Raw genomic sequence first — 225,245 nt, 5'->3', positions numbered from 1 at the left:
GCGATCTGGGCCTGGGCCACGTGGTGCTGCCGGTGCGCGATATCGAGGAAGCCCGCCAGTTCTACACCGAGGTCCTCGGTTTCGCCTCGCGCGGCTCGTTCCGCGTCGGCCCGCCCGAGTACCCGATCTGGATCCGCTTCATGGGTGTCAACCCGCGCCACCACAGCCTGGCGCTGATTCCCGGCTCGCGTCCGGACGGCCCCGGCATCGTGCACGTCATGGTCGAGGTCGACTCGCTCGACGATGTCGGCCGCGCGCTGGATCGCGTCAACAAGGCGGGCTACCACCTGTCCTCCACGCTGGGCCGCCACACCAACGACAAGATGATCTCCTTCTACGTGCGCACCCCCGGCAACTGGGATCTCGAATTCGGTTGCGAGGGCATGCTCGTCGGTGACGACTACGTGGCCGAGGAGATGACCGCCGACAGCTACTGGGGCCACGAATGGGCCCGCGGCTAGGACGTTGAATTCTCGACGGTGACCCGAGGCTGGGACGAAACATGCGCGCGGTAGTCATGCGGAACCGGAAGCTCGTCGTGGACGAGATTCCGGAACCGGTGCCCGGACCGGGTCAGGTGCTGGTCGAGACCATCGCCTGCGGGATCTGCGGGTCCGACAAGCAGGCCCTCGACTACACCGACGAGTTCCTCCAGGCCTCCCGCGACAGCGGAGTGCCGACCTTCCTGTTCGATCCGTGCCGGGACCTGGTGCTGGGCCACGAGCTGTCCGCCCGGGTCATCGGCGCCGGGCCGGACACGCCGTTCGTCGCGGGGCAGGCCGTGGTCGCGCTGCCCTGGGCGCTGGACCGCGCGGGCGGCATCCACGGCATCGGCTACTCCAACGAGTTCCCCGGCGGGTTCGGCGAGCGAATGGTGTTGCAGGCCATGGCGCTCGAACCGATTCCCGACCATGTGCCCCCGCACGTCGCCGCCCTCACCGAACCCCTCGCCGTCGGCTTCGGCAATGTCGCGCGCACCGGCATCGGGCCGGACGGCACCGGCATCGTGATCGGTTGCGGCCCCGTCGGTCTGGGTGCGGTGGCCGCACTGGCCGAACGCGGTGTCGCCCCGATCGTCGCCTCGGACCCCTCGGCGCTGCGCCGCGAGGCCGCGCTGCGGATGGGCGCGCACCGGGTGGTGGACCCGGCTGTCGAGGATCCGGTGGAGGTCTGGCAGGAGCTGGCCGCGCCCGGCCAGAAGCTGCACGTGTGGGTCTGCGCCTCGGTGCCAGGCTTGCTCAACGACCTCATGTACAAGGTGCCGCGCGAGACCGCCATCCTGCAGATCGGCGCGGTCATGACCGACGACGTCATCCGGCCCATCGTCGGCCTCTACAAGGACATCTCGTTGCAGATGTGCATGGTCTACCCGCAGCAGGAGTACGCGAAGACCTTGCGCCGCATCGCCGACGGCACCGTGGACGCCGCCTCGCTCATCACCGATCAGGTGGGACTGGACGGGGTCGCCGACGCGATCGATTCACTGCGCAATCCCGACGACCACATCCAGATCCTGGTCCGCCCTCAGTTGTGAGCGCGCACCAACCGGCAGAAGTCCACGGGCGCCAGGCCATCCGTGCGCTGCCACAATGCGGCGTCGACCGCCTCGCGCTGGGAGATGTGCTCGGCGACCGTGAACCTGTGCTCGTTCAGCAGCGCCGTCACCGACTCGGGCGAGAAGAAGCTGAGCATGGGCTCACCCTGCTGCGCGGTGGCCAGGCGGGCGAATTGGGAGAACACCCGGCCGGATTCGTCCTGTAATTCCTCCGGGAGTGCGTATTCCATGACCAGTTCGGTGCCGGGCGCGAGACCGGACAGAGTATCCAGGGTCGCCGCGATCGCAGATTCGGTCAGGTACATGGTGACCCCCAGCCAGCTCACCAGAGACGGGCGACCCGCGTCGAAGCCATGAGCTTTCAACTGCGCGGTCAAATCGTCGCGCTCGAAGTCGACGCCGACGAATTCCACGGCCGCCGTATCGAATCCGGCGTCGGTCAGCAGCTCCCGCTTCCACGCCTGCGTGGCCGGATGGTCCACCTCGTAGACGGAGACCCGCCCGGCGGGCGCGGTGCGCCAGGCGAAGGTGTCCAGGCCCGCGCCGAGGATCACGTACTGCTCGAAACCACCTGCGGTCAGCCGTGTCTCGGTGTAGTGAGCGCGGACGCTGACCTGGGATCGGCTGCCGCTGAGGACCGGGTGATCCCCGGATTCGCGATGATAGGTCAGGAGTTCGGCGGCTCGCTCACCGAGCAGTGTCGCGGCCACGGTGTCGTGGAACAGATGCGGCGGGTGATCCACGACCAGATGCGCGGCGCGCGCGGCGGCCGCGATCATCGCGGTCCGGCTCGGGCCCTTGTCACTCGGTAGGCCGTCGTCCATCGAATTCTCCCATCGTTCGAAACTCGGCACAGTGCCGTGAGAGCCGATGGTAGACAGGAGAATTCGATTTCGCTTTCACCATATCACAAGCAAATAACTTTCCGGTGACGGTGAATCGTCATCGGATCATCGATCCGTGAAGGTGATCCGGACGGTCACCGGATCGCTCTCCAGGGCGGCGAACATGCCGCGTGCCAGCGGAGCCAGCAGTGGGTGCGGGGCGAAAGCGCGGGTGCGGGCGATCACGTCGTCATCCGGGAGCAGGGCGGCGGTGCCGGTGCGCCAGCGATCACCCTGGCGGACCCGGACATTCGGGTTCGCGGAGATGTTCAGCCCCCAGCCCGAGCGCATGCCGTGCTGGCAGATGGCCCAGGCGCCCTCGTCATCGAACAGCAACGACACCGGAACCCGGCGCGGCTGCCCGGACTTGCGGCCCACGGTCTCGATCTCGCTGGCGAAGGTGGTGCGGATGCCGACCTTGTCGAGGGCGCGCACGGTCGGGTTCATGACCGCGCGGCCGACGGCCCGCTCGATCCGGAACTTGCGAGCGGCCCGCTCGGCAGCGCTCCGGGGCGCGGCCGGGCGCTTGCTGCGGAAGGCGTCGAAACCATTGCGGCGCAGCATGATCACTGCCGTCCGCCACGGCGATCGGTCCGGATCGGGGGCGTTGCCCGCGCCGAGCAGGTGCAGCTGGTCGGTGTGCCATTGCAGGTCGACCGCGCCGTCCATGGCCTTGAGTCCGCGGTTGGCGGCCAGGCGTGGCGGCAGGCTCAAGGTGATGTGCGGGGACCGCAGCGTGTCGGTGCGCTCGGTGATCAGGTCGGCCGCGGCGGTGGGGATCACCGCGGTGGGGCGGCCCAGCCCGATCACGTCGCAGGCCCCTTCGGACAGTGCCTCGGACATGGCCGAGCGGGACCGGAAGCCGCCGGTCACCGCGATCGGTACCGAGCCCGCGGCCTGCCGGGCGGTGCCCGCGTAGTCCAGGAAGTACGCCTCGCGGGCGCGAGTGCCGGCCGACACGGTGCTGGGACGGTTCAGCATGGCGGGGGATTCGTAACTGCCGCCGCTGATCTCGATCAGATCCAGCTGCTCGGTGGACAGCTTTTCGATGACCGCGCGCGACTCCTCCTCGGTGAAGCCGCCGCGCTGGAAGTCCGCGGAGTTGAGCTTGATGCCCACGCCGAACCCGGGGCTCACCGCCGCGCGGATGCTGCGCGCCACCTCGAGCACGAAGCGCCGCCGCCGTTCGGCGTCCCCACCCCAGGCGTCGGTGCGCTGATTGGACAGCGGGGACAGGAACTGGGAGACGAGATAGCCGTGCGCGCCGTGGATCTGCACCCCGTCGAATCCGGCGGCCTCGGCGACCCGGGCGGCGGCGCCGAAGCGGGCGACGATGTCGAGGATCTCGTCCTCGGCCAGCGCGCGCGGGGCCGGGATGCCCGGAATGCCCACGGCGATGGCGGAGGGGGCGACTGCGCGGGTGCGGGTGACGATCGGATTGGCCTGCCGTCCGGGATGATTCAGCTGCACCCAGACCTTCGCGCCGCCCTCCTTGGCGATCGTGGCCCAGCGGGTGAGCGCGGCCAGGTGGCGTTCGTCCTCCATGGCCACATTGCCGGGTTCGCCGCAGTGCCGCCGGTCGACCATGACATTGCCGGTGACGATCAGGCCGTAGCCGCCGCGACTCCACTGCCCGTAGAGGCGTTCCAGGCGCGCGTCGGGGGCATTGTCGCCGTTCGCCAGTCCCTCGCTCAGGGCCGACTTCATAATGCGATTGCGTAGCACCTGCCCGCTGGCCAGGGGCAGTGGATCGGACAGGTTCGGCTGTGGGGCTGCCGGGGGCATGGGTGCTCCGATTCCTCGTCGAAGTGCTGATCGGCGGACTACACTCGGTAGACCAATCGGTATATCACTGACGGTAGTACACCGATCGGTATACAACAAGGAGGAATCGACCATGGGTGCCCGCGACCGCCTCATCGACAGCGCCATCGCCCTGATGCGCTGCAACGGCATCGCCGGAACCGGTATCGCCCAGTTGCTCGAACACAGCGGCATCTCCCGGCGGTCCATCTACCTGAACTTCCCCGGCGGCAAATCCGAACTGGTCGCGGAGGCCACCCGCACCGCCGGCAAGGCCACCAGCGCGCTCATGCGTACCGTCACCGGTGGCACCGACCTGGCCGGCGCCATCGCGGCCTTCCCGGCCATGTGGCGCGAAGTCCTGGTCGCCAGCGATTTCGCCGCCGGCTGCCCGATCACCGCCGCGGCGCTGGGCCGCACGGAATCCCCGGAGGCCGCCGACGTGGCGGGGGAGACCTTCGAGGAGTGGGAGACCATCCTCGCCACCCGCCTCCAGGCCGAGGGCGTCGAGCCCGACACCGCCCGCTCGCTGGCGACCACCGTCATCGCCGCCGTCGAGGGCGCGGTCGTCATGTCGCTGGCGAGCCGGACGACCGCGCCCCTGGAACGCGCGGGCCGGCAGATGGCCGACCTCGTCGCCCTGTACACGGCGACGAAGACGACCGTCTGAGCCTCGGAACCGGCCGGGGTCCGATCAGATCAGGCTGAGACCGCCGTCGATGGTGACCACGGTCCCGGTCGTGTAACCCGACCGGTCGGAGGCGAGAAACGCTGCCATATCGGCGATCTCGCGCGGATGGGCCGGGCGGCCGAACGGGAAGTCCGCGGCCATCTCGGCGAAGCGGGCATTGTGCTCGATCAGCGCGGTGATGCGCGCGGTCGCCACCGGACCCGGATTGATGCCGACCACCCGGATGCCGTCGCGCCAGCTGCGGCTGCCCAGGGCGCGGGTGAAGGCCATGAGCGCGGCATTGCCGGTGCTGCCCGCGATGTACTCGGCATCGGGGCGTTCGCCCGCCGCGCCGATGACATTCACGACCACGCCCCCGCCCTGTTCCTTCATGCGGGCGTAGACGAGGCGGCTCAGGTTGATGTAGCCGAACACCTTCAGCTCCCACCCGTGCCGCCAGGCCTGCTCGTCGACCGCGTTGAGGGAACCGCCGGGCATGTCCCCGGCATTGTTGACCAGAATGTCCGGCGCGCCGGCGACCGCCGCGAGCCGTTCGATATCGGCGGCCTCGCGCAGATCGGCCGGGTGGGTGAAGACCTCGACGCCGTGCACGGCGCGCAGCCGCTCGGCGAGGTCGTCGAGGCGTTCCTTGCCGCGGGCGGCCAGGTGCAGGTGGCAGCCTTCGGCGGCCAGCACGCGGGCGATCTCCGCGCCGATGCCGGCGGACGCGCCGGTGATGAGGGCGGTCCGCCCGGTGAGTCCCAGATCCATGTGCTCGATTCCTGATTCAGTGGGCGGGGGCGGGTTCGATGCCGGACAGGCCGAGGGCGCGCTGGAAGACGCTGTCCCGCAGCCGGGCCGGGATACGGGAGAGCCACACGGCCAGCCGCGCATCGGTTCCCGCGACATAGACGGCTTTCGGTCGCCGGGCCGCGACGGCGCGGACGATGGCGGCGGCCGCGACCTCCGGCGGGGCGTACCGCTGTCCGGCGGCCGCGGTGTCGAAGGCGACGAGTTGGCGTTCGTAGAGTTTCACCGTCCGCGGATCAGCCTGTGCCCGTGCGGATTCGGCGGCGGCGGTGGACTTGGCGAAGATCTCGGTGCGCATGGCCCCGGGCTGCACGATCGACACCGGAATGCGCCACGGGGCCAGCTCGACCCGCAGTGATTCCGAATACGACTCCAGCGCGGACTTGCTCGCGCCGATCGGGCCGAGGAACGGGAAGGCGGCCCGGGCGCTGGCCGCGCTGACGTTGACGATGCGGCCTCCGCCCGCGCGGAGCAGTGGCAGGAACGCCTGGATGACGCGTACGGGGCCGTGCACATTGACCTCGAATTGGCGTTGCCATTCCTCGATCGGCACCAGTTCGACGGGACCCTGCACGAGCACGCCCGCATTGTTGATGACGGCGTGCAGGCCGTGCCCGTCCTCGGTTTTGCCGATGTACTCGGCGGCCGCGGCGACGCTGCCGGGGTCGGTGACGTCGAGGGTGATCTGGGTGATGCCGGTGGCATCGAGCTCGGGCGCCGGTGTGCGGACACCGGCGTAGACGTGAAATCCCTTGGCGGCCAGGGTCTGTGCGCAGGCACGGCCGATGCCGCCGTTCGCGCCGGTCAGCAGGATGGCGCGCACGTTGGTGGGTGCTGTCATGGGAAAGCCTCGGATCGAGTCGCGGTTGATTCGCATATACCCGGGTACATGAACAAGGGTACATGTCCCAAGGGACATGTCAATGGATGCAAGTGCCCCTGTCGATGCGAATTCCGGTGTGGTGCCGTGCCTTACCGATCCTCGGCGATCTCGTCGCGCGCCCACTCCGCCCATTCGGCGAGCGCCTCGTAGAGCCGGATGCCCGCCTCGACCGTGATCCGCTTGGACTTGGCGTGCGGGTCGTCGCCGAAATCGCCGCGGTCCTTGGCCAGCGCGAGCTCCCGGTACATGGCCGCGGTGTCGCCGAAGAACTTGGCCTCGCGCTCGAGATGCTCGTCCAGATCGGCGGGATCCATCAGCCAGGAGAAGAACGACCGCAGCAGGGGTTCCACCCGCAGGGTGTGGTCGACCTCCTCCTCGACCAGCCAGCGGCGCACCTCGGTCAGGCCCGACTCGGTGATCCGGTACGCCTTGCGACCGCGCGCGCCCTCGCTGTCGATCTCGATCATCCCGGCCTCGGCCAGCTTGCCCAGTTCGGCGTAGATCTTGGGATGCCGGGCGGGCCACACCGGGCCCAGCGCCTCCTGGAACCGCTGGGCCAGGTCGTACCCGCTGGCCGGGCCCTCCGCCAGCAACCCCAGCAACCCATGCCGCAGCGACATGCCACACCCTTTCGTCGACCTCAGCCCATCATCACATCCGGCTATCGAGCGCCGGCCGCCGCGAGTACCGCCTCGACCTCGGCAGCCGCCGGAACCGAGGCGCTGGCGCCCAATTTCGTGGTGGCCAGGGCCCCCGCCGCGCAGGCCCAGGCGAGCGCGGCCGCCGGGCCCTCGTGCCAATGCGCGGCGAGCGCTCCGGTGAAGGTGTCGCCCGCACCGGTGGTGTCCACCACGCGCACCGGAAAACCGGGGTGGGCGAGCGCGTGTCCACCGGGACCGCGATAGGACGCGCCCGCACCGCCGAGCGTGGTGACGACGTGCGGGACGTCGCGCAGCGCGGACTCCAGGCGCGCGGCCTCGCCCTCATTGACCACGGCGATATCCACCTCGGCCCAGACGTCGTCCGGAAGGTCCCGCACCGGAGAGGGATTCAACAGCACGACGGTGCCGTTGGCCCGCGCGTGCCGGGCCGCCGCGAGCACCGTCGGGACCGGAATCTCCAACTGGCACAGCAGTACATCCGCGCCCGCCACCGTCTCCAGATCCGCCGCGCTCAGTTCCGTCATCCGCCCGTTGGCGCCCGCCACCACGATGATGGTGTTCTCGCCGCCCGCGTCCACCACGATGGTGGCGATCCCGCACGGCCCGTCCACCTCCCGCAGCCGCGCGACCCCGACCCCGTCCTCCCGCAACACCTTTCGCAGCGCGTCCGCGAACACATCCGACCCGACCGCACCGACGAACTCGACCTCCGCGCCGGCCCGGCGCGCCGCGATCGCCTGATTCGATCCCTTCCCGCCCGGCACCAGGGCGAAACCGTCGCCCGACACCGTCTCCCCGGCCGCCGGCCGCCGGCCCACGGTCGTCACCAGATCCATATTGATGCTGCCCACCACCACGATTCGCGCCATGGCCGGGACCCTGGTGCAGCCGGATCAGCCGAGAGCCGATTCGACGACGGCCTTCGCCTCCGGGGTCACCGGATCGACGATGTCGTCGAAGTCGTGATGCTTGTCCACGTACGCCTTCACGAACGGGCAGATGGGGACGATGCGGCGGCCCGCCGCGCGGGTGGCGGTGAGGGCGGCCGAGATCAGCTTCGAGGCCAGGCCCTGACCGCTGTAGGCGTCGTCGATCTCGGTGTGGAAGAAAATGCGCTGACGACCGTGATCGACGTAGGCCGTCAGGCCCGCGCGGGTCTCGCCGACCTTGATGCCGAAGAACTGGGGGACGGTGTCGGTGGACTGGGTGACGGTCGGTTCGGTGGTGGTCATGCGCGCTCGCTTCCGATGGTCGGGGTGTGGTGATCGGGTTCCAGGGGTGGGCTCGCCACGGCGGAGAAGGTGCGGCATTCGGGCTCGCACTCGGGCGGGGCGGTACGCAGGGCGTCGTCGCGGACGGTGAAGAAGGCCGGGGCGGCGGCCGCGAGCATGAGCACGGCGCAGGTCACGATGGCCAGGTGGAAGCCGTGCGCGAAATCGGGCGGGTTGGTGTAGGCCGCGCCGGTGAGGCCCGCGAGCGGCGGGATGGCGGCGACGCCTAGCAGACCCGCCGCGCGGGCGACCGCGTTGTTGACGCCGCTGGCCACGCCCGCGTGCCGTTCGTCGGCCGTGGCCAGCACGGTCGCGGTCAGGGGCGCCACCGCCAGGGTCAGACCGAGGCCGAAAACCAGTGCGGCGGGCAGGACATCGCGCAGGTACGAGGTGTGCAGGCCGACGCGGGTCATGAGCAGCATGCCCGCCGCCGCCAGCAGAACGCCGATGGTGATGGGCAGGCGCGGGCCGATGCGCTGGGCGAGCGCGCCGGAACGGGCCGAGAACAACAGCATCAGCACGGTGACCGGCAGCATGGCGGTGCCCGCGGCGATCGGATCGAACCCGGACACCACCTGCAAGGTCAGCACCAGCAGGAAGAACACCACGCTCATGGCCCCGTACATGACGAAGGTGACCACATTGATCGCGGTGAACTGCTTGGAGGAGAAGATGGTCACCGGCAGCATGGCGGCGGGATCCTCGCCCGGGCGCGAGCGCCGCCGCTCCACGATCACGAACGCCGCACCGGCCGCGATCCCCGCGATCGCGCTGCCCCACACCAATATTCGGCTCGCATCGCGTTCGGGAGCCATGGTCAGCGCGTAGGTCAGCCCGGCCAGGCACAGCGCGGCCAGGACCGCGCCCAGGACGTCGAACCGCCCGCGCGCGCCGGCATCCCGCGTCTCGGGCACGTGCTTGACGGTCACCGCGATCACCAAGGCCGCCAAGGGAATATTGAGCAGGAAGACCCACCGCCATCCGGCCGCCTCGACCAGCCAGCCGCCCAGGAACGGCCCGATGGCCCCCGCCACGCCGCCCAGCCCGGACCAGGCCCCGACCGCCCGCGCCCGTTCCCCGGGTGCGAACGAGGCCTGGATGATGGCCAGCGATCCGGGTGTCAGCAGCGCGCCACCGACGCCCTGCAACGCGCGCGCCGCGATCAGCATCGAAATATCCTGCGCCGCACCGCACAACGCCGAGGCGACGGCGAACCACACCACCCCGATCAGGAACACCCGCCGCCGCCCGTACCGGTCGCCCAGCGACCCGCCGAGCAGGATCAATCCGGCCAGGGTCAGCGTGTACGCGTTGACGGTCCACTGCAGGCCCGCCATCGACGCGCCGAACTCGTCCCCGATCCGCGGCAGGGCCACATTGACGACGGTGGCGTCCAGCATGGCCATCCCCGAACCGAGGACGGTGGCCAGCAGAATCCATCGACCGGTGCCCGAGGACAACCGGATGCTCGCGGTCATGGGTCCAAGGTAACAACCTGCCCGCGACCGGCGGCGGAACGCAGTCAGTAATCTGTCGGTATGACTGCTCCCACGACCACCGACCGGGACGCCGTCCGCGAGGCGGTGCACGACTCGGCGCGCCGGGCTCGGGTGGCGTCGCGGACGCTCGCCCAGCTCACCACCGCGCAGAAGGACGCCGCGCTGCACGCCGCGGCCGACGCGCTGCTCGCGGCCGCGGACGCCGTCCTCGCGGCCAATGCCGAGGACATCGAGATCGCCAAGGCCGGCGGCACCGCCGAATCCCAGCTGGACCGGCTGCGGCTGACCGAGGCCCGGGTCGACGGGATCGCGGCCGGGCTGCGGCAGGTGGCCGCGCTGCCGGACCCGATCGGCGACGTGGTGCGCGGCAAGACGCTGCCCAACGGCCTCGAGATCCGTCAGGTACGGGTGCCGCTCGGCGTGGTCGGCATGGTCTACGAGGCGCGGCCGAACGTCACGGTCGACGCCTTCGGGCTGGCGCTCAAGTCGGGCAATGCCGCGCTGCTGCGCGGGTCCTCCTCGGCCGCGAACTCCAATGCCGCCCTGGTGAAGGTGCTACGGGAAGCCCTTGCAGCGCAGGGTCTTCCGGCCGACGCCGTGCAGCTGCTCCCGTCCGAGGACCGCTCCAGCGTGACCCACCTGATCCAGGCCCGCGGACTGGTCGACGTGGTGATCCCGCGCGGCGGCGCGGGCCTGATCAACGCCGTGGTGCGCGACGCGCTCGTGCCGACCATCGAGACCGGCACCGGCAACTGCCACGTCTTCGTCCACAGGGACGCGGATCTGGATATGGCCGAGTCCATCCTGATCAACGCCAAGACCCGCCGGCCCTCGGTGTGCAACACCGCCGAGACGGTCCTCATCGACCGGGCCATCGCCGAGGTCGCGGTGCCACGCATGATCCGGGCGCTCGAGGACAAGGGCGTCACCATCCACGGTGACCTGCCGGGCCTGGTGCCCGCCACCGACACCGACTGGGCCGACGAATACCTGTCCCTGGACATCGCTTTGAAGGTCGTCGACGATCTCGACGCCGCCGTCGACCACATCAACGAGTGGGGCACCGGCCACACCGAGGCCATCGTGACCGCCGACCTGAAGGCCGCGCGCGAGTTCAGCGCCCGCGTGGACGCCGCCGCCGTCATGGTCAACGCTTCCACCGCGTTCACCGACGGTGAGCAGTTCGGCTTCGGCGCGGAGATCGGCATCTCGACCCAGAAGCTGCACGCCCGCGGCCCCATGGGCCTGCCCGAACTGACCTCCACCAAGTGGATCGTGTGGGGCGACGGGCAGATTCGCCCCGTCTAGCGAAACCCGGCTTCGCCGGTTGGAATTGGGGTCCGGGCCTTCCCCCGGACCCCCGAAAGTAGGAGGACCGCCCGTGGCTCCGACCACCGCGCCCACCCAGGAGCCGATCTTCTCGTCGGTCGACGATGTGATCGAACGGCTGGCCGGCACCGGCTACCTGGCCGACAAGGCCACCGCCACCTCGGTTTTCCTCGCCGACCGGCTCGGCAAGCCGCTGCTCATCGAGGGCCCCGCGGGTGTCGGCAAGACCGAGCTGTCCAAGGCCGTCGCCCAGGTCGCGGGCGCGGAACTGGTGCGGTTGCAGTGCTATGAGGGCGTGGACGAGGCGCGGGCGCTCTACGAGTGGAACCACGCCAAGCAGATCCTGCGCATCCAGGCGTCCTCGGAGAACGACTGGGCCGAGACCAAGGCCGATGTCTTCACCGAGGAATTCCTGCTGGAGCGCCCGCTGCTCACCGCCATCCGCCGCGACGAGCCGACGGTGCTGCTCATCGACGAGACCGACAAGGCCGACGTCGAGATCGAGGGCCTGCTGCTCGAGGTGCTCAGCGACTTCACCGTCACCGTGCCGGAACTGGGCACCATCGCCGCGAGCCGCAAGCCGTTCGTGGTGCTCACCTCCAACGCCACCCGCGAGCTGTCCGAGGCGCTCAAGCGGCGCTGCCTGTACCTGCACATCGACTTCCCCGACGAGGAGCTCGAGCGCCGCATCCTGGCCAGCCGGGTGCCGGAGCTGAAGCCCGCCATAGCGGCGCAGCTGGTGCGGATCGTGCACGTGCTGCGCGGCATGCAGCTCAAGAAGCTGCCCTCGGTCGCGGAATCCATCGACTGGGCGCGCACCCTGCTCGCCCTGGGCGCCAAGGACCTCGACGACAAGACCGTGCGCGCGACCCTCGGCGTGGTGCTCAAGCACCAGGCCGACCACGTGCGCGCCCAGGCCGAACTGAAGCTGGCCTGACGTCATGGCGGGCACGGGCCGGGAGAACACGCCGCGCGGGCTGGTGTCGGCGGCCATGCGGGCCTTCACCAGCAATGCCACTCCCGCCAAACCGGTGACCACGGTCCCTGGGCCGACGGCCGAGTACGGCCTGCCGGGGCATCTGGTCGGCTTCGTGGAAGCGTTGCGCCGCCGGGGAATACCGGTCGGGCCGTCCGAGACCGTGGACGCCGGACAGGTTCTCACCGTCCTGGACCTGATGGACCGCGAGGCCGTGCGCGAGGGTCTGGCGTGCGCGCTGCTGCGCCGCACCACCCAGCGCGCCACCTTCGACGGCATGTTCGACCTGTGGTTCCCGGCCGCGCTCGGGGAACGGATCGGGGCCGAGGAGATCGAGCTGCCGGTCAAGCCCGACGGCTCGGTCGACATCCTCGAACTGCGGAAGATGCTGGCGGAGTTGCTGGTTCAGGACCCCTCCGGCGAGCAGGCGCAGCAATTGCAGGCGCTGGCCGCGCAGATGGTCGACCAGATGGGCCAGTACCAGGCCGCGGGCGGGCCGTCCTTCTCCGCCTATCAGACCCTCAAGGACCTCCAGCCCGAACTGCTGGTGAGCAAGATCCTCGCCGGCCTGGCCCAGGGCATGGACAACTCCGACTTCGACACCGAGGTCGCCCGCCGCGCGGCCCGTCAGCGCATCAAGGACTTCCGTGGCACCGTGGAGGCCGAGACCCGTCGCCGCGTCGCCGAACGCATCGGCCGCGAACGCGTCGCCACCTACGGGGTGGCCCGCCAGGCCGAGGACGCCGACTTCCTGCGCATCTCCCAGAACGAACTCGACGAACTGCGTCGCGGCAGCCAGCGCCTGGCCCGAGTCCTGGCCTCCCGCCTGGCGGCTCGCCGCCGCCGCTCCCGGCGCGGCGAGATCGACCTGCGCAAGACCATGCGCAAATCCATGTCCACCGGCGGTGTCCCGGTCAATCTGGTCACCCGCAAGCCGCGCCCCGGCCGCCCGGATCTGGTGCTGCTGTGCGACATCTCGGGCTCGGTGGCCGGATTCTCCAGCTTCACCATGCTGCTGGTGAACGCGCTGCGCGAACAGTTCTCGAGAGTCCGCATCTTCGCCTTCGTGGACCGCGTGGACGAGGTGACCGGCCTGTTCGACGCCGCCACCCCGCTCGATCAGCTGACCCGCCGCATCTTCACCGAGGCCGAGGTCGTCGGCATCGAGGGCCACTCCGACTACGGCTCGGCCCTCGAGGGTTTCGCCGAGCGCTTCCCCGACGCCGTCACCAGCCGCACCTCCCTGCTCATCCTCGGTGACGCCCGCACCAACTACCGCGACCCCGCCCTGGATACCCTGCGCCGGCTCGTCGAGACCGCCAAACACGCCCACTGGCTCAACCCCGAGGCCGAGAAGATGTGGGGCACCGGCGATTCCGCCGCCAACCGCTACGCCGACATCATCGACATGCACGAATGCCGCTCCGCCCGCCAGCTCACCGCCCTGGTCGGCCGCCTCCTCCCCGTCTAGGAGCTCAGCCGGGCAGGAAGGACAAGCGCACCTGGCGGATCGGATTGTCGACGTTGAGGTCGACCATCGCGATGGATTGCCAGGTGCCCAGGGCCAGTTCGCCGCGGAGCACCGGGATGGTCGCGTAGGGGGCGATGAGGGCGGGCATCACGTGGGAGCGGCCGTGGCCGGGGGAGCCGTGCGCGTGGCGCCAGCGGTCGTCGGCGGGGAGCAGGTCGCGGAGGGCGGCGAGTAGATCGCCGTCGCTGCCCGCCCCGAGCTCGATCAGCGCGATGCCCGCGGTCGCGTGGGGCACGAAGACGTGCAGCAGACCGTCGCCGCCCGCGGTCACGTCGCGGAGGAAGGCCGTGCACTGCGATGTGAGGTCGTGGACGACTTCGCTGCGGCCGGTTTTCACTTCGATGAGGGTGCTCTGCATGACCATCATCGTCCTCCGGCGGCCGGGGTGAATCCGGGTGCCGCGTCCGGGAGATTCGGGGCGGCCGGTCCGGATCGGGGCCGCCGCTGTGCGGGCGGCGGCTCAGCCCCCGGTAAACTCGCGGTTCGTGCAGACGAACGGCCGCCGCAAGCTGGGCGTGATGGGTGGCACCTTCGACCCCATCCACCACGGGCACCTGGTCGCGGCCAGTGAGGTCGCCAACCGGTTCGACCTGGACGAAGTGATCTTCGTCCCCACCGGACAGCCCTGGCAGAAGGGGGACCGGCCGGTCAGCCCGGCCGAGGACCGCTATCTGATGACGGTCATCGCCACCGCCTCCAACCCGAGCTTCTCGGTCAGCCGCGTGGACGTGGACCGCGGCAAGGAGACCTACACCGTCGACACCCTGCGCGACCTGGCCGAACAGCACCCCGACGCGGATCTGTACTTCATCACCGGAGCGGACGCGCTGGCCAGCATCCTCACATGGCAGGATTGGTCCGAACTGTTCGAGCTGGCGAAATTCGTCGGCGTGACCCGTCCGGGGTACGAATTGAATATCGACCATCTCGCCGAACACCTCCGCGACTTCCCGGAGGGCACGGTCACGATGATCGAGATCCCGGCCCTGGCCATCTCGTCGAGCGAATGCCGGCGACGGGCGGGGGAGGGCCGGCCGGTGTGGTACCTCGTCCCGGACGGGGTCGTCCAATACATATCGAAACGGCACCTGTACGTGTCGCAAGAGCGTGCATTGTGAAAGTGCGCAGGGAAGAGGTAGCAGGGTGACAGCATCGGCAGAAGCGGTCAAGATGGCGACGGTGGCCGCACTGGCCGCCGACGAGAAGCTGGCCGTCGACGTGGTCGTGCTGGATGTCTCCGAGCAGCTGGTCATCACCGACTGCTTCGTCATCGCGTCCGCGCCCAACGAGCGCCAGGTCAACGCGATCGTCGACAATATCGAGGACAAGCTGCGCGACGCCGGACACAAGCCGGTGCGCCGCGAGGGCACTCGTGAGGGCCGCTGGGCGCTGCTCGACTACGTCGAGATCGTGGTGCACGTGCAGCACGAGGACGAGCGCGACTTCTACGGCCTGGAACGACTGTGGAAGGACTGCCCGCAGGTGGCGGTCGAGGGGATCGGCGACCCGCGGACCGCGGCAGCGGACCGGGACGCCACGACAGATGAAGACAAGGCTGGGGACGACGAGTGAGCAAGATGGCCGGCGTCCGCCGGTTGATTCTGCTGCGGCACGGACAGACCGAATGGAATGCCACCGACCGCATGCAGGGCCAGACCGATACCGAACTCAGTGACATCGGCCGGCGCCAGGCCAAGGACTGTGCCCCCGATATGGCGACCAGCGACCTGATCGCCATCGTCTCCTCCGATCTCAAGCGCGCCCACGACACCGCGCTGGCCGTCGCCGAATGCGCCGCCATGCCGGTCGTCACCGACCCGCGCCTGCGCGAGACCAACCTCGGCGACTGGGAGGGCATGGACCACCGCCAGGTCGACACCCAATTCCCGGGCGCGCGCAAGGCGTGGCGGCTCGACGCCCGCTTCACCCCGCCCGGCGGCGAATCGAAGCTCGAGGTGGGCGCCCGTTCGCTGCCCGTGGTGCAGGAACTGTTCGCCACCCGCGAGGACTGGCCCGGCCGCAGCATCATGCTGGTCGCGCACGGCGGGCTCATCGCGGCCCTCACCGCGGCTCTGCTGGACCTGCCCGAGTCCAGCTGGCCCGCCCTGGGCGGCCTCGCCAACACCAGCTGGGTGCAGTTGACCAGCCACGGCCCCGGCATCGACCGGCCCGGCTGGCGACTGGACGTGTGGAACGCGGTCGCCAAGGCGGCTCCCGATGGCCTCTGACAACGGTGCCGACCGGCCGAACAGCGAAGCGGCAGCCGACGATTCGGTGATCGAGACCGCGCCGCAGCGCAAGGTGCTGGTCGTGGTCGCGGACTCGCTGTCCTACTTCGGCCCCAAAGGCGGTCTGCCCGCGGACCATCCGCGCATCTGGCCCAATCTCGTCGCCGCCGAACTCGACTGGGACGTCGAGCTGGTCGCGCGCATCGGGTGGACCTGCCGGGACGCCTATTGGGCGCTGATCGGTGATCCGCGCGTGTGGGCCGTCGTGCCGAACGCCGGAGCGGTCGTATTCGCCACCGGCGGTATGGATTCGCTGCCCTCGCCGCTGCCCACCGCGCTGCGCGAACTCATCCGCTATACGCGTCCGGCGGCCCTGCGCCGCCGGGTGCGCGAGGCCTACAACTGGCTGCAGCCGCGGCTGTCCCCGCTGGGCTGGCCGGTGGCGCTGCCGCCCAAGGTCAGCGTGGACTACCTGGAGCAGTCGCGGAACTCGCTGGCGCAGTTGCGGCCCGAGCTGCCGTTCGTGGCGGTGCTGCCGTCGGTGCACAAGTGCGAGGCCTACGCCGAGGTGCACACCGGCCGCGAACCCATGGTGCGGGCCGTGACCGCCTGGGCCGCCGAACACCACGTGCCACTGGTGGACCTCGGAGAAGCCGTGCGCGACAACGTGTTCAACGGCCCGGCCAACCCCGACGGCATCCACTGGGGCTGGGAAGGCCACACCGCGGTCGCGCGGGCCATGGTCAAGGTGCTGACCGAGGTGACGACCGACGAGGTACACACTGCATGACCGTGGTGGTGGTGACCGACTCCTCGGCCAGTCTCCCGGCTGAACTCGCCGCCGACCTGGGGGTGCTGGCGGTGCCTTTGCATGTGCTGGTCGACGACCGCGAGATGCGCGAGGGCGTCGACGAGTGCGATATCGACTACGGGTCCTCGCAGGTCACCACCTCCGCCGCCGCGCCGGGTGAGCTGCGCGCGGTCTACGAGCGCGCGCTGGAACTCAGCGACGGCGACGGCGTGGTGGCCGTGCACATCTCGCGGCAGCTGTCGGGCACCTGGGAGGCCGGGCGGCAGGCGGTGCGCGATATGGACGCCGCCCACCGCATCCGGCTGGTGGATTCGCTCAGCGCCGGGCTCGGCACCGGGCTGCCCGTGCTCGCGGCCGCCCGCCGCGCCCGCTCGGGCGAACCTCTCGACGTGGTCTACGACTCGGCGGTCGCCGCCGCCAGCCGTGGACGGGCGTTCATCGTGGTCAACCGGACCGAGCAGTTGCGCCGCGGCGGCCGATTGAGCTCCGCCGCCGCCTTCTTCGGCTCCGAACTGGTGACCAAACCGATCCTGCAGATCGTCGACGGCCGCCTGGAACTGCGCGAGAAGGCCCGGACCCGGTCGAAGGCGTTCACCAAACTCGTCGCCGCCGCAGTCGACGCGGCCGGTGAGGACGGCGCGGCGGTCGCCGTCCAGCACCTCGGGGCGGAGGAGGCCGCCTCCACCATCGCGACTCAACTCCAATCCCTCATCCCCGGCATCCGCGAGGTGATCATCACCGAGTTCGGACCGACCCTCGGCGTCCACCTGGGTGTGGGAGCCGTCGGCGCGCTGGTCGTCCCGGGCGGCTGCGGCTGACAGGGTCCCCGCTCACCGCGGGGACTGCCGGTCGGCCAGTGTCACCAGCCGGGGTGGGATGACCCGGCCGGTGCTGGAAATCTGCTTGTCCACAACGAGTTTCTGTATCCACAGCCCGGCGAAAACCCCAGTTCGCGGTCCCAGCTCGCCCGGCCCCGGCTCCTACCGTGAGCCCCATGCCGCAACTCGACGAACGCACTCCACTCCAGCGCCTCACCGACCGCCCGGACGGCGAACCCCATCCGAGCCCCACGGAATTCACCCCCGGACGCCCCCATCCCTCCCGCTGGGACGAGGACTCGCTCGACGACCTTCGAGACCCCGACGCCGCCCCTCCCGCCTGGCTCTCCGAGCCGTGCGGGCCCGTCTCCCTCTGGCACGAACGCCTGGTCCCCGAACGCTTCCGCGGTACCCGCTGGGACCCCGGCCCGCGCGGCGTCCTCGTCCTCGCCGCCCTGGCGCTGTTCGCGGTCCTCTTCGCCGCCTACATCAGCCTGCGTGAAACCCCTGTCTCCCAGCCGGTCCCACCCATCGCCTCCCTCAGTGGACCAGCTCCCGCCGACCAGGACTCGCCGCCCACCGACCCGGCAGCGCCCGGCGCCGACGCCTCGGCATCCCCACGGCCTGGAGCCGCCGCGCCCGGAGCTGCCGGGCCGGCGCGTCCCCTGCCCGGTGCCGGCGCGCCGGTACCCGCCGAGGCGCGGCCGTCCACCGGCCCGCAGGCGGATCGAAACCCGGTCGTTCCCACCGCGAATCCGGGTGGCATCGCGGGACCGGCCGAACTGGTGGTCAGCGTCATCGGCCTGGTCGAGCACGGCGGTCTCCGCCGCTTCCCCACGGGAGCCCGCGTCGCCGATGCTCTGCGTGCCGCCACCCCGCGCCCCGAGGCCGACCTGTCCACCCTCAACCTCGCCCAGCCCCTCATCGACGGCGACCAGATCGTCATCGCCCGCGCCGCGCCCCGCCCGACCGCCGCCCGAGCCGTCAGCACCATCGTGAATTCCGCGGGCCCCCAGTCCGGTTCGCCTTCCGCCCCCGGCCCGCCCCGCTCCACCGCCCCCGCCGCCAAGGTCAACCTCAACACCGCCACCGAACCCGAACTCGACACCCTCCCAGGCGTCGGCCCGGTCACCGCCAAAGCCATCCTCACCTGGCGCGCCCGCCACGGCCGCTTCACCTCCGTCGACCAACTCGCCGAAATAGACGGCATCGGCCACTCCCGCCTCAACCGCCTCCGCGACCGGGTGACGGTATGACAACCGCCGAACCCGCTGCGGCGCCCCGGTGGAAGCGAACGGTCCGCCCGCGACCGAGCGGATGTGCGCCGGATTCGACTCCGATGCGCACGGAATTCTCGCCCTCCGGCGGGTTGCGCGATGTGCCCCGGTGGATGAGCGCGATCACCGCGCCCGGGCTGCCGGCAATCCTGGCCTCGAGCGGTATCCGCCAGCGGGAATCGGAGTGGCGGCGATGACGGGGGAGCCTCGCGCCGGATCGGTGGATCGGGAGCCGGACGCGGTGCCGGAGGTGCTGGATGCCCGGCTGGTGCCCGCGGCGGTTTGCGGTTGGGGCGCAACGGTTGTCGCCGTGGTGGCGGGGTGGCAGGCGGGCATCGGGATCGCCGCCGGATGCGTGATGGCCGGGCTGGGGGTGTGCGCCCTGGCTGTTCGACGCGCTCGGGCGGGCCGGGTCGGTGGGGCGGCCTGGGTCGTGTTGGGGGCCTTGCTGATCGGGGCGGGATTCGGGCTGGCGGGGGCGTGGCACGCGCATCGGGTGCAGGACCATCCGCTGGGCGGGGTGCGGGCCGGGCAGCGGGTCTTGGCGGTGGTGGAGCTGGGGGAGGATCCGAAGCGGTTGTCGGGCAAGACGTTCGGTGGTCCGAAAGTGATGGTTCGCGGCGAATTGGTCGAGTATCGGGTGGGCGGACGGATCGTGCGAGCCGGTGGTGCCGTCACCGTGCTGGCTCCGGCGGGCGGGTGGCGGACGCTGATGCCGGGGCAGCGGGTGGAGTTCGGTGCGCGCGTGGGGCGTCCGTGGCGGGCCGATCTGACGGTGGCCGTGCTGCGGGCCGACGGGGCTCCGGTCGCGGCGAGTACGGCGCCGTGGTGGCAGCGGGCCGCCGGACAGGTGCGCGATGCCTTCAGCGGTTCCGCTCATCGAGCACTCTCGGATGACGCGGCGGGGCTGCTGCCGGGTCTGGTGATCGGTGACACCTCGAGTCTGACCGAGCACGTGCAGGAGAACTTCCGCGAGGTGGATCTGGCCCACCTGTTAGCCGTCAGTGGCGCCAATGTGACGATTCTGCTTGCGGCGGTGCTGGTTTCGATGCGCGCGCTCACGGTGGATCCGCGGGTGGGGGCGGTGGCGGCGGGCGCCGCGCTGGTCATGTTCGTGATCCTGGCCCGGCCGTCGCCGAGTGTGCTGCGGGCCGCGGTCATGGGAGCCATCGCGCTGCTCGCGGTGTGCACCGGGCGCAGGAAGCAGGCACTACCCGCGCTGTGCGCCGCGGTGATCGGGCTGCTGGCATGGTCGCCGGGGTTGGCGGTGGATGCCGGGTTCGCATTGTCGGTGCTGGCCACCGCGGGGCTGATCGTGATCGCGCCGGGCTGGTCGGAATGGCTTCGGGCGCACGGCTGGTGGCGGATTCCGGCGGATTCGTTCGCGGTGGCCGCCGCCGCCTTCGTGGTGACCACCCCGCTGGTGATCGCCATGACCGGCCACCTCAGCCTGGTGGCCATCGCGGTGAACATGCTGGTGGAGCCGGTGATCGCGCCCATCACCATCCTGGGGGCGCTGGGTGCGGTGTTCGCGGTGGTCTGGGCGCTGCCCGCTGCCGTGGTCATCCACTGCACCGCTCCGCCGCTGTGGTGGCTGCTGACCGTGTCCGACCGCGCCGCGGCGCTGGGCGCGTCGGTCACCGTGCCCACCGGATTGCGGTCGGGTCTGGTCGCGGCGGTGGTGTGCGGGCTGGTGCTCGCGGGGTTGTCGGGGCGGACTCGTAGGATCGTTGCGTGAACCAGCGACCCGCGCCCCTGCATCTCGTGCTCGGTGAAGAGGAACTGCTGATCGAACGGGCGGTGGCGGCGATCACCGCACAGGCTCGGGCCACCACCGCGGATCCTTCGGCGCTGCCGGTGGATCGGCGGCGGGCGGGCGACGCCAGTACCCCGGAATTGGCGGAGCTGCTGAGCCCCTCGCTGTTCGCCGAGGACCGGGTGATCGTGCTGGAGTCGGCGGCCGAGGCCGGCAAGGACGCGGTCGCGGTCATCCAGGACGCCGCGTCGTCACCGCCGGAGGGCGTGGTGCTGGTCGTGCTGCACAGCGGCGGCGGGCGGGCCAAGGCGCTCGCACCGGCCCTGCAGAAGATGGGCGCGGTCGTGCACAACTGCGCGAAGCTGACCAAGGCGGGGGAGCGGGTCGAGTTCGTGCGCAACGAGTTCCGGGCCGCCAATGTGAAGGTGTCCGCGGACGTCGTGCAGGCCCTGCTCGAGGCGGTCGGCTCGGATCTGCGGGAACTGGCCGCCGCCAGTTCACAGTTGGCGGCCGACACCGGCGGCAAGGTGGACATCGCGGCGGTGCGGCAGTACTACTCCGGCAAGGCCGAGGTGACCGGATTCGAGGTCGCGGACCTGGCCGTGTCGGGGGACCGCCCCGCGGCCATGGAGGCGCTGCGCTGGGCCATCGACCGGGGCGTGCCCGCGGTGCTGCTCGCCGACGCCCTCGCGGATTCGGTGCACACCATCGCGCGCGTCGGCTCGGCCGGGCGCGGGGACCCGTTCAAGATGGCGGGCGACCTGGGCATGCCGCCGTGGAAGGTGAAGAAGGCCCAGGGGCAGGCGCGCGGCTGGACCGGCGCGACCATCGGCGCGGCCCTGCAGGTGGTGGCCGGGCTCAACGCCGACGTGAAGGGTCAGGCCGCCGACGCGGATTACGCGCTGGAGCACGCGCTCTCGCGGATTCTGGATCTGCGCGAGAGCGCCTCCTAGGGGACCGGGCCTCCGGCTGGGGGACTAGGCCTCCGGCTTCCAGATGATCTTGCCGCCCTGGAAGTCCTGGGCCTTGCCGCCCTCGTAGTCGTACTCGTCGCCGCTCGGGAAGCCGTAGCGGCCGTTCTCGGCGCCATTGCGCACCCAGGTGTCGCGGATCGCGCCCCACACGATGTGGGTGCCCGTCTTCTGGGTGGAGTAGATCGCGCCGCCCTCGAACAGTTGGATGTGGGTCGAGGAGCTGTTGGTCTTGTTCTCGTCGGCGATGGGGAAGCCGAGCGGGCTGTTCTCCCAGCCGACGGAGGCGAACTTGTCGCGGATCACGCCGCTGAGCACGTGGGTGCCCGAACCGATCGACCAGTAGATGGACCCGCCCTGGAAGTGCTGGAAGCGACCGGGCTTACCGGTCTGGCCCTCGTCGGTGACGGGGTACTTCAGCGAGCCCGACTCCGCGCCGGTGCCGCGCCACTTGTCGCGGATGGCGCCGCCGATGGCGTGCGCGTCGGTGGCCGGGGTCCAGTAGATGGAGGCGTTGTTGACGAATTCCTGCTTCTTGCCGCCGCCGGCCGCGTCGGTCTCCGGGGTGGTCGGGTCGCCGAAGAACTCCGGCCCGCCCGCCCGGTCGTATTCGGCCTCGATGGCCCCGCCCACCTCGAACGGGCCGATGGGCCGCGCGGTCGCGACACCCATTCCGGTGGTCAGCGCGACCGCGGCCACGCCGGCGGCCAGCGAGCCGCGGGTCCAGAAGGAACGGTTGTCACGCAGCGATGCCAAGAGAACTCTCCAGTACAGGTGTCGATGTCACCCCGACGGTGTCGCAGCCATCCTGCTGCGTGCCGCCGAAGTCAGCAAGTCTCTCCGACAGAGTCGACAACACAACGGTTCCCGTTACAGGCGTCACAACTGATCTCGCGCCGATGGGGGTAACTCGCCGGGTACGCCCAAAATTGTTTCGGCTATCAACCGCCGGTCCGCATGCATGGCGGTCAACGGCAATGAGCCGTGCGCGGGAAGTCCCGGGGAGGTGGTACAGCAAAAACCGCCGTGGTCGTCGTGGCCACGGCGGCTGTTCTGAGCATTGATCCGGTAAGTGCTACCGGAGTCGGATCAGCCGAGCTTGTTGAAGGCCAGCGAGATCGCCGACTTCTTGTTGGCGGCCTGGTTGGCGTGGATGACGCCCTTCGAGGCGGCCTTGTCCAGGCTCTTGCTCGCCGACTGCATCAGCTCGAGCGCCTTGTCCTTCTCGCCCGCGGCAGCGGCCTCGCGGAACTTGCGGATCGAGGTGCGCAGCGCGGACTTCACCGACTGGTTACGCTGGCGCGCAAGCTCGTTGGTGCGGATCCGCTTCATCTGGGACTTGATGTTGGCCACGCCGGTTCCCTCGTGTTCCTTCGTTTGGTGTGTATGCGGGATGCAAAGTCTTCGTGCGCACTACGAGATGGGTAGTCGCAGCACCGACCGTCGAGGCTACCAGGCAAGGTGTCGAGGCACGAAATCGGCCCGGTCCGCCACATGGCCGAAACCAGAAATTTATCCCCGTCCAACTGCGCGTTGCCCCTGCGTGATGGACCATTTTTGCATGGCCGCGCGCACTCCCGCCACACTCACTCCCGCTGGGGTATTCGCTGGCTATCAGCCCGGACGCTATCACCGCGCCTACGACGAGATGTTCGATTCCGCGGGCCGCCCGCGCGCCCCCTACCGGGGCATATTCAATGCCCTGGCCGCCATCGACGCCGAGGACCTGGCCGCCCGCGCCGAGGCGCTGGACCGGGCCTTCGTCGATCAGGGCATCACCTTCTCGCTCTCGGGCCAGGAGCGGCCCTTTCCGCTCGACCTGGTGCCCCGGGTGATCGCCGCCACCGAGTGGACCAAACTCGAGCGCGGCATCAAGCAGCGGGTGCGCGCCCTGGAAGCCTTCCTCGCCGACGTCTACGGCGAGCAGACCATCCTCCGCGACGGCGTCATCCCCAAGCGCCTGGTCACCTCCTGCGCCCACTTCCATCGCGAGGCCGCGGGCCTGGTGCCGCCCAACGGCGTCCGCATCCACGTGGCCGGAATCGACCTGGTGCGCGACGAGCACGGCGATTTCCGCGTGCTGGAAGACAATCTGCGCTCCCCGTCGGGCGTCTCCTATGTGATGGAGAACCGCCGCACCATGGCCCGGGTGTTCCCGGACCTGTTCGCCTCGCACCGGGTGCGCGCGGTCGGCGACTACCCGGCCCACCTGCTGCGGGCGCTGCGGGCCGCGGCCGCCCCCAACGAGGCCGACCCGACCGTGGTGGTGCTGACCCCGGGCGTCTACAACTCCGCCTACTTCGAGCATTCGCTGCTGGCCCGGCAGATGGGCGTGGAACTGGTCGAGGGCCGGGACCTGTTCTGCCGCGACAATGTCGTCTATATGCGGACGACCGCGGGGGAGCGGCAGGTGGACGTCATCTACCGCCGCATCGACGACACCTCCCTCGATCCCATGCAGTTCCGGCCCGATTCCATGCTCGGCGTGGCGGGCATCCTGAACGCGGCCCGCGCGGGCACCGTGGTGCTGGCCAACGCGGTCGGCAACGGCGTCGGCGACGACAAGCTGGTCTACACCTACGTGCCCGCCTTCATCGAGTACTACCTGGGCGAGAAACCGATCCTGCCGAACGTGGACTCCTACCGCTGCTGGGAACCGGCCGAACGCGACGAGGTGCTCGACCGGGTGGCGGAACTGGTGATCAAGCCGGTGGAGGGCTCCGGCGGGTACGGCATCGTGATCGGCCCGGCGGCCGGCCCGCGTGAGCTGGAGGCGACCCGGCGCAAGGTGCGGGCGAATCCGCGCGGCTGGATCGCCCAGCCGGTGGTGCAGCTGTCCACCGTGCCCAGCAAGATCGACGGCCGCCTCGCGCCCCGGCACGTGGACCTGCGCCCGTTCGCGGTCAACGACGGCGACGACATCTGGGTGCTGCCGGGCGGGCTGACCCGGGTGGCGCTGCCCGCGAACTCGCTGGTGGTGAATTCCAGTCAAGGGGGCGGTAGCAAGGACACCTGGGTGCTGTCCCCGAGAACTTCTGTGGCGCAACGGGAATTGGCGGGCTCGCAGCTGGTCGGCGAATTACACCTGGCCCCCGAAAGAGACCAATCCAGAGAGCCCTCGGTGCTGCGGGCCAAGCAACAACAGCAGTGAACAACAACAGAATTCGTTGAGGCTGAGCTCATAGTTCGCGACCCGTCTCGTTCTGGACCGAGTGGAGCGGGGGAGCGAAGCGGAGGAGCGGAGGGAGGGAAGAACGAGACCTCCAGGGTCGCGAACCCGCCGGAGCGAAGCGGAGGCAGATAGGCAGAGAATCATGTTGGCGCGCAATGCCGAATCCCTTTTCTGGATCGGGCGATATGTCGAGCGTGCCGAATACACGGCGCGCATTCTGGATGTCGCGGTCCACCAGTTGCTGGAAGAGGCGACCGTCGATCCGGATCGGACTTCCCGAGTTCTGCTGCGGGTATTGGGCATCGAGCAGCCCGAGGCGGAACAGGAATTGGATGTCTGGTCGGTGACGGAGTTGGTGGCTTTCGGCCGCGACGGCGGCTCGATCGTCGATTCCATCAGCCGCGCGCGCGAGAATGCCCGCGGCGCACGGGAAGTCACCTCCACCGAAATGTGGGAATGCCTCAATGCCACCTTCAACGGCCTGGCCGCGGCCGAACGGGCGGCGCGGGCGCTGGGGCCGCACGAGTTCTGCCGCTACATCACCGACCGCGCCGCCATGTTCGTCGGACTCTCCGATTCCACCCTGAGCCGCGACGACGGCTACCGCTTCCTGCTGCTGGGCCGATCCATCGAACGCGTGGACATGACGGTGCGCCTGCTGCATTCGCGCGCCGGGGACCGCACCTCGTCCCCGGCGTGGGTGACGGTGCTGCGTTCGGCCGGAGCCCACGACCCGTACCTGCGCACCCACCGCGGTGTGCTCGACGCCAATCAGATCGCGGAGTTCATCCTGCTGGACCGCCTGTTCCCGCGGTCGGTGTTCCATTCGCTGCGGGTGGCCGAGGCCTGCCTGCAGGAACTGGATCAACGGCCCAACAGCCGGTTCGCGGCCCGCCACGAGGCGCACCGCCTGCTCGGGCGGGCACGCAGCGAGCTGGAGTTCCTGCCCTCGACGGTGCTGCTGGAGGACCTGCCCAGCCGGCTGCTGTGGTTACAGCAGACCTGCCGCGAGGTGGGGGAGGCCGTGGCGCTGCAGTACTTCCACGCCGAGTCCTGGGTGGCGTGGACCGGCCTGCACGGACGTGGGGCCGAGCGGATGGAGGAGCCGGCGTGAACGGTCAGGCCCGGAGGCGCCGCTCCACCTCCCTGCGCTTGCGAAGCGTAACCACGCAGGGCCTCGTTCGCGCCGAGGAGGAAGCAGTATGAGCTGGCGCATGCGGGTGGTGCACACCACCGGATACGTCTACGACGCGCCGGTCACCCGGTCGTTCAACGAGGCCCGGCTCACGCCGCGCGCCGACAGCCGGCAGACCGTGATCCTCAATCGCGTCGACACCGTGCCCTCCACCCGGTCCTACCGGTACACCGACTACTGGGGGACCGCCGTCACCGCCTTCGACCTGCACGCCCCGCACACCGAACTGGAGGTGACCAGCGCGTCGGTGGTCGAGACCGAGCCGTTCGCGGGCCCGCCCGAGGAGCTGTCCTGGGAGGAGCTGCGCGACGACGTCATCGGCGACCGCTTCGACGAACTGCTGGAACCCACCGAGTTCGTGCCCCGGGCGCGGCGACTGGCCTCGGTGTCGCGGCAGCTGGCCCGCGGCGTGCCGCCCGCCAAAGCGGTAGTCCGCGCGGCCGAATGGGTGCACCGGGAGATGAACTACCTGGCCGGGACCACCTCGGTGCACACCTCCGCGGTGCAGGCGTACGCCGAACGGCAAGGCGTGTGCCAGGATTACGCGCACCTCACGCTGCTGCTGTTGCGCGGCATGGGGATTCCCAGCCGGTACGTGTCCGGCTATCTGCACCCCGACCCGGCGGCCGAGGTGGGCCACACCGTGGCGGGCCAGATGCACGCCTGGGTGGAGGCCTGGACCGGGCAGTGGTGGGGCTACGACCCGACCAACAACATCGCGGTCACCGAGCAACACGTCTCGGTCGGTGTCGGTCGTGATTACGCGGATGTGCCCCCGTTGAAAGGTATCTTCAGCGGAAGCGGCTCGACCGATCTCGACGTGGTGGTGGAAATAACCCGCCTGGCCTGAGGGTTCCGGCTCGCGCCGCTCGCTCTACACCGGTGCGTTGTCCATGCAAGCGGAAGGTAGCCGATGTCTCCCACAGCTCAGGAAGTCGCCGAGGATCTCACCGACCTACAACCACCCACCCTGGGGCGCAAGCTGTTCGCCGAGGCGCTCGGCACGTTCGTGCTGGTGCTGGGCGGCGTCGGCACCGCGGTGCTGGCCGGGAGCCGGGTCGGAGCGCTCGGCGTGGCACTGGCCTTCGGCCTGACCCTGTTGTTCCTGGTGTACGCGATCGGCCCGATCTCTGGCTGCCACGTGAACCCGGCGGTCACCGTCGGCCAGCTGCTGCTGGGCCGGGTGAACATCGTGGTCGCGGCGGGCTACTGGGTAGCGCAGATCGTGGGCGGTCTGATCGGTGGCGCGGTCATCTACGCCATCGCCAAGAACCTGCCCTCGTACGATCGCGCGAAAGACGGTCTGGGAGCGAACGGCTGGGGTGCGCACAGCCCGTCCAAGCTGACGCTCGGCGAGATCACCGTCAACGGCTACGGCCTGGCGGCCGCCATCACCGTCGAGGTGATCCTGACCGCGCTGCTGGTGTTCGTGGTGCTGGCCTCCACCGACCAGCTGTCGGACGTGCCGCTGGCGGGGCTGTCGATCGGCTTCACCCTGGCCGTCATCCACCTGATCTCGATCCCGGTGGACAACACCTCGGTGAACCCGGCCCGCAGCCTGGCGGTCGCCTTCTACCAGGACGGCGCGCCCGCGCAGCTGTGGGTCTTCATCGTGTTCCCGCTGATCGGCGGCGTGCTGGGCGCGCTGGTGTACAGCCTGATGTTCGGCCGCTCGCGCAACATGATCAGTTGAGCGTCGCGAATACTCGATCGGCCCCCGTTCCGTTTCGGAGCGGGGGCCGATCTCTTGTTCGGGAAAGCCCTAGTGCCAGTGGTATTCGGCGCACAGCCGGTGCGCGACCTTGTCGAAAGTCTTGCGCGGCACGATCGCGCCCTCGCGGCGAATACCCATCTCGGGGACATCGAGCACGCGGTCCAGCCGCACCCAGCTGTCACGGCCCTCGTGATCCCACGGCCCGTTGCCGATGCCGACCCAGTTGTCGTGGCGCGCGTGATCAGCATTGGAGGACAGCATCAGCCCGAGCAGCGTGCCGCCGTCGCGGCCCACCACCAGCACCGGCCGGTCCTTGCCATTGTCCGGGTCCTCCTCGTAGGGCACCCAGGTCCACACGATCTCGCCCGGATCGGCGCGCCCGTCCAGCTGCGGGCTGTAGACGATCATCCGCGCGCGTTCCCGCGACGGCACCCCCGCCGAGGAGGTCGGCCGCACGTTCACCCCCGGACCCTTGCGCGGCGTCCCCACCGCCTTCAGCGCGCGGTCCCACACCGTCGACTGCCGCACCCGTCCGATCAACTTCGGCGCCTGCTGCGTGACGAGCTGGGTCCCCTGCTCCTTAGCCACGATCCCCAACTGCTTCCCCAGAGCGTTCCACCTGCCGGCCATGACCGCAGCCTAACGGCGGAGACCCCGATTCTCATCCGTAGTGGATTCGCCTGCGGCGACGGGTCGTTCACGCCCGGGGAAGACCGGGGCGAGGACATCGGGCCCAACCCCGTAGACTTGCCGGTTGACATGCCGCTGTTTCGCCATGCCGAGGAGTGACTCCGATTAGCAGCTTCGCCGACAAGACGTTCACCGATCCCAGCCGGATCAGGAACTTCTGCATCATCGCGCACATCGACCACGGGAAATCGACCCTGGCCGACCGGATGCTGCAACTCACCGGTGTGGTCGAGGAGCGCGCCATGCGCGCCCAGTACCTGGACCGCATGGATATCGAGCGGGAACGCGGCATCACCATCAAGGCCCAGAACGTGCGGCTGCCGTGGAACGTCGACGGGGAGGACTACGTCCTGCACCTGATCGACACCCCCGGACACGTCGACTTCACCTACGAGGTGTCGCGGGCGCTCGAGGCCTGTGAGGGCGCGGTGCTGCTGGTCGACGCCGCGCAGGGCATCGAGGCGCAGACCCTGGCCAACCTGTACCTGGCCATGGAACGCGATCTCACGATCATCCCGGTGCTCAACAAGATCGACCTCCCGGCCGCGGACCCGGACCGCTACGCCGCCGAGATCGCGCACATCGTGGGCTGTGAGCCCGAGGACGTGCTGCGGGTCTCCGGCAAGACCGGCGTCGGCGTGCCCGAGCTGCTGAACAAGGTGATCGCGGAGATCCCCGCCCCGGTGGGCGACTCGGAGGCGCCGCCGCGCGCGCTCATCTTCGACTCCGTCTACGACACCTATCGCGGCGTCGTCACCTACGTGCGTGTGATCGACGGCAAGCTGACCCCGCGCCAGAAGATCAAGATGATGTCCACCGGCGCGCAGCACGAACTGCTCGAGATCGGCATCGTGTCCCCGGAACCCAAGCCCACCCAGGGCCTGGGCGTCGGCGAGGTGGGCTACCTCATCACCGGCGTGAAGGACGTCCGCCAGTCGAAGGTCGGTGACACCGTCACCACCGCCCGCGACGGCGCGACCCAGGCGCTGGCCGGCTACCAGGAACCCCGGCCGATGGTCTACTCCGGCCTCTACCCGGTCGACGGCTCCGACTACCCGGATCTGCGCGACGCCCTGGACAAACTGCAGCTCAACGACGCCGCGCTGACCTATGTGCCGGAAACCTCGGTGGCCCTGGGCTTCGGCTTCCGCTGCGGCTTCCTGGGCCTGCTGCACATGGAGATCACCCGCGAGCGCCTGGAACGCGAGTTCGGCCTCGACCTGATCTCCACCGCGCCCAACGTGATCTACCGCGTGGTCATGGAGGACGGCACCGAGCACATCGTCACCAACCCGTCGTTCTGGCCCGAGGGCAAGGTGCGCGAGACCCACGAGCCGATCACCAAGTGCACGGTGATCGCGCCGAGCGAGTTCGTCGGCACCATCATGGAGCTGTGTCAGGCCCGCCGCGGCGAGCTGCTGGGCATGGACTACCTGTCCGAGACCCGCGTGGAGATGCGCTACACGCTGCCCATGGCGGAGATCATCTTCGACTTCTTCGACTCGCTGAAGTCCCGCACCCGCGGCTACGCCTCGCTCGACTACGAGGAGGCCGGCGAACAGCAGGCCGACCTGGTCAAGGTGGACATCCTGCTGCAGGGCGAGGCGGTCGACGCCTTCTCGGCCATCGTGCACCGCGACGCCGCGCAGGCCTACGGGCACAAGATGACCACCAAGCTGCGCGAGCTCATCCCGCGGCAGCAGTTCGAGGTGCCGATCCAGGCGGCCATCGGATCGAAGATCATTGCGCGCGAGAACATCCGGGCGATCCGCAAGGACGTGCTCGCCAAGTGCTACGGCGGTGACATCAGCCGTAAGCGCAAGCTGCTCGAGAAGCAGAAGGAAGGCAAGAAGCGCATGAAGACCATCGGTCGCGTGGACGTGCCGCAGGAGGCCTTCGTGGCGGCGCTGTCGACCGACTCGGGGTCGGACAAGAAGAAGTAGCCGACTCTCCGGGCTCCCGTGCCCCGCTCCCTGTGGGAGCGGGGCACAGTACTAGAGGGGGGCGGGTTGGTGTTCGATTCCCGTGCCTGGTTGCTGCCGGGGTGTGGGGCGCCGGGGTTGGTGTTGGATCCCGGCGCCTGGTTGCTGCTGGGGTGTGGGGTGCCGGGGGTTGGTGTTGGATGCCGTGCCTGGATGCTGCCGGGGTGTGCGGTACCGGGGTTGGGGTTCGATCCCGTGTCCGCCCCTCAGGGAGTGGGGCAAAGTAATTGGGGGCGGCGCGCTGTTCTCGGCTGCCGTCGCCGGGGGGATAGGGTGGGATGACTTCCGGGCGGCCGGTCAAAGCGCAAGGTTCGGTATGCAGGCCCAAAATGGGGCTTCCGTCCGGATTCGCAGGGTGACAAGCTGTGTGGCACACCGTTGAGCGCCCATCTCCTACCTGGTGGATGTGACAGACCGGTTCTCCGGAAATAGGGTGTGAAACGAGTTTGGTCCGGTGGCCCGCGTTCGGTGCCGTCGGAGCCCTGAGAGCGGAGCCAGCATGACACGTGATCTGCCCTTCGACGATGCTTCCGGCGCCGATGAGAACGATGGTGACGCCGCCTACCGCATTGCCAACGGTGTCGCGCGCGTGGCTCGGGGCGGTGCGTACGTGACCGGTGGCGCGCTCATCGCGGCCGGCGGTAGCCGCGGCGGATCGCCCGCGATCAACCACGACAGCAAGAACGTCGGCTGGTCGCAGGCCGAGGACCCGCAGCCGAACGTGCCCAGCCCGACCATCACCTTCCCGGACCTGACCCCCGACTCGCTGCCGCAGCACCACGGTCCCGTGGTCGCGCCCGTCAACGGCGTCTTCGGGCCGCTCGGCGAATACCACGGCACCGACGCCGGACTGTTCCCCTCGCTCGACGCCATTCCCGCCAACGAGCCCTCGCACGCCGGCTTCCACGGCATGGGTCTGCCCGACACCGACACCGGCGCGTCCCTGTCCGGCTTCCCGACCTACGGGCCGCGCCCGGGCTGGGGTCTGCCCATGGACAGCGACCAGCCGACGGAATCGGAACCGGCGCAGGAGAATTCGCAGCTGCCCTCGCTCGAGCAGCCGCACCTGCCGGGCCTGCCCGGCTTCCCGTCCGGCCTGCCCGGTTTCGGGCTGCCCGGCTCCGACGGCATGCACCTGCCCGGCATGGGCGCGACGGGCCTGGTGCCCGACCACCAGCCCGGCCTGACCGACCACTCCGGCGTGTTCGACGGTATCGGCGCGGGTGCCGGTCAGGGTGGCACCGGCGTCTTCCTGGGCACCGACTGGGCCTTCGACGCCCATATCGGCCTCGACGGCGTGTGGTTCCATTCCAACCTGAAGGCCGACCTGGGTGTCGGCGCGGTCGGCAACCAGCTCGACGCCTACAACCAGCAACTGGGACAGGGGATTTCGCACATTCCGGCGAACAACACCCTGCCCGACAACGGCGCGCACGCCACCCCGGGCACGTCCACGCCGCAGTCCGCGCAGCCCGCCGACAAGTCCGGTGCCACCACCGCCGCCGGCGTGAACGGCGTTCCGGGACACGGTGTTTCCGAGTCGTCGTCCGCCGCCCCCGGTGCCGGTGCGCCGGGCTCGACGTCGCCGGTCGCGCCCTCCGGTGCGCCGCTGGCGTCCCCGTCCGCTCCCGCCGCGACGGCTCCCGCGCCGGGCCTGTCGCCCGCCGCGCCGGTGGCCCCCGCGCCGTCGAACCCGATCGCGCTCACCACGATCGCGCCCACCCCGGCCGCGCAGCCGATGCCGCCCGCCCCGGTGCCGCCGGTCGCCACCTCGCCCGCCGCGCCCGTGACGGTCGCGCCGGTCGCGCCGGTGACGGTCCAGCCGGTCGCGGTGACGCCGTTGCAGACCACCATCCAGCCCGACGCCGCCAACCAGCCGATCGCGAATCTGCTGACCACGCACGGCGGTCCGTCGCCGCTGACCGCGCCCGCGTCCGTCGCGCCCGCCCTGTTCGATCACGGCCGCACGCCGGTGCTGGCCAGTGGAGACGCGTCCACGCCCGGACACCAGCCGACCACGCTGGCGACCAAGCCGGTCCCCGCGGCCACCCCGGCCCCGAGCGTGCCGCACGCCACCCCGCCGACCAAGGTCGATCACGGCCCCACGCTCACCGTGCCGCCGATCCCGACCAAGATCCCGGGTTTGGACGACCTGACCAAGGGCCTGGACACGCCGTCGACCATCAAGCCGGTGACCCCGCCGGTGAACACCGGCGACACCGACCTCCCCACCAAGCCGCACTCGCCGTCCGACGACAACACCGGGACCCGTCCCACCGTGCCGACGGTCACCGTGCCCGACGATCCGACCCCACATCAGCCGACCGTGACCGTCGCGCCACGCCCGACCGCGCCGACCGTGCCGACCCAGCCGTCGGTCCCGGATCACGGTGGGCAACCCAGTGTTTCGGTCCCGCCGGTGCCGACCGTCGCGCCCGCGCCGACGATGCCGTCGCCGATCACCACCGCGCCGCACATCGACCCGCCGACCCAGGTGAAGCCGATCGCGGACCAGTACACCCCCGTCGTGCACGCGCAGCCGGTCTCCGCCGTTCTCCCGGTGCATGATTCGGTCCTGCCGGTTCAGGACGCGCCTCTCGGCGTGCATGATTCGGTGCTGGCCGTGCACGATGCGGGCCTGCTGGTGCACGACGCCGGTCTGTTCTCGGGCCTCGGCGACACCGGGTACGCGGACCTCGCGGCGCAGGGTCCGGGCGATCACATGCTGCTGCTGTGAGCGCGCCGGGTCATCAGGTAGCGGTGAAGAATCCCGATGCGTTGGGTCCGCTGGTCGAGCTGCTCGACCGGCTGCTCGAACTGACCCATGCCTCCGGCCGTCTCGATCTGACCGGCCGGCTGGGCATTGCCCGTGCTCGCCTGACCGATCCGCGGGTGCGGCTGGTCGTGGTGGGCGAATCCCGGTCCGGGATGAGCACATTGGTGAACAGCCTGGTCGGGGCCGCGGTGAGCGCCACCGACGGCCAGGCCAGTGTCCCGGTGATCGCCGAGTACGGCCCGCAGGCCGCGGCCACGCTGGTGACGGCGGGCGCGGGCGGCACTGCCCAGCGCACGGCCGTCGACCCGCAGTCGGCGCTGGCGGAGCTGGGGTCGGGCGAGGTCATCCGGGCCGAGTTCACCCAGCCCAGTCCGCTGCTCGCGGAGGGCTTCGTGGTGCTGGACGCGCCCGGCTCGCCCGCGGACTCCCCGGCCACCTGGTCGCTGATCGCGGCCGCCGACGCGGTGCTGTACGTCGCGGACGCGCGCGCCCCGTTCACCCCGGCGCAGATCGAGCAGTTGCAGCGCGTCCAGCAGGTGTGCCCGACCGTCGTCTGCGTGCTCAACAAGATCGACCAGTATCCGCAGTGGCCGCAGGTGCAGCAGCACGACCGGCAGCTGCTCGACGACGCCGGGCTGGCGTTCGCGGTCGCCCCCGCCTCGGCGCGGCTGCACGCGCACGCCACCGCCAACGGCGACCAGCGCCTGGATCTGGAATCCGGTGTGCCGCAACTGCTCGATCATCTGCGCGCCCACGTGCTGGGCCGCGCGGACGCGGTCGCGGTGCAGGCCGCGGTCCGCGATATCGGGCTCATCACCGACCACCTGTCGCTGGCGCTGCGCAGCGAGGCCGAGACGCTGCGCGATCCGCGCCGCCTGACCGTGATCACCGAGCAGCTGCGCCGCACCCGCGAGGAGGCCGAGCAGCTCCGCCAGCGCACCGCCAACTGGCAGGTCACCCTGGCCGACGGCGCGGGCGAGCTGATGGCCGATACCGAACACGATCTGCGGCACCGGCTGCGCAGCCTGATCCGCGACGCCGACGCCGACATCATGAAGGGCGATCCGGTCAAGGGCTGGAACGACTTCGGCGCGGATCTCGACGCCAAGATCTGCGAGGCGGTGGAGGAGAACTTCGTCATCGCCCACTACCGTTCGGTGGAGCTGGCCGAGCAGGTGGCCGCCAAGTTCCCCGAGAGCGGCATCCCCACCCCGGATCTCAAGCTGGACAATCCCGGCGATGTCGGCGCGGTGCTGGAACCCGTTGCGGCGCTGGACAAGCTGGACAGCGCCAAACTCGGCATCACCGCCCAGGTGCTGACCGCGTTGCGCGGCTCCTACGGCGGCCTGCTCATGGTCGGTCTGATCACCAGCCTGCTGCACATGTCGCTGGTGAACTGGTACTCCGGCGGCGCGGCCATCCTGCTGGGCCTCAATGCCCTGTGGGACGACCGCAAGGCCCGCCGTGCCCGCCGCCAGGCCGAGGCCAAGGTGGCGGTCGCCCGGCTCATGGACGACGTGATCTTCCAGGTGAGCAAGGAGTCCCGCTACCGGCTGCGCGCGGTGCAGCGCAGCCTGCGCGACCATTTCACCGAGATCGCCACCTCGACCCTGCGGTCGGTGGACGCCTCGCTGCGCGCGGCCGAGGAGGCCGCCACGGTGGGGTCCGGCGCGGGCCGGGAGGCGCGGCTCACCGAGATCGAACGATCGCTGGTGCGGCTGCGCGATATTCGCGAGACCGCCGACGGGATCGGCGAAAGGTCTTCGTACTGAGAGAAATCGGCCGCGAGAGCGGCCGATTTCTTTGTCGCGGTGCTCTTCTCAGCGTCCCGGGTGCGCCGGATGGAACTGGCCGGTGTGCTTGGACTCCTCGGCGCGGATCACGTGCATGACCGCGTTGATCAGCGCCAGGTGGGTGAATGCCTGCGGGAAGTTCCCCAGGTGCCGCCCGGTGCGCGAGTCGATCTCCTCGGCATACAGCTTGAGCGGGCTGGCATAGCCGAGCAGCCGCTCGCACAGTTGCCGGGCCCGTTGCAGCTCACCGATTTCCACCAGCGCCGACACCAGCCAGAACGAGCAGATGGTGAACGAGCCCTCCTCGCCGGACAGCCCGTCGTCGGTGGTCTCGGTGCGGTAGCGCAGCACCAGGCCGTTCTCGGTGAGGTCGTCGGCGATGGCGAGCACGGTGGCCCGCACCCGGTGATCGTCGGGCGGCAGGAAGCGGGTCAGCACCACCAGCAGCAGGGAGGCGTCGAGGGTGTCGCTGCCGTAGCTCTGGGTGAACACGCCCTGGGCGTTGACGCCGTTGTCGAGGATGTCGGCGCGGATCTCGTCGGCGATGTCGTGCCACTTCTTGGCGTAGTCCATCTCCCCGTGCAGCTCGGCCAGTTTCGCGCCGCGGTCCAGCGCCACCCAGCACATCACCTTGGAGGAGGTGAAGTGCTGCGGTTCGCCGCGCACCTCCCAGATGCCGCGGTCCGGATCGCGCCAGTTCTCGATCGCGGCCTGCGCCTGCCGTTCGAGCATGGGCCACAAGGTTTCCGGCACCTGCTGGCGCGACTTCACGTGCAGGTAGACGGAATCCAGGATGGTGCCCCAGATGTCGTGCTGTTCCTGGTTGTAGGCGCCGTTGCCGATGCGGACCGGGCGCGCGCCGTCGTAGCCGGACAGGTGGGGGAGTTCGGATTCGGTTATCTCGCGTTCTCCGCCGATGCCGTACAGCACCTGCAGCGGCGTGGGTTTCCCCTCGTCGTCGGTGGTGACGTCGTGCAGGAAGGCGAAGAAGTCATCGGCCTCGCGATCCAGCCCGAGTGTGTACAGGCCCCACAGCGCGAACGACGAGTCGCGCACCCAGGTGTATCGGTAGTCCCAATTCCGTTCGCCCCCGGGGGTTTCCGGCAGGGATGTGGTGGCCGCGGCCAGCAGCGCTCCGGTCGGCGCGTAGGTGAGGCCCTTCAGCGTCAGCGCGCTGCGCTGCAGGTACCCGCGCCACGGATGATCCGGGAAACGCCCGAGCGTGATCCACTGCCGCCAGCATTCGGTGGTCTGCCACATCTTCTCCGCGGCTTCCGCGAAGGTGCGCGGTGGCTCCAGATCCGCCCAGGACAGCGCGACGAAGATCTCGTCGCCCTCTTTCATCCGGGTGCGGGCCCGCGCCTCCCGGCCCTCCAGCCCCAGTCGCAGATCCGTGGTGAGCGTCAGCGTCGGGCAGCCGTCGATATAGCAACTGGCACTTGCCTGTTCGTAGACGTTGCCGCTGTATTCCCACTGTGCCGGGCCGTTGTGGTAGTCGAAGGCGGGCTCGCAGCTCATCTCCAGTTCGACCACACCGTTCACGCATTTCACGGTGCGCAGCAGCATGTGCTCGGCGTCCCAGTCCATGGGCGTGCGCTTGTGGGTACGGCTGCGTGACCGATTGTTGTGCCAGGGTCCCAGCACCAGCGCGTCCCGCACGATGAGCCAGCCGGTCTCGGTCTGCCAGGTGGTCTCGACGATCAGGCCGCCAGGCAGATAGCGGCGCGCGGCCGGCACGTTGCGGCCGTAGGGGCCGATCCGGAAATGCCCCGCACTGCGGTCCAGCATGGCCCCGAAGACGCTGGGGGAGTCCGGGCGCGGCACGCACATCCACTCCACCGCGCCGTTGCGGGCGATGAGGCAGTTGGTCTCGCAGTCGGACAGGAAGGCGTAGTCGTCGATGGGCGGGAACACCGAATGGTGCATCCCGCCCACCGCCGACGGCAGGTAGGCGTCGGACGGAGATGGGTCCGTCGTGGCCAGCGGGTCTCGTGGGGCTTCGAGCGACTCGGGTTCGTCGTACGACTCCATGACATCAATGATCGTTCCGAACAGCCCGAATCGTCCACCATGACGTTCGCGGCCTAGGCTGGGGTCGTGCATGCGATCGCAGGATGGTGGGACGGCGTGGAACTGTGGGTGGCCGGGCTGCCCTTCGTTCCCCAGTTCGCGGTGGTGCTGGCCGCCATGGTGCCGGTCTGCCTGGGCATCGCCTACCTCCTCGACCGGATCCTGCGCCTGGTGCTGCACGTGCTCGGCCGCGATCGGATCGCCGCCCGCGAGGCCACCGTGACCACCGCGCACCCGCGCCGCATCCGGAAGGAAGCCGCCTGACATGCCGCGCTCTCGTGTCCAGCTCGCCCTGATCGCACTACTTGTTCTCGTAGTCGTCGCCTGGTTGTTCACTCGCTGAGCGAGTTTCGGTACCGCTTCGGCGAACTCTGGGCGTACTGTGCTGACCCATGTCGACTACCGATGAAGGTCTGGAACTCGTGCTGTCCGACGAGGACTTCGAAGACGAGCCCCGTCTGATCGCCACCCACTACGCCGGTCCCGAAGAGGCCCTCGAGATGGTCAAGGCCGCCCAGCTGCTGGGTCTGGGCGTGCGTCTGAGCAACCGCATCCGCCCCGACGAGGAGGATGCCGAATCCGCCACCGAGGAGTGGATCCTCGACATCCTCGAGACCCCGCCGGTGGTCGAGGGCGACGAGTAACCCGAGGGGTTATCGCCGAGCGAGAAGCAGGGGTCCGGGGCCGATGCCCCGGACCCCTTTCTCATTCCTTGTCCTCGTTGCCCTCGCCGCGCAGCCGCTTGCCCAGCTTCGACAGCGTCTCACCGACTTCCTGGCCCACCGTGGTGACCGTGGCCCCGACATCGCGGCCCAGATTGCGCACGGTGCGGATCAGCGGGTCCTCCGACTGGTCGAAGCTCTCCTTGTACGACCGCGCCGCGTGCTTGATCTCCTCGCTGATGCGCGCGTCCCTGTCCTGTTCCCGGCGCGGGTACTGCCCGTCCAGGACGCGGTTGTACTCGCCGCCGGCGATCCAGCGCCGCAGCTCGGCGGCCCGCAGCACCGAGAACGGGTGGCTGGCCAGTTCCAGGTTCAGCAGTTTGAGCACGCCGTCGCGCAGGTCGCCCGCGCGGTCGTAGTCGTCGGCCTGGGTGAGGAAGGCCGCGTGGCTCATCTCGTCCACCCGGGAGCCGCCCGCGAGCTTCATGTGCACTCGCACCGACGCCTCCACGTCCTGCCCGACCAGCAGTCCGGCCCGGTCGCCGGACAGCTCGGACTTGCGGCTCCACTCCATCAGCGCGGCCACGATGGCGCGAACCGCCCAGCCGCCCACCGGCATCCAGCCGATGCCGTCGGCGATCCGCATGAGGTGCATGAGCATGGTCCGGTAGACCGCGTGCCCGGACAGCGCGTGCCCGAGCTCGTGGCCGACCACGAACCGCAGCTCCTCGTGGTCGAGCAGATCCAGCAGGCCGGTGGTCAGCACGATGAAGGGCCGGTCCATGCCGATGGTGAAGGCATTGGCCTCGGGCTGCTGCAGCACGAACATCTCCGGGGTGCGCTGCGCGTCGAGGATCTTGACCGCGTCCGATCGCAGCTGGTCGAGGTTCTTGAACTGCCGCTCGTCGACGCGCACCGCGGTCGCGAGGTACATGAGCCGGTGCTGCCGCTCCTGCAGCAGACCCGACAGGGTGCGCAGCAGGGTGTCGAAGCCACTCAGCTGCCGCAGGCCGACCAGTGCGGTGCGGTCGGCGGGATGCTCCCAGGCGCGCGTGGAGATGCCCGGGAAGTCCCGGCGGATACGTGCGGGCGCTGTCGTCATGGAATGTCCCCCGTTGGAAAGTCGCAGTCTCGATACAGTCTGCCGTGTGCGACCAGGGTTGTGCTCGAGACGATTTCAAACCGCCGGAGATTAGCGGCCTGACGTGCACCTCTGCTAAAGTCGCCCCGTGCTGTCGAGCGTTGTTCCCCAGGTCCGCCATGAATTGGCGTTGATCGCTGTGGGTTGCCTCGCGGTCGCTGACATTCACTGTCGCTGATCGCCGATCGGGCACTGCTGCACGTCTGAGTAGACTTGGCGCGCGCATTTTCGCAGTTCGTGTTCGTCCCCCGGCGGCCTTCGGGCCGGAGCGCCACCGTCGCGTACTTCTTCCCGTGACGGGTCTACGGCAAACGTTCATTCCCGCCGGTCGAGGTCCCACCGGCGGGTAGCCCGAAAGGTCCACGCCGATGTCCCGCAATATTCGTCTCTCTCGCCGATCTACCTTCGCCGTCGCGCTCACCGCGGTCGCGGCCACCGTGCTCACCGCCTGCAGCGGCGGCGCGGCCGACACCAAGGACGAGGGTGCGGCGGCCGGTGGCGGCGGCAACATCAACCTGTTCGCGTACTCGGTCGCGAAGGCCGCCTACGACAAGGTGATCCCGGTCTACAACAAGACCGACGCCGGCAAGGGCACCCAGTTCCAGGCCTCCTACGGTCCCTCGGGCGATCAGTCCCGCAAGGTGAAGGACGGCGCTGAAGCCGACGTGGTGAGCTTCTCGGTCGAGCCCGACATCACCCGCCTGGTGGATTCCGGTCAGGTCGACGCGGGCTGGAACGCCGACGCCAACAAGGGCGTCCCGTTCGGTTCGGTCGTGGTGATCGCGGTCCGCAAGGGCAACCCCAAAGGCATCAAGAACTGGGACGACCTGCTCAAGCCGGGCATCGAGGTGGTGACCCCCAACCCGTTCAGCTCGGGTGCGGCCAAGTGGAACCTGCTGGCCCCCTACGCCGCCAAGAGCGAGGGCGGCAAGAACGCGCAGGCCGGTCTGGACTACCTGACCCAGCTGCTGGGCCACGTGCACGTGCAGCCGAAGTCGGGTCGCGAGGCCACCGACACCTTCCTGCAGGGCACCGGCGACGTGCTGCTCAGCTACGAGAACGAGGCCATCTTCTCCGAGACCAAGGGTGACCCGATCGAGCACGTCGTGCCCGACACCACCTTCCGGATCGACAATCCGGTCGCGGTGCTCAAGAACTCCAAGAACCTGAAGAACGCCATCGCCTTCCGCGACTTCCTCTACACCAAGGACGCGCAGAAGGCCTTCGCCGAGGCGGGCTTCCGTCCGGTCGACCCGCAGGTGCGTTCGGACAATGCCAAGACCTTCCCGACCCCGCAGAAGCTGTACACCATCGACGACCTCGGCGGCTGGAAGACCGTGGACAAGGAGCTGTTCACGCCGAACACCGGCTCGGTGGCGCAGATCTACGACAAGGCCACCAAGTAGCCGGGTGACCTGCGACACAAGCGATACTCGAACCTGTGAGTGACAGCAGCTCGAACGCCGGGACCGAGAGCGGTCCCGGCGTTTCGGTAGACGACAAACCCCGCCCGACGGCGGGTAGGGGCCGAATCCGGTCCTGGTTCCGGGTGACCGGGTCGGTGGGCCCGCTCGGCATCGGCACCTCGGTGCTGTGGCTCAGCATCATCGTGCTGCTGCCGCTGGCGGCGCTGACCGCCAAGTCCCTGGAGAACGGCTGGTCCGGTTTCTGGGACGCGGTGACCGCGCCCGCGGCCCTGGACGCGCTGAAGGTGACGGTCCTGGTGTCGGTCATCGTCACCTTGATCAACGTGGTGATGGGCACCCTGATCGCCTGGGTGCTGGTGCGCGACGAATTCCCGGGTAAGGGGTTCGTGAACGCCCTGATCGACCTGCCGTTCGCACTGCCCACCATCGTGGCCAGCATCGTGCTGCTGGCCCTGTACGGGCCGCAGTCGCCGTTCGACATCCACCTCAACGCCACCCAGCCCGGTCTGGTGGTGGCGCTGGCCTTCGTGACGCTGCCGTTCGTGGTGCGCGCGGTGCAGCCGGTGCTGATCGAGGCGGACAAGGATGTGGAGCAGGCGGCCGCGTCGCTGGGCGCGGACAACTGGACCACCTTCCGCACCATCATCCTGCCGACGCTGGCCCCGGCCATCGTGAGCGGTTCGGGCCTGGCCTTCGCCCGCGCGATCGGCGAGTACGGCTCGGTGGTGCTGATCGGCGGCGGCATTCCGAAGAAGACCCAGATGGCCTCGCAGTACATCCAGCAGCAGATCGAGGTGGACCGGCCGGTGAACGCCGCCGCGGTCTCGGTGGTGCTGCTGGCGATCTCGTTGGCCACGCTGTTCGTGCTGCGGGTCACCTCCGAGCGCCTGGCGCGCCGGGAACAGGAGTCGTAGATGAAACTCGGTTTCTGGACGCGGATCTCACTGCGCACGGTGGCGCTGGCGTACATCTTCGTGTTGCTGCTGGTGCCGCTGGGCATCATCCTGATGCGCACCTTCGAGCACGGCGTCGGCGCGTTCTTCGATTCGATCTCCACGCCCGCGGCCATCTCGGCGTTCAACCTCACCATGCAGATCGTGGCGATCACGGTGCCGGTGAATGTGATCTTCGGTGTGATCGTGGCGCTCGCCCTGGTGCGTGGCCGATTCCCCGGCCGCAATCTGCTGCAGGGCGTGGTGGATCTGCCGATGGCGACGTCGCCGGTGGTGGTGGGTGTCTCGCTGATCCTGCTGTGGGGCGCCCACGGCTGGTTCGGCGGGCTGGACAGCCACGGCCTGAAGATCATCTTCAATCTGCCGGGCATGGTCATCGCCACCATCTTCGTGACGCTCCCGTTCGTGGTGCGCGAGGTGGAGCCGGTGCTGCACGAGATCGGCGATGATCAGGAGCAGGCGGCCGCCACCCTGGGCGCGTCCGGCTGGCAGACGTTCTGGCGCATCACGCTTCCGGCGATCCGCTGGGGCCTGACCTACGGCATCGTGCTCACCGTGGCCCGCGCGCTCGGTGAGTTCGGCGCGGTGATCATGGTGTCCACCGGCCTGCCCGGAAAGTCACAGACCCTCACCCTGCTGGTGAACGGGCGCTACGTGAACGATCACAACACCTTCGGCGCGTACTGCGCGGCGACCTTGCTCATGGGCATCGCCCTCGTTGTCCTTCTGCTCATGACCCTTCTAGAACGCAAGCGGGGCACTGCCAAATGATCACCGTGACCAATGCGAACAAGCGCTACGGCACGTTCGCCGCTCTCGACGACGTCAGCCTCGACATCCCCTCGGGCGAGCTGACCGCGCTGCTGGGTCCGTCCGGTTCGGGCAAGTCCACGCTGCTGCGCTCCATCGCGGGCCTCGAGACCCTCGACGGCGGCATCGTCACCATCGCGGGCAAGGACGTCACCAATGTGTCGCCGCAGAAGCGCGATATCGGTTTCGTGTTCCAGCATTACGCCGCGTTCAAGCACATGACCGTGCGCGACAATGTGGCCTTCGGCCTCAAGATCCGCAAGCGGCCCAAGGGCGAGATCAAGAAGAAGGTCGACGACCTGCTCGAGATCGTCGGCCTGGACGGCTTCCAGCACCGGTATCCGGCGCAGCTGTCCGGTGGTCAGCGTCAGCGCATGGCCCTGGCCCGCGCGCTCGCGGTGGACCCGCAGGTGCTGCTGCTCGACGAGCCGTTCGGCGCGCTCGACGCGAAAGTCCGTGCGGACCTGCGCACCTGGCTGCGCCGGCTGCACGAGGAGGTGCACGTCACCACCGTTCTGGTCACCCATGACCAGGAGGAGGCCCTCGACGTGGCCGACCGGATCGCGGTCATGAACAAGGGCCGCATCGAGCAGGTCGGCAGCCCGGAGGACGTGTACGACCGGCCCGCCAACGAGTTCGTCATGTCGTTCCTGGGTGCGGTGGCCAAGCTGAACGGGCATATGGTGCGGCCGCACGACATTCGCGTCGGCCGGGACCCGAGCATGGCGCTGGCCGCGCACGAGGGCACCGCGGATTCCTCTGGCGTCACCCGCGCGACGGTCGAGCGCGTCGTCCGGCTGGGCTTCGAGGTGCGCGTGGAGTTGCGCAACGCGGCCACCGGTGACCTGTTCACCGCGCAGGTCACCCGTGGTGACGCGGAGGCGCTGCACCTGGCCGAGGGCGAGACCGTGTACGCCCGCGCCACCCGGATCCCGGAGCTCCCGGTCTTGTAAGTGCGTCCTGTATAAGCGATTTCGGCGAGAAGTCGGGACACGCCCAACTCGTCAAAAACCTGGCGAGTCGCTCTGACGAGGGTCCGCGGCGCCGCACGCTGCCGTAGCGTGTGGCGCGGCTGTGCCTGTTCGTTCCAGAGGGGAATACGCGGACGTGACGAGTGCGGGTGGCGTACGGGTCGGGATCATCGGGGCCGGTATCGCGGGCTTGGTGACGGCGAAGGTATTGCGCGACGACGGCTTCGAGGTCGTCGTCTTCGACAAGGAGACCGCCGCGGGCGGCGTGTGGATTCAGTCGCGCACCTATCCGGGGTTGCGCACCAACAACTCCCGGGCCACCTACGCGTACTCCGATCATCCCTACCCGGAATCGGCCGATGTATTCCCCACGGCCGGGCAGGTGCGTGACTACCTGGCCTCGTACGTGGAACGCTTCGGCCTGTACCGCTACCTACGCCTGGGCACGGAAGTCATCCGGGTTTCCGAGGCGGGCAAGGGGTTCGAGGTCGAGGTGGTCGGGCCCGACGGGGTCGAGACGCCGGCGTTCGATTTCGTGGTGGTGTGCGCCGGAACCTTCTCCGAACCGAACATTCCAGATATTCAGGACGGCAACCTCTTTCGCGGTGTGATCGCCCACTCGAGTCAAGCCCTGGAACCCACCGCCTTCGCGGGCCGGCGCGTGGTGGTCGTGGGCGCGGGCAAATCCGCGCTCGACTGCGCAGCCTGGGCCGCCGAACGAGCCCGCGACTGCACCCTGGTGTTCCGCAAGCCCTATCCGATGCTGCCACGGTTCATCGGCGGACAGCCCTCGGACCAGCTGTACCTCAATCGATTCTCCGAGTCGTTCTTCCGCTACCACCGGCTCAACCGGGTCGAGCGGCTGCTGCACGGCCCGGGCAGACCCTTGACCGAGCTGGTCTGGCGGTACCTGAAACTCCTGATGCGACTCTCGCTGCGGATGCCGCGGATCATGGTGCCCGAGCCGCCGCTGCCCGGCGGCATCGAACACGGCGGCGTCAGCGAGGAGTTCTACCGGGAGGCCCGGCGGGGCCGGATCCGATTGCGGCGCGGCCAGATCGCGCGCTGCACCGGCGAAGCCGAGCTCACCCTCGACACCGGTGAACGGCTCGCCGCGGATCTGGTGGTGTTCGCCACCGGCTGGCGGCAGTCGCTGCCGTTCCTGGACCGCGAACTACGCACCGACGTCCTCGCCGACGGCCGATTCCTGTTGTACCGGCACATCCTGCCGCCGGCGCATCCGCGCCTCGGGTTCATCGGGTACGGGTCCTCCACCGCCTGCCAGCTCTCCGCGGAGATCTCCGCGCACTGGCTGTCCCAGCACTTCCTCGGCGAGCTGGAGCTGCCGCCCGCCGCCGAGATGCACCGCGAGATCGACCGGGTCGGTGCCTGGCTGGCCGAGGTCATGCCCGCGCGGCCGGAAGGCTATTACGTCGGGCCCTACATCTCCCACCACATCGACGATCTGATGGGCGATATGCGATTGCCCGTGCGGCGCACCGACAATTTCGTGTCCGAGTACTTCGACACCTTCCTGCCGGGCCGCTACGCCGACCTCACCGAGGAGCGCCTGCGGCTGCGTGAGGCGCGGCGCACCAAGTTCCGGCTCCGCCGTCCGCGCTATGTGAGCGCGGGGCAGTCGCTCGGTGGCATCGCGGCGCTCACGGTCGGGTACGCCTGGCTGCGGCGCTTGCGCGGGGGAGCCGCGTAAGCGCCGCTGCTCAGCGCAGCGTCCGCAACCACCGGCGGGTATCGGCGGGGTCGATGACGTCGTCGAGTTCGAGAACCGTTGCGGCGGTGAGGGCCTTGCCCGCATCGTAGGCGGCGTTGACCAGGGCGTCGAAGGCGGCCTGCCGCTGGTCCGGGTCCTCGATGGCGGCCAGTTCCTTGGCGAAGCCCAGCCGGACCGCGCCCTCCAGCCCCATGCCGCCGATCTCGCCGGTGGGCCAGGCGATCACGAAGCGCGGCGCGCGGAACGAGCCCGCCGCCATGGCCTGCGCGCCCAGCCCGTAACCCTTGCGCAGGATCACGGTGCCGAACGGGACGTCCAAGGCGGCGGCGTCGATGAACAGGCGGCTGAACTTGGTGACGGTGGCGTGCGCCTCCGCCTCGGGGCCGACCATGAAACCCGGTGTGTCGCACAGCGAGACGATGGGCAGGCCGTGCGCGCCGCACAGTCGCAGGAACGCCGAGAGCTTGTCGGCGGCCGGGGCGTCGATGGCCCCGCCCAGGTGGTGGCAGTCATTGGCGATCAGCCCGAACGGACGGCCCTCCACCCGGACCAGGGCGGTCACGATGCCCACGCCCCAGTCCCGGCGCAGTTCCAGCACCGAGCCGACATCCACCACCGAGGCGATGGCGGCGCGAATATCGAAGGCGCGCAGCCGGTTCTCCGGCACCACATGCCGGGCCGACCGCGGATCCGGGGCCTCCCACTCCGCCTCCGCGCCTTGGAAATACGACAGGTAGCGGCGGGCGACGTCCACCGCCTCGGCCTCGTCGGCGACGACGATGTGCACCACGCCATTGCGCCGCTGCACCTCCACCGGCCCGATGTCCTCGGGCGCGTACACGCCCAGCCCGCCGCCCTCGATCATGGCCGGGCCGCCCATGCCGATATTCGCGTCGGGCGTGGCGATCACGACATCGCACATGCCCAGCAGGGCGGCATTGCCCGCGAAGCAGCGCCCCGACACGATGCCGATCAGCGGCACCTGCCCCGACAGCGCGCCCATAGCCCGGAACGTGGTGACGTCCAGCCCCGAGATGCCGCCGTGGTCGGTGTCGCCGGGCCGCCCGCCGCCGCCCTCGGTGAAGAACACCACCGGAAGCCGTTGCTCCCGAGCCAGTTCCAGCATGCGATCGGTCTTGACGTGATTGCGCATGCCCTGGGTGCCCGCGAGCACGGTGTAGTCGTAGGACATGACCAGCGCGCGGGCGCGATCGTGGCCGAACCGGTGGGCGTTGATCGTGGCGATCCCCGCGATCAATCCGTCGGCGGGGGTGTTGGCGATCAGATCCTCGAGCCCGCGCCGGCTGCGCTGGGCGGCCACGGCCAGTGCGCCGTATTCGACGAAGCTGTCCGCGTCGACCAGATCGATGATGTTCTCCCGCGCCGTGCGCCGCCCGATCCGATGCCGCTTCGCCACGGCCGTCTCACGCCGCGCGTCGAGGGTGATCTCGTGCCGCTCCAGCACCTCCGCGAGGTCAGCGCGCATCGAATCCAGATCCACCGCGGTCGATTCCGCGGCCGGACCGTCGTGATCGGCTGCCACCCAGGTCACCAGCACGGCGTGCGGATCGACCACCGCACCCGGCGCGACGGCCCGCCGCAGCACTCGCAACGGTTCCGTCGCACGCAGCACGTGCTGCATCTTCATGGCTTCCAGCACCGCGACCTCGGCTCCGGCGGCCACCAGGGTCCCCGGCTCCGCCAGCGACACCACGGTCGCGCCCATCGGCGACCGCAACGCCTGCTCTTCGTCGGCGAGCTCGAATCCGGCCGCGGCACCGAGACCGGCCGAGCCGTGCGCCGCACCGGGTGTGGCATCCACCGATCCGGGTGCGGTCGCGTCCTCGAAAGTCTCTGCACGCGCGCGTAAGTCGGGGAGCCGCCGCTCGAACCACTCCGTCGTCACGACGCCCCCGCCCAGCGCTGTCGGTCCGACCGGTGGCGTCAGCCCGCCGTCGGCGGTCTGGTCGCTCAGGCGTGTCGAAAGGTTGGGTGCGGTCTGGTCGTTCGCGCGGGCTGGTCCGTTGGGTCCGGTTTCATGGTTGGGTTGTGCTGGTCCGCTGGGTGCGGTCTGGTCGCCCGGGTGTGCCGGTCCATTGGGCGCTGTCCGGCCGGTCGGGTGTGTCGCTCCGGTCGGCTCGGTCTGCCGGTCGACGTCGGCCGGGGTGGGGGGCTCGCGCAACGTGGACAGGACTGCGCGTAGCAGGTGCAGGTTGGTGTCGACGCCGCCGATCACCGTTTCGGCGAGTGCGTCCGAGCAGCGGCGCAGCGCGGCGTCGTGGGTCGGGGCGTGCGCGATGATCTTCGCGAGCAGCGAATCGAATTGCACGCCTTGGCGCATGCCCACCCGGGCGGCGGTGTCGACACGGACGCCCGCGCCGGTCGGGGCGTCGAAGCGGTCGATCACGCCCGTGCTGGGCAGGACCGCTCCATCCGCCGCGAGCAGTTCGGCGTTCACTCGCGCCTGCACCGCGTAGCCGCGGGTCTCGCTCTTGGGCAGGTCGAGGTCGGTCAAGGCCCGGCCGCGCGCCAGCTCCAGTTGCAGCGCGACCAGATCCACGCCGGTGACGGCCTCGGTCACGGTGTGCTCGACCTGCAGGCGCGGATTCACCTCCAGGAACCAGACATTCGCGCTCACCCCGGCCTCGACCAGGAACTCCACGGTGATGACGCCCCGGCAGCCCACCGCCTCCGCGATCCGCACCGCGTCCCGGTGGATCCGATCCCGCACGGCCGCGGGCAGATCCGGGGCGGGCGCGATCTCGATCAGCTTCTGGCGTTGCCGCTGGACGCTGCAATCGCGGTCGCCCAGTGTGGCGGCCGCGATCCCGTCCGCGACCACCTGCACCTCGATGTGCCGGGTGCGGGTGACCAGTGCCTCGGCGTACACGCGGTCGTCGCCGAATCCGGCGAGCGCCTCGGCTCGGCAGCGGTCGATGGTCTCGGCCAGGCGGGCCGGGTCGGTGACCGGACGCATACCGCGTCCGCCGCCGCCCGCCGCGGCCTTCACCATGATGCCGTCGGGATGGTCGGTCAGCAGGGCCGCGATCTCGGCGGACCCGGCTCCCGCGCGGGTGGCGGGGAGCACGGTCAGTCCGGCGTGTTCGGCGGCCGCGCGGGCGGCGACCTTGTCCCCGAAGACGCGCAGCACCTCGGGGGAGGGGCCGACGAAGGTGAGTCCGGCCGCCGCGCAGGCGGCCGCGAAATCGGCGCTCTCGCTGAGGAAGCCGTACCCGGGGTGGACCAGCGCCGCGGGCCCGCACGCCGCGGCCGCGCGCACCACCGAGTCGATGTCGAGGTACCCCGCCGCACCGCTGCCCGGCAGGACGATCGCCCGATCGGCGAGCCGTACCGCCAGGCTCGCGCCGTCCTCGGCGGTGTGCAGCACCTCCGTCGGGTATCCGAGTTCCCGTGCCGTCCGTACCACCCGGACCGCGACCTCACCACGATTCGCAACCACAACTCGCACGCCGCCAGGCTAGGGCACCGTCGCGGGTCCGCGGCGAAAACGAGCCGCCTCGCTTGTTTTCTGTGTTGGGTTACCGCGCCCGGCTACTGAACCCGGGCCGCGATACCCGGATAGTCCGAGATCAGCCCGTCCGCGTCATAGGTCAGCCGGCACGCGAAGTCCAGGTCTGGTGCGGTGTAGGCGACGTGCCGCGCGCCGATGCGGCAGTAGGTCTGCTCCAGGCGCGCGACCGACAGGTCCGCGGCCCGGACGTACGCCGCGGGCGCGGAGACCGGGTGGTCGCCGAGCGGCCGCAGCCGGTGCACCGGAAAGGTATTGGTCATGGCCGAGGACTCCAGGTCCAGATCGAGGCAGCCGTTCAGGTGCGGCGCGGGCGTGCCGTCGACGGTCCACCGGCCCCAGCCGTCGGCCTCCAGTTCCACCACCCGGACGCCGTGCGCGCCGCGTCCGGTGATCCGGGCCGATCGGGTCACCCACGAGGCGTCCAGCAGCACAACGTAATCGATGATCCAGGACGCGCCGTCCTCGGTGGCGGTGGTGGTGCCGCGGATCAGCAGCCCGCGTTCGTCCTCGGCGAAGAACGCGACCTCGAATCCGGTCCGCGCGCCGCGATGCCGCCACGAGGCCACTGCCGGGAACTCGTTCACTCGGCCAGTCAATCACGGCGGCGTCCCGCGGTGGGGATATGTTCGGGGCATGCATTGGGATCAGATGACGGCCACGCCGGGCGCGTTGCGGACCGCCGCCGCGCGGTTGCGCCGCGGTGTCGGGCAGCTGGAGATTCTGGCGGCCATCATCGAGGCGGCGGACGGGCCGTGGCTGGGGGCCATGGACTCCGACGGCCGCGGCACCGCCGAGCTGCGCATGCACCTCGCGGGCAAGTACCGGTTCACCGCGGTGGTGACCAGCGCCGGCAAGCTGTCCCTGGCGGAGATGAACTCGCCGGGGCGGGGTAAGAAGGCGGAGCTGGTGCTGTCCACCAAGGCGGCCCAGCGCAAGGGGTGGGACGATCCCAAGGACGCGCCCAAGCCGCAGGAGTGGGTGGCGTTCGCGGTCGACTGGGTGCGCGCCGCGAGCGCCGCGGTCGGGCGACGGGATGTGGTGGAGTGGCTGCTCAAGGGCGCTGATCAGCGGCTCGCGGCCATGAACGACAGTGTCGAGACCATGCGGGCGGCGCTCGCCGAGCGCGAGTCGATGCGCGACGAGCTGGCCGCCGAGGTGGCCGGGCTGCGCGCCGAACTCGAGGCCGAATCAGCCCTCGCCGACAAGCGACTGGTCACCGGCGACGTAGCGCCAGACCGGGAGCAGGGCGTGGTCGTCGAGGGGGTCGGCGGCGGCGTGGACGGCGCCGCGCAGCCGGTCGGTGACGGCGTCGGCGTCGAGACCGGACCCGATGAGGACCAGATTGCTGACCCGGGGCTCGTGGCGGGCCCAGGCGGTGGGTTCCAGGGTGATGTGGCGGCCGACCATGTGCAGCACGAACTTTCGCGGATCGTCGGCGACGGCGAACGCGAGCACGCCCTTGGCGCGGAACAGTCCTGACGGCGGATCCTCCAGTAGCGCGATGAGTTCGCGCGGATTGAGGTCGGTGTCGGAGGTGAAGGAGACGCTGTCGTAGCCGTCGTGCAGATGCCGGTGGTCGTGGGAGCAGCCGTCGTGGCAGTGATCGCCGTGACCCGGGTCGTCCTCGCCGGCCGCGCCGTCGCCGTGCAGTAGTTCGTCGAAGCTGAGCTGTTCGCCGACACGCGGGGCGCGGGGCGCGTGGGTGGGCAGGTCGAACAGCAGGCCGGGGTCGATGCGCCCGTGGCTGGTCGGATACACCGGCACCTGTCCGACCACCTCGCCGATCTCCGCGCGCAGCCGCTCCAGCGCGTCGGCCTCGACCCGGTCGGACTTGTTCAGCACCACCAGATCCGCCATCCGCAGATGCGTGGTGAGTTCGGGATGCTGGTCGCGGCTGGCGGGGAAGTGCTCGGCGTCGACCACCTCGATCAGCCCGCCGTAGCGGATCCGCGGATTGTCGCTGTTCACGACCATGCGGATCAGATTGCGCGGTTCGGCCAGCCCGCTGGCCTCCACCACGATGACGTCGATCTTCTGCTTGGGATGCGCCAGCCGGTCGAACAGCTCGTCCAGTTCGCTGACGTCGACCGCGCAGCACACGCACCCGTTGCCCAGCGACACCATGGCGTCGACCTGCCCGGCCACCAGCATGGCGTCGATGTTCACCGCGCCGAAGTCGTTGACCACCACCCCGATCCGCGCGTTGCGGGTCCGCAACAGCCGGTTGAGCAGCGTCGTCTTGCCGGCACCGAGGAACCCGGCCACGATCAGGACTGGTATGCGCCGACTCACGGCGACCACCCTACCGAGGTGTGATTCCTCGGAAACGGGGTGGCAACAACCGGCTTCTACCGTGACGGACAATTCGGACCGACCACGGGAGGTGCGCCGTGCGAGTGCGCGACATCCTCGATGCGCCGCAACTGCGCATGCGGCTGCTCCACGGGGACGCGGGGGACCTGGACCGGACGGTCGCGCGCGTCTGCGCCACCGACATGCCCGACCCCCGGCCCTTCGTCACCCCGGGCGCGTTGGTGTGCACCGGCCTGGTGTGGCGGCAGCACGCCGCCGACTCCGACCGCTACGTGCACTTGCTGGCCGGGTCCGGGGTGGCCGGAGTGGTGGCCGGGCAGGCGCTGCACGGGCACGTCCCCGACGACGTGGTGGCGGCGTGCCGCCGACACGGGCTGCCACTGCTGTCCGCGCCACAGAGCGTGCCGTTCAGCCGGATCATCGAATACCTGGCCGAGCAGGCCGCCGACGTGCGCTGGCAGCGCGTGCGATCACGAGCCGACCGGCAACGCAGTCTGCTGTCGGCCGTCGCCGCCGGGGCCGAGATCGAGACCCTGATCGCGGATTTCGAGGCCGAACAGCGGGTCTCGGCGTGGCTGCTGACCTCGACCGGAACCGTCGTCGCGGGTACCGCGGACCTGTCCGAACCCGAGATCGACAGGATCCTGGCCACCGCGCTGACCGCGCCGCGCCTGCCCGCCGTCACCGCCGGGGCCCTGCGCGTCCTCCAGGTGGGCGCGGGCGATCGAATCACCGCCTGGTATCTGGTGATCCGCCCCTCCGACCCGGATCTCGACCCCTACGGCGTGGACTTGGCCGCGGTCGCGGAACTGTACCGGCAGCGCCGCGCCGACCGGCGGCACCTGGATTGGGAACTGTCCGACCGCTTCCCGAGGCCGTTCGCCGAGCGATCCGGGGTGTCGGAGGCGGCGATCGTCTGCGAGGTCCATGCCGGCACCGCGGCCACACTCGAGGCCGTGCGCGCCGCCCTGCACGATGCCCTGCCGGATCTCGTCACCGCGATCGACGGCGAGGGCCGGCTGGTCGGCGTGACGGCCGGGACGAAGGACGGGACCGCCGGTGTGGTGAACCGCCGACTCGGTCGGATCGCACCGGCGCTCAGTGGCATTCGGCTCGCGGTCGGGGTGAGCGTTCGGCAGCCGGACGAGCCGCTCGCGGGGACGATCGGCGCGGCGGCGGCCGCGTCCACCGCGGCGCGGGAGGACGCCGCGCCGGTCAGTGTGCGTGTCGCCGACATCGATTCGGCCGTGGGCCTGCTCACCGCGGTCCCGGGCGGCCTGCAACGGCGATTCGCGGAACGGGTTCTCGGTGCGGTGCTGGAATACGATCGGATGCACAGGGCCGGGCTGCTGAAGACGCTGGAGGCGTTCCTCGGCTGTGACGGCTCGTGGCGGCAGGCGGCCGATCGAATGCACGTGCACCCCAACACCGTTCGCTACCGGATCGGGCGGATCGAGGTGCTGACCGGACGCGATCTCGGGCGGCTCGATGATCGGCTCGACCTGTACCTGGCGGTGCGGACGCTGTCGGGTCAGACCGCGCCGGTGTAGGGGTCCCAGGCGATTCCGGCGTCCGGGGTGCCCTCGCGCAGGACACTCGCTTGGATCAGGCCGTACGGTCGGTCGTCGGCGTGGAACACCTCACCGTTGCTGGGCACGCCGAAACGGCCTGTGTCATAGGCGAAGTGATGCTTGTTGGGGGCGGAGAAGCGGATCTCGGCCAGGCACGGGTAGGCCTCCAGGGCGGCGCGGCCCATCTCGTACAGGGTCTGCTGCAAGGCCTTCGAGTGCAGGGTGGCGAAGGTTTCGATCAGGGCGGCCCGGATACCGTGGTAGGCGGCGTCCCAGTCGGCGGGTGGGGTGGCGAAGCGCCAGCGGGCGTCGAGGCTGGTGGCGAGGATGCGGTCGTAGGCGGGTTCGAGGACGGTGAACGGGTCGGTCAGGAAGCCCGCGAACTCCGAGCCCGTGGACTTGAGGATCACCAGGTCCTTGATGCCGCCGATCACCCATTCGCGGCGGTCCGTGCCCCGTCCGCGCACCGTGATCGCGGCGGTCCGCACCTCGGGACCCACCCGCGTCCAGGTGTGGTCGTGGCCGCTGCCGCCGACCGGAACCCGCTGCCACGCATACTCTTCGATCTCGATGCGGGCCGAGGTCACCGGCTCGATCTCGCCGGTGAAATGCCGGGCCAGCGCGAGCCCGTAGTCCTCGATGCTGCCGTCGCCGTGGCTCTTGGCGTAGGTGTAGATCGTCTGCTTCTGCGAGTCCGTCGGCAGCACCGCGCCCTGATCGCCCACGGTGTGCGCCTCGTCGAACGCGCCGCGCAGGCACGAGGACACATTCAGGTCCCGGATCTCGTGCCGCGCGGTGTCGCGGTAGATCCGCACCACCCGGTTCTCGGCCTTCCCGTACTGGTGCGGGCCGAGCACGATCCGGCCGTCGGCTTCGCTCATGGTCGCCTCCCGTGGTCGCTGATCACTGTGCCCCACTGTGACCGACGACGGCGGCCGCACACGCTGGTTCCGCGGACAAATCGCCGCACATCGTGACCGTGACGTTTGGCTTGTCGGACAAAGGCCCACCCCGGGCGATCTGCCTAGCCTGACGAGCAACTCACCCCCGACGGAAGGCAGGGCCACCCATGACATCGCCGCATCCCGTGGACACGCGGCTGCCCTGGCATCGCCTGCTGGTCTTCGGCGTGCAGCATGTGCTGATCATGTACACCGGATGCGTCACGGTGCCTTTGGTTTTCGGCGCGGCCGCCAAGCTCGACCAAACCACCATCGCCCTGCTGATCAGCGCCGACCTGCTGGTCGCGGGCATCATCACCGTGGTGCAGAGCCTCGGACTCGGCAAGCTGGCGGGCGCGCGGCTGCCCATCGTCACCGGCGCCACCTTCGTGGCCATGAGCCCGATGATCCTGATCGCCAAGGACTACGGGCTGCAGGCGCTGTACGGGTCCATGCTGCTGGGCGGACTCCTCGGCATCGCCCTGGCCTGGCCGTTCGCGTCGATCGTGCGGTTCTTCCCGCCGCTGGTGAGCGGCACGGTGCTGACCGTGGTCGGCATCTCGCTGATCGGGGTGGCGGGCGGCCTGATCGTCGGCAGCGACCCGAAGGCCGCGACCTTCGCCACGCCGTCCCGGATCGCCTTGGCGGCAGCGGTTCTGGTGGTCGCGCTGGCGTGCACCGTGCTGGGGCGGGGCGTGTGGTCGCAGCTGGGCGTGCTGATCGCCCTGATCGCGGGCATCGTGATCGCGGTCCCGATGGGGCTGGTCAAGCTCGAGGGTGTGTCCCGTGCGGCCTGGCTGGGCGCGCCGCAGCCCTTCCACTTCGGGGCGCCGCAGTTCCCGGTCACCGCGGTGGTGGCCATGACCATCGTGCTGGCGGTCGTGTTCGCCGAGTCCACCGCGAGCATGCTGGCGCTCGGCGAGATCACCGGAAAGCCCTTGACCCGAGCCGATGTGGCGCGCGGCCTGGTCGGCGACGGCCTGTCCGCGGTGCTGGCCGGGGTCCTGAACTCGTTCGTGGACACCGTCTTCAACCAGAATGTCGGCGCGGTCGCCACCACCCGCGTGCACAGCCGCTACGTGACGGCGGTGAGCGGCGCGATCCTGATCGTGCTGGGTCTGGTGCCGCGTTTCGGCGCCCTGGTCGCGACCGTCCCGCAGCCGGTGGTCGGCGGTGTCGGCCTGGTGCTGTTCGCCACCATCGCGGTGATCGGCGTGGACACGCTGCGCCGCGCCGACCTCACCGACCGCGTGAATCTGACCATCGTCGCCGTCTCGATCGGCGTCGGCCTGGTGCCGGTGCTCACCAAAGGCATGTTCGAGAAGTTCCCGTCCTCGGCCCAGATCCTGCTCAACAGCGGCATCAGCCTCGCCGCTGTCACCGCCTTCACCCTGAACCTGCTGTTCAACCACACCAGGCTCGGTGATCTCGCCCGTGGCGCCCGAGAACCGGCGCAGGCGTTCACGCCGTGAACCGAGGGGGCCCTGGAGACGTGTGCCAGGGGTTTCAGGGGAAGCCCCGCAGAGTTACGAGGGTTGTCCTACCCGCAGGCGTTGACCCATTCGGAGAGTCCGTCGGCGAACATCTGACGCTTCCAGATCGGGACCTCGTGCTTGATGCGGTCCACGAGTTCGGCGCAGGTGGTGAAGGCTTCGGCGCGGTGGGGGGCCGCGACGGCGACGGCGATGGCCAGATCCCCGATGGTCAGATCCCCGACCCGGTGCACCGCGGCGACCGGCAGCCCGGAGGACGCGGCCACCTCCTCGCACACCGTGCGCAGGAACCGCTCGGCCTGCGGGTGCGCGGAATACTCCAGCGCGGAAACCGATTGCCCGCCATCGTGATCGCGCACCTTGCCGGTGAACACGACGACCGCCCCGTGGTGCGGCCCGTCCACGGCCTTCTCGACCTCGGCCGGATCCAGGTCCTGATCGCTGATCCGGGCCAGCAGCTCACTCATGGTTGCCTCCTCCGGCCACCTGGGCCAGCAGATGTTCGAGCAGCGGTGTCAGCACGGCGATGCCGTCCTTCACCCCGCCCGGCGAACCGGGCAGATTGACGATCACGGTGCGCCCGGCCAGTCCGGCCACGCCCCGGCTCAGCGCCGCGAGCGGGAACTTGGCGGTCCCGGCCTGGCGGATGGCGTCGGCGACGCCCGGCAGCTCCCGATCCAGCAGGGCGAGCGTGGCTTCCGGGGTGGCGTCGGTGGGGGAGGCCCCGGTGCCGCCGGTCGTGACGATCAGGTCGGGCTCCCGGGACAGGGCGTCCTCGAGGCCGTACGTGATGTCGGAGTCCGCGAAGACCAGCGGTCCACGCACCGAGAAGCCCTGTGCGGCAAGCCATTCGGTGAGGGCCGGGCCGGTGGTGTCGGTGCGGGTGCCGGCGGCGACGCCGGTCGAGGCGACCACGACGGCAGCCGTGCGGCCCTGACCCGCGAGCGGAGTCGTCGCGGCGGTGGCCTGCTCGCGCGCCGCGTGCTTCTCGTGATGGTGCCCGCCGTGCTGCTCGGCCTCGGGCCGCACCCAATGTCCGTGCTTGCCACCCTCTTTGGTGACCAGCCGCACCCCGTTGAGCGTGGCCGCCGGGTCCACCGCCTTCACCATGTCGTGCAGCGTGAGCCCCGCGACCGCGACCGCGGTCAGCGCTTCCATCTCGACCCCGGTGGGCCCCTTGGTCTTCGCGGTGGCCTCGATGGTGATGGTGGTGCCGGTGAACCCGAAGCTCACGTTCACCGACGACAGCGCCAGCTGATGGCACAGCGGAATCAGTTCCGAGGTCTTCTTGGCCCCGTTGATCCCGGCGATGCGGGCGGTGCTGAGCACGTCGGCCTTGGGCATGTCGTCGGCCCGGACCAGCTCGATCACTTCGGCGGTGGTGTGCAGTTCGCCCGCGGCGACCGCGATGCGCGCGGTGTCGGCCTTCGCGCTCACGTCGACCATGCGGGCGCGACCTTCACGGTCGACATGCGACAACTCACTCATGGGCACCACCTTGGCACAGCGAATTCGGGGTGTTCACAGCGGCCGAACCTCGACGATCGCGCCGACGGGCAGCTCGGTGACGTCGGCCGGGACGTCGATCAGCACATCGGCGTGCGCCATGGCCGCGATCAGGTGCGAACCCTGCCCCGACACCAGCGCCACCCCGTCCCCGGTCAGCTTGCCGCGCAGGAACTGCCGTTTCCCGGCGGGGGAGCGGACCGCGTCCAGTAGCGGCAGCGCGGTGACCGGCAGCGCGGGCAGCCCCGCGAGTTCGCGCAGGACCGGGCGGGCGAACACCTCGAACGACACCATGGTGCTCACCGGATTGCCCGGGAAGCTCAGCACCGGGACGCCGTCGACCGTGCTCAGCCCCTGCGGGCCGCCGGGTTGCAGTGCGACCGGGCCGAATTCGCCGCCCTGGGCCGCCAGCACCTCCTTGACGACCTCGAAGTCGCCCATGGAGACGCCGCCGGAGGTGAACACCACATCGGCCTGGGCCACCGCCTCGGCCAGCCGCCGCCGGAACTCGGCGTGCTCGTCGGTGGAGTGCGCGACCGACACCACCTCGACGCCGTTGTCGGACAGGGCCGCGGCCAGCGCGATGCCGTTGGAGTTGAAGATCTGGCCGGGCAGCAGGGTCGCCCCCGCGGGCCGTAGTTCGTCGCCGGTGGTGAGGACGGCCGCCCGTACCCGCCGCGTCACCTCCAGCTCGCCCAGCCCGACCGCGGCCAGCGCCGCGATGTGCCGGGGCCGCAGCCGGGTGCCCGCCGCGGCCAGCAATTGTCCGGCGCGCACGTCGGTGCCGGGCTCGCGCACGAAATCGCCGGGGGCACGGCTGGTTCGGATCGTCACGGTGACGCCGTCGGATTCGGTGTGCTCCACCGGCACCACGCAGTCCGCGCCGGGCGGCACGGGCGCGCCCGTCATCACCTTCACAGCCGAGCCCGCGGGCAGTGTGAGCTGTTCGGTGTTCCCGGCCGCCACCACGCCCGCCAGCGGCAGGGTCGCGGGGACGATCGCCACCGATTCGGCGGCGACCGCGTAGCCGTCCATGGCGGAATTGCGGAACACCGGCAGGTCCAGGGGCGCGTACACGTCGACGGCCAGGCGGCGGTCCAGCGCCGCGGCCATCGGGACGGTTTCCGTGCTCCGACCGGCCAGGGGCCGCAGGGCGTCCTCGATGCGCCGACGATGGTCGTCGACGGGTCGGGCCGGGGCGGTCGCGTGCCGGGAACTCATGCCGCTGAGCCTATACGCGGGTGAATCCTCCATACCGTGACCGGCTGATCACCGGGCCCGGCTCGTAGGAATCTACGAAGAGTTGCGGGCCCGGCAATAATGGTCCAATGACCGTGGTCGCGATGGGCATGCCCGCTGTGCGAACCGGGCGGCCCGATATCGACGGCCGTCCGGACACCCCGCTCCTGCTCGACCGTTTCGGGCGGGTGGCGCGGGACCTGCGCGTGTCCATCACCGAGAAGTGCTCGCTGCGCTGCACCTACTGCATGCCCGAAGAGGGCCTGCCCGCGATCCCCGCCGACGAACTGCTCTCCACCGCCGAGATCGTGCGCCTGGTGACCCTCGCGGTCCGCGAACTCGGCGTGCACGAGGTGCGCTTCACCGGCGGCGAACCGCTCATGCGCCGCGACCTCGAGCAGATCATCGCGGGATGCCATGCGGCACTGCCGGATACGCCGCTGGCCATGACCAGCAATGGCGTCGGACTCGAGCATCGCGCGCAGGCGCTGGCCGCCGCGGGCCTGAAGCGCATCAATATCTCCCTCGACACCGTGGACCGTGACGGTTTCCACCGCCTGACCCGTCGTGATCGCCTCGCCTCGGTGCAGGCCGGGATCCGCGCCGCCATCGCCGCCGGGCTCACCCCGCTCAAGGTGAACGCGGTCCTCATGCGCGAAACCCTCGACGGCGCGGCCGATCTGCTGCAGTGGTGCCTGGAGGTGGGTGCGGAGCTGCGCTTCATCGAGGAGATGCCGCTCGACGCCGACCACGAGTGGGCGCGCGCCAATATGATCACCGCCGCCGAACTCCTGGACGTCCTCGGCAAGCGCTTCACGCTCGCCGAGACCGACCGCGAGGACCCTTCCGCCCCCGCCGAACGCTGGCTGGTGGACGGCGGCCCCGCCACGGTCGGCATCATCGCCTCGGTCACCCGCAAGTTCTGCGGCGACTGCGACCGCACCCGCCTCACCGCCGACGGCCGCATCCGCTCCTGCCTGTTCAGCGACCAGGAGTACGACATCCGCGCCGCCCTCCGCTCCGGCGCCACCGACGCCGACATCGCCGGCCTCTGGCGCGGCGCCATGTGGAACAAATCGGCCGGCCACGGCATCGACGCCGCCGGCTTCGTCCCGCCCACCCGAACGATGGGAGCCATCGGTGGTTGAGGTCCGCTATTTCGCCGCGATCGCCGACGCCGTCGGCAAGGACAAGGAAACGCTGGACCTCCCGTCCGGCGCGACCATCGCCGACCTGCGCACCACGCTCTCGGCCACCTACGGCCCGAAACTCGACCCCATGTTGAAGGTCTGCGCCTATCTCATCGGCGACGAACTCACCCGCGACGCCACCACCCCGCTCTCCCCCCGCGTGGACGTGCTGCCCCCGTTCGCGGGCGGCTAGCCGGGAGAGCGGCCCGCGTCACGGTGAATTTCACTGCTGAGCGCTAACATTCGCCGGTCCCGTCCGCTGTCGCCAGGAGACCGTTCGAATGACGTCATCGTCGCAACCGCAGCAGCCGCCCGCACCCCCGAACCCGCACCCCGCGTTCGCGCGAGTCCAGGAGGCCCGCGCCGCGAGCCTGCAACTCCGGGTCGCGGACTGGATCACCAAGTTCGCGGGGTCGATGAACTTCGTCTACATCCACGCGATCGGCTTCACCATCTGGATGCTGCTGGCCGAGAACAGCCCGTGGCCGACGCTGACCCTGGTGGTCTCCCTGGAAGCGATCTTCCTGTCCACCTTCGTCATGATCGGCCAGAACCGCCAGGCCGATTTCCAGCGGGCCAAGGCCGATCACGACTTCCAGGAACAGGAACTCGAACTCAAGACCAACACCGAACTCACCCGGGCCATTCACGCCATGACGGCCGAGCTGCACCGCCGCCTGGTCGAGGAGCCGGATCAGAACAAGGGCTGACGCAGGCGGTCGACCACTCCGGTGAGGCCCGTCCGCCGCATGGCGGGGTCGTCGACATCCACGCCGCGCAGCACCTCGAACCAGGGGCCGAGCCGGTGCCAGTGCACGGCACGGGCGCGGATTTCGGGGGTGACGCCGTAGGCGTGGGCGACCGCGTCCGCGAAAGGGGTTGGGGTGCCGAACAAAGCCCAGGCGAAGTCCACTGCGGGGTCGCCGAGGTGGGCGTCGCCGAAGTCGATGACCCCGCTCACCCGGCCATCCTCGGCCAGGACGTGGTCGGGGCCGAGATCGGCGTGCACGACGGTGTCGGCGGGAGTGTCCAGGATCGCGTCGAGCAGCGAGGCGGCGGCCGCGATCAGCGAATCCGGAAGCAGCGGAAGGACTTCCCGGCGACAGCGGGTGACGGCCCAGTTCCGTTCCCGGCGGGCGTGGGCGGCCCCGGGCAGGCCCAGCTCGATCGCCTCCGCCGGCGGAGTGTCGTGCAGGGCTCGCAGGAAACGTCCGATCGCGTCACCGTTCGGCGGCGTGTAGTTCTCGACCGGCTCGCCGCGAATCAGCCGGTGTCGCACTACCAGCGGCGCCTCGGCGACCACCGTCGGAATCGGGATGGGCAGCGGCAGCCGCGGCGCGAGCCACGGCAGCAACCGGGTCTCCCGCAGCAGCTGGGCATCCACCTCCGGCCGCCGCGGTCGCCGTTCCACCCAGTGCTCATCCACCAGGGTGGCCGAACTGTCCCATCCGTTGTCGCCGTCGAAGTTCACGCCTCGACCCTAGGAAGCGCGGGGGATTACTTCCATCGAGTATCGAACGGGGTCACGAGGACCGCGCTGGTGGCGGGCATTGAGGTCGCGGTGTCCGCACCCCTGTCATACCGAGCCGGCGGGGAGGATCCACCGGGTCGGCTGGCCGGTGATCTTGGCGATCGTGTCGAAATCAGCGTCGTAGTGCAGGACGGTCAGCTCGGCCAGTTCGGCGGTGGCCGCCACCAGGAGGTCCGCGATACCGGCGCTTCGCAGGCAGCCTCGCTTGGCCAGCTCGTACTGCACCTCGCGGACCCGGGTCCACACTCGATCGGGCATCGGTTGCCAGGGATAGATGGCGGAGAGGTCGTCGCGGTCCTGTTCGAAGTCGCTCAATGACCTTGCGGAGTAGAGGAATTCGGTCTCGGTGGCCGCGCAGATGTGGACCAGTCCGGCCTGCAAGGTGCTGGCCCATACGGCCGAGACGTCCGGATGTCCCATCCGGGCCAGGGCGCTCGTGTCGATCAGATACCGAGCTATCGCCACGCCTCGTCCCTTCGGCCCGGGTCGATCACATCGTCGTAGGCACCGGCCCTCGATCGGGCCTGCATCCGTTCCAGCGCGGCGGAACGCCGGTGGCAGGCAATGACCTGACGCAGGGCGGCATTAACCGTGTCCTTCTTGGTGGTGGTGCCTAGGAGGCCGCTGACTTCGGCCAGGGCCTCATCGTCGATGTCGATCATCGTGCGTGACATAGCCGCCTCCTGTATGCCTGAACGGGATGTCCTCAAGCATACGGATGTGGCGGTTCATATGCCTCGGTTCAACGCCACCAAGTATCGAGCGGGGTAACGGGGACCGCGCGCTTGTGGCGGGTGTTGAGGAAGATCCGTTCGAGCTTCTCCGAGACCTCGGGGCCGACGTCCTTGCCCTCGAGGTAGTCGTCGATCTGGGAGTACTTCAGGCCCAGGGCTTCCTCGTCCGGCAGCGCCGGGCGGTCGTCCTCGAGGTCGGCGGTGGGGACCTTCTGCCACACGCTGGGCGGGGCGCCGAGTTCCTGGAGCACGGCCGCGCCCTGGCGCTTGGTGAGGCCGGTCAGCGGTGTGAGGTCGACGCCGCCGTCGCCGAACTTGGTGAAGAAGCCGGTGACCGCCTCGGCGGCGTGGTCGGTGCCGACGACCAGCAGCTCGAGCTGGCCGGCGATGGCGTACTGGAGCAGCATGCGCTCGCGGGCTTTGATATTGCCGCGCACGAAGTCTCGCAGACGGGGCTCCTCGTGCAGTTCCACGATGCCGGTGGCGGCCTCGCCCGCGGCGGCGTCGGCGCTGGGTTTGACGTTCACCACGACCGAGCGGTCGGGCTGGATGAAGGACAGTGCGATCTGGGCGTCGTGTTCGTCGGCCTGGATGCCGTAGGGCAGGCGCGCTGCCACGAAGGTGGCGTCGTGACCCTCGGCGCGCAGTTCCTCGACGGCCAGCTGGCACAGGCGTCCGGCGAGGGTGGAGTCCTGCCCGCCGCTGATGCCCAGCACGAACCCCTTGGCGGGCGTGGACCGCAGATAGTCCTTGAGGAAGTCGATGCGTCGTCGCACTTCGGTTTTCGGTTCGATCGACGGCAGGACGCCCAATTCGGCGATGATCTGTGCGCGCAGGTTCCCCATGGGCACACTCTACTGAACGGGCTCGCCGCCGCTACCGATCGGCGGGCGCGGTCACCTGCCGAACCAGCGTCTCCCAGTGGTCGCCCACCTGGTCGGGCGTGTAGCGCAGCTGCCGGATCTGGTGCAGGACCAGACCCGCGTCCAGACTGGCCAGCAGCGTGTCGGCGGTGAGTCCGATGTTTCCGGGCGCCCCGGCCTCTCGGAGCAGCAGGGAGACATGGGTTTTCGCGATGTTGTAGGGCGGCCCGGAGTATTGCCCGCCGATGGCGGCGTTCTTGCGCACATCGCCCTCCACCTCGACGGTGGCCAGGCGAGCCCGCCCGTAGGCGATGAGCCGTTCGGCGGCGGGCGCGCCCGGCCCCAGCGGCGGCGGCCCGAACATGTAGGCCCACTGCAGTTTCTGATCGGACTGGTCGAGCAGCGCCAGCATCAGCCCGGCCCGATTGCCGAACCTCCGGAACACGGTGCCCTTGCCGACGCCGGCCAGTTTGGCGACCGCGTCCATGGTGACCGCGTCCGCGCCCTGCTCGCGCACCAGCGTCTCGGCGGCGTCGAGCAGCAGTTGCCGGTTGCGGGCGGCGTCGCTGCGTTCGTGGCTGCTGCCGGGCATGAGGAGCGGGACCGAATGCGGCGGGGGCTGCTGGGTGCCGACGGGTTCGATCGGGAGGGCGATGTTCGGCAGTGCCGGAACGACGTCATCCGGTGATGTGTCGCGTGTCACAGGCTGTCTGCTCCTACCCGGGAATGTAAGCGGACTGGGGTCCGGTTACAGTCTATCGAAAGATCCACCGCTGCATCAGTAACCCTTGGAGTGATCATCATGTCGCAGACCCGCATCCTCGTCCTGGTCGGAAGCCTTCGCGCCGCGTCGATCAACCGCCGTCTGGCCGAGGCCGCCGTGCAGACCGCTCCCGAGGGCGTCGAGATCGCCATCTACGAAGGCCTCGGCGACATTCCTTTCTACAACGAGGACCTCGACGTCGAGGGTCGGGTCCCGGCCGCCGCGCAGGCGCTGCGTGACGCCGTCGGCGCCTCGGACGCGCTGCTGCTGGTCACCCCCGAATACAACGGCACCCTGCCGGCCGTGCTGAAGAACGCCATCGACTGGGCGTCGCGGCCCTACGGCGCGGGCGCGCTCAAGAGCCGTCCGGTCGCCGTGGTCTCCGCCTCGATCAGCGCGAACGCCGCCAAGTGGTCGCACGACGACGCGGTGAAGGCGCTGGGCGTCGCGGGCGCGGAGGTCGTGAAGGAGGCGTCGCTGAACTTCGGCACCATCGGTTCGCGCTTCGTCGAGACCCACCCGGCCGACGATGCCGAGGCGCTCACTCAGCTGGCCGCCACCGTGCGTTTGCTGGCGGAGGATGTCAACGCTCGGGCAAACGCCTGATGCATTTCGCGATCACTCGCTGAATTCAGCGCAAGGCCACGGCTTTCGAGTCGTGGCCTGCCGCTATTCTCGGACATTTCGGGCTAACGTCTGTCCATGAAGTTATCAACGGGCAACTCAGTGTGGGGCCGTTGTTTCATGGCGGTCACCCTGGCCGCGTCGGCCGCCTCGATGGCGGTCGGCAATGCGGCCGACGCGACGGCCGAGTCGTACGCCTCGGATGTCTCCGATCTCTCCAATGCCCGCCTCTTCCTCGGCAATTGGGCCGGGTACGTGGTGAAGGGCGACTTCCGGGAGATCGGCGCGACCTGGGTGCAGCCCGAGATCGAATGCCTCAATCCCGGCGTCCTGCAGCGCGTCGTGCCCTGGGTGGGGCTCAACGGCGCCACCGGCCTGGACGGCCAGGTCGCGCTGCCGCTCATGCAGACCGGCGTCGAATCCCTGTGTGCCAGTGACGCCGCCGTGTACGCGGCACTGCCCGGGCTGCAGATCGAATCGGTCGCCGCGGGCCTGGCCTACGTCGATCCGCATCTGGCGGGCACGGTGATGAACGCCGGCGGCAAGGTCTCCAACGCCCTGGGCGCGGCCGCGGACGGCCTCTGCTCGCTGGGCGTCTTCGGCGGATTCTGCCGCCCGGAGAAGCAGGTCGACGCGTGGTGGGAGAGCTATCCCGACGCGCCGGTGACCTACGGCGACGTGACGATCAACCCCGGCGACACCATGCATTCCACGGTCAGATGGGACGGCGGCCGCTATCTGATGACGCTGGAGAACCGCACCGCGCGCTGGGCCCGCACCATCGTCGCGCCCTCGGCCGTGCCGGCCCGTACGGCCGAGATCGTCGTGGAGGGTCACCTCGACGCCGCGCTGCCCGGGTTCACGCCGATCACCTTCACCGAGGTCACCATCGACGGGCGGCCGTTGTCCGATTACGACGCGCAGACCTACGGCATTCCGGCCACCAATCGGTTGCTGGCGCCCGGTCCGATCGAGGGCGGGTCGTTCACCATCCGCTAGGACCGGGGGCGATGCCGCGACACGCCCGGTCGAGCGGCCGATCGAGAATCGGTCGCTCGACCCGGAAGGATCGCGAACCGGGTGGTCGCTCGAGTCTCCTGTGACTCGTGAGATGGGTGTTGATCAGCGGTGATGGTGTGTTTGCTGGAAATGAACTGAATGCCGAAATTGTGATGTGTGACTCAGTCGTGTCGAGTTGCGAATCGACTGTCCAGGTACTTACCCGCCCGGAATTTCACCTTTGTGAGTCGCAACATGTCGTGTTGTATGAGTTTGTCGGCCACTAGGTGTAGTGTCTTGGGAGCTGGAAGGCCACAAGGACGAGACCTCGATCACGGGCCGGTGACCAGGAGCTTCGGCTCCGCTTCCAGGGGTTTGCGCATTTACTACGTGGATCTTGTTTCAGGTGTGCACTGCAGACAGATCAAGGCTGAGGAGAAGGGGATACCAATGACCATCACCGTTTACACCAAGCCCGCTTGTGTCCAGTGCAACGCGACCTATCGCGCCCTCGACAAGGCTGGTGTCGACTACAGCGTCGTCGACATCTCCGAGAGCCCGGAGGCGCGCGACTACGTGATGGCCCTGGGTTACCTGCAGGCCCCCGTCGTGGTCGCCGGGGAGGACCACTGGTCCGGCTTCCGCCCGGATCGCATCAAGGCGCTGGCCGACGTCGTCGCCGTCGCCTGACGCTTCCGTCAACGGTCAGGAGATGACCGATATGTCGAGTGAGACACCGAATCTCGTCTACTTCTCGAGTGCTTCGGAGAACACTCACCGCTTCGTCGAACGGCTGGGCCTGCCCGCCGTCCGCATTCCGCTTCACACCGCCGACTCGCTTCGCGTCGACCGACCTTTCGTGCTGATCGTCCCCACCTACGGGGGAGGTCGGCACGTTTTGGGTGGGCAGCGATCCGATAAGGAATTCGTGCCCCGCCAGGTGGCCAAGTTCCTCAACGATCCGCACAATCGCGCCCTGCTGCGCGGCGTGATCGCGAGCGGCAACACCAACTTCGGCGATACGTACTGCTATGCGGGAGAAGTGATCTCACGTAAGGCAGGGGTTCCGTACCTGTATCGCTTCGAACTCATGGGAACTGCTGAGGACGTCGAGCGCGTCCGCGAGGGATTGGGAATCTTTTGGCAACGACAACCGCACCGGTCGGAAAGACTGCCCGCGTAGAGCGCCCCGTCAGCGGCGACTCCGCGACCGAGGGACTGGACTACCACGCCCTCAACGCCATGCTCAACCTGTACGGACCCAACGGCGAGATCCAGTTCGACAAGGACCGGGAAGCCGCCAACCAGTACTTCCTGCAGCACGTCAACCAGAACACGGTCTTCTTCCACAACCTCGACGAGAAGCTCGACTACCTCGTCAAGGAGAACTATTACGAGACCGAGGTGCTCGACCAGTACTCGCGGACGTTCATCAAGCAGCTGTTCCAGCAGGCGTACGCCAAGAAGTTCCGGTTCCCGACCTTCCTGGGCGCGTTCAAGTACTACACCTCGTACACGCTGAAGACCTTCGACGGCAAGCGCTACCTGGAGCGTTTCGAGGACCGCGTGTGCATGGTCGCCCTGACCCTGGCCGCCGGTGACGAGACCCTGGCGAGCGAGCTGGTCGAGGAGATCATGGACGGCCGCTTCCAGCCGGCCACCCCGACCTTCCTCAACTCGGGCAAGAAGCAGCGCGGCGAGCCGGTGTCCTGCTTCCTGCTGCGCATCGAGGACAACATGGAGTCCATCGGCCGCTCCATCAACTCCGCCCTGCAGCTGTCCAAGCGCGGCGGCGGTGTGGCGTTGCTGCTCAGCAATATTCGTGAGACCGGCGCGCCGATCAAGAAGATCGAGAACCAGTCCTCGGGCGTCATCCCGATCATGAAGCTGCTGGAGGATTCGTTCTCCTACGCCAACCAGCTGGGCGCGCGGCAGGGCGCGGGCGCGGTGTACCTGCAGGCGCACCACCCCGACATCTACCGCTTCCTCGACACCAAGCGCGAGAACGCGGACGAGAAGATCCGCATCAAGACGCTCTCGCTGGGTGTGGTGATCCCCGACATCACCTTCGAGCTGGCGAAGAAGAACGAGGACATGTACCTGTTCTCGCCGTACGACGTGGAGCGCATCTACGGCGTGCCGTTCGCCGACATCAATGTCACCGAGAAGTACTACGAGATGGTCGACGACAAGCGGATCCGCAAGTCCAAGATCAAGGCTCGCGAGTTCTTCCAGACCATCGCCGAGCTGCAGTTCGAGTCGGGCTACCCGTACATCATGTACGAGGACACCGTGAACCGGGCCAACCCGATCGCGGGCAAGATCACCCACTCCAACCTGTGCTCGGAGATCCTGCAGGTCTCCACCCCGTCGGAGTTCAACGACGACCTGTCCTACTCCAAGGTGGGCAAGGACATCTCCTGCAACCTGGGCTCGCTGAACATCGCGAAGACCATGGATTCGCCGGATCTGGCGAAGTCGGTCGAGACCGCGATCCGCGCGCTGACCGCGGTGTCGGATCAGACCCATATCTACTCGGTGCCCTCGATCGAGCAGGGCAACAACGAGTCCCACGCCATCGGCCTGGGCCAGATGAACCTGCACGGCTACCTGGCGCGCGAGCGGGTCCACTACGGCTCCGAAGAGGGTGTGGACTTCACCAACATCTACTTCTACACGATCGCCTACCACGCCATCCGGGCGTCGAATCTGATCGCGCAGGAGCGGGGTTCGTACTTCGGCGGCTTCCCCGAGTCGAAGTACGCCTCGGGCGAGTTCTTCGACAAGTACACCGAGCAGGTGTGGGAGCCGGCCACCGAGCGGGTCCGCCAGATCTTCGCCGACGCCGAGGTCCACATCCCCACCCAGGACGACTGGCGCGAGCTCAAGGCCTCGGTCATGCAGCACGGTATCTACAACCAGAACCTGCAGGCCGTCCCGCCGACCGGTTCGATCTCCTACATCAACCACTCCACCAGCTCCATCCACCCGGTGGCGTCGAAGATCGAGATCCGCAAGGAAGGCAAGATCGGCCGCGTCTACTACCCGGCCCCCTACCTGACCAACGACAACCTCGAGTACTTCGAGGACGCCTACGACATCGGCTACGAGAAGATCGTCGACACCTACGCCGCGGCCACCCAGCACGTCGACCAGGGCCTGTCGCTGACGCTGTTCTTCAAGGACAGCGCCACCACCCGCGACGTCAACAAGGCCCAGATCTATGCCTGGCGCAAGGGCATCAAGACGCTGTACTACATCCGCATCCGGCAGATGGCGCTCGAGGGCACCGAGGTCGAGGGCTGCGTGAGCTGCATGCTCTGACGATCGCCTCCGAAAGGGCGTTTCCGGCTTCCCGCCGGGAGCGCCCTTTTTCGTCGCTGTGGCCGATCCCACGTTTGCGTCGGGCCCGATTGTGAACTCTCCAGAAGGTGTCTTTCACGCTGTCGGCCGAGGTCGACGCCTGGTTAGGCTCGCCGTGGTTCGGGCATCGGTTTCCATCGAATTGCGCGGGTGATGCCGGAATCGGGAAACGCATCGGTACAAGCGTTGTGGAGGTGAGTCGATCGAAACGGAGACCCATCGGGTGTTTCAACCTCGCACCCGCCCGGTGGGTTCTTCGGACGTCACGGAATCCCGCGCACCGCATGAGGAGTTGGCTTGTCGCACTGCCTGATTCGAAGACCCCGATCCGGGGCGGAGTCGTGAGGCGGCGGGCGGCCGCCGGGGTCGCGCTGGCGCTGGCGGTGATCGCGAGCTCGTCGTTCGGGGTGAGTGCCCAGGCGGGCCCGCCCGGGCGGATCGCGTCGCGGGCCGCGGTCACGCGGGTGGAGCAGGTCGGGCCGCGCTGGGAGCGGGTCGAGGTGGCCTCGGCCGCCATGGGCCGCACCGTCGCCCTGGATGTGCTGCACGGTTCCGGGGCCGGGCCCCGGCCCACGCTGTATCTGCTCGACGGCGTCGATGCCGAGGGCGTGTCCGACTGGCTGACCAAGGGGCACGCGGCGGACTTCTTCGCCGACAAACCGGTCGATGTGGTCTTCCCCGCCGGTGCGACCGGCAGCATGTACACCGACTGGCAGCATCCTGATGCCGCGCTCGGCTGGAATCGCTGGGAGACCTTCCTGACCGCCGAGCTGCCCGGTGTCATCGAACCGTATCTGCGCTCGGACGGCCGTCGCGCCATCGCGGGGGTGTCCATGGGCGCGCAGGGCGCGATGATGCTCGCGCACCGGCATCCCGGATTCTTCAAGGCCGTCGCGGGATTGAGCGGCTGCTACTCCACGGTCGACGGGCCGGGCAGTGCGGTCACCGCGGCCACGGTCGCCTCACGCGGCGGCAATATCCTGAATCTGTGGGGCCTGCCGGGCACCTTCGATTGGCTGACCCACGACAGCACGGTGGGGGCGGAAGCCTTGCGCGGCACGGTGATCTATCTGTCGGCGGCTTCCGGTGTGCCCGGTGCGCCGGATCTGAACGAAGTGCTGAAGTCGCCGGATCGGCTGGCCTCGCTCGGCGTGGCCGCCGGCGGTGTGGTGCTCGAGGCCGGTGCCCGGGTGTGCACCGAGCATTTCTCGAAACGGTTGAGCGACTTGGGGATTCCCGCCACCGTGCGTTACGAGCCGACCGGCATTCACGCCTGGGAGGATTTCTCGGCCCAGCTGGGCCCGGCCTGGGACGCCCTCGCGGCGGCCTTCGCGCCCGCGTCCGGGCGGTAGCGGGACCACCCGGACGCCTGGGCCGCACGGTATCTCAGTGCCGGAACCCGTATCGGGGTAGTCGCCGCAGTCCGGGCCGGATCCGGCTGTCCACGGTCACGGCCAGGCCGATGTGGACGGCGGCCACGGTGAAGTCCGAGGCCTCTTGCCAGGTGGCCGCGTATTCCATGGTGAGTTCGGCCCCGTCGGCGGGTCCGCCGAGGTAGACGGTGACCCGGTGGGTGAGCGCGTCCATAGTGCTGCTCCTCGAGATCGTGCGGGGGGAGAAGCGCGAGCCGACCCCTTCGTCGGCTCGCGCGTCTCTGGTACCGAACGTAATCGGATTGCCGTGCGCAGGAACGTGTTCCGGTTTCTGCTTGGACATGTCACAAGCGGTGTGCGGGAGTTGTTGTTACGCGGTGGAACAGAAACATAGCCGGCTCAAAACTTCGTCACGCGTTCACAAACCACACCCGCCGCGATTGTGACTATTCGGAAGGTTCGATCACCCCTCTGGCCCGGTGTGTCCGCCGTTCCTACGCTGCCCCGCATGAGGATTCGTGTACCGATCGCGGTGATCGGCGCTCTGCTCGTGGCCGTCGCCACCGGATCGGCCGCGGCCCAGCCGCTGCTCGCCACACCGGACCCGGACCCCTTCTACGCCGCCCCCGCCGATATCGCCGCCCACCGGCCCGGCGACGTGCTGGCCACCCGCGCCATGCCCGCGCTGCCCAGCTTCCCGGACAGCGACATCACCCTGATCAAATTCCGTTCCACCGACTCCACCGGACACCCCATCGCGGCCACCACGACGGTGATCTCCCCGCGCCGACGCGTCGCCGACGCGCCCGTGCTGTCGTTGCAGCAGATCGTCAACGGCCTCGGCGCGCAGTGCGCGGTCTCACGCGAGCTCTACACCAGCGACCCCAACCTGATGATCCGGGAGGCCCCCGGCTGGAACCTGGTCCTGCAGCGCGGCTGGACCGTGGCCCTGCCCGACCACCTCGGGCCCCGAATCGCCTACGGCGCGGCCAAACTCGGTGGCCAGATCACCCTGGACGGCCTGCGCGCGATCCAGCGGGTGCCGGAGTTGCGGGTCGAGCACAGCCCGCTGGTCATGGCCGGCTATTCGGGCGGCGGCATGGCGACCGCGTGGGCGGCGGCGCTGGCCGCGTCCTACGCCCCGGACCTGCGAATCGCGGGCGCGGCCATGGGCGGGGTCCCGATGAATCTGGCGTCGATGATGGAGGGCCTCGGCATGAACCGGCATCCGGCCTTCGGTCTGGCGCTGGCGGCCGGCCTGGGCCTGGAACGCGAGTACCCGGACCGGTTCCCGCTCTCCGACCAGCTCAACGATCGCGGCCTCGTCATGCGCGACAAGCTGGTCAACAGCTGCACCAACGACATCCTGAGCGCGGGCGCGGGTCAAGGCGCGCTCGACGTCGCCAAGACGACGATCATGTCCGACGACCCGCAGGCGCGCGCAGTGGTGGATGAGAACAGCGTCGAGCTCTACCCCGGCGTCCCGAATATGCCCGTCTTCGAATGGCATTCGCCGATCGACGGGCTGATCCCGATCAATGCCGTCGTGAGCACCGTGCACCGCTACTGCGCCGCGGGCACGAAGGTGTGGTCCGAGCAGGTGCCGGTGCCCGACCATCTCACCGCCGCCGTGCTCGGCCTCCCGGCCGCCTACGCCTGGATGGACGCCCGCCTGCGCGGGGAGCCCGCGCCGACCAACTGCTGAGGGCCGACCGTGACAGCGGGGTCTCAGCCCGCCTGGTAGGTGCGCGCCACCAGCGCCGAACGCAGGTACCAGAGACCGGACGGCTGGGTCGGATCGAAACCGGTCAGCTGTCCGATCCGTTTCAGACGGTAGTCCACGGTATTGGTGTGCACGTGCAGCATGCGGGCGGTGCGCTGCCGGTTCAGGTTGTTGCTGATGTGGGATTGCAGCGTCTCGAGCAGTTCGGTGTGCGCGTCCAGCGGATCCAGCAGCGACCCGAGGTGGTCGCGGCCGGGACCGGGGCGGGTCAGCTGATACTCCAGGGCCAGCTCGTCGAAGCGGAACAGGCCGCGCACCAGGCGCAGGCGGTGCACGATGTCGAGGAGTTCGTGGGCCTGGTCGGCGGCGTCCGGAATCTGTTGCGGCGCCGCCGGAACCAGCGTCGCGGTGATCGGCACCCGCGCGGCCCGCGACAGCTGCTCGACCAACTCGTCGAGCTGATCGTCGGCGACCGCGGTGGCCGGCACCAGCAAGGTGCCGCCGTCCACGCTGAGCAGCGACAGCACCTTGTCGGTGTAGCGGGTGGCCAGTTCGGCCTGCACCCGCCGCAGCTTGCGGCGCGCCACCACCGTGCCGTCCACGGTGGGGGAGTCCTCCTCCGGATGTTCCGGAATGGCCAGCGCCAGTACGTGATACGTCTCGGCGATCTCGATGCCGCACTCGCGCGCCATGGTGGAGGTGCTGTGCCCGCCCAGCAGCGCGGAGGTGAGGGTGTGCACGGCGGTGTGGTGTTCGCTCACCACCGAACGCAATTCGCGCATGTAGGCCATGGCCACCGCGGAGGTCATCCGGTCGAGCAGTTCCACCACCAGCTTCGCCCCGCCGACGATGTTGTCCATGTCGGCGGCCGCGATGACCAGGGTGACCTCGCCGTCCTCGTCCTCGCGGCGCACGTGCCGGGACAGGGCGCTGGCCATCACCAGCTCCGAGCCGATCTTGAAGCCCTCGTGGATGGCGTGGTGGATGGTGTCGATCGGGATGCCCTCGCGCGCCCACTGCGCGGCCGCCTCCTCGAGGCGCTTGGTCTTCTCCGGGATGTCGCGCCCGTCGAGCATGCCGACCGCCAACTCCAGGCAGGTGCGGGTGATGACGGTGACGTCGCCGTGAATGGCGTCGCCGGGCAGGGTGCCGCACGGCGCGACCGTCTCCACGAAATGCCCCACCATGTGCTGGGCCACGCCGCGAACATCCTTGAGCGGCGACGAGATCGGCGTGCCCGACACGGTGAATCCCGGCCGGGCCGGAATTCCCACGGCCATCCGTGACTCCCTTCCACCCCCGGGTTGCGCCCCGTGCGGGACCTGAAACGCTAACGCAGGCCGTATGTCCGAACGGCTGGATCGATCCCTCCCTGTGATGCACAGTAATGCGCGCCGGGCGGTGCTGTGACTTCTCACATGTGCCAGGCGGATTCCGCATGACGGCCCGGCACTACCGCACGGAAGCAACACCGTGGTCGGAGCGGGCCCGCGGCGGCTCGAGAGTGACACCGCGCCGCCGTGGCGAATCCGGTTCCGGCCGTGACATTCCTGTCTGCCCGCCTGGACACCCGCCGCGCATCCTCGGGCACCGGCTCGGTCGGTCGCCGGTTCCGGGCCTAGCGGTGCGCGCCGACCGGGCCGCCCGCCGGAAGATCGGCGCGCGGCAGCCACAGCGTCGCGATGGCCCTCGGCCCGGTCTGCCCCCGGGCTGCTCGCCTAGTGGCGCGCGCCGACCGGACCGCCCACAGTGATGTCGGCCGGCGGCAGCCACAGCGTCGCGATCGCCCCGCCACCTGCCGCGGGCTCGATGGAGGCGTTGCCGCCGTGCGTCTGCGCCACCCACGCCACCAGGGCCAGCCCGATGCCATTGCGACCGCTGCGCCCGGCCGCGCCACGATCGAAGGGACTGGCCGACATGACCGGATCGACGCCCGGACCGTGATCGCGCACGCTGACCCGTCCCTCGGCCACGTGCACCTCGACCGGCGCGGACCGGTTCACCGCGCCGTGGGTGAGCCCGTTCTCCAGCATGTTCCGGATGGCCAGGCTCAGCAGCTGCGGATCACCCAGCACCACGGTCGGATGCGCGGTCACCGCGATGCGCTCGTCACCGGCCTCCTCGGCCACCATCTCGGCCAGCTGATCCAGCCGCAGCAGCGTGCGCTCGGGTTCGGCGATGCCCGCCTGCATGCGTGCGCGGGCCAGCAGTCCGGTCACCAGCCGCGCCATCCGGTCCGCCAGCCGCTGCGCCTCGGCGAGGGTCTGCGGCACCTCCTCGGGCGCCGGCCGCGACCCGGTGAGCAGCTTCAATGTGGTGAGCGGCGTACGCAATTCGTGCGCGGCGTCACTGAGGAACTGCTCGTGCTCGGCCAGCAGGCGCAGCGCCTGGGCCTGGCTGCGGCCCGCCAGCAGATACGTGACGGCGGCCGACAGCAGGACCAGCAGGGCGCCGCTGATCGCCAACTCCCACACCAGGGTTCGATGTTCCCCGGCATCGGCCATGGTCTCGGCCCCGGCCAGGATGACGACGGTGGCGTCCCAGCCGTCCCAGAACACCGGACTGCCCGCCAGGGTCACCGTGCGGCCGGTGATATCGGTGGCGGTGAACCGTTTGCCGGCATAGATGACGGTCTCGGAATGATCCTCGACCTGCGTTGCGAGCGTGGCGATCTCGGAGTCGTCGGGCAGCAGCGAGCGCTGATAGGTGTGCGCCTGTTTCCACGGCTCACCGGGTTTGCGCATCAGCACGGCGACCGCCGTGGTTCCGGTGGCCAGCTCGTCGTCCATGACCGTCGACAGGTCCAGGGCCGACTTGTCGTCCTGCTGGATGGCGCGCGCCAGCCCGCCCGCCACCCGCTCGACCTGATCATCGGCGCGGGTCTCGCGCGCGTGCGCGTCGATCGTGGCGGCCACGAAGCCGAAGATCAGGACCGCCGCCGCGGTGATCACCGCGGCCAAGGCGGTCAGGAACCACCGGGCGCGCTGGAGCCGGGCCACGGCGGGGGATCGGTGTGCGCTCACGCCGCTCCACCGGCGATCTGGAAGCCGACGCCGCGTACTGTCTCGATCACGCTCGGCTCCCCGAGCTTGCGCCGCAGTTTGGCGACCACCGCGTCCACCACGTTGGAGGCGGGCTCGGCCATCTCGTCCCAGCAGCATTCGATGAGGTCGGTGCGGGTCACCACGCTGCCGCGGCGGGTCGCCACGAGTTCGAGGACCGCGAACTCCTTCGGGCTGAGCATCAGCAGGACGCCGCCGCGGGTCACCCGGCGGCGCATCAGGTCGATGTCGATGTCCGCCACCGCGATTCGCGCGGCGGTGGGCTGGTCACGGCGGCGGCACAGGGCGCGCACCCGCATCACCAGTTCCGGCAGCGCGAACGGCTTGGTCAGATAGTCGTCGGCCCCGTGCTCGAATCCGGCCAGCCGGTCGTCGAGGCCGTCGCGGCCGGTGAGTATGAGCGCGGGCACCGTGTGCCCGGCGACGCGCGCCCCCGCGACCAGATCCAGGCCGTCGCCGTCGGGCAGGCCGCGGTCCACCACCAGGCAGTCGTAGCGATTGACGGCGATCTTGAAGTCCGCGTCGGCGAGGCTCTGGGCGAGGTCCACCGCGAACCCGGCCGTCCGCAACCCGTCGGTCACCTCACGACACAGCTGATGATCGTCCTCCAGCACCAAAACTCGCACAGGGGCAGAGATTAGGGCATTCCGGACCCCTGCCCCAACGGCCCGGACGACCGGATCGTCGGAAAATGATCGAAAAACAATTCGGCGTCGGTCCGCGCCCCCGGAGCGGAGATACCGGACACGGCGAGCCGCGTTAGGCGACCCTCTGTATCCTGTAAATGGTTGTTTCTGTCTCGGTCGGCGTTCGCGAAGGGGGTGAGGTCCGTGCGCGGTGAACCTCCCAGTCGAAGGCCGCGTGGCATCGCTCTCGGATTCCGTCGATAGGACAGCTTTCTGGCGACGGGTGGGTGCGGTGCCCGCGGTGTGATCCGGTACCCCCGACCACCCTCAACCGCCACCCGGCCGAGGTTTCGCCATGACGCAGACCGAACTGCCCCCTGCCGTGTCCACGGTCGCCGCCGGTATTCCTGTGCCCGAACGGGATTCGCTGCGCGACATCGTCGACTGCCACCACCTGACGCCCGCCGTGGAATGGCTCGACAACCATCCGCCGCACGTCATCGCCGACGAGCTCGCCCGCATGGACGCCGTCACCGCGGTCATGTCCTTCCGGCTGCTCGACAAGGACCGCGCGCTGGCCGTGTTCGAGGAGCTCGAGCCCGTGGACCAGCAGCAGATCCTGGCCGGACTGCGCGATCAGAGCTTCCGCGACCTGGTCGAGGGCATGGATCCCGACGACCGCGCCCGCATGCTGCGCGAGGTCCCCGCCAAGGTGGCCAAGCGGGTGCTGGCCGGGCTCAGCCCGCACGAACGGCGCATGACCGCCGGACTGCTCGGCTACCCGGAGGGGTCCGTCGGGTTCTACATGACCCCGGAAGTCGTTGCGCTGCCGCGGAATCTGCCCGTCGGCGAGGCGCTGCACATGGTGCGCGCCAAGGGGGCGACCGCCGAGACGGTTTATACGCTGCCCGTGGTGGATTCGGGCCGCCGTCTCATCGGCGTGGTCGAACTGCGCGACCTGGTGCTCGGCTCGCCCGACACCATGATCGCCGAACTCATTGCGTCCGAACCGGTCTCGGCGCGCGCCACCGGATCCGCGGAGAAGGCGGCCCGGCTCATGCAGGGCGCCAACCTGATCAACCTGCCGGTGGTGGACAGCGAGGACCGACTGGTCGGGCTGCTCACCATCGACGACGCCGTCGAGGTGATCGAGGCGGCCGACTCCGAGGACATGGCGCGGCAGGCCGGAACCTCCCCGTGGTCGGGCCACTACATGGCCGCGGGCGTGTTCCAGCTGGCCCGCTACCGGGCGCTGTGGCTGATGCTGCTGCTGGTCGCGGCGACCCTCACGGTCACCGTCACCAACTTCTTCGAGCCCACCCTCGAACAGGCCGCGCACCTGGCGCTGTTCATCCCCCTGCTCATCGGCTCGGGCGGCAACGCGGGCGCGCAGGCGGCCACCACCTGCGTGCGCGCGCTCGCGGTCGGCGAGGTGCGGGTCTCGGATCTGCTCGCGGTGATCTGGCGCGAATGCCGGGTCGGGCTGCTGCTGGGCTGCATGCTGGCCGCCATCGGCATGGTGATCGGCACACTGTTCGTGGGCCTGAAGATCGCGGTGGTGGTCGGCATCGCGCTGGTGATCATCTGCGGGTGGGCGGCCACCATCGGCGGCACCATGCCCCTGCTGGCCAAGAAACTGCGCATCGACCCGGCCGTCATCTCCGCGCCCATGGTGACCACGCTGGTCGACGCCACCGGTCTGGTCATCTACTTCACCACCGCGAAGGTGGTGCTCGGCATCTGATCGGCTAACCCGGGGCGGGTCCGGAGGGGCCTACCCCGGTGCGCTGTGACGGATTGCACCGCTGTAATTTTCTGCCGTTGGTGACGTGCTTGCCCATCTCCGTTTCGGATTCTCGCAGGACAACGCGATAGATACGTGAAGACACAACCTATTGTGCTGCGCGGGGATGTCACCTACCAGTAGTAGTGTTCATGGCAAGGGAATTCGCAGGGTCCGGAAGCTGAGAAGGGTGTGTGAGCGGGGCGTGAAGCTCATCGATCGAGTTAGTGCGATCAACTGGAACCGCGTGCAGGACGAGAAGGACTCGGAGGTCTGGGATCGACTCACCGGCAACTTCTGGTTGCCGGAAAAGGTCCCGGTGTCCAACGACATCCCGTCGTGGAACACGCTGACCGCCAATGAGAAGCAACTCACCATGCGGGTGTTCACCGGTCTGACCCTGCTCGACACCATCCAGGGCACGGTCGGCGCGGTCAGCCTCATCCCCGACGCGATCACCCCGCACGAGGAAGCGGTGATGACCAACATCGCGTTCATGGAGTCGGTGCACGCCAAGAGCTACAGCTCGATCTTCTCCACGCTGTGCTCCACCCGGGAGATCGACGAGGCCTTCCGCTGGTCCGAGGAGAACCGGAACCTGCAGCGCAAGGCCGAGATCGTGCTCGAGTACTACAACGGCGAGGACCCGCTCAAGCGCAAGGTGGCCTCCACCCTGCTGGAGTCGTTCCTGTTCTACTCCGGCTTCTACCTGCCCATGCACTGGTCCTCGCGGGCCAAGCTGACCAACACCGCCGACATGATCCGCCTGATCATCCGCGACGAGGCCGTGCACGGCTACTACATCGGCTACAAGTACCAGAAGGGTCTGGAGCTGGTCTCCGAGGCCGAGCGCGAGGAGCTCAAGGCCTACACCTTCGAGCTGCTCTTCGAGCTCTACGAGAACGAGGTCGAGTACACCCAGGACCTCTACGACGAGGTCGGCCTCACCGAGGACGTCAAGAAGTTCCTGCGCTACAACGCCAACAAGGCGCTGATGAACCTCGGCTACGAGGGCCTGTTCCCCAAGGACGAGTGCGAGGTCAACCCCGCCATCCTCTCGGCCCTGTCCCCGAACGCCGACGAGAACCACGACTTCTTCTCCGGCTCGGGCTCCAGCTACGTCATCGGCAAGGCCGTCAACACCGAGGACGAGGACTGGGAATTCTGACGCCCCGCGTCGCCCCACCCGCCTGAAAAGCCAACGGCCCCGAGCGAATCCGCTCGGGGCCGTTGGCTGTCGAGGGCCGTGTTCACCGCTGCTGAAACAACCGCGTTTGTCGGGTGTGTCCGCGGGGAATACCGGTCATCACGAGTTGTTCACGGTCGGCTGGTGAACTTCGCGGTCGGTGCTCGGCCGGGTGGCGACTTCCCCACGTCATCGGGCCGAGCGCCGGATCGAATCAGCCCGTGCGGCGGGCGTGGATCAGTCGGCGACGTAGCCGTTGAGGTTGTTGCGGACGTCCTCGAGCAGGGCGCGGGCGGCGGTGATGCCGCTGCCGTGCCAGATGGTGTCGTCGACGGCGAACTCGCGGCGGTCGCTGACCGCGCCGAGCTGTTTCCAGTTGTCGCCCTTCATGATCGACTTGCCGTACTCGAGGCCGTCCTCGCCGTCGAACATGAGGAAGATCAGGTCGCCCTCGAGCTTGTCGCGGTCGGCCTCGGTGCTCAGGCTGGAGACGTCGAACGAGTCGCCGCGCTGCGCCTGCGGGCGCTGCACGCCCGCGTCGCCGAGCACCTGGGCGGCGAAGGTGTTGCCGCCCTGCACCTGAATCGTCTTGGGCTCGAAGCGGATCACCGACGCCTGGGTGAGCGCGGAGTTGGCGGCGACGCCGGTGTCGCGCGCCGCGGTGCGGTAGTCGTCGAGGGCCTTGGCGCCCGCGGTCTTGCGGTTGAGGGCCTCCGCGACACCGGTGAAGGTGGCCTGCCAGCCGTGATCGTCGCCGACCAGGACGGTCGGGGCGATGGACTTCAGGGCGTCGTAGCGGCCGCGGTCGGCGGCGGGGCCGATGATCAGATCCGGCTTCAGCTCCGCGATCCTCGCCGGATCGGGGCTGTCCACCGTGCCCACCGCCGGGATCGCGGAGATCCCGGAGCCCAGATACGACGGTTGTGGCGTCGGCCCGGCGACGGTGGCCGCGCCGACCACGCGCTCCCACAGGCCCAGCGCGCACGCGGCGTCCAGGGCGGGGGTGGACAGCACCACGATGCGCTTGGCGTCGGCGGGCACGTCCGCGGAACCGGCAGCGTGTGCGACGGCGCGGGTGCCGCCGGTCGAGTCGGGGGCCGTCGGCAGCGCGCACGCCTTGGTGGTGTCGCGCTCGATCCCGACCACGCCCGCACCCGCGATATTGGTGGTGGTGCGCACGATCGACGCCGAGTTGTCATCGGTCTTCGCGCACCCCGCGGCCAGGCCAACCGTCAGCAGGGTTGCCGCCGAGACCAATCCCGCACTGCGCAAATGCCGCATAGGGGAGAAGGTGGAGGCGAACGTGTTTCGGGTGGAAGCGGACTCGCGCACCGGCATGCGGGGCAGCCTACAGCCGCGCCCCGCGACACCCAATTACGACACCGGCGCTCGGGCCGTTCACGACCCGGGCACCGCCGAAATACGACAGAGAGTAGGACCCGCGGCGAGCGCCGATGGAACACGGTTTACGATCTGTCACAGCGCAAGCCACCGTCGTTCGTCATGTTGCCGAACCGGACGCCGGAAGCAGCGTACGAACGATGGCATACCTGTGGAGGTTTCGTGACTGCCGTAGAACCGCGGCCGGCCAGCCTTGTGGAGGCGGAGCGGCCCTATCCTCAAAGGACGGGTCCGAAGGGATCGTTCATCTTCAAGATGGTCACCACGACGGACCCGAAGGTTCTCGGCGTCATGTACCTGGTGACGGCCATCTCCTTCTTCATGGTCGGCGGCATCATGGCGCTGCTCATGCGCGCCGAACTCGCCCGCCCGGGCATGCAGTTCCTGTCGCCGGAACAGTTCAACCAGCTGTTCACCATGCACGGCACGATCATGCTGCTCTTCTACGCGACCGCGATCGTGTTCGGCTTCGCCAACATCATCCTGCCGCTGCAGATCGGCGCCCCTGACGTCGCCTTCCCGCGTCTGAACGCGTTCAGCTACTGGCTGTACCTGTTCGGCGGCTCGATGGCGACGGCCGGCTTCATCACCCCCGGCGGCGCGGCGGACTTCGGCTGGACCGCGTACACCCCGCTGTCGGACATCGTCCACTCGCCCGGCGTCGGCGCCGACCTGTGGATCCTGGGTCTGGCCGTCTCCGGTCTGGGCACCATCCTCGGTGGCGTCAACATGATCACCACCGTGGTCTGCCTGCGCTGCCCGGGTATGACCATGTTCCGGATGCCGATCTTCACCTGGAACATCCTCGTCACCTCGGTGCTGATCCTGCTGGCCTTCCCGCTGCTCACCGCGGCCCTGTTCGGCCTGGCCTACGACCGCCACCTGGGCGGCCACATCTACGACCCGGCCAACGGCGGCGTGCTGCTCTACCAGCATTTGTTCTGGTACTTCGGCCACCCCGAGGTGTACATCATCGCGCTGCCGTTCTTCGGCATCGTCTCGGAGATCTACCCGGTCTTCTCCCGCAAGCCGATCTTCGGTTACACCACCCTGGTCTACGCGACCCTGGGTATCGCGGCCCTGTCCATCGCCGTGTGGGCGCACCACATGTACGCGACCGGTGCGGTGCTGCTGCCGTACTTCTCGTTCATGACGTTCCTCATCGCGGTCCCGACCGGTGTGAAGTTCTTCAACTGGATCGGCACCATGTGGCGAGGTCAGCTCACCTTCGAGTCGCCGATGCTCTGGTCGGTCGGCTTCCTGGTGACCTTCCTCTTCGGTGGTCTGTCGGGCGTCATCCTGGCCTCGCCGCCGCTGGACTTCCACGTGTCGGACACCTACTTCGTGGTGGCGCACTTCCACTACGTGCTCTTCGGCACCATCGTGTTCGCCACCTTCGCGGGCATCTACTTCTGGTTCCCGAAGATGACCGGCCGCATGATGGACGAGCGCCTCGCCAAGTGGCACTTCTGGGCCACCTTCGTCGGCTTCCACACCACGTTCCTGGTGCAGCACTGGCTGGGCAACATGGGTATGCCGCGTCGGTACGCCGACTACCTGCCGAGCGACGGCTTCACCACCCTGAACACCATCTCCACGATCGGTGCCTTCATCCTGGGTTCGTCGATGCTGCCGTTCATCTGGAACGTCTTCAAGTCCTACCGCTACGGCGAGGTCGTGACCGTGGACGACCCGTGGGGCTACGGCAACTCCCTGGAGTGGGCGACCTCCTGCCCGCCGCCGCGGCACAACTTCTACGAGCTGCCGCGCATCCGCTCCGAGCGTCCCGCGTTCGAGCTGCACTACCCGCACATGGTCGAGCGCATGCGCGCCGAGGCCCACGTGGGCTGGGGCTCCAAGTCCCACACTGTGCACGAGCTGGAGAAGGCGTCGCACTAGTCGCCTGACAGCCGGAACACATCCAACGCGGCACCCGTCCTCGGACGGGTGCCGCGTTGCGTTATGGAGTGGGGGACCACCGGCGTACGACGGGGCCGAGCGGACGCCGATGGCCGCGGCGCGCTTTCATGGTCGGGTGACGGAGGATGCGGGACTGCGGACCGACTGGTCGGACGCGATGGGATTGCGGGTGCCGATCGTGAACGCGCCCATGGGTGGAGTCGCCGGGGGCCGGCTCGCGGTCGCGGTCGCGGCCGCCGGGGGACTGGGCATGATCGGTATGGGCAGCGCGGGCTCGGTCGAGGCGCTCGAACGCGAGCTCGCCGTGGCCGCCCTCGAACGCGAACTGCCCGCGCTCGAACGCGAACTGATGGGGGACGCCGCAGCGCCCGCGGCCGGCCCGATCGGAATCGGGTTGGTCGACTGGGTGGCCGCCGCGCGACCGGGACTCCTCGACCTCGCCCTCGCGGCGAAACCCGCCCTGCTGTCGGTGAGCTTCGGGACGGATCCGTCGTGGGCCACCCGCGCCAGCGCGGCCGGAATCCGGACGGCGACACAGGTTTACACGGTCGAGGATGCTCGGCGCGCCCGCGACGCCGGGATCGACGTGCTGGTCGCGCGCGGTCTCGAGGGCGGCGGGCACGGTGCGCCCGAGCTCGCCACGCTGCCGTTGCTGGAAGCGGTGCTCGACGCCGTGCCCGGTCCGGTGCTGGCCGCCGGTGGCATCGGTTCCGCGCGCGGGGTCGCCGCGATGCTGGCGGCGGGGGCCGCGGGGGTCTGGCTGGGCACCGCCTTGGCGGCCGCCGAGGAATCGCTGCTCGCCCCGGGCGGTCGCCGCGCGCTGCTCGCCGCGCAGGGCACCGACACCATCGTCACGCGCGTCTTCGACGTCGGCATGGAACTGCCCTGGCCGCAGCGGTTTCCGGCCCGGGTGCTGCGCAACGATTTCACGGCCCGCTGGCACGACCGGATCGACGAGTTGTCGGGCGCCACCTCCGAACCCGAACCGGCCGGGGCCGCCGCGACCGCTCGAGCCGACCAGGCCGCCGCCGCGCGAGCCCAGCTGGCCGCCGCCGATGCCGCCGACGATCCGCGGATCGCGCCGGTCGACGCGGGGCAGGGGGTCGGGCTGGTCACGGCGGTGCGGCCGGTCGCCGAGATCCTGGGCGAATTGTGTTCCGGCGTCGCGCGAGCGTGATGCCCGCCACCGTGGGCGGACGTCGGCGCGGTCCCGGTCGGGCCGACCTGACAGAATGAGCTGCCGCCGCATGTCGGGCGGGCCACGCAGTGCCAGGGACAAGGAGTCATCGATTGAGCGCGTCTGACACGACGGTTCTGGTTACGGTCACCGGACCCGACAAGCCGGGCGTCACGTCGGTGCTACTCGCCGCGCTGGCCAACAACGGTGTCAGCCTGCTGGATGTGGAGCAGGTCGTCATCCGGGGCCGCCTCACCCTGGGCGTGCTGGTGTCGTGTCCCACCGACCCCGAGTCGCTGCAGGATCAGCTCGAGGACGCCATGGCGTCGATCGGCATGGACGTGGCCGTGGAGATCGGGGCCAGCGCCGTATCGGGCGCCAAACTGTCCACCCACGCGGTCGTGGTGCTGGGTTCGCCGGTCACCGCCCGCGCCTTCAGCGCCATCGCGCGCAAGCTCGCCGCGCAGGGCGTGAACATCGACTCCATCCGGGGCATCGCCGACTACCCGGTCACCGGTCTGGAACTGCTGGTGACCGTCCCCGCCGCCGACGCGGGCACCGAGACCGAGCTGCGCACCGCGCTGTCGGCGGTGGCCGCCAAGGAGAGCGTGGACGTCGCGGTCGAGAAGGCCGGTCTGGCGCGACGGGCCAAGCGGCTCATCGTGTTCGACGTGGACTCCACCCTGATCCAGGGCGAGGTCATCGAGATGCTGGCCGCGCACGCCGGTGTCGAGGACGAGGTCCGCGCGGTCACCGAGGCCGCCATGCGCGGCGAGATCGACTTCTCCGAATCGCTGCGCCAGCGCGTTGCCACCCTGGCCGGGCTGGACGCCTCGGTCATCGACGAGGTCGCCGAGCGCATCGAGCTCACTCCGGGCGCCCGCACCACCATTCGCACCCTGCGCCGCCTGGGCTTCCGCTGCGGCGTGGTGTCCGGCGGCTTCCGCCAGGTCATCGAGCCGCTCGCGCACGAACTGGAACTGGACTTCGTGCAGGCCAACACCCTCGAGATCCGCGACGGCAAGCTGACCGGTGCCGTCACCGGCGAGATCGTCGACCGCGCCGCGAAAGCCGTTGCGCTGCGCCGGTTCGCGGCCGAGACGGGCGTGGCCATGGAGCAGACCGTCGCGGTCGGCGACGGCGCCAATGACATCGACATGCTCAATGCCGCGGGGCTGGGTATCGCGTTCAACGCCAAGCCCGCGCTGCGCGAGGTCGCCGATGCCGCGCTGTCGCATCCGTTCCTGGACGCGGTGCTGTTCATCCTGGGCGTCACCCGCGACGAGGTCGAGGCCGCCGACGCCCGCGACGGCGGTATCCGCCGGGTGCCGCTGCCGCGGTAAACCGTGCGGTAGCCGCAACGCGTCCAATTCGCTTGCGCCACCCTCGGCTCCGCGCTCGGTACCGTGGTCGGAAACCCGGCGATGACCGAAGGAGTCCGTGTGCGTGTGTGTATGCCGCTGGTGATGGTGATGGCCGGCCTCGCGCCGGCCGCTTGCGGCACCACCGATCCGAACGAGGCGCGACCGGTCTCGGCGACGAGTGTCGCGGGCACCACCGCCGCGCGGGCGACCCCCGCGGACCGTGCGGCCGAGCGGATCGGTGCGGACTCCGACGGCAAGGACGTGAGTCTGGCTGTGGGACAGGGCCTGATCGTCACCCTCGAGGCGAATCCGACCACCGGATTCGGCTGGCAACTGGGTGCGCTGGACCAGAACGTGGTGAAGCAGAACGGTTCACCCGAGTACGAGCAGGACCCCAACCCGGACGGCAAGGTCGGCGTCGGCGGCGAATCGGTGCTGAATTTCGTGGCCGTGGCCCCCGGCTCCACGACGCTGAGCCTGGCGTACATGCGGGCCTGGGAACAGGGCGTCGAGCCCGCCAAGCGGTTCACCGTGAACCTGACGGTGCGTTAGAACGTCGTTGTAGGAGTGGTTGTGTCGAGCGTTGGATCCACCGTCGATGCCGGTTTCGAGGCCAGGCACGCGGAACTGGCCCGGGGCTACGGAGGCGGGGGCGATCCCGCCGACCCGGCTCTGGTCCAGGCCATGCAGATGGTGTTGCACATTCCGAAGGACGATCCGCCCGCGAGGTCGGCGCTGCTGGCGGCCGCCGCCTCGGCGGTGGTCGCGTTGTGCCTGGACGAACGGGTCGGGCCGGGCGGGGAATGGGAGGAGCGCTATCTGACCTGGAAGCGTTCGCGCATCCGGAAGGTGGCGCGCCGCGCCCGCGGGGCGCAGTGGCTGGCGGCGCAGGAAGTCGACGGTGTCACAGTCGATTTCGGGGGCGCGCAGGCGCGGGCGCTGGTGCCGGGACCGGTCGGGGACGTGGATCCGCGGATCCGCCGGCTCCAGATCAGCGGAACCGAGCTACCGGAGGAGGCGGACATCGCGATCGATCCGGAATCTCCGGTGCTATGGGTGGACTCGGAATTGGGTATGACTGTGGGGAAGGCAGCGGCACAGGTAGGGCATGCCAGCATGTTGCTGGCAGGCGCCCTACCGGTGCGGCACGCGTATGCGTGGGCCGCCACCGGGTTTCGGTGCACCGTCGTGGAGGCCGATCCGGGCCACTGGGCGGAATTGCGACGGCGGGTGGCCCGGGGCGACGCGGTGGCGGTGCGTGACGCCGGGTTCACGGAGGTGGCCCCGGGGTCGATGACCGTGATCGCGGTGCCGTAGGTCGGACGGCACGGAGGCGACGGCACGAATGGCGCACTAGCGAAACCGAAGGGTCGGCGTGCTGACCTATATGGGTAGGGCGTATCGACTTCCCCGACCGGGTGGTCCAGGATCGATTCACGAGTTTCCTCGAAAGGAAACCACGAAATGACAACATTGCTGGTTGTTCTCATCGTGTGGACGGTGCTCTCGATCCCGGTGGCGCTGATCCTGGCACGGATGTTCCGCTCCACGAGCGGCGATGCGCGGGGCCGGGGAATGGGGGGCCCCGAGTGCGATCTACCGGAATTCGATACGGGCACCCATGAAATCGCTTATCGTCCCCGCACTTCCGGAGAGGACACGCCCCGGATTCAGCCACCACGTTGACGATCGTCCAGGGTGGTGGGCCAAGATGGACCCCGTGCCGCAACCGGATCCCGATCTGCTCATCGATTTCAGCGACGTCACCGTCCGACGTTCCGGACATACCTTGGTGGGTCCGGTCACCTGGCAGGTGGAATTGGACGAACGCTGGGTCGTGCTCGGCCCCAATGGCGCCGGCAAGACCTCACTGCTGCGGATGGCCGCCGCCGAAATGCACCCCACCTCCGGAATCGCCAATCTGCTCGGCGAAACCCTGGGGCGGGTCGATATCAACGAACTACGCCCGCGGATCGGAATTTCCTCCGCCGCCATCGCCAGCCGGGTGCCGATCGACGAGAAGGTCGCCGATCTCGTCGTCTCGGCGGGCTACGCGGTCATGGGTCGCTGGCGCGAGCGCTACGACGACATGGATACCGACCGAGCCATCGATATTCTGGAAAGCCTGGGAGCGGAACACCTTTCCGACCGCACCTACGGCACCCTCTCCGAGGGCGAGCGCAAACGCGTGCTCATCGCCCGCGCGCTCATGACCGACCCGGAACTGCTGCTGCTCGACGAACCGGCCGCCGGACTCGATCTGGGCGGTCGTGAGGAACTGGTCGAGCGTCTCGGCGACCTGGCCGCGGACCCGGACGCACCCGCCACCGTGCTGGTCACCCACCACGTGGAGGAGATCCCGCCGGGCTTCACCCACGGGCTGCTGCTCAACGAGGGCGCGGTGGTCGCACAGGGTCTGCTCACCGACGTGCTGACCTCGGAGAACCTGAGCGAGGCGTTCCGGCAGTCGATCCAGCTGGACCGTATCGACGGCCGCTACTTCGCGCGCCGAAGCCAGCGTTTCGGGCGCCACCGAAGCTAGCCCCTCCTCTCCGCGACTTCAGCGGCCGGCCGGGAGCCGTGGCCGGTTGGCAACCCGTGCCCGCGTCGGGTGCCCACGCAATCGTGGGGATACCCGGCGAGTTGGCCCCATCGCAACGAGATCAGTTGTCACTTCGGGAATCGCGGCGCGCTGCGATTGCGCCGGATGTGGCTGCCGGGCAAACTGTCCGCAACTGCCGCTGACGGAGGGAGCTGGCCGTGGGCCGGACTATCGGTGCCATCGCAGACCGGGCGACCGGTCCCATTGCGTCCCGGGGCACCGGCGCCCTCGCGGTCCTCGCCGTCGCTCTCGCCGCCACCGGCTGCGTCGCCGATCCACCGGCGGCCCAGCAGGTTTCGAAGTCACATGCCGCCGAGACGCTGGGCAAGGCCGCGGTGCCCGCGGACCTGAACGGCAAGACCGCGCAGCTCACCTATGACGTCGGCTCGGGCGGCACCATCACCTTCGCCGCCGACGGCCGCAGCCTCACCTACACCGCCGCCGACACCGGACACCGGACGAATACCCCGGTCGCGGTCGCGCCCATCGAGGCGGGCATCTTCCTGGTTACCTGGACCGACGATTCCGGGGCCGTGGTCAGCCAGGTGCAGAACTACCGGACCGGCAAGGTCGAGGGCACCTGGACCCGGCATCCGGATCCCGCCGGGCCGCCCGTCATCGAAACCCGCACCGGATCAGTCCATTTGACCGAGTGAATCGGGGCCGATGTTATTTCGCTCGGGTAAGGGTTATGGTGCGGAATGTGAGCGAGACAGTTGCACAGCCCGGATCCCAGCCCGCCGCGCGTCCGGTCAAGGACGCGTCCACGGTCATGCTGGTGCGCGACGGCGCGCACGGGCCCGAGGTGTTCCTGCAGCGCCGTGTCGGCGGCATGGCCTTCGCCGCCGGGATGACCGTCTTCCCCGGCGGCGGCGTCGACCCCTCCGACGCGTCGGTCGCCCTGGACTGGGCCGGACCCGACGCCGCCTGGTGGGCCGAGCGATTCGGCATCGACGCGGGCCGCGCGCAGGCGCTGATCTGCGCGGCCGTCCGCGAGACCTTCGAGGAATGCGGCGTGCTGCTGGCCGGTCCGACCGCCGACACCGTGGTCACCGACACCGCCGTCTACGCCGAGGCGCGCGGGCAGCTGGAACGCCGCGAACTGTCCTTCGCCGAATTCCTCACCCGCGAGAATCTGGTGCTGCGCGCCGACCTGCTGCGCCCCTGGGACAACTGGATCACCCCGGTGATCGAGCCGCGCCGCTACGACACCCGCTTCTTCGTGGCCGTGCTGCCGCAGGGGCAGCTGGCCGACGGCGCCACCTCCGAGGCCGAGGTCGTCACCTGGTGCACGCCCGCCGAGGCCATCCGCCGCTGGCACGAGGGCCTGGACGTGCTGCTGCCGCCGACCTGGACCCAGCTCGCGGCGCTCGGCGAATTCGCCTCCACCGCCGAGATTCTCGCCGCCGACCGCACCATCGTCCCGATCATGCCGGTCTACGACCCCGAGGCCGAGGGCCCGGCGCTGGCCTTCCCGGACGCCGACCGCTACTTCGCCGAACTGCCGGAAAACGCCCGCATCCGGGGCTCGCAGCGACCCGAGTAGGTCGGTAGCTCAGTGTTGCGGCGTGGCCGCGGCCCACACCAGGCTCCACAGCATGGCGCTCACCGCGAATCCGAGGGCCACGGCCGCGGCCACCACGTGGGCCTGGATTCCGACCCCGACCGTGACCGGCAGCCCGACCTGGATCAGTGCCACCGCGAACACGCGCAGCCAATACGACGGCGGCTGTTCGGGTTCGGGCGGGCGCTCCGCCGAGCAGAAGGGGCATCGGCTCGCCACGACCGGCAGGGTCGAGTCGCAGCTGGGGCACCACATGTCACGCATAAGAACTCCACGATCGAGCACGCCCGCACGGGCGGAGGGACACCATACCCAGTGCCCGAAGTAGGGTGATCGGCTGTGGCCGAATTCGTGACCGTGGACCGGGGCGTGGCAGAGGGTGTCGCGGTGCTCCGCATCGCCCGCCCCCCGATGAATCTGATCGATCTGCAGGTGGCGCTCGAGGTGGCGGCCGCCGCCGACGAGATCGCGGCCGACGGGTCGATCGCGGCCGTGGTGGTCTACGGCGACGCGCGGGTGTTCAGCGCCGGCGACGAGCTGGCCGAGCTGGCCCGCCTCACCCCGGAGCAGGCGCAGGCCGTGGTGGCGGACTTCCAGTCGGCGCTGGGCTGCCTGGCCCGGTTGCCGCAGCCGACGGTCGCGGCGATCAGCGGCTACGCGCTGGGCGCGGGGCTGGAACTGGCGCTGGCGGCGGATCGCCGCATCATCGGCGACAACGTGAAACTGGGTCTGCCGCAGATCAAGGCCGGGCTGATCCCGCTGGCGGGCATTCGCCGCCTGAGCCTGCTGATCGGGCCGTCGCACGCCAAGGATCTGGTGTACAGCGGACGTTTCGTGGATCCGAAGGAGGCCGCGGCGCTGGGCCTGGTCGACGAGGTGGTGGCGCCCGACGATGTGTTCGCCGCCGCACTGCGCTGGGCGGGGCAGTTCGCGGGTGGTCCGGGTGCGGCGATCGCGGCCGCGAAACGGGTCTTCGAGGCCGGTACACATGGTCATGATCGGGCCCGCCGCGAGTGGGCTGACCTGTTCGGAACCGAGGATCAGCAGGTTGGAACACGTTCTTATTTGGTCGACGGACCGGATGCGGTCCCGTTCACCGGTCGTTCAGTGGCCCGATAACACCGCTCACCGGGCTATTCATTAGGCTTGCCTGCATGACAGTTGGTCCTGAAGACCCCGCGCCGAACCCGCACGCCACCGAGGCCGAGGTCCAGGCCGCGTATAGCGACAACAAGCTCGCCCAGGTCCTGTATCACGACTGGGAAGCCGAGACCTACGACGACAAGTGGTCGATCTCCTACGACGAGCGCTGCATCGAGTACGCCAAGGGTCGCTTCGACGCCGTCGCCCCGTCCGCCGAGCTGCCATACGAGCGGGCCCTCGAACTCGGCTGCGGCACCGGCTTCTTCCTGCTGAACCTGATGCAGGCGGGCGTGGCCGAGCGTGGCTCGGTCACGGACCTGTCGCCGGGCATGGTCAAGGTCGCCACCCGCAACGGCCAGAACCTGGGCCTCGACGTCGACGGCCGCGTAGCCGACGCCGAGACCATCCCCTACGAGGACGACACCTTCGACCTGGTCGTCGGCCACGCCGTGCTGCACCACATCCCCGATGTGGAACTCGCGCTCAAGGAGTGCCTGCGCGTGCTGAAGCCGGGCGGTCGCTTCGTCTTCGCCGGTGAGCCGACCACCATCGGCAACATCTACGCGCGTCGCCTGGGCCAGGTCACCTGGAAGGTCACCACCACGGTCACCAAGCTGCCGTTCCTGAGCGGCTGGCGTCGCCCGCAGTCCGAGCTCGACGAGTCCTCGCGCGCCGCGGCCCTCGAGGCCGTCGTCGACCTGCACACCTTCGACCCCTCCGACCTGGAGCGGATGGCCCGCAGCGCGGGCGCCGTCGAGGTGCAGGCCAAGACCGAGGAATTCGCCGCCGCCCTGTGGGGCTGGCCGGTCCGCACCTTCGAGGCCGCCGTGCCCGAGGAGAAGCTGACCATCGGCTACCGCATGGCTCAGTACAAGGCGTGGCTGGCGTTCTCCGCCCTCGACGAGAAGGTGCTGCGCCACGTGGTGCCCCGCCAGTTCTTCTACAACGCCATGATCACCGGCGTGAAGCCCGGCGCGTCCGCCAAGTAGGCCGACTCCGCGAAACTCCGTGGGCTACGCCTTCACTCGCGACGACATCGCCTACCTCTCCAGTGCCGCCGGCGCGGCGGCTCTGGCCGAGGTGGGCGATGTCGCGCTTTCCTCCGCCTCGCTCCTCAAGGATCTGGAGCGCATCCGCCGCGGGCACGGCCACCGGGCCGCGGCCCTGGTCGAAACCGTCCGCCTGCGCCGCCGGGCCACCGCCAAACTGGCCGACACCGGGGACTGGCTGTTCACCGACGACGCCCTCCAGCAGGCGACCCCGTCGGCGGTGGCCGCGCACCGCGCCCAACGGCTCGCCGGGCGCACCGTCCACGACGTCACCTGCTCGATCGGCGCGGAACTGGCCGCGCTCGCGGCGGTCTGTCCCGCCGTCATCGGCAGCGACCTCGACGACATCCGGCTGGCCATGGCCGCCCACAACGCCGGGGCGCGAAATGTGCTGCTGGCCAAGGCCGACGCGCTGGTTCCGTGCAGCACCGCCGACGTGGTGATCGCCGATCCCGCCCGCCGCGCCGACGGCCGACGCACCCACGATCCGGCCAAACTCCAGCCGCCGCTGCCGGACCTGCTCACCGCCTACTCCGGCCGCGACCTGGCCGTGAAATGCGCTCCCGGACTGGATTTCGACACCCTCGGCTGGTCGGGCGAGGTCGAGGTCGTCTCCCTCGACGGCGCGGTCCGCGAAGCCTGCCTGTGGTCACCGGGTCTCACCGAACCGGGCGTCACCCGCCGCGCGACGGTCCTGTCCGCGACGGCCGACCCCTGGACCCTCACCGACACCGCCCCCGACGACATCCCCGAACGCGAGCCGGGGGAGTGGATCATCGATCCGGACGGCGCCGTCGTCCGCGCGGGCCTGGTCCGCCACTACGCCGCGAAACACGGTCTGTGGCAACTGGATCCCCGCATCGCCTACCTCACCGGCGACAAGGTCCCCGCCGGCGTCCGCGGCTTCCGCGTCCTGGACCGCATGGAATTCCGCGAGAAGCCCCTCCGCGCCGAACTCCACCGCCGCGACTGCGGCCCCCTCGAAATCCTCACCCGCGGCGTCGATATCGACCCCGACGCCCTGCGCGCCCGCATCAAACCCCGCGGCTCGGTGCCGCACACCCTCGTCGTCACCAGAATCGGGCGCGCGGCAACGGTTTTCCTCTGCTCGACCCCCTAGGGCCTCAGCCCTGATAGGTCGCGTGCGTCGGCCGCATCACCAGCACGACGCGATCGGGGTGGTCGCCCACGGGCTTGTCGTAGGGGAGTCCGTAACGCTGCGCGAGGACATCGAAGAACTCGCCCTCGGCATCGGTATCGACGCGTTCGATGACGCCCCGGATCTCGAGGTAGCGGTATGGAGCCTCGGGATCGTTCATGCTGACCGCCACGTGCGGGTCGCGGGCGGTATTGCGGTGCTTGGCCCGGGTCGTCGTGGTGGTGAAGCGCAGGAACTCCCCGTCCCAGATCTGCCAGATCGGGGTGACCTGCGGCGTGCCGTCGGGATTCAGCGTCGCCAGGTGTGCGAACAGGGGCCGGGTGAGCAGGTCGGTGTACTGCTCGGGAATCACGCTGCGGGACATGCGCACGCCTTTCGAGACGGTAGAGATGACATTGGGATACGAGAGCGAAGATAGATTAGAGCTCTAACGATCGTCAAGGTTCTAACAAGGAGGTGGGCTATCATGCCGGGGTGACGTCGATGCCGGTCGAAGAGCGCCTGGGGACCTATATCAAGCGCGCCGAGCAGGCGCTCATGGGCGCGAAGAACGCCGCCCTCAAGCCCGCGGCCGTGACCATCCCGCAGTACGCGGCCCTCTACGTCCTGAGCGAGAACCCGGGCATCTCCGCTGCCGAACTGGCCCGCCGCTGCGGCGTCACCCCGCCCACCATGAACACGGTGCTCACCAACCTGCGCGAGCGCGGCCTCATCGAGCGCACGCCGCACGAGTGGCATCGCAATGTGCTCGAGACCCGGCTCACCGACGAGGGTCGCAAGGTCATGCGGGCGGCCGACAAACGCGCGGTCCCGGTCGAACGGGCACTCGCGGCGGAGTTCACCGCGGCCGAGCGCGCCGCGCTCATCGACCTGCTCGAGCGCGCCGCCACCGTCCTCGAATCGGTTCGTCCGGACTGATCGCTACCGGGCGTCGTCCGGCCGGTCGGCGGTGACCGTCTCGAAGTCGGCGACGAATCGGGTGAGCAGCCGGGCGAATTCGGTGCGGTCGCGGTCCGGCCAGCCGGCGGTCGCGGCATCGAACGCGGCCTGCCGATTCGCGTGGGCACGGTCCAGGGTGGTGCGCGCGGTGGCGGTGAGGTGCAGGTGGATGCGTCGCGCGTCGGCCTGATCGGCCCGTCGTTCCACGAGGCCCTCGGCGACCGCCCGTGCCACCAGCCGGCTGGCCCGCGGCTGGTCCACGCCCAGGGCGGTGGCGATATCGGTGACCACCACCTCGCCCTCGCGGGCCTCGACGGCGTCCAGCACGCCGAACAGGGTCGGATCCACGGCCGGGCCCCCGGCTCGGGCCGCGAGCTTGTTCAGTGCGCGCCGACTCTGGCTGCGGCGAATGGCCACCATGGCGCGCTCGATGGCGACGATCGCGGGGTCGCTGTCCTTCACCCTTGCCATCCTACAGTCGCTTGTTAAAATACATACACATGTACTTTGACAAGTATTAGGAGACGAGCATGTCCGACGCCCCGAAGTTCCTGGGCTACTGGCTCAAGCGCATCGACAAGACCCTCGAGGCCAATTTTGCCGCGTTCCTGGCCGCCGAGGGCCTGCTCCGCCGCCACTGGCAGACCCTGCACACGCTCGCCGGCGGCCCGCTCGACACGGCGGGCCTCGACGCCGCGCTGTCCCCGTACCTCGACGCCCACGACCCCACCGCCGCACCGTATGTCGGCGCGCTGGTGGATCGGGGCTGGGTCGCCCGGGACAGCGCGGGGACCTACGTGTTGACCTCGGAAGGCGTCGCCGCGCACGCGAAACTGTGGGAGCGCATCCGAATTCAGCGCGCGGCCGCTACCGAGGGTCTCAGCGCCGACGACTACGGCACCCTGCTGGACCTCCTGCAACGCGTGGCGGCCAATGTCGACGCCCACGCGCAGACGCTGCGCGCGGACCGGGCTACTTCGTCTCCGGCTTGAACACGAACAGCTCGCCGATCCGGGTGGCCACCACGACCTCGCCCTTGCTGCCCACGGCGGTCGCCACGGTGGTGCCCTCCGCACCCGGAAGATCGTTGGACTGCACCGTCGCGCCATTGCGGGTGTCGAAGGTGACCAGCGTCAGCTTGTCACCGATCGGGGCCACCGTGTAGCCGGTGCCGCCCGCGGTCTGGACCGGGCGGCCACGCAGTTCGAGATCCTTGCGCTCCCAGGCGATCTCGGCCTTGTCGCCCTGATCGCGCAGCGCCATCAGATGGCCCTCGTCGCCGGCGGGCACCAGCAGGCCGTCCGCGACGGAGATGCCGCCGCGCGCCGGGAAGCCCAGGTCCTGAGTCCATTTCGTCTTGCCGGTGGCGGCGTCCACGGCGATCAGGCGGTTGGTGTTGTCGCCGACGTAGACCGTCGAGCCGTCGGCCGAGAGCGCGGGACTGGTGGCGCTGCCCTGGTCGAGCAGCTTCGCGTCCCAGTCGACACGAACCTCTGTGCCGTCGTAGGTGAGCGCCACCAACGCGGCCGCAGTGTCACCGGGCTTCCATACGGTCGCGTAGAAGCGGCCCGACTTCTGGTCCACCGCGGACACATTCGCGATCGGGCAACGCGGCCCGCCGGTGGCGCAGTCGTCCAGACCCTGCCCGTCCGGCGGCCGGCTGAGCGAGGGGTTGGCCAGGAAGTCGGGTTCGCCGAGCAGCTGGAAGGTCGGGACCTGGCGTTCGCCGGTCTGCCGGATCAGGACGTCCACCTGCCCGGACTGGGTGACCGAGAGGACCTTTCCGTCCCCGGTGAACTGCACCGACACCGGCGTCCCGGCGGCGGGAGTGCGCCAGCGCGGCTGACCGAGGTTGTTGAACGAGTTCACCGCGCCGTCGTCGCCGACGTACACATTGCCGCCGCCGTCCACCGCCGCACCGCCGTCGACGGCGCTGGGTCCCAGCGGATTACAGAAACGCTTACGGCCCGTCGGCATCTGGAACGACAGAATGTTGCAGCCGGTGGCGCGGGTGGTGACGTACAGCTGCCCGTCGCCGCCGATGGTCACCGGCTGCGCGATCGGACCGCCCACGGGCCGAGACCAATTCAGCGCCAGATTCCGCGACCCGGTGACCGAGCTGGACCCGCTGTTGCGGGCATCCCCGAACGCCATCGGCCAGCCCTTGCCGGGTCCGACGCCGATATCGTCGACCTTGGTACTGCCGTACGAGCACCCCGTCAGTGCGAACAGCCCGGCGCCCGCCAGGGCCAGCACCGTGGACCAGGTGCTCGAGCGTCGATCACGTCCGGTCCGCCGCCTGCCGTTTCGCACCTGCTGGTGTCCCTTCTGCCAGTACGGAAGTCTGAGGATTGTCGCCGGGTTGCCGCAGCCGCGGCCCTGCCGTTGCCACAGCCGGAGCACAGCCTACTTTCGTGCCCGTGGAAGGGGACGGATACCCTCGTTGAAACGACCGGTGAACACAGGGAGTAGTTCGTGACGAGCATGTGGGGCGCACCGCTGCGCTCGCGTTGGCGGGGTTCGCGCCGCCGGGATCCGGAGCAGGCCCGTTTCCTCACGCCCGCGTCTCTGAAGTGGGTCCTCGCCAATCGCGCCTACACGCCCTGGTACCTGGTGCGCTACTACCGGCTGTTCAAGTTCAAGATGGCCAACCCGCACATCGTGCTGCGCGGCATGGTCTTCCTGGGCAAGAACGTGGAAGTCCACGCCACCCCCGAGCTGTCCCGGCTCGAGATCGGCCGCTGGGTGCACATCGGCGACGGCAACGCCATTCGCTGCCACGAGGGTTCGCTGCGCATCGGCGACAAGGTGGTGTTCGGCAAGGACAATGTCGTCAACACCTACCTCGACATCGAGATCGGCGAGTCCACCCTGGTCGCCGACTGGTGCTACATCTGCGACTTCGACCATGTCACCGACGACATCAACCTGCCCATCAAGGATCAGGGCATCGTGAAGTCGCCGGTCCGCATCGGCCCCGACACCTGGATCGCCGCGAAGGTCACGGTGCTGCGCTCCACCCGCGTCGGCCGCGGCTGCGTGCTGGGCGCGCACGCCGTCGTCAAGGGCGACTACCCCGACTACTCCATCTGCGTCGGCGCGCCCGCCCGGGCCGTGAAGAACCGCAAGGAGACCTGGGACGCCGCCGCCGAGGCCCGCGCCGCCCACCTCGAGGCGCTCGCCGACATCGAACGCAAGAAGAGCGGCGTCACCGCCTCCTGACTGTCACCCCGCGCGGGTAGGTTCACGGCCATGCACCGCTACGCCGCCTTCCTGCGCGGGATCATGCCCACCAACCCCAATATGCGCGGCGAGAAGCTGCGCGGCGTCTTCGAGGGGCTGGGTTTCGAGAAGGTCAGCACCTTGCTGGCGAGTGGCAACGTGGTCTTCCGGACCGACGACACCGACGTGGCAGCCCTGGAATCGGCCATCCAACAGGCGCTCACCGCCGAACTGGGCATCCCCGGCGGGACGCTGATCCGCACGCAGGCCCAGCTCCGGAAGCTGGTCGACTCCGACCCTTACGCCGGTCTCACCCACGGCCGCGAGACCTATCTGACGGTCACCTTCGTGCGTGAGCACCCGAAGTCCATCCCCGATTTCGAGGGCTCCGCGGTCCGTGTCGTCCGCTACGACAAGCCCGCCGCCGCCCTGCTCACCGTCATCGACAACACCGATCCCAGCACCACCGGCTTCATGTCCACGATCGAGAAGGCCTGGGGCAAGGACATGACCACCCGCACCTTTCTGACGGTTCAGAAGACCCTGAAGAAGATGGACGCCTAGGGTTCTCGCCGACCGGTGGCGCGCGATAGCGTGGCTGGGTGACTCTCGGTTCTCGGGCTGTACTGGCCGCGCTGGCATCGTGCGCGTTGGCGGGGTCCTTCGCGGCGACCGCGCACGCGACACCGTCCGACGGTGTCACGGGGGTGATCCTCGCGCGCACCACGATCGGGGACACCGAGTACATCCTGCGCGAGATCACCATCGTCCCAGGCGGTTCCACCGGCTGGCACTATCACGACGGGACGCTGTACGCGGTCCTGCGCCAGGGCGAGCTGAGCCATTACGGACCCGATTGCGCGATCGATCAGGTCGGCGGGGCGGGGACCGCGTTCGTGGAGCGGGCCGGGGCCGGGAATGTCCATCTGGAACGGAATCTGGGGACCGAGTCGCAGATTCTGGACGTGCTCTACGTGCTTCCCGCGGGGAGTCCGCTGTCGGAGGACGCGCCGAATCCGGGTTGCTCGTTCAACTGACACCGGCCTCGACTTAGAACTCGTTCCAATTCGATGCGCAGACGTGCCCGAGGGAAATCCGAGCGGCACCGCTCAGTACGGCTGGTTCGGATCCCGTTCCGGCAGTGGACGTTCCGAGATGACCGGGCGGCCGACCGGGTTGCGGACCCGGCGCTTGGCGCCCTGATAGACCAGCGCGGTCTCCTGCGCCACCACATCCCAGGCGAAGTCGGCGGTGAGGCGTTCGCGGGCGGCCCAGGCGCGCTCCTGCGCGGCGGCCGCGTCGTCGAGCACCGAGATGACCGCTTCCGCAACGCCGTTCACGTCGGCCGGTTCGAACGAGGCGCCGGTGACGCCGTCGGTGACCAGGTCGCCGAGCCCGCCCGCGGTGGAGGTGATCAGCGGGGTGCCCGCGGCGGCGGCCTCGAGGGCCACGATGCCGAAGGGCTCGTAGCGGCTGGGCAGCACGATGGCGTCGGCGCTGTGCAGCCAGCCCAGCAGATCGGTGTGGTCGAGCTTGCCGACGAAACTCACCGCGCGCGCGACGCGGTGGGCGCGGGCGCGTTCCCGCAGCCAGTCGAACTGGGTGCCGATACCGGCCACGGTGAGCGTGGTGCCCGGATGCGCCTTGCGGATGCGCGGCAGCGCGGCGATGGCGTCCTGGATGCCCTTCTCGTATTCGAGACGGCCCACATACAGCAGCCGCGGCGGCCCGGAGCGGGGGGCGCGTTCGCGGAAGGTCCACGCGCCCACGTCGATTCCATTGCGGATCACCGTCATCGGCACCTTCTCGGCGCCGTAGAGCCGGTGCACCTCGTCCTTCATGGACTCCGAACAGGTGATGAGCGCGTCGGATTCGTGGGCCAGCCACCACTCCACCGAGTGCACCTGCCGGTTCACCCGGCCCGAGACCCAGCCGCTGTGGCGGCCCGCCTCGGTGGCGTGGATGGTCGATACCAGCGGCACGTCGTAGTACTCGGCCAGCGTGATCGCCGGGTGCGCGACCAGCCAGTCGTGGGCGTGCACCACGTCGGGAGTCCAGCCCTCGCCGATGCCCGGCTTGTTCAGCGCGATCCCGGCCCGCACCATGGCGTGACCCATGGCCAGGGTCCAGGCCAGCATGTCCTCGCCGAAGTCGAACACCGGCGGATCCTCGGCGACCGCCACCACCAGCACGCCCTCCTCGATGAAGGAGTGCGTGGGGTGGGTGGTGGCGTCGGTGCCCATCGGCCGGCGCGCCAGCACGACGACTTCGTGCCCGGCGGCGGCCAGCTCGACGGCCAGGTGATGGACGTGGCGGCCCAGCCCACCGACTACGACGGGTGGGTACTCCCACGACACCATCAAGATCTTCATGCGGGTCCTTCTGAAGCGGGGCCGAGCCTGCGCGCATCGAGCGCGGGGAAGAGTCCGTCGGCCGCGTACCATCCTGCCGCCAACTGACCCGCTTTGGCGAGTTGCCCGGCCGTCACCGCGGCCGCGATCTCGCGCACGGCGTGCGAGTGTTCATGGGCTCGATCACGCGCGTACCCGGCCGCCGAATCCTTCGACACCATGAACGCCCAGTCGCTGGAGACGGCCAGGATCGCCTCCCGCAGCAGCTGGTCGGCAACCGTGTCGCGCAACCCGTATCGGGTGTTCTCGACCGTTCCGGCGTCCACCCGCATCTTGTCGAGGGTGTCCAGCGCGAGCCGCACCACCTCGGCGTTGAGCTGGACCAGATCGGACACCTGGTCCCCGGCCCACACCCGCCAGTCCTTGCCCGAACCCCAGGAGGAATCGGCCAATTCGACGCGTTCGCCCACGTAGCCGCGGGCCCGCGCGTCCGCGAGGGTGCCCACGGTGACCCCGGCCTCGGGCAGCGCGCGCAACACCTGCTCGAGCCACTGCGGGCCCTCGTGCCACCAGTGGCCGAACAATTCGGTGTCGAAGGCGGCCACCACGAGGGCGGGCCGGCCGATGCGTTCCGACTCCGAGATCAGGCGCTCGCGCACGGTCGCCACGAAGTCCGCGACGTCCTTGCCGATGGCCGCCGAGGCGAGTTCGGGATCGTAAGGAGCCTTGTCAGGGCCCGACACGGTCTTGCCGGTGACACGTGCGGGCTTCAATCCGGTGGCGTGGTCATAGTGATGGAAATCACGGTAGTAGGGCTGGCCCGGGTACCCGGATTTCGGCGACCAGACGCGATAGCTCACCGCGAGATCCCGGCCGAAGGCCACCACATCCGAATCCCACACCGGCCGGCCGAGCGTGGTGTCGCCGCGCAGCGCGGGACCGTCCACCATGAAGTGCGAGATGCCGACCTTGTCGTAGGTCTGCTCCATGCCGGGGGTGAACCCGCACTCGGGCGCCCAGATGCCCGACGGCGTGTGCCCCCAGCGCGCCCGCGCGTCCGCCAGGCCCTCGACGAGTTCGAACTCGCGCAGCCGCGGATCCAGCAGCGGCTGGAACGGATGCGACAGCGGCCCGCCCAGCAATTCGATGGCCTCGGCGTCGATGAGCTCGCGCCACACCGGCGAGGCGCCGTGCATCCAGCGGGTCTCGAAATCGTCGAGAGCGGCTGCGGCGAGCCGGTGTTCGTGCCGCCCGAGCGCGACATTGCCCGCCATGGAGGCCTCGTCGGCGCGCAACCGCCAGTTGCCCAGCCAGTGGTGCATGCCCTCGAGGCAGTGCGGGTCGTCCAGCTGCGCGGCCAGCACCGGCGTGATGCCCAGGCTGATCAGATGCGAACGGCCTTCGGCGGCAAGGGTTCTGAGCACCTTCGCGACGGGCAGGTAGGACGCGGCCCAGGACTGGTAGAGCCATTCTTCGCCGACCGGCCAGCGCCCGTGATGGGCCAGCCACGGCAGGTGCGAGTGCAGGACCAGCGTGAACTGGCCCGGCACCGGGGAATTCGCGTCCGTCACGGCTTCACCGCGACGGCCAGCAGGTCGAGGCTGGCGTCGATGTCGCGCTCGGAGTCGGCGAGCAGCGCGAAGTCGTCGATGGTCACCGCGGCCACGTCGGCGGCCAGGTCGGCGGGCCACGGCTCGCCCGCCAGCGCCCGCTCGATCTGCGCGTCGATGATCGACCCGCCCCACTTCTCGTCCAGCGCCACGAGTTCGGGCCCGTGGAAGATGCCGGCCATCAGTTCGACGGTGAACCCGGCCTCGACGAGCAGTTCGGTCATCTCGGCGGCATTGAGCTCACGCGTGTGGAAGGGGTTGAGCGGCGTGTCGCGTCCGGGGGAGAAGGTGATCCGGTTCGGGGTGGAGATGAGCAGCTTGCCGCCGGGCCGCAGCACCCGCAGGCATTCGCGCAGGAACTGCGCCTGGTCCCACAGGTGTTCGATGACCTGGAAGTTCACCACGATGTCGACCGAGGCGTCGTCCAGCGGCAGCGCGGCCAGGTTGCCCTGCACCATTTCGACGCGCGGGTATTTGGCGCGCACGTGCGCGACCGCGCTGTCGTCGTAGTCGAGGCCGGTGACACGCGCGGCGACGCCGGCGATCATATTGGCCCCGTAGCCTTCGCCACTGCCCGCCTCGAGCACGACCTTGCTCGCGCAGCGGTCAAGCATGCGCACATAGGCGATCTCGTGGCGGCGGAACCAGTAGTTCTCCTCGGCGATGCCGGGCACCGTCCGCTCGCCGGTCAGCGGCAAGGGATCGGTGTGGTTTTCAACAGGTCTCACGGCCTCGCTCATTGCTCCGACGTTAGCGGTTGCACATATCACACCCGCGACCGGATCAACCGATGTAGAAAGTCACACGCTAAGTTACCCACGAGTAACTTAACGTAGGGTAATCTCCCGAACGAGCTACTTGTGGACGTACGGCAAAACTCGTGCGACCGCCACACCCAGTGCCACCAGAACAGGAGGTCGACGAAGACCAATGCCGAACATCGTCGTACTGATCAAGCAGGTTCCCGACACCTGGTCCGAGCGCAAGCTGACCAGCGGTGACTACACCCTCGACCGCGAGGCCGCCGACGCCATCCTCGACGAGATCAACGAGCGCGCCGTCGAGGAGGCGCTGTTGATCAAGGAGGCGCAGGGCGGCGAGGTCACCGTGCTGGCCGCCGGCCCCGATCGGGCCACCGAAGCCATCCGCAAGGCCCTCTCGATGGGCGCGGACAAGGCCATCCACATCAACGACCCGGCGATCCACGGCTCCGACGCCGTGCAGACGTCCTACATCCTGGCCGCCGCTCTGGGCCAGATCGAGGGCATCGAGCTGGTCATCGCGGGCAACGAGGCCACCGACGGTCGCGCCGGCGCCGTTCCGGCGATCATCGCCGAGTACCTGGGCCTGCCGCAGCTGACCCACCTTCGCAAGCTGACCGTCGACGGCGAGCGCATCGCCGGCGAGCGTGAGACCGACGAGGGCGTCTTCAAGCTGGAGGCCACCCTGCCGGCCATCGTCTCGGTCACCGAGAAGATCAACGAGCCGCGCTTCCCGTCCTTCAAGGGCATCATGGCCGCCAAGAAGAAGGAAGTTCAGACCTTCACCCTGGCGGATCTGGGCGTCGACCCGGAGACCGTGGGCGTTGCGAACGCCGGCACCCAGGTGACCGGTGTGACCCCGAAGCCGGCGCGCACGGCGGGCGCGAAGATCGTCGACGAGGGCGAGGGCGGCAACCAGATCGCCACCTACCTCGTTGGTCAGAAGATCATCTAAGACCGCCCCCGAGCGAACGAACTTCAGGAGAAAGAACAATGGCAGAAGTACTCGTGCTCGTGGAGCACGCTGACGGTGCGCCCAAGAAGGTCACCACCGAACTCCTCACCGCCGCCCGCAGCCTGGGCACCCCGGCCGCCGTCGTCGTCGGTGCCCCCGGCACCGCGGACAAGCTGGGCGACGCGCTGGCCGCGGCCGGCGCCGAGAAGATCTACGTCGCCGAGGGCGATGACGCCGAGGGCTTCCTCGTCACCCCCAAGGTCGACGTGCTGGCCGGCCTGTCCGAGTCCGCCTCCCCGGCCGCGATCCTGGTCGCCGCCACCGCCGACGGCAAGGAGGTGTCGGGTCGCCTGGCCGCTCGCATCGGTTCCGGTCTGCTGATCGACGTCATCGCCGTGAACGGTGACGGCTCGGCGCAGCACTCCATCTTCGGTGGCGCGTTCACCGTGGACGCCAAGGCCACCGGCGACGTGCCGGTGATCTCGGTCCGTCCGGGCGCCATCGAGGCCGCCCCGCAGGCCGCCGCCGGCGAGAAGGTCGTCGTCGAGCTGCCCGCGCAGGAAGAGGGCGTCACCAAGGTGATCTCGCGTGAGCCGAACGTGGGCGGCGACCGCCCCGAGCTCACCGAGGCCGCGATCGTGGTTTCCGGTGGCCGTGGCGTCGGTTCGGCCGACAACTTCGGCAAGGTCGTCGAGCCGCTGGCCGACGCCCTCGGCGCCGCTGTCGGTGCTTCCCGCGCCGCCGTCGACTCCGGCTACTACCCGGGCCAGTTCCAGGTCGGTCAGACCGGTAAGACGGTCTCCCCGCAGCTGTACGTGGCCCTGGGCATCTCCGGCGCCATCCAGCACCGCGCCGGCATGCAGACCTCGAAGACCATCGTGGCCGTCAACAAGGACGAAGAGGCCCCGATCTTCGAGATCTCGGACTACGGCATCGTCGGCGACCTGTTCAACGTCGCCCCGCAGCTGACCGAGGCGGTCAAGGCTCACAAGGGCTGATTCGCCTTCTGGTGAGAGCACAGTGAATGTCCCCCGGCCGAAATCGGCCGGGGGACATTCTTTTTCGTTGCGGGGAGGGTGGCCCCGGTTTCGGGGCCACCGGAATTGAGGGCGCGGGGCGCGCCGGATTTCGGCCAATTATGAAACGTGTTCACTTACCTTGTGAGCGCGGCTCGGCGAAGGCTCGGGCCATGGCTCCTCGAAAGGTCGTGCACCATGCGCACTCTCATCCTCGCCGGCCTCGCCGCGGGCGCACTGCTCGCCGGAATCGGCCCGGCGTCGGCCGCCCCGCTGCCGCTGATCGATGCCTCGGGAACCCCGGTGGCGACCGACACCGCCACCGGCAACAGCTCGACCGGCAGCGCGACGCAAAGCGCCGCCGGGATCGCCGGACTCTGGTGCATCCTGACCAACGGCCACTGCTGGAGCGATGGGGGTCCCGTCGGCTGACCGCCTCTGCCGGTTCGCGGGCACCGCGGGTGGAAGCAGTGCGGGCGCGCCGTCATAAACTGACGCGGTGCTAGGGCGATTCGATCCTCGGCGTCGGCAGGCCGAGCCGGTCGCCCCTGGGAAGGCCGATACCGCAGGCGATGTCGATCTGACCGGCATCGTCACCGCATTCCATGCCGACCTCGCCGAATGGCTGGGCGCGGACGCGCCGCCGAAGGTGTTCGACCGCGTCTCGGGGCAGCTCGACGAGGAGTTCACCTCGATCGTCACCACGGGGCAGACCGTGGATCGGGAGACGCTGCTGGCCGGTTTGTGGTCGGCGCGAAACCTGCAGCCGGGGTTGGCGATCGAGGTCTCCGACGTCAAGCAGCTGGCGCGCAGCGGGAATCTGCTGGTGGTGCGTTTCGTCGCGGAGAATCGGATGGGCGAGCTCCGCACGGCGCGGACCGTGACGGCGGCGCTGGTCACCGACGGGCGGACGTATCTGTGGCGGACCGTGCACGAGACCGCGACGCCCGCGCACACCTGATGGCGGGGCGGCGCGGGCTCGGGCAGGCTGGACCGATGCCGATCTCATTGCCGCCCGACGTGGCCGCGACCATCGAGACGAGTTTCGGGGAGCGGGGGCCGCGGTGGCTGGCCGCGCTGCCGGGGGTGGTGGAGAAGCTCTGTGCCGGCTGGGGGTTGGAGGTCATCGGGGCGAGCTTCACGGGCGGGACGCACTCGTGGGTCGCGCCGGTGCGGCGGGGCGACGGGTCGGTCGCCGTGCTGAAGGTTCCCGTGGTCGACGAGGAGAACTGCGGGGAGCCGACCGGGCTGTACTGCTACGGCGGGGACGGGGCGGTGGGGTTGTACGAATTCGATTCCGGCAGTGGCGCGATGCTGCTGGAATGGGCGCGGCCGGGGACGGAACTGCTGTATCAGCCCGGATTTCCGAGTCTCGAGGGACGGGCGGAGCACATCGGCAAGGTGGAGCAGGCGTGCCGGTTGTATCGGCGGCTGCGGCGGGAACCGGGGACGGTGCCCGCCGGGTTTCCGGAACTGCCGACGGCCGCCGGGATGGTGGCTGAGTGGGAGGAGATGTTCGGCACGCCGGAAGCCGCTGTGGCCGAGGTGATTCCGGCGCGGCTGCTCGATCTGGCCATCGCGCGCTGCGGCGAGCTGACGGTGCCGGACGGTCCGCTGCTGGTGGTCAACCGCGACACCCACCTGGGCAATATCGTTGCGGCGGAACGGGAGCCGTGGCTGCTCATCGACCCGAAGGCCTACCTGGGTGAGGCCGCCTTCGACGCCGGATTCCTGGTGATGATTCAGGTGCAGAGCGATCCGGTGCCGGAGCACGCGCGGGCCGTGGTCGAGCGGACCGCGACGGCCCTGGGTGTGCGGCCCGATCGCGCCCGGGCCTGGGCGTTCATGCGGTCGATGGAGGAGATCGCCTGGGCCGTCGAGGACGAGGAGCCCGAGGATCTGCGACTGCATCTCGCGGTCGCGGCGGCGCTGGTGTGAAAGCCGTTGTACCGGAACGGGGTCGGTGCCGATCCAGGCCCATGGAATTGGGGGCGTCCGGGGCGGCGGATTCCGGGAAAGTTATGAAACGTCAACGATTAACTTTCTGGAGGGTGGCCGGATGGTCCGGTCGTGCGCTCCACCGAAGGGCTTCGAACATGCGAACACTCATTGCCGTGGCTGGCATCGCGACGGCGCTGGTTGCCGGGGCCGGTCAGGCGGCCGCAGCTACCACGCCCCCGACGTTGCCGGGGATTCCCACCGGGCCTGCGGTTATCGACATCGGCGCCATTCTGGGGGCCATCGCTTCCGGTTCCGCTGGTACGCCCGGGGGCAACGGCGGTCCGGGCCCCAACTGCCATTTCAACTCGATAATCGGCGAGTGGATCTGCCCGTAGGTCGACCGTTCACCCTCCCGGGCGGGATTCGCCCGGGTGACCGGTCGCCGTAAGGGCGGCCGGAACTGTTCGCGCATGGCCGGCCGGCGGTTGGCGTCGCGTTGGACGGGCACCCCGACCGTAGTGGTCAGGAGCAGTGCAGGGCGGCCAGCAGGGTGGTGACGATGGGGGAGGGGCGGCCTTCGGTGCGGGTGACGGCGGAGACCGGGATGCGCAGCGGGTGGCCGGTGAGGCGGAGGGTGGCGATGCCCTCGGTCTGGCTGTCGGCGTAGAGGATGGTCCAGGCGTCGGGGCGGTTGATGAGTTCCATGGTGGCGGTGTGGTCGGGCGGGATGGGCGGGCCGAAGACCGGGCCGGTGGGGAGATCGGCGAAGGCGGCGCGGACCACGTTGTGCAGGAGCACCTGCTCGGACTCGGGCGGGAGCAGTAGGGGGTAGTCGCCCAATTCGGCGAGGGTGACGTCGCCGCCGCGCATGGCGAGGGGGTGGGCGGTGGAGGTGGCGATGACCGGATCCTCGACCCAGAGCTGTTCGACGGTCAGTCCGGGCTGATCGACGCTGCCGCGGATGAGAGCCAGATCACAGTCACCGTCGGCGACAGCTTGGATGCGCTGCCGGAACGGCTTGATGACGAACTCGATCTCCGCGCCCGGGTGCGCCTCACGCGCACCGGCGATGGCGGACAGTGATCTAGTTGCGAAGCTCATATTTGCTGCCAGGCGAATCCGCGGCCCGGAGGCCCGCACAGCTGCGCGAATGGCGGATTCCAGGCTCAACATTTGTTTCGCAAGGGGAAGTAGCCGAGTGGTCGCGTCGGTGGGTACGACCGATCTTGTCGAGCGTTCGAAGAGGTTCACGCCAAGGTCGCGTTCCAGCCGGGCGATCTGGTGACTGATAGCCGACTGCGAGATGAAGCAGCGGCTCGCGGCCCGGCTGAAGCTCAGCTCCTCGCAGACCGCCACGAAGTAGGCGAGTTGGCGCAGCTCCACCGGATTCTCCAATTCATGATCAACGTAGATAAGAGTCATCTTGATTATGCGCCCTGACCCCTGGAACAACCGCGTTCCGAATCACGGTTAGTCATGAGAGAAGGGAGCAGTCATGTACAACGTGGAGGCGGATATCGAAACCGCCGATGTCGTCATCGTCGGATCGGGCTTCGGTGGTCTCGCCGCCGCCAAACAGCTGAACAAGTCGGGCGTTCGCTACGTCCTCATCTCGGGTACCCCCGAACACCTCTTCCAGCCACTCCTCTATCAGGTTGCGACGGGTGTGCTGGCTTCCGATGAGATCGCGCCGCCCATCGCCAATATTCTGCGCAAGCACAAGCATGGTGAGACTCGTCTGGGCAAGGTCACCGCCATCGACGCCCCGAACGCGATCCTCACCTACGAGACGCCCGAGGGCCCGCGCCGGATCCGCTACGGCAAGCTGATCGCGGCGACCGGCGCCAGCCAGTCCTATTTCGGCCGTGACGATTTCGCCGACAAGACGTTCTCGCTCAAGACCATCGACGACGCCCGCAATCTGCGCGCGCAGATCGAGCGGGTCTTCGAGCAGGCCAGGACCGCCGACCCGGAGACTCGCCGCCGGCTGCTCAGCTTCGTGGTGGTGGGCGCGGGCGCGACCGGCGTCGAGGTCGCCGGTCAGCTGAAGGAACTCGCGAAAAGGTACTTCCACCTGGAGGATACGGTCACTCTCGTGGAGGGTGCGGGCGTGGTGCTGCCGCCCTTCGGCGGACGGCTGTCGGAGTATTCGAAGCGGTCGCTGGAGCAGAGCGGCGTCGAGGTGCTGGTCGACACGTTCGTGACCGATATCGAGGACGGCAAGGTCACCGTCAAGAGCAAGGACGGTGTGGAGCGTGGCATCGCCGCCGAGACCGTGGTGTGGTCGGCGGGTGTACAGGCGGGCGGCTTCGCCCAGGTGCTGGCGGAGGCCACCGGCTGTGAAACCGACCGCGCCGGACGCCTTCTCATCAACCCGGACTGCACGGTGGGCGGTCACGCCGACATCTTCGCGATCGGTGACATGACCTTCCTCAACGGCTACCCCGGCCAGTCGCCGGTGGCCATGCAGGAGGGCCGCCACGTCGCCGACATCATCCGTGGCAAGAAGGCCGCCGCCACCCCGTTCAAGTACTGGGACAAGGGTTCGATGGCGGTGATCAACCGCTTCAACGCCGTCACCAAGCTGAACGACAAGGTGAAGTTCACCGGTTTCGTGGCCTGGGTGACCTGGCTGGCGGTGCACCTGTTCTATCTGGTCGGCTTCCGTAACCGCTTCGCCGCGGTGCTGTCGTGGCTGGTGGCGTTCATCGGCAGCGGCCGTCCCGGCTTCGGTGAGGTCGAAAAGGGTTCGGCGGCACAGGCTCCCGATCGGGAGCGCGTCGCAGTCTGACCGCTGTATCGAGAAACGAGCCGCCCGGTGATCCACCGGGCGGCTCGTTTGTCATGTGGGGAGGGTTAACCTGCGAATATGGCTGTTCCTACAACCCGATTGCTGGTGCTGGCGGTGGTGCGTCTGCTGCAACCCGTGCACGGCTACGACGTCCGCCGCGAATTGCTGTCCTGGCATGCCGACGACTGGGCCAATGTGAAGCCCGGTTCGGTGTACGGCGCGTTGAACACCCTGGAGCGGGATGGGTACATCTCGGTGGAGGACGTGGGGCAGGAGGGTGCGCGGCCGGAGCGGCGGACGTATCGGCTGACCTCGGAGGGGGAGAAGGAATTCGGGGAGCTGATGCGGGAGTCGCTCTTCGTGGCGGAGGGGTTCAAGCATCCGTATTTCGCGACGGTGGCGCTGTTTCCGCACGCGCCGAAGGAGGACGTGATGGCCGCCCTGCGCAGCCGGATCCTCCAGTTCGAGGCGCGGCTGGTGTTCCTGGAGCGGGAGGAGGCGCGGATTCTGGCGGGCAGCGGGGATCCGCGGGAGGCGGAGCCGCATCACGTGGCGGATGCGATGAATCTGGCGGCGGCGCATGTGCGGGCCGATCTGGAGTGGTCGCGGCGGACGTTGCGGCGGATCGAGAGCGGTGAGCTGGATGCATGGTCGGGATCCATGGGCGGGGCTCCGGTGCCGCCGCCGGTGAAGTAGCCGCCAACCGCGTTAGTCAAGTTTTAATAGTCAAGCTTGACTATTTGAAAAGTCGTTTCTACGGTTGTGGTGTGGATACGACAGCACCCGTTCGTGGTGAGCCCACCGACCCGGTGATCCGGGTCCGTGGGCTGGCCCGGACCTTCGCGACCAAAACCGGTGACGTGCAAGCGGTCTCCGGTATCGACTTCGACGTCCGCTACGGGGAGATCATCGGTCTGCTCGGCCCCAACGGCGCGGGCAAGACCACCACCCTGCGCATGATCTCGACCCTGCTCGCCCCCACCGCGGGCGAGGCCACCGTGGTCGGCGCGGACCTGCGCACCGAGGCGCGCACCGTGCGCTCCCGAATCGGGTACGTGCCACAGGGCGGATCGACCGGTGAGACCGAGCTGGTCGAGGACGAATTGATCCTGCAGGCCAGGCTTTTCGGTCTTTCCAAGGCCGAGGCGCAGCGCAATACGGCCGACCTGGCCAAGGCGCTGGAGTTCGACGGCCTGGAGCGGCGCAAGTGCGGGCAGCTCTCCGGCGGTCAGCGCCGGCGGGTCGATATCGCCCTGGGTCTGGTTCACCAGCCCACCCTCATCTACCTCGACGAACCCACCACGGGCCTGGATCCGCAGAGCCGCGCCAACCTGTGGGATCACATCCGGCGGCTGCGCGACGAGGGCACCACGGTCGTGCTGACCACCCACTACCTGGAGGAGGCGGACGCGCTGTGCGACCGCATCCTGGTGATGGATCACGGCACCATCGTCGCCGAGGGCACGCCCGACGAGCTCAAGCGCCGCATCTCCGGTGACGTGATCAGCCTCGAAATCGAGTCCGGCAGTGCCGATCTGGCCATGGACATCGCGCAGGAGGTGCTCGACCTGCGCTCCCGGCTGCGCACCGAGGGGCACGAGAACGGCCACGCCGGAAGGAGTCTCGTGCACCTGACCGTGGAACACGGTGACGCCGCGGTGGTTCCGCTGCTGCGCGCCCTCGGTGATCGCGGCATCACGCCGGGTTCGCTCACGGTCAAGCGCCCCAGCCTCGACGACGTATTCCTCACGCTCACCGGGCGTTCGCTCCGGGAAGGGGACCGGTCATGACATTCCTGCGCGACACGGGGCTGATCTTCTGGTCCCAGCTGCGGGCCAACCTGCGCAATCCGGTGTGGGTGATCATCGGCCTGATGCAGCCGATCATCTATCTGGTGCTGTTCGGGCCGCTGGTGAAGGGCATCGCGCCCGCTCTGGGTCCGGGCGCGGACCCGTGGAAGATCCTGACCCCGGCCCTGGTCATCCAGATCGGTTTGTTCGGTGCCTTGTTCGTCGGCTTCGGCATCGTGGGCGAGCTGCGCGCGGGCGTGGTCGAGCGGCAGCGGGTCACCCCCGCCTCGCGTGGCGCGCTGCTGCTGGGCCGGGTGCTCAAGGACATGGTGGTGCTGGTGGCCCAGGCGCTGGTGCTGGTCGGGGTGGCCGCGCTGGCCTTCGGACTGCGGCCCGACCCGCTGGGACTGGTGCTGTCGCTGGCGCTGATCGCGGTCATGGGCGCGGGTCTGGCGTCCGCTTCCTACGCGCTGGGCCTGTGGGCTCGTTCGGAGGACACCCTGGCCTCACTGCTGAATTCGGTGTCGGTGCCGGTCATGCTGCTGTCGGGCATCCTGCTGCCGATGACGGTGGGGCCGACCTGGTTGCAGAACCTGGCGAAGGTGAATCCGTTCTCGCACACCGTGGACGCGGCGCGAGCGCTGTTCCGCGGTGATTTCGGGGCGCACGAGGTGTACCTGGGGACCGCGGTCACGGTGGCGGTGTCGCTGCTGCTGATCCTGGTCGCCTCGCGCAGTTTCGCGCGGGAGAACGCCTGACCGACGCATCGAGGACACCGCTCATCGCTCCGGCCCGCACGGGTCGGAGCGATGAGCCGTGTCCCCGGTTCTTCGCTGCGGGCGAAAAGTCATTGACCTGAACAGCGCTTCAGGTTTCACGATGGCGGTATGCCTGAGAACACGAGAAGGGCCCTGGTCACCGGGGCGTCGGCGGGCTTCGGCCGGGCGGTCGCGCTCGCGCTCGCCGAGCGGAATTGGGAGCTGATCATCGTCGCGCGCGGCGCGGATCGGCTCGAACGGGTGCGGGCCGCGACCGGCGCGCACGCCATCGCCGGCGATGTCGCCGACCCCGCGGTCCGGGAGCGCGTCGCGGCGGCCGTCGGATCGCGGCGACTGGACCTGGTCCTCAACAACGCCAGCACCCTGGGCCCCAGCCCGCTGCCGAGGCTGGACCGGTACCCCCTCGACGAGCTGGCGACCGTCCTCGACACGAATGTGATCGCGCCCCTGGCGATCCTGCAACTCACCATGCCCGCCCTGCGCATGGCGGGCGGCACCGTGGTGGATATCAGCTCCGACGCGGCCGTGGGCGGCTACGAGGGCTGGGGTGGCTACGGCGCGTCCAAGGCGGCGCTGGACCAACTCACCAATGTCCTCGCCGCCGAGAACCCCACCCTGCGCATCTACAGCTTCGACCCCGGCGACATGCGCACCGAGATGCACCAGGCGGCCTTCCCCGGCGAGGACATCTCCGACCGCCCCGAACCGGAAACCGTTGTCCCGGCCCTGCTGCGCCTCCTGGAAACCCGCCCCCCGAGCGGGCGCTACCTCGCCGCGGACATGCGAGTCGCGCCATGACGATCAGCGCGAATGGGGTGGACGGACCGCAGGCGGCCGCCGAGACGTCGGCGGTTTCGCGGCAGCGGGTCGGCTCGCCGTGGTCCCGCCGGGGCGTCGCTACGGGGCCGCCCAGCCGCGGGAAGTCCGGTGGCGGTGTGGCCCTCGAATCCGCCGCCGTCGATTTCGTCCTGCCGGACGAATTGTCCGCTGCCGCTCCGCCCGAGGCGCGTGGCCTGGCCCGCGACGAGGTGCGACTGCTGGTGTCCGACGGCCCGGCGCTCACCCATGCGCGGTTCCGGGAGCTGCCGTCCTTCCTGCGGCCAGGGGATCTGGTGGTGTTCAACAACTCCGCCATGATCACCGCGGCCGTGGACGCCGAGTACGGCGGTGCGTCGGCGGTCCTGCACTTTTCGACCTGGCTGGACAACGGTGGCTGGGTGGTGGAACTGCGCGACCCGGCGGGTGTCCCGTGGCGCGGGGCAGCGGTGGAAGCCGGTGCGCGCCTCGCGCTTCCGGGCGGTCAGGTCGCCACGATGCGCGCCCCGTGGCTGCCGGACGGGGATCGGCTGTGGGTCGCCGAGGTGGCCGCGGTGCCCGGCGGCATCGATATCGACGTCCGCACGATGCTCGCCCGGCACGGCAGGCCGATCACCTATTCCTATGTGGCAGAGCGCTGGTCGGCGTTCTACTACCGGACGGTCTTCGGGACGGTTCCCGGTAGCGCCGAAATGCCCAGTGCGGGGCGACCTTTCAGTGAGGCGCTGGTGACGGGTCTGATCGCGAGCGGCGTCGGCCTGGCACCGATCACCCTGCATACGGGCGTGTCCTCACCGGAGGCCGGGGAGCCGCCCAGTCCGGAGCGGTTCGAGGTGCCGGAGATGACCGCGCGGCTGGTCGAGGCCACTCGGCGGGCGGGTGGCCGGGTGGTGGCGGTCGGGACCACGGTGACGCGGGCGCTCGAATCCGCCGCCACCGTCGACGGCCGGGTCCTTCCGATGGCCGGGTGGACCGATCTGGTGCTGAGCGCCGACCGCCCGGCGCGGGTGGTGGACGGGCTGATCACCGGGTGGCATGCCCCGGGCGCCTCGCATCTGCATCTGCTGGAAGCGGTGGCGGGCGGGGAGGTGGTCCGCGAGGCGTACCGCGCCGCGCTCGATTCCGGTTATCTGTGGCACGAATTCGGCGACGCCGCCCTCCTCTTCCGGAACTGACCCGCGGCCGTTCCGGAACTGGACCCCCGGGATGCAAGCTTCACCGACGGTGGCGTAGGCTGGCATCTTCCGCGTCGCCGAGGGCTCGCCGCCTGATTCCGGCCCGCGGCAAAGGCTTTCCTACCCGCCGGTACCCATCAGGGATACGAGCGTTTGTCCTGGTAGGGAACGTTCAGAGGCGCTTCGATGAACGTCCGGTGCGGTCTGCGTCGCGTTCACCGGACTGGCATCGGCAGGTAATCCGGCGGACGCTCCGACGCAGTCTGGGACTGGCTTGATCAAGGCTATGACCACCATGGCAGCGTCGAATTCCAGCCTGCTGGCAGCCGCGTCGAAGCCCGCCCCGGAACCGCCCCGCACCACCGGACGGTCCCAGTACTCCCTGGTCGTCTCCTCCGATGCCGAGCATCGTGAGGCCGCGCAGCGCCTGCGCTACCAGGTGTTCGCCAATGAGCCGGGATTCACCATCCCCGACAACGGAACCGGCCTGGACGCCGACCGTTTCGACGACCACTGCGACCACCTGCTGGTGCGCGACGAGCTCACCGATCAGTTCGTCGGCTGCTACCGCATGCTGCCCCCGGACAAGGTGACCGCCGCCGGCGGCTACTACACCGCCACCGAATTCGATTTGGCCGCACTGGATCCCGTCGGTCACCGGATCGTCGAGATGGGCCGCGCCTGTGTGGTTCCCGACCACCGCAACGGCTCGGTGCTGACCCTGATGTGGGCGGGCATCCTGCACTACATCCAGCTCACCGGCTACGACTGGGTGATGGGCTGCGTCTCGGTCCCCATGCGGATGACGCCCGAGGACGAGCCCGGTGTGAACGTGCGCGGCGTGCGCGATCTGCTGCTGCGCAAGCACGCGCTGGACGCGGAACGCCATGTGCGCCCGTACAACCCGGTCGTGGTGGACGGCCGCGGCCTGGACGAGCTGGCGGCCCCGGCCCGTCCGAAGCTGCCGCCGCTGCTGAGCGGCTACCTACGCCTGGGCGCGGAGATCTGCGGCGAGCCCGCCCACGATCCGGAGTTCGCGGTGGCCGACTTCGTCGCGCTGCTCGGCCTCGAGACCATCAACACCCGCTACCTGGAGCGCCTGCAGGGCGCGGCCAACAGCCTGGATGCCCGGTGATATCCCATGATGCCCGCTCTGCTCTCCCCCGAGGCCGGTGCGCTCTCGTGCCCGCCGGCCGAGCCCACCGCCCACTCCTGGATGCCCCACAGCCCGTGCGGCGCTTCGTGTGTCGACTCTCCCGCTGAGGCGGGCACGCTGCGGGTCGCGGCCCGCGTGCTCGGCATCGCGGGGGTGCTGCTGAGTTTCCCGATCGCGCATATCGCCACGCCGCGTCGCCGCCGCACCGGTCTGCAGCGCCGCTATGCGCGAGCCCTGTTGGCGTGCTGCGGAATTCGGGTCCGGATCACCGACGAGCGTGCCGCCGGGGACCGTCGCGACGGCGGTGTCCTGGTGGTGGCCCGCCACATCGGCTGGACCGACATTCTCGCGCTGACCGCCGTGGAGCCCATGGGCTTCGTGGCCCGCGCGGATCTGGTGGAGTGGCCCGCGCTCGGCGACGTGGCCAAGAAGGTGCGGGTCATCCCGATCGATCGGGAACGGCTGCGCCAGCTGCCGTCGGTCATCGAGACCATGGCGGCCCGGCTCTCCGCCGGGGACCGCGTCTGCTTCTTCCCCGAGGGCACCACCTGGTGCGGTCGCGCGCACGGCACGCTGCGGCCCGCGCTGTTCCAGGCGGCCGTCGATTCCGGTGCGCCGGTGCAGCCGCTGCGGCTGCGGTATGTGAACGCCGCGGGCGAACTGTCCACAGTCCCCGGCTTCGTCGGCGTGGACTCGCTGGCGGACTCGTTCCGGCGGGTGTTGCGGTCCAAGGGCGTGGTCGCCGAGATCACCTTGCGGCCGCAACTGCTCCCGGACGCCGACCGGCACGAGCTGGCGCGGCGCTGTGAGCAGGAGCTGGAGGGCGACACCGTCGACCGTGCCTTCACCGATGTGATCCACGGCTCGGAGCACCTCGCAGCTATCGGTACCGGGGCGACGCGGCAGGCCGCGGTCGACCGGGTGTGATTCGGATCAATTTCACAGGGTATTAGGGGATTTCACCGGTTTGCGCTGAATGTCCGTTAGGGGGTCGCGCAGTCGTTCGGTCTCGGGACCCCCTAATTATCGCTAGTTCTCAGCTTCCAGGCCGACCAGTCGGTAACGCCCGGCCCGCGTGATTCGACGGCAAGGCAATCGAATAACGACGTCTGGAAGCGAATACATCAATGTCGGCAAGGACATTCCCGGCTGCCGTGGTCATCGCCGCGGCCGTAGCTCTCTGCGCGCCGTCAGCCACCGCTGACCCCACGACCACCGCGCCCGCCCCGGGCCTCGGCCTCGGCGTCGATGTCAATGTCGGCCCGGGCGGGCTCGGCGTCGACGTGAACACCGGAGCCCACGTGGGCGGAAACGCCGGTGGCGGTGTGCAGGTCGGTGGTAACACGCAGGCCGGTGGCAATGCCAATGGTGGCGTCCAGGCGGGCGGTAATACGCAGGCCGGCGGGAATGCCAATGGTGGCGTGCAGGTCGGCGGTAATACGCAGGCCGGTGGCAATGCCAATGGTGGCGTGCAGGTCGGCGGTAATACGCAGGCCGGTGGCAATGCCAATGGTGGCGTGCAGGTCGGCGGCAATACGCAAGCCGGCGGAAACGCGGGCGGCGGCGTGGATGTCGGCGGTGGCGTCCAGACGGGCGGAAACGCCGGTGGCGGCATCGATATCGGTGGCGGTGTGCAGACCGGCGGGAATGCCAACGGTGGTCTGGATATCGGTGGGGGCGTGCAGACCGGCGGCAACGCCAATGGCGGCCTGGATATCGGTGGGGGCGTGCAGACCGGCGGCAACGCCAATGGCGGCGTGCAGATCGGCGGGGGCGTGCAGACCGGTGGCAATGCCAACGGTGGCGTGCAGATCGGCGGCGGTGTCCAGACCGGTGGCAATGCCAACGGCGGTGTGCAGGTCGGCGGCAACACGAATATCGGTGGCGAGGCGCAGGGCGGCGGCCTGGGCGGCGTCGACCTGACCGTGTCCGGCGGCGCGGCCGCGGGCGCGGATGTGGTGAACGGCATGACGATTCCGGTCGGCGCGAGCACCGGCATCCCCGGCGGCATCGCGGCGACCGACGCGGTCCCGGCGGGCGGCTACAAGATCCCGAAGGGCGCGCCGGAGACCGGTGCCGGTGGCATGGCGGGCGCCCGATGATGACCGGACGCCGAAACACGATGAGCACGAAGCCGGTCCGCCGCAGACCGTTGGCCGCCGTGGCCGCGGTGCTGGCGGTCACCGCGGCCCTGGTCTCGGGCTGCGGATCCTCCGGCGGTTCGGACGCGCCGTCGACTTCGCGGGTGCCGACCACGGTCGCGGTGCAGACGGCCGGGTCGATCACCCGGTCCACCCCGGTGTCGTTCGCGATTCCCTCGATCAATGCCGCCGGATCGCTGATCTCGGTGGGCCTCAATGCCGATGGCTCGGTCCAGGTGCCCGCCGACTATCAGCAGGCCGCCTGGTACCAGCAGGGTCCGGCCCCGGGGGAGCAGGGCTCGTCGGTCATCCTCGGCCACGTCGACTCCTACAAGGGCCCGGGAGTGTTCTTCGCCCTGAAGAAGGTCAAGAAGGACGACATGATCGACGTGACCCGCGCCGACGGTAAGGTCGCGCACTTCAAGGTCACCGATGTGCGGATGTACCTGAAGTCGGAGTTCCCCGACCAGACCGTGTTCGGCCCTCGTGGCGGCGCGACCCTGCAGGTCGTCACCTGCGGCGGCGATTTCGACAAGAACGCCAAGAGCTACCTGTCGAACGTGGTCGTCTTCTCCTCGCTGGACTCGGTGACCTAGCTGGGAGTGACGGAGCCCACCGCGCGGTCGCGGACTGATCAGGAATCGAGAAGCACTGGTCAGGCCCGCGACCGTAGCGTCGTGGACATGACCTCCATCGAATTCATCACTCTCGATGTCGCCGATCCCGAGGCGGCCGCGCACTTCTACGCCGCCGCCTTCGGCCTGGACACCGAGCTGCGGTTCCGCGCCGCCCAGGAGCCCAGCACGGGCTTCCGCGGCTACACCCTGTCCCTGACCGTCGCCCAGCCGGCGGACGCCGACGCCTACCTCGACGCGGCCGTCGCCGCGGGCGCGACGGTGCTGAAGCCCGCGGCCAAGTCGATGTGGGGCTACGGCGGCGTGGTCCAGGCCCCCGACGGCGCGATCTGGAAGGTCGCCACCTCCGCCAAGAAGAACTCGGGCCCCGCGACCAAGCGTTTCGAGTCCCTGGTCCTGCTGCTCGGCGTCGCGAATATCGGTGCCGCCAAGCGCTTCTACGTCGACCACGGCCTGCCCGTGGCCAAGAGCTTCGGTCCCGTGTACGTCGAATTCGATACCGGCTCGGGCCCGATCAAGCTGGCCCTGTACAAGCGCCGCGCACTCGCCAAGGACGCGGGCGTGCCCGCCGACGGCACCGGCTCCCACCGGCTCACCATCGGCGGCTCCGAAACCTTCACCGACCCCGACGGTTTCGCCTGGACGCCCGCCACCCAGCCCGCCGATCGGTGATCCGCGGCGCGGTCAGGGCACGATGACGGCGCGGCCCCGCAGCGTGCCCGCCGCGAGTCGCCGATGGGCCTCGGGCGCTTCGTCGAGGCCGAATCGCTCGACCGCGATCTCGAGCACGCCGTCGTGCCCGAGGTCGACCAGTTCGATCAGCTCGCGGCGAGAGCCCCCGGGCCCGGTCTCAGTCCCAGGCGTAGGTGCCGTCGAGCAGGGCTTCCAGTAGCGGGCGGTGCATGACGAAGTCGTCGCGGTCCTCGGGTTCGGTGGTTTCGCCGAAGTGGATCATGCGCCGCCAGACGCGGGCCATGACGATGCCGTGGCGCAGTGCGGCGTACAGGAGATACCAGTCCATGTCCTGTGGCGCGTGGCCGGTGCGCTCGGTGTAGAGCCGCTCGACGTCGCTGCGCCGCAGGAAGTCCGGCAGCCCGGGCTGGTCGAAGCGGACGGCCATGTCCTGGAAGAACCGGTGCATGAAGATCGGCCACGCCACGTCGAGTTCGCGCGGGCCGATGGCGGCCATCTCCCAGTCCAGCACCGCGGTCGGGTCGCCGCCGTCGAACATGATGTTGCCGGGCCGGGCGTCACCCCAGGTGAGCACGTCCGCGCCGGATTCGGTCGGCCAGTTGCGCTCGAGCCAGTCGAAAGCGCGCTCCAGCACGGGGATTCCGAAACCGTCGCGGGCGAGCGCCCAGTCGTACCAGTCGCGCTGGGCCTGGAAGTGGCTGCGCAGCGCCGAGCCGTCCCCGGCCAGCATGGGGAAGCGCCGGGAGGGTTCGTCGATGGCGTGCACCTGCGCGATCACCTCGACGGTGTGGCGGGTGATCGCCGCCCGCTCCTCGGGTGTGGCGTCGAACAGCCAGCCGGTGAAGACGTAGGGCGGATTATCCTCGCAGACCCGCCCGGCGACGCGGCCCATGACGAGGAACGGTGAGCCGAGTACGCCGGGATCGGTTTCCAGCCAGTGCAGTTCGGGCAGCGGTGCGTCGACCGCGTCGGCCACACCCGACATGACGGCGAACTGTGTTTCCAGATCGTAGGTTTCGAACAGCGGGAACGAATCCGCCTCGGGGGCGAGCCGTGCCACGAACCGCCCGCCGCGGGATTCCCCGCCGACGCTCCACTCGGCGTCGAAAAGCAATGTGGCGCTCGACATCCCGCCGCCATTGGGCTTGACCAGGCCGGTGACCCGCGGCGTGGCGTCGGCGTCGACGCGCGTGGCCAGCCAGTGTTCCAGCAGTACCGTCAGCTCGTCGTTGTCGCGGTCGGAAACCGTGAGTTTCCAACTCTGGTCGGGCGCGGGGGCGGACATCTGCGGAGTTCCTCCTGGAGCGAAGAGCGAGTGAGCCGAGCCGTGCTCTCGGGGACTGTAACGCGTTCTAATTTGGTTGCGAAACTGCCGCGTCGCATGCTCCGGTAGGCGGGACTCAAGTTGATATTCAGCATATTTGCACCATTCACCTGAGTCGACCGGAAATTGTCACTTGATGTAACACGTATCAGATTGCCAAAATGCGGCACTGCGAGCGCAGGGTGTGTTTTGTGGCCAGGTTCGCATTTGCTGCGCGGTTTCCGCGCGAGTTGTCTACCGTCATGAATGTGCGCCGGTCATGTGGCCGACGGAAGGGGGCGAGGCGCAGTGACAACAGGATTGGCTTGCCCCAGTTGGTGTATGGTGCACGAGGAGACCGATCCGCCGGGAGTCGACAGCGGGGGAACGCATTTCGGCCTGATGCTCGACATCGATGACGTATCGAATTCGACATCAGCGGGTTTCGTGCAGTTGCGGGCGACCGGTGAGGAGCTGCGACACCGGCGGGTGGACCTGGTGTTCGCCCCGCATCTGTGGGTCGAGATGACCGACGAGCAGGCCTCCGATATCGCGCGGGCGTTGTGTGCCGGAGCGGCGCTGTGTGATCGGACCGTCGACTCCCCGGCTCGCTGTCCGGCCTGGTGCCGCTGCCACGACGATCCCGAGGGCTGGGTGCACTACGGTCCGAAGCGGGTGGTGGAGGTATCGGGCGAGCTGCGCTCGGTGGAGATCCAGCTGTGCGCCTTCAATTGCGGCCATGACCGCAGGCTCATCATCGAATTCACCGTCGGCCATGACGAGATCGTGGAATTCGCCCCGGCCGCCGCGCGCCGGATCGCCGCCCATTTGATGGAAGCCGCCGACCTGCTGGCTTGACGGCCTGGATTGTCGACTGTCCGACCGGGTGTTCGCCTACGATAGCTGGTGATTTGCGAGCTGTGGTCGCTTGCGTTCGTGCATGGGCCTGATCGTTCCTTCTCACGGCAAAGGGGATCGGTGTGCGAAACATAGGTTTGTCCAGTTCGGTCCGGTTGCGCAGGGCAGCGCTGCTCGGCTGCTCCGCGAGCCTCGGCGTCGCCCTGCTGGTGGCGCCGGCGCAGGCCCAGGTGTCCGGGGCCGAGGAGATCGCCCGGAAGTACGAGCAGTTCGGCGGCACCGGATCGTTGCTCGGCAATCCGTCCGGTGACGTCCGCGAGGTGGCGGGCGGCGCGGTCCGCGACTATGCGGGCGGCGCGATCTACTACTCGCAGCCCACCGGCGCGCATATCCTCTACGGCGACATCCTGGCCGACTATCGGCAACTCGGCGGGCCCGGCGGCGATCTCGGCTTCCCCGCCAACGACGAATCGATGACGCCCGGAGACACCGGACGGTTCAACGACTTCTCCGCGCCCGACGGCGCGGCCATCTACTGGACGCCCCGGCAGTCGTGGGTGGTCCGCGGCCCGATGCTCGCGGCCTACCGCAAGCTGGGCGGACCGGCCGCCGAGCTCGGCTTCCCGGCCGCCGCCGCGACCGTCGACGCCGACGGCACCGTCACCCAGAAGTTCACCGGCGACAATGGCGCCGCGGAGATCTCCTGGAACCCGCAGCGCGGATTCGGCACGGTACCAGGCGGTTTGGCCGCCGGGTTGGCCGGTTTGTCGGTGCCCGGCGTGGTCGGTCAGCTCCCCGGCGGCACGGTGAACCTGCCGGAGGGCTCGGTGAACCTGCCCGGCGGCACGGTGCGGCTCCCGGACGGATCGATCAGTTTGCCGGACGGTAGCTTCCAGCTGCCGAATGGGAATGTCGTGCTGCCCGACGGCTCCATCAAGCTCCCCGACGGCTCGATCACCTTGCCGGAGAACGCGGTCCGGCTGCCCGACGGGTCGCTGCGGTATGCGAACGGTCTGATCCGGATGCCGGACGGTGTGCTCGAGCTGCCCGACGGCGCGGTGCGGCTGCCCGACGGCACCGTGAAGATGCCGGACGGTTCGATCGTGTTTCCCAGTGGCGGTGTGAAGATGCCCGACGGGTCCTTCGAGCTCCCGGGGATGTCGGCGCCGAGCACCGGCCAGGCCGAGGGCTGGTTCACCAAGTTCAAGGACGATATGGGCTGGTGGTGGCTGATCGCGCTGCTGGCCATCGCGGCAGCGATCATCGGACTGCTCGCCCTGCTGGTGTGGGCGTGGCGGAAGTTCCGGGACGGCAATGGATCCGGCCGCACGAGTGCCACGGTCGCCCCGGCCACGCCCGTGGGTGATGTCAAGGGCCTGGTAGCGGAGGTGCAGAGCAACACGATGCGCATGACGGGTGGCGGATTGGACGCGCGGGGCGGCGGGCTCGATGTGCGGGGCACCGCATCCCGGGCTGCGGGCGCGGTCGGTGACCCCGCCGCGGGCACCGGCAACCTGGGCAGGAAGGCGGGTCTGGCAGCCGCGGGAGCGCCCGGCGCCGGAGCCGTCGGCGTGGCCGGGCTCGGCAGGCGCGGCAGGATGACCACCGCGCCGCTGACGGCCGACCCCGAGCTGGACACCATGCTCCGCGGTCTGGGTGACGGCGCCGTCCTCGACATCACCTACGGCGAAGCGTTGCAGGGTCTTTCGCCGGTGGTGGTCGGCACCAAGCTGCTGGTCGACGAGAACCTGAGCCCCAGGCTGGCCGAACGGCTGGAGGCCGCGGGCTATGACGTGGCCCACGCGCGGGACATCGGCCTGTTCGGTGGCGACAACCGGCGGGCGTTGGAGCAGGCGAAGTCGAGCGGCCGCGCTCTGGTGACCGCCGAGCGGACCTGCATTCCCGATCTCGTCGCGGGCACGTCGGTGCCGAGCGTGGTGCTGCTGCACTCGGCGGACGCCACGATCGACGATCAGGTGACGGTCCTGAAGCAGGCGCTGCCGCGGCTGAACCAGCTGCTGTCCGGTGGCGCCCTGGCGGTGCTGTCGGAGCAGCGGATCCACGCGTGGCGTCTGCCGTCGTCGCGCGGCTAGGTTCGAATTCACCGGTTCTCCCGTGGCGCTGGTGCCGATGCGTTCGCATCGGCGCCGGCGCCATTTCTTTTGTGCGACTTGTACTTTTTGTGAAGAATGCGCGGCGCGCCCGCGACGCGTGATGCGAAGCAATCCCGTATTCGACTCGTCAAGCCCAGTGACATCGGCCCGGCATTCGTCTGCGTCACCACTTTCCTTTCGATTAGGACGGTTTCGTGAACAACGTGGAGTCGATGGGTCGCGAGAATGGCGACATCGACACCGAGGTGGTCATTGTGGGCGCGGGACCCGCGGGCCTGGTCCTGGCGAACCTGCTGCTCGCGGCGGGCATCGCGTGCACGATCCTGGAGCGGCGGAGTCGGCACCGGGCCGAGAATCGTTCCCGAGCAGGGTTTTTGGCACCGGACGCGGTCGCGGTGCTGCGTGCGCACGGACTGGCGTCCGGTCTGGATCGTCACGGTCGCGAGCACGATGTCTGCGAATTCCGCGGGCCCGAGGTCGGGTTCGAATTGTGTTATGGGAAGCGGGGTTTCGACCGACCGGCTGGCTGCCACCCCCAGGCGCCTCGGTCGCCGCCCTGGCCGAGTTGCCCGCCACCGATGTCGACAACCTGTCCCGGCTGCTCCGCTACCTCTGCGAACTCGACATCGTCCGGGTCTGCGGCGAGGGCTACGAACTCACCGACTCCGGCGCACTGCTGTCGAGCACGGCCGCCCGCTCCCTGCAACCGCTCGCCCGCCTGTACGGGGGAGCGTTCTCCGGGTCCTTCGCCCACCTCGACCATGCGGTCCGTACCGGCGCCGCCGGTTTCGACCATCACTTCGGCAGCCATCACTTCGACTACGTCTCCTCCCCGACGACGACGCCCCGTCCCTCGCTCCCGCCTGGGGCGTCCACATGCTCTGCAATGTCGGCACCCTGACCCACTACCGCGACCTGGCCGCGCCCGTCGGCCTCGTGGTGGTTCGGGTCTGCTCGCTGCTTTTGGACTTCTCGATGATCGAGCTGAGCCGCCCGCCCGGCCGCTGACAGCCTCGAGCACTCGGCGGTCTCCGCTGTCAGCGCGCGGTCGGCGGGCTGTCAGCGGCCGCCGCCATCGTCGTGTGCGTGCCGGAGCGACGGCACACCACCACGAAGGAGGACACCATGAACAACCCGGCGATCGCGCGGCTGGAAACGCTGGCGCATCGGATGGAGCCGACCGCACGGGTCGACCGCGACGCGCGGGACTGGCTGACCGAGGTGCGGACCGCCATCCTCGAACTGCGGCAGCAGCCCACGCCCGGGTCCCGATCGGGCGGCGGCCTCCTGGAGTCGGTCGGTGAGGGCCTGGCCCTGGGCGCGGGCTTCGCCGTCGGCGAGGAGATCGTCGAGGACCTGTTCGACTGGTGAACCGGCCCACGGGTATGGCGGGAATACCGACGCGACGGCGGCGGCTATCCTTGGACGGTCATGAAGTCGGCTTTCCCGGGTCCGGTCGGTGCCCAGACGGTCTACCTCGATCACGCGGCGACTACCCCGATGTTCCCGGTCGCGGTCGAGGCCATGTGTGCTGCGCTGGGGGTGACGGGCAACGCCTCGTCGCTGCACGGGTCGGGACGGGCCGCACGGCGGCTGCTCGAGGAGGCTCGGGAGTCGATCGCGGCGGGGCTCGGGGCGCGGCCCTCGGAGGTGATCTTCACCTCGGGCGGGACCGAGAGCGACAATCTCGCCGTCAAGGGGATCTACTGGGCGCGCCGTGACGCCGACCCGAAGCGGAACCGGATCCTGGTGAGCGCGGTCGAGCATCACGCGGTGCTGGACACCGTGGAATGGCTCGAACAGCACGAGGGCGCGCGGGTCACGTGGCTGGAGTGCGACGCCGAGGGCGTCGTGTCGCCGCGCACACTGCGGGCCGCGCTGGCCGCGTACGCCGAGGAGACGGCGCTGGTCAGTGTCATGTGGGCCAACAACGAGGTCGGGACGATCCAGCCGATCCGGGAATTGGCCGCGGTGGCACAGGAGTTCGACGTGCCGATGCACAGCGACGCGGTGCAGGCGGCCGCCCAGCTGCCCATCGATTTCGCGGCCAGCGGGCTGGCGGCGGCCAGTTTCGCCGGGCACAAGGTCGGCGGGCCGCACGGGGTCGGGGTGCTGCTGCTGGGCCGGCAGGTGCCCGCGGTGCCGCTGCTGCACGGCGGCGGGCACGAGCGGGATCTGCGCTCAGGCACCTCGGACGTGCCCGCGGCGGTGAGCCTGGCGGCCGCCCTCCGCGAGACCGTGGCGGGCCTGGAGCTGCGCGCGGTGGAATTGGAGCGGCTGCGGGACCGGCTCATCGACGGCGTGCGCGCCATCGTGCCGGACGCGGTGCTCAACGGCGGGACCGGTGAGCGGCGACTGCCGGGCAACGCCCACTTCACGTTCCCGGGCTGCGAGGGCGACTCACTGCTGATGCTGCTCGACGCCGCCGGGATCGAATGCTCGACCGGATCCGCGTGCAATGCCGGAGTCGCCGGACCCTCCCATGTGCTGCTGGCCATGGGCGTGGAACCGGGCCGCGCGCGTGGATCTCTGCGATTCTCATTGGGACACGATTCGACCGACGCCGATATCGACGCCCTGCTGGCCGCGCTGCCGCAGGTGGTCGAGCGGGCGAAGGCGGCCGGACTGGCCGGAGCGAAGGGAGGCTTCTAGATGCGAGTACTTGCCGCGATGAGTGGTGGCGTGGATTCCGCCGTGGCGGCCGCCCGCGCCGTGGACGCCGGACACGAGGTGGTCGGCGTGCACCTGGCGCTGTCGGCGAGCCCGGGCACGCTACGCACCGGATCGCGCGGCTGCTGCTCGAAGGAGGACGCCGGTGACGCCCGGCGGGCCGCCGACGTGCTCGGAATCCCGTTCTACGTCTGGGATTTCGCCGACCGGTTCAAGGAGGACGTGATCGACGACTTCGTCGCCGCGTACGCCGCCGGCGAGACCCCCAACCCGTGCCTGCGCTGCAACGAGAAGATCAAGTTCTCGGCGCTGGCCGACCGCGCGGCGGCGCTCGGCTTCGACGCCGTCGTCACCGGGCACTACGCCCGCTTGGCGGACGGCGTGCTGCGCCGGGCCGTGGACGCGGACAAGGACCAGTCGTACGTGCTGGCCGTGCTGACCGCGGATCAGCTCTCGCGCGCCATGTTCCCGGTCGGCGACACCCCGAAGCCGCAGATCCGCGCCGAGGCCGCCGAACGCGGGCTGGCCGTCGCCGACAAGCCCGACAGCCACGACATCTGCTTCATCCCCTCCGGTGACACCCAGGCCTTCCTGGGCGCGAAGATCGGCATCCGCCCGGGCGCGGTGCTCGACGCCGACGGCACCAAGCTCGCCGACCACGAGGGCGTGCACGGGTTCACCATCGGCCAGCGCAAGGGTCTGGGCCTGCCCGGCCCGGCCGCCGACGGCAAGCCGCGCTACGTCACCGGCATCGACCCCGACACCGGCGACGTGCACGTGGGTTCGGCCAAGGACCTCGAGGTGTGGACGGTGCTCGCCGACCGCGCCATCTGGACGTCGGGCGAAACCCCTTCCGGCCCCATCGAATGCGTCGCCCAGGTGCGGGCCCACGGCGGCACCGCCCCCGCGGTCGCCGAGGCCGTCGACGGCGGCCTGGTAGTGCGGCTGAGAGAGCCGCTGACCGGGGTGGCCCGCGGCCAGGCCGTGGTCCTCTACCGCCCCGACACCGACGGTGACGAGGTGCTGGGCAGCGGCACCATCTCCGGCACCGAACGCGAACCGCACTCGTACGCAAGCGAACTGGTCTCGGATAGCGCCCGGTGAGCGACCGTCCCTCGCGCAGCGGCGCGAAGTCCTATGTGGCACGACAGATCCGGCCCGTTCTCGGTGGCCGGATCGTGTGGCGCACCGGTCTGGCGCAACCGGCCGGTCTGCGGCCCAAGCGCGGCCCCGGCAAGGTCCGGCTCGGCAAGGGCGCCAATCGGGCCTCGGCCGACCCGGTGGGGCAGCCCGCCCGCGCCGATACCGGCGAATTCCAGCCCGGCGAAGCGCAACCCGGCCCCGAGGGCCCGCACGACGCCGGGACCGGACCCTCGTCGGACCGCAACCCCGACCATTCCGGGCGCAAGCGCGCCGTGACCGTCCGGGTCGCCCCCTACGCCGAACGCGGCCGCATCCCCACCGGCGCGCCCGCAGAGGGCACCGCGGGCAAGACCTGGGACTGGTTCGTCAACACGACCTGCTGGGACTGGTACACGAACTCGAGCGGGAAGACCGATCGCGGCGATGCCGGTGAGTGACAACGCCTTCGCGCTGCCCGGCGGCACCGCGACCGGCGTCGGTTCGTGGCCGGGCGCCGACCCGCGCGAGGCGGCGGCGACCGTGGTGGGGGAACTGGGTCAGCTGCCGCACCTGGTCGAACTGCCCGCCCGCGGTATGGGCGCGGACATGATCGGACGGGTCTCCGGGCTGCTGGTGGACATGCAGTTCGACAGCACCACCCGCGGATACCGGCTGGGCGCGCGGCCCGGCGCGGTCTCGCGGCGCGCCAGCGACCTGTTGCGCACCGATCTGGACGCGCTCGAAGAGGCCTGGGAGACCGGCGGTTTGGCCGGATCCGGTCACCCGGTGAAGGTGCAGGTGGCGGGCCCGCTGTCGGTCGCCGCGGAGGTCGAACTGCCCGGCGGGCATCGCATCCTCACCGATTCCGGTGCGCTGCGCGACCTTTCGGAGTCCCTGGCCGAGGGCATCGCCAATCACGTCGCCGAGGTCTCCAAGCGACTCGGCACGCAGGTGATCCTCCAGATCGACGAACCCCACCTGACGGCCGTCCTGAGCGGGACGCTGAAGGGCGTGAGCGTCCTGAACACGGTGCGCGCCATGCCCGAACCCGAGGCCCTGCACGTGCTCGACACCGTGGCCGCGTGGCAGTCGGTCCCGGTCCTGATTCACTCCTGCGCCGACCGCCCCGCGCTCGGCTTCCTGCGCAAGTCCGCCGCGAGCGCGATCGGGTTCGACCTGGCCGCGATCGGCACCCGGGACCTGGACCGCGTCGGCGAATTGCTGGACGCCGGAAAGCATCTGGTCCTCGGCCTGGTCTCCACCGCCGATCCGGCCAAGCCGGTCACCTGGCGTGACATCGCCGAACCCGGTGTGCGCCTGATCGACCGCCTCGGTTTTCCCCGCCGCCTGCTCGCCGACCAGATCCTGGTCTCCCCGGCCTGCGGCCTGGCCGGCGCTTCCTTGTCCTGGGCCCGCCGCGCGGTGAGCCTGGCCGCGGAGACCGCCCGCGCCTACGCCGACGAGCCCGAGGCCCTCACCTTCGAGTAGCCGCTACATCCGCTCGACGATGTCGAGTGCGATGGCCACGGCCGCCGCGTTGCTCTCCTCGTCGGACAGCTCCAGGTCCCCCATCATGGACAGACTCCAGCTGATGGCCAGTAGCGCCTGCCGGGCGTGGAACACGGTCAGCGGCTCCCGGCTCGGCGCGCTCATCAGGTCCGCCAGCACCCGGAACTGGTAGCGCAGGCTCGTCCCGAACCCGAGGTCCCGGAACGCGGGCTGGTTCTCGTGCCAGAACCGGATCATGTCCTTGCCGAGACTGTGCAGCAGCGCCCCGTACCGGATCACGATCGCCCGGGCCCGCTCCCGACCCACGGGCGCACCCTCGGCCCAGGTCACGATCTCGTCGATGCCGCCCCGCAGATCCTCCGACAGACTGGCGACGATGTCTTCCTTGGTCCGGAAGTGGTAGTACAGCGCGGCTTTCGTGACTCCCAGGCGTTCGGCGATCTCCCGCAACGAGGTCTTCTCGTATCCCCGCTCCGAGAACAGCTCCATGGCGACGGCCCGAATCCGCTCCCGCGTGTCACTGCGACGCCCGTCCATCGGATCCCTTCGTTCTGCTCGACGCCCGGCCATTTTGCTTGACGCCCGGCAAGGTAAAAGCCTAGCGTCTCCCTCACCGCCATTTACCTAGCCGGGCGGCAAGTTAATTCACGCGCGGGGAGCAGTGACATGACCGAATCAGCAGCGAAAGTGCCGGTCGACGGCGTGGCAATGACGGCGATCGGGGTGGCCGTCATCCGGGCGCGGGAGTCCGCACGTCCCGACCGCCTCTACGACGACCCGCAAGCCGCGGCCTTCGTGGCTGCCGCCCGCACGGGTTTCGAGCCGGGCCGTTGGGCCCGCGTGGAGGCCGTGGCCGACCAGTTCTACGAGGGCCGCACCGTCGGCGTGCACCTGGTCGACGAGCGATTCCGTGCGGCGATCACCGCGGGCTGTGCCCAAATCGTCCTATTGGGAGCAGGTTTGGACACGCGCGCCTACCGCATGCCCCTCCCGCCCGGAACCCACGTGTTCGAGATCGATCTCCCGGAGCTCTTCGCCTTCAAAGAGCCCGTCCTCGCGGCCCTGCCCGCCACCCCCGCCTGCCATCGCCACGTGGTCGTCTCCGACCTCCGCGACGACTGGCGAACCCCCTTGCTGGCAGCCGGTTTCACCCCGAGCGTCCCCACCTACTGGGTGGACGAGGGCTCTCTCGGATACCTGAACCAGGACTGGAACCAGCGCGTGGTCCGCACCCTCACCGACCTCTCCGCCCCCGGCAGCCGCTTCGGGGCGGCCTGCTACGTCGTCGACCCCGACGCCCCGCAGTACCGCGACCTGCGCCGCCTGGTTGCCGGTGACCAAGCCTCCGACCCGGCCCCCATCACCACGTCCCAGGACTTCGACGTCCAGTCCTGGCTCGATTCTCTCGGCTGGTCCACCGAGTTCCACAGCTGGAACGACATGACGGCCCACCTCGACCGCCCGGTCGGTCCCCTCGACCCCCGCATCGGCAATATCGCGGCCGTCCGCCGCGGACGATGACCCCGTGGCCGGAGGATCAGCCCTGATCCTTCGGCCGCTTCGAGCCGAAGTAGGGGCGGGCGCCCGGGTGGCCGAGCTGCCATTTGTCGGGCTTGCCGGTGGGATAGGCGACGGGGATCCGGTCGCCGATCGACGGCCACTGGTTGACGTCCCAGGCGAAGCGGCCGTAGACCTCGTGGGCCACCACGGTGGGGCCGGAGATGCTGCCGCTGATGGTGACGTACTGCTCGCCGAGCTCGGCGGGGCGGGGGCTCACGCCGGTGACGTGCAGGGTGCCGGATTCGAGTTCGGCGGGGGCGCCGAAGCCGGGCAGGGCGCGACCGCCGCCGCCGTTGGCGCGGCGGTAGTACATCACGGTCGCGGCCAGGGCGCCGCCGATCAGCAGGACGAACGCGAGCTGGATGAGCATGGAGTCCATGCTAGGCGGCGTCGCGTCCGGCCCCGGACAGCGGTTAGTGGGCGGTGAGTTCGGACACGCCACGGTGGCGGCGGAGCTGCCAGACCGTGGTGCGCTTGGACTGGGAGCGGCCGTTGCCGCGGTCGATGAGGGTGCGGTTGGCGGTGGTGAACACCAATTGCGCGCCCTGGGTATTGGTTTCGGGGTTCTGGAACAGCTGGATGAGGCTGTCGGCGGTCTCGGGGGTGAGGGCGGCGTCGATATCGTCGACCGCCAGCACGCCGCCGGTGTCGAGGGCGTCCAGCATGGGCGGCAGCAGGCGCAGCATGGCCAGGGTGGCGCTGGACTCGTCGGCGATGTCGAAGGCGGTCTCGATGCCCTCGTGGGTCAGACCCAGGCCGACGCCGCGACGGGCCACCATGCGGGAGTACAGGGCGTCGCGGGCGGCGTAGAGGTTGGCCAGTTCGCGCTGCAGCAGGGTGACGGTGATGCCGTGCTCGAGGAACATCTCCTCGGCGTAGTTGGCCGACACCGTGCAGTTCTCGATTTCCTTTGTGGTGGACGAGATGTCGGTGTCCAGGTCACGCAGGTAGTCGGCGTACATGGGATCGTCCGAGGGCAGCAGCAGATCGGTGATGCCCAGGTCGGCGCCGCGCAGCAGGGTCAGCAGCCGCACCGCGTGATCGGTGGAGCGCGAGATGTGCGAGCCGACGCGGTGCGCGATCTCCTGCGGATCCGGTTGCCCGCACTGCACTTCCAGCAGCGACTGGAACCAGCGGTAGGCGGGCACCAGCGGTTCGGCGTACAGCTGCCCGGACAGGCTGAGCAGCAGTGCGTTCGGCCGCACCAGCGGCACCACCGCACCCAGGCCGTACCGGGCGGCCTCGAACATGGGCCCGATCCGGATGTCGTCTCCGGCGCGTTCGAAGACCACCCGTTTGCGATTGTGCGGATGCGAGTGCAGCCATTCCGCCGCCACATCGGCATTGTCGAGCCGGAAACCGTAGGTGTACGGGCAGCCCTCGGCGACGAAGTTGGCCACGAATTCCGAAGGGCGATCCGAGAATCCGAGATGCGGGGTGCGGTCGGGCCCGGAGTACGGGTCCCACCCGGTGACAGAGTTCAGCACGGCGTCGCGCATGCGGTCGAGCGCGTCGATGAGGCCGGTCTTGCCGGTGGCGGCCGCGCCGTACACGGCGGTGACCGGCGTGGCGACCGGTCCGCTACCCCGGGTCAGCCGCAGCTCCTGCGGTTCGGCGAGGGACCGATGGTTCGTCACCTGAAAACTACGCAACACCCTGGACATCCTGCCGGTCGCGGGTCGGAAATGCGACTCACCTTATTCGGACGTGGCGGTCGGATCGCGGGCGGGCCGCGAATGACGCTGCGCGACAGCGCGAACGGTCGTGCGCGAGGGCCGCGACGCGGTCGCGGCGACTCGGCGACGAGCCGTTCCGGTCCCGCGCGAATGCGGCTCGACGTGCGGGAATGTTTGATCAAACCTGTCGGTGGGGCGGGATAGAGTGCCTTCTGTGAGCGAATCGGGCAGCGAATCGGGCAAGGAGATCACCGCGGCGAGCGGGGACGAGCGGGTCGAGTGGCAGCGGTTGGCGGAGGAGGTTCGCGACCACCAGTTCCGCTACTACGTGCGGGACGCGCCGATCATCACCGACGGTGAGTTCGACGAGCTGTTCAACCGGCTGGTGGCGCTCGAGGAGTCGCATCCGGATCTGCGGACTCCCGACTCGCCGACCCAGCTGGTCGGGGGCGGCTTCACGACGGAGTTCGCGCCGGTCGATCACCTGGAGCGGATGTACTCGCTGGACAATGTGTTCAACGAGGACGAGATGCGGCAGTGGATCGCCAAGGTGGAGGCCGACGCCGGCACCGACCTGCACTACGTGTGCGAGGTGAAGATCGACGGCGTCGCGCTGAACCTGGTGTACGAGGACGGCAGGCTGGTGCGCGGCGCCACCCGCGGCGACGGCCGCACCGGTGAGGACGTCACCCTCAATGCCCGCACCATCGAGGACATCCCGCACGAGCTGGTGCACAGCGACGAGTTCCCGGCGCCGAAGCTCCTCGAGGTGCGCGGTGAGGCGTTCATGACGCTGGCCGACTTCGAAGCGCTCAACGCCTCCATCGTGGCGGAAGGCAAACCGCCGTACGCGAATCCGCGCAATACCGCGGCCGGCTCGCTGCGCCAGAAGGATCCGGCGGTGACGGCCCGGCGGCGGCTGCGCATGATCTGCCACGGCTTCGGCCGCCTGGACGGTTTCGCGCCGGAGTCGCAGCACGAGGCGTATCGCGCGCTGGCCGCCTGGGGTCTGCCGGTGTCGGCGCACACGGTGCGGGTGCGGGGCGCGGACGCGGTGATCGACCGCGTCAACTATTGGGGCGAGCACCGCCACGACATCGAGCACGAGATCGACGGCCAGGTCGTCAAGGTCGACGAGTTCAGCCTGCAGCGCCGCCTGGGCGCCACGTCGCGCGCGCCGCGCTGGGCCATCGCCTACAAGTATCCGCCGGAGGAGGCCACCACCAAGCTGCTCAACATTCAGGTGAATGTCGGTCGCACGGGCCGGGTTACGCCGTTCGCGGTCATGCAGCCGGTGACGGTGGCGGGCTCCACGGTCGCCATGGCGACGCTGCACAATGCCTCGGAGGTGCAGCGCAAGGGCGTGCTCATCGGCGACACCGTCACCATCCGCAAGGCCGGTGACGTGATTCCCGAGGTGCTGGGCCCGGTGGTGGACGCACGTGACGGCTCCGAGCGCGCCTTCGTGATGCCCACGCACTGCCCCGAATGCGGTACCGAGCTGGCCCCCGCCAAGGAGGGCGACGCCGACATCCGCTGCCCCAATCAGCAGTATTGCCCGGCGCAGCTGCGGGAGCGGGTGTTCCACGTGGCCGGGCGCGGCGCGTTCGATATCGAGGCGCTGGGCTACGAGGCCGCCATCGACCTGCTGAAGTCGGGCGCGATCGCCGACGAGGGCGACCTGTTCGCCCTCGACGAGGCGACGCTGCTCACCACCACGCTGTTCACCAACAAAGCGGGCACGCTGTCGCAGAACGGCAAACGCCTGCTGGAGAATCTGGAGTCCGCCAAGGATCGCCCGCTGTGGCGCGTCCTGGTCGCCCTGTCCATCCGGCACGCGGGTCCCACCGCGGCCCGCGCCCTGGCCACCGCCTTCGGCAGCATGGACCGCATCCGCGAGGCCTCGGCCGAGGAGCTGGCCGCCACCGACGGCGTCGGCCCGACCATCGCCGCCGCGGTCACCGAATGGTTCACCGTGCCATGGCATCTCGACATCGTCGACAAGTGGGCCGCCGCCGGTGTCCGCATGGAGGACGAGCGCGACGAGTCCATCGAACGCAACCTCGAGGGCCTGTCCATCGTGGTGACCGGTTCGCTGCAGACCTTCACCCGCGACGGCGCGAAGGAAGCGATCCTGATCCGCGGCGGCAAGGCCGCCGGATCCGTCTCCAAGAAGACCGCTTTCGTGGTCATCGGCGACTCGCCCGGCTCCAAGGCCGACAAGGCGGAGGAACTGGGCGTCCCGATCCTCGACGAAACAGGCTTCGTCAAACTCCTCGAGGGCGGCCCCGAGGCGGTGTCGTAGCGACCGCCAGGTGCCGGTGCGGAGCGTACTCGTGCGCTGCCCGCACCGGTGGGTGTTCGCGGCCGAGCGCGGATGCCGGGCCACGGCGGGATGACGGTGTGGGATCGATCGAGGACGGAGTTGTGGTGATGGGCGCGGACGGTGACGCCGTGGTGATTCGGGATGCCGAGGTCGAAGATTTCGCCGCGGTCGGTGCGCTGACCGTCGAGGTGTACGTGGGCGAGGGACATGTGAATCCCCAGAGCCTGTACGTCGCGGAGCTCGCCGACACCGCCACCCGCGCGGCGTCGGCGGAGATCCTGGTGGCCGTGCGCGGCGAGGAACTGCTCGGCTCCCTGACCATGGCCCGGCCGGGCACGCCGTTCGCCGATATCGCCCGGCCCGGGGAGCTGGAGTTCCGGATGCTCGCGGTGTCCAAGCGTGCCCGCGGCCTCGGCATCGGCCGTGCCCTGCTGGAACGGGTGATCGAGACCGCCCGCGCGGAGGGGTTCGACGCGGTGGTTCTCACCACCATGCCGACCATGCAGGACGCTCGCCGCATGTACGACCGGTTCGGTTTCGCGCATGTGCCGGAACGCGATTGGCACACCGATTCGGGGCTGCCGCTCACGGTCATGCGGTTCGAGGTCGCGGTGGGGGACTGACTCCGGCTCCGCCGTCAGTCGCGCGGAGCGCCCGGTCGATACGACCCGGCGCGGCCGACCGGCTCGGCCGTTCGGGCCGAGTCGGCCAACCTCGCGGGCCCGCGGGGATGTCTCCCGCGGGCGGGGCTCAGGTCAGCACGCCGTCGATGCAGAGCGATGCGGTGCGCCAGGTCGGTGTGGGCCGCGCCCCGTCGAAGGTCCATCCGGCGATGGGTTCGGCGGCCTTCCACAGCAGCACGTCCCCGGGCAGCCGGACCACCTGGTACACGTCGTCGGTGCCCGGGATCAGCTGATTGCCGACGCAGTAGTCGGTGTAGCTGGTGCCGGGTTGCCGTGCGCCCGGACTGAATTGACCGATCGGGCTGCCGGTCGCGCCCGGTGTCCGCACCGTGGCGGGCCGGTCGGTATCCGCACCGGCGAACCAGTACGGCGCTCCGGCGTCGGTGCCGCACCGGAAGCTGGTACCGCCCGCGATGACGGTGCTGTCCTGCGGGTAAGTCGTTCCCGCCCACAGACACCCGGCGCGGGCCCGGCGCTCACCGGTTTCCGCGTCGGCGGTCGCGGCGAGCGGCAGCCCGGCGACGGCCAGGGCGGCGATGGCGATGGGCGCGGCGGCGGCCCGCCCGAAGCGTCGCGAGCCGCGCCACGTGGTCATGGCAGTAGTCATGGTGGCTCCCTGGTCTCGGTCCATGGTCAGCAGTGGCTGGCGAGCGCGGGGCAGACGGTGTAGCCGGAACCGTCGCGGTCCCACGTGGGTGTCCAGGTGGCCGGGTTGCCGCCGCCGACCCGGTTCGGCGGTTGGTTCGGCGGGCGGACCGTGCCGGGTTGCCGCGGGTGCTGGTTCTGGAGAACGGGATCGGTGTCGGTGTGGTTGAAGCCGAGCGGATCCCGGGCGTGGATGCCGGTGTTGTCATTGCCGTGCGTGACGATGCCGGGCCGGTTGCCGCGGTCCCCGGACCGCGACGGGTCGGAGGATCCGGGTGAGGTGCCGCCGTGCGTGGACGGTTCGGCGGATGCCGGTCCCGCGGCGAGCATGGTGGCGCCGGCCAGCGGGGCCAGAATCAGGCCGATGCGGCGGAGGTGGGGTCGTGGTCGATGGGCGTGCTGCATGGCGTCATTGCCTCTCTGCGCGGCGTCTCGGCCGTTCCTTATCTACTGAGTAAGACCGTAGATGACCTACGTAGGTGAATAGTAGGTAAAACCTGGGAATCTACTGAGTTCCTACGTAGGAAACGGGGAGGTGAGCAGCGGTCCGGCAATGCGAAACGCCCCCACCGGATCTCCGGTAGGGGCGTGAAACGCGAGGTGAAAGAGGGTGCGGCTCAGCCCAGCACGGTCGCGACGATGCCGGCCAGGTAGCCCAGCCGGGCCACCTCCGAGGGCCGGAAGTCCGGTCCGCCCGGGCGGCCCAGCAACAGCACCTTGCCGGTATTGCCGAGCGGCGCGGCCGCCAGTTTGGTGTCCATGTCCTTCCATAGATCGGGCACCCAGTCGGCGTCACCGTCGAGCACCGACGGTTTCTCCAGGGGCATCCACGGCGCCGAGGCGGCCTGTGTGGACGGCGCGCTCTGGGAGCCCACCACCCGGTAGGCGCCCTGCGGTCCCATGTCGATCACGGTCGACCAGCCGACCCGCAGCACCCGGGGCGCGCCGTCGACGAGCACCTGCAACCGGTCGTCGCGCGCGTTGGCGACCTGGTCGATGAGCTCGAGTTCGCGGTGGGTGTCGAGGATCCCCGAGTACGGCCGCAGCGAATCCACCTGCACATCGTGCAGTGATTCGGCGGCGGTGATGAGGGTGTCGGGCAATGCGCCCGTCGGCACCTCGACGACGATGTCGTCGATCGCGAAGCCGTCGCCGCGCTCGACGACATCCAGCGAGAGGATGTCCGCGCCAACGGAACCCAGCGCCAGCGCCAGCGATCCGAGACTCCCTGGGCGATCCGGAAGTTGCACGCGAAGCAGGTATGACACGTGCCTTCCTTTCTTTACTGTGCGACCGAAACTTTCCGACGGGTACCCGAGTCCCGCAATACTTACACCCTCGAGAGCCCGTTATCGAATCGAAGCATCTGCTGTGACGTGGGCCACCTACCGGCGGGTCACACATTGATGGTGCCAGGTCCGGCGCGTACCTGCGACCGGTGGCCGAAGGTGAACCCACTAGGCTGTCGGATGGCCAATCACCTAGCTCGAACCATGCCGAAAGGGGTCCCGCGGTGCCCGCCATCTCCAGGGACGAGGTAGCCCACCTCGCCCGGCTGTCCCGGCTCGCTTTGACGGACGACGAACTCGATCTGTACGCCGGTCAGCTGGATTCCATCCTGACCCACGTCGCACAGATCTCGCAGGTCGCCGCTGCCGATGTGCCCGCCACCGCATCCCCGAATCCGGAGACCAACGTGACGCGCCCGGATGTGCCGCAGCCGTGCCTGACTCCGGACGAGGCGCTCGCCATGGCCCCGGCCGTCGAGGAGCAGCGGTTCATGGTTCCGCAGATTCTGGGAGAGGGCGAATGACCGACCTGACCAAGCTGACCGCGGCGGAACTCGCGGACAAGATCCACGCCCGCGAGGTTTCCTCGGTCGAGGTCACCGAGGCTCACATCCGCCGCATCGCCGATGTCGACGGGGAGATCAACGCCTTCCTGCACGTCGCGGGCGAGCAGGCGCTGGTCACCGCCGCCGAGGTGGACCGCCGGATCGCCGCCGGGACCGTGGATTCGCCGCTGGCCGGTGTTCCCTTGGCGCTCAAGGACGTTTTCACCACCGTCGACATGCCGACCACCTGCGGGTCGAAGATGCTCGAGGGCTGGGTGTCGCCCTACGACGCGACGCTGACCACCAAGCTGCGCGAGGCGGGCATCCCGATCCTCGGCAAGACGAACATGGACGAGTTCGCCATGGGTTCGTCGACCGAGAACTCGGCGTACGGCCCGACCCGCAATCCCTGGGACACCGAACGGATTCCGGGTGGCTCGGGTGGCGGCTCGGCCGCCGCGCTGGCCTCCTTCCAGGCTCCGTTGGCGATCGGCACCGACACCGGCGGCTCGATCCGCCAGCCCGCCGCGGTCACCGCGACCGTCGGCACCAAGCCGACCTACGGCACCGTGTCCCGCTTCGGCCTGGTCGCCTGCGCGTCCTCGCTGGACCAGGGCGGCCCGTGCGGCCGCACCGTGCTGGACACCGCGCTGCTGCACGAGGTCATCGCCGGGTACGACCCGCGTGACTCCACCTCCCGCAATGTGCCGGTGCCGCCGGTGGTCGCCGCCGCCCGCGAGGGCGCCAAGGGCGACCTGTCGGGCCTGAAAGTCGGTGTGGTGCGCGAGCTTCACTCCGACAGCTACCAGCCCGGCGTCCTCGCCTCCTTCGACGCCGCGGTCGCGCAGCTGAAGGAGCTGGGCGCCGAGGTGATCGAGGTGTCGTGCCCGCACTTCGAGTACGCGCTGCCCGCCTACTACCTGATCCTGCCGTCGGAGGTGTCGTCGAACCTGGCGCGCTTCGACGCCATGCGGTACGGCCTGCGCGTCGGCGACGACGGCACCCACTCGGCCGAGCAGGTCATGTCCATGACCCGTGAGGCCGGACTGGGTCCGGAGGTCAAGCGCCGCATCATGATCGGCACCTACGCGCTGTCCTCGGGCTACTACGAGGCCTACTACGGCCAGGCCAACAAGGTCCGCAACCTGATCGCGCGGGACTTCGACAAGGCCTACGAGACCGTCGACGTGCTGGTCTCGCCGACCAGCCCGTTCACCCCGTGGAAGCTGGGCGAGAAGGTCAACGACCCGCTGGCCATGTACCTCTCGGACCTGTGCACGCTGCCCACCAACCTGGCCGGACACTGCGCCATGTCGGTGCCGTCCGGGCTCAGCGCGGACGACGGCCTGCCGGTCGGTCTGCAGATCATGGCCCCGGCGCTGGCCGACGACCGCCTGTACCGGGTCGGCGCGGCCTACGAGGCGGCCCGCGGCCCGATCGCCTGATCGGTCCGATCCCGCAAGCGAATTCGGCCCCCGCCGGTGTCAACCGGCGGGGGCCGCATGCTGTCCGCGGCGGTGGCGGGCCGTTCGCCGTGCCGGTCCCGGTGCGCTCGCGCTCGGTCGGCGGGAGTTTCACCGCTGGTCAGCGGCGGAGGTGAGTCGCTGTCCGGCTTGTCCGATTTCGGGCAGTCGGTATCCGGCCGATCCGGCATTGCCTGCGACGCGTCGGTCCCGACCGGTAGGCTGGCAGCGTTTCGGCGTGTGTGAAGGGTTTGTCAGGGGATGTTGCGACGCGGCGAAGTCTTCGCGGGCTACGTGATCGAGCGCGAAGTGGGCCGTGGCGGAATGGGTTCGGTCTACGCGGCCCGCCACCCTCGGCTCCCGCGGCTGATCGCGCTCAAACTGCTGCACCGGGAGATGTTCGGCGACAACGAGACCCGGCAGCGCTTCGAGCGCGAGGCCGATGTGATCTCCCAGCTCGACCACCCCAACATCATCACCGTCTTCGACCGCGGTGACGAGGGTGAGCAGCTGTGGATCGCCATGCAGTACGTGGACGGGGTCGACGGCGCGTCCATCGACCCCTTCGGCCTGCCCCCGGACCGGGCGGTCGAGATCATCGTGCAGACCGCGGCCGCACTGGATTACGCGCACGCGCGCGGCGTCCTGCACCGCGACGTGAAGCCCGCCAATCTGCTGCTGTCGCGCTCCGGCGGCATCGGCACCGGCTTCGCCGAACGGGTCCTGCTCAGCGACTTCGGCATTGCCCGGGTGCTCGACGACACCGCGCACCTGACCCGCACCGGCATGCTCAACGCCACCCTCGCCTACGCCTCCCCGGAGCAGCTGACCTCCGCGCCCATGGGGCCGCGCTCGGACCAGTATTCCTTGGCCTGCACACTGTTCCGGCTGCTCACCGGGCGCGGGCCCTTCGACGCGCCGAACATCGCGACAGTCATGCTCGGGCACTTGCAGTCCCCGCCGCCGCCCGCCGGCCAGTTCCGGCGTGAGGTTCCCGCCGAACTGGACGCGGTGCTGCGGCGCGCGCTGTCCAAGGACCCGCGCGACCGCTACGAGACCTGCTACGAATTCGCGCGGGCCGCCTGGGAGACGGTGGCCGAACCGGTGTCGCTGGTGCGGCGGCCGCGCGCGGCGGCGGCCGACCGGCTGCCCCGCGAGGACACCGTGCGCGGCTGCCTGTTCGGCGGCGCCATCGGGGACGCGCTGGGCGCGCCGATCGAGACCATGCTGCTGCCGAACATCCAGCAGCGCTACGGGAATCAGGGCGTCACCGGTGAGGGCGGCGGCTACAAGGGCCGCATCTCCGACGAGACCCAGCTGACCCTGTTCACCATGGAGGCGCTGATCCGCAGCGCGCGCGTGCGGGCTCGTGGCAATGCCGCGGCCGTCGGCATGATCCAGGAGAACCTGCTGGTGTGGCTGCGCGGGCAGGGCCAGGCCGCGGTGCCCGAACAGCCGGTGCCGCTGCAGAGCGGGCTGACCGTGTATCCGGAGCTGATGACCTACCGGGGTCCCACCCAGACCACCATCTCGGCCATGCTGCGCGCGGCCGCCCGGCAGCGGCCGGGCACGCCGCTGGGCACCCGCGACCACCCGATCAACGACTCCAAGGGCTGCGCGGCCGTGGTGCGTTCCGCGCCCTGCGGATTCACGCCGTCGCTCGAGCACGCCTTCGAATTGGCCTGCGACGCGGCGGCCCTCACCCACGGCAACCCGAGCGGCTGGCTGCCGGCGGGCACCTTCGCGGCCACCGTGTACGGGCTGGGCCGGGGGCTGGACGTGCGGACCGCGGTGGAACAGGCCCGCGCGCAGCTGGTCCGGAACCGGAACCACGAGGAGACCTCCGAGGCGCTCGACGCGGCCGTGCGGCTGGCCGACACCGTCGCCTTCCGGGGGCGGCCCATGCCCGCGCCCGGACTGCTGGAACGACTGGGCAGCGGCGTCATCGGCTCCGAGGCCCTCGCGCTGGCGGTGTGCGCGGCGGTGTGCGCCGAGAACGTCGGCGGCACACCGGAAGAGATCTTCCGCAACGGCGTGCTGCTGGCGGTCAACCACTCCGGGGACAGCGACTCCACCGGGTCCATCTGCGGCGCGCTGCTCGGGGCCCGCCTGGGCGCGGACGCCATCCCCGAGGTCTGGCGGGCTCGGCTCGACGCGGCCGCCGCCATCGACCGGCTGGTCGGGGACTTCACCCGCGAAGTCCGCGAACCCACTCAGCAGCCCGGCAGTACCGTGCCCTGGTCGACGCCGTAGCGGTGCCCGTGACCGGCGGGGGCGTCGAGCGCGCCCAGCAGGTCGGCGGAGGTCTGCAGGAAGCTCACCACCGGAAACCACGGCGGGACCGGAGCATCCGGCCGGGTGCCGGTGAGATCCGGTGCGCGCCACAGCAGGGACGGCGACCAGTGCACCACCGGATCGGAGGCATTGGCCAGCACCGCCGCCCGCCCGTGCCGCACCTGGCCGCCCGGCGGACCCGCCCAGAGCGCGCCGCAGGCCCGGCGGTCCAGGTCGGCGTCGTCGGTGAACACCGCGCTGCCGCCCAGCGCGCCCAGGCTCTGCCCGTAGATGTAGAGCTTCGGCGGGTCAGGCAGCGTCGAGATCCGTTGTTCGACAGCCCGGAACAGGGCCCGCGCCGACTCCTCGGCGGCATTGCGCCCGAAGACGAAGGTGACCCAGCTCGGCGCGTCCGAGTACTGCAATCCGACCAGCGCCACATCCCCGTCGAACCGCGCGTCCAGTCCCTTGGCGGCATCGCTGTCGATCCACCCGGAGCCGGTCGGCACGGTCACCACCAGATTCCGCCGTTCGAATCCACCCGTCCGCTCCAGCTCCCGCACCGCCAGCGCCACCCGCGCCTGCAGCCCCGCCGCCGAGTTCAACCCGACGTACACCCGCACCGCCCGCGCCGGCGTCCCCGCCACGAACCGCCGCCCCTGCGCGCCCAGCGACGGCCAGCTCGCCATCGACACCGGACTCCCCGACCGGGTCGGCGAATCCGGTTGCACCAGCGCCGGATCCACGAACGAATCCGCCGCCGCGTAGGCCGCCCGCCGCCACTCCACCAGGCTCGGCACCACCATCAGCTGCGCCGCCACCCCCAGCGCCACTCCCGCCGTGATACTCCGCGCCCGCCCCAATCGGCGCACCACCCACCGCACCCCGTGTGCCAGACCCACCACCACCGCCACGATCGGCACCGTCCACGCCAGCCACTGCACCCAGTACCCCGGCCCGATACCCCCGACCCCCATGGCATTCCGCAGCGAGTTCTGCCAATGCTCCGCATACCCCATCGCACCCCCGACCAGCCCCGTCCCCGCGACCGCCACCGGAGCCCGCCACCGCACCAGCCGCTCCACCCCGAACCGAGTCCAGCGCAATATCATCCGAACGATCCCCGCCACCGCCAGTCCGATCAGCACCAGCAGCGCGGTCACGATCGCCTGTGCCGACGGTGTGCGCGGCAGCAACCCCGGTGCCAGCGACGCGAGCGTCCCGCCTGCCATCGCCGCGCTCGTCCCGACCCGTGGCGCGTGGAACCATGTCCATCCCGATGCCCCCCGAGACCGCCGCGCGGTAGCACCATTTCTCCCCGTCGGATCGTCGCCGGGCGTTGGTCCGGTGCGATCGCTCGACTTCCGCGGCGCGACGGTCGCATTTGTACGCACCCGCTCGAGGCTGCCGCGACGAGCGGCGTGCCCGGCGGGGATCACAGCGCCACCGCCGAGGCGGGACCGGCGATCGCGACGTCGCGTTCCCGAGCCGCTGTGCCACGGCGGGAGCGGGTACGGCGCACCGGAATGGTTGCCGCGAAGGCCAGTCCGGCGATGCCGGCTCCGGCCGCGACCAGCGCGGCGGGCGTGGGGCCCGTGCCGGTGTGCTCGAAGAATGGCTCGTAGACGGGGCTGCCGTAGTTCTGGCGGATGGAATTCAGGTCCACGGCCGTCGCGGCGATGGTCGCCATGACCTGGCACCGGGTGCGCGACAGCGCGTCCTCGCGGGCCGCGCAGGCGGTGTGCATGCGCTGTTCCAGTGCGGCGTCCACGGATCGGCGGGCCCAGGGACCCAGCGGCTGGCCGTGGGCGGCGGCGTAGCGCAGCAGGTCGTAGCCGAGGTCGTGGGATTTGCAGGCCAGGTCGAATTCGGCCGGGAGAGGGACGGGGGAGGAGCAGTCACCCTCGGGGTTGAGGAGCATGCCCGCTTCGACGACGGGGCGGTACCCGGCCGCGGCCGCGAAGTCGTCGGGGATCGCGGTGGAGTTCGGTCGGGCGGCGATCGACTCCAGCAGGCTCGCTCGGGCCGACGAGCTCTCGGGCCGGCGCGGCAGGTCGGCCGCCGCGCCGGCGGCCGGGGCGAACGCGACGCCGACCGTGCACACGACGGCGGCCGCGGCCGCGAGCGCGCCGTAGCGGCGGAGCCCGGCGGAGTCGTGCGACGGGAGGACCGGCGAGGCGGAACGGGGCGAATTCCTGCGGGAAATCGGGAACGCTCTCATGGGGATCGACGCTAGGAATCGGCTTCCGACCGGGGCGTCAGCCTGTGGGGCGGTTGCGTCCTGGGCGGTGCGGGGGACACCCGTGCCGGTGTCGTACCGGGGTAGGGGGTGGGAGATCACTCAGGGGTATGAGGTGTGGGGCGGGCGCAGTCTCTACCGTCGATGGCATGGGTGGAAAGTTGTCAGGGCAGGCCCGGGTGGCACGGGCGCGGCAGTGGTTCGACGGGTTCACGGTGCTGCTCGCGCTCATCTTCATCGCGGTGGCGTGGCCGACACTGCATCTGACCCACAAGGTGCCCGCGGCCGCGGCACCGTTCATCGCCGGGTTCGCGGCGTTCCCGATCCTGCTGGTGCGGGTGAATCCGCCACTGGGATGGGCGGTTTCGGCCGGGTCGGCGCTGCTGATCACGCTGGCCGTGCCGCATCAGCCGGGAAACACCATCCCCTTCCAGGTGGTGCACATTCTGGCGCTGTTCGCCCTGGTGTTCGCGGTGGCGGTGCGCGCGCCCATCCGGATCGTGGGCGTGGTGTGGCTGTCGACCTCGCTGCTGTTCGCCACCGCCATGGCCCAGACCGGCGACAGTTTCGCCGAGTCCGGTTTCGGCTGGCCGCTGGCCATCACCGGGCTGGTGGTGTTCGGCCTGCTCATCCGGTGGGTGGTGCTGTCGCGGCGGGCGCTGCTGAAGTCGGAGGAGGAGACCGAGCTGGAGCGGGCCCGGCGCGCGATCCTGGAGGAGAAGGCGCGCATCGCCCGCGACCTGCACGACGTGGTGGCGCACCACATGTCGATGGTGGTGGTGCAGGCGCAGACCGCGCCCTACCGGATCGACGGGCTCTCGGCCGAGGCCCGCGCCGAATTCGAATCCATCGGGACGGGTGCGCGGGCCGCGCTCAACGAGATTCGCGGCATGCTGGGCGTGCTGCGCAGCGACGGGCAGCTGCCCGAGCACGCGCCGCAGCCCTCCGCCGCCGATCTGCCGGGCCTGCTGGAGGGTGCGCAACGGGCCGGGGTGCCGCTCACCTGGACCGTCGACGGCGAGCTCGGCGCGGTGCCGGAGACCACCGGGCTGGCGCTGTACCGGATCGTGCAGGAGTCGCTGGCCAATGCCTCGCGGCACGCGCCGGGCGCAGCGGTGCGGGTGCGCATCGCCTGCACCCACGAACTCACCTTGACCGTCGGCAATGATCGCCCGATCGCGGTGCGCGCCGGCGACCACTCCGCCGCGGCGGGCTCCGGAATCGCGGGCATGCAGACCCGCGCGGCGGCGGTCGGGGGCGTGCTCACCGCGGGACCCCGGCCCGACGGCGGCTTCGAGGTGCACGCCCGGCTGCCCTTGACCGCTCTCACGCCCGTCACGCTGTAACCCGGTCACTACCCGGCCGGGGTGCGAAGTTGTCTTCGTGACGGCCGTTCCGCCCCCGGCATGGCAAACTCGGTTGCGTGCGTGAGGTGGGACTGTGGCGATAACCGTGTTGATCGCCGACGACCAGGCGATGGTGCGGCAGGGATTCGGGGCGTTGCTGGCCGCGCAACCCGACATCAGCGTGATCGGTGACGCTCCGGACGGGAAAGCCGCTGTGGCCGAAGCGAAACGGCTGCGGCCCGACGTGGTGCTCATGGACGTCCGCATGCCCGAGATGAACGGGCTCGACGCGGCCAAGGTGATTCTCGACGCCGGATTCGACCCGCCGGTGCGGGTGCTCATGCTCACCACCTTCGACATCGACGACTACGTGTACGAGGCGCTCGGCATCGGCGCCAGCGGCTTCCTGCTCAAGGACGCGCCCGCCGAGGAACTGGTGCGCGCCGTGCGGGTGGTGGCCGCCGGGGACGCGCTGCTGGCGCCCACCGTGACGCGCCGGCTCATCGCCGACGTCACCAGCCGCCGGACCCGGCGCGCGCCCGCCCCGCAGCTGTCGGTGCTCACCCCGCGCGAGCGGGAGGTACTGGAACTGGTGGCGCGCGGCATGTCCAATGCCGAGATCGCCGAAAGCCTGTTCGTGGCGGAACAAACCGTGAAGACGCACGTGTCGAAGGTGTTCACCAAACTGAACCTGCGCGATCGGGCGCAGGCGGTGGTGCTGGCCTACGAATCCGGACTGGTGACCCCCGGCTGACCTGCCCCGACAGCGTTTCGGCGGGTAGGCTCACGGATTTGTACGTCACCGGAAGGGGGTCGTGGACAGTGCTGAATGGCGGTGACGTGTTCGCCGGGTTCACCATCGAACGACTGCTCGGTCAGGGCGGGATGGGCTCGGTGTATCTGGCCCGGCATCCACGCCTGGGCAAGCTGACGGCACTGAAGCTGCTGAACCGGGAACTGTACGCGGACACCGAGATCCGCGCCCGATTCGAGCGCGAGGCGGATCTGGTCGCGCGGCTGGACCACCCCAATATCGTGGAGGTGTACGACCGCGGCACCGAGAACGAGATGCTGTGGATCTCCATGCAGTACGTGGACGGGGTCGACGCGGCGGGCGTGAACGTGGCCACGCTGCCCCCGGAGCGCGCGGTGCAGGTGATCGAGGGCGTCGCCGACGCTCTGGACTACGCGCACGGGATGGGCGTCCTGCACCGGGATGTGAAGCCCGCCAACATCATTCTGGCCCGCGCCGTCGCCGGTCACGGTGAACGCGTCTTCCTCACCGACTTCGGCATCGCCCGCCTGCGCGAGGACTCCACCCACCTCACCCAGGCCGGGATGTTCACCGCCACCTTGGCCTACGCCTCGCCCGAACAGATGACCGGCGCCCACCTCGACCCCACGACCGACCAGTACTCCCTGGCCTGCGCCCTGTACTGGCTCCTGATCGGGGTGGGCCCCTTCGATTCCCCGCACCCCGGCGAACTGATCCGCGGTCACCTCCAGCTCCTCCCGCCCCCGGTCAGCCTCCGCCGGGCCGGCCTCTCCCCGGCCATGGACGCCGTCCTCACCAAGGCCATGGCCAAACGCCCCGCCGACCGCTTCCCCACCTGCACCGACTTCGCCAAGGCCGCCCGCCGGGCCCTCTCCGGCCCCCCGGCCCAGCACCCCGCCTACCCGAACCCGCCCGCCCCCCAGCCGAACTACGCCCAGCCCTACCCCGCCCCGCCGTACCAGGTCCCAGCCGCCGCCTACCCGCCCCCGGCGGTCCCCCCGACCCAACAGCCCTACCCCGCGCCGCCCGCCGCCGCCCAGCCTCCGGTCGCACCGAACTACCCGGCATCCCAGCAACCGGCCGCGGCACCCAATTACCCCGCGCCGCAAGCGCAGTCCGGCCAGCCGGTATTGCCTCCGCCGGTAGGGCCCGCCTATCCGGTGCCGCCGCCGTCCCCGGCCGCGCCCTCCGCATATCCCGCGCCACTGCAACCGGCCGCCGGGACACCGGTCCTCCCGTCGCCCCACGACGCGGACCATGTCGGTTCGGGTCCGACCGTTCGCCCGCACCCCCAAGCGCCGGAGCCCGCTGCCGCCGGTCCTTCCATGCCACCGCAATCGGCACCCGCGGGCGCGCCGCCTTTCCTCGGGTACACGCCGCAGGCCCCGGGGCAGCCGGGGGCTCGGGTTCAGGGGCCATCCCGGGCAGGCGGCGCCGGTAACCCAGCGGCACAACAAGTCCCGGGTGCGCCGCAGACTCCTGCGGTCGCCGTGCAGCCCGCCGGGGTGGCCGATCAGGTCGGGTCGGCGCCGCGGTATCGGCCGCAGCCGTCGGGGGATGAGGTGTGGCAGCGGCCGACCGATGTCGTTGCGCAGCCGGTGGTTTCGGTGGCTTCTTCCGATGAGGAGGTCGAGAAGGCGGTGCATCGGGCGGAGTCGGCTGATGGGGGCGTTGTCGCCGATTCGGCGTCGGGATCGTCTGTTTCGACAGATCTCGAGGCGGTGGTGGCGGATTCGCCGACCGACGCGGTGGACGGTTCCGGATCGACGGCTGGCGACGCGGCGACGCACCCTGATGATTCGCTCGGCGGCGAGGCCGAGGACGCGCCCGAGGCGGTAACCGGCGGTGGGGACGAGGCGGGCGGGATGTCGCGGCATCCGGATTCGGGGGCGTTCGTGCCCGCCGGTGCGAACCCCGCCGCCGGGGGTGCGGTGCGGGCCGCGCCTGCGACGGAGTTCGTTGTGGCCGAGCCGGTTTCGAGTGGCGCCGGCGAGATGGCGGCCCCCGGGCCGGTGGAAATGCCGGGGCATCAGGGGTACGGACCGCCGCCGTTCGGGGTGGGGCCGGTGCGGCCGACGGTGATTCCGGCGGCCGGGCAGCGGGTGGGAGCCTCGCAGGCCACCGCGTTGGTGGTGCTGGGGCTCGCCGTGTTGGCGCTGGTGCTGCTGGTGGCCGTGGCCGTCGTGGTGGTGTCGGGCTAGGCGGCCCGGCCGGGGCGGTTCAGGAGCGGGGATATCGGGCGCGGTCGCCGAGGACCATTTGCCCTTTGTCGACGAGGATTTGGCGGGCTCGGCGGCGGACCAGGCAGTTGTCCACGGTGCAGAACTTGTGGATCTGCATGGCTTGATGGGCCTGGGGCAAACCCAGGTCGCCGGGGTCCATCGTGCAGTCGAACAGATACATCATGGGCGTCCACCGGGGGCAGCGCAGGGGCTGGACAGTTCGCGGTCCGGCGCTGGCGCTCGGTATGCGGCGCTGGTGCGCCGGGCCCACACAAGCCTACCGAGATTCCTTACGCGCCACGCCGCAATCGGGTCCTTGTCACACCCGATCTCGGAGGTCGGCACGGGAGGGATTGGGTGCGCCCGGCTCGGGGGACGAGTGGGTCCAGAGATGTCAGGGCTCCGGTTCTCACCGGGCGCGACTCAAGTCCAGCACCGTTTCGGCGAACCGACAATCATTGCCCGCGCGCGGTGGGAAACTTTCCGAAAGCTCCAGGTCGGCATTCATATCGCGTGGGAGCATCATTCGCAGTGACCGAAAACAGCCTTCGTGGGGGAGGATTCGATGTCCGATCATGGTTCGACTTTGCCGCGCCGGCAGCTGGGGAGGTACCTGCGGGAAGGCCGGATGCAGTGCAATATGACGATTGCCGAGGCCGCCGCGCTGATGGAGTGGAGCGAGTCCAAACTGCAACGTCTGGAAACCGGAAATGCCGAGAAGATCCGGGTTCTCGATGTCCGCGAATTGTGTCGGATCTACGACTTCGACGACGAATTCTGTTCGGCCCTGACCGGCCTCGCGCAACAGACCAGCGTCAAGTCGTGGTGGCACGAGTACGACGATCTGATACCCGAGGGTTTCAATGTGTATGTGGGCCTGGAGGCTTCGGCCCGCGACCTCATCTCCTACCAGCCGGAGATCATTCCCGGCCTGTTGCAGACCGCCGAGTACGCGCGGGTGCTGATCAATGATTACTGGCCGGATGCTGAGAGTGACCAACTGGACCGCCGGGTGCAGTTGAAGACCCGTCGTCAAAGCCTCTTGACGCGCAAGCGTAGTCCCGCGCACTTCGATGTGGTGGTGCACGAAACCGCACTACATCGCGTTGTCGGGGGTCCGCGCGTCATGGCGGGGCAGCTGCGGCGGCTGGCCGACATGTCGACTCTGCCGACGATCGCTGTTCGTGTACTACCCTTCTCGGCGGGGGTGCCGATCGGCCACACGGTGGGCCCGTTCGTGATCCTGGATTTCGGCCATGACGCGGGCAACCGCCCCCTCGAACCCACGGTCGTCTACTTGGAGAACTTTCTCGGCGACCTCTACCTGGAGAAGCAGGCCGCGGTCGACCGCTACCGCGAGGCCTACCAAGCGATTCAGCGCGCCGCGCTGGACGAGACGACGAGCAGAGACCTCCTGCGGAGGGCGGCGAAGGAGTACGCGACGTGACCGTCGAACCCGGCGTCCGGTGGTTCAAGAGCGCCCGCAGCACCGGGGCCAAGGAATGCGTGGAGATCGCGTTCCTGGTCGGCGGCGTCGGGGTGCGGGACAGCAAGAATCCCGGTGGTCCGGCGCTGGTGTTCCCGCCGGCCGATTGGGATCGCTTCACCACCGCCGTGGCCGCGGGGCGTTTCGACCACTGAGGCTGTGCGGGCCGCTGTCGTCGGTGTTCAGGCGGCGCGTGCGGCGGCGCGGGCGGAGTTGAGGGTGACCGCGGCGGCGTTCCAGATGGCGTAGCCGCTGACCGCGTAGGGGACCCAGGTGGGGTGGTGGATGACGAGCAGCACGATGGTGGCCACGGCCAGGGCGACCGCGCGGACCACGATGCCGTTGTGCAGCAGGGAGCGCAGCACCTGCGCGTCGATCAGGCTGGGGGACTTGACGCCGTTCATGAGTGTCGACCTTAGGTATCCGCGTGCGGCCCCCGAGGGGGCCGATCACGCCATGAATGGGACAAATTACGCGGCGGGCCAGTCGTTTTCGGTCTCGCCGACCTTGTTGACGTAGTTGGTCAGGGTCTGCAGGGCGACCAGGGCCACGATTTCGAGTACCTGCTCCTGGGTCCAGCCCGCGGCCAGCGCCTCGGCCGGATCGGCCTTGCCGCGGCTCTCGGTCAGCTCGCGCGCGAAGGCCACGGCCGCGGCCTCTTTCGTGTCCGCCGAGGTGCCCTGCTTGGCGGCCTCGATCTCCTCGGTGCTGAGCTTGGCGACCCGCTTGCCGGTGAAGGTGTGCGCGGCGACGCAGTAGCCGCAGTCGTTGGCCGCGCCGACGGTGAGCGCGATGCGCTCCGAGGTCGGGGCGGGCAGCGTGCCCTTCTTCAGCGCGCCGGCCAGCCCGAGGTAACCCTCCAGTACCACGGGCGCGTTCGCCATCACCTTGGTCATGTTCGGCACCCGGCCCATGCGCTTGCGGACCTCGTCCAACAGGGGTGCTTGCTCGATCGGAGTGATCATGACGTCCTCAACTTTCTAACGGAAGATCGTGCTTTCACACGTTAGAACATCATGGCTTCGGAAATCAATACCCGTTAGAATCGGGTCATGGTCGATCCCTTGGCACTTCGTTTGGCGAACACCATCCGCGCCACCAGCCGCGGTCTGACGGACGCCTTCGGCACCCGTGAATCCACCCGGGAATGGCTGGTCGCCCATGCCGTCGACGTCGGCGTGTACGTGGACCTCGAGGCCTGGCTGCCGACCGAGGACGACCGCGCCGCCCTGGTGGACCTGCGCCAGCAGGTGCGCGCGCTGTTCGCGGAATATGTTGCGCCGCATCCGCCCAGCTCCGCCGACGCCACCGTGCTGCCGACCTTCCCCGAGTCGCTGGCCGCGATCAACCACGCCGCCGCCCCCGCGCTGCGGCTGCTCGAGTGGGACAGCGAGGGGCAGCGTCTCGAATACCGGCTGCTCACGAAGACCGAACTCGACACGGTCAAGGCCGGATTGGCCGATGCCGTCATCGAGTTCTTCGGGGGACCGCAGGCCGAGCAGATCCGTGTCTGCCCCGCCCCGCGCTGCGTGCGGTACTTCGTGAAATCCCATCCGCGCCAGGAGTGGTGCTCGGTGGCCTGCGGCAATCGCGCCCGCGCGGCCCGCCACTACGCCCAGCACCGCGACGACTGAGCCCACTACCGTCCCGGACGCCCTCCGTCCCGGGCTCGACCAGCGTCGCCTACTCGATCGCCGGACCGTGCCTTCACGAGACGCGAAACGGCCCTCGCGCCAACGGGTGCGAGGGCCGTCTCTCACGCTCGATGAGAGGTGTTCCGGCTCAGCCGAAGAAGGCGGCGGCCTCCCGATACCGGTCCTGCGGCACCAGCTTCAGCTGCTTGGTGGCCTCCGAGAGCGGCACCAGTGCGATCTCGGTGCCGTGCAACGCCACCATCTGCCCGAATTGCCCGGCATGCACGGCTTCCGCCGCGTGCACGCCGAATCGCGTGGCCAGCACCCGGTCGTACGGCGTCGGCGTGCCGCCGCGCTGCACGTGCCCGAGCACGGTGACCCGGACCTCCTTGCCGATGCGCCGCTCGATCTCCGGCGCCAGCTGCTGGGCGACCCCGGTGAACCGGACGTGCCCGAATTCGTCGATCCCGCCGTCGCGCAGCGTCATGGACTCCGGATCGGGGTGCGCGCCCTCGGCGACCACGCAGATGAAGTGCGAATCCCCGCGCTGGAAGCGCCGTTTCACCATGGCGCAGACCTCGTCCACGTCGAACGGCACCTCGGGCACCAGGGTGAGGTGGGCGCCGGCGGCGATGCCGGAGTTGATGGCGATCCAGCCCGCGTGCCGCCCCATCACCTCGACGAGCATGACGCGCTGGTGGGATTCGGCGGTGGTGTGCAGCCGGTCGATGGCCTCGGTGGCGATGGCGACCGCGGTGTCGTGACCGAAGGTGGTGTCGGTGCAGTCGATGTCGTTGTCGATCGTCTTGGGCACGCCCACCACGGGCACACCCTCGTCGGCCAGCCAGGAGGCGGCCGTGAGGGTGCCCTCGCCGCCGATGGGGATGAGCGCGTCGATGCCATTGTCGTCGAGGGTCTGCTTGATGCGGGGAAGTCCGGCGCGCAGGACATCAGGATTGGTGCGCGCGGTGCCGAGCATGGTGCCGCCCTTGGTGAGCAGCCGGTCGGTGCGGTCGTTGTTGAGGATCTGGATCTTGCGATCCTCGAGTAGTCCGCGCCAGCCGTCCTGGAAGCCCACGATGGCATCCCCCCAGCGGCCGTTCGCGGTGCGAACGACAGCACGGATGACGGCATTCAGGCCGGGGCAGTCTCCGCCTCCGGTCAAGACTCCGATGCGCATGGACCCCATCTTGCCCTGAGGTCGGTGGTCCGTGGGCTGCACCCCCGTGAACCGCCGGTTACGGTTCGCGGCGGTTCGTCCAGGCCGTTAGCCCGCCGCGCAGACGCCGCCCCGGAGCTCGTCGAGGTGCTTGCCGATCAGGGTGGCGACCTTGGTGAGAATGACGGTGCCGTCGTCGAAGGAGCCCGAATTGGGCTGGGTGGCAATCGCGATGGCGATCTGCCCGCCGGCGGTGGGAATCAGGCCCAGCTGCCTGACCAGGTAGTTCCCGCTGGTGTCGGGTCCCCAGCCGCCCTTGAACTCGGCCCCGTCCAGATTGCCCAGGCCCCAGCGCTGACCGGAGCTGACCTTGCTCATCAGCGAGGTGACCGCCTCGGATTCGGGCAGGCACGGCAGTTTGGCCGCGAATTTGACCTGATTGGCCAGTGACCAGTCGGCTTGTCCGAAGGCCGAGTAGTCCGATCGGGTGCGGGTGGCGGGCACCGTGGTGTCGGTGTCGCCACCCTCGCGCAGCACGTCCTGGACGGTCTGGGCGGCGACATCGGGCGAGCCCAGCGCCTGCCACAGGGTGTCGGCCGCGCTGTTGTCGGAGTACTCGATGGCATTGATCGCGGCCGTCTGGTTGGACGAGCTCTTGCGCAGCGCGGCCAAGGTGAGCGGCACCTTCATGGTCGACCAGCCCGGTCCCGAGCTCCAATCGCCCAGCGCCACCGTGCGATCGCTGCCCACCGGCGTGATGGCCAGCCCCACCTTGCCCGACAGCGACGGCTTCAACTCGTTGACGAAATCCCAGGCCAGTGTGCCCGGCAGGGCGACCACGGTGGCCGGGACGGTGGCCCCGGGCGTCGCCGCGGTGCTCGTTTTGTCCGGTACCAGTACGGGTTTGCTGCTGCAGGCCGTCAGGGCGCCGAGTAGCAACACCAGGGCGCCGCGACCGGCGGTCCGGGCGAGCCGCCGTCCGCGTGAAATCGGTGCGTGCACCCGTCAACCTCCATCTGCCCCGGCGTCCGGCGCGTTCCCTGTTCCTAGCGGACGCACCGGAACCCCGTCAATCTCAGGGATTGTCACGGTCCCGGAGGAAGCGGGTCAAATGCCGTGGGTATGGGTGGTTTTCGGTGGGTGCGCGGCCGAAAAGGGCCAGGGCGAGCGCAAACGGGTCAGCGCGAGCAGAGTCCGCCGCGTAGGTCGGGCAGGTGGTCGCCGACCAGCAGCGCCAGCTTGTCCATCATGTCGGTGGCGTCATCGAAACTGCCCGAGTCGGGTTCGGCCGCCAGCGCCACCGCCACCGGTCCGTTCAGCGTCGGGACGAGGCCGAACTGGCGGACGGTGTATTTGCCGGTGTCGTCGTCGGGACCCCAGCCGCCCTTGAATTCCGCGCCGATCAGCCGGCCCAGGCCCCAGCTCTGGCTGGGGGTGATCTCACTCATCAGCGAGACAACGGAATTGGCGCGCGGCAGGCAGGGCAGCCGGGAGGCGAAGTGCACCTGGTCGGCCAGCGACCAGTCGGTCGCGCCGAAGGCGAGCAGATCGTCGGATTCGAGTGCGGCCAGCTTGGTGTGGCGGGCGGCGACATCGGTGGCGACGTCGCCGGCCTCGCGCAGGATCGACTCGACCGCCTCGGCGGCCTCGCTGCCGGTGCCCAGCGAGGTCCACAGCGTCTGCGCCGCATCGTTGTCGGAGAAGGTGATGGCGGCCTCGGCGGTGGAGCGCATGCCGGTGGGGTCGTGGCGCAGGGCGGCCAGGGCCAGCGGCACCTTGATGGTGGACCAGGCGATGCCGGTGGTCCAGTCGCCCAGCTGGGTCATGTCGCCGCCGCCGACCGGCATCACCGCGAGGCCGATCCGGCCCTCCAGTCCGGCCTTCAGCTCGGCGAAATCCGCCGCGAACGCAAGGGTTTTCGGCAAACCGTACAGTTCAGGCAATTCGGGCGCGATCAAGGGCGGGGACTGCAGCTTCGAGCTGTCCCCGACCGGCTTGATCTCATCCGCCTGCGCCGAAGAATGGTGCACCGCACCGACATTCACACCACACCCGGACACGGCCAGGACGGCCGCCACCGCCAGCCCGCGCACAAAACCCTTGCAACAGGCCGGGATCGGATCAGTAGACATACACCACCGCGTTCTCACCACCAGCGCAGGTCACCAATTTGCCTGCGGCCGTGCAGTTCATCGTGTAAGACCGGCCCGTCACCGGACTCACTGCCACCACAGTAACCGGCGACCCCGGCCGGCCAGTAGCCGTATCGGCATAAGACCGCCGAACCGCCTCCGCGAAAGGACAGGACGTGACCGTGTTCCCGATCGCGGAGTTGGCGAAGCCGCCCAGCGCCGCATATGTCGGTGGACACGGCGTAGCACCCGACGGCAGCTGGACCGCGTCGGATGTCGTGGTGGGCGCGACCGGGCTCGTCTGCTGTGAGCGCGGAGGCGTGGTTCCCGGAACACCCTGTGCTGCCGTCGTTATGGGGGTTTCGTTGCCGGAGCGGTCGAGGACTTGCCAGCCGATCGCACCGGCGATCGCGGCCAGCGCCACCACCAGCACGGCGATCGACACCGGCGCCGCCACCGACCTCTTGCGCCGCCGCCCCGGCTCCCGCGGCTCGGGCTGCACGATGGCGTGTTCGGAGGTCGGATACAGCGAGGGATCCGGCGCCGGCGCGTACGGGAAGTCCCGCTGCTGCGCCTGTGCGTGACCCCACACCGCCTGCTGCTGGGCATCCGGCGGCAGCGGCGTGTAGTGGAAGTCGCTGACCCGCACCCGGGTCGGGTCCGAGGGCGTGATGATCGGCAGATCGCTCGACGGCGAGGGATCCTCGGCGGCCGGGAAGGAGCCGGTGATGTACGCCGGGATCGAGGTGGTGTTCGGGCGGCCGGGACTGGGCTGCCGCACGGTCGGATCGGTATTGCGGGCGGGCGGCGGGGTGCCGCCCGGCAGCATGGTCGTCGCCGGACCGGCCGGGCCGCCGGTCGGCAGCACGGTGGTCGGGGGCGCGCCCACGGGCGGGCCGGGCGGCACGGTCCGGCCGGGCCGCGGCGGCTGACCCGGCGCGCCCTGGCCGCCGGCGCCCGGCAGGTTCGGGGGCGGGCCCTGACTGGCCAGCGCCGCGCGGGCGGCCCGCGCGAATTCGCCCGCGGTGTAGAAACGGTCGTTCGGGTCCTTGGCGAGCGCCTTGCCGATCACCGCGTCCAGGGCGGGCGGAATCCCGCCGCGCAGCATGCTGGTCAACGGCGGCGCCTCGGACAGGTGCGCGCGGATCAGCACGCTCATGTTGTCGGCCGGGAACGGCTTGCCGCCGGTGAGGCATTCGTGCAGCACGCAGCCCAGCGAGTAGATGTCGGCGCGGCCGGAGACCGGGCCCGCGTCGAACCGCTCGGGGGCCATGTAGGCGTAGGAGCCCACGGCCGTGCCGGTCATGGTGATGGTGGAGTCGCCCTCGGCGCGCGCGATGCCGAAGTCCGCGAGATAGGCGAAATCCGCATCGGTGACCAGGATGTTGGCGGGTTTCACGTCGCGGTGCACCAGCCCCGAGTAGTGCGCGGCGTCCAGCGCGGCCGCCACCTGCTCGATGATCCCGATGACCCGCAGCGGCGGCAGCGCCCCCGAACCGTCCAGCAGCGAGCGCAGATCGCGGCCGCGCACCAGCCGCATGTCGATGTAGAGGACGCCGTCGATCTCGCCCCAGTCGTGGATGGGGATGATGTGCGGCTCCGCCAGCCGGGCCGCCGCCTGCGACTCGCGCCGGAAACGCTCCTGGTAGGAGGGATCTTTGGCGAGCTCGGCGGGCAGCAGCTTGAGCGCGACGACCCGATCCTTGGACGTGTCGTAGGCCTCGTAGACCTCGCCCATGCCGCCCTTGCCGAGCAACGAGCGCAACTCGTACGGCCCGAACCTGCTCCCGGCCCGCGATGGCGCATCCACCCCGTCAAACCTCCACACTCTTGGGAGGGAAGCAGACGAGGACCCGCGACCCACCCCTCTAAGACGTGGATTCTCCCGGTGCGACTACGCCGTGGTCAAACGCAAAGACGATGGCGGCGGAGCGGTCGCGTAACCCAAGCTTCCCGAAGATATGTCCCACGTGGCTCTTCACCGTTACTTCGGAGATGCCGAGTGTGGTCGCGATCTCCGCGTTGACCCGGCCTCTGCCGATGAGTCCGAGCACCTCGAGCTCGCGAACCGTGAGCTCGGACAGGCGATTGCCGGCGGGCGCCGGGGTGGGACGCGCCGATCGGTAGGTATTCAGGACGCGCGGGGTGACGGTCGGGTCCAGCCACGAGCCGCCGCTCGCGACCGTGCGCACCGCGCGGATCAGATCCTCGGCGGGGGAGTCCTTGAGCAGGAACCCGGCCGCGCCCGCGCGCAGCGCGCCGGACAGCAGCTGGTCGTCGTCGAAGGTGGTAAGCACCAGTACCGGGGGCGCGTCGGGGGCGGCGCGCAGGGTGCGGGTGGCCTCGATGCCGCCGATCCGCTTCATCCGCAGGTCCATCAGGACCAGGTCGGGACGGTGGGCGGCGACCGCGGCGGGCACCTCGTCTCCGTCGGAGCATTCGCTCACCAGGAAACCGTCTCGGCGGCGCAGGATCCGGCGCAGTCCGCCACGGACCAGTTCCTGGTCGTCGACAACGAGGACGCCGATCAGTTCCTCGTCCGAGCGGTCGGTCACATACCCTCCTGGGCGGTCTTGCGGAACAGCGGTTGCAGCAGCGACTGCAGGTGGTCGTCGGCGGCGGTGAAGCCGCAGGGCACGGTCCCGGTCAGCGGGATGTGCGCGAACACCCGCCAGCCGTCGTCGTCGGGTCCCGCGGTGAGCCGCCCGGCCAGCGGCGCGACCCGCTGCCGCATACCGGAGATGCCCATGCCGTTCCCCGCCCGCGAGGCCGCCCCGGACGCCAGCGTATTGGTCACGGTGACCTCGATGTACTTGGGGTGCAACTGGATTCGCAGCCGCGCCTGCTCGCCGGGGGCATGCTTGGCGACATTGGCCAGCGACTCCTGGCAGATCCGGTACATGGCCAGGCCCACCCCGGCGGTCACCGCGGACCGGTCGCCCTCGAGGCGATAGTCGACCGTCACCCCGGCGCGCACGAAGTCCGACACCAGTTCGTCGATGTCGTCGAGATCCGGCTCCGGCGCGAGCGTGGCGGGCCGGTCGCCGAGCAGGCCGACCGTGCGCCGGATATCGGCCATGGCCTGACGGCCCAGCCGTTCGGCGTCGGAGAGCGCGTCGATCGCCTCGTCCACGTCCCGATCGGTCTGCAAGGCGTGCCGGGCGGCCGTCACGTGCAGCAACGTGATGCTCAGCGAATGCGCGATCACGTCGTGCACCTCGCGGGCGATGCGGCGGCGCTCCTCGTCGGCCGCCGCCTGCGCGCGAATGTCCTGGTAGTCGCGCTCCTGATACAGGTAGCGACGCTGATAGTTGAGCAGCTGGCCGGTGAACCAGGCGAACAGGATGCCCAATGCGAACCAGGTGAATCCCTCGATGTGCCCGATCGATTCGAAGAACATGAGCTCGGCGAACATGACCAGGGCCACCGGCACGCTCACCGCCGGGCCGGTGATGGCCGCGATCTCCCCGGCGATGATGATCAGGACCAGCGGCGCGACATCCAGCGGGACCGGCTGGGTCAGGAACAGCGCGGCGGCGGCCACGGTCAGCGTGGCCAGCAGCACGGGCCGCGGCTTGAAGTCCAGGATGATGCATGGCGGACCGGTCACGCAGATGAGCATCAACGCGACCACCGCGACGACGCCGGGGAAATACCCGGCCACCACGCGCTGCACGAAGGCCACGGTGGCGACCGTGCACATCATGGAATCCACCAGGATGGCCATCGACGCGGGGTAGTCGAACCCCGTCGACTCCACCCAGCGCTGATAGTCGGCGAACGGATTGCGTACGAATCGCCGGAACCCCACGCCGACGCGGCGCAGTCCCTCCAGCAACTCCTGCCCCAGGGCGGCGGGGGTGGCGCTGGTCACGTTCATTCTGCAAGGCTATCCGTCGAATCAGACGGCGTACATCGTCCGGCGGCAGGGGTCCGTCTCCTACCGGGGTAGGAGGTCAAGTCGCGTCCGCGGCACGAAGACAGGGGCGGCGGGCCGCTCGTAGTTTGGGGACAACAGCCGACACGTCCGCCACCAGCGGGCGTTCAACGAGAGGTTGGCGTCATGTCCTGGGCAGATTTTCACGCTCGCACCGACATTCTGCACACCGTCCTGGACCGGGCGGCGCGCCGCGACTTCGCACGGAATCCCTTGGACCCCAGGCTCTTCCACGATCTACCGGACCTGGACCGGCTCTTCGGCGGACCCGACGGCCTACTGCTGGCGCTGCGGAACCGGTGGGAGAACCACCTGACCGTGAAGCTCGAGAACGCAATGGAGAAAGGCATTCTGGCGCAGGAGGCGTACGCCGAACTCTGCGCCGAGCAGCCCGCGCTGCGCGCCCTGCTCGATGCCTACGACACCGATCACCTGTACCACCGCCGACCACGCCTGCGCGCGCTGGCCGGCTGACCGCACCACACCGATGGCACTGATCTTCGAGGGGTAGACCATGCTGGAATTGACCGACGTCACCAAGGAATACCGGGTGGGTGAGCAGGCCGTACGCGCCCTGGACGGCGTCAGCCTGCGGATCGGGGCGGGGGAGTTCACCGCGATCATCGGGCCCTCCGGCTCCGGCAAGAGCACCATGCTGCACCTGCTCGGCGCGCTGGACTCGCCGGACTCCGGGTCGATTCGCTTCCAGGACAAGGAGATCGGCGACCTGGACGACGACGCGCAGTCCGAATTCCGGCGGCACCGGGTCGGTTTCATCTTCCAGTTCTTCAACCTGCTGCCCACCCTCACCGCGTGGGAGAACGTCGCCATCCCGAAACTGCTGGACGGCACCGGCCTGCGCAAGGCCAAGCCGCGCGCCCTCGAACTGCTCGACCTGGTCGGACTCGGCGAACGCGCCGACCACCGGCCCGCGGAACTGTCCGGCGGGCAGATGCAGCGGGTGGCGGTGGCGCGGGCGCTGATCATGGACCCGCCGCTCATCCTCGCCGACGAGCCCACCGGCAACCTGGACTCCAAGACCGGGGCCTCGATCCTGCAACTGCTGGCCGACATCACCGAGGCGGGGAACTCGGTGGTCATGGTCACCCACGACATGGGGGCGGTGCGGTACTGCGATCGCGTGATCAACCTGCGCGACGGGCGGATCGGGTCCATCGACCGGGTCGAGCGGGGCGATGACGGGGAGGTCCGGACGGTTCCCGAGACCGACGCGTCCGAACCCGCCGGCACCGGTGCCGAGACCGCCGTGAGGGGTGCTGCCGCCAACGGCGCCGGGGCGGTGCGCGCATGATCCGCGCCGCCTGGGACCGCCTGAAGCTGTTCAATATCGGCGAGCTGCTCGCCCACCGGGCCCGCACCATCATGGCCATGGTGGTGATGGGCGTCTCCGCCGGACTGCTGGTCTCGGTCTTCAGCATCTCCGGCTCCATCACCGGCTCGGTGGACAAACTCACCCACAGCCTCGGCGGCAGGGCCGCGCTCGAGGTCAGCGGCATCACCGACGCGGGCTTCGATCAGTCACTGCTGCAACAGATCCGGGCCGTGCCCGGCGTCGAGACCGCCGCGCCGATGCTGCGGCAGTCCATCGGGGCCGACGACGACCGGGCGTTGCTGATCGGCGTCGACCAGTCCATCGCCCAGCTGGGCAGCGATCTCGGCGGCACGCTGAAAGACCAGGCGGGCAAGCTGCTCACGGTGCCCAACGGCGTGCTGGTCGGCGCCGCCATGGGGCACGGCGAGGGGGAGCGGTTCCAGCTCGGCACGGTGACCGCCACGGTCGCGGGCGTCATCGACGACGCCACCGCCGCGAAACTCAACGGCGGTCACATCGTGTTCGCGCTGCTGCCGGTGGCACAGAAGATCACCGGCCGGGCCGGGCACATCGACTCGGTGCAGATCGTGCCCGCCCCGAACACCGATGCGGGACAGCTGCGCTCGGACTTGACCGAGGCGGTCGCGGGCCGGGCCGTGGTCGCCGATCCGGACCTGCGCACCGCGCAGGCGGGCGGCGCCATCATGCTGGTGCGCTTCTCCACCCTCGCCTCCTCGGCGGCGGCGCTGATCGTGTCGACCTTCCTCATCTACAACGCCATGAGCATGGCGGTCGCGCAACGCCGTCCGACGCTGTCACTGCTGCGGGCCATGGGCGGCAAACGCGGGCCCATGGTGCGCGACCTGCTCACCGAGGCGGCACTGCTCGGCCTGGTGGGCGGCCTGGTCGGTGCGGTCATCGGAATCTTCATGGGCCGCACCGCGATCCATCAGCTGCCCGCGGCGATCGTGAACTCCGTGGAATCGCGCACCGAGTACGAGGTGCCCGGGTACGCGGTGCCGGTGGCGATCGCGGCCTGTGTGCTGGCCAGCGTCGCGGCCGCGGCTCTGGCGGCGCGGCAGGTGTACAAGGTCGCGCCCATCGAGGCGCTGGCCCCGGTCGGTGTCGGCACGGCCGACCAGGTGAGCCCGATCCTGCGCTGGTCCGCCGCCGCCCTCGGCCTGGTTATGGTGGGCGGCGGCATCGCGGTGGCCGAGCTGGATCTGGGCCGCTACTCGATCGGCGCGATCTCGCTGTCGATCGCCGGATCGGTGGTGCTGTGCTTCGCCGCCACCGGGCCCATCGTGCGCGCCGTCGCCGCGGTGGCCGGACTCTTCGGCGCACCGGGAGCCTTGGGCGCCACCACCATCGAACGCGCGCCGCGCCGGGTGTGGGCCACCGTCATGACGGTCATGATCGGCATCACCGCCATCGTCGCCATGGGCAATGCCAGCCGCAATATGGTCAGTGCCGCCACCGACAGCTTCGAGGGCCTGGGCCGCACCGACGTGTTCGTCAGCCCGACCGCCATGGAGCAGTTCCCCACCGGGCCGCTGCTACCCGCCGACCTGAAGACGAAGCTGGCCGCCATCCCCGGCGTCGGCGGAGTCGGCTCGGCGCAAATGGCTTTCGCGACCCTGGGCCGCGGCCGCGTCATGCTGCAGGGCTACGAGGACGGCGTCGCACGCACCTCGGCGCTGGACTCGGTGAGCAAGACCGAGCAGGCCCGCATGGCCGCGGGCGAGGGCATCGTCATCTCCCGCGACGTGGCCCGCTCCCTCGGCGTGGAGGAAGGCTCCGAACTCACCCTGCCCACCCCGTCCGGCGAACACCGGGTGCAGGTGCTGCGGGTGGTGCCGTACTTCTCCGCCATCGCCGGGGTGGTCGTGCTCGACCTCGACATCATGCGGCAGTGGTACCAGCGGCCCGGCGAGACCATCATCGGCATCGACTTCGCGCCCGGCGCGGACCCCGCCGCGGTGATGGCCGCCGTCCGCGCCGCCGTGCCCGCCGACATCCACGTCAGTACCGGACGGCAAGCGGTGGACGCGATCTCGTCGAGCGTCCAGCAGGGCACCGCGATCAGCGCCGCCATCCTCTGGATCGTGGTCCTGGTCGCCACCATCGCCCTGCTCAACACCCTCATGCTGTCGGTGCTGGAACGCCGCCGCGAACTGGGCGTGCTGCGGGCCATGGGCACCAGCCGCCGCTTCCTGCTGCGGACCGTGCTCACCGAGGCCGCGGGCATCGGATTGACCGGCGCGGCCCTGGGACTGGCGATCGGGTCGGGCGTGCACTATCTGGCGACTGTCGCGCTCGGGCACGCCATCGCCATGGACATCGCCTATCGTCCCAGTCCACTGCTGGTGGCGTACGCGATCATCGCGCTCGGACTGGCCCTGCTCGGGGCGATTCCGCCCGCCCTGCGCGCCGCCCGGATGCCCATCGTGGAGGCCATCGCCGTGGACTGATCGGCGGGTAAATAGGATGGAGCGCATGAGCGCAGCGACCGTGGACTTGATGGACTACTCCGATGTCATCGACCGGTACGACCCGGTGCTCGGCATGGAGGTACACGTCGAGCTGGGCACCGCGACCAAGATGTTCTGCGGCTGCCCGACCGAATTCGGCGCCGAGCCCAACACCCAGGTGTGCCCCGTGTGCCTGGGCCTGCCGGGCTCGCTGCCGGTGGTGAACGAGAAGGCCGTCGAGTCCGCGATCCGCATCGGGCTCGCGCTGAACTGCTCCATCACCCCGTGGGGGCGGTTCGCGCGCAAGAACTACTTCTACCCGGACCAGCCGAAGAACTACCAGATCAGCCAGTACGACGAGCCGATCGCGCAGAACGGCTACCTCGACGTGGTCCTCGATGACGGCTCGGTCTTCCGGGTCGACATCGAGCGCGCCCACATGGAGGAGGACACCGGCAAGTCGCTGCACGTCGGTGGCGCCACCGGCCGCATCCACGGCGCCTCGCACTCGCTGCTCGACTACAACCGCGCGGGCGTGCCGCTCATCGAGATCGTCACCAAGCCCATCGAGGGCGCGGGCGAGCGGGCCCCCGAGGTGGCGCGCGCGTACGTGACCGCGCTGCGCGAGGTGCTCAAGTCCCTCGACGTGTCCGACGTGAAGATGGAGCAGGGCTCGATGCGTTGCGACGTCAACGTGTCGCTGATGCCCAAGGGCGCCAAGGAATTCGGCACCCGCACCGAGACCAAGAACGTGAACTCGCTCAAGAGCGTCGAGGTCGCGGTGCGCTTCGAGATGCGTCGCCAGGCCGTGGTGCTGTCCTCGGGCGGCGAGATCCTGATGGAGACCCGCCACTTCCACGAGACCGACGGCACCACCTCGTCCGGCCGCATCAAGGAGACCGCCGAGGACTACCGCTACTTCCCGGAGCCGGACCTCGAGCCCATCGCGCCCGACGCCGCCTGGGTCGAGGAACTGCGCGGCACCATCCCCGAGTACCCGTGGCTGCGCCGGGCCCGCATCCAGTCCGACTGGGGCCTGTCCGACGAGGTGTTCCGCGACCTGGTCAACGCCGGCGCGCTCGACCTGATCATCGCGACCGTCGACGCGGGCGCCTCGGTCGACGCCGCCCGCTCCTGGTGGGTCGCCTACCTCACCGAAAAGGCCAAGGAGAGCCAGGTTTCGCTCGAGGACCTGCCCATCACCCCCAAGCAGGTCGCCGAGGTGGCCGGGCTGGTCGAGGCCAAGACCATCAACAACAAGGTCGCCAAGCAGGTCGTCGACTTCGTCCTCGCCGGTGAGGGCGGGCCCGCCCAGATCGTCGAGACCAAGGGCCTGGGCATGGTCTCCGACGACTCCGCCCTGCAGTCCGAGGTCGAGAAGGCCCTCGCCGCCAACCCCGACATCGCCGAGAAGATCCGCTCCGGCAAGATCCAGGCGGCCGGCAAGGTCGTCGGCGACGTCATGAAGGCCACCCGCGGTCAGGCCGACGCCGCCCGCGTCCGCGAACTCGTGCTGGCCGCCTGCGGCGTAGCGGGCTGATCCAGCCCCAGGCACGATCGGCCGCTGCGTGTCTGCGGCGCTGACCGCGACACGTGCGGCTGGGGGCCGACCGGCGACAATCGGTGGCGCGCAGTGACTTCGCGTGCCGCCGGGTGGACCCCACCCACCGAACTCTCGTCCTCGGGGCGCGCGGCACCGGCCGCGCGCCCCGAGCGTTCTGAGTGATCATGAGCTTGACCCTCACACCGTGTGAGGCCCGAGCCTGGAGGAGTCATGTTCAGTATCGGAGACTTCGCCAGGTTCGGATCGGTGTCGGTGCGAATGCTGCGCCACTACGACGAGATCGGGCTGCTACCGCCGTCCGAGGTCGACCCGTACTCGGGCTATCGGTTCTATGCGGCCGATCAGCTCGCCCGGCTCAACCGCATCGTCGCGTTGAAGGATCTCGGCTTCACTCTGCAACAGGTGGCCGAGATGCTCGACGGTCAGCTGTCCGCGGAACGGTTGCACGGCATGCTGCAACTGCGTCGCGCCCAGCTGGCCAATCAGGTGGCCACGGACACCGCGCGACTCCAGTCCGTCGAGGCGAGGCTCCTGCGTATCGAAAGGGAGGGCGTCATGCCCGAGCAGGAAATCGTCGTGAAATCCCTGGCCCCCACGCTCGTCGCCGAAATGAGCGATGTGGCGGCCGAATCCGGGGAGGCCGCCGTCGGCCCGATCATCGAGCGGCTCTACCAGCGGCTGGGGACGTCGATCCCCGAGGCGGGACTCACCATCACCGGTGCGCCGGTCGTGTATTACGAAGAGCTGGAAGCGGGTCTGCGCGTCCACGTCGCCCACCAGGTCGCGGGCGCCGCCACCCCCGGCACCCCGTTCGAGCTGCGCGAGCTGCCCGCGATCACCCAGGCCGCCACCCTCGCCCACCGCGGCAAACTGTCGGAACTGTGCGTGTCCTTCGAGGCCATGGGCCGCTGGGCCGACGAGAACGGTTACGCCCCTTGCGCTCCCATCCGCGAGGTCTACCTCAACGCCCCCGGCGACCCCGCCTCCGCCGAATGGGTCATCGAACTGCAGATGCCGGTCGAACAGGCCGCTCGAGCCTGAGCCGGAACTCCGAGCCCGCGCCGGAAAGCGCAGCGGCGCACAGCGAGTGCTGTGCGCCGCAGCGTGAGCCTGTGGCTAGTCCGGACCGTTGCTGCCGTCACCCTTGTTCGGCGGCGGGATCCGCACCACACGATCGTCGTACTGGTTCGGATTGCCGTCGGGCTTGTTCACGGTGCCGACCCAGATATTGCCGTCGCCGCCGATCGCCGCGCCGTCGAGGCGGCCGTACTTGTCCTGCGCCAGCAGCGACGGCGCCGCGGTCACCGCGTGGGTGTTCTTGTCGGCCATGGCGACGGCCAGCGCTTTCTGATTGGTCATGGAGATCGCGACCGCGTCCGTGGCGGCCGCGCAGCCCGCGACGCCCGGGTGATCGGGCCAGGTCCACGCCTTCACCGCCACACCGTCGGCGCCGATCCGCTGCAACCGGTCCTCGGTGGCGGTGCGGTCGGTGATCCAGATCGACCCCTTGCCGTCCGAGCACACGCCGCCCGCCACCCCGATGCCGGACACCATCACCTCGGCGGCCGCACCGGGCGCGGGGGCGTTGACCCTCAGCAGCTTCCCGGCCAGCGAGCCGGTGTCACCGGCGAGTGCCGGGTTGCCCGCGTCACCGGTGAGCACCAGCATGCGGTCGGGCGCGGTGAAATCGATCGACCCGCGATTGCCGTTGGCGCCCTTCGGGATTCCGGTCAGGATCGGCTTGGGTGCGCCGCCGTCGGTGGAGATGCGCACCACCCGGTTGTCGCTCGGTGTCGTCACGTACGCGTAGACCAGGCCGTCCTCGCCGTAGGTGGGCGACAGCGCCAGCCCGGTCACGCCGCCGTCTCCGGCCGGGTCGACCTCCACCTTCGCCACTTCCACCGGCGCGGGCGGCTCGCCCTCGTCGGTGGCGACCACCTTCAGGATCCGCCCCGTGGTGCGCTCGGCCACCAGTGCGCTGCCGCCGTCGGGCAGCGCGACCAGACCGCCGGTGGTGTCCAGGCACGAGACCACCACGGCCAGATCGGGATCCACGCACGGCAGATCCGGACGCTTGGCATTGCTCGGCGGCGTCTTGGGGGTGGTGGTCTTGGGCTCGGCGTCCTGCCAGGTCGGCTCGGTGGTGAACGGGCTGGAGGCGCGATCGTCGAAGCGCGCGCACCCCGACAGCAGCACCGCGCCGAGCGTCATGCCCAGCACGACCCGCCCGGCGCCCGCGCGGACCATCCGTGCACCCACCCCGACACGGTCAGCGGCAACCAGACTCATGGTGGAGACGTTACGGAAAACCTGCTGTCACCGCTCGGACGGGGTGTCGCAAAAAGGCGTGCCGTGGCGAAACACTCCACCCTGGCGTGAATCGGTCAGCGGACACGCCCGCGTTCTGCCGGGTGCCGGACGGTTGCGGCTAATACTCTGGCCCGGGTGACGAACAAGCCGAACGAGCCGTCCGCCGCGGCGGGCGACGCCACGCCCGCAGCTCCGCGCCCGGCCGGTGCACCGGTCCGCAGCCCCTTCGACTCGCCGACCGAGCAGTTCGCCGCCTCGTCCGGCGCGCAGGCCACCGAGACGATCGCGCCGCCCGCCGACCCCCTCGGTCAGGCCGCCGAGCAGACCGGCCAGGCCACCGAGCAGACCGGCCAGGCCACCGAACAACTCGGCCAGGTCGGCGGCCTGGCGACCGAGAAGATCGCGCCGCAGAAGGTCGGTCACGGCACCGAGCGGAATCTGCCGCGCACCGACGAGGAACTCGGCCTCGATCTGGACGTCCCGCTCTACTCGCAGGTCAACAACGCCATCCCGGGCGCGGCCGACAGCAGCACCGCCGAGCCGTCCCCGACCTACTCCTTCGCGAGCATCCCCGCGGCCCCGGCCGCGCCCCCGGAGAACAACGGCCGCCGCCGTCGCGACGACCGCCGCGGCACCCTGGACCTCGGACTCCTCTTGCTGCGCTTGGTCATCGGCGGCACGTTCATCTACCACGGCCTGCAGAAGGCCTTCGGCTGGTTCCACGGACCCGGCTTCGACGGCATCAAGACCTCCATGGAAGGCGGCGGCTGGAAGCACGTCGACCTGGCCGCGCCCATGCTCATCGCGGGCGAGCTCGGCGGTGGCGTGCTGGTCGTGATCGGCCTGGCCACGCCGCTGGCCGCGGGCGCGCTGCTCGCGGTGATCCTGGACGCGTGGATGTGGAAGCAGGGCATGGTTCCCGGTTTCCAGTACTCCGCCAAGACCAACTCGGTCGAGATCGACTCGATCCTGGTCGGCCTCACCACCGCGCTCATCCTCACCGGCCCCGGCCGCTACTCGATCGACCGCAACCGCGCCTGGTCCACCCGCCCGTTCCTGGGCTCTCTGGCCGCGTTCGTCGCGGCGGTGGCCACGGCCATCCTGGTCTATATCTACCTGCACGGCGGCAACCCGCTCACCGGTGTCGGCCCGTTCAAGTAGCGGCCGCGGCCGCGGACGGTGTGGCCATAGGCTCGAAAAACCAAGCGGCCGGGCTCGATCCACTGGATCGAGCCCGGCCGCTTCGTATCCGGGGTGCGGGGCGGGGGCCCCGCGGATCTCCTCGAGGAGTGTGGGGGCTTGCCCCCCCAGCCTCACTGGCGTGCGGTCCAGGCTTCCCACTCTTGGAAGGTCTCCTGGTGGAGCTGGAGCACCCGGCTCGACTTCGCGTCGATCTCGCGCTGCAGCAGCGCCCGGTGCGCCCCGATCCGAACCTGCTCCTCGGGAGTCGCCATGAACTCGGCATTGTCGAGGTCACGCACCTCGGCCGCGAGGGCCTCGGCGTCGGCGAGCAATTCGCGGGCCTCGGCATTGCGGGCGTCGGAGCGATGCAGCATCGCCGTGTAGTCGGCCAGCATGGATTCGGCCTTGCCGACGAATTCGGTCTCGGCCTGGCCGATGTATTCGATTGTCATTCCCTTGCTTTCTCGATTACGGCACGCGCCGGACGGCACCCTTGTCGGCGGAGGTGGCGAGCGCGGCGTACGCGCGCAGCGCGGTGGTGACCGGGCGCTCCCGGTTCACCGGCTGCCACGGCCGCTCGGAGGCTTCCATCTTCACGCGGCGCTCCGCGAGAACGTCCTCGGGAACCAGCAATTCGAGCGCGCGGGTGTGCACGTCGATGCGGATGCGGTCACCGTCCTCGATGAGTCCGATGGATCCGCCGCCGGCGGCCTCCGGGGACATGTGGCCGATGGACAGGCCCGAGGTGCCGCCGGAGAAGCGGCCGTCGGTGATCAGTGCGCAGACCTTGCCCAGGCCCACGCCCTTCAGGAACGAAGTGGGGTGCAGCATCTCCTGCATGCCCGGACCGCCGCGAGGACCCTCGTAGCGGACCACGACGACGTCGCCGGGCTGGATCTCCTTGCCCAGGATCTTGGAGACCGCCTCCTCCTGGGACTCGACCACCACGGCCGGGCCCTCGAAGGTGAACAGGTCCTCGTCGATGCCGGCGGTCTTGAGGATCGCGCCGTCGGGAGCGATATTGCCGCGCAGCACGCACAGGCCGCCCTCGACGGTGTACGCGTTCGGGACGTCGCGAATGCAGCCGCCCTCGGCGTCGGTGTCCAACGAGGACCAGCGGTTGGCGGTGGAGAACGGCTCGGTGGTGCGGACCCCGCCGGGCGCGGCGTGGAACAGCTGCACGGCCTCGTCGGACGCCTTGCCCGAGCGCACGTCCCAGGTGTCGAGCCACTCGTCGAAGGAGGCGGTGTGCACGGTGGTCACGTCGGTCTCCAGCAGCCCGCCGCGGCGCAGCTCGCCGAGGATGGCCGGGATGCCGCCGGCGCGGTGCACGTCCTCCATGTGGTAGTCGGAGTTGGGGGAGACCTTCGACAGGCAGGGCACGCGACGCGAGATCTCGTCGATGGTCTGCAGATCGAAGTCGATCTCACCCTCCTGCGCGGCGGCCAGGGTGTGCAGCACGGTGTTGGTGGAACCGCCCATGGCCACGTCCAGCGCCATGGCGTTGCGGAAGGCCTTGGCGTTGGCCACGTTCCGCGGCAGCACCGAGGCGTCGTCGTCGCGGTACCAGCGGGTGGCGATGTCCACGATGACCTTGCCGGCCTTCTGGAACAGCGCGCGGCGGGCCTCGTGGGTGGCCAGGGTGGAGCCGTTGCCCGGCAGTGCCAGGCCCAGCGCCTCGGTGAGGCAGTTCATCGAGTTGGCGGTGAACATGCCCGAGCAGGAGCCGCAGGTCGGGCAGGCGGAGCGCTCGACCTCGCCGAGGCCCTCGTCGCTGACGGCCTGCGAGGCGCTGGCGGAGATGGCGGTGATCAGGTCGGTCGGGGCCTGCGCGACGCCGTCCACGATCACGGCCTTGCCGGCCTCCATCGGGCCGCCGGAGACGAACACGGCCGGGATGTTGAGCCGCATGGCGGCGTTCAGCATGCCGGGGGTGATCTTGTCGCAGTTGGAGATGCACACCAGCGCGTCGGCGGTGTGGGCATTGGCCATGTACTCCACCGAGTCGGCGATGATCTCGCGCGAGGGTAGCGAGTACAGCATGCCGCCGTGACCCATGGCGATGCCGTCGTCGACGGCGATGGTGTGGAATTCGCGCGGGACGCCACCGGCCGCCCGCACCGCCTCGGCCACGATCTCGCCGACGTCCTTCAGGTGCACGTGGCCGGGTACGAACTGGGTGTAGGAGTTCGCGATGGCGACGATCGGCTTCCCGAAGTCGGAGTCGGTGAGGCCGGTCGCGCGCCAGAGCGAGCGAGCGCCCGCGGCATTGCGTCCGACGGTGGTGGTGCGTGAGCGAAGCGGTGGCATTGGTCCTCGGTTCGTGTCGCAGGGGGCTGTTGAGCGACTGTCCGGTGGCTCACGACACGAGAATTCGGGTCTCGCGACGTTCCTCCGGCGGGAATCAACGTTACTCCCGGCCTATGACCCCGATTACCGCCGGTGGAAACTCCGCACCCCCGAAACGCCTACGACTTGCCGGATTCGCCCTCGGTCTCGGTGCCTTCGGTGTGAGATTCGTCTGCTTCGACCGGTTCGTCGGTTTCCTCCGGCTCCTGGGCGAACGGGTCCGGGATGCGCCCGCCCGAGGCGTCCACGAGGTCGGCGAGCCGGTTGTAGCCGACTGCGGGCAAGGTCACATCGGTGTCGTCGGCCAGGTGCAGCCGCAGGTACCCGCGCTTGGGGATGACCAGCCCGCGTACGTCGGCCCAGTCGATGTGCCGGGAGCCGAACAGGGTGCGGGTGTCGATGCCGTTGTCCGAGACGGTGGTCCGGGTCCGCTCGATCCACACCACCAGCGCGGCCGGGATCGCGAACAGGATCCACAGCACCTTGGGCGCCCCGAAGAACGGGAAGGCCACGGAGAACAGCAGGATGAACACCCCGAGGTGAGCGAGCCGGGGGATGCGGATCACGCGACCCGCGTCCGATTCGGCACCGGGCGTGTGGGACGATCGAGCAGGTGGCACGGACTGATGCTGTGAGGACACACCCACATCCTCGCATCATGGTGAACGGACCCGAACAACCGCACTGTCTCACATAATGAGACCCCATAGGTCAGCTGTTTGACTGAACGACTAGCGCGCGCATACCGTCGAGCGCGTGAATCGAATCGAGTTGCTCGTAATCGGCCGGCGCGTCCAGCGCTGAGCCGACGACTGTAGGTCCATTACGTCAGCTCGCAGCTGCGACGCGCCACCCTCGAACAGCCCTTGGCTGTCGGGGGCTTTTTTGTGTTCAGGCAAGTCCACGACTGGAACGACAAGCAGTAAGGAACCAAGACGGTGAGCGCACCTACCGCACGGCCCGGGCCCTCGGCCCGCAAGCCGGCGCCTTCGGCCACTCAGCCGACCGCGGCTCCGGCCGCGACCCCGAACCGCCGCCAGGTCCCGCCCGAGCGGGTCACCGGCGCGCAGTCGGTCGTCCGTTCGCTCGAGGAACTGGACGTCGACACGGTATTCGGTATTCCGGGCGGTGCGATTCTTCCCGTCTACGACCCGCTCTTCGATTCCACGAAGGTTCGCCACGTGCTGGTCCGCCACGAGCAGGGCGCGGGTCATGCCGCGACCGGCTACGCGCAGGCCACCGGCAAGGTGGGTGTGTGCATGGCCACGTCCGGTCCGGGCGCGACCAACCTGGTCACCCCGATCGCGGACGCGCAGATGGACTCGGTGCCGCTGGTCGCCATCACCGGCCAGGTCGGCCGTTCGCTGATCGGCACCGACGCCTTCCAGGAAGCCGACATCTCCGGCATCACCATGGCGTGCACCAAGCACAACTTCCTGGTCACGGACCCGATCGACATCCCGCGGATGATCGCCGAGGCGTTCCACATCGCCTCCACCGGCCGTCCCGGCGCGGTGCTGGTCGACATCCCGAAGGACGTGCTGCAGGCGCAGACCACGTTCTCGTGGCCGCCGGAGATGAAGCTGCCCGGCTACCGTCCGGTCACCAAGCCGCACGGCAAGCAGGTCCGCGAGGCCGCCCGCATGATCATGGAGTCCAAGGCTCCGGTGCTCTACGTCGGCGGTGGCGTGATCAAGGCCGACGCCTCGGCCGAGCTGCTGGAACTGGCCGAGCTGACCGGCATCCCGGTCGTCACCACCCTGATGGCGCGCGGCGCGTTCCCCGACACCCACACCCTCAACATGGGTATGCCGGGTATGCACGGCACCGTGGGAGCCGTTGCGGCGCTGCAGCGTTCGGACCTGCTGATCACCCTGGGCGCGCGTTTCGACGACCGCGTCACCGGCCAGCTGGACTCGTTCGCGGTCGGCGCCAAGGTGATCCACGCCGACATCGACCCCGCCGAGATCGGCAAGAACCGCCATGCCGACGTGCCGATCGTGGGTGACTGCCGCGAGGTCATCACCGAGCTGATCGAGACCCTGAAGGCCGACCCGGCCACCGGCGGCAAGACCCCGCTGCTGGACCTGACCGAGTGGTGGGGCTACCTGAGCGGTATCCGCGATGCCTACCCGCTGGGCTGGAAGACCCCGTCGGACGGTTCGCTGTCGCCGGAGTTCGTGATCGAGAAGCTGGGTCAGCTGGCCGGTCCCGAGGCGATCTACTGCGCCGGCGTCGGCCAGCACCAGATGTGGGCCGCGCAGTTCATCAAGTACGAGAACCCGCGCACCTGGCTGAACTCGGGCGGTCTGGGCACCATGGGCTACGCGGTGCCCGCGGCCATGGGCGCCAAGATGGGCATGCCGGACTCCGAGGTCTGGGCCATCGACGGTGACGGCTGCTTCCAGATGACCAACCAGGAGCTGGCCACCTGTGCCGTCGAGGGCGTGCCGATCAAGGTCGCGCTGATCAACAACGGCAACCTGGGCATGGTCCGCCAGTGGCAGACCCTGTTCTACGAGCAGCGCTACTCCAACACCGACCTGGGCACCCACACCCTGCGGATCCCCGACTTCGTGAAGCTGGCGGAAGCGCTGGGCTGCCACGGTATTCGCGTGGAGAAGGAAGAGGACGTGGAGGCCGCGATCCGCGAGGCGCAGTCGATCAACGACCGTCCCGTGGTGATCGACTTCATCGTCGGCAAGGACGCGCAGGTGTGGCCGATGGTCGCCGCCGGCACGTCGAACGACGAGATCATGGCCGCGCGCGGCATCCGCCCGCTGTTCGACGACGACGAGCAGGCCTCCGAGCCGGCCGTCATCCACGAGGCCATGTCGCACGAGAAGGCTTCGCTGGCCGCCCACGAGCGCGCCTCCCAGAAGGGGACCGAGGAATGACCACCACCCACACCCTCTCCGTGCTGGTGGAGGACAAGCCCGGCGTGCTGGCCCGCGTGGCCTCGCTGTTCTCCCGGCGTGGCTTCAATATCCAGTCGCTCGCGGTCGGTGGCACCGAGATCCCGGAGATCTCGCGCATGACCATCGTGGTGACCGTGGAGGACCTGCCGCTCGAGCAGGTCACCAAGCAGCTCAACAAGCTGGTCAATGTCATCAAGATCGTGGAGCAGGACACCGATTCCTCGGTCGCTCGTGAACTGATCCTGGTGAAGGTGCGCGCCGACGCGAGTGTGCGCACCCAGGTGATCGAGGCCGTGAACCTGTTCCGCGCCAAGGTGATCGACGTGTCGCCCGACGCGCTGACCATCGAGGCCACCGGCACCCGCTCCAAGCTGGACGCGCTGCTGCGCATGATGGAGCCGTACGGCATCCGTGAGATCGTGCAGTCCGGTGTTGTCGCCGTGGGCCGCGGACCCAAGTCCATCACCGCGACCCGATAAAGCCCGCGATAACCGCTGGCCCGATACTTCTCACTAACCAAACAATCTGAAGGGAACCACTGTGGCAGTCGAGATGTTCTACGACGACGATGCCGATCTGTCGATCATCCAGGGCAAGAAGGTCGCCGTGATCGGCTACGGCAGCCAGGGCCACGCCCACTCGCTGAGCCTGCGCGACTCCGGCGTCGACGTGCGCATCGGCCTCAAGGAGGGCTCGAAGTCCCGTGCCAAGGCCGAAGAGGCCGGCCTGACCGTCGGCACCCCCGCCGAGGTCTCCGAGTGGGCCGACGTGATCATGGTCCTCGCGCCCGACACCGCGCAGGCCTCCATCTTCACCAACGACATCGAGCCGCACCTGAAGGACGGCGACGCGCTGTTCTTCGGCCACGGCCTGAACATCCACTTCGGTCTGATCAAGGCTCCGGCCAACGTCACCGTCGGCATGGTCGCCCCCAAGGGCCCCGGCCACCTGGTGCGTCGCCAGTTCGCCGACGGCAAGGGCGTTCCGGCCCTGATCGCCATCGACCAGGACCCGACCGGCACCGGCCAGGCGCTGGCCCTGTCCTACGCCAAGGGCATCGGCGGCACCCGCGCGGGCGTCATCAAGACCACCTTCAAGGAAGAGACCGAGACCGACCTCTTCGGTGAGCAGGCCGTGCTCTGCGGTGGCACCGAGGAACTGGTCAAGACCGGTTTCGAGGTCATGGTCGAGGCCGGTTACGCGCCGGAGATGGCCTACTTCGAGGTCCTGCACGAGCTCAAGCTGATCGTCGACCTGATGTACGAGGGCGGCATCGCCCGCATGAACTACTCGGTCTCCGACACCGCCGAGTTCGGTGGCTACCTGTCGGGCCCGCGCGTCATCGACGCCGGCACCAAGGAGCGCATGAAGGCGATCCTGACCGACATCCAGGACGGCACCTTCGTCAAGCGCCTGGTCGCCAACGTCGAGGGCGGCAACAAGGAGCTCGAGGGTCTGCGCAAGGCCAACGCCGAGCACCCGATCGAGGTCACCGGCGCGCAGCTGCGCAGCCTGATGAGCTGGGTCGACCGCCCGATCACCGAAACCGCGTAAGGTTTCGCAGCCTCGACGACCCGCCGGACTCTGTGTCCGGCGGGTCGTTTCGTGTCGAGAGTCGACGGCACACGTCGGATTACCATGGGCGATGTCCTGTCCTCGACCTGAACCGACGTGTGAGAGGTGCCGGTGACCGTATCGCCCGCAGACGACAACATCCGGTACCTGACGGCCGAGGAGTTTCTCGCCGCCGAACCGGACGGGTTCAGCGAGACCGCCGGGGCCATCGAGATCGTGGATGGCCGGCTGATCCGGCTCATGTCACAGAGCGAGGCGCACAGCAGGATCGTGCGGCGTCTGGCCGCCGCGATCGAAGACGCGCGCCCCTTCGGGCCCGTGTCTGCGGGTGGCTTCCGATGTCGCTGTACGACTTCCGGATGCCGAGGACACTCGCGCCGACCGCCGTCTCAACATCCGCTACCCCGATATCTTCGTGCGCGATTGTGAGCCCTACGACGTCAACACGGTTCGCGATCACATCCACCTGGTGGCCGAGGTGATCTCGGGGGATACCGTCGACACCGATACCGGCGTCAAACGGGTGTTGTACGCGCTTGCTGGAATTCCCGTCTACCTGATCATTCATCTCGACAAGACGTGGGAAGCGATCGATCGCATCGAGGAGTACCGCCTCGATTGGTCGGGTAAGCGCTACGTTCCTCATCATGTCCACCACGCAGGCCTGATCCTCGACCGTCCCGTCACGCTGGCCGTGACATTTGAAGCGCTCCAGATGCCGTAACCCCTGAAGTGGTGGCGAGGAGAGCCGCGAAGGCCCGCCAGGATCGCACCTGACGGGCCTTCGACGTTCGCGCGTGGAGGAGGAACGCGCGGGTTTTGTATCGGGGCTTACCAGCTGCCACTGTGTGGCAGCATGTGCCGCCACCAGCAGTCGTTGTCGTTGCGGTGAGGGCGATTCCAGTCGTCGCGATCCCGATCGCGCCACCAGGCGTCCCGATCCCGGTCGCGGTCGTGACCGCGGTCCCGGTCCCACCAGGGGTTGTTCTGCTGATGCGGCCAGGCGACGTCGGCGGGCGCGCTGTCGACGGGCACCTCGGCACTCGCCGGAATCGTCACCGCCGCAAGCGGAATCACAGCGATGGCACCGGCAACGGCCACGCGAGCCGCCGTCCGGCGTAGAAATGTCTGCTTCATGGTTTGCAACTGTGCCCCAGTAACCTCCATCCGGGGAATGGATTTCCTGTGAATTCAGGGCCGAATGGTCCTCATGAATGACATTCACCCCGAGACACCCTGAAACTCGTTGCACGGCAACGGCCCCGCAGGAATTCTCCCGCGGGGCCGTTCGCAATTCGACTGTGGCAGTGGATCAGTAGTGCGTGCCGCCGTCGATCCGGATCTCGGTGCCGGTGATGAACGCGCCGTCATCCGACGCCAGCATGGCGACGACGCCGGCCACGGTGTCGGGCGAAGCGAAGCCCTGACCGATGCCGGGGGCCAGCTTCATGAACAGGCTCAGGTCGGCGTCCGCGGGCAGACCCGGGCCCTTGCCGCTGGTCATATCGCTCGAAATCGACCCCGGCGCAACAGCGACCACACGCAGGCCCTGCTTGGAGTACTCGGCGGCCAGCGCGTGGGTCATGGACATGATGCCGCCCTTGGACGCGGCGTACGCGGACATGTACGGGTGCGCGAAGAACGCGGACGTAGAGGTGAAATTGACGATCACACCCTTGTCCGAAGCCAGCAACAGCGGCAGCGACTCCTTGATCATCAAAAAGGTGCCCGTCAGATTGATGGCGATAATCTTGTTGAAATCCTCGACCGGCTGCTCATGCGTATGCGCCGACCGCAGAATCCCCGCCGCATTGATCAGCGCGTCGATCCCGCCCAGCGCCTCGGTAGCCGCAGCCACCCCAGCCTTCACCGACGCCTCATCAGAGATATCCACGGTCAGGGTCGTGAGCCGATCCCCATTCCCGTTCTCCGCAGCCTGCTTGGCAGTCTCCGCAAGCCCCGCCTCATTGACGTCGGCCCCCACAACCTGCCCACCCTCGGCCAGGATCCGGTGCACGGTAGCGCGCCCAATCCCCGACCCGGCCCCGGTGATCACTACTCGACGCCCGTCAAAACGCTCCATTGCGACTCTCCTTAGCTATGTTCCAGCCTCTACAAGACACGTTACGCCCATGTGGCACGTCATGCCAGACTGGCATCCCGTCGACTAGGATTGGTTCAACCAGCCCGCCCAAAGGAGGTGAAAATGTCCGCCCACCCCATACTCCGCCCCACCCTCGCCGAACGCCGCAAACAAGAAACCCGCATGGACATAGCCCGAACCGCAGCGCGGTTATTCGCCGAACACGGCACCTCCGAGGTCACGGCCGAACAAATCGCCTCCGAATCCGGCGTGGCATTGCGCACCTTCTACCGCTACTCCCGCACCAAGGAAGAAGCGGTAGAACCCCTCCTCGCCGCTGGCGCCCAACGCTGGTTGGCTGACATATCCGACGGTCCTCACCGCCTCCCCACCCCCGCAGAATTCGAATCCGCAGCCGTTCGCTCGCTCACGCTCGGTGACAGCCCCGAAGACCTCGAAATCACCCGTGGACTGCTGACTGCTATGAACGATGACCAGGCGCTACGCGCGATCTGGCAGCGGATCAATCTCGAGGCTGAACGTGAACTGTGCGATGTTCTGACGAAACTGGCTGGACCGCACGCAGATTCGATCGCGGTCCGAATCGCTGCCGCAGCCTCGGCCGGTGCGGTACGGGTCGGCCTGGAATTGTGGGCTATGGGTGCGAGCACGCCGGATGGGCAGGACTCACCGGACGCGCTCGTGGTCGAGTGCATGCGACGGTTCAGCTCCGCGGTCCGAGTCTGAATCCTCTTGCTATTGGCTGGATGCGCGGGGAAGCCAGGAGGTTGCACCACTAGGATCTGATCTCATGCCCTCCGAGACCGTCGACGTCGAACTGTCCGTCGATGCCGTGGACCCGACCGAGGTCGAGATGATCGACCTGTTCGCAGGACCGGGCGGTTTGGACGTCGCGGCCAGATGGCTGGGAATACCGGCGGTTGGCATCGAGGTGAACGAGGACGCGTGCCGAACCCGGCGCCAGGCCGGCCTCGGTACCCGACACGCGGATGTACGGAAGCGCGCGCTGCTCGATGACTTTCCGAATGCGAAGATTCTCACCGGCGGTCCGCCGTGCCAGACGTATTCGGTCGCCGGCTCGGGCGCGGGGCGCCGTGCATTGACACTAGTCCTCGGGTTCGTCGACCGAATCGCCCGCGGTGAACGGGAACAGGTCGAGAAAGAGCTGGGAGAACTCGACGACGAGCGCACCGGCCTGGTCCTGCAACCACTGCTGTGGGCGATCGAGGCGTTCGAGAAGGGTAGACCGTTCGAAACGATCGTTCTCGAACAGGTTCCGACGGTGAAACCGGTGTGGGATGCCTACGTGTCGGTTCTGAAGGACTACGGCTACGACGTCGCGGTCGACCTGGTTCACACCGAGCAGTTCGGAGTTCCTCAGACACGCCGGCGGGCGATTCTGATCGCATGCCGAAATCGCGAGGCGGTCTTTCCTCGAGCAACTCACCGGGCCTTCAACAAGCGACTCTCACGTACGGAGGGGGTTGCCGAGCTGCGTGAGTGGGCCACGTTGGGTGAGGCGTTGACCCCCCCGAAAGCCGAATGGGTGGAGAAGCTCGAATTGCCCGAGCGGCCAAATGAGTTCGAAGTTGTGTCGAACTACGGCACCGGCGGCAATCCGAAACTGCGTGGCAAACGCACGTCCAACGAGCCGTCCGCGACGGTCACCGGCAAAGTCCGCCGCAATCGGATCGTGGCCGACGGTGAGGACCTCGCGCGATTGTTGCCCGAGGAAGCGGGCCGCCTGCAGACCTTCCCGCTCGATTACCCGTGGTCAGGCAATGATCAGTATCAGCAGGTCGGCAATGCCATCCCACCCCGCGTTGGTGTGCACATCCTCGCGGCGGCACTCTTCGGGAAGAAACCGAACGAGGACGCGCTCGATCGTGCGGTCGGTGGATCGTGGGACGAGGCCCTCGCCGATCTGCACCAGCTCCGACTGTCCCTCGAAGACTTCCAGGACCAGGAGGGGCGCGCCGATTCGGGGCGGCAGGCCGAGCTGTTCCCCGTGGACCTGGACAAACTGCCTGTCTAGCGAGGTATGACGGTTAGTGCCAATCTCATCGGGGTGGCGGTGAACGGCTTTACGCTGTGGCGAGTACTTGGCAACCGAACCTAGGGGGAAAGCAGTGTCCGAGCCCGATGACGACGGCTTGTACGAGATCTTCGAGGCACTACTCGATCGGTACACGCCCGAGAATGCGATCAAGCGGCTTTCGGGGTTCGCGTCACCCGCCGCGGTGCAAGGCATTCGGGATCGGCACGAGCACAACCTGATTCGCATCCGCGAGATGGAGGAACCGCGTGCCCTCTTTCTCGACAATCGCATCACGTGGTACACGGGGCCCCAGCCAGGGGACAAGTACTGGCCCTCGTTGCGAGCCGTCCTGTCCGGCGACGGATGGTCCACCGGGGCCATCGACAACCTGGACGAATCGTCGACCAGAATCGTCTCTCTGCTGAATCATCCTCGTGAGAAAGAGTTTTCGGCCCGAGGTTTGGTGGTCGGATACGTCCAGTCCGGCAAGACGACGAGCTTCACTGCGGTTACCGCGAAGGCCGCGGATCGTGGGTACAAGCTCTTCATCGTCCTTGCCGGCATTCACAACGGGCTGCGGCGCCAGACCCAGGCGCGGCTGATCAAGCAGTTGGTCGAACCCAATCCCGGCGGTTGGTCCCAGATCACAGATCTGGAACACGATTTCACGCCTACCGCGAACCCCGCCAGCTATTTCAGCAAGGCGAACAACACCCACGTCCTGTGCGTCGTCAAGAAGAACGCAACGGTCATGCGTAAGCTCGTCAGGTGGCTGAGCAATGCATCGGAGTATCTGACCGATTGTCCCGCATTGATCATCGATGACGAAGCCGATCAAGCCTCTGTCGCGACGAAGTCGATCAACCCGCTAATCCGGGAGCTGTTGGACAGCTTGCCGAAGTCTGCCTACGTGGGTTACACGGCTTCGCCGTTCGCGAATCTGTTGATCGATCCGTCTGCCGACGACCTGTATCCCCAGGACTTCATCGTCAATCTACCCAAGCCGGCCGACCATTACGGCACGGAAGTTCTGTTCGGGCGGTATGCCCTCGACGGCGAGAATCCGGAAGACGTCGATGACGGCTGGGACATGATCCGGACCATCCCGGACGACGACGTGCCGCTGGTGCGGCCGAAGACGAAGGCGGAAGCCGAAGGGTTTCTGCCCACCATCACAGACACGCTTCGCAATGCAGTCCTGTACTTCTGGCTCGGCACGGCGGCCCGGCGCGTGCGCGGCACCGGAAACCCGCACTCCACCATGCTGATTCACACCAGCGTCCGAACCTCGGTTCACAATAGCTTCCGTGAACCACTCGAGTGGCTCCGCGACGCGACCGCACGTGAGCTGGATGAGCTGGGTACCCTGGCCGAGCTTCGGAAGCTGTGGGATGAGGAGACGGCCAAGGTTGCCGCCTCGGACTTCGGTGAGACGAAGGTCGAATTCGACGAGCTGCTGCCAGAACTGCGTGGTGTGCTTCGCGACTGCCGAGTCATCATGGACAACTCGGGAAGTGTCGAGCGGCTCGACTACGAGAACGGTCCGGTGGTCGCAATCGCAGTCGGGGGAAACACGCTCTCCCGTGGTCTAACCCTCGAAGGCCTCCTGGTCAGCTACTTCGTCCGAGCGGTGACCGTCTATGACACATTGCTCCAGATGGGGCGATGGTTCGGGTACCGCACCGGGTACGCAGACCTGCCTCGCATCTGGATGACGGACGAGCTCATCGACTGGTTTCGGCACCTGGCGACCGTCGAGGTCGAGATGCGGCGCGATATCGATATCTATCTCACCGAGGACAAGACGCCCCGTAGTTTCGCGGTTCGGTTGCGGACCCACCCCTCGCTCAAGGTCACTGCCGCCGCGAAGATGGCCGACGCGGTCAACGCGCATGCCGGGTACGGCGGAAAACGTGTGCAGACCAGGTATTTCCACACAAACGCAGAGTGGTTGCTCGGAAACCAAGCCGCAGCCCGTGCATTGGTCTCGCAGGGTCTGGCAGTCGGCGCCAAACTCGAGAGGAAACCCGACGAAGGGCTCTTCATCATTCGAGATGTTCCGAGCGACCTCGTCCTCGACTTCCTGCGGAGCTACCAGTTCCACGAGAAGTCGCAGGAGGCTGATGCGGAGCTGATGGGCCGCTATATCGAGCGGCGGATTCAGTACACCGGCGCGCTCGGCCGCTGGGATGTGGCGATTATCGGCAATGTTCCAGGTTCTCCGGACGAGAATTTCGAGTTCGCAGACGGAATCGCGGTCAAGCGGATCATTCGTTCGCGACTCAAGACCCCGGGAATCGATTACGCGGACATCAAGACCCTCATGAGCCGTCGAGACGCAGCCATCGACCTGGATTGTGACATCGCAAACCTCACGGAGCAGCAGATCTTCGCCGAGCGGACCAAGCGACTACCCGATATCGGATTGCTGGTTCTTTACCCGATCGACAAGCTATCCGAGCCCCAGCCGAGCAAGGCCAGCCGTACCGCCCTCGACGCTGCCGAACACGTCGTCGGGGCCGGGTTTGTTTTCCCCAAACCTGTGGAAGGCGACACCGTCGTCGCCTACGAAGCGCGCTATATCTCCGCCGATCTCTCAGGTCTCGAGCCGGAGGAGGAGGACCTCAGCATCCTCGAAGCGGAGGACCAGTGACCGACCTCGGTCGCCGCGCCGAACTCGATGAACACTGGCGGCAGCTCGGACTCGGCCGGCCGACGAAGGAAGGGGCGCTTCGGGTCTCTGATCTTTCGGTCGAAACGGCCCGAGGCGCGGTCTCCACCGGTATCGATTCCGCCGGTTGTCGGCATCTGTTGGTGCCCATCGGATCTCACCAAGTAGTGCGTAAAGGCATTGACGGTCCGGTTCTGCGGCTGAGTTCGCGGCCGCTCGAATCCGAGGACGAGTACCAGAACTACGCTGATCTCGCATGCCTACAGCCTGCATTCGATGGTGTGTTCACCACGTTGTGCATCGATGTGCTGGAAGCGATATCGAGCTCGACGAGCAATCCGATCAAAGGTCTGTACGCGGCGTTGGATACGTGGCGAGCGCTGTTCCGGACCGCAGGCGGCAGGCTGGGGCCCGAACAACTGGCCGGATTGTTTGGCGAGCTCCTGATGCTGTGTCGGATGCTCGAGCTGAACAGTAGCTCGCAGAGCTTGTGGAAGGGGCCGACCTACTTCCGGCACGACTTTTCCTCCGTGACAAGAGCATTAGAGGTGAAGTCGTCGACAGCAAGCGAAGGTCGAAGGATTCGTGTACACGGCCTCGATCAACTGGACCCGCCGGTCGGCGGTGAGCTCTCCTTGGTCTGGGTTCGGTTGGAACGCAATGACGTCGGAGGGATGACCCTTCAGGACCTCGTCGACCGAGCGCTCGAATTGGCCGACGACACGGTCGGCCTGCTGGCGCAACTGCACGAAGCGGGCTACCGCGCCCAGGATATCGCTCACTACAGCGAGGTCGGCTTCGCAGTCGCCGAAGAGCGTTGGTATCGCGTCGATTCGGATTTCCCACGCCTGACGAACAGCATGCTCGCCGACGCTGGTGTCGCCGTGAACGTTCGGGACGTCGAATACAGTGTCGATCTTTCGTCGGAACCGCCCGCTGCTCTGAGTGATGACCGGGCGACTGAATACCTGCTTTCCATGATCGAGGAGATGGTTTGACATCGCCGGGGTGGTTTTCGCAGCCCTACCCGCCCGAGGGTGCGAGTGCCGCGGAGGGGATCAGAAACCAGCTGGGGAAACCCGAGCTGGATCATCTGACGATCCTGGTGCGGGAGTCTGCCCAGAACAGTTGGGATGCTCGAAAGAGCCCAGGAACCACCGTCGATTTTCGCATCGACCTGCAGACTGTCAGTGCTGCTCACACGGCGGCTTGGCGGCAGCATCTGCTCCGGAAGGCTCCGCTCAACGAGCACCTTCCGCTGCGGGAGTCGTTGCGCAAAGGTGTGATCCGACTGTTGTCGATCTCGGATAGGGGAACCCATGGATTGGGCGGCCCGACTCGTGCAGACGAAGTAACCGGAGCTCGCACTGACTTCGTTTCGTTCCTAAGAAACATCGGGGAGCCGCGGAACACCGAACTCGGCGGTGGGACATATGGATTCGGCAAGGGAATCCTCTATTTGATGTCGAGACCCGGGGTAATAATCGTGCATACCCGTTGCCGGTACGAGGGCAGGTTCCAGACGCGGCTGATGGGCGCTGCGATGTGGAAGAGCTACCTGGCGGCGGACAACAACCTCGGCGAGCGCCGCTTCACCGGAAGACATTGGTGGGGTGATGACTCGGGGGAGGTGATCGAGCCGTTGGTCGGCCCGGACGCAGAAGCCGTGGCCCAGCAGTTGGGTCTGCGACCATTCGGTGCTGACGAGACCGGAACGACGATCACGCTGGTCGACCCCGATCTGGAGGACGGAGAGCCCGCTGAGATAGCAGCGTATATCGCGGAAACGATTGCATGGCAATTGTGGCCGAAGATGGTCGAACAACCCGACGGGACAGTCCCGATGCGCTTCGCCGTGACCTGCGACGGGATCAGCTATCCGGTTCCTGATCCTGCTGAATTCCATCCGCTGCGGCTGTTCGTTGCGGCCTATCGGGCGATGTCCGGTTCCGATGGTCGTGATTTGTGGTGCAAACGTCCGAAGCGTCTGCTGGGCAGATTGGGCCTGCAGCGCAAGCCCGTGCTGCCGATGGAGCCGACCAGAGCGGCGGAGATCGCCGGGATCGATCGGAGTGTGCATCATATCTGTTTGATGCGTCCGGCCGAGCTTGTTGTGACCTATTGGCAGGGCCCCAAACCCGCCAGCGAACTCATTTCGTACGCAGGTGTTTTCCGCGCCGACGTCGCTATGGACGACATATACGCATCCGCGGAACCGCCGACCCATGACAGCTGGAACTTTCAGTCGCTCGAGAATCCAGACCGATCATTCGTCAGCACCACTTTCCGCCGATTCAACGAAGAACTCGCAGGACTGCTCGATCTAGCAGGCAGCGGGGCTACCGAGGTCTCGCAGGTGTCGCTCGGCGCTGCGAGTGACAAGTTCGCACCGTTGGTGGGTGGGACTTGGGGGATCGGCAGTGCGACGGATTACGGGCGGCCTGGAGACACAAAGGCACCGGTGCCTGGCCGTCGCCCCGCGCAGCGCGAAGATCCCGAGTTCGACTACGAGTACATCGAACCAGAGCCTGCGCCGAGTGCGGTAGGAGTCAATGGCAGTCAAGGCAATGGATCCGGTGATCGGACAGCGGGTGGCGGATCGACGGGAACGCCTGTCCCCGAACGGCGCAGGGTGCCGCGTGCGCGAGTCACATACTGCGGTGATCCGTATCTGGACGAGTACCAGGGGACAGCTGTACTGATTCAGGAGTTTCAGCTGCCGGCGCCGATGGTGCAGCGCGTCGGTGTCGAACTGGCGGTTGCGTTGACGACAGACGGTGGTCGCGAGACCGACCCGCCGCTCGGTGCCGAACAGCCGGCCCTGGTCGGTTGGGAGGATGACTGTGGAGGCCTGAGCGCTACACCCTCTTACGTCATCGAAGGCGGTGACGGCAAGATTTGGAAAGCCGTCGTGAAACCCGCAGCGGACACCATGACAGAGATCCTGATCACCGTGCAGCGGGTGGGTGTCTGATGCACGTGCGCGCCTTGCCGTATCGAATTCCCGACGCCCGTGCGATCGACGCCCACCAGTGGCGTCTCGATCTCGACGGCGGCGAAATCCCCATGCCCGAGGCCTACCCGCACTGGGACTATCAGACTGTGTTGACGCTCCGCAGGCAGGTCGATATAGATCTGGGACGGGTGATCGCCGAGTCCAAGCTGGCTCCGGGCACATCGCTGACGCTCGCGATCGTCTGGACGGCCACAGGATCGAGTCTGCGTGGAACCGGAGCACGCATACCGCTTACCGCAGATGGCCCCGTTGAAGTCGTCGTGGTCCTGCCGGGCGCCGATCTGGGTGGCACGCTCCAGCTCGACACCATCCTCCTGCTGTCGGAGCGCCGGATGGGTTCCGATCGACCGGTGGCCGCCCGCCGTGCAGGATCGGTGCTTTGGAGTGATCGGCACAGTATCCGTCTCCAGGGTGATGCGCCTCAATTCCCCATGGCCATCATCGATTTCGAGAATACGACCTACCCCGACGATGCTGGTTGGTATCTCGATATCGGATCCAACCTGGAAGCCGCCACGATGGGGTCGTTGCTGCTACTGGTGAACGAACGCAAGCGAGTCATTGCGAGTGCCCTCGAGAACGCGGCGAAGCCCCGTGCTCAAGACCAGGTCGCACTGTCGATGGTCTATATCGATGTCGCGCGGACGATGGTCGAGCATGCATTGGCCCAACCCGACTTCGAGGACACCATGGCCTACCCAGACGATTCGTTGGGGGCGACGCTCCAGGCTTTGTTCGCGAGGTTGTTTCCGTCAACCACGATCAGCGAGATCCGAGCTCTCTCCGCTCGCTCACCGAGCCTGCTCGCCTCGGACATCCAGGCGGCGATCAACAATCTGGAGGGTCTCGCATGAACTTGCTCTACCCGCGGCTACTGAAACCGCGAGCTCGCGAACTCGCACACGAACAGCGGACGCTCGAGCTCGAGGAGCTGACCAAGCGGTGGCGTATTTCGGATGAGTCCGCTGTGTACATCGCGACCGGTGGCGCTCGAACGCAGGGCGAAAGCCTCCGTCGGATTCGCGACCTGGTTCTGTCGCTTGCCGAGGCTTCGGGCTACCCCGATCATCCGAGTCCGGCGCAGTCCGGCGCGTTCGACCTGGCCGTTGCCGAACATCTGCATCGCGAAATGCACCTGGCTCCGGCTGAAGCATCGGCCACGGACGTCTGGGCATTTCAGTCTCTCGTTCTCATGCCGGACATCGCGCAATGGAGATTTCCTGGGAAGACTGCGTCGGACCGCGCGTTCAATGAGCGTATTCGCGGCTCACGGTTGGATCGGCACGTTTTCGGTCGGCTGTGGTGGCGAGCGCAGTTGGTCCACTCGCCGGAGGACCCCAATCCGTATGCTGCACTGAATGTTTTGGGAGAGGCCGCCTTCGACCAGATCTACGCCCGCCGATCGACGTTGGGTGCGAGCCCGCACATGGTCAAATCCATCTTGAGGGTGTGGAACAGCCTGGACTTGCGCGGGCTGACCGAGCGCGAGGTCTTGCGGGACTTTCTGAAGAGACTTCTTCGGTTGGCTCCGTTCGTGGCGTTCGATGCCGTTGACGACGGAAGTCTCGATGTCGAACTTCGCGCAGTCGCCCATGAGACCGTGTTCGCGGCGCTCGTGGTCGCCGGATGGGATGGATACGAGGCGTCTCAGCGGGCGAACGCCGCCGTCGCCGGTTCGGCGGTCATCGCCTGAGTCGAGCAGGGGCGTGAATTGGCGGGGTAGCGTGGGCTATGGCTTCTGATCAGGATCCGCCGGTAATCCCGGGTGTTCGTAGGAGCTTTGTGGAAGCGCGGGGTGTTCGATTCCATGTGACGGAGGCCGGGGAGGGGGAGCCTGTGTTGGCGTTGCATGGGTGGCCGCAGCATCACTATGTGTACCGGGATCTGTTGGGGAATCCGCCGGTGGGGATGCGGGTGATTGCGCCGGATCTGCCGGGGTACGGGTGGTCAGGGGCGGCGGGGCATCGGTGGGCCAAGGATGATGTGGCGAGCGACCTGTTTGCGCTGATGGATGCGCTCGGGTTGGGGAGGACGCTGCTGGTCGGGCATGACTGGGGTGGGTTCGTCGGGTTTCGAATGATTCTGCGGGAGCCTGAGCGATTTCGAGGGTATCTGGTCTGCAATATGGCGCATCCGTGGTCGCCGGCTGGTGTGGTGGCTCGGCAGTTCTGGCGGCTGTTGGCGTATCAGCCGCTGATGGCGACTGTCGGGGTGCCGTTACAGCAGCGGACACGGTTCTTGGAAGCGCTGTTCGGGGCGGCTGCGAAGGGGGAGGGCCGGTTCGATCCGGAGACGATCGCGATCTTCGCGGACCGGTTCAAGGATCCGGTGGTTGCGCGGACCGCGCGAGATACGTACAGGACTTTCCTGTTGCGGGAGGTGCCTGCGTCGATACGGAATCCGGAGCGCCGGCGGGCTTCGGTGCCGGTGCGTGCGCTGTTCGGGAAAGACGATGCGGCGGTCCACTATTCGCTGGCCGCCGCGGAGACAGCGAAGGCGGACGACTACACGCTCGAGTTGGTGGAGGGGTGCGGGCATTTCGTCGTCGACGAGCGGCCCGATTTGGTGCGGTCGCGGTTGATCGCCCTGGCAGCCGCTAGCTGATGCTGAACACCCAGGAGCCGTTGCAGCCCGACGCGGGCGCCCAGCCGGGCTCGTAGCGCCAGGAGGTCTGAGCGCTGCCCGGGGTGTAGCTGATATTCCATCCGCCGGTGGCCGTCGCGATGGGATTGTCGTTGTAGTTCAAGGAGGACAACGTAAAAGGACTGATGTTCCAGTCGACATCGCCGAGAATACTGCTGTGGACGGTGATGTATGCGGTGCCGGCCATCTGGTTGTCCACGTATAGGCAGGCGTTCGGGTACAGGTCGGCGCGTGCCGGCGCGGCCATGACGGTTGCCGCGGTCGCCGTGGCGGTGGCTACGAGTGCGATTCTGACTGCGGACGTCGGTCTCATGCTGTTCACCTTTGTCGGTTCGATGTCAATTGCTGTGTGCTGGAGCGGAAGTGCTCAGCGGAAGTAGTTGATCGTGGTGGCCTTGAGGGTGGCTTAACGATTTCTTGGAGGTGTGGTTGGCCTCCGGCTCCAAAACGGGTTGCTGCCAGCCAGGAAACTGACTGGGGGAAGGGTGTTTTGGAGCGGTAGAACAGTCATGGGTGCCAGCGGGTTCGTCGGCGGTGGCGAATCGCCGCAGCTGCTTCGTCCGCGCATGCGTCGAGACGTTGGAAGACGTCGGCCGCGGCATACCGAAGGATGAACCATCCCTCGAGGGCGAGAGCGTTCTGCCGACGGCGATCATGTCGGAATGCTGCCGGGGTCGAATGGAACTCACGTCCGTCGATCTCGACAATGGTGGACGAGCGTTCGTCCACGAAGTCGCACCTGTACTGGCCGACTGGATAGTTCGGGAGTAGGTGGATATTGCGCTGGAGCATGGCGCGGGCGAAAATCCGTTCCGGTTCCGAGGCGAAGCCTGCTGCGGCTGCTCTGAGGTGCGCTCGCAAGGCAGGCGAGCCGTGCAGCCCTGAACAGAGATCGAGCAGGTCCTGTGGTCGTACAGTCCGGCCGGTGTGATTGTCGATCAGAGCCTCGGCTTCCGACTTCGGAAGAACGCGGAGGCAATCCAACAGAGTGCGGGCAGCAGTCGTCATGGGCAGGTCGGACGTGAGGTCGATCCAGTCCGGCCGGAGGTCACGCCGGTAGAGACGCAGCCACCAGGGTGTCTTTCGGCGGACGGTGGTCGGAGCGGTTGCCTCGACATGTGGTGGTTCGGGGAGCATCCCGGCCAGCCAGGCCGCGGTGCGGTGGCTCAGGACCGCGGACGGGAGCCAAGTGACCACCGCATGGCATTTCACGAGGGTTGTCGGCTCGACGGTGCAGTAGATCCCGGGAAGCAGTCGGGTGGAAGTGCCCTGGCGGCAGCGATAGTCGATGGTGCTGTCGGATATGCCTTCGGCTCGGAGTTCGGCGCGGGTGCGGATCATTGTCCGAGCGTGGCAGAGCTGTTGCGATGATGGCCTACCTCGAACTGGGTGAAGACAGCGAGCTGTGGACAACCCCGAGGGTGTGAAGATTGCGAGGCAGACTGGCGGTGACCTGGTGGTATCGGCGCGTATAGCGCTGTAGGCCGGGCCAGCGCCGATAAGCTATCAAGGGCGATTCTGGACGGATGGCTAGAAATTGGTCAAGTGACCGACTAGTCTGCGGGAAACCTGGAATGGAACAGGTTCACTCTTTGGCGTGGCGGCTCGTGGTCGCTGTGGCGCGGTGACGGATAGTGAGGGTTCGGATGAGTCTGTCCCGGCGGGCTGTGTTGGCTGGCGCTGCTGTTGGTGGCGTGGGGGCCAGTGTGGCTTTTGGTGCGAATATTGTTGGGGCGCAGCCCATCAAGCATCGGGAAGCTGGGGCCGGCTATCTCGTCGGGGTCGGGATCGCGGACATCACCGGTGCGCCTGCGGGCCAGGGGATGATGGGGTACTCGGAGGCTGATCAGATCACTACGGGGCTGCTGTCGCGGTGTTACGCGCGCGCCTACGTCGTGGTGGATCAGGCGACCGGGGATCGGGTTGCGTTCGTGAACACGGACAATGCCTGCTTGTTCCAGTCGGTGCACCTCGTGGTGATGCAGCAGTTGCAGCAGCGGTTCGGGGGGCTCTATACCGAGCGGAACGTCAACCTCAACGCCACGCACAATCACAACTCCTGCGGCGGTACCGCGCGGGAGTACGCGTATTCGCTGGCGGCCATGGGGTTTCAGCAGAACTCGCATGATGCCGAGGTGAACGGGATCGTCAAGGCGATCGTCAACGCGCACGAGAACCTGGCGCCGGGGGCGATCATGCTCGGGCGCGGGGAGTTGCACGACGCCAGCGTGAACCGGTCGCGGGGTGCGTTCGAGGACAATCCGGCGGAGGACAAGGCCGCCTTCCCGGATGCCATCGACCCGCAGCTCACGGTGTTGAAGTTCCGGCAGGGTGGCAAGGATGTCGGGGCGATCACCTGGTTCGCCACGCACGGGACCTCGATGACCGACCGGAACACGCTGATCTCGCAGGACAACAAGGGCTACGCCAGCTATCGCTGGGAGCACGACGAGATGGGGGTGCGGCATCTGGACGGGCCGCCCTCGTTCGTGGCGGCGTTCCCGCAGACCAATGCCGGCGATATGACGCCGAACCTGTGGCTCGAGAAGATGCACCCGTCGGGTCCCACCGAGGACAATCGCACCAACTGCGCGATGATCGGTGAGCGCCAGTATCAGGCTGGCCGCAGGGCTTTCGACGCCGCGGCGCCGATGAGCAGCACCGGCGTCGACTCGGTGCTGCATTACGTCGACCTGTCGGACACCGCCATCGACGGCGCGTACACCCCGGACGGGAAACCCGCCCGCACCGCGCCCGCCATGATGGGCGCCGCCGCGATGGCGACCAGTACCGAGGACAACTGGAATTCGCAGCTGTCGTTCCTGCAGGAAGGTGACGCCAACCCGATGGTGGCGGCGCTCGGCGGATTGAACTCGCCGATCGAGGACTGGATGCGGGATGTGCAGTCGCCCAAGCTGATCCTCGCGCCGCTCGGCGTGCTGCCGCCGCGGCCGTGGGTGCCGCAGGTGGTGCCGCTGCAGTTGATGCGGATCGGCGATCTGGTGCTCGCCTCGGGACCCGCGGAGTACACCGTCGTGTCGGGGCTGCGGATCCGGCGGCTGGTGGCGCGGGCGCTCAACGTGCCGCTGGAGAACGTGCTGCTGCAGGGCTACGCCAACGGGTACTGCGGGTACGTGACCACGCCGGAGGAGTACGCCAGCCAGCAGTACGAGGGCGGCGAGACGCTGTTCGGGCGGTGGACGCTGTCGGCGCACATGCAGGAATTCGATCGGCTGGCAAAGGCTTTGGCGGCGCGCGTCGACCTCGGGCGCGGGCCCGCACCGCTGGACTGGGCTTTCGGGTTGCAGCCCAACCTGCTCGCCCCGGTCCCGGCCGACACCCCGCACGCCGGGCGCGCCTACGGCGACGTGCTGACCCAACCGCAGGCGAACTACGCGGCGGGACAGACGGTTTCGGTGGAATTCGTCGGCGCGCACCCGAACAACAACTTCCGGCTCGACGGCACCTACTTCGAGATCCAGCAGGGGACCGGCGACGACTGGCGGCGCGTCTACGACGACAACGACTGGTGCACCGAGCTGCACTGGTCGCGTCCGGCCGGACAGGATGCCGCCTCGACCATCGCTATCCAGTGGACGGTGCCCGACAGCGCGCCCGCGGGCCGCTACCGCATCCAGTACACCGGCGACAGCCGCGACGGCGCCGGCGCCAACCATGAATTCACTGGCATATCAGCGGAATTCGTGATCGGCTGAGCCGATGTTCGTCCGACCCGCCGAGCCCGCCGACGAGAAACTTCTCTGGGCGATGCTCTACGAAGCTTCCTACGCCCGCGACCAGGGCATGGACTCACCCGACCAGCTTCGAGACGTTCCCGGACTCGGGCACTACGTCGAAGGATGGGGAGCCGCAGGCGATCTCGGCGTGGTCGGCGGCCTCGACGGAGTGTCGCTCGGCGCCGCCTGGCTGCGGCTGTTCAGCGCCGACGACCCGGCCTTCGGCTACGTCGACGCCGACACTCCGGAACTCGCCATCGGTGTCGCGCCCGAGAGCCGCGGCACCGGACTCGGCACGGCGCTGATGACCGCCCTCATCGACGCCGCGCGGAAAGACTACGACGCCGTCTGTTTGAGTGTGCGGCAGGACAATCCGGCGCTCCGGCTCTACCAGCGCCTCGGATTCGTCGCGGTCGACGGCTCCGACAAGGTCAATCTCGCCGGAACCACCAGCATCACAATGATTCTCCGCTTCCGCTGATCAAAGTTCGAACGACAACCGTCCCGGCGCGAGGTAGTCGTCGCGGTCGAGCAGCATCCGGACCTCCGGCCGCGAGCCCTCGGGCAGACGCTCCAGCTCCGCGTGCAGCGGCGTCACGAACGCCTCGCCGCGGGCCGTGATCAACGGCAGCCAGTTGTCGTGATGGTTGGGCACGAACACCTTCGGGCGCAGCGCCTCGATGTAGCTGCGCGGGTCGCGCAGCCCATTGGTGAACTGGTTGTAGCCCTGCACCGCGCCGATGTGCACATCGGAGGCGGGCAGACCCCGAAGGACGTCGAGAACCTCCGGCGCCTTGTCCAGCAGCGGGCCGGAGGAATCGTGCCAAGTCAGCACGAAATCGCCGAGCCGGAACTGGTAGAGCAGCACCCCGCCCTCCGGCGCGAGCAGGTTCCGGGCCAGGTGCCAGGCGTCGGATCGGCCCGGGGGATAGGCGCGGATATCGCACAGGCACGGCTTGGGCCGGACCGGTGCGGAGGCGTCGGGTCCCTCGTGGCGAGGGGTGCGCGCCGAGTGCAGGTGCCGGACGGCGGTCACCGACAGCCCCGGCGCGAGTTCGAAATCGTAGCGGTCGCCGGGTACCGACGCGTCGGAACCCAGTTCCCGGCAGGCCAATTCGGCCCCACCGACCTGCTTGCGGGCCGTGGCGCAGTGCGAGGCCGTCCCGTGCACCACGGCCCCACTGGCCCGCGCGATCGCGCCGGCATCGGCGGCGTGGTCGAAATGCCCGTGCCCGATGAAGATCGCCGCGGGATCGAGCGCCGCGACTTCCTCCGGCGTGGTCGGCACGTACCCGGCGGTGAGCCCGCGCGGCACCCACGCGTCCAGCAGGAACACCACCCCGCCCATGGCCACCGCGAAACTGGCGCAGCCGAACCAGCACACGAGCACCCAGTCCGCGCGCACGGCCCCGCTGTCCGGGTCCACGGCGTCCGCGCCGAAGAAGCGCTGTCGCGCCGCGATCATCCGACTGTCGGCCACCGTTCCCCCTGTCTCCTTGGGTGGCGGACCACGCTGTCCGCCGGGGAGCATTCTGCCCGGAACCGACCGGACTGTCACTCAACGGCTTCCATCGGGACACGGAAGCGATTGCCGAGATCTTGCCGTTGCTCTGGGCTATCGCCAGGTGAATCCTGGAATCACACCGTGACGAAGTGGTGGGTGAATGTTCAGCGCGTTGTTAATCAATCGGCGTTGCATCGTATTCAGAGGTAGCTGAACGGAGGCTGCCCCGAGGGCAATTGGGGGCCCACCATGTACAACGACGTGCATGTGGCCGCGCAGGATCGCGAGGACCGCAAGTACACGATGCGCATCAGCCGGTTGGCGATCGACAAGCTCGGCATCCGGCTCTACGACCGGGTATCGGCGGTGCTGGCCGAACTCATCGCCAACTCCTACGACGCGGACGCCACCGAGGTCGAGGTGGTGCTGCCGTGGGGCGCGATGCTGGCCGGAACCATCAGGGCCGCCGACGAACCCGCCTACGAGATCGTGGTCTCCGACAACGGGCACGGCATGACCGCGACCGAGGTCAACGAGCACTATCTGATGGTGGGCTCGGACCGGCGGGTCCGCACCGGTTCCGACCTGTCGCGCGAGCGGCGGCGTCCGGTCATGGGGCGCAAGGGAATCGGGAAACTGGCCGCCTTCGGCATCTGCTGCACCATCGAGGTGATCACCGCGGGCAGCCGCGACGACGACCGAACCCCGGTGGGCTGGACCGTCTCCCACATCGTGATGGACCTCGACGACATGCTCTGCGACACCGAGAGCGACTACTTCCCGCGCCCGGGCGCCCTCGACGGCACGGTCACGGCCACCCGCGGCACCACGATCATCCTGCGCAACTTCTTTCGGAAAAGGGTGAATTCGGGAACCGAACTGAATCGGCAACTGGCCGCGCGTTTCGGTATCGAACGCCAGGACTGGCGGGTGGAGGTCCGCAACGCCATCGGCCGGGAGAGTTTCGTGCTCAGCCGCCTGCCGATCGACGTCATGGAGGAGACCCGCATCGACGTCAGCCGCGTCCCGGTCCGATTCGGCCGGCAATTCCTGCCGGTGACCGGCTGGATCGCCTATTCGAAACAGCCGTACCGGGACGAGGCCATGGCCGGGGTGCGCATTTACGCGCGCGGCAAGATCGTCGCCCAGACCCGGGATTTCGGTATCTCCTCCGGATTCACCGGCGAATTCAAACTGCGCTCCTACCTGGTCGGCGCGATCGACGTGGACTGGCTCGACGATGACGACGACCTGGTCCGCTCCGACCGCCAGGACATCATCTGGAACTCCCCGCGCGGCGAGGCGCTCGCCCAGTGGGGCCAAGCCCTGATCAAGGAGATCGGCCGGCTCGGCGAGAAGTCCATCCGCCGCCGGGTCTGGGAGGAGTTCGTGGAACGCTCCCGCATCCACGAGACCCTCGACGCCATCGCCCCCGGCGACCGCCTGTTCCGCGACTCGGTGCTGGACGCGGCGCGAATCCTGGTGGCGCACAAGGATCGAGCCTCGCTCGACGATCCCGCGCACCTGGAGAACATGCTGCGGCTGGCGCTGTCGCTGGGCCCGCAGCGCAGCCTGCTCGACACTCTCAAGGAGATCGCCGAGGACGCCGACCCCGCGCTGGACGTGGTGGTCGCGCTCTTCGAACGCGCCCGCGTCGCCGAGATCTACTCGCTGGGCCAGATCGCCAGCGAGCGGGTCGCCGTGGTGGACCGGCTGCGCTCGCTCATCGACGACCGCCGCTCCCTGGAACGCCCCTTCCAGGAGCTGATCGAATCCGCGCCGTGGCTGCTGGCCCCCGAATGGACCCCGCTGGGCATGAACGAATCCCTCAAACGGGTGCGCGCCAGCTTCGAACGCTGGTACGCACAGAAATTCGGGACGCCGCTGGTGACCACGTCCATCGGCAGTGAGAAACGCGAACCCGATTTCGTGCTGCTGCACGACTCCGGCGAACTGTGGATCGTCGAGATCAAGCGGATGGACTACCACCTCACCGACGAGGAGTACAACCGCGCGGTCAACTACCTCTACGAACTCGACCACTTCCTCGACGAGAACCCGCGCATCGGCGCGCAATTCCCGCGCCGGCGGCTCACTTTCATCGTGGACCACATCGACCGGCTCGGCCCGGCGTCGCTCTCGTCGCTGGTCAGTGATCAGCGGGTGGATCGCCGCACCTGGCGCGAACTGCTCGACGCCACCTTGCGGGCCCACCGCGACTTCCTCGAACGGGTTTACGCCATGCGCGTTTCCGAGCCGCCGGGGGACGCGGCCTCGAATACCAGAGCGGGCTGAACGGCCACCGCGCCGCACCGCCGCACCGGGCCGGATGGGCGCGACCCGGGAAGAGGGCGGCGGTGCGAGGAGCGGGAAATGCGGGTGTCCCGGGTCGCGGGGAAGGGCCGGCCCGGACACCCGCCCCCGCCGTGCCGCGAAACGTGGTGCACGCGTGCGGGTCCGCGCCCGCCCAGGGGTAGCGGGAGTGCCGCTGATACGCGGCGGCTCCCGTTCTCGATAACGATGCGAGGGAGCGCGGGCGGAGCGCAGTCGTATCGAGGCTGGTCAGAGCGCGCGACCACCCGCGACAGCCGCGGCCGTGACACCATGGACCGCGGCGCACGCGGGGACGTCATGTCCGGTCGGTTCGAGAAGGTTCGGTAATGGTGCACGGCACGGTGAAATGGTTCGACAGTGAGAAGGGGTTCGGGTTCCTCACCCCGGACGTCGACGGCCCGGACGTGTTCGTGGAGTACACCGCGCTACCCGGCGCCGGATTCCGGTCGCTGGCCGAGGGCCAGCGCGTCGAGTTCGAGGTGCGCGGCTCCAAGCCGGGGCCGGAGGCGGTGGCCGTGCGGGTCATCGCCGGCGCCGACTACTGACGCCCGCCCGCACCGGCCGCCGGGACGAAACCGGCCTGCCGGTGCGGGTGCTCCGCGGCGATTCCGTCAGCCGTGTGCCCGCCGTGGCGATTATGAACTGCCGGTCGGGAACGGGCTCGACAGACTGCAGCCGCTCTGTGAGACAGGGGTGTCCGGCGTGCTGCCGGGCAGGGCTGCCTCGACGTCGACGGCGAGCGTCTTCGTGGACTTACCGTCATCGACCGTGATGACGTGGTGCCCCGCCGTCGTCGGAAGCCAGTACACGAACGGGGCGAAGTATGTGTCCAGTTCTGAATTGTAGTGTGGTGCGGCCTTTCCGATGCACTGGCCATTGTCATAGAAGGCCATCGTTGACAGGGGGTTGGATCCCGCTGAAATGCGGTAGTTGGTTCCGACGTAATGGGTTTGCGCCGGCGTGTCGAAATTTACCCACGTGACGTCGGCGGATGCCGTAGGTGCGGCACCCGTGACGATGGCGACGGTCGCGGCCAATCCGGTGATGCCACAGCCGATTCGGCGGCCATGGCGGGTGCTTGTGATCATCGTTCTCCTGTCTAGAACCCGAGGTTCCGGGCCAGGAGAAGCTATCGCTCGACCTAAGTGAAACGTATGGATTTCAACATCTGGGGGTGACCCAATCTGGGGCGGTCACCGGGGGCCGGTCCAGAGCCGCAGCTCGTCCCTGAACCGGCCGGCCGACGCGGGCGATGCCCGGAGGATTCTTTCAGCCCCGCACGCGCCGCCGGAAGAACTCGGCCGAGCGGGCCTGTGCCCGCTCCCGCCGTTCCGGATCCACCTCCACGAACTCCAGGGCGGCCCGCTCGAACTCGACCGAGATGAACTCGGTGATCGGTGCGGGCACCTCCCCGGAACCCATTTCGCGCGTGCGTGACTTCAATTCCGTCAATTCCCGGACGGACTCCACGAAATCGCTGTTCAGCTCACACTCGCCGAGCAAGGTCGGCAAATGCATCGGGGCGACCGAATTGTCTGGATGTTCGTGCAGCCATCGCAATGCCATTGCGGGTCGCAAAGAATAGAACACCTTCTTCAACGAGCGGTTGGAATCGAATAGACGCCACTGCCGGCGGCCCAGATGCAGGTAGTGGCGAGCCACCCGATCCCGGTCCGCGACTTCATCCGCGAGCGCGCGCAATTCGTCCCGGAATCCGGTGTCGCCGCGATACACGATCGGCGACATCAGCCATTCGATGAGCACGGCATTGCCGTTCACCAGCAGGCGCAGTGCCTTCACCAGGTCCCAGCCGTTGACATCGAGCAGTCCCACCAGTGGCGTCTCGATGACATCGCGTCCGGGCCACGGTGTGAGGTAGTCGTCGGCCGGGCGCAGGTAGACGAAGCGGCAGTCGTAGTCGGAGTCCGGGGACGGGAATCCCCAGGCACGGCTGCCGCTTTCGATGGCGAGCAGCACGTCGACGCGGTGTTCGCGCACGATCCGGTCCAGTTCGCCGTCGATCGTGGCGACCACCGCCGGGTCCATGGAGGCGGGGATCGAGCGCAGGGTCATGGCAGGCGACGGTAGCGCCCGGGATCGCGCTGGTCCATGCGTTTTTCGCACGACGGGCCCCCAGAATTAGGGGTGTGATAGCGACGTTATATGGCGGGAATTCGACACCCATATGAACGGGACCACAGAATTCCGAGGCTGTGACGCCGGTCACATAGTGTTAATCCCCCGTAACGGGCCGTGAAATCGGCCCGATAGGTTCCACGTCAGAAAGTTCCTACGGATTTCAGAAGAGGTATTTCCATGATCCCCGTTATCATCGACACCGGTTCCGCTGCCCTGAACGGCCTGCTCGACACCGGCTCGGCCGCTCTGCACGGCATCCTGAACACCCTGTGGACCGGCTCTTTCGGTCGCTAAGGACTACTGACGTCGATTTATTCGACTTTCGAAAGCCCGGCCCCGGACTCCGTAGCTCCGAAGCCGGGCTTTCGGCTATCTCGAACGCCTTTGCGGCACGACCCGTTTCCGCGGTCGGGTATCCCCGTGGCCGGTGTGACCAGGGGTCCGGCGGCCCCGAACCTGAACGCCTGCCCAGGAATAGCGGCCCGAATCACATCGCCCCAACCGAGCCGTACCGCGCGGCCCGTTCCCCGCGAGACTCGCGCAGCCCTCCGGAAACCCGCAGTTCACGGCTTTGATGGCAGTTGCCTACCAGGCGGTAAAGCGCCCCGATTCCCAGCCCACTAAGCTGACGCCCGTAAATCCCGGATCCCTTCCTCAGGAGTACCCCACCGTGAGCCAAGCAGGCCGCCCTGTTGTTCTGATCGCCGACAAGCTCGCCCAGTCGACCGTCGACGCGCTGGGCTCCGGCGTCGAGGTTCGCTGGGTCGACGGCCCGAACCGTCCGGAGCTGCTGGCCGCCGTGCCGGAAGCCGATGCGCTGCTGGTCCGTTCGGCCACCACCGTCGACGCCGAGGTGCTCGAGGCGGGCAAGAACCTCAAGATCGTCGCCCGCGCCGGCGTCGGCCTCGACAATGTCGATGTGCCCGCGGCCACCGAGCGCGGCGTCATGGTCGTCAACGCGCCGACCTCCAACATTCACACCGCCGCCGAGCACGCCGTCTCGCTGCTGCTCTCGGCCGCGCGCCAGATCCCGGCCGCCGACGCCACCCTGCGCGAGCACACCTGGCAGCGCAGCAAGTTCAACGGTGTCGAGATCTTCGGCAAGACCGTCGGCGTCATCGGCCTGGGCCGCATCGGCCAGCTGTTCGCGCAGCGTCTCGCCGCCTTCGAGACCAAGATCGTCGCGTACGACCCCTACACCTCCCCGGCCCGCGCCGCCCAGCTGGGCATCGAGCTGCTGACCCTCGACGAGGTGCTCGAGCGCGCCGACTTCATCTCCATTCACCTGCCCAAGACCCCTGAGACCAAGGGCATGCTGAACAAGGAGACCCTGGCCAAGACCAAGCCGGGCGTCATCATCGTCAACGCCGCCCGCGGTGGTCTGATCGACGAGCAGGCCCTGGCCGACGCCATCACCTCCGGCCACGTGCGCGCCGCCGGCATCGACGTGTTCGAGACCGAGCCGTCCACCGACAGCCCGCTGTTCGAGCTGCCGCAGGTCGTCGTCACCCCGCACCTGGGCGCCTCCACCGCCGAGGCCCAGGACCGCGCCGGCACCGATGTCGCCAAGTCGGTGCAGCTGGCCCTCGCCGGTGAGTTCGTGCCGGGCGCGGTGAACGTCACCGGTGGCGCGGTCAACGAGATCGTCGCCCCGTGGCTGGACATCGTCCGCAAGCAGGGCGCGCTGCTGGGCGCCCTGGCCAGCGAGCTGCCGGTCTCCATCGAGGTCCAGGTCCGCGGCGAGCTGTCCTCGGAAGACGTTGCGGTGTTCGAGCTCTCGGCGCTGCGCGGCGTGTTCTCGGCACTCATCGAGGACTCGGTCACCTTCGTCAACGCCCCGTCGCTGGCCAAGGAGCGGGGCCTCGAGGCCACCGTCACCACCCACACCGAGTCCCCGACCCACCGCAGCCTGGTGGACCTGCGCGCCGTGTTCGGCGACGGCCGCACCCTGAACGTGGCCGGCACCCTGACCGAGCCCGCCCAGGTCGAGAAGATCGTCAACATCAACGGCCGCAACTACGACATGCGCGCCGAGGGCCTGAACCTGGCCGTCCTCAACTACGAGGACAAGCCGGGCCAGCTGGGCCGTCTGGCCACCAAGCTCGGCGACGCGGGTATCGACATCCTCGCCGCCCAGCTCACCCAGGACCTGGTGGACGAGGGCGCGACGGTCGTGCTGCGCGTCAACAAGGAGGTCCCGGCCGAGGTCCAGACCGCCATCGCCGAGGCCGTCGGTGCGGCCAAGGTCGCCCTGGTCAGCCTCGACTAGTAGACCTCGCACAACGCGAAACGGGCCCCTTCCACGAAAAGTGGAGGGGGCCCGGTGCGTTCGATGGGGTGGGTGACCGCCGTCAGCGGCGATCGCGGGCTTCGACCGCGTCGCGCGCCTCGACCAGACTGGCCGTCGGATCCTGCTCGCGGTACGCCTTGATGGCGTGGATCTTCTTGCCGCGCAGCAAATGCTCGTCGATCGCGGTGTAGTCGATGGCGCTGTCGGGATCGTCGATGCCGAGATGCTCGAGGATCAGATCGATCTTGCGTTCCAGACGGCGGAGTTTGCGCTCGAGACGGAGATTGTCGAACATCCCCCCGACGCTACCGGCGCTATCCGCCGACCGAGCGCTTCGCGCGACCGCGCCGATCCCACTGGTTGGGAGCGATTCGCCCTGGTGAAAGGGGTCATGGCGGCACCCGCTATCGTTGCCGGGACTCTCCTGTCAGCGCGGAGAGGACCACCCGCGCGTTATCGAAACGGAGCATGGATTTCATGAAACTCGCTGTCATTCCGGGCGACGGTATCGGCCCCGAGGTCATCGCCGAAGCCCTCAAGGTGCTCGACGTGGTGGTGCCCGGTGTCGAGAAGACCGCATACGACCTGGGAGCCAAGCGGTTCCATGCCACCGGCGAGATCCTCCCGGAGAACGTGATCCCGGAGCTCAAGCAGCACGACGCCATCCTGCTGGGCGCCATCGGCGACCCGTCGGTGCAGTCCGGCCTGCTCGAGCGCGGCCTGCTGCTGCGCACCCGCTTCGAGCTGGATCACCACGTGAACCTGCGCCCCTCGAAGCTGTACCCGGGCGTCACCAGCCCGCTGGCCTCGAACCCGGACATCGACTTCGTGGTCGTGCGTGAGGGCACCGAGGGTCCGTACACCGGCACCGGCGGCGCGATCCGCGTCAACACCCCGCACGAGGTGGCCACCGAGGTCTCCACCAACACCCGCTTCGGCGTCGAGCGCGTGGTCCGATACGCCTTCGAGACCGCCCGCAAGCGCCGCAAGCACCTGACCCTGGTGCACAAGAACAACGTGCTGGCCTTCGCCGGTTCGCTGTGGTCGCGCACCGTGGCCGAGGTCGGCGCCGAGTACCCGGATATCGAGACCGCCTACCAGCACATCGATGCCGCCACCATCCACATGGTCACCGACCCGGGCCGCTTCGACGTGATCGTCACCGACAACCTGTTCGGCGACATCATCACCGACCTGGCCGCCGCCGTCTCCGGTGGCATCGGCCTGGCAGCTTCGGGCAATATCGACGCCTCGGGCACCAACCCGTCGATGTTCGAGCCGGTCCACGGTTCGGCCCCCGACATCGCGGGCCAGTCCAAGGCCGACCCGACCGCCGCCATCCTGTCGGTGTCGCTACTGCTGAACCACCTCGGCAAGACCGAGGAGGCCGCGCGCATCGAGGCCGCCGTCGCCAAGGACCTGGCCTCGCGCTCGGGTGCCGCCTCGACCGTCGAGGTCGGCGACCGGATCGCCGCGTCGCTCTAGGGTTTACGCGCCACCCATGCACGACCGGAGCCCCCGTCCCGCAACCGCGGAACGGGGGCTTCGTCGTCGTGCCCGAGCCTCGCCGGAGTGTCATCCTGGAGTGGATTCGGTGAAATCAACTGGGGCAGAGGGGCGTTTCGTCCGGATAGTGAGGCGTATCGCACAAATGCATTCGGATGCGAAAACGTAACGGGCGCAGGTCTTCCTGATTTGCCGCGAATCAGCCGCTACCGGGAACCCCTGGGTACCAACGGGACTGCCGCCAGTGCGATCAGCGCCGTCAGCAGGTAGGTGACCGGAAAACCGGCCGCCGTGATCAGTGCGCCGAAGGCCGGGGCGATCGCGGCCGCCGCCAGATTCTGGCCGGTGTTCTGGATACCCAGCCCACGACCCGACCAATACGGTCCCGCGATCTCGGCCACCGCCGTGAAGGCCAGGCCATTGTCGGCCACCGTGATGATCGAGGCCGCGATCAGGATCGGGATCGCCGCCCACCACTGCTGCGTCCAGGCCGCTACGGCCAAGGCGGACAGGGAGATTACCGCCGCTATCGCCACCGTGCGCAGCGGCCGCAAGCGGCTGCCCACCCGATCCGACCACACGCCCGCGCCGATCCGCCCGGCCGCGCCCAGGATCTGGGTCACCGTCACCAGTGCGCCCGCCGCGGGCAGCGATAGGCCCACATCGCGGTGCAGCCACAGCAGGCCGAACGTCCAGATGGTGGCCTGGGGGATGACCAGCAGCACCGACACCACGTGGATGCGCAGCAGCGTGGAGTCCCCGCGGTACGGATTCGCGGGACGCCCTGAGCCCCCGGCGGATTCGGGTCGCGGCGGATCCACAATCCCCGTCAGGCAGCCGATCGCGGCCGCGCCCGCCAGCACCGCGGGCACCAGCACCGCCATCGAGAACCCGTGCGCCGCAGCGATGGCCGGGATCGCCAGCGCCCCGATCGCCACGCCCAGCGGCTGTGCGGTCTGCCGGATGCCCATGGCCAGCCCGCGCTGATCGGTCGGGAACCAGCCCACGATGACCCGCCCGCTGGCGCCGTTGGTGCTGCCCGCGCCCGCCCCGGCCAGGAACAGCAAGGCCCCGAGCGCAACGTAGTTCGAGACGGTGGCGGCGGCCAGGCCGGCCGCGAACATGACCGCCGGACCGGCCACCAGCGCCTTGCGCTCGCCGACCTGATCGACCACCCAGCCCCACGCGATCAGCGTGCAGCACAGGCCGACCAGGGGCATGGCCACCAGCAGACCGGCGGTGGCCAGCGGCATTCCGCGCTGGGTCAGCGCGGGCAGCAGGAAGGCGGCGCCGTTCACCATCACGGCGCTGGCGGTCTGGGCGAAGACGCCGAGGCCCAGCATGGTCCACCGTCGTGTCGTGCCCATCTCCGTCACGGTGGTCATGACCTCACCTCGCGTCTCATTATATGGAATAGACGTCTTACATTTTGAACATCCGGTCTTACGGTACACCTGGGGCGCAAGGCGATTTCCGGGGCGAGCTGTCTGTTTGCTCACATTCGGGGGTTGACCTTGTGAGTCCTGCGGCCCAGCCCGAGTTCGCTTGCGTATAAGGGCATTCCACATTCGGTCCGGGGCGGCGGGGGCTGGTATGCCGCCCCGCGCGGGGACGCTCGCTCGCATCCGCCCCGCCACTGCGCCCGGGTCCGGTCCGGCCCCGCGGTCGGGCGCGTTCGGGCAGGTCGAAGCCGGTCGATAGGATGCCAACCATGCGCCTAGGTCGAGTTGCCAGCCCAGATGGAGTCGCTTTCGTCAGCATCGAAGGGGACGGCTCCGACGCCGTCGCCCGAGAGATCGCCGAACACCCGTTCGGTACCCCGACCTTCACCGGTCGCAGCTGGCCGCTGGCCGATGTGCGCCTGCTGGCCCCCATCCTGGCCAGCAAGGTGATCTGTATCGGCAAGAACTACGCCGCGCACGCCGAGGAGATGGGCGGCCCGGCCCCGGCCGACCCGGTCATCTTCATGAAGCCCAGCACCTCGATCCAGAGCCCCAACGCCCCGATCATCCTGCCGCCCAGCTCTTCTCAGGTGGACTACGAGGGCGAACTGGCGATCGTGATCGGCCGCCCCTGCAAGGACGTGCCCGCCGCCCGTGCCAACGAGGTCATCCTGGGCTACACCGTCGCCAATGACGTCACCGCCCGTGACCAGCAGCGACACGACGGCCAGTGGACCCGTGCCAAGGGCTACGACACCTTCTGCCCGCTCGGCCCGTGGATCGAGACCGCGCTGGACCCTTCGGATCTGGAGATCATCACCGAGGTCGACGGGCAGGTGAAACAGCGCAGTCGCACTTCACTTCTGCTGCACGATATTCCGAAGCTCATCGAATGGGTCACCGCCGTAATGACCCTGCTGCCGGGCGATGTCATCCTCACCGGCACCCCCGAGGGCGTCGGGCCGCTGCAGGCCGGTCAGACCGTGTCGGTGACCGTGTCCGGTATCGGCACCCTGTCCAATCCCGTTGCCGCCAAACGCTGAACGAAAGAGAGCCATGTCTGACGTCCGGGTTCGTTTCTGCCCGTCACCCACCGGCACGCCGCACGTGGGTCTGGTCCGCACCGCCCTGTTCAACTGGGCCTTCGCGCGCCACCACGGCGGCACCTTCGTCTTCCGCATCGAAGACACCGACGCCGCACGCGATTCCGAGGAGTCCTACGCGGCCATCCTCGACGCCCTGCGCTGGCTCGGCCTGACCTGGGACGAGGGGCCCGAGGTCGGCGGCCCCTACGCGCCCTACCGGCAGTCACAGCGACGCGAGATCCACCTCGACGTGGTGCAGCGCCTGCTGGCGGCGGGGGAGGCCTACGAGTCCTTCTCCACTCCAGAGGAAGTCGAGGCCCGCCACAAGGCCGCCGGCCGCGACCCCAAGCTGGGCTACGACAACTTCGACCGCGAGCTGACCGACGAGCAGATCGCCGCCTACAAGGCCGAGGGCCGCCCCGCGGTGGTGCGCCTGCGCATGCCCGACCGCGACCTCACCTGGAACGACCTGGTGCGCGGCGAGACCACCTTCCGCGCGGGCGTGGTTCCCGACTTCGCGCTCACCCGCGGTAATGGCGATCCGCTCTATACGCTGGTCAACCCGGTCGACGACGCGATGATGAAGATCACCCACGTGCTGCGCGGCGAGGACCTGCTGTCTTCCACCCCGCGTCAGCTCGCGCTCTACGACTCGTTGAAACGAATCGGCGTCGCGGAGTTCACCCCCGAGTTCGGTCATCTGCCCTTCGTGATGGGCCAGGGCAACAAGAAGTTGTCCAAGCGTGATCCGGAGTCGAATCTGTTCCATCACCGCGACCGCGGGTTCATTCCCGAGGGTTTGCTGAATTATCTGGCACTGCTCGGCTGGAGCATCGCCGATGATCATGACGTCTTCTCCATGGCGGAGATGGTGGCGGCGTTCGAAATCTCGAAGGTGAATTCGAATCCGGCCCGATTCGATCAGAAGAAGGCCGACGCACTCAACGCCGAACATATTCGGATGCTCACCCCCGGTGATTTTGCTCACCGGCTGCGGGAGTACCTCACCGGGCACGGACATATCGGCGCCGAGATCGACGAGAAGCTGTTCGAAACCGCGGCCGATCTCGTGCAGACCCGCATCAAGGTGCTCGGGGATGCCTGGGATCTGCTGAAGTTCCTGTTCATCGCGCCCGCGGACTTCGCGATCGACCCGGCCGCGAAGGAAAAGAATCTGGGCGCCGATGCCGCTCCGGTGCTGCAGGCGACGGTGAAAGCCCTCGAAGGCGTCTCGGAATGGGCCACGGCCCCGCTCGAGACCGCGCTGAATACCGCGCTGATCGAGGAGCTCGAGCTCAAGCCGCGCAAGGCGTTCACCCCGGTGCGCGTCGCGGTGACCGGATCCCACATCAGCCCGCCGCTCTACGAGTCGATGGAACTGCTGGGTCGCGAGGTCACCATGGACCGGTTGCGCGCGGCCCTCGCGGAGATCGGCTGACGCCGGTGTCCGGCAGGGCCTGAGGGTACGCCGAAATTGATGCACAAACCGGCCTCTGACCAGCCGGTTTGTGTATCTACCGGGGGATGCTGCTAATCTTCTTCTCGGCCGCAGAGCAGCCAGGAACTTCCTCCGGGGAGATCCTGAAAGCCCAGGTCAATGGGGTATGGTGTAATTGGCAACACAGCTGATTCTGGTTCAGCCATTCTAGGTTCGAGTCCTGGTACCCCAGCTGCGAGAGCTCCGGCTCTCGAATTCGAGAAGGCCGGTGGATTGCGAAATCCGCCGGAATCTCATCCTGGTCCCGTCGTCTAGCGGCCTAGGACGCCGCCCTCTCAAGGCGGTAGCGCGGGTTCAAATCCCGTCGGGACTACAGAGTGAAGGCCCCCAGCCAACCGGCTGGGGGCCTTCGCTGTTTCCGGGGTTCTTACGGCTCCTGACCGTGGGTGCTGCCGCCCAGCGGCATGGCGGGCAGGCCGAGTTTGCGGTGATCCCAGCTGCGGGTCCGCTCGGGCACCACACGCACCGCCACCCGCTTGTGCAGCATCTGCTCCACGAACGGCTTCATCTCTTCGCTGTAGGGCCCGGTATAGCGTTCCCACACGCTGATTCCCACTTTGAACAGCGCCTCGGGGTCGTCGACGACCTCGGCGCGGCCCTCGATGGAAATGCCGCGCAACTGGTCGTAGGTGTCGCCGGCCTCGACCATCACGGTGATACGCGGATCGCGCCGCAGATTCACCGTCTTCTGGGCCTTGGCCTTGGTCTCGAACCAGATCTCGCCGTCGATGAGCGCGTACCACATGGCCACCAGGTGCGGCCTGCCCTCGGCGCTCAGCGTGGCCATGGTGGCGACCCGGCTGCGCTCGAGGAATCCCGTGATCTCCTCGTCGGACATCACGATCTGCGCGCGTTGATTAACTCCCATGGGCCGACTGTAATTTACGGCGTATGAGCGCGGTCACACCGGCCATTTCCTGCCACTCGCGGGCTTCACCGGCCGGTTGCCGGGCCTCGGAGACGCCGCAGCCCCCGCCGGATCCGGCGGGGGCTGCGATCGGCGCCCTGTTCGTGGGCTGTCGGGAGTGTCGAGCGGCCGCTGAGGCTGTCGTGACGGCTGTGGCCACCCCGAGGGGTCACCCCGGGCCGCAAAGTCCGTCAGAGACGCTTGTGGAGGGCGTCGGCGGCGGCCACCAGGTCCGCGGCCCAGCGTGCGCCCGGGCGGCGGCCCATGCGGTCGATGGGTCCGGAGACCGAGACGGCCGCGATCACGCCGCCCGCCGCGTCGCGCACCGGCGCGGACACGCTGGCCACCCCGGCCGCACGCTCGGCCGCGCTCTGCGCCCAGCCGCGGCGGCGGACCTCGGCCAGCGCGCGCTCGCCGAAGACGGCCTCGGGCAGGATGCTTCGCTGCGATTCGGGATCGGCCCAGGCCAGCAGGACCTTCGCGGCCGAGCCCGCGGTGAGCGGTAGTCGGGCCCCGATGGGCACGGTGTCGCGCAGGCCCGCGGCCGGTTCCATGGCCGCCACGCAGACGCGGGCATTGCCGTCGCGGCGGTAGAGCTGCACGCTCTCGCCGGTGATCTCGCGCAGGCGCGGCAGGATGGAGGAGGCGGCGTCCAGGAGCGGGTCGCTGGCGGTTGTCGCCAGTTCCGACAGGGCCGGACCGGGCCGCCACAGGCCCTGGCTGTCGCGGGCCAGCATGCGATGCGTCTCCAGGCCCACTGCCAGGCGATGCGCGGTGGCGCGGGGCAGGCCGGTGCGGGCGCACAGCTCGTTGAGGCCGCAGGGTTGCTCGGCTACGGCGTGCAGGACGGCCATGGCTTTGTCCAGAACCCCGATACCGCTATGCTGTCTCATAGAACGATATTAGCGTCTCGCATGTTGGGAAATGCAAATTGACTGCGCGGCAAACCGGCCGCTCCCCGGCATCGGACGCGAGCCACCGTGTCACCAGCCCGGGCACGGGAATGTCTATCGAGAGGTGATGGAGCTATGGCCGACCGGCCACGCACTCTGGCGGAGAAGGTCTGGGACGAGCATGTCGTCGTGCGCGGCGAAGGCGAGGGCGAGCACCGCCAGCCCGACCTCATCTACATCGACCTGCACCTGGTGCACGAGGTCACCAGCCCGCAGGCGTTCGACGGCCTGCGCGCCGCGGGCCGCCCGGTCCGGCGCCCGGATCTCACCATCGCCACCGAGGATCACAACGTCCCGACCGCCGACATCGACAAGCCGATCGCGGACCCGGTCTCGCGCCTGCAGGTCGAGACGCTGCGCAAGAACTGCCAGGAATTCGGTGTCCGCCTGCACCCCATGGGCGACGTCGAGCAGGGCATCGTGCACGTGGTGGGCCCGCAGCTGGGCCTGACCCAGCCGGGAACCACCGTGGTGTGCGGTGATTCGCACACCTCCACCCACGGCGCGTTCGGCGCGCTGGCGATGGGTATCGGCACCTCGGAAGTGGAACACGTGCTGGCGACGCAGACGCTGTCGCTGCGCCCGTTCAAGACCATGGCCATCAATATCGACGGTCGGCTGCCCGACGGCGTCACCTCCAAGGACGTCATCCTGGCGGTCATCGCGCAGATCGGCACCGGCGGCGGTCAGGGCTATGTGCTGGAGTACCGCGGCGACGCCGTGCGCTCCATGTCCATGGAGGCCCGGATGACCATGTGCAACATGTCGATCGAGGCCGGCGCCCGGGCGGGCATGGTGGCCCCCGACGAGGTCACCTACGAGTACCTGAAGGGCCGTCCGCACGCCCCGCAGGGCGCGGACTGGGATGCCGCCGTGGCGGCCTGGGATGCCTTGAAGACCGACGAGGGCGCGGTTTTCGACGCCGAGGTGCATCTGGACGGGTCCGCGCTGACCCCCTTCGTCACCTGGGGCACCAACCCGGGACAGGGTGCGCCGCTGGGCGACTCGGTGCCGGATCCGGAGCAGATCGTCGACGAGAACGAGCGCGCCGCCGCCGAGAAGGCGCTGGAATATATGGACCTGACGCCGGGTACCCCGCTGCGGGACGTCGCCGTGGACACGGTTTTCGTGGGTTCGTGCACCAACGGCCGGATCGAGGATCTGCGCGCGGTGGCCGACATCCTGAAGGGCCGCAAGGTCGCGGGCGGGGTGCGGATGCTGATCGTGCCGGGCTCGATGCGGGTGCGGTTGCAGGCGGAAAAGGAGGGTCTGGGCGAGATTTTCACCGCCGCGGGCGCGGAATGGCGTCAGCCGGGCTGCTCGATGTGCCTGGGCATGAACCCGGATCAGCTTTCCCCCGGTCAGCGCTGTGCCGCCACCTCGAACCGCAACTTCGAAGGGCGACAGGGCAAGGGCGGGCGCACGCACCTGGTCTCGCCGCTGGTCGCGGCGGCCACCGCGGTGCGCGGAACCCTGTCCTCACCTGCGGATCTGAACTGATCGCCCGCCGGTAGCGGCCCAGATGCCGCTGCCCCCACTGACTCAGGAGAAACAACGATGGAAGCCTTCAAGGTCCACAAGGGGATCGGTGTTCCGTTGCGCCGATCCAATGTCGACACCGACCAGATCATCCCGGCCGTCTATCTGAAGCGCGTAACCCGAACGGGTTTCGAGGACGGCCTGTTCGCGGCATGGCGGACGGATCCGAACTTCATTCTGAACACCGAGCCTTACAACCGGGGTAGTGTCCTGGTCGCCGGTCCGGATTTCGGGACCGGATCGTCACGTGAGCACGCGGTTTGGGCCCTCAAGGACTTCGGGTTCCGGGTGGTGATCTCCTCTCGCTTCGCCGACATCTTCCGTGGGAACGCGGGCAAGGACGGGCTTCTGACGGCCCGGATGGCCCAGAGCGATGTGGAATTGCTCTGGAAGTTGCTCGAGGAACAGCCGGGTTTGGAATTGGCGGTGGACCTCGAGGCGCGCACCGTGTCGGCCGGAACCGTCGTGTTGCCGTTCGATATTGACGACTACACGCGGTGGCGCCTGCTGGAAGGCCTGGACGACATCGGTCTCACTCTCCGGCACAGCGACGAGATCGGCCAGTTCGAAAACGCAAGGCCGACTTGGAAACCCGCAACCATTCCGGCCCGTATTTCGCAGACGTAATCATTGATGGGCGTTAGCTGGACGCCCTCAAACCCGGTAGCTGAGCGTGTGCCATGCGTCATGTATTTCCGCGTGGCACATAGACTCTTGCCCCGAAAGGGTTTACCGTGGTACCTAGTCGGTCCGACGACGGGCCAATTAGTCTGCGGAGGATTCAATGAACAAGGCGGAACTGATCGATGTTCTGACCGAGAAGTTGGGTACTGACAGGCGCACCGCTACTGCAGCTGTCGAGCAGATGGTCGACACGATCGTGCGTGCTGTGAACAAAGGTCAGAGCGTCACCATCACGGGATTCGGCGTCTTCGAGCAGCGGAAGCGCGCGGCGCGTGTCGCTCGCAACCCGCGCACCGGCGAAACCGTCAAGGTGAAGCCGACTTCGGTCCCGGCCTTCCGTCCCGGTGCACAGTTCAAGGCGATCATCGCGGGCAAGCAGAAGATCGCCTCGAGCGGCCCGGCTGTGAAGCGTGGTGTGGCTGCCCCGGTTTCGGGCAAGGCCGGTGCGAAGAAGACCACCGCCAAGAAGACCGCGAAGAAGGCCGCCACCAAGGCTCCGGCCAAGACCACCGCCAAGAAGGCGGCGTCGAAGGCCCCCGCCAAGAAGGCCGCCGTCAAGAAGGCGGTCGCCAAGAAGGCCGCCGTGAAGAAGACGGTCGCCAAGAAGGCTCCGGCCAAGGCCGCCGCGGTCAAGAAGGCCGCGGTCGCCAAGAAGGTCACCGCCTCGAAGGCCACCACGGCCAAGAAGGCGGCCAAGAAGGCTCCCGCCAAGAAGGCCGCCGCCAAGCGCACCGCGCGCCGCTAATCCGGCGACAACCCGTCGCTGACGGGGGTTTTCGAGCAGGACGACACGTGAGACGGCCCGGCATCGCCGGGCCGTTTCGCATGTCCGGGGCTGGTTTTCGGGCGTTGGGGGAGCGATGGGGGCCGGTAGGGGGCCGGAATCGGCCGTCCGCCGGGTGGATTCGGCCGGACGGCGGCCGGTACGGCGGCGTTCCAAGGGTTCTGGGCGGCCGCCGGACGACAGATGACCCGGTCAGCCCTGGGGTCGGTCGGCGGGAATGAGAATGCGGTCGAGATGGTCGGCGGCGACCAGCCGGCCGCCGTGGAAGGACAGCACCCACACGCTGCCCTTGCGATTGCGGGCCGGTGGCAGGCTCACCCCGTCCTCGGCGGCCCACCACTCCAGCAGATCCGGAATCACCTTGCCCTGACTGGAGATCACCCGGACCGACTCGGTGGAAACCAGGTCGCGGGCGCGTTTTCGGGCGGCATCGGGTGCTGCCGCGTAACCGGATTCGGAGAACAACGGCTCCAATTCGATATCGACGCCCAGTTTCTCGGCCAGCGGGGTCACGGTTTGGACACAGCGCGATGGTGGGGCCGAGATGATTTCGGCCGCGCCGAAGGCGAGCAGGTTGGGCGCCAGGGCGCGAGCCTGTGCGCGACCGGCCTTTTCGAGCGGCCGCAGGTCGTCGTCGCCGACGTAGCGGTCGCTGCGCCCGGCCTTGGCGTGCCGGACCAGCAGCAGGGTGGCGGTGTCGGCGGGCTGGCGCAGGAAGTTGCGGATGATGGTGCGATCCATGGGATAGGAGACGGCGTCCATCACCCGGTCGAGGCGGTACCAGTGCAGGACGTCGACTTCCGAGTTGGACTCGAAGGCCCCGTCGACGACCTCGGCGGCCCAGTAGTCCACCCGTTTCAGCTTCCGATGGCCCGGGATCGGATACGTCACGTGGCCGAGATAGCGCCCCAGGCGCGAATTCAGCCCGGTCTCCTCGGTGACCTCGCGCACGGCCGTGATCACCGGCGTCTCACCGGGATCCAGCTTGCCTTTGGGCAATGACCAGTCGTCGTACTTGGGGCGGTGCACGAGGGCGATCTCGACGGCGTCGGTGCCCGGGGCGTGCCGCCACAACACCGCCCCCGCCGCGAGGATGTTGGCCTTGACCGGTGGATCGGTGAACTCGGCGGCGGGGTCCTTGGTGGTTCTGCTCACTGGCGGTCCGGACGACGCAGCCGCATGAGGTATTCCTGGTGGTCGCGAATCTGGTCCGAGGGCACCTCGGGGCCGGGCTGGGCCTGCCAGCTGCCGTCGGGGCGCAGCACCCAGCACCGGGTGGCCGGGTGGGTGGCGGAGTCGAACACCTGTCCGAGCTGGTTGGCCAGACGCGGATCCTTCACCTGCGCCAGCACTTCCACGCGCCGGTCGAGGTTGCGGTGCATCATGTCGGCCGAGCCGATCCAGTACTCGTTCTGCGCCTGGAAGTGCAGCACCCGCGAATGTTCCAGGTACCGCCCGAGAATCGAGCGCACCTGGATGTTGTCGCTCATGCCGGGCACGCCGGGGCGCAGGCCGCAGATGCCGCGCACCACGATCTCGACCGGCACCCCGGCCTGGGAGGCCCGGTAGAGCGCGTCGATGACCTGTTCGTCGACGATGGCGTTGGCCTTCACGCGGATTCGCGCGTCGGCGCCCTCGCGTGCCAGTTCGATCTCGCGTTCGATCCGCTCGATGATCCCGGCGCGGACGCCGACCGGGGCCACCAGCAGGTTGCGGTAGTTGGCCTTTCGCGAATAGCCGGTCAGCGAGTTGAACAGGTCGGTGAGGTCCGCGCCGATCTCCGGTGCGGCGGTGAGCAATCCGACGTCCTCGTACAGGCGCGCGGTCTTGGGGTTGTAATTCCCGGTGCCGATGTGACAGTAGCGACGGATGGTGGCTCCCTCGCGCCGCACCACCAGGCAGGTCTTGCAGTGGGTCTTGAGTCCGACCAGGCCGTAGACCACGTGCACGCCCGCCTGCTCCAGCGCCCGCGCCCATTTGATGTTGGCCTGCTCGTCGAAGCGGGCCTTGATCTCGACCAGCGCCACCACCTGCTTGCCCGCCTCGGCGGCGTCGATGAGGGCGTTGACGATGGGGGAGTCGCCGGAGGTGCGGTACAGGGTCTGCTTGATGGCCAGCACCTGCGGATCGGCGGCGGCCTGTTCGATGAACCGCTGCACGCTGGTGGAGAAGGAGTCGTAGGGGTGGTGCACCAGCACGTCGCCCTCACGCAGGGCGGCGAAAACGTTTCGGGGCGTTTCGCGTTCGCCGAAGGCGGGCGGGGTGGCGGGGACGTAGGGGGCGTCCTTGAGATTGGGCCGGTCCACGCCGTAGACCTGCCACAGGCAGGACAGGTCGAGCAGGCCGGGCACCTCGATGACGTCGGCGGGGTCGACGTCGAGTTCCCGGAGCAGCAGATCGAGCATGTGCTCGGTCATGTCGTCGGAAACTTCCAGGCGCACCGGAGAGCCGAAGCGGCGGCGGGCGAGTTCGCGTTCGAGGGCCTGCAGCAGGTCCTCGTCGCGGTCCTCCTCGACCTCCAGGTCGGCATTGCGGGTGATGCGGAACGAATGCTGTTCCACCACTTCCATTCCCGGGAACAGCTGATCCAGGTGCGCGGCGATCAGCTCCTCCATGGGGAGGAAGGCGGCCAGGGACGGGCCCGACGTGGCACCGGACGGGCCTTGTGCCGCATTGGATTCACGGTTGCCGGCGCGGCGGACCCGCACGAAGCGGTCCACATTGTCGGGCACCTTGACGCGGGCGAAGTGCTCGCCGCCGGTCACCGAATCCTTAACCGTCACGGCGAGATTCAGACTCAGGCCGCTGATGTAGGGGAAGGGGTGGGCCGGGTCGACCGCCAGCGGGGTCAGCACCGGGAACACCTGATCCTGGAAATATCCGGACAGGCGTTCCTTTTCGCTGTCCTCCAGGTCGGCCCAGCGGATGATGTCGATGCCCTCGGCGGTGAGCGCGGGCAGCACCTGGTCGAGGAAGACGCGGGCGTGCCGGGCGGCGATCTCCTGGGTGCGGACGGCGATCATCTCGAGCTGCTCGGTGGGGGACAGGCCGTCGGCGGACCGTACCGACAGGCCGGTCTCGGCGCGGCGCTTGAGCCCCGCGACGCGCACCATGTAGAACTCGTCCAGATTCGACGCGAAAATGGCGAGGAATTTGGCTCGTTCGAGCAGCGGCTGCGACCGGTCCTCGGCCAGCGCGAGCACGCGGGCGTTGAAGTCGAGCCAGCTGAGTTCCCGATTGACGTACCGGTCCGCGGGCAGCGGCGGTATCGCGGTGGGCGGTGGGGTTGCCGCGGGCGGCGCCGCCGGTAGTAGCGGCGATTGCTTGACGGTTTCCGTATCGCTCACTCTCACGATCATTCCTTATGTCGTGGGTGTGGTGCTGTTCTGACACCGTCCAGTGCAGCGCAGATCACGCCGCGTCAGGACAGTGATGATTCGGCACGGCACCTGTTCCCGGTTTCGTGACACGCTTGCGACACGGTGATTTCTCGGAGTAGCGCGCTGGTCGCCGGCCCGACGCCGAGCGCGGCGGCGCGCTCGAGATCCGCGGCGGTATCGACGTCCTGACGCAGTCCAGGCCAATCGCCCAGCAACTCCACCGCGCCCCCGGCGATATGGCGGCGGGCGGAGTCCGGACCGAAGAGCGGGTTCAATGCGGTGGTCAGCGGATCGTCCCCGCCGCCGCGCACCAGCAGGGCGACGGTGCCACTGCCCTCGTGATCGGTCACCACCGACCGGCGCTGCCCGGCCCTCGCGAGCAGCTCGCCCAGTTCGGCGGGACGCAGCGCGGGCAGATCCGCTTGCAGGGCAAGTAGATCGACCGGACCGTGCGCCCGCCGCACCGCGTCCGCGCCCGCGGCCAGCGCCGCGTTCAGACCGGTGGTGTGCGCGGGGACCACCTCGGGTTCGGGATGCACGCGCGCGCCGAGTTCACGAACCAGATCCGACACGGCCGGATCCGGCGTCACGACGGTGACCGACGCGATGCCACGCGTCGTCGCGGCCGCGGTCACGGTGTCGGCCAACATGGCCAGCACCAGCCGGGGCCGGTACTCGGGCGCCAGCCCATCGGCCAGCCGACTCTTGGCGAGTCCCAAGCTCTTGACCGCGATGACCGCGTGCACTGTGTCCAATTCGCCCTCCGCTTCGCTCCGGGCTGTCCGCGGCCCCCGAGGTCTCGGTTCTTCCCTCCTCCGCTCCTCCGCTTCGCTCCCCCGCTCCAAGCGCGGGGAGGCGGAGCGCAGTCCAGAACCGAGACGGGCCGCGAACCTGAGGGTCGAACCACGGCGGGGCGCGAGCATGTCCGAATCTTCCCACTCGTAGGTGACGGGCGCGTGAGCGGCGTCGAATTTTCGGGAGACGCCACTGCGGGGTGGCTCACGGTGCGCGCGCATATATTTGTTGGATGGCAAGGGCAGCGGTGTTGGGAGCGGGGTCATGGGGGACCGCGTTCGCGAAGGTGTTGGCGGAGGCGGGAACCGAGACCACCATGTGGGCTCGGCGGCCGGAGGTGGCCAAGGTGCTGGCCACCGAGCATCGAAATCCCTGGTATCTGCCGGATGTGGTGTTGCCGCCGCTGGCCGCGTCCGATGATCCGGCCGTCGTGCTGGACGGGGCCGACATCGTGGTGCTGGCGGTGCCGTCGCAGTCGCTGCGCGCCAATCTCGCGGCCTGGAAGGACCTGATTCCGGCGGAGGCCACGCTGCTGAGTCTGGCCAAGGGCATCGAGACCGGGACGCTGCTGCGGATGAGCGAGGTGATCGCGGAGGTCTCCGGTGCGGATCCGAACCGCATCGCGGTGCTGTCGGGCCCCAACCTCTCGCACGAGATCGCGGCCGGGCAGCCCGCCGCGACCGTGATCGCCTGCCCGGACGTGGCGCGCGCGGAGGCGGTGCAGCACGCCTGTGCCACCGGCTATTTCCGGCCGTACACCAATTCCGACGTGATCGGCTGCGAGATCGGCGGGGCGTGCAAGAACGTCATCGCGCTCGCCTGCGGGATCGCCTCGGGCATGGGGTTGGGTGACAACTCGATCGCCACCCTCATCACGCGCGGGCTGGCCGAGATCATCCGGCTGGGAGTGGCGGTCGGCGCGGAGCCGGTGACCTTCGCCGGACTGGCCGGTGTCGGTGATCTGGTGGCCACCTGCACCTCGCCGCTGTCGCGCAATCGGTCCTTCGGGCACGCGCTGGGCGCGGGCGGCACCATGGAGACCGCCCTCGAGGCGACTCATGGCCAGGTCGTGGAGGGTGTGAAGTCCTGCACATCGGTGCGGGCGCTGGCGGCCGCGCACGGGGTGGAGATGCCGCTGACCAACGCGGTGCATCAGGTGTGCCACGAGGGGCTCTCGGCGGCCGAAGCGGTGGGGCAGCTGCAGGGACGCCGTCTCAAATCGGAATGACCTACGCCCGGGTCGGGACGACCGCGTAACACTGCCGCCACAATCGACCGGGTACGGTTCGGGGCATGACCAACAGGACCAGGGTGGCGGTGGTGTTCGGCGGCCGCAGCAACGAGCACGGGGTGTCGTGTGTGTCCGCGCGCACCGTGTTGGCGAGCCTCGATCCGGAACGCTACGAGGCGGTTCCGATCGGCATCACCCGGGACGGCACCTGGGTGCTCGGTGACGCCGACCCGCGGACGCTGTCCGCGCGGGATCGGGCGCTTCCCATGGTCGACGACAAGGGCACCGCGCTGGCGCTGACGGCGGATCCCTCGCGCGCGGGCGCGCTGGTGCCGCTGGACGGTGCGGAGACCGTGCTCGGCGCCGTCGACATCGTGTTCCCGGTGCTGCACGGCGCGTTCGGTGAGGACGGCACGCTGCAGGGTCTGCTGGAACTGGCCGAACTGCCCTATGTCGGTCCGGGCGTGCTGGCCAGCGCGGCCGGCATGGACAAGGAATTCACCAAGAAACTGCTTGCGGCCGAGGGTCTTCCGATCGGCGTGCAGATCGTGCTGCGTCCCGGCGTCGCGACCGTCTCCGCCGCCGACCGCGATCGCCTGGGCCTGCCGGTGTTCGTGAAGCCCGCCCGCGGCGGCTCCTCCATCGGCATCACCAAGGTGGACAGCTGGGACCTGCTCGACGCCGCCATCGAGGAGGCGCGCCGCCACGACCCGAAGGTGATCGTGGAGGCCGGGATCGTCGGCCGTGAGGTCGAGTGCGGCGTGCTGGAATTCCCGGACGGCCGGGTGGAAGCCAGTGTGGTGGCCGAGATCCGGATGCCGGAGGACGACGCGCAGGCCCCCGACTTCTACGACTTCGACACCAAGTACCTCGACGACGTCTGCGAGTTCGACGTTCCCGCCAAGCTGGACGACGCTGTGTCCCAGGAGATCCGGGACCTCGCGGTGCGCGCCTTCCGCGCCCTGGACTGCCAGGGCCTGGCCCGCGTCGACTTCTTCGTGACCGCCGACGGGCCGGTCATCAACGAGATCAACACCATGCCCGGCTTCACCTCGATCTCCATGTACCCGCGTATGTGGGAGGCCGCGGGGATCGACAACCGGACCCTGGTGAGCACCCTCATCGAGACCGCCCGCGCCCGCGGCACCGGCCTGCGCTGACCCTCGTCGCAGACGGCCCGGTTCATCATTTCGGATGATGGACCGGGCCGTTCGCATGCGACCGCGGGGCGACGCCGGCGGCCCGGCCCGCGCGTAGCCTCGACGGTGTGCTCGTCGCCCTCACGATTCCCGGTCTGGCCCTGCTGATCATCGCGCTGGCCTTCGCCGACGTCGCGTATCGCAAGCTGACCGGGCGCACCGCGCTGCCGTGGATGCGGAACGAGGACGGCCGGGGCGCGGCGGCCATCGGCCTGGAACAGTTCGACGCGGCCTTCAGCTCCGGCAAGCGGCTGGAGATGGAACAGCGGCAGTCGGTGCTCATGCACCGGGAGAATCCGGGCGACGGCGACGAGGGACCCGAGGTCGACCTCACCGCCGGGAAGGCCACGCTCCGCAAGCTCTGAGCGACCGCCTTCTCCGTATATATCTGTCAGTTGGGGATCGGGTTCGGATCCATCGGCTTCTCGGACATGGCCTTCTTGATGGCCTCCGAAACCTCCTGCAGCGGAGTCGCTCCGGCATTGTCGGGCATGGTCAGCGCGATGTAGGTGCCGCGGTCCACGGCCCACCAGGTGCCGGAGGTGACGCCGCTGGTCTGGTCGCGCAGCTCGAACCAGTTGACCCCGTTCACCACCTGCAACGGCGAGGACTTGGTGAATTCGAGCGGCCGGTCCAGCCCGCAGCGCACCACGATGGCGTCGCCGCCGTCGGGCAGCTGCCAGGCATGGGTGGCGGGCGGCGCGGGCTGCATCAGTTCGGCGGTGGTGTAGTCGCCGATCTTGTCGGGCAGGGCGGGGAGCAGCGCGGTGCATTCGGGTCCGGCGGCCGCGGGCGCGGGCACCGAACCGAGGGCCAGCGGGTCGCGGCTGTGGTGCCGGTTGGCCAGCACGCCCATGACGATCAGTCCGACGACCAGGGCGACCGGCAGTGCGACGGCGGTGGCGATGAGCGCGGGCGAGCGACGCATCTCGTACTCGGCGTCCCCGGCGTTCGCGGACTCCGGCGTCGAGTCGGCGTCGGCCTCGGTGGCGGGCGTCTCGGCCGCCGCGTCCTCGAGGGCGTCGGGCGCAGCCGCGTCGGTGTTGTCCGGTTCGGTGCCGCGGGTGTCGTTGCTCATCCGGTCGTCGATCCCCGATCGTGCCGTGCCGGGTGTGCGCATCCTCGCGGTGTGCTGCCCGGCTGCTGGTCGTCGATTGCGGGTTCGAGGGTACCGTCGAGCGGTCGGCCGCCCGCATCACACTCGCCCCGAAGGAGACCGCCATCACCACCGCCAGCGATCCGCAGTCCGTTCCGGCCGCCCGCACCGTGGGCGAGCTCGGCGAGTTCGGGCTCATCGCGCTGGTGAACGCGGGGCGCACGCAGACGCCGGGCGTGCTGCTGGGCCCGGGTGACGACGCCGCCGTGATCGCCGCGCCCGAGGGCCGGTTCGTGGTGACCACCGACATGCTGGTGCAGGACCGGCACTTCCGGACCGACTGGTCGAGCCCGCAGGAGATCGGCCGCAAGGCCATCGCCCAGAACACCGCCGACGTGGTGGCCATGGGCGCGGTGCCGAGCGCGTTCGTGGTGGGGCTGGGCTGTCCCGCGGAGACGCCGGTCGAATTCGTGCGCGCGCTCGCGGACGGGATGTGGGCCGAGGCCGGGCGGGCGGGAGCGTCCATCGCGGGCGGCGACATGGTGCGCAGCCCGCTGATCGTCATCAGCGTCACGGCCTTCGGGGATCCGCGCCGCGCGCCGATCAGGTTGTCGGGTGCGCGGCCGGGCGATGTGGTGGCGGTGGCCGGGCCGCTGGGTCATTCGGGCGCGGGGTTCGCGGTGCTGTCCGCGGGCACGGCCGGGAAGCCCGAATTCGCGGACGTGGTTGCCGCGCACCGGGTTCCGCGGCCCCCGTACGATGCGGTGCTGGAGCTGCCCGATACCGCGGAGATCACCGCGCTCACCGATGTGTCGGACGGCTTGCTGGCCGACCTCGGGCATATCGCCGAATCCTCGCGGGTGTCCATCGATCTGGAGTCCGCCGCCCTGGCGGACCCGGAGTTGGAGGCGGTCGGCAAGGCGCTGGGCGTCAGCCCGCTGGACTGGATTCTGGCGGGTGGCGAGGACCACGCCTTCGCCGCGACCTTCGCCGATTCGAGCGAGGTGCCGGAGGGCTGGCGACGCGTCGGCCGGGTTGTCGCGGGCGAGGGCGTGACGGTGGACGGAACCTCCCGAACCGGACCTGCCGGTTGGGATTCCTTCGTATAGCAGGGTCCGGTACCGCGATGAAACTCGACACGATAAGTTTTCCCGACATGGGCGCGAAACCACTGTCGGAAGTCATCGATACGGGCTGGGCCGAGGCCCTCGAACCGGTGGCCGACCGTATTGCCGCGATGGGTGAATTCCTGCGAGTCGAAAACGCCGAGGGGCGTGGCTATCTCCCGAAGGGGGAGAACGTGCTGCGGGCCTTCCAGCGGCCGTTCGACAAGGTGCGGGTACTCATCGTGGGTCAGGATCCGTATCCGACGCCGGGGCATCCGGTGGGCCTGAGTTTCTCGGTGGCCCCGGACGTTTCGCCGATTCCGCGCAGCCTGACCAATATCTACTCCGAGCTGACCAAGGACCTCGGCCTGCCGATGCCGTCCAACGGTGACCTGTCGCCGTGGTGCGATCAGGGCGTGCTCATGCTCAACCGCGTGCTGACCGTACAGCCGGGCCAGCCGGCCTCGCATCGCGGCAAGGGCTGGGAAGCGGTGACCGAGCAGGCAATTCGCGCGCTGGTTGCCCGTGACCAGCCGCTGGTGGCGATCCTGTGGGGCCGCGACGCGTCCACGCTGAAGCCGATGCTGGGCGATACTCCGTACATCGAGTCCGCGCATCCGTCACCGCTGTCGGCTTCGCGGGGATTCTTCGGATCCCGTCCTTTCTCCCGAACCAACGAATTGCTGGGTACCCTGGGGGCCGCGCCGGTCGACTGGCGTCTGCCGTAGCGCTGATCCGTTACCTGATTCAGGAGCATGTGTATGCAGAAGAAGACTGCCCGTGGTGTTTTCGTCGCTCTGGCCGCCGGTGCCGCGCTGGCCTCGGCCCCGGCCATCGCCAACGCCGAGCCGTTGACCCTGGACCCCTACGTCCCCGAGTCCACGACCTCGGTCAAGCCCGTCGGCAGCCTGCTCGACACCAACAGCGTGAGCGGACTCTCGTCCAACGTCACCTCGCGGACGGCGTGCCTGCTGCAGTCGATCAGCCAGCAGGTGGATTGCCTCAACGGCGCGTCCTGAACCGCGGCGCCGGGCCTCACCCCGTCAGGGCCCGGCGCACCATCCGCACTTGCATTGCGGGAGAGAAGGCTTCGACTCGGCGTTCGCCGTCGGGTTCGAAGCCGTATTTCGTATAGAAGGCCCGCGCGCGGGGGTTCTCCTCGAACACCCACAGCGCGATGTCGCCGGTCTCCGGCAGCACCTCGTCCATCAGCGCCTGGGCCACGCCCGTGCCGTGATAGGTCGCGCGCACGTAGAGGGCGCTGAGCTCGTATTCGGCGGCGGGTGACTCCTCGCGATTCTCGCCGCTGCCCGCGAAGCCGATGACGGCGCCGTCGTCGAGCACCGCGACCCGGATCCGCCCCGGGTACTCGAACAGGATCCGGTTCCACGCGGCCGCCCGCCGCTCCACGTCGAAGGCGTCGAGCACGTGCTGGGGCACCAGTCCCCGATACGCCTCCCGCCAGCAGGCTATGTGGCATTCGGACATGCTGTGGACGTACTTCGGTTCGAGTGGAACGACCTGCCACTCACCCATGGTTGCCACCCTGTCTCGTCCCTGAAACGGCAAAAGCCCCGGTTCACCCATTGTGGGTGCCGGGGCTTCCGACGAAAAGCGCTTATCAGCCGCGAACGACCTTGCCCGCCTTCAGGCAGGAGGTGCAGACGTTCATGCGGCGGGTGTTGCCGGGGGCAACCTGGGCGCGCACGGTCTGGATGTTCGGGTTCCAGCGACGGTTGGTGCGCCGGTGCGAGTGCGAAACCGACTTACCGAAGCCGGGGCCCTTGGCGCAGACGTCACAGACGGCAGCCATAGTCGCGAGCTCCTTCATGTCATAGAGGGACCCGCTGCACGACGTACAGCGTGTCCGAAAGCCTAATGTCTTGGACCGTACCTACCGGCTGAGAGCCGGTGAACGCATGCCGATGCCTGAGCGAGCAGGACCGTGCCTGCGTGAGGCAACCGCCCAAGAGTAGCCAACCCGTCCCAGGCATGTCCAATCAGCCGTTCACGGAATATGTAGTTCCGGTCCGTGACCTGCCCGATTGCTCGAGCAGGGTTGACCCGCAACCACAGTCTCGGGTCTTCCCGTGGCAATACCACTGCCCGGCGAACCGGGTCTGACATGGTTTCCATCGGGCAAGTTTTCCGTCCCGCCGCAACTCTGCGAGGACGCCAACACCGCTAAATTCCGGGCGGCGTTGAGATCGCGGTCCAGTATCAGCCCGCATTTGTCACAGATGAACACCCGCTCCGACAGGTCCAGTTTGGCTTTCACCGCACCACACGAGGGGGACGAACATTTTTTCGAACTCGGGAAGAACCGATCCGCCACCAACAGACGACCACCATGGCGGAGGGTCTTGTAGCTGAGTTGGCGACGAAACTCACCGAACCCGGCATCAGCGATATGTGTGGCCAGGCACCGATTCCTCAGCATCCCCGCCACATTCAGATCCTCCACAACGATGTTGCCGAACCGGGCCGCGAGCGCGGTGGTGAGTTTGTGCAGGCCGTCACGGCGCATCGCAGCGACCCGCGTCTCGAGCCTGGCCACCTTCGCATTCGCCTTGCACCATCGTCGTGACGGTGGCACCCCACGGCGGTGGTCGGGCCCTCGACGGCGGGCACGAGCACGAGCCAGACGCCGCCGAGCCCGCTGCACCCGCTGATAGTGGCGTGGATTGAGCACCCGCCCTTCAGTATCGGTCACCCCCGGCACCGGTTGGGAGACAACCGCGAGGGCTTTCACCCCGACATCGGTCCCGACCCGGGCATCGGGCCGGACCGGCGGCCGGTCACGGCGCTGCACGTGGACGGTGAACGACACCCACCAGTGGCCGCCCCGTCGCGAGATGATCATCGACCCGATCCGGGCGGTCCCGTTCACCAACCGCCGCGCGAGTTTGCGGGTCGATTCCCCGGTCCGCACCAACCCGATGCGCGGAATCTTCACCCGGCGACACCCCTCGGCGAGGCCGTAGGACCCGGTGGTCACAGTGAACGCGGGCCGGGATTGCTTTCTCTTCCATCGCGGCAGTCCCATCCGTGGCCCGGCGCGGACACCACGCTTGGAGGCGGTGTAGTTCGCGAACGCGGTGGCAAGTTGGGCGAGTCCGCTCGCGTAAGCCTCCTTGCTGTTCTCTATTCACCAGGGCGCGACCCGGTCCTTGTCGGCGTTCCACGCCTTGCGCAAGCTGTAGGCAGACGTGCTGACTCGGGGGGTGAGATGTTCGGCTGCGATCCCGTAGCTGGTTTCTGCGGCACGTTGGTCCCAGTTGGCGAGGACGTGGCGCAGGCCCCAGTTGTAGGCGAAACGGGCTGCCCCGCAATGAGACCGCAACAACTGTTCCTGATCGCTGGTCGGTTCCAGCGCGAACCGGTAGGCCTGCACCGTCGGCTCCGACACCACCTCTGGTGACGCGGTCTCGGGCCCGGTTTCGCTCACGTGTTCGAGGCTAGGTAATTCCTCGGCGACACGGCAAACCCCAACCAGTCGACACGCCACACCGATTCGCTTGGTGACGGCGCGAAATTTCGCAGAACACCACAAATTAGCCCAAATCGCCCAGCAGCTCGAATCCCTGGCATCGGGTTCGTATGCGGTGTGCGAATGTCAGGCGAGGGTGCGGTGTCGGTTGCCCCGACTAGGCTGGCGAGGGGATTTCACGACGTGAGCGGAAGGACGGTGACGGTGCCCGGGGTAGCGGACGCGCTCGACGGTACGGCCCTGTTGAACTGGGGTCGCCTCACCCTCACCGCCCTGGAACGCCACCGGGACGAGATCAACGCCCTCAATGTCTTCCCCGTCGCCGACTCCGACACCGGCACCAACCTGCTCGCCACCATGCGGGCGGCCGTCTACGGGGCGGAGGAAGCGGTGCGCGCCGCCGACGCCGCCGTTCGTGCGATCGTCCCCGCTCCGGACCGGGCAACCGAACCGGGCGAGATGGAGGAGAGCGGACCGGCCGCCGCGGCGGAGCGTGGTCGCGGCGGGGACGGTCGGCTCGACGGTGACCAGGTTGCGCCCACGGATCGGCTGTCGGGTGAGCGGGGGCTGCCGGCTCGGACCGTGGCGGCGGCCATGGCGCGCGCGGCGACTTTCGGGGCGCGCGGGAATTCGGGGATCATCCTGTCGCAGGTTTTGCGGGGGATCGCGGACGCGGTGGCCGAGGGGCCGCTGACCGAGCGGGCGTTGCGGGTGGCGTTGCGGCGGGCGGCGCGGTTGGTGCGGGAGGCGTTGAGTTCGCCGGTCGAGGGGACCATGCTCACCGTGCTGGACCGGGCCGCCGAGCGCGCCGCCGAGGCCACGGACCGGGATCTGCTCGCGGTGGCGCTGGCCGCGGCGGACGGGGCGGCCAAGGCGCTGGGGGAGACTCCCGCGCAATTGGGAGTGCTGCGGGAAGCCGGGGTCGTCGACGCCGGGGCGCGCGGATTACTGGTGCTGCTGGACGAATTGGTGGCGGCCGCCGGAGGTCGAGCGCCCGCCCGGCCGGTCTACCGGCGCGGTGCGCCCGACGAGCGACCGGCGCACCGGCCGGATGAGCGGCATCGCCGGGCGGGCGGGGATTCCGCCGCTGCGTCGGCTGCTCCGCCCGGCTTCGGCGCCGAGGATGACGCCGATCGTGAGATCGACACCGACTCCGTCGATTCGGGCGTGGCCGGAGTGGTGTCGAGCCCGCGTGCGGGTGCGCCGACCGCGGCAGCCGGTGGCATCGGGAATTCCGGTGATGAGGCGACGAGTTCTGTTGTGGCCGTACCGAATTCGCGTGCTTTCGGGCCTCGCTCGCACGTGGCCGGATCGGGTTCGGGCATGACCGAGTCGGGTTCGGGGTCGCACCGCCCGCGGGCCGCATGGGCCGCGGTGCCGCACTACGAGGTCATGTTCCTGGTGCGGGAGACGGATGAACCGCGCGTCGGTGTGCTGCGGGATCGGCTGGCGGAGCTGGGCGATTCGGTGGTGGTCGTGGGCGACGGCGCCGATACCTGGTCCGCGCATGTGCACTGCGGTGACGCGGGCGCTGCCGTCGAGGCCGGGCTGGTCGCGGGGGCGGTGACCGGGATTCGGATCGAGATCCTCGACGATTCCGGGCATGCGCCGCGGGGAAAGGCGGATCGGGCGATCCTGGCGGTGGCGTCCGGGGCCGGGGCGGTGCGGTTGTTCGAGGACGCGGGGGCGGTCGTGATCGAGGGGGCGGTCACCGCGGAGGTGCTGCTCGAGGCGGTTCGGAGAATGCCGCATCGGGAGGTGCTGGTGTTGCCGAACGGGGCCTTGCCCGCGCACGAGCTGGTGGCGGTGAGTGTGGCGGCGCGCGACGGCCGGCGGGAGGTGTTGATGCTGCCGTGCGCGTCGATGGTGCAGGGCCTGGCGGCGCTGTCGATGCACGATGCCGGACGGGTCGCGGCCGATGACGCGTTCGCCATGTCGGAGGCGGCAGCCGGAACCCGGTGGGGTGCGTTGCGGGTCGCGCCGGAGCGCGCGCTGACCATGGTGGGGATGTGCGCGGCGGGCGACGGGCTCGGGTTGGCCGGCCACGATGTGGTGGTCATCGATTCCGATGTACGGGCCGCCGGCCGCACGCTGCTGGACCGAATGCTGGGCCTGGGCGGGGAATTGGTGACCATGCTCCTGGGCGGCGATGCGCCCGAGGGGCTTTCCGACGACTTGACCGCGCATGTGGCGGCGGGCTTCCCGGGTGTGGAAGTGGTGGTGTACCCGGGCGGTCAGGCCGGTGACCTGGTGCAGATCGGGGTGGAATAGATGGCGACGCTGGCTGATCGGCTCGATCACGTGCTCGGGGTGAAGGCGGCGGAATCGCTGCAGGAGCACTTCGACATGCAGACCGTCGAGGATCTGCTGCGGCACTATCCGCTGCGCTACGCCACCCAGGGGCAGCCGCTCACCGAGGAGCAGCCGGAGGAGGGCCAGCACATCACGGTGATGGGCCGGGTCACCAAGACCGATCTGCGCCCGATGAAGAACCGTCGCGGCAGCCTGCTCAAGGTGAACCTGGACACCGGCGGCCCGCGCCCGGTGGAGATCACCTTCTTCAATGGCGACAAGGTCCGCTATCTGGTGAAAGATGGTGTGCGGGCGATGATGTCGGGCACCGTGCACTGGTGGCGGCCGGACCGCTGGAATCTCTCGCACCCCGACTATCTGATCCTGCCCGAGCAGGGCGAGTCGATCGAGAACCTCACCTCGGTGCGTGGCGGCGGCGCGCTGCGTGGCCTGGCTCAGACCGCGAAAGGCGCGGGGGGAGTGGATGTCTCGTTCTTCGAGCGCGAGTTCATCCCGGTCTATCCGTCGACGGCGAAGGTGCAGAGCTGGGATCTGCTGCGCTGCATCCGGCAGGTGCTCGATCAGCTGGACCCGATCGACGACCCGCTCCCGGAATCGCTGCGCACCGAGCATTCGCTGCTGCCGGTGTCGGACGCGCTGCGCCTGATCCACCTACCCGAGCACAAAGCCGATATCGAGGCCGCCCGCGGCCGGCTGCGTTTCGACGAGGCGATGGCCCTGCAGCTGGTGCTGGCCGAGCGCCGCCATCAGACCGAGGGCCGCACCGCGAAGCCGTGCCCGCCGCGCACCGACGGCATCGCCGCCGCCTTCGACAAGCGGCTGCCGTTCGAGCTGACCGAGGGGCAGCGCGCGGTCATCGACGAAATCTCCGCGGACCTGTCGCGTCCGCACCCCATGCATCGGCTGTTGCAGGGTGAGGTGGGTTCGGGCAAGACCATCGTGGCCCTGCACGCCATGCTGCAGGTGGTGGACAACGGTCAGCAATGCGCGCTGCTCGCGCCCACGGAAGTCCTGGCCGCCCAGCACTATCGGTCGCTGTCGAAGATGCTCGGCGATCTGGGGACGGCGGGTGAGCTGGGCGCGGACGAGAACGCCACCAAGATCGTGCTGGTGACCGGTTCGATGTCGGCGGGTCAGAAGAAGGCCGCCCTGCTGGACGCGGTGACCGGTGACGCCGGTCTGGTGATCGGCACCCACGCCCTGATCCAGGACAATGTGGAGTTCTTCGACCTGGGCATGGTGGTGGTCGACGAACAGCACCGGTTCGGTGTCGAGCAGCGGGATGCCCTGCGCGCCAAGGCGAAAGGCGCGGCGAGCCCGCACCTGCTGGTGATGACCGCGACGCCGATTCCGCGCACCATCGCCATGACCACCCTCGGTGATCTGGAGACCTCGGTGCTGACCCAGCTGCCGCGCGGCCGGTCGCCGATCACGTCGAAAGTCGTTCCCGCCAAAATGAAACCGGCGTGGGTGGATCGCGCGTGGGAGCGCATCCACGAAGAGGTGACGCAGGGTCGGCAGGCCTATGTGGTGTGCTCGCGCATCGGCGACGAGGAGGAGAACGGGAAGGGCAAGGGCCGCAAGGCGAAAGCCGGGGAGGAGAAGGAAGGCCCCACCACCCATTCCGCCGTCGACATGTACGAGATGCTCGCGGCGGGCCCCTTCAAGGATCTGCGCGTCGGCCTGCTGCACGGCCGACTGCCCGCGGACGAGAAGGACCGCGTCATGCGGGATTTCAACGACGCCGAGATCGATGTGCTGGTCTGCACCACGGTGGTCGAGGTCGGTGTCGATGTCCCGAACGCCACTGTCATGGTGATCGTGGACGCCGATCGCTTCGGCGTCAGCCAGTTGCATCAGCTGCGCGGCCGGGTCGGGCGTGGCAAGCACGCGGGTCTGTGCCTGCTGATCACCGAGACCAATCCGATGGGGACGGCCATGGCCCGGCTGGAGGCGGTCGCGGCCACCACCGACGGCTTCGAACTCGCGGTCCTGGATCTCAAACAGCGTCGCGAGGGTGATGTGCTGGGCTCGGCCCAGTCCGGTACCGCCCGCAGCCTGCGCCTGCTGTCGCTGCTGGACGACCTCGAGGTCATCACCGCCGCACAGGAAGTGGCGCGTGAGATCGTGTCCTCGGATCCGGGTCTGAAGAACCATCCGGGTCTGGCGGGCATGATGCGCGCGGCCGTGGATGGCGAACGTCTGGAGTATCTGGCCAAGTCCTGACGGACTATTCGGCGGTGGCGTCGTCGGGGGTCAGGCCGGCGAGTTCGCGCCACCGCGCCATCTCCTCCTCGTGCGAGCCGGACAGCGTGGCCTCGGTGACGTCCACCGCGGCGGCGTCGTCACTGTCGCCGTCGCGGGTGAGCAGCATCAGCGGCCAGCTCGGTTCGTCGGTGTGGGCCGGGCCGAACGGCTGCCAGTCCCAGGGCCCGCCGAAACGCCAGGCGCGGCCGGAGGAGTCGGCGACCTCGTCGCCCGGTTCGAGGAAAGCGTAGGGGCGGAACCGCAATTCGACGGTCCGGGGGATGCCGTCGTCGGGATCGAACACCGGTTCCTGATCGGTTGCTCCGGGCTCGTCGGCGAGACCGGCACGTAGGTAGGCGATCTCCCGGCGCGGCCGGGGCAGCCGGCCGATGGCGCGGGGCGGTTCGTGCTCGCGCAGCCCGGTCACGCGAACCAGGGTCGGCGGAATCCCGACCCGGCACGGCGCGTCGGCCGCGAGTTCGCCGTCGGCGGGCCGGATTCGGAACAGCTCGTGTTCCCAGCCGGGTGCGCCGGGTCCGGTCGGCACCGTGACGACGCCGTTCCAGCCGTCGCCGTCGGGATCATCGGCCCACCAGGGCCATTCGACGCGGACCTGGTCCGCCGTCAGCTCGGTGACCCGTGCCGCGGTGAACGGACAGGACAGCTCGAGGATGTCACCGACCCGGTATTCGAACGCCACAGCCACCGAACCTAGCCCGTCCGTGGCGTGGACGTCCCCTTCGCCGGGCTAAACGGCGGCGGGGAATTCGTCGGCCTTGACGCCCTCGATGAAGGATTCCCACTCGCGCACGGTGAAGAGCAGCACCGCGCCGTTGCTACCCTCCTTGCTGTGGGCGACCACGATGCCGCGGCCGGGCCAGTAGCCGACCTGCACGCAGCTGCCGTTGGCGCCGCCGACGGTGCTGGTCCGCATCTGCAGTCCGTCCGGCAGATCTGCCTTGGTAGTCATGAGCGGGTTCCCTTCGTCCTTTCACAGTCGGGTTCGGACGCGAGGCGAAGACGAGCAGCCGGGGTCCTCGATGCGGGACAACGCCGTCTGGCATCGGCTGACGCGGTTCACACTACCGGCTCGGTGCTGGAAGTGTGCCCGGTATCGACTGTCAAAACGGTGATCCGTCATGGGGATTCAGAGTGGTGTTCGCCCGTACGGGGATTCGGCGAATTCGCCCGTACGGGCACCCGGGTTCGGCGCGGAACGGGTCACACCTCGAGGTCTTCCTCGATGCCCCTGAGGCGGTGGCGGGCCATGGCCAGGTTGGCCCGGGTGCGGTCGAGCGCCAGATACAGGAACAGGCCCTTGGATTTCCGTCCGGTCATCGGCCTGATGATGTGATACTGGCTGCTCAAGGTGATGAGGACGTCCTCGATCTCCTCCTTGATGGCGAGCTGGTCGATGGTGCGCATCTTGGCCCGCACCACCTCGGTGTTGCCCGCGGCTGCGACCTGGAGGTCCAGCGCCTTGGAGCTGCCGAGCATGCCGAGCGCCATGCCGCTGTTGTAGTCGACCACGGCCGCGCCGATCGCGCCGTCGATCACCATCATGTCCTTCAGTGCGATATCCATGTTGGACATGGGGTTTCCTTTCAATCGGTGTTTCACTTGGGGTTCGAAGTCTGTGTTCCGGGCGGCAGCGCGGCGGCCGGATCGGCGTCGCCGGTGACGGCCGCGAGATGGTCGGCGATGGCCCGGGCGGTGGGCCGCGATTCCAGGTGCACGCGGCCGATATTCGTGCCGGGCCCGGCGAGCACGGTGAGCGAGGCGGTCCAGCCCACGGCGTAGATGACGACGTCGCCGCTCTCGCCGTGCACCACCACCTCGTGGAAGCCGCCGCCGTGCGCGGTCGCGGCGAGCCGGTGCGAGAGCGAGAGCTGTGCGGCGGTGAGCGCCGCCATGCCCGCCGGCTCGATGTGCGAGGGCAGATCGTGTGCGATGAGCAGCCCGTCGGTGGATGCCACCAGCGTGCCGGTCAACTGCGGCACCCGGTCCCGCAGCGCCTTCAGCTCCCTGTGTACTTGCGTGTTCGGTTCTGGGCCGGACATCGCCACTTTGGTCAACCTTCCTATCAATCCGCCGAGCCGCCTTCGCCGCGCGGTCACGCGAGCTCCTCCAAGGCCGCCTCCCTATCCGTTCGCGGTCATGCCAGTTCCTCCAGTGCCGCCCGTAGCCGGATGAGGACGTCCCGGTCGGGCGGTTCCCAGCGGTCGGGGACGGCGACCGCCGCGGCCTGCGACACCCGGCGGCGCAGCGGCGGGGCGGAATTCGCTGCCGCCGCGGAGTTCTCGTCCGGGGCGGGGGATCGTTCGGCCGGTTGCCGGTCCGGCTCGGTGACGGCGCCGATGTGGTCGGCCAGGGCCACCATGACCGGCGCCTCGATCAGCCCCGCCGCGGTGAGTTCGCGCACCGCGAGCAGGCAGCCGTAGGTGGTGCGGCCCAGATCCTCGCCGAGCCCGGTGATGGTGCGGCGGGCGTCGACCGCGGCGAGCACCTCGGCCTGGCCGCCGGTGAGCACCACCCGCCGCCGCTGCACTCGTCGCACCGGGACCACGGCGACGCGATCCACCAGCTCCACCGGCCACACGCCGGCGCTGGGGTCGCCACGGCGGGCGCATTCGTGGATGAGCGCGCCCGGGGTGATGCGGCAGGTGTGGGCCAGCCAGTGCGCCGGCCCTTCTCGGAACTCCACCCGGGCGGGCGCGGCCAGCAATAGGTAGGCGGCATCGAAGACCGACAGCAGCGCAAGGGTTTCCAGCCGCGGGCCGGTTGGTAACTGGTCGGGGGTTCCGGACCGGGCGCGGCGCCAGCCCTCGGCGTCGGTGAGCCCGGCGGTTATCGCCAGGCGATCGAGTCCGGTGGTGCGCCGGCAATCGGCGGCCACGATCGCGCCCTCGACGAGATGAAATGCGCCATCGCCCACGGTGAGTACGCCGGTGCCGCGTTGCTGTTCCAGTCGTCGTAGTTCGATGACGAGTTCACTGTCCATGATCATCCTTGGAGAATTCGGCGAGAATTATCCTCAGCTGGTACCTGGCCATGGCGAGATTGCCGGTGTCGCCGTCGAAGAGAACGTGCACGAAAAGCCGTCCGTCGAAATCGCCGTCGATCAAATTCAGCAAGTGATATCCGCCGGTTCCGCACACGATGATCTCGGTGATGTCGTCGCCGCGGCGGCCGGTGGCCATGGCCGGGGAGGTGAGCACCGAGCGCACGACATCGGTTGCGGCAGCAGCGTCTTCGTGTTGATCGACGACGTCGTGGCGACCGGCGGCGGCGATGGCCAGCCCGCTCGCGCCGTCCACGAGGGTGACGCTGCGTGCACCGGGAATGTCCATGATGCGTTTGAGGCATCCGTCGATACCGATCACTGCCGCCCACCGCTTGTTCCGGGAAATATTCGAGCGAATCCAGACGCTACACAGGATGGGCGGGGGATGGGGAGC

General features: G+C 68.9%; 220 protein-coding genes, 2 tRNA genes and 2 pseudogenes (1 of these 224 running past the window's edge). 137 read left to right on the top strand and 87 right to left on the bottom strand.

Annotation, left to right across the window (positions count from 1 at the left end):
• Positions 1-461, top strand: partial view of a VOC family protein gene (locus tag ABZ412_RS12315; RefSeq protein ID WP_357279617.1) — the 3' portion only. The gene continues 418 nt to the left of window position 1, outside the view; the window shows 461 of its 879 coding nt (coding positions 419-879); the start codon falls outside the window, past its left edge; the stop codon is at positions 459-461.
• 41 nt (positions 462-502) lie between these two features.
• Positions 503-1,534 carry a zinc-binding dehydrogenase gene (locus ABZ412_RS12310; RefSeq protein WP_357279615.1) on the top strand — a complete coding sequence of 344 codons (1,032 nt, stop codon included), beginning with the start codon at positions 503-505 and terminating at the stop codon, positions 1,532-1,534.
• Here the strand turns inward: ABZ412_RS12310 and ABZ412_RS12305 are convergent.
• Together ABZ412_RS12305 and ABZ412_RS12300 are read right to left on the bottom strand one after the other, a co-directional pair.
• Positions 1,525-2,379 carry an SAM-dependent methyltransferase gene (locus tag ABZ412_RS12305; protein ID WP_357279612.1) on the bottom strand — a complete coding sequence of 285 codons (855 nt, stop codon included), beginning with the start codon at positions 2,377-2,379 and terminating at the stop codon, positions 1,525-1,527. The genes ABZ412_RS12310 and ABZ412_RS12305 overlap by 10 nt on opposite strands.
• A 126-nt stretch (positions 2,380-2,505) precedes the next feature.
• A complete protein-coding gene (locus tag ABZ412_RS12300; RefSeq protein WP_357279609.1) occupies positions 2,506-4,224 on the bottom strand; it encodes a nitroreductase family deazaflavin-dependent oxidoreductase in 1,719 nt (572 codons plus the stop codon).
• A 112-nt stretch (positions 4,225-4,336) separates the two neighbouring features.
• Between ABZ412_RS12300 and ABZ412_RS12295 the strand changes: the two genes are divergently transcribed.
• Complete coding sequence (locus ABZ412_RS12295) at positions 4,337-4,912, top strand: TetR/AcrR family transcriptional regulator (RefSeq protein WP_357279607.1); 576 nt, start codon at positions 4,337-4,339, stop codon at positions 4,910-4,912.
• 24 nt (positions 4,913-4,936) lie between these two features.
• Here ABZ412_RS12295 and ABZ412_RS12290 read toward each other — a convergent pair whose 3' ends face one another.
• The 6 genes from ABZ412_RS12290 to ABZ412_RS12265 form a co-directional block, all read right to left on the bottom strand.
• Entirely contained in the window at positions 4,937-5,683 is a 747-nt protein-coding gene (locus ABZ412_RS12290) for a short-chain dehydrogenase/reductase (RefSeq protein WP_357279605.1), read from the bottom strand.
• Between the two features lie 16 nt (positions 5,684-5,699).
• The gene (locus tag ABZ412_RS12285; protein ID WP_357279602.1) at positions 5,700-6,563 is read right to left on the bottom strand and encodes an SDR family NAD(P)-dependent oxidoreductase; all 864 of its coding nucleotides are present in this window, start codon (positions 6,561-6,563) and stop codon (positions 5,700-5,702) included.
• 131 nt (positions 6,564-6,694) lie between these two features.
• Positions 6,695-7,225 (bottom strand): PadR family transcriptional regulator, encoded by a 531-nt coding sequence (locus tag ABZ412_RS12280; RefSeq protein WP_357279600.1) that lies wholly within the window; start codon positions 7,223-7,225, stop codon positions 6,695-6,697.
• A 41-nt stretch (positions 7,226-7,266) separates the two neighbouring features.
• Positions 7,267-8,136 carry a ribokinase gene (locus ABZ412_RS12275; protein WP_357279597.1) on the bottom strand — a complete coding sequence of 290 codons (870 nt, stop codon included), beginning with the start codon at positions 8,134-8,136 and terminating at the stop codon, positions 7,267-7,269.
• 24 nt (positions 8,137-8,160) lie between these two features.
• Entirely contained in the window at positions 8,161-8,499 is a 339-nt protein-coding gene (locus ABZ412_RS12270) for a GNAT family N-acetyltransferase (protein ID WP_357279595.1), read from the bottom strand.
• Positions 8,496-10,016, bottom strand: coding sequence for an MFS transporter (locus ABZ412_RS12265; RefSeq protein WP_357279593.1), 1,521 nt, complete (start codon positions 10,014-10,016; stop codon positions 8,496-8,498). Before ABZ412_RS12265 ends, ABZ412_RS12270 begins: the two co-directional genes overlap by 4 nt.
• Before the next feature lie 60 nt (positions 10,017-10,076).
• On the opposite strand from ABZ412_RS12265, the gene ABZ412_RS12260 reads away from it, so the two are divergent.
• From ABZ412_RS12260 to ABZ412_RS12250, 3 genes are all read left to right on the top strand, one after another.
• A complete protein-coding gene (locus ABZ412_RS12260) occupies positions 10,077-11,345 on the top strand; it encodes a glutamate-5-semialdehyde dehydrogenase (RefSeq protein ID WP_357279591.1) in 1,269 nt (422 codons plus the stop codon).
• Positions 11,346-11,418: 73 nt separating this feature from the next.
• Positions 11,419-12,303, top strand: coding sequence for a MoxR family ATPase (locus tag ABZ412_RS12255; protein ID WP_357279589.1), 885 nt, complete (start codon positions 11,419-11,421; stop codon positions 12,301-12,303).
• A 55-nt stretch (positions 12,304-12,358) separates the two neighbouring features.
• On the top strand, positions 12,359-13,813 hold the full coding sequence (locus ABZ412_RS12250; RefSeq protein ID WP_357279993.1) for a VWA domain-containing protein: 1,455 nt from the start codon (positions 12,359-12,361) through the stop codon (positions 13,811-13,813).
• 4 nt (positions 13,814-13,817) lie between these two features.
• On the opposite strand, the gene ABZ412_RS12245 is transcribed toward ABZ412_RS12250, so the two are convergent.
• Complete coding sequence (locus tag ABZ412_RS12245; protein WP_357279587.1) at positions 13,818-14,231, bottom strand: secondary thiamine-phosphate synthase enzyme YjbQ; 414 nt, start codon at positions 14,229-14,231, stop codon at positions 13,818-13,820.
• Positions 14,232-14,358: 127 nt separating this feature from the next.
• Here ABZ412_RS12245 and nadD point away from each other — a divergent pair, with 127 nt between their 5' ends.
• The 8 genes from nadD to holA all read left to right on the top strand — a co-directional run bounded on the left by nadD (position 14,359) and on the right by holA (position 21,716).
• Entirely contained in the window at positions 14,359-14,991 is a 633-nt protein-coding gene (nadD, locus tag ABZ412_RS12240) for a nicotinate-nucleotide adenylyltransferase (RefSeq protein WP_357279584.1), read from the top strand.
• Positions 14,992-15,016: 25 nt separating this feature from the next.
• The gene (rsfS, locus tag ABZ412_RS12235; RefSeq protein WP_357279582.1) at positions 15,017-15,445 is read left to right on the top strand and encodes a ribosome silencing factor; all 429 of its coding nucleotides are present in this window, start codon (positions 15,017-15,019) and stop codon (positions 15,443-15,445) included.
• A gap of 5 nt (positions 15,446-15,450) precedes the next feature.
• A complete protein-coding gene (locus tag ABZ412_RS12230; protein ID WP_357279990.1) occupies positions 15,451-16,101 on the top strand; it encodes a histidine phosphatase family protein in 651 nt (216 codons plus the stop codon).
• A complete protein-coding gene (octT, locus tag ABZ412_RS12225; RefSeq protein WP_357279579.1) occupies positions 16,091-16,891 on the top strand; it encodes a diglucosylglycerate octanoyltransferase in 801 nt (266 codons plus the stop codon). The genes ABZ412_RS12230 and octT overlap by 11 nt, the downstream gene beginning before the upstream one ends.
• Positions 16,888-17,730 (top strand): DegV family protein, encoded by an 843-nt coding sequence (locus ABZ412_RS12220; protein ID WP_357279577.1) that lies wholly within the window; start codon positions 16,888-16,890, stop codon positions 17,728-17,730. The genes octT and ABZ412_RS12220 overlap by 4 nt, the downstream gene beginning before the upstream one ends.
• A 176-nt stretch (positions 17,731-17,906) precedes the next feature.
• Complete coding sequence (locus ABZ412_RS12215; protein WP_357279574.1) at positions 17,907-18,986, top strand: helix-hairpin-helix domain-containing protein; 1,080 nt, start codon at positions 17,907-17,909, stop codon at positions 18,984-18,986.
• 214 nt (positions 18,987-19,200) lie between these two features.
• A complete protein-coding gene (locus ABZ412_RS12210) occupies positions 19,201-20,745 on the top strand; it encodes a ComEC/Rec2 family competence protein (protein WP_357279572.1) in 1,545 nt (514 codons plus the stop codon).
• A complete protein-coding gene (holA, locus tag ABZ412_RS12205; protein ID WP_357279569.1) occupies positions 20,742-21,716 on the top strand; it encodes a DNA polymerase III subunit delta in 975 nt (324 codons plus the stop codon). The genes ABZ412_RS12210 and holA overlap by 4 nt, the downstream gene beginning before the upstream one ends.
• Before the next feature lie 24 nt (positions 21,717-21,740).
• On the opposite strand, the gene ABZ412_RS12200 is transcribed toward holA, so the two are convergent.
• Together ABZ412_RS12200 and rpsT are read right to left on the bottom strand one after the other, a co-directional pair.
• The gene (locus tag ABZ412_RS12200; protein WP_357279566.1) at positions 21,741-22,490 is read right to left on the bottom strand and encodes a hypothetical protein; all 750 of its coding nucleotides are present in this window, start codon (positions 22,488-22,490) and stop codon (positions 21,741-21,743) included.
• 333 nt (positions 22,491-22,823) lie between these two features.
• The gene (gene rpsT, locus ABZ412_RS12195; protein WP_357090009.1) at positions 22,824-23,087 is read right to left on the bottom strand and encodes a 30S ribosomal protein S20; all 264 of its coding nucleotides are present in this window, start codon (positions 23,085-23,087) and stop codon (positions 22,824-22,826) included.
• 208 nt (positions 23,088-23,295) lie between these two features.
• Between rpsT and ABZ412_RS12190 the strand changes: the two genes are divergently transcribed.
• The 4 genes from ABZ412_RS12190 (at position 23,296) to ABZ412_RS12175 (ending at position 27,794) form a co-directional block, all read left to right on the top strand.
• Entirely contained in the window at positions 23,296-24,885 is a 1,590-nt protein-coding gene (locus ABZ412_RS12190) for a circularly permuted type 2 ATP-grasp protein (protein ID WP_357279563.1), read from the top strand.
• A 163-nt stretch (positions 24,886-25,048) separates the two neighbouring features.
• A complete protein-coding gene (locus ABZ412_RS12185; protein WP_357279561.1) occupies positions 25,049-26,020 on the top strand; it encodes an alpha-E domain-containing protein in 972 nt (323 codons plus the stop codon).
• Between the two features lie 88 nt (positions 26,021-26,108).
• Positions 26,109-26,951 carry a transglutaminase family protein gene (locus tag ABZ412_RS12180; protein ID WP_357279558.1) on the top strand — a complete coding sequence of 281 codons (843 nt, stop codon included), beginning with the start codon at positions 26,109-26,111 and terminating at the stop codon, positions 26,949-26,951.
• Between the two features lie 63 nt (positions 26,952-27,014).
• The gene (locus ABZ412_RS12175; protein WP_357279557.1) at positions 27,015-27,794 is read left to right on the top strand and encodes an aquaporin; all 780 of its coding nucleotides are present in this window, start codon (positions 27,015-27,017) and stop codon (positions 27,792-27,794) included.
• Between the two features lie 69 nt (positions 27,795-27,863).
• On the opposite strand, the gene ABZ412_RS12170 is transcribed toward ABZ412_RS12175, so the two are convergent.
• Positions 27,864-28,445, bottom strand: a complete 582-nt coding sequence (locus ABZ412_RS12170; protein ID WP_357279554.1) for a type II toxin-antitoxin system PemK/MazF family toxin — start codon at positions 28,443-28,445, stop codon at positions 27,864-27,866.
• 155 nt (positions 28,446-28,600) lie between these two features.
• Here ABZ412_RS12170 and lepA point away from each other — a divergent pair, with 155 nt between their 5' ends.
• The 3 genes from lepA (at position 28,601) to ABZ412_RS12155 (ending at position 35,035) form a co-directional block, all read left to right on the top strand.
• Positions 28,601-30,448 carry a translation elongation factor 4 gene (gene lepA / locus ABZ412_RS12165; RefSeq protein WP_357279551.1) on the top strand — a complete coding sequence of 616 codons (1,848 nt, stop codon included), beginning with the start codon at positions 28,601-28,603 and terminating at the stop codon, positions 30,446-30,448.
• Between the two features lie 538 nt (positions 30,449-30,986).
• Positions 30,987-33,224 carry a hypothetical protein gene (locus ABZ412_RS12160; RefSeq protein ID WP_357279549.1) on the top strand — a complete coding sequence of 746 codons (2,238 nt, stop codon included), beginning with the start codon at positions 30,987-30,989 and terminating at the stop codon, positions 33,222-33,224.
• Positions 33,221-35,035 (top strand): hypothetical protein, encoded by a 1,815-nt coding sequence (locus ABZ412_RS12155; protein ID WP_357279547.1) that lies wholly within the window; start codon positions 33,221-33,223, stop codon positions 35,033-35,035. Before ABZ412_RS12160 ends, ABZ412_RS12155 begins: the two co-directional genes overlap by 4 nt.
• Before the next feature lie 48 nt (positions 35,036-35,083).
• On the opposite strand, the gene ABZ412_RS12150 is transcribed toward ABZ412_RS12155, so the two are convergent.
• On the bottom strand, positions 35,084-36,982 hold the full coding sequence (locus tag ABZ412_RS12150; protein ID WP_357279988.1) for a glycoside hydrolase family 15 protein: 1,899 nt from the start codon (positions 36,980-36,982) through the stop codon (positions 35,084-35,086).
• Between the two features lie 171 nt (positions 36,983-37,153).
• Here ABZ412_RS12150 and ABZ412_RS12145 point away from each other — a divergent pair, with 171 nt between their 5' ends.
• Positions 37,154-37,390 carry a hypothetical protein gene (locus ABZ412_RS12145; protein ID WP_357279544.1) on the top strand — a complete coding sequence of 79 codons (237 nt, stop codon included), beginning with the start codon at positions 37,154-37,156 and terminating at the stop codon, positions 37,388-37,390.
• Positions 37,391-37,518: 128 nt separating this feature from the next.
• Entirely contained in the window at positions 37,519-37,770 is a 252-nt protein-coding gene (locus ABZ412_RS12140) for a hypothetical protein (protein ID WP_357279542.1), read from the top strand.
• A gap of 61 nt (positions 37,771-37,831) precedes the next feature.
• Here the strand turns inward: ABZ412_RS12140 and ABZ412_RS12135 are convergent, their stop codons facing one another.
• Positions 37,832-38,890 (bottom strand): M48 family metallopeptidase, encoded by a 1,059-nt coding sequence (locus ABZ412_RS12135; RefSeq protein WP_357279539.1) that lies wholly within the window; start codon positions 38,888-38,890, stop codon positions 37,832-37,834.
• A gap of 127 nt (positions 38,891-39,017) precedes the next feature.
• Here ABZ412_RS12135 and ABZ412_RS12130 point away from each other — a divergent pair, with 127 nt between their 5' ends.
• The 6 genes from ABZ412_RS12130 to ABZ412_RS12105 all read left to right on the top strand — a co-directional run bounded on the left by ABZ412_RS12130 (position 39,018) and on the right by ABZ412_RS12105 (position 44,801).
• Positions 39,018-39,107 carry an Ms4533A family Cys-rich leader peptide gene (locus tag ABZ412_RS12130; RefSeq protein ID WP_357096386.1) on the top strand — a complete coding sequence of 30 codons (90 nt, stop codon included), beginning with the start codon at positions 39,018-39,020 and terminating at the stop codon, positions 39,105-39,107.
• A 190-nt stretch (positions 39,108-39,297) separates the two neighbouring features.
• Complete coding sequence (locus tag ABZ412_RS12125; protein ID WP_357279536.1) at positions 39,298-40,335, top strand: sulfate ABC transporter substrate-binding protein; 1,038 nt, start codon at positions 39,298-39,300, stop codon at positions 40,333-40,335.
• Positions 40,336-40,460: 125 nt separating this feature from the next.
• On the top strand, positions 40,461-41,270 hold the full coding sequence (gene cysT / locus ABZ412_RS12120; RefSeq protein ID WP_357279985.1) for a sulfate ABC transporter permease subunit CysT: 810 nt from the start codon (positions 40,461-40,463) through the stop codon (positions 41,268-41,270).
• Positions 41,271-42,080, top strand: coding sequence for a sulfate ABC transporter permease subunit CysW (gene cysW, locus ABZ412_RS12115; RefSeq protein WP_357279534.1), 810 nt, complete (start codon positions 41,271-41,273; stop codon positions 42,078-42,080).
• Complete coding sequence (locus tag ABZ412_RS12110) at positions 42,077-43,072, top strand: sulfate ABC transporter ATP-binding protein (protein WP_357279532.1); 996 nt, start codon at positions 42,077-42,079, stop codon at positions 43,070-43,072. Before cysW ends, ABZ412_RS12110 begins: the two co-directional genes overlap by 4 nt.
• Before the next feature lie 154 nt (positions 43,073-43,226).
• Positions 43,227-44,801 carry an NAD(P)/FAD-dependent oxidoreductase gene (locus ABZ412_RS12105; RefSeq protein WP_357279530.1) on the top strand — a complete coding sequence of 525 codons (1,575 nt, stop codon included), beginning with the start codon at positions 43,227-43,229 and terminating at the stop codon, positions 44,799-44,801.
• Positions 44,802-44,811: 10 nt separating this feature from the next.
• Here the strand turns inward: ABZ412_RS12105 and ABZ412_RS12100 are convergent, their stop codons facing one another.
• The 3 genes from ABZ412_RS12100 to ABZ412_RS12090 form a co-directional block, all read right to left on the bottom strand.
• Positions 44,812-48,291 carry a carboxyl transferase domain-containing protein gene (locus tag ABZ412_RS12100; protein ID WP_357279528.1) on the bottom strand — a complete coding sequence of 1,160 codons (3,480 nt, stop codon included), beginning with the start codon at positions 48,289-48,291 and terminating at the stop codon, positions 44,812-44,814.
• Between the two features lie 83 nt (positions 48,292-48,374).
• Positions 48,375-48,938: a putative glycolipid-binding domain-containing protein gene (locus tag ABZ412_RS12095; protein WP_357279526.1), complete on the bottom strand. Its 564-nt coding sequence runs from the start codon at positions 48,936-48,938 to the stop codon at positions 48,375-48,377.
• A gap of 604 nt (positions 48,939-49,542) precedes the next feature.
• Entirely contained in the window at positions 49,543-50,646 is a 1,104-nt protein-coding gene (locus ABZ412_RS12090; protein ID WP_357279524.1) for a GTP-binding protein, read from the bottom strand.
• 98 nt (positions 50,647-50,744) lie between these two features.
• On the opposite strand from ABZ412_RS12090, the gene ABZ412_RS12085 reads away from it, so the two are divergent.
• On the top strand, positions 50,745-52,217 hold the full coding sequence (locus ABZ412_RS12085) for a PucR family transcriptional regulator (RefSeq protein ID WP_357279521.1): 1,473 nt from the start codon (positions 50,745-50,747) through the stop codon (positions 52,215-52,217).
• Here ABZ412_RS12085 and pucL read toward each other — a convergent pair.
• Positions 52,199-53,119, bottom strand: a complete 921-nt coding sequence (gene pucL, locus ABZ412_RS12080) for a factor-independent urate hydroxylase (RefSeq protein WP_357279519.1) — start codon at positions 53,117-53,119, stop codon at positions 52,199-52,201. The two genes, ABZ412_RS12085 and pucL, sit on opposite strands and share 19 nt — an antisense overlap.
• Before the next feature lie 188 nt (positions 53,120-53,307).
• Here pucL and ABZ412_RS12075 point away from each other — a divergent pair, with 188 nt between their 5' ends.
• Entirely contained in the window at positions 53,308-54,651 is a 1,344-nt protein-coding gene (locus ABZ412_RS12075) for a nucleobase:cation symporter-2 family protein (protein ID WP_357279516.1), read from the top strand.
• Positions 54,652-54,719: 68 nt separating this feature from the next.
• On the opposite strand, the gene ABZ412_RS12070 is transcribed toward ABZ412_RS12075, so the two are convergent.
• The 3 genes from ABZ412_RS12070 to glp are packed head-to-tail and all read right to left on the bottom strand — an operon-like array spanning position 54,720 to position 57,399.
• Entirely contained in the window at positions 54,720-55,139 is a 420-nt protein-coding gene (locus ABZ412_RS12070) for a molybdenum cofactor biosynthesis protein MoaE (protein ID WP_357279514.1), read from the bottom strand.
• The gene (gene moaCB / locus ABZ412_RS12065) at positions 55,132-56,160 is read right to left on the bottom strand and encodes a bifunctional molybdenum cofactor biosynthesis protein MoaC/MoaB (protein ID WP_357279511.1); all 1,029 of its coding nucleotides are present in this window, start codon (positions 56,158-56,160) and stop codon (positions 55,132-55,134) included. Before moaCB ends, ABZ412_RS12070 begins: the two co-directional genes overlap by 8 nt.
• 33 nt (positions 56,161-56,193) lie before the next feature.
• Positions 56,194-57,399, bottom strand: a complete 1,206-nt coding sequence (gene glp, locus ABZ412_RS12060) for a gephyrin-like molybdotransferase Glp (RefSeq protein ID WP_357279509.1) — start codon at positions 57,397-57,399, stop codon at positions 56,194-56,196.
• Between the two features lie 107 nt (positions 57,400-57,506).
• On the opposite strand from glp, the gene moaA reads away from it, so the two are divergent.
• From moaA to ABZ412_RS12045, 3 genes are all read left to right on the top strand, one after another.
• Entirely contained in the window at positions 57,507-58,565 is a 1,059-nt protein-coding gene (moaA, locus tag ABZ412_RS12055; RefSeq protein ID WP_357279506.1) for a GTP 3',8-cyclase MoaA, read from the top strand.
• Positions 58,558-58,800 (top strand): MoaD/ThiS family protein, encoded by a 243-nt coding sequence (locus ABZ412_RS12050; protein WP_357279503.1) that lies wholly within the window; start codon positions 58,558-58,560, stop codon positions 58,798-58,800. The genes moaA and ABZ412_RS12050 overlap by 8 nt, the downstream gene beginning before the upstream one ends.
• A gap of 88 nt (positions 58,801-58,888) precedes the next feature.
• A complete protein-coding gene (locus tag ABZ412_RS12045) occupies positions 58,889-59,317 on the top strand; it encodes a DUF1003 domain-containing protein (RefSeq protein ID WP_357279500.1) in 429 nt (142 codons plus the stop codon).
• On the opposite strand, the gene ABZ412_RS12040 is transcribed toward ABZ412_RS12045, so the two are convergent.
• From ABZ412_RS12040 to ABZ412_RS12020, 5 genes are all read right to left on the bottom strand, one after another.
• On the bottom strand, positions 59,302-60,078 hold the full coding sequence (locus tag ABZ412_RS12040) for a phosphotransferase (RefSeq protein ID WP_357279498.1): 777 nt from the start codon (positions 60,076-60,078) through the stop codon (positions 59,302-59,304). The genes ABZ412_RS12045 and ABZ412_RS12040 overlap by 16 nt on opposite strands.
• A gap of 105 nt (positions 60,079-60,183) precedes the next feature.
• Positions 60,184-60,603, bottom strand: a complete 420-nt coding sequence (locus tag ABZ412_RS12035; RefSeq protein WP_357279496.1) for a PIN domain nuclease — start codon at positions 60,601-60,603, stop codon at positions 60,184-60,186.
• Complete coding sequence (locus tag ABZ412_RS12030) at positions 60,594-60,812, bottom strand: type II toxin-antitoxin system VapB family antitoxin (RefSeq protein ID WP_357279493.1); 219 nt, start codon at positions 60,810-60,812, stop codon at positions 60,594-60,596. The genes ABZ412_RS12035 and ABZ412_RS12030 overlap by 10 nt, the downstream gene beginning before the upstream one ends.
• Positions 60,813-60,880: 68 nt before the next feature.
• Positions 60,881-61,717 (bottom strand): ammonia-dependent NAD(+) synthetase, encoded by an 837-nt coding sequence (nadE, locus tag ABZ412_RS12025; RefSeq protein WP_357279491.1) that lies wholly within the window; start codon positions 61,715-61,717, stop codon positions 60,881-60,883.
• A gap of 31 nt (positions 61,718-61,748) precedes the next feature.
• Positions 61,749-62,327, bottom strand: coding sequence for a helix-turn-helix domain-containing protein (locus tag ABZ412_RS12020; RefSeq protein WP_357279983.1), 579 nt, complete (start codon positions 62,325-62,327; stop codon positions 61,749-61,751).
• A gap of 210 nt (positions 62,328-62,537) precedes the next feature.
• On the opposite strand from ABZ412_RS12020, the gene ABZ412_RS12015 reads away from it, so the two are divergent.
• The 6 genes from ABZ412_RS12015 to ABZ412_RS11990 all read left to right on the top strand — a co-directional run bounded on the left by ABZ412_RS12015 (position 62,538) and on the right by ABZ412_RS11990 (position 68,836).
• Positions 62,538-63,104: an NAD(P)H-dependent oxidoreductase gene (locus ABZ412_RS12015; RefSeq protein ID WP_357279488.1), complete on the top strand. Its 567-nt coding sequence runs from the start codon at positions 62,538-62,540 to the stop codon at positions 63,102-63,104.
• Between the two features lie 138 nt (positions 63,105-63,242).
• A complete protein-coding gene (locus ABZ412_RS12010; protein WP_357279485.1) occupies positions 63,243-64,121 on the top strand; it encodes a G1 family glutamic endopeptidase in 879 nt (292 codons plus the stop codon).
• 450 nt (positions 64,122-64,571) lie between these two features.
• A complete protein-coding gene (locus ABZ412_RS12005; RefSeq protein WP_357279482.1) occupies positions 64,572-64,811 on the top strand; it encodes a redoxin NrdH in 240 nt (79 codons plus the stop codon).
• A 22-nt stretch (positions 64,812-64,833) separates the two neighbouring features.
• Complete coding sequence (gene nrdI, locus ABZ412_RS12000; RefSeq protein ID WP_357096327.1) at positions 64,834-65,304, top strand: class Ib ribonucleoside-diphosphate reductase assembly flavoprotein NrdI; 471 nt, start codon at positions 64,834-64,836, stop codon at positions 65,302-65,304.
• A 59-nt stretch (positions 65,305-65,363) separates the two neighbouring features.
• Complete coding sequence (gene nrdE / locus ABZ412_RS11995) at positions 65,364-67,445, top strand: class 1b ribonucleoside-diphosphate reductase subunit alpha (protein ID WP_357279981.1); 2,082 nt, start codon at positions 65,364-65,366, stop codon at positions 67,443-67,445.
• A 380-nt stretch (positions 67,446-67,825) separates the two neighbouring features.
• Positions 67,826-68,836, top strand: a complete 1,011-nt coding sequence (locus tag ABZ412_RS11990) for an alpha/beta hydrolase family protein (protein ID WP_357279479.1) — start codon at positions 67,826-67,828, stop codon at positions 68,834-68,836.
• A 34-nt stretch (positions 68,837-68,870) separates the two neighbouring features.
• Here the strand turns inward: ABZ412_RS11990 and ABZ412_RS11985 are convergent, their stop codons facing one another.
• Positions 68,871-69,071: a hypothetical protein gene (locus ABZ412_RS11985; protein WP_357279477.1), complete on the bottom strand. Its 201-nt coding sequence runs from the start codon at positions 69,069-69,071 to the stop codon at positions 68,871-68,873.
• A gap of 294 nt (positions 69,072-69,365) precedes the next feature.
• Here ABZ412_RS11985 and ABZ412_RS11980 point away from each other — a divergent pair, with 294 nt between their 5' ends.
• The gene (locus tag ABZ412_RS11980; RefSeq protein WP_357279475.1) at positions 69,366-70,562 is read left to right on the top strand and encodes a lipase family protein; all 1,197 of its coding nucleotides are present in this window, start codon (positions 69,366-69,368) and stop codon (positions 70,560-70,562) included.
• A gap of 23 nt (positions 70,563-70,585) precedes the next feature.
• Here ABZ412_RS11980 and ABZ412_RS11975 read toward each other — a convergent pair whose 3' ends face one another.
• The 3 genes from ABZ412_RS11975 to ABZ412_RS11965 form a co-directional block, all read right to left on the bottom strand.
• Positions 70,586-71,860 (bottom strand): helix-turn-helix domain-containing protein, encoded by a 1,275-nt coding sequence (locus ABZ412_RS11975; RefSeq protein ID WP_357279472.1) that lies wholly within the window; start codon positions 71,858-71,860, stop codon positions 70,586-70,588.
• Positions 71,861-72,298: 438 nt separating this feature from the next.
• Positions 72,299-73,603, bottom strand: coding sequence for an ATP-binding protein (locus tag ABZ412_RS11970; protein ID WP_357279470.1), 1,305 nt, complete (start codon positions 73,601-73,603; stop codon positions 72,299-72,301).
• Positions 73,600-74,268, bottom strand: a complete 669-nt coding sequence (locus tag ABZ412_RS11965) for a response regulator transcription factor (RefSeq protein ID WP_357279467.1) — start codon at positions 74,266-74,268, stop codon at positions 73,600-73,602. Before ABZ412_RS11965 ends, ABZ412_RS11970 begins: the two co-directional genes overlap by 4 nt.
• A 355-nt stretch (positions 74,269-74,623) precedes the next feature.
• Here ABZ412_RS11965 and mgtE point away from each other — a divergent pair, with 355 nt between their 5' ends.
• Both mgtE and nrdF read left to right on the top strand, forming a co-directional pair.
• Positions 74,624-76,012 carry a magnesium transporter gene (mgtE, locus tag ABZ412_RS11960; protein ID WP_357279465.1) on the top strand — a complete coding sequence of 463 codons (1,389 nt, stop codon included), beginning with the start codon at positions 74,624-74,626 and terminating at the stop codon, positions 76,010-76,012.
• Positions 76,013-76,256: 244 nt separating this feature from the next.
• Positions 76,257-77,219 (top strand): class 1b ribonucleoside-diphosphate reductase subunit beta, encoded by a 963-nt coding sequence (nrdF, locus tag ABZ412_RS11955; RefSeq protein WP_357279462.1) that lies wholly within the window; start codon positions 76,257-76,259, stop codon positions 77,217-77,219.
• Positions 77,220-77,474: 255 nt separating this feature from the next.
• Here nrdF and ABZ412_RS11950 read toward each other — a convergent pair whose 3' ends face one another.
• Entirely contained in the window at positions 77,475-78,575 is a 1,101-nt protein-coding gene (locus tag ABZ412_RS11950; protein WP_357279460.1) for an ABC transporter substrate-binding protein, read from the bottom strand.
• A 225-nt stretch (positions 78,576-78,800) separates the two neighbouring features.
• Here ABZ412_RS11950 and ctaD point away from each other — a divergent pair, with 225 nt between their 5' ends.
• The 9 genes from ctaD to ABZ412_RS11905 all read left to right on the top strand — a co-directional run bounded on the left by ctaD (position 78,801) and on the right by ABZ412_RS11905 (position 87,247).
• On the top strand, positions 78,801-80,537 hold the full coding sequence (ctaD, locus tag ABZ412_RS11945) for a cytochrome c oxidase subunit I (RefSeq protein ID WP_357279457.1): 1,737 nt from the start codon (positions 78,801-78,803) through the stop codon (positions 80,535-80,537).
• 178 nt (positions 80,538-80,715) lie between these two features.
• Positions 80,716-81,735, top strand: a complete 1,020-nt coding sequence (locus ABZ412_RS11940; RefSeq protein ID WP_357279978.1) for a nitronate monooxygenase — start codon at positions 80,716-80,718, stop codon at positions 81,733-81,735.
• Between the two features lie 113 nt (positions 81,736-81,848).
• Positions 81,849-83,078, top strand: a complete 1,230-nt coding sequence (gene serB / locus ABZ412_RS11935) for a phosphoserine phosphatase SerB (RefSeq protein WP_357279455.1) — start codon at positions 81,849-81,851, stop codon at positions 83,076-83,078.
• A gap of 99 nt (positions 83,079-83,177) precedes the next feature.
• Positions 83,178-83,651 (top strand): protease inhibitor I42 family protein, encoded by a 474-nt coding sequence (locus tag ABZ412_RS11930; protein ID WP_357279452.1) that lies wholly within the window; start codon positions 83,178-83,180, stop codon positions 83,649-83,651.
• Positions 83,652-83,672: 21 nt separating this feature from the next.
• Positions 83,673-84,416: an aminoacyl-tRNA hydrolase gene (locus ABZ412_RS11925; RefSeq protein ID WP_357279450.1), complete on the top strand. Its 744-nt coding sequence runs from the start codon at positions 83,673-83,675 to the stop codon at positions 84,414-84,416.
• Between the two features lie 147 nt (positions 84,417-84,563).
• Complete coding sequence (locus ABZ412_RS11920) at positions 84,564-84,785, top strand: hypothetical protein (protein ID WP_357279447.1); 222 nt, start codon at positions 84,564-84,566, stop codon at positions 84,783-84,785.
• Between the two features lie 25 nt (positions 84,786-84,810).
• Complete coding sequence (locus tag ABZ412_RS11915; RefSeq protein WP_357279445.1) at positions 84,811-85,641, top strand: ABC transporter ATP-binding protein; 831 nt, start codon at positions 84,811-84,813, stop codon at positions 85,639-85,641.
• 218 nt (positions 85,642-85,859) lie between these two features.
• Positions 85,860-86,357 carry a hypothetical protein gene (locus tag ABZ412_RS11910; RefSeq protein WP_357279442.1) on the top strand — a complete coding sequence of 166 codons (498 nt, stop codon included), beginning with the start codon at positions 85,860-85,862 and terminating at the stop codon, positions 86,355-86,357.
• A 116-nt stretch (positions 86,358-86,473) separates the two neighbouring features.
• Positions 86,474-87,247, top strand: coding sequence for an NUDIX hydrolase (locus ABZ412_RS11905; RefSeq protein WP_357279976.1), 774 nt, complete (start codon positions 86,474-86,476; stop codon positions 87,245-87,247).
• A 9-nt stretch (positions 87,248-87,256) separates the two neighbouring features.
• On the opposite strand, the gene ABZ412_RS11900 is transcribed toward ABZ412_RS11905, so the two are convergent.
• Positions 87,257-87,484 carry a hypothetical protein gene (locus ABZ412_RS11900; RefSeq protein WP_357279440.1) on the bottom strand — a complete coding sequence of 76 codons (228 nt, stop codon included), beginning with the start codon at positions 87,482-87,484 and terminating at the stop codon, positions 87,257-87,259.
• 120 nt (positions 87,485-87,604) lie between these two features.
• Between ABZ412_RS11900 and ABZ412_RS11895 the strand changes: the two genes are divergently transcribed.
• The 3 genes from ABZ412_RS11895 to ABZ412_RS11885 are packed head-to-tail and all read left to right on the top strand — an operon-like array spanning position 87,605 to position 90,577.
• Positions 87,605-88,384: an enoyl-CoA hydratase-related protein gene (locus tag ABZ412_RS11895; protein ID WP_357279438.1), complete on the top strand. Its 780-nt coding sequence runs from the start codon at positions 87,605-87,607 to the stop codon at positions 88,382-88,384.
• Positions 88,385-88,419: 35 nt separating this feature from the next.
• On the top strand, positions 88,420-89,397 hold the full coding sequence (locus tag ABZ412_RS11890; protein WP_357279435.1) for a class I SAM-dependent methyltransferase: 978 nt from the start codon (positions 88,420-88,422) through the stop codon (positions 89,395-89,397).
• Positions 89,398-89,416: 19 nt separating this feature from the next.
• Positions 89,417-90,577 (top strand): class I SAM-dependent methyltransferase, encoded by a 1,161-nt coding sequence (locus tag ABZ412_RS11885; RefSeq protein WP_357279432.1) that lies wholly within the window; start codon positions 89,417-89,419, stop codon positions 90,575-90,577.
• 4 nt (positions 90,578-90,581) lie between these two features.
• Here ABZ412_RS11885 and ABZ412_RS11880 read toward each other — a convergent pair whose 3' ends face one another.
• Entirely contained in the window at positions 90,582-90,980 is a 399-nt protein-coding gene (locus ABZ412_RS11880) for a PPOX class F420-dependent oxidoreductase (protein ID WP_357279430.1), read from the bottom strand.
• Positions 90,981-91,099: 119 nt separating this feature from the next.
• Between ABZ412_RS11880 and ABZ412_RS11875 the strand changes: the two genes are divergently transcribed.
• Entirely contained in the window at positions 91,100-91,534 is a 435-nt protein-coding gene (locus tag ABZ412_RS11875) for a MarR family transcriptional regulator (protein ID WP_357279973.1), read from the top strand.
• 3 nt (positions 91,535-91,537) lie between these two features.
• Here ABZ412_RS11875 and ABZ412_RS11870 read toward each other — a convergent pair whose 3' ends face one another.
• Positions 91,538-92,017, bottom strand: a complete 480-nt coding sequence (locus ABZ412_RS11870; protein WP_357279427.1) for a MarR family winged helix-turn-helix transcriptional regulator — start codon at positions 92,015-92,017, stop codon at positions 91,538-91,540.
• A 68-nt stretch (positions 92,018-92,085) separates the two neighbouring features.
• Between ABZ412_RS11870 and ABZ412_RS11865 the strand changes: the two genes are divergently transcribed.
• Positions 92,086-92,547 carry a MarR family winged helix-turn-helix transcriptional regulator gene (locus tag ABZ412_RS11865; protein WP_357279424.1) on the top strand — a complete coding sequence of 154 codons (462 nt, stop codon included), beginning with the start codon at positions 92,086-92,088 and terminating at the stop codon, positions 92,545-92,547.
• Here ABZ412_RS11865 and ABZ412_RS11860 read toward each other — a convergent pair.
• Entirely contained in the window at positions 92,528-93,868 is a 1,341-nt protein-coding gene (locus tag ABZ412_RS11860) for a PQQ-binding-like beta-propeller repeat protein (RefSeq protein WP_357279422.1), read from the bottom strand. The genes ABZ412_RS11865 and ABZ412_RS11860 overlap by 20 nt on opposite strands.
• A gap of 162 nt (positions 93,869-94,030) precedes the next feature.
• Here ABZ412_RS11860 and ABZ412_RS11855 point away from each other — a divergent pair, with 162 nt between their 5' ends.
• From ABZ412_RS11855 to ABZ412_RS11845, 3 genes are read left to right on the top strand one after another with little or no spacing between them, the layout of a single operon-like run.
• Entirely contained in the window at positions 94,031-94,777 is a 747-nt protein-coding gene (locus ABZ412_RS11855) for an acyltransferase (protein ID WP_357279420.1), read from the top strand.
• Positions 94,778-94,807: 30 nt separating this feature from the next.
• On the top strand, positions 94,808-95,341 hold the full coding sequence (locus ABZ412_RS11850) for a DUF1697 domain-containing protein (protein WP_357279417.1): 534 nt from the start codon (positions 94,808-94,810) through the stop codon (positions 95,339-95,341).
• 38 nt (positions 95,342-95,379) lie between these two features.
• The gene (locus tag ABZ412_RS11845) at positions 95,380-95,814 is read left to right on the top strand and encodes a cupin (protein ID WP_357279415.1); all 435 of its coding nucleotides are present in this window, start codon (positions 95,380-95,382) and stop codon (positions 95,812-95,814) included.
• A gap of 72 nt (positions 95,815-95,886) precedes the next feature.
• On the opposite strand, the gene ABZ412_RS11840 is transcribed toward ABZ412_RS11845, so the two are convergent.
• From ABZ412_RS11840 to ABZ412_RS11830, 3 genes are read right to left on the bottom strand one after another with little or no spacing between them, the layout of a single operon-like run.
• Complete coding sequence (locus ABZ412_RS11840) at positions 95,887-97,149, bottom strand: glycosyltransferase family 4 protein (RefSeq protein WP_357096249.1); 1,263 nt, start codon at positions 97,147-97,149, stop codon at positions 95,887-95,889.
• Positions 97,146-98,699, bottom strand: coding sequence for a glycoside hydrolase family 57 protein (locus ABZ412_RS11835; protein ID WP_357279412.1), 1,554 nt, complete (start codon positions 98,697-98,699; stop codon positions 97,146-97,148). Before ABZ412_RS11835 ends, ABZ412_RS11840 begins: the two co-directional genes overlap by 4 nt.
• On the bottom strand, positions 98,696-99,478 hold the full coding sequence (locus ABZ412_RS11830) for a class I SAM-dependent methyltransferase (protein WP_357279410.1): 783 nt from the start codon (positions 99,476-99,478) through the stop codon (positions 98,696-98,698). Before ABZ412_RS11830 ends, ABZ412_RS11835 begins: the two co-directional genes overlap by 4 nt.
• A gap of 190 nt (positions 99,479-99,668) precedes the next feature.
• Here ABZ412_RS11830 and ABZ412_RS11825 point away from each other — a divergent pair, with 190 nt between their 5' ends.
• The 5 genes from ABZ412_RS11825 to ABZ412_RS11805 all read left to right on the top strand — a co-directional run bounded on the left by ABZ412_RS11825 (position 99,669) and on the right by ABZ412_RS11805 (position 103,408).
• On the top strand, positions 99,669-100,454 hold the full coding sequence (locus tag ABZ412_RS11825; protein WP_357096241.1) for an electron transfer flavoprotein subunit beta/FixA family protein: 786 nt from the start codon (positions 99,669-99,671) through the stop codon (positions 100,452-100,454).
• Between the two features lie 38 nt (positions 100,455-100,492).
• Complete coding sequence (locus ABZ412_RS11820; RefSeq protein ID WP_357279407.1) at positions 100,493-101,452, top strand: electron transfer flavoprotein subunit alpha/FixB family protein; 960 nt, start codon at positions 100,493-100,495, stop codon at positions 101,450-101,452.
• A 216-nt stretch (positions 101,453-101,668) separates the two neighbouring features.
• Positions 101,669-101,902, top strand: a complete 234-nt coding sequence (locus ABZ412_RS11815) for a hypothetical protein (RefSeq protein ID WP_357279405.1) — start codon at positions 101,669-101,671, stop codon at positions 101,900-101,902.
• 67 nt (positions 101,903-101,969) lie between these two features.
• A complete protein-coding gene (locus tag ABZ412_RS11810) occupies positions 101,970-102,431 on the top strand; it encodes a hypothetical protein (RefSeq protein WP_357279403.1) in 462 nt (153 codons plus the stop codon).
• A gap of 35 nt (positions 102,432-102,466) precedes the next feature.
• Complete coding sequence (locus ABZ412_RS11805; RefSeq protein WP_357279400.1) at positions 102,467-103,408, top strand: aminoglycoside phosphotransferase family protein; 942 nt, start codon at positions 102,467-102,469, stop codon at positions 103,406-103,408.
• Between the two features lie 525 nt (positions 103,409-103,933).
• Here the strand turns inward: ABZ412_RS11805 and ABZ412_RS11800 are convergent.
• Positions 103,934-104,794, bottom strand: a complete 861-nt coding sequence (locus ABZ412_RS11800) for a LysR family transcriptional regulator (RefSeq protein WP_357096221.1) — start codon at positions 104,792-104,794, stop codon at positions 103,934-103,936.
• 112 nt (positions 104,795-104,906) lie between these two features.
• Between ABZ412_RS11800 and ABZ412_RS11795 the strand changes: the two genes are divergently transcribed.
• The 11 genes from ABZ412_RS11795 (at position 104,907) to ABZ412_RS11745 (ending at position 115,366) form a co-directional block, all read left to right on the top strand.
• Positions 104,907-106,202: an NAD(P)/FAD-dependent oxidoreductase gene (locus ABZ412_RS11795; RefSeq protein ID WP_357279397.1), complete on the top strand. Its 1,296-nt coding sequence runs from the start codon at positions 104,907-104,909 to the stop codon at positions 106,200-106,202.
• Between the two features lie 78 nt (positions 106,203-106,280).
• Positions 106,281-106,898: a PadR family transcriptional regulator gene (locus tag ABZ412_RS11790; protein WP_357279395.1), complete on the top strand. Its 618-nt coding sequence runs from the start codon at positions 106,281-106,283 to the stop codon at positions 106,896-106,898.
• 71 nt (positions 106,899-106,969) lie between these two features.
• Positions 106,970-107,992 (top strand): ATP-binding cassette domain-containing protein, encoded by a 1,023-nt coding sequence (locus ABZ412_RS11785; protein WP_357279392.1) that lies wholly within the window; start codon positions 106,970-106,972, stop codon positions 107,990-107,992.
• The gene (locus tag ABZ412_RS11780; protein WP_357096211.1) at positions 107,989-108,750 is read left to right on the top strand and encodes an ABC transporter permease; all 762 of its coding nucleotides are present in this window, start codon (positions 107,989-107,991) and stop codon (positions 108,748-108,750) included. The genes ABZ412_RS11785 and ABZ412_RS11780 overlap by 4 nt, the downstream gene beginning before the upstream one ends.
• Positions 108,751-108,879: 129 nt before the next feature.
• Entirely contained in the window at positions 108,880-109,569 is a 690-nt protein-coding gene (locus ABZ412_RS11775; protein ID WP_357279390.1) for an SDR family oxidoreductase, read from the top strand.
• Positions 109,566-110,762, top strand: a complete 1,197-nt coding sequence (locus ABZ412_RS11770; RefSeq protein ID WP_357279387.1) for an S-adenosylmethionine:tRNA ribosyltransferase-isomerase — start codon at positions 109,566-109,568, stop codon at positions 110,760-110,762. The genes ABZ412_RS11775 and ABZ412_RS11770 overlap by 4 nt, the downstream gene beginning before the upstream one ends.
• Before the next feature lie 286 nt (positions 110,763-111,048).
• The gene (locus tag ABZ412_RS11765; RefSeq protein WP_357096203.1) at positions 111,049-111,897 is read left to right on the top strand and encodes a GNAT family N-acyltransferase; all 849 of its coding nucleotides are present in this window, start codon (positions 111,049-111,051) and stop codon (positions 111,895-111,897) included.
• 9 nt (positions 111,898-111,906) lie between these two features.
• Positions 111,907-112,845, top strand: a complete 939-nt coding sequence (locus tag ABZ412_RS11760; RefSeq protein WP_357279385.1) for a lysophospholipid acyltransferase family protein — start codon at positions 111,907-111,909, stop codon at positions 112,843-112,845.
• 200 nt (positions 112,846-113,045) lie between these two features.
• A complete protein-coding gene (locus tag ABZ412_RS11755) occupies positions 113,046-114,020 on the top strand; it encodes a hypothetical protein (RefSeq protein WP_357279383.1) in 975 nt (324 codons plus the stop codon).
• A 20-nt stretch (positions 114,021-114,040) separates the two neighbouring features.
• Positions 114,041-114,655 carry a class F sortase gene (locus ABZ412_RS11750; protein WP_357279381.1) on the top strand — a complete coding sequence of 205 codons (615 nt, stop codon included), beginning with the start codon at positions 114,041-114,043 and terminating at the stop codon, positions 114,653-114,655.
• A gap of 87 nt (positions 114,656-114,742) precedes the next feature.
• The gene (locus tag ABZ412_RS11745) at positions 114,743-115,366 is read left to right on the top strand and encodes a VOC family protein (RefSeq protein WP_357279379.1); all 624 of its coding nucleotides are present in this window, start codon (positions 114,743-114,745) and stop codon (positions 115,364-115,366) included.
• Positions 115,367-115,378: 12 nt separating this feature from the next.
• Here the strand turns inward: ABZ412_RS11745 and ABZ412_RS11740 are convergent.
• A pseudogene (locus ABZ412_RS11740) lies at positions 115,379-115,531 on the bottom strand (zinc-binding dehydrogenase); the annotation flags it as partial.
• A gap of 13 nt (positions 115,532-115,544) precedes the next feature.
• A complete protein-coding gene (locus tag ABZ412_RS11735) occupies positions 115,545-116,672 on the bottom strand; it encodes a phosphotransferase family protein (RefSeq protein WP_357279377.1) in 1,128 nt (375 codons plus the stop codon).
• 360 nt (positions 116,673-117,032) lie between these two features.
• On the opposite strand from ABZ412_RS11735, the gene ABZ412_RS11730 reads away from it, so the two are divergent.
• From ABZ412_RS11730 to ABZ412_RS11685, 10 genes and pseudogenes are all read left to right on the top strand, one after another.
• Entirely contained in the window at positions 117,033-117,548 is a 516-nt protein-coding gene (locus ABZ412_RS11730) for a hypothetical protein (protein ID WP_357279374.1), read from the top strand.
• Between the two features lie 122 nt (positions 117,549-117,670).
• Positions 117,671-119,641, top strand: a complete 1,971-nt coding sequence (locus ABZ412_RS11725) for a DUF5615 family PIN-like protein (RefSeq protein WP_357279372.1) — start codon at positions 117,671-117,673, stop codon at positions 119,639-119,641.
• Positions 119,642-119,874: 233 nt separating this feature from the next.
• Positions 119,875-120,066: pseudogene (locus ABZ412_RS11720) on the top strand (FAD-dependent monooxygenase); the annotation flags it as partial.
• A gap of 86 nt (positions 120,067-120,152) precedes the next feature.
• Complete coding sequence (locus ABZ412_RS11715; RefSeq protein ID WP_357279369.1) at positions 120,153-120,563, top strand: hypothetical protein; 411 nt, start codon at positions 120,153-120,155, stop codon at positions 120,561-120,563.
• Positions 120,539-120,670, top strand: coding sequence for a hypothetical protein (locus tag ABZ412_RS11710; RefSeq protein WP_357279367.1), 132 nt, complete (start codon positions 120,539-120,541; stop codon positions 120,668-120,670). The genes ABZ412_RS11715 and ABZ412_RS11710 overlap by 25 nt, the downstream gene beginning before the upstream one ends.
• Before the next feature lie 78 nt (positions 120,671-120,748).
• A complete protein-coding gene (locus tag ABZ412_RS11705; protein WP_357279364.1) occupies positions 120,749-121,033 on the top strand; it encodes a hypothetical protein in 285 nt (94 codons plus the stop codon).
• A gap of 60 nt (positions 121,034-121,093) precedes the next feature.
• A complete protein-coding gene (locus ABZ412_RS11700; protein ID WP_357279362.1) occupies positions 121,094-122,314 on the top strand; it encodes a cysteine desulfurase family protein in 1,221 nt (406 codons plus the stop codon).
• Entirely contained in the window at positions 122,315-123,436 is a 1,122-nt protein-coding gene (mnmA, locus tag ABZ412_RS11695; RefSeq protein ID WP_357279359.1) for a tRNA 2-thiouridine(34) synthase MnmA, read from the top strand.
• A complete protein-coding gene (locus ABZ412_RS11690; RefSeq protein ID WP_357279357.1) occupies positions 123,433-123,912 on the top strand; it encodes a hypothetical protein in 480 nt (159 codons plus the stop codon). Before mnmA ends, ABZ412_RS11690 begins: the two co-directional genes overlap by 4 nt.
• A complete protein-coding gene (locus tag ABZ412_RS11685) occupies positions 123,905-124,942 on the top strand; it encodes a methionine synthase (RefSeq protein ID WP_357279355.1) in 1,038 nt (345 codons plus the stop codon). The genes ABZ412_RS11690 and ABZ412_RS11685 overlap by 8 nt, the downstream gene beginning before the upstream one ends.
• Before the next feature lie 3 nt (positions 124,943-124,945).
• Here ABZ412_RS11685 and ABZ412_RS11680 read toward each other — a convergent pair whose 3' ends face one another.
• The gene (locus ABZ412_RS11680) at positions 124,946-125,500 is read right to left on the bottom strand and encodes a helix-turn-helix domain-containing protein (protein WP_357279352.1); all 555 of its coding nucleotides are present in this window, start codon (positions 125,498-125,500) and stop codon (positions 124,946-124,948) included.
• A gap of 129 nt (positions 125,501-125,629) precedes the next feature.
• On the opposite strand from ABZ412_RS11680, the gene ABZ412_RS11675 reads away from it, so the two are divergent.
• A complete protein-coding gene (locus ABZ412_RS11675) occupies positions 125,630-126,484 on the top strand; it encodes an SAM-dependent methyltransferase (protein ID WP_357279350.1) in 855 nt (284 codons plus the stop codon).
• A 16-nt stretch (positions 126,485-126,500) separates the two neighbouring features.
• On the opposite strand, the gene ABZ412_RS11670 is transcribed toward ABZ412_RS11675, so the two are convergent.
• Both ABZ412_RS11670 and ABZ412_RS11665 read right to left on the bottom strand, forming a co-directional pair.
• Positions 126,501-126,893: a hypothetical protein gene (locus tag ABZ412_RS11670; protein WP_357279347.1), complete on the bottom strand. Its 393-nt coding sequence runs from the start codon at positions 126,891-126,893 to the stop codon at positions 126,501-126,503.
• Between the two features lie 43 nt (positions 126,894-126,936).
• Complete coding sequence (locus ABZ412_RS11665; RefSeq protein ID WP_357279345.1) at positions 126,937-128,160, bottom strand: ATP-binding protein; 1,224 nt, start codon at positions 128,158-128,160, stop codon at positions 126,937-126,939.
• Positions 128,161-128,446: 286 nt separating this feature from the next.
• Here ABZ412_RS11665 and ligA point away from each other — a divergent pair, with 286 nt between their 5' ends.
• Positions 128,447-130,504, top strand: coding sequence for an NAD-dependent DNA ligase LigA (gene ligA / locus ABZ412_RS11660; protein WP_357279971.1), 2,058 nt, complete (start codon positions 128,447-128,449; stop codon positions 130,502-130,504).
• Positions 130,505-130,632: 128 nt separating this feature from the next.
• Positions 130,633-131,148 (top strand): GNAT family N-acetyltransferase, encoded by a 516-nt coding sequence (locus tag ABZ412_RS11655; RefSeq protein ID WP_357279969.1) that lies wholly within the window; start codon positions 130,633-130,635, stop codon positions 131,146-131,148.
• A gap of 127 nt (positions 131,149-131,275) precedes the next feature.
• On the opposite strand, the gene ABZ412_RS11650 is transcribed toward ABZ412_RS11655, so the two are convergent.
• The 3 genes from ABZ412_RS11650 to ABZ412_RS11640 form a co-directional block, all read right to left on the bottom strand.
• A complete protein-coding gene (locus ABZ412_RS11650; RefSeq protein ID WP_357279343.1) occupies positions 131,276-131,815 on the bottom strand; it encodes a hypothetical protein in 540 nt (179 codons plus the stop codon).
• A 26-nt stretch (positions 131,816-131,841) separates the two neighbouring features.
• Positions 131,842-132,258: a hypothetical protein gene (locus ABZ412_RS11645; protein WP_357279340.1), complete on the bottom strand. Its 417-nt coding sequence runs from the start codon at positions 132,256-132,258 to the stop codon at positions 131,842-131,844.
• Positions 132,259-132,470: 212 nt separating this feature from the next.
• On the bottom strand, positions 132,471-133,121 hold the full coding sequence (locus tag ABZ412_RS11640; protein ID WP_357096145.1) for an amino acid-binding protein: 651 nt from the start codon (positions 133,119-133,121) through the stop codon (positions 132,471-132,473).
• Between the two features lie 245 nt (positions 133,122-133,366).
• Here ABZ412_RS11640 and gatC point away from each other — a divergent pair, with 245 nt between their 5' ends.
• From gatC to ABZ412_RS11625, 3 genes are all read left to right on the top strand, one after another.
• The gene (gene gatC, locus ABZ412_RS11635; protein WP_357279337.1) at positions 133,367-133,666 is read left to right on the top strand and encodes an Asp-tRNA(Asn)/Glu-tRNA(Gln) amidotransferase subunit GatC; all 300 of its coding nucleotides are present in this window, start codon (positions 133,367-133,369) and stop codon (positions 133,664-133,666) included.
• On the top strand, positions 133,663-135,132 hold the full coding sequence (gatA, locus tag ABZ412_RS11630) for an Asp-tRNA(Asn)/Glu-tRNA(Gln) amidotransferase subunit GatA (RefSeq protein ID WP_357279335.1): 1,470 nt from the start codon (positions 133,663-133,665) through the stop codon (positions 135,130-135,132). The genes gatC and gatA overlap by 4 nt, the downstream gene beginning before the upstream one ends.
• Positions 135,133-135,411: 279 nt before the next feature.
• Complete coding sequence (locus ABZ412_RS11625; protein ID WP_357279333.1) at positions 135,412-137,403, top strand: ADP-ribosylglycohydrolase family protein; 1,992 nt, start codon at positions 135,412-135,414, stop codon at positions 137,401-137,403.
• Here ABZ412_RS11625 and ABZ412_RS11620 read toward each other — a convergent pair.
• Entirely contained in the window at positions 137,364-138,656 is a 1,293-nt protein-coding gene (locus ABZ412_RS11620; RefSeq protein WP_357279330.1) for an alpha/beta-hydrolase family protein, read from the bottom strand. The genes ABZ412_RS11625 and ABZ412_RS11620 overlap by 40 nt on opposite strands.
• A 203-nt stretch (positions 138,657-138,859) precedes the next feature.
• On the bottom strand, positions 138,860-139,645 hold the full coding sequence (locus tag ABZ412_RS11615) for a hypothetical protein (protein ID WP_357279328.1): 786 nt from the start codon (positions 139,643-139,645) through the stop codon (positions 138,860-138,862).
• Positions 139,646-139,812: 167 nt separating this feature from the next.
• On the opposite strand from ABZ412_RS11615, the gene ABZ412_RS11610 reads away from it, so the two are divergent.
• From ABZ412_RS11610 to ABZ412_RS11600, 3 genes are all read left to right on the top strand, one after another.
• A complete protein-coding gene (locus tag ABZ412_RS11610; protein ID WP_357279325.1) occupies positions 139,813-141,009 on the top strand; it encodes a histidine kinase in 1,197 nt (398 codons plus the stop codon).
• A 94-nt stretch (positions 141,010-141,103) separates the two neighbouring features.
• Entirely contained in the window at positions 141,104-141,763 is a 660-nt protein-coding gene (locus ABZ412_RS11605; protein WP_357096127.1) for a response regulator transcription factor, read from the top strand.
• 68 nt (positions 141,764-141,831) lie between these two features.
• Positions 141,832-143,985, top strand: a complete 2,154-nt coding sequence (locus ABZ412_RS11600; RefSeq protein ID WP_357279323.1) for a protein kinase — start codon at positions 141,832-141,834, stop codon at positions 143,983-143,985.
• A 19-nt stretch (positions 143,986-144,004) separates the two neighbouring features.
• Here the strand turns inward: ABZ412_RS11600 and ABZ412_RS11595 are convergent, their stop codons facing one another.
• Positions 144,005-144,190 carry a hypothetical protein gene (locus tag ABZ412_RS11595; protein ID WP_357279320.1) on the bottom strand — a complete coding sequence of 62 codons (186 nt, stop codon included), beginning with the start codon at positions 144,188-144,190 and terminating at the stop codon, positions 144,005-144,007.
• A gap of 381 nt (positions 144,191-144,571) precedes the next feature.
• Here ABZ412_RS11595 and ABZ412_RS11590 point away from each other — a divergent pair, with 381 nt between their 5' ends.
• A complete protein-coding gene (locus ABZ412_RS11590; RefSeq protein ID WP_357279318.1) occupies positions 144,572-145,453 on the top strand; it encodes a helix-turn-helix transcriptional regulator in 882 nt (293 codons plus the stop codon).
• Positions 145,450-145,647, top strand: a complete 198-nt coding sequence (locus tag ABZ412_RS11585; protein WP_357279315.1) for a DUF397 domain-containing protein — start codon at positions 145,450-145,452, stop codon at positions 145,645-145,647. Before ABZ412_RS11590 ends, ABZ412_RS11585 begins: the two co-directional genes overlap by 4 nt.
• Positions 145,648-145,674: 27 nt before the next feature.
• Here ABZ412_RS11585 and ABZ412_RS11580 read toward each other — a convergent pair whose 3' ends face one another.
• Positions 145,675-145,896: a hypothetical protein gene (locus ABZ412_RS11580; protein WP_357279313.1), complete on the bottom strand. Its 222-nt coding sequence runs from the start codon at positions 145,894-145,896 to the stop codon at positions 145,675-145,677.
• 66 nt (positions 145,897-145,962) lie between these two features.
• Positions 145,963-146,457 (bottom strand): carboxymuconolactone decarboxylase family protein, encoded by a 495-nt coding sequence (locus tag ABZ412_RS11575; protein ID WP_357279310.1) that lies wholly within the window; start codon positions 146,455-146,457, stop codon positions 145,963-145,965.
• A gap of 87 nt (positions 146,458-146,544) precedes the next feature.
• Here ABZ412_RS11575 and ABZ412_RS11570 point away from each other — a divergent pair, with 87 nt between their 5' ends.
• Positions 146,545-147,126: a CGNR zinc finger domain-containing protein gene (locus ABZ412_RS11570; RefSeq protein WP_357279307.1), complete on the top strand. Its 582-nt coding sequence runs from the start codon at positions 146,545-146,547 to the stop codon at positions 147,124-147,126.
• Between the two features lie 148 nt (positions 147,127-147,274).
• Here ABZ412_RS11570 and ABZ412_RS11565 read toward each other — a convergent pair whose 3' ends face one another.
• The 6 genes from ABZ412_RS11565 to ABZ412_RS11540 form a co-directional block, all read right to left on the bottom strand.
• Complete coding sequence (locus tag ABZ412_RS11565; RefSeq protein WP_357279305.1) at positions 147,275-148,306, bottom strand: ATP-dependent 6-phosphofructokinase; 1,032 nt, start codon at positions 148,304-148,306, stop codon at positions 147,275-147,277.
• An 87-nt stretch (positions 148,307-148,393) separates the two neighbouring features.
• A complete protein-coding gene (locus ABZ412_RS11560; RefSeq protein ID WP_357279302.1) occupies positions 148,394-149,287 on the bottom strand; it encodes a hypothetical protein in 894 nt (297 codons plus the stop codon).
• A gap of 176 nt (positions 149,288-149,463) precedes the next feature.
• Complete coding sequence (locus ABZ412_RS11555) at positions 149,464-150,417, bottom strand: hypothetical protein (RefSeq protein ID WP_357279300.1); 954 nt, start codon at positions 150,415-150,417, stop codon at positions 149,464-149,466.
• Entirely contained in the window at positions 150,407-152,227 is a 1,821-nt protein-coding gene (locus tag ABZ412_RS11550; RefSeq protein ID WP_357279297.1) for a protein kinase, read from the bottom strand. Before ABZ412_RS11550 ends, ABZ412_RS11555 begins: the two co-directional genes overlap by 11 nt.
• Before the next feature lie 58 nt (positions 152,228-152,285).
• Positions 152,286-152,972 (bottom strand): response regulator transcription factor, encoded by a 687-nt coding sequence (locus ABZ412_RS11545; protein WP_357279295.1) that lies wholly within the window; start codon positions 152,970-152,972, stop codon positions 152,286-152,288.
• Positions 152,969-154,297, bottom strand: a complete 1,329-nt coding sequence (locus ABZ412_RS11540; RefSeq protein ID WP_357279292.1) for a histidine kinase — start codon at positions 154,295-154,297, stop codon at positions 152,969-152,971. The genes ABZ412_RS11545 and ABZ412_RS11540 overlap by 4 nt, the downstream gene beginning before the upstream one ends.
• A 183-nt stretch (positions 154,298-154,480) precedes the next feature.
• Here ABZ412_RS11540 and ABZ412_RS11535 point away from each other — a divergent pair, with 183 nt between their 5' ends.
• The 5 genes from ABZ412_RS11535 to ABZ412_RS11515 all read left to right on the top strand — a co-directional run bounded on the left by ABZ412_RS11535 (position 154,481) and on the right by ABZ412_RS11515 (position 160,763).
• Positions 154,481-154,828, top strand: a complete 348-nt coding sequence (locus tag ABZ412_RS11535) for a hypothetical protein (RefSeq protein ID WP_357279290.1) — start codon at positions 154,481-154,483, stop codon at positions 154,826-154,828.
• Between the two features lie 40 nt (positions 154,829-154,868).
• Entirely contained in the window at positions 154,869-155,666 is a 798-nt protein-coding gene (locus ABZ412_RS11530) for an ABC transporter ATP-binding protein (protein ID WP_357279288.1), read from the top strand.
• Positions 155,663-158,158, top strand: a complete 2,496-nt coding sequence (locus ABZ412_RS11525) for an FtsX-like permease family protein (RefSeq protein WP_357279285.1) — start codon at positions 155,663-155,665, stop codon at positions 158,156-158,158. The genes ABZ412_RS11530 and ABZ412_RS11525 overlap by 4 nt, the downstream gene beginning before the upstream one ends.
• Positions 158,159-158,183: 25 nt before the next feature.
• Positions 158,184-159,698, top strand: coding sequence for an Asp-tRNA(Asn)/Glu-tRNA(Gln) amidotransferase subunit GatB (gene gatB, locus ABZ412_RS11520; protein WP_357279283.1), 1,515 nt, complete (start codon positions 158,184-158,186; stop codon positions 159,696-159,698).
• A gap of 234 nt (positions 159,699-159,932) precedes the next feature.
• Positions 159,933-160,763, top strand: coding sequence for a MerR family transcriptional regulator (locus ABZ412_RS11515; protein WP_357279281.1), 831 nt, complete (start codon positions 159,933-159,935; stop codon positions 160,761-160,763).
• A 75-nt stretch (positions 160,764-160,838) separates the two neighbouring features.
• Here ABZ412_RS11515 and ABZ412_RS11510 read toward each other — a convergent pair whose 3' ends face one another.
• Positions 160,839-161,969: a PQQ-dependent sugar dehydrogenase gene (locus tag ABZ412_RS11510; protein WP_357279967.1), complete on the bottom strand. Its 1,131-nt coding sequence runs from the start codon at positions 161,967-161,969 to the stop codon at positions 160,839-160,841.
• 198 nt (positions 161,970-162,167) lie between these two features.
• Here ABZ412_RS11510 and ABZ412_RS11505 point away from each other — a divergent pair, with 198 nt between their 5' ends.
• On the top strand, positions 162,168-163,193 hold the full coding sequence (locus ABZ412_RS11505) for a DoxX family protein (protein ID WP_357279279.1): 1,026 nt from the start codon (positions 162,168-162,170) through the stop codon (positions 163,191-163,193).
• 152 nt (positions 163,194-163,345) lie between these two features.
• Here the strand turns inward: ABZ412_RS11505 and ABZ412_RS11500 are convergent, their stop codons facing one another.
• The 3 genes from ABZ412_RS11500 to ABZ412_RS11490 all read right to left on the bottom strand — a co-directional run bounded on the left by ABZ412_RS11500 (position 163,346) and on the right by ABZ412_RS11490 (position 166,183).
• Positions 163,346-163,666 carry a hypothetical protein gene (locus tag ABZ412_RS11500; RefSeq protein WP_357279276.1) on the bottom strand — a complete coding sequence of 107 codons (321 nt, stop codon included), beginning with the start codon at positions 163,664-163,666 and terminating at the stop codon, positions 163,346-163,348.
• A 16-nt stretch (positions 163,667-163,682) separates the two neighbouring features.
• Positions 163,683-165,524 (bottom strand): dihydroxy-acid dehydratase, encoded by a 1,842-nt coding sequence (ilvD, locus tag ABZ412_RS11495; protein WP_357279274.1) that lies wholly within the window; start codon positions 165,522-165,524, stop codon positions 163,683-163,685.
• A gap of 158 nt (positions 165,525-165,682) precedes the next feature.
• Positions 165,683-166,183, bottom strand: a complete 501-nt coding sequence (locus ABZ412_RS11490; RefSeq protein ID WP_357279271.1) for a PH domain-containing protein — start codon at positions 166,181-166,183, stop codon at positions 165,683-165,685.
• Positions 166,184-166,501: 318 nt separating this feature from the next.
• Here ABZ412_RS11490 and ABZ412_RS11485 point away from each other — a divergent pair, with 318 nt between their 5' ends.
• From ABZ412_RS11485 to ABZ412_RS11470, 4 genes are all read left to right on the top strand, one after another.
• Positions 166,502-168,460 carry an acetolactate synthase large subunit gene (locus tag ABZ412_RS11485; protein WP_357279268.1) on the top strand — a complete coding sequence of 653 codons (1,959 nt, stop codon included), beginning with the start codon at positions 166,502-166,504 and terminating at the stop codon, positions 168,458-168,460.
• Entirely contained in the window at positions 168,457-168,960 is a 504-nt protein-coding gene (ilvN, locus tag ABZ412_RS11480) for an acetolactate synthase small subunit (protein WP_040860049.1), read from the top strand. Before ABZ412_RS11485 ends, ilvN begins: the two co-directional genes overlap by 4 nt.
• A gap of 73 nt (positions 168,961-169,033) precedes the next feature.
• Positions 169,034-170,035: a ketol-acid reductoisomerase gene (gene ilvC, locus ABZ412_RS11475; protein ID WP_213561376.1), complete on the top strand. Its 1,002-nt coding sequence runs from the start codon at positions 169,034-169,036 to the stop codon at positions 170,033-170,035.
• A 349-nt stretch (positions 170,036-170,384) separates the two neighbouring features.
• Positions 170,385-170,780, top strand: coding sequence for a Uma2 family endonuclease (locus ABZ412_RS11470; protein ID WP_357279265.1), 396 nt, complete (start codon positions 170,385-170,387; stop codon positions 170,778-170,780).
• A gap of 107 nt (positions 170,781-170,887) precedes the next feature.
• On the opposite strand, the gene ABZ412_RS11465 is transcribed toward ABZ412_RS11470, so the two are convergent.
• On the bottom strand, positions 170,888-171,193 hold the full coding sequence (locus ABZ412_RS11465) for a hypothetical protein (RefSeq protein ID WP_357279263.1): 306 nt from the start codon (positions 171,191-171,193) through the stop codon (positions 170,888-170,890).
• Positions 171,194-171,368: 175 nt separating this feature from the next.
• Complete coding sequence (locus ABZ412_RS11460; RefSeq protein WP_357279261.1) at positions 171,369-172,139, bottom strand: SDR family oxidoreductase; 771 nt, start codon at positions 172,137-172,139, stop codon at positions 171,369-171,371.
• Positions 172,140-172,262: 123 nt separating this feature from the next.
• Between ABZ412_RS11460 and ABZ412_RS11455 the strand changes: the two genes are divergently transcribed.
• From ABZ412_RS11455 to ABZ412_RS11420, 8 genes are all read left to right on the top strand, one after another.
• Positions 172,263-172,886, top strand: a complete 624-nt coding sequence (locus tag ABZ412_RS11455; protein WP_357279258.1) for a helix-turn-helix domain-containing protein — start codon at positions 172,263-172,265, stop codon at positions 172,884-172,886.
• A gap of 64 nt (positions 172,887-172,950) precedes the next feature.
• Positions 172,951-174,195 carry a DNA cytosine methyltransferase gene (locus tag ABZ412_RS11450; protein WP_357279255.1) on the top strand — a complete coding sequence of 415 codons (1,245 nt, stop codon included), beginning with the start codon at positions 172,951-172,953 and terminating at the stop codon, positions 174,193-174,195.
• Between the two features lie 94 nt (positions 174,196-174,289).
• Positions 174,290-176,851, top strand: a complete 2,562-nt coding sequence (locus tag ABZ412_RS11445; protein WP_357279253.1) for a Z1 domain-containing protein — start codon at positions 174,290-174,292, stop codon at positions 176,849-176,851.
• The gene (locus ABZ412_RS11440; protein WP_357279251.1) at positions 176,848-177,867 is read left to right on the top strand and encodes a PD-(D/E)XK motif protein; all 1,020 of its coding nucleotides are present in this window, start codon (positions 176,848-176,850) and stop codon (positions 177,865-177,867) included. Before ABZ412_RS11445 ends, ABZ412_RS11440 begins: the two co-directional genes overlap by 4 nt.
• Positions 177,864-179,843, top strand: a complete 1,980-nt coding sequence (locus ABZ412_RS11435; RefSeq protein ID WP_357279248.1) for a hypothetical protein — start codon at positions 177,864-177,866, stop codon at positions 179,841-179,843. Before ABZ412_RS11440 ends, ABZ412_RS11435 begins: the two co-directional genes overlap by 4 nt.
• Complete coding sequence (locus tag ABZ412_RS11430; protein WP_357279245.1) at positions 179,843-180,739, top strand: hypothetical protein; 897 nt, start codon at positions 179,843-179,845, stop codon at positions 180,737-180,739. The genes ABZ412_RS11435 and ABZ412_RS11430 overlap by 1 nt, the downstream gene beginning before the upstream one ends.
• Complete coding sequence (locus ABZ412_RS11425) at positions 180,736-181,578, top strand: DUF6339 family protein (protein ID WP_357279243.1); 843 nt, start codon at positions 180,736-180,738, stop codon at positions 181,576-181,578. The genes ABZ412_RS11430 and ABZ412_RS11425 overlap by 4 nt, the downstream gene beginning before the upstream one ends.
• Positions 181,579-181,616: 38 nt before the next feature.
• On the top strand, positions 181,617-182,489 hold the full coding sequence (locus ABZ412_RS11420; protein WP_357279240.1) for an alpha/beta hydrolase: 873 nt from the start codon (positions 181,617-181,619) through the stop codon (positions 182,487-182,489).
• On the opposite strand, the gene ABZ412_RS11415 is transcribed toward ABZ412_RS11420, so the two are convergent.
• Together ABZ412_RS11415 and ABZ412_RS11410 are read right to left on the bottom strand one after the other, a co-directional pair.
• Positions 182,482-182,841, bottom strand: coding sequence for a hypothetical protein (locus ABZ412_RS11415; RefSeq protein WP_357279237.1), 360 nt, complete (start codon positions 182,839-182,841; stop codon positions 182,482-182,484). The two genes, ABZ412_RS11420 and ABZ412_RS11415, sit on opposite strands and share 8 nt — an antisense overlap.
• 194 nt (positions 182,842-183,035) lie before the next feature.
• Positions 183,036-183,869 (bottom strand): type IV toxin-antitoxin system AbiEi family antitoxin domain-containing protein, encoded by an 834-nt coding sequence (locus ABZ412_RS11410; protein WP_357279235.1) that lies wholly within the window; start codon positions 183,867-183,869, stop codon positions 183,036-183,038.
• Between the two features lie 305 nt (positions 183,870-184,174).
• Between ABZ412_RS11410 and ABZ412_RS11405 the strand changes: the two genes are divergently transcribed.
• A complete protein-coding gene (locus ABZ412_RS11405) occupies positions 184,175-186,244 on the top strand; it encodes a neutral/alkaline ceramidase (RefSeq protein ID WP_357279232.1) in 2,070 nt (689 codons plus the stop codon).
• A gap of 4 nt (positions 186,245-186,248) precedes the next feature.
• On the top strand, positions 186,249-186,746 hold the full coding sequence (locus tag ABZ412_RS11400; protein ID WP_357279230.1) for a GNAT family N-acetyltransferase: 498 nt from the start codon (positions 186,249-186,251) through the stop codon (positions 186,744-186,746).
• Here ABZ412_RS11400 and ABZ412_RS11395 read toward each other — a convergent pair whose 3' ends face one another.
• On the bottom strand, positions 186,747-187,745 hold the full coding sequence (locus ABZ412_RS11395) for an MBL fold metallo-hydrolase (protein WP_357279227.1): 999 nt from the start codon (positions 187,743-187,745) through the stop codon (positions 186,747-186,749). It abuts the gene before it with no gap.
• Positions 187,746-188,018: 273 nt separating this feature from the next.
• Between ABZ412_RS11395 and ABZ412_RS11390 the strand changes: the two genes are divergently transcribed.
• Both ABZ412_RS11390 and ABZ412_RS11385 read left to right on the top strand, forming a co-directional pair.
• Positions 188,019-190,064 carry an ATP-binding protein gene (locus ABZ412_RS11390; protein WP_357279225.1) on the top strand — a complete coding sequence of 682 codons (2,046 nt, stop codon included), beginning with the start codon at positions 188,019-188,021 and terminating at the stop codon, positions 190,062-190,064.
• 365 nt (positions 190,065-190,429) lie between these two features.
• Positions 190,430-190,648, top strand: a complete 219-nt coding sequence (locus ABZ412_RS11385) for a cold shock domain-containing protein (RefSeq protein ID WP_357279223.1) — start codon at positions 190,430-190,432, stop codon at positions 190,646-190,648.
• Positions 190,649-190,738: 90 nt separating this feature from the next.
• Here ABZ412_RS11385 and ABZ412_RS11380 read toward each other — a convergent pair whose 3' ends face one another.
• Entirely contained in the window at positions 190,739-191,191 is a 453-nt protein-coding gene (locus ABZ412_RS11380; protein WP_357279220.1) for a hypothetical protein, read from the bottom strand.
• A gap of 181 nt (positions 191,192-191,372) precedes the next feature.
• Positions 191,373-192,176 carry a nucleotidyltransferase domain-containing protein gene (locus ABZ412_RS11375; protein ID WP_357279218.1) on the bottom strand — a complete coding sequence of 268 codons (804 nt, stop codon included), beginning with the start codon at positions 192,174-192,176 and terminating at the stop codon, positions 191,373-191,375.
• A 736-nt stretch (positions 192,177-192,912) separates the two neighbouring features.
• Here ABZ412_RS11375 and serA point away from each other — a divergent pair.
• Positions 192,913-194,511 (top strand): phosphoglycerate dehydrogenase, encoded by a 1,599-nt coding sequence (gene serA, locus ABZ412_RS11370; protein WP_357279216.1) that lies wholly within the window; start codon positions 192,913-192,915, stop codon positions 194,509-194,511.
• Between the two features lie 82 nt (positions 194,512-194,593).
• Here the strand turns inward: serA and ABZ412_RS11365 are convergent, their stop codons facing one another.
• On the bottom strand, positions 194,594-194,827 hold the full coding sequence (locus tag ABZ412_RS11365) for a hypothetical protein (protein ID WP_357279213.1): 234 nt from the start codon (positions 194,825-194,827) through the stop codon (positions 194,594-194,596).
• A 182-nt stretch (positions 194,828-195,009) separates the two neighbouring features.
• On the opposite strand from ABZ412_RS11365, the gene ABZ412_RS11360 reads away from it, so the two are divergent.
• Positions 195,010-196,017, top strand: a complete 1,008-nt coding sequence (locus tag ABZ412_RS11360) for a 3-isopropylmalate dehydrogenase (RefSeq protein WP_357097590.1) — start codon at positions 195,010-195,012, stop codon at positions 196,015-196,017.
• Positions 196,018-196,244: 227 nt separating this feature from the next.
• Here the strand turns inward: ABZ412_RS11360 and ABZ412_RS11355 are convergent, their stop codons facing one another.
• Positions 196,245-197,423, bottom strand: coding sequence for an MFS transporter (locus tag ABZ412_RS11355; protein ID WP_357279211.1), 1,179 nt, complete (start codon positions 197,421-197,423; stop codon positions 196,245-196,247).
• A gap of 326 nt (positions 197,424-197,749) precedes the next feature.
• Here ABZ412_RS11355 and ABZ412_RS11350 point away from each other — a divergent pair, with 326 nt between their 5' ends.
• The 4 genes from ABZ412_RS11350 (at position 197,750) to ABZ412_RS11335 (ending at position 200,376) form a co-directional block, all read left to right on the top strand.
• On the top strand, positions 197,750-198,523 hold the full coding sequence (locus ABZ412_RS11350) for a fumarylacetoacetate hydrolase family protein (RefSeq protein WP_357279208.1): 774 nt from the start codon (positions 197,750-197,752) through the stop codon (positions 198,521-198,523).
• 13 nt (positions 198,524-198,536) lie between these two features.
• Positions 198,537-200,003 (top strand): glutamate--tRNA ligase, encoded by a 1,467-nt coding sequence (gene gltX, locus ABZ412_RS11345; protein WP_357279206.1) that lies wholly within the window; start codon positions 198,537-198,539, stop codon positions 200,001-200,003.
• A 160-nt stretch (positions 200,004-200,163) separates the two neighbouring features.
• A tRNA-Gln gene (locus tag ABZ412_RS11340) sits at positions 200,164-200,235 on the top strand.
• A gap of 68 nt (positions 200,236-200,303) precedes the next feature.
• Positions 200,304-200,376 (top strand) — tRNA-Glu (locus tag ABZ412_RS11335).
• Positions 200,377-200,430: 54 nt separating this feature from the next.
• Here ABZ412_RS11335 and ABZ412_RS11330 read toward each other — a convergent pair.
• Positions 200,431-200,931, bottom strand: a complete 501-nt coding sequence (locus ABZ412_RS11330) for a PPOX class F420-dependent oxidoreductase (protein WP_357279204.1) — start codon at positions 200,929-200,931, stop codon at positions 200,431-200,433.
• Positions 200,932-201,161: 230 nt separating this feature from the next.
• Positions 201,162-201,863, bottom strand: a complete 702-nt coding sequence (locus tag ABZ412_RS11325; RefSeq protein WP_357097580.1) for an IclR family transcriptional regulator — start codon at positions 201,861-201,863, stop codon at positions 201,162-201,164.
• Positions 201,864-201,998: 135 nt separating this feature from the next.
• On the opposite strand from ABZ412_RS11325, the gene leuC reads away from it, so the two are divergent.
• The 3 genes from leuC to ABZ412_RS11310 all read left to right on the top strand — a co-directional run bounded on the left by leuC (position 201,999) and on the right by ABZ412_RS11310 (position 204,891).
• The gene (leuC, locus tag ABZ412_RS11320; RefSeq protein ID WP_357279202.1) at positions 201,999-203,423 is read left to right on the top strand and encodes a 3-isopropylmalate dehydratase large subunit; all 1,425 of its coding nucleotides are present in this window, start codon (positions 201,999-202,001) and stop codon (positions 203,421-203,423) included.
• Between the two features lie 57 nt (positions 203,424-203,480).
• Positions 203,481-204,089 carry a 3-isopropylmalate dehydratase small subunit gene (gene leuD, locus ABZ412_RS11315; RefSeq protein WP_357279199.1) on the top strand — a complete coding sequence of 203 codons (609 nt, stop codon included), beginning with the start codon at positions 203,481-203,483 and terminating at the stop codon, positions 204,087-204,089.
• A 157-nt stretch (positions 204,090-204,246) separates the two neighbouring features.
• A complete protein-coding gene (locus ABZ412_RS11310) occupies positions 204,247-204,891 on the top strand; it encodes an HU family DNA-binding protein (RefSeq protein WP_357279197.1) in 645 nt (214 codons plus the stop codon).
• Positions 204,892-205,122: 231 nt separating this feature from the next.
• On the opposite strand, the gene ABZ412_RS11305 is transcribed toward ABZ412_RS11310, so the two are convergent.
• The 3 genes from ABZ412_RS11305 to cofC all read right to left on the bottom strand — a co-directional run bounded on the left by ABZ412_RS11305 (position 205,123) and on the right by cofC (position 209,065).
• Complete coding sequence (locus ABZ412_RS11305; RefSeq protein ID WP_357279195.1) at positions 205,123-206,085, bottom strand: bifunctional NUDIX hydrolase/histidine phosphatase family protein; 963 nt, start codon at positions 206,083-206,085, stop codon at positions 205,123-205,125.
• Positions 206,082-208,289 (bottom strand): RNA degradosome polyphosphate kinase, encoded by a 2,208-nt coding sequence (locus ABZ412_RS11300; RefSeq protein ID WP_357279193.1) that lies wholly within the window; start codon positions 208,287-208,289, stop codon positions 206,082-206,084. The genes ABZ412_RS11305 and ABZ412_RS11300 overlap by 4 nt, the downstream gene beginning before the upstream one ends.
• 62 nt (positions 208,290-208,351) lie before the next feature.
• Positions 208,352-209,065, bottom strand: a complete 714-nt coding sequence (gene cofC, locus ABZ412_RS11295) for a 2-phospho-L-lactate guanylyltransferase (protein ID WP_357279191.1) — start codon at positions 209,063-209,065, stop codon at positions 208,352-208,354.
• Between the two features lie 272 nt (positions 209,066-209,337).
• Between cofC and ABZ412_RS11290 the strand changes: the two genes are divergently transcribed.
• From ABZ412_RS11290 to ABZ412_RS11280, 3 genes are all read left to right on the top strand, one after another.
• Entirely contained in the window at positions 209,338-210,333 is a 996-nt protein-coding gene (locus ABZ412_RS11290) for an NAD(P)H-dependent glycerol-3-phosphate dehydrogenase (RefSeq protein ID WP_357279189.1), read from the top strand.
• A gap of 65 nt (positions 210,334-210,398) precedes the next feature.
• Positions 210,399-211,496: a D-alanine--D-alanine ligase family protein gene (locus ABZ412_RS11285; protein ID WP_357279187.1), complete on the top strand. Its 1,098-nt coding sequence runs from the start codon at positions 210,399-210,401 to the stop codon at positions 211,494-211,496.
• Positions 211,497-211,603: 107 nt separating this feature from the next.
• A complete protein-coding gene (locus ABZ412_RS11280) occupies positions 211,604-211,900 on the top strand; it encodes a DUF6191 domain-containing protein (protein ID WP_357279185.1) in 297 nt (98 codons plus the stop codon).
• 26 nt (positions 211,901-211,926) lie between these two features.
• Here ABZ412_RS11280 and ABZ412_RS11275 read toward each other — a convergent pair whose 3' ends face one another.
• The gene (locus tag ABZ412_RS11275; RefSeq protein WP_357279183.1) at positions 211,927-212,613 is read right to left on the bottom strand and encodes a DUF3515 domain-containing protein; all 687 of its coding nucleotides are present in this window, start codon (positions 212,611-212,613) and stop codon (positions 211,927-211,929) included.
• A 32-nt stretch (positions 212,614-212,645) separates the two neighbouring features.
• On the opposite strand from ABZ412_RS11275, the gene ABZ412_RS11270 reads away from it, so the two are divergent.
• Genes ABZ412_RS11270 through ABZ412_RS11260 form a run of 3 tightly spaced genes read left to right on the top strand, consistent with a single transcriptional unit; the run spans position 212,646 to position 214,756 of the window.
• A complete protein-coding gene (locus ABZ412_RS11270; RefSeq protein WP_357279181.1) occupies positions 212,646-213,740 on the top strand; it encodes a thiamine-phosphate kinase in 1,095 nt (364 codons plus the stop codon).
• Between the two features lie 47 nt (positions 213,741-213,787).
• Positions 213,788-214,465, top strand: coding sequence for a uracil-DNA glycosylase (locus ABZ412_RS11265; protein ID WP_357279964.1), 678 nt, complete (start codon positions 213,788-213,790; stop codon positions 214,463-214,465).
• 33 nt (positions 214,466-214,498) lie between these two features.
• Positions 214,499-214,756, top strand: coding sequence for a hypothetical protein (locus tag ABZ412_RS11260; RefSeq protein ID WP_357279179.1), 258 nt, complete (start codon positions 214,499-214,501; stop codon positions 214,754-214,756).
• A 16-nt stretch (positions 214,757-214,772) separates the two neighbouring features.
• On the opposite strand, the gene ABZ412_RS11255 is transcribed toward ABZ412_RS11260, so the two are convergent.
• The 4 genes from ABZ412_RS11255 to ABZ412_RS11240 form a co-directional block, all read right to left on the bottom strand.
• Entirely contained in the window at positions 214,773-215,273 is a 501-nt protein-coding gene (locus ABZ412_RS11255; protein WP_357279177.1) for a GNAT family N-acetyltransferase, read from the bottom strand.
• A gap of 85 nt (positions 215,274-215,358) precedes the next feature.
• Entirely contained in the window at positions 215,359-215,550 is a 192-nt protein-coding gene (gene rpmB, locus ABZ412_RS11250; protein WP_011210730.1) for a 50S ribosomal protein L28, read from the bottom strand.
• A 195-nt stretch (positions 215,551-215,745) separates the two neighbouring features.
• Positions 215,746-216,885 carry an IS607 family element RNA-guided endonuclease TnpB gene (tnpB, locus tag ABZ412_RS11245; protein ID WP_357279962.1) on the bottom strand — a complete coding sequence of 380 codons (1,140 nt, stop codon included), beginning with the start codon at positions 216,883-216,885 and terminating at the stop codon, positions 215,746-215,748.
• Positions 216,886-217,185, bottom strand: coding sequence for a helix-turn-helix domain-containing protein (locus ABZ412_RS11240; RefSeq protein ID WP_357279174.1), 300 nt, complete (start codon positions 217,183-217,185; stop codon positions 216,886-216,888). It lies immediately after the preceding gene.
• Between the two features lie 285 nt (positions 217,186-217,470).
• Here ABZ412_RS11240 and ABZ412_RS11235 point away from each other — a divergent pair, with 285 nt between their 5' ends.
• Complete coding sequence (locus ABZ412_RS11235) at positions 217,471-219,498, top strand: DAK2 domain-containing protein (protein ID WP_357279959.1); 2,028 nt, start codon at positions 217,471-217,473, stop codon at positions 219,496-219,498.
• Positions 219,499-221,766, top strand: coding sequence for an ATP-dependent DNA helicase RecG (gene recG / locus ABZ412_RS11230; RefSeq protein ID WP_357279172.1), 2,268 nt, complete (start codon positions 219,499-219,501; stop codon positions 221,764-221,766).
• A gap of 4 nt (positions 221,767-221,770) precedes the next feature.
• On the opposite strand, the gene ABZ412_RS11225 is transcribed toward recG, so the two are convergent.
• The 6 genes from ABZ412_RS11225 to ABZ412_RS11200 all read right to left on the bottom strand — a co-directional run bounded on the left by ABZ412_RS11225 (position 221,771) and on the right by ABZ412_RS11200 (position 225,170).
• Positions 221,771-222,487 (bottom strand): hypothetical protein, encoded by a 717-nt coding sequence (locus ABZ412_RS11225; RefSeq protein ID WP_357279170.1) that lies wholly within the window; start codon positions 222,485-222,487, stop codon positions 221,771-221,773.
• A 48-nt stretch (positions 222,488-222,535) separates the two neighbouring features.
• Positions 222,536-222,757: a DUF397 domain-containing protein gene (locus tag ABZ412_RS11220; RefSeq protein WP_357097547.1), complete on the bottom strand. Its 222-nt coding sequence runs from the start codon at positions 222,755-222,757 to the stop codon at positions 222,536-222,538.
• Between the two features lie 251 nt (positions 222,758-223,008).
• Positions 223,009-223,380 (bottom strand): hypothetical protein, encoded by a 372-nt coding sequence (locus ABZ412_RS11215; RefSeq protein ID WP_357279168.1) that lies wholly within the window; start codon positions 223,378-223,380, stop codon positions 223,009-223,011.
• Positions 223,381-223,403: 23 nt separating this feature from the next.
• Positions 223,404-223,847 carry a roadblock/LC7 domain-containing protein gene (locus tag ABZ412_RS11210; RefSeq protein ID WP_357279166.1) on the bottom strand — a complete coding sequence of 148 codons (444 nt, stop codon included), beginning with the start codon at positions 223,845-223,847 and terminating at the stop codon, positions 223,404-223,406.
• A 95-nt stretch (positions 223,848-223,942) separates the two neighbouring features.
• Positions 223,943-224,788, bottom strand: coding sequence for a hypothetical protein (locus ABZ412_RS11205; RefSeq protein ID WP_357279164.1), 846 nt, complete (start codon positions 224,786-224,788; stop codon positions 223,943-223,945).
• The gene (locus ABZ412_RS11200) at positions 224,778-225,170 is read right to left on the bottom strand and encodes a hypothetical protein (RefSeq protein WP_357279162.1); all 393 of its coding nucleotides are present in this window, start codon (positions 225,168-225,170) and stop codon (positions 224,778-224,780) included. The genes ABZ412_RS11205 and ABZ412_RS11200 overlap by 11 nt, the downstream gene beginning before the upstream one ends.
• Positions 225,171-225,245: the final 75 nt, after the last annotated feature.

It is taken from the genome of Nocardia sp. NPDC005746 (assembly GCF_040630785.1).
Lineage (GTDB): Bacteria > Actinomycetota > Actinomycetes > Mycobacteriales > Mycobacteriaceae > Nocardia.
Note: the sequence above shows the minus strand (reverse complement) of the source record. Positions and strands in the feature narration are given on the sequence as shown.

What these genes read in the sequence shown, in the direction of transcription:
- ABZ412_RS12310 (WP_357279615.1), top strand. Translation starts at nt 503, where the DNA reads ATGCGCGCGGTAGTCATGCGGAACCGGAAGCTCGTCGTGGACGAGATT.
- ABZ412_RS12305 (WP_357279612.1), bottom strand. Translation starts at nt 2,379, where the DNA reads ATGGACGACGGCCTACCGAGTGACAAGGGCCCGAGCCGGACCGCGATG.
- ABZ412_RS12300 (WP_357279609.1), bottom strand. Translation starts at nt 4,224, where the DNA reads ATGCCCCCGGCAGCCCCACAGCCGAACCTGTCCGATCCACTGCCCCTG.
- ABZ412_RS12295 (WP_357279607.1), top strand. Translation starts at nt 4,337, where the DNA reads ATGGGTGCCCGCGACCGCCTCATCGACAGCGCCATCGCCCTGATGCGC.
- ABZ412_RS12290 (WP_357279605.1), bottom strand. Translation starts at nt 5,683, where the DNA reads ATGGATCTGGGACTCACCGGGCGGACCGCCCTCATCACCGGCGCGTCC.
- ABZ412_RS12285 (WP_357279602.1), bottom strand. Translation starts at nt 6,563, where the DNA reads ATGACAGCACCCACCAACGTGCGCGCCATCCTGCTGACCGGCGCGAAC.
- ABZ412_RS12280 (WP_357279600.1), bottom strand. Translation starts at nt 7,225, where the DNA reads ATGTCGCTGCGGCATGGGTTGCTGGGGTTGCTGGCGGAGGGCCCGGCC.
- ABZ412_RS12275 (WP_357279597.1), bottom strand. Translation starts at nt 8,136, where the DNA reads ATGGCGCGAATCGTGGTGGTGGGCAGCATCAATATGGATCTGGTGACG.
- ABZ412_RS12270 (WP_357279595.1), bottom strand. Translation starts at nt 8,499, where the DNA reads ATGACCACCACCGAACCGACCGTCACCCAGTCCACCGACACCGTCCCC.
- ABZ412_RS12265 (WP_357279593.1), bottom strand. Translation starts at nt 10,016, where the DNA reads ATGACCGCGAGCATCCGGTTGTCCTCGGGCACCGGTCGATGGATTCTG.
- ABZ412_RS12260 (WP_357279591.1), top strand. Translation starts at nt 10,077, where the DNA reads ATGACTGCTCCCACGACCACCGACCGGGACGCCGTCCGCGAGGCGGTG.
- ABZ412_RS12250 (WP_357279993.1), top strand. Translation starts at nt 12,359, where the DNA reads ATGCGGGCCTTCACCAGCAATGCCACTCCCGCCAAACCGGTGACCACG.
- ABZ412_RS12245 (WP_357279587.1), bottom strand. Translation starts at nt 14,231, where the DNA reads ATGCAGAGCACCCTCATCGAAGTGAAAACCGGCCGCAGCGAAGTCGTC.
- ABZ412_RS12230 (WP_357279990.1), top strand. Translation starts at nt 15,451, where the DNA reads ATGGCCGGCGTCCGCCGGTTGATTCTGCTGCGGCACGGACAGACCGAA.
- octT (WP_357279579.1), top strand. Translation starts at nt 16,091, where the DNA reads ATGGCCTCTGACAACGGTGCCGACCGGCCGAACAGCGAAGCGGCAGCC.
- ABZ412_RS12220 (WP_357279577.1), top strand. Translation starts at nt 16,888, where the DNA reads ATGACCGTGGTGGTGGTGACCGACTCCTCGGCCAGTCTCCCGGCTGAA.
- ABZ412_RS12215 (WP_357279574.1), top strand. Translation starts at nt 17,907, where the DNA reads ATGCCGCAACTCGACGAACGCACTCCACTCCAGCGCCTCACCGACCGC.
- ABZ412_RS12210 (WP_357279572.1), top strand. Translation starts at nt 19,201, where the DNA reads ATGACGGGGGAGCCTCGCGCCGGATCGGTGGATCGGGAGCCGGACGCG.
- ABZ412_RS12190 (WP_357279563.1), top strand. Translation starts at nt 23,296, where the DNA reads ATGGCCGCGCGCACTCCCGCCACACTCACTCCCGCTGGGGTATTCGCT.
- ABZ412_RS12185 (WP_357279561.1), top strand. Translation starts at nt 25,049, where the DNA reads ATGTTGGCGCGCAATGCCGAATCCCTTTTCTGGATCGGGCGATATGTC.
- ABZ412_RS12180 (WP_357279558.1), top strand. Translation starts at nt 26,109, where the DNA reads ATGAGCTGGCGCATGCGGGTGGTGCACACCACCGGATACGTCTACGAC.
- ABZ412_RS12175 (WP_357279557.1), top strand. Translation starts at nt 27,015, where the DNA reads ATGTCTCCCACAGCTCAGGAAGTCGCCGAGGATCTCACCGACCTACAA.
- ABZ412_RS12170 (WP_357279554.1), bottom strand. Translation starts at nt 28,445, where the DNA reads ATGGCCGGCAGGTGGAACGCTCTGGGGAAGCAGTTGGGGATCGTGGCT.
- ABZ412_RS12160 (WP_357279549.1), top strand. Translation starts at nt 30,987, where the DNA reads ATGACACGTGATCTGCCCTTCGACGATGCTTCCGGCGCCGATGAGAAC.
- ABZ412_RS12150 (WP_357279988.1), bottom strand. Translation starts at nt 36,982, where the DNA reads ATGCACCATTCGGTGTTCCCGCCCATCGACGACTACGCCTTCCTGTCC.
- ABZ412_RS12140 (WP_357279542.1), top strand. Translation starts at nt 37,519, where the DNA reads ATGTCGACTACCGATGAAGGTCTGGAACTCGTGCTGTCCGACGAGGAC.
- ABZ412_RS12135 (WP_357279539.1), bottom strand. Translation starts at nt 38,890, where the DNA reads ATGACGACAGCGCCCGCACGTATCCGCCGGGACTTCCCGGGCATCTCC.
- ABZ412_RS12125 (WP_357279536.1), top strand. Translation starts at nt 39,298, where the DNA reads ATGTCCCGCAATATTCGTCTCTCTCGCCGATCTACCTTCGCCGTCGCG.
- cysW (WP_357279534.1), top strand. Translation starts at nt 41,271, where the DNA reads ATGAAACTCGGTTTCTGGACGCGGATCTCACTGCGCACGGTGGCGCTG.
- ABZ412_RS12110 (WP_357279532.1), top strand. Translation starts at nt 42,077, where the DNA reads ATGATCACCGTGACCAATGCGAACAAGCGCTACGGCACGTTCGCCGCT.
- pucL (WP_357279519.1), bottom strand. Translation starts at nt 53,119, where the DNA reads ATGAGCGAAGCCGACGGCCGGATCGTGCTCGGCCCGCACCAGTACGGG.
- ABZ412_RS12075 (WP_357279516.1), top strand. Translation starts at nt 53,308, where the DNA reads ATGACATCGCCGCATCCCGTGGACACGCGGCTGCCCTGGCATCGCCTG.
- ABZ412_RS12070 (WP_357279514.1), bottom strand. Translation starts at nt 55,139, where the DNA reads ATGAGTGAGCTGCTGGCCCGGATCAGCGATCAGGACCTGGATCCGGCC.
- moaCB (WP_357279511.1), bottom strand. Translation starts at nt 56,160, where the DNA reads ATGAGTGAGTTGTCGCATGTCGACCGTGAAGGTCGCGCCCGCATGGTC.
- glp (WP_357279509.1), bottom strand. Translation starts at nt 57,399, where the DNA reads ATGAGTTCCCGGCACGCGACCGCCCCGGCCCGACCCGTCGACGACCAT.
- moaA (WP_357279506.1), top strand. Translation starts at nt 57,507, where the DNA reads ATGACCGTGGTCGCGATGGGCATGCCCGCTGTGCGAACCGGGCGGCCC.
- ABZ412_RS12045 (WP_357279500.1), top strand. Translation starts at nt 58,889, where the DNA reads ATGACGTCATCGTCGCAACCGCAGCAGCCGCCCGCACCCCCGAACCCG.
- ABZ412_RS12030 (WP_357279493.1), bottom strand. Translation starts at nt 60,812, where the DNA reads ATGTCACGCACGATGATCGACATCGACGATGAGGCCCTGGCCGAAGTC.
- nadE (WP_357279491.1), bottom strand. Translation starts at nt 61,717, where the DNA reads ATGGGGAACCTGCGCGCACAGATCATCGCCGAATTGGGCGTCCTGCCG.
- ABZ412_RS12020 (WP_357279983.1), bottom strand. Translation starts at nt 62,327, where the DNA reads ATGCCCGGCAGCAGCCACGAACGCAGCGACGCCGCCCGCAACCGGCAA.
- ABZ412_RS12015 (WP_357279488.1), top strand. Translation starts at nt 62,538, where the DNA reads ATGTCGCAGACCCGCATCCTCGTCCTGGTCGGAAGCCTTCGCGCCGCG.
- ABZ412_RS12010 (WP_357279485.1), top strand. Translation starts at nt 63,243, where the DNA reads ATGGCGGTCACCCTGGCCGCGTCGGCCGCCTCGATGGCGGTCGGCAAT.
- ABZ412_RS12005 (WP_357279482.1), top strand. Translation starts at nt 64,572, where the DNA reads ATGACCATCACCGTTTACACCAAGCCCGCTTGTGTCCAGTGCAACGCG.
- nrdI (WP_357096327.1), top strand. Translation starts at nt 64,834, where the DNA reads ATGACCGATATGTCGAGTGAGACACCGAATCTCGTCTACTTCTCGAGT.
- nrdE (WP_357279981.1), top strand. Translation starts at nt 65,364, where the DNA reads ATGCTCAACCTGTACGGACCCAACGGCGAGATCCAGTTCGACAAGGAC.
- ABZ412_RS11985 (WP_357279477.1), bottom strand. Translation starts at nt 69,071, where the DNA reads ATGGACGCGCTCACCCACCGGGTCACCGTCTACCTCGGCGGACCCGCC.
- ABZ412_RS11980 (WP_357279475.1), top strand. Translation starts at nt 69,366, where the DNA reads ATGAGGATTCGTGTACCGATCGCGGTGATCGGCGCTCTGCTCGTGGCC.
- ABZ412_RS11975 (WP_357279472.1), bottom strand. Translation starts at nt 71,860, where the DNA reads ATGGCCGTGGGAATTCCGGCCCGGCCGGGATTCACCGTGTCGGGCACG.
- mgtE (WP_357279465.1), top strand. Translation starts at nt 74,624, where the DNA reads ATGACGCAGACCGAACTGCCCCCTGCCGTGTCCACGGTCGCCGCCGGT.
- ABZ412_RS11950 (WP_357279460.1), bottom strand. Translation starts at nt 78,575, where the DNA reads ATGCCGGTGCGCGAGTCCGCTTCCACCCGAAACACGTTCGCCTCCACC.
- ABZ412_RS11940 (WP_357279978.1), top strand. Translation starts at nt 80,716, where the DNA reads ATGGGATTGCGGGTGCCGATCGTGAACGCGCCCATGGGTGGAGTCGCC.
- ABZ412_RS11920 (WP_357279447.1), top strand. Translation starts at nt 84,564, where the DNA reads ATGACAACATTGCTGGTTGTTCTCATCGTGTGGACGGTGCTCTCGATC.
- ABZ412_RS11915 (WP_357279445.1), top strand. Translation starts at nt 84,811, where the DNA reads ATGGACCCCGTGCCGCAACCGGATCCCGATCTGCTCATCGATTTCAGC.
- ABZ412_RS11905 (WP_357279976.1), top strand. Translation starts at nt 86,474, where the DNA reads ATGCTGGTGCGCGACGGCGCGCACGGGCCCGAGGTGTTCCTGCAGCGC.
- ABZ412_RS11890 (WP_357279435.1), top strand. Translation starts at nt 88,420, where the DNA reads ATGACAGTTGGTCCTGAAGACCCCGCGCCGAACCCGCACGCCACCGAG.
- ABZ412_RS11880 (WP_357279430.1), bottom strand. Translation starts at nt 90,980, where the DNA reads ATGTCCCGCAGCGTGATTCCCGAGCAGTACACCGACCTGCTCACCCGG.
- ABZ412_RS11875 (WP_357279973.1), top strand. Translation starts at nt 91,100, where the DNA reads ATGCCGGTCGAAGAGCGCCTGGGGACCTATATCAAGCGCGCCGAGCAG.
- ABZ412_RS11865 (WP_357279424.1), top strand. Translation starts at nt 92,086, where the DNA reads ATGTCCGACGCCCCGAAGTTCCTGGGCTACTGGCTCAAGCGCATCGAC.
- ABZ412_RS11850 (WP_357279417.1), top strand. Translation starts at nt 94,808, where the DNA reads ATGCACCGCTACGCCGCCTTCCTGCGCGGGATCATGCCCACCAACCCC.
- ABZ412_RS11840 (WP_357096249.1), bottom strand. Translation starts at nt 97,149, where the DNA reads ATGAAGATCTTGATGGTGTCGTGGGAGTACCCACCCGTCGTAGTCGGT.
- ABZ412_RS11830 (WP_357279410.1), bottom strand. Translation starts at nt 99,478, where the DNA reads ATGAGCGAGGCCGTGAGACCTGTTGAAAACCACACCGATCCCTTGCCG.
- ABZ412_RS11825 (WP_357096241.1), top strand. Translation starts at nt 99,669, where the DNA reads ATGCCGAACATCGTCGTACTGATCAAGCAGGTTCCCGACACCTGGTCC.
- ABZ412_RS11820 (WP_357279407.1), top strand. Translation starts at nt 100,493, where the DNA reads ATGGCAGAAGTACTCGTGCTCGTGGAGCACGCTGACGGTGCGCCCAAG.
- ABZ412_RS11815 (WP_357279405.1), top strand. Translation starts at nt 101,669, where the DNA reads ATGCGCACTCTCATCCTCGCCGGCCTCGCCGCGGGCGCACTGCTCGCC.
- ABZ412_RS11805 (WP_357279400.1), top strand. Translation starts at nt 102,467, where the DNA reads ATGCCGATCTCATTGCCGCCCGACGTGGCCGCGACCATCGAGACGAGT.
- ABZ412_RS11795 (WP_357279397.1), top strand. Translation starts at nt 104,907, where the DNA reads ATGTACAACGTGGAGGCGGATATCGAAACCGCCGATGTCGTCATCGTC.
- ABZ412_RS11790 (WP_357279395.1), top strand. Translation starts at nt 106,281, where the DNA reads ATGGCTGTTCCTACAACCCGATTGCTGGTGCTGGCGGTGGTGCGTCTG.
- ABZ412_RS11780 (WP_357096211.1), top strand. Translation starts at nt 107,989, where the DNA reads ATGACATTCCTGCGCGACACGGGGCTGATCTTCTGGTCCCAGCTGCGG.
- ABZ412_RS11775 (WP_357279390.1), top strand. Translation starts at nt 108,880, where the DNA reads ATGCCTGAGAACACGAGAAGGGCCCTGGTCACCGGGGCGTCGGCGGGC.
- ABZ412_RS11770 (WP_357279387.1), top strand. Translation starts at nt 109,566, where the DNA reads ATGACGATCAGCGCGAATGGGGTGGACGGACCGCAGGCGGCCGCCGAG.
- ABZ412_RS11765 (WP_357096203.1), top strand. Translation starts at nt 111,049, where the DNA reads ATGACCACCATGGCAGCGTCGAATTCCAGCCTGCTGGCAGCCGCGTCG.
- ABZ412_RS11760 (WP_357279385.1), top strand. Translation starts at nt 111,907, where the DNA reads ATGCCCGCTCTGCTCTCCCCCGAGGCCGGTGCGCTCTCGTGCCCGCCG.
- ABZ412_RS11755 (WP_357279383.1), top strand. Translation starts at nt 113,046, where the DNA reads ATGTCGGCAAGGACATTCCCGGCTGCCGTGGTCATCGCCGCGGCCGTA.
- ABZ412_RS11750 (WP_357279381.1), top strand. Translation starts at nt 114,041, where the DNA reads ATGAGCACGAAGCCGGTCCGCCGCAGACCGTTGGCCGCCGTGGCCGCG.
- ABZ412_RS11745 (WP_357279379.1), top strand. Translation starts at nt 114,743, where the DNA reads ATGACCTCCATCGAATTCATCACTCTCGATGTCGCCGATCCCGAGGCG.
- ABZ412_RS11735 (WP_357279377.1), bottom strand. Translation starts at nt 116,672, where the DNA reads ATGTCCGCCCCCGCGCCCGACCAGAGTTGGAAACTCACGGTTTCCGAC.
- ABZ412_RS11730 (WP_357279374.1), top strand. Translation starts at nt 117,033, where the DNA reads ATGGTGCACGAGGAGACCGATCCGCCGGGAGTCGACAGCGGGGGAACG.
- ABZ412_RS11710 (WP_357279367.1), top strand. Translation starts at nt 120,539, where the DNA reads ATGCTCTGCAATGTCGGCACCCTGACCCACTACCGCGACCTGGCCGCG.
- ABZ412_RS11700 (WP_357279362.1), top strand. Translation starts at nt 121,094, where the DNA reads ATGAAGTCGGCTTTCCCGGGTCCGGTCGGTGCCCAGACGGTCTACCTC.
- mnmA (WP_357279359.1), top strand. Translation starts at nt 122,315, where the DNA reads ATGCGAGTACTTGCCGCGATGAGTGGTGGCGTGGATTCCGCCGTGGCG.
- ABZ412_RS11680 (WP_357279352.1), bottom strand. Translation starts at nt 125,500, where the DNA reads ATGGACGGGCGTCGCAGTGACACGCGGGAGCGGATTCGGGCCGTCGCC.
- ABZ412_RS11675 (WP_357279350.1), top strand. Translation starts at nt 125,630, where the DNA reads ATGACCGAATCAGCAGCGAAAGTGCCGGTCGACGGCGTGGCAATGACG.
- ABZ412_RS11670 (WP_357279347.1), bottom strand. Translation starts at nt 126,893, where the DNA reads ATGCTCATCCAGCTCGCGTTCGTCCTGCTGATCGGCGGCGCCCTGGCC.
- ABZ412_RS11655 (WP_357279969.1), top strand. Translation starts at nt 130,633, where the DNA reads ATGGGCGCGGACGGTGACGCCGTGGTGATTCGGGATGCCGAGGTCGAA.
- ABZ412_RS11650 (WP_357279343.1), bottom strand. Translation starts at nt 131,815, where the DNA reads ATGACTACTGCCATGACCACGTGGCGCGGCTCGCGACGCTTCGGGCGG.
- ABZ412_RS11645 (WP_357279340.1), bottom strand. Translation starts at nt 132,258, where the DNA reads ATGCAGCACGCCCATCGACCACGACCCCACCTCCGCCGCATCGGCCTG.
- gatA (WP_357279335.1), top strand. Translation starts at nt 133,663, where the DNA reads ATGACCGACCTGACCAAGCTGACCGCGGCGGAACTCGCGGACAAGATC.
- ABZ412_RS11625 (WP_357279333.1), top strand. Translation starts at nt 135,412, where the DNA reads ATGTTGCGACGCGGCGAAGTCTTCGCGGGCTACGTGATCGAGCGCGAA.
- ABZ412_RS11620 (WP_357279330.1), bottom strand. Translation starts at nt 138,656, where the DNA reads ATGGCAGGCGGGACGCTCGCGTCGCTGGCACCGGGGTTGCTGCCGCGC.
- ABZ412_RS11615 (WP_357279328.1), bottom strand. Translation starts at nt 139,645, where the DNA reads ATGAGAGCGTTCCCGATTTCCCGCAGGAATTCGCCCCGTTCCGCCTCG.
- ABZ412_RS11610 (WP_357279325.1), top strand. Translation starts at nt 139,813, where the DNA reads ATGGGTGGAAAGTTGTCAGGGCAGGCCCGGGTGGCACGGGCGCGGCAG.
- ABZ412_RS11595 (WP_357279320.1), bottom strand. Translation starts at nt 144,190, where the DNA reads ATGATGTATCTGTTCGACTGCACGATGGACCCCGGCGACCTGGGTTTG.
- ABZ412_RS11590 (WP_357279318.1), top strand. Translation starts at nt 144,572, where the DNA reads ATGTCCGATCATGGTTCGACTTTGCCGCGCCGGCAGCTGGGGAGGTAC.
- ABZ412_RS11580 (WP_357279313.1), bottom strand. Translation starts at nt 145,896, where the DNA reads ATGAACGGCGTCAAGTCCCCCAGCCTGATCGACGCGCAGGTGCTGCGC.
- ABZ412_RS11575 (WP_357279310.1), bottom strand. Translation starts at nt 146,457, where the DNA reads ATGATCACTCCGATCGAGCAAGCACCCCTGTTGGACGAGGTCCGCAAG.
- ABZ412_RS11570 (WP_357279307.1), top strand. Translation starts at nt 146,545, where the DNA reads ATGGTCGATCCCTTGGCACTTCGTTTGGCGAACACCATCCGCGCCACC.
- ABZ412_RS11565 (WP_357279305.1), bottom strand. Translation starts at nt 148,306, where the DNA reads ATGCGCATCGGAGTCTTGACCGGAGGCGGAGACTGCCCCGGCCTGAAT.
- ABZ412_RS11555 (WP_357279300.1), bottom strand. Translation starts at nt 150,417, where the DNA reads ATGTCTACTGATCCGATCCCGGCCTGTTGCAAGGGTTTTGTGCGCGGG.
- ABZ412_RS11540 (WP_357279292.1), bottom strand. Translation starts at nt 154,297, where the DNA reads ATGAACGTGACCAGCGCCACCCCCGCCGCCCTGGGGCAGGAGTTGCTG.
- ABZ412_RS11535 (WP_357279290.1), top strand. Translation starts at nt 154,481, where the DNA reads ATGTCCTGGGCAGATTTTCACGCTCGCACCGACATTCTGCACACCGTC.
- ABZ412_RS11530 (WP_357279288.1), top strand. Translation starts at nt 154,869, where the DNA reads ATGCTGGAATTGACCGACGTCACCAAGGAATACCGGGTGGGTGAGCAG.
- ABZ412_RS11525 (WP_357279285.1), top strand. Translation starts at nt 155,663, where the DNA reads ATGATCCGCGCCGCCTGGGACCGCCTGAAGCTGTTCAATATCGGCGAG.
- gatB (WP_357279283.1), top strand. Translation starts at nt 158,184, where the DNA reads ATGAGCGCAGCGACCGTGGACTTGATGGACTACTCCGATGTCATCGAC.
- ABZ412_RS11515 (WP_357279281.1), top strand. Translation starts at nt 159,933, where the DNA reads ATGTTCAGTATCGGAGACTTCGCCAGGTTCGGATCGGTGTCGGTGCGA.
- ABZ412_RS11510 (WP_357279967.1), bottom strand. Translation starts at nt 161,969, where the DNA reads ATGGTCCGCGCGGGCGCCGGGCGGGTCGTGCTGGGCATGACGCTCGGC.
- ABZ412_RS11500 (WP_357279276.1), bottom strand. Translation starts at nt 163,666, where the DNA reads ATGACAATCGAATACATCGGCCAGGCCGAGACCGAATTCGTCGGCAAG.
- ilvD (WP_357279274.1), bottom strand. Translation starts at nt 165,524, where the DNA reads ATGCCACCGCTTCGCTCACGCACCACCACCGTCGGACGCAATGCCGCG.
- ilvN (WP_040860049.1), top strand. Translation starts at nt 168,457, where the DNA reads ATGACCACCACCCACACCCTCTCCGTGCTGGTGGAGGACAAGCCCGGC.
- ilvC (WP_213561376.1), top strand. Translation starts at nt 169,034, where the DNA reads ATGTTCTACGACGACGATGCCGATCTGTCGATCATCCAGGGCAAGAAG.
- ABZ412_RS11465 (WP_357279263.1), bottom strand. Translation starts at nt 171,193, where the DNA reads ATGAAGCAGACATTTCTACGCCGGACGGCGGCTCGCGTGGCCGTTGCC.
- ABZ412_RS11460 (WP_357279261.1), bottom strand. Translation starts at nt 172,139, where the DNA reads ATGGAGCGTTTTGACGGGCGTCGAGTAGTGATCACCGGGGCCGGGTCG.
- ABZ412_RS11455 (WP_357279258.1), top strand. Translation starts at nt 172,263, where the DNA reads ATGTCCGCCCACCCCATACTCCGCCCCACCCTCGCCGAACGCCGCAAA.
- ABZ412_RS11450 (WP_357279255.1), top strand. Translation starts at nt 172,951, where the DNA reads ATGCCCTCCGAGACCGTCGACGTCGAACTGTCCGTCGATGCCGTGGAC.
- ABZ412_RS11430 (WP_357279245.1), top strand. Translation starts at nt 179,843, where the DNA reads ATGCACGTGCGCGCCTTGCCGTATCGAATTCCCGACGCCCGTGCGATC.
- ABZ412_RS11425 (WP_357279243.1), top strand. Translation starts at nt 180,736, where the DNA reads ATGAACTTGCTCTACCCGCGGCTACTGAAACCGCGAGCTCGCGAACTC.
- ABZ412_RS11420 (WP_357279240.1), top strand. Translation starts at nt 181,617, where the DNA reads ATGGCTTCTGATCAGGATCCGCCGGTAATCCCGGGTGTTCGTAGGAGC.
- ABZ412_RS11415 (WP_357279237.1), bottom strand. Translation starts at nt 182,841, where the DNA reads ATGAGACCGACGTCCGCAGTCAGAATCGCACTCGTAGCCACCGCCACG.
- ABZ412_RS11410 (WP_357279235.1), bottom strand. Translation starts at nt 183,869, where the DNA reads ATGATCCGCACCCGCGCCGAACTCCGAGCCGAAGGCATATCCGACAGC.
- ABZ412_RS11405 (WP_357279232.1), top strand. Translation starts at nt 184,175, where the DNA reads ATGAGTCTGTCCCGGCGGGCTGTGTTGGCTGGCGCTGCTGTTGGTGGC.
- ABZ412_RS11400 (WP_357279230.1), top strand. Translation starts at nt 186,249, where the DNA reads ATGTTCGTCCGACCCGCCGAGCCCGCCGACGAGAAACTTCTCTGGGCG.
- ABZ412_RS11390 (WP_357279225.1), top strand. Translation starts at nt 188,019, where the DNA reads ATGTACAACGACGTGCATGTGGCCGCGCAGGATCGCGAGGACCGCAAG.
- ABZ412_RS11385 (WP_357279223.1), top strand. Translation starts at nt 190,430, where the DNA reads ATGGTGCACGGCACGGTGAAATGGTTCGACAGTGAGAAGGGGTTCGGG.
- ABZ412_RS11380 (WP_357279220.1), bottom strand. Translation starts at nt 191,191, where the DNA reads ATGATCACAAGCACCCGCCATGGCCGCCGAATCGGCTGTGGCATCACC.
- ABZ412_RS11375 (WP_357279218.1), bottom strand. Translation starts at nt 192,176, where the DNA reads ATGACCCTGCGCTCGATCCCCGCCTCCATGGACCCGGCGGTGGTCGCC.
- ABZ412_RS11365 (WP_357279213.1), bottom strand. Translation starts at nt 194,827, where the DNA reads ATGTTCGACAATCTCCGTCTCGAGCGCAAACTCCGCCGTCTGGAACGC.
- ABZ412_RS11360 (WP_357097590.1), top strand. Translation starts at nt 195,010, where the DNA reads ATGAAACTCGCTGTCATTCCGGGCGACGGTATCGGCCCCGAGGTCATC.
- ABZ412_RS11355 (WP_357279211.1), bottom strand. Translation starts at nt 197,423, where the DNA reads ATGACCACCGTGACGGAGATGGGCACGACACGACGGTGGACCATGCTG.
- ABZ412_RS11350 (WP_357279208.1), top strand. Translation starts at nt 197,750, where the DNA reads ATGCGCCTAGGTCGAGTTGCCAGCCCAGATGGAGTCGCTTTCGTCAGC.
- gltX (WP_357279206.1), top strand. Translation starts at nt 198,537, where the DNA reads ATGTCTGACGTCCGGGTTCGTTTCTGCCCGTCACCCACCGGCACGCCG.
- ABZ412_RS11330 (WP_357279204.1), bottom strand. Translation starts at nt 200,931, where the DNA reads ATGGGAGTTAATCAACGCGCGCAGATCGTGATGTCCGACGAGGAGATC.
- ABZ412_RS11325 (WP_357097580.1), bottom strand. Translation starts at nt 201,863, where the DNA reads ATGAGACAGCATAGCGGTATCGGGGTTCTGGACAAAGCCATGGCCGTC.
- leuC (WP_357279202.1), top strand. Translation starts at nt 201,999, where the DNA reads ATGGCCGACCGGCCACGCACTCTGGCGGAGAAGGTCTGGGACGAGCAT.
- leuD (WP_357279199.1), top strand. Translation starts at nt 203,481, where the DNA reads ATGGAAGCCTTCAAGGTCCACAAGGGGATCGGTGTTCCGTTGCGCCGA.
- ABZ412_RS11310 (WP_357279197.1), top strand. Translation starts at nt 204,247, where the DNA reads ATGAACAAGGCGGAACTGATCGATGTTCTGACCGAGAAGTTGGGTACT.
- ABZ412_RS11300 (WP_357279193.1), bottom strand. Translation starts at nt 208,289, where the DNA reads ATGATCGTGAGAGTGAGCGATACGGAAACCGTCAAGCAATCGCCGCTA.
- ABZ412_RS11290 (WP_357279189.1), top strand. Translation starts at nt 209,338, where the DNA reads ATGGCAAGGGCAGCGGTGTTGGGAGCGGGGTCATGGGGGACCGCGTTC.
- ABZ412_RS11285 (WP_357279187.1), top strand. Translation starts at nt 210,399, where the DNA reads ATGACCAACAGGACCAGGGTGGCGGTGGTGTTCGGCGGCCGCAGCAAC.
- ABZ412_RS11275 (WP_357279183.1), bottom strand. Translation starts at nt 212,613, where the DNA reads ATGAGCAACGACACCCGCGGCACCGAACCGGACAACACCGACGCGGCT.
- ABZ412_RS11265 (WP_357279964.1), top strand. Translation starts at nt 213,788, where the DNA reads ATGGGCGCGAAACCACTGTCGGAAGTCATCGATACGGGCTGGGCCGAG.
- ABZ412_RS11260 (WP_357279179.1), top strand. Translation starts at nt 214,499, where the DNA reads ATGCAGAAGAAGACTGCCCGTGGTGTTTTCGTCGCTCTGGCCGCCGGT.
- ABZ412_RS11255 (WP_357279177.1), bottom strand. Translation starts at nt 215,273, where the DNA reads ATGGGTGAGTGGCAGGTCGTTCCACTCGAACCGAAGTACGTCCACAGC.
- rpmB (WP_011210730.1), bottom strand. Translation starts at nt 215,550, where the DNA reads ATGGCTGCCGTCTGTGACGTCTGCGCCAAGGGCCCCGGCTTCGGTAAG.
- recG (WP_357279172.1), top strand. Translation starts at nt 219,499, where the DNA reads ATGGCGACGCTGGCTGATCGGCTCGATCACGTGCTCGGGGTGAAGGCG.
- ABZ412_RS11220 (WP_357097547.1), bottom strand. Translation starts at nt 222,757, where the DNA reads ATGACTACCAAGGCAGATCTGCCGGACGGACTGCAGATGCGGACCAGC.
- ABZ412_RS11215 (WP_357279168.1), bottom strand. Translation starts at nt 223,380, where the DNA reads ATGTCCAACATGGATATCGCACTGAAGGACATGATGGTGATCGACGGC.
- ABZ412_RS11210 (WP_357279166.1), bottom strand. Translation starts at nt 223,847, where the DNA reads ATGTCCGGCCCAGAACCGAACACGCAAGTACACAGGGAGCTGAAGGCG.
- ABZ412_RS11205 (WP_357279164.1), bottom strand. Translation starts at nt 224,788, where the DNA reads ATGGACAGTGAACTCGTCATCGAACTACGACGACTGGAACAGCAACGC.